The organism is Brevibacterium sp. CSND-B09 (genome assembly GCF_052906525.1).
Window position 1 is genome coordinate 963,009 of record NZ_JBREGI010000001.1, and the last position, 230,686, is coordinate 1,193,694.

Sequence of the window (230,686 nt, forward strand, 5' to 3'; positions counted from 1 at the left end):
GGGAGGCGATGAACTCGTCGACCTCCGCCGAGGATGGGCTCGGGTTCCCGTCGAAGGGCCACCAGAATTCGACGTCGTCGAAACCGGCGTCCTTCGCGGCCTGGGCGCGCTCGAGAACGGGCAGTTCGGTGAGCAGGGTCGAGCAGTTGAGGACGTAGCTGCCAGGTGAGGTGAAGTTCTGGGACATGGAGCTCTCCTTTGAGTTGCCGCTGTTTTTCGTATTGTGGAAGTGTATTTCCATTACGTGAAATCAGCATAAGTCGCCCGTGGAGCTCCCGTCAAGACCTGTCCCCCAGAACTACCTGACGGCGGCCCAGCAACCTCGCGCGAGGTTGCTGGGCCGCCGTCAGGTAGCAATTAGGGGTGGAGGGAGACGCCGTCGACCCAGACGTCCGCGATGTCGCCCGGGGTGCCCATGGCGAAGATCTTCGCCAAGGCGTCGCCGTCGTCGGCGGCGTGGCGGATGCCGACGTCCAAGGGCTGGCCCTCGGCCGGGCGGATGAGCACGGCGTCGAAGCGCTTGCCCTCGCCGAGCACCCCGACCTCATCGAGCTCGAGCGCCTCGGCGCCGGCAGAGGTCGCCAGGTGCAGCAGATGCGCGGAGGTCAAGGCCACTCCCCCGGCCGGGTCGAGCTGCTGCATGAAGTACGACTGCACGCCCTCCTTGAGCAGGTTGAAGCCCGTGCCTGCCCCGACGTCGGTGCCCAGGGCCACCTGGACGCCGGCCTCGATGTGCCGGCGCAGCGGGAAGAAGCCGCTGGCCAGAGCCGAGTTCGAGGTCGGGCAGTGCGCGACCACCGACCCGGCTTCGGCCATCCGCGCCAGTTCCCGATCCTGCGGGTGGACGTTGTGCGCGAGCACGGTGCGCCGGCCGACGAGTCCTGCCCGGTCGTACGTATCGAGATAATCACGAGCCTCCGGGTGGATCTGCGCGACCCCGGAGATCTCATCGACGTTCTCGTTCAGGTGCGAGGTCACCCAGATGCCCGGGTTCTCCTCCACGAGGCGGCCGCCGGCAGCCAGCAGCTCCGGTCCCGCAGAGAACGAGAATCGAGGGGTCACCGCGTAGCGCAGTCGTCCCTTTCCGTGCCACCGGTCGATGAGCGCTTGGCTCGCCTCGGTCGAACGCTCCACGTCGGTGAGCAGCGCATCGGGCAGGTTCCGGTCGCTCGTCACCAGCCCGGAGGTGATCCGCAGCCCCGACGCTGAAGCTGCGGAGAAGAAGGTGTCCATGGCGCCCGCGAAGTGCGAACCGAAGACCATCGCCGAGGTGGTCCCCGCCGAGATCAGTCCCGTGAGGAATTCGCCGGCCACCGCCTTCGCGTAGGCGGGCTCGCCGAGCTTCGCCTCCTCGGGCAGGGCGCACTGATCGAGCCAGTCGAGCAGCGGCCGCCCGAGATGGCCGATGGCCCTGACCTGCGGCAGATGGACGTGGGTGTCGATGAGTCCGGGGATGAGCACACCGTCGCGGAGGTCGACGACCTCGGCGTCAGGGTGGGCTGCCCGGGCGGAGTCGAAGTCGGTGCGGGAGGTGATGAGTCCGTCGTCGACGACGAGGGCGACATCGGCCGCCGAACGCAGCCGGCCGCCGGTGAATGGGTTGTCCGGCGTATCGAAGACGCGGGCACGGTAGATGACCACAGTGGTTCTCCTTGAGTCAGTGGTGGTGAAAGTCAGTGGTGGTGAAGAGTCAGGCCATGCGGCCGAGCAGGTCCGCGGCGACGCTCACGGCGATCGTCGCGGGTGCTTTGCCGGGCAGGTCGGGCAGTCCGATGGGGCACCGGATGGTGTCGATGGCCTCGGGCGCGAAGCCTTCGGAGGCGAGGTTCTTGCGGAAGCGCTGCCATTTCGCGTTCGAGCCGATGAGCCCGACCGATCCGAGGTCGCCGCGGGTCAGCGCCGCAGAGCACAAGTGCAGGTCCTCGGCATGGTCATGGGTCATGATGACCACGTGTGCTCCGGCCGGCAGCTCCGTGATCACCTCTTCCCCGACGACAGCGAATTCGCGGCGGATCCGCGCCACCGGCTCCTCCAACTCATCGAGAGCCTCGAGCTGTTCCGGCCGTGAATCGGACACAGTCAGGTCGAGATCGTGGCGGGCGAGGATCCGGGTGAGCTCGAGTCCGATGTTGCCGATCCCGAAGATCGCCACCGATGCGGGCACGGGCAGGGGTTCGAAGAGCATGGTGACCTCTCCGCCGCAGCATTGGCGACCGTATTTGGCCGGAGCCTTGTCGTTGAGCCGCAGGGTGAGCATCTCCGGAGCCGTCTGCCCCTCGGAGAGCAGCTCCCGGGCACGGGTGAGGGCCGTCATCTCGAGATTGCCCCCGCCGATGGTCCCGAACAGGTCATCGGCGGTGGCGATCATCTTCGCTCCCGCCTCGCGCGGGGCATGCCCGCGCACCGCGGCGAGAGTGACGAGGACAGCCGGCACCCGAGCTGCGCGAAGCTCGGCTGCGGTGTCCATCCAGGTCATGACGGAACTCGTTGTCCTTCCCTCGCCGAGGCGGCCGCCCCAGAGTCCTGCCCGCGGGCTTCTTCGATCGCCCAGAACACCGCTTCCGGTGTGGCCGGGGACGCGAGGTCGACGCTGTGGCCGGGTCGCGCGAAGGCACCGACGGCCTCGCGCAGGGCTTCGCGGACGGAGAAGGCGAGCATGAGCGGGGGTTCGCCCACGGCCTTCGACCCGTACACGGCTCCTTCTTCATGTGCTTTGTCGAGGAAGGCGACGTTGAAGATCTCGGGGACTTCGGAGAAGCTCGGAATCTTGTATGTGCTCGCTGCCTGAGTGGCCAGGCGGCCGCGGCTCGGCTTGTCCGATTCGTCCCAGCGCAGGTCCTCCAGGGTCAGCCAGCCGGCGCCCTGGATGAAGCCGCCCTCGATCTGTCCGAGGTCGAGCAGCGGTGACAGGGAGTCTCCCACGTCGTGGACGATGTCGACGCGGCGCAGGGTGTAGGAGCCGTCGAAACGGTTGACTTCGACTTCGGACGCCGCGGCCCCGTAGGCGAAGTACTTGAACGGTTCGCCGCGCATCTGCGAGAGGTTCCAGTGCAGTCCCTCGGTGCGGTAGAAACCTGAGGCCGAGAGCTGGATGCGCTGGAAGTACGCGGTGTTGATGAGCTCTTCCCAGGTCACCGTCTTCGGTGAGGACAGCGCGGAGACGATTCCCCGCGAGATCTCCACCTCATGGGCGGGCGCCCCGAGGATGCCCGCGGCCACCTGCCGCAGCCGATCAAGGATCTGGTCGCAGGCGTTCTTCACCGCTCCGCCGTTGAGGTCGGATCCGGAGCTCGCCGCCGTCGCCGAGGTGTTGGGCACCTTGTCCGTGCGCGTCGGCGCCAGACGCACCGTCGACAGGGGCACGCCGAGGGTGGTGGCCGCGACCTGCAGCATCTTCTGATGCAGCCCCTGCCCCATTTCGGTGCCGCCGTGGGTGACGAGGACGGAGCCGTCCTTGTACACGAGGACGAGCGCCCCGCCCTGGTTGAATGCGGTGAGGTTGAACGAGATGCCGAACTTCACCGGGGTGATCGCCAGACCGCGTTTGATGTGCTCACTGCCCGCGTTGAATGCCTCGATCTCAGCCTCGCGGGCTTCCAGATCGGATTGGGAGATGAGCTGGTCCCAGCACGCCCCGATCCGCTCGGGATGACGCACCGGCTGATAGTAGGGAGTGTCCTGACCTTGCGCGTAGAAGTTCCGGCGGCGCAGCTCGCGGGCGCTGAGCCCCAGCTGCGGGGCGACGCGTCCGATGATGTCTTCCATGACGAGCATGCCCTGTGGGCCGCCGAATCCGCGGAACGCCGTCTGCGAGGTCTTGTTGCATTTGGCGATGCGGCCGGTGACCTGGATGTTGGGCACCCAGTAGGCGTTGTCGATATGGCACATGGCGCGGGTGAGCACCGGCTCGGAGAGGTCGAGGCTCCACCCGCCGTCCGCGGTCAGCGTCGCATCGAGGGCGAGGATCTTCCCCTCCTCGGTGAATCCGATCTTCCAGGACGAGTGGAAGCCGTGCCGTTTGCCGGTCATGGTGATATCGCGGGTGCGGTCGAGACGCAGCCGCACCGGCCTGCCGGTGAGCTTCGCACCGAGCGCGGCCAGGGCCGCGTAGCCGTGGGGCTGCATCTCCTTGCCGCCGAAGCCGCCGCCCATGCGCAGGCACTGCACGGTCACCTCGTGGGCGGGAACTCCGAGGACGTGGGAGACGATGTCCTGAGTCTCGGTGGGATGCTGGGTCGAGGACTGGATGAAGACCTGTTCGTTCTCGTCCACATGCGCCAGGCAGGCCTGCGTCTCGAGGTAGAAGTGCTCCTGACCGGCGAACTCGAATTCGCCTTCGAAGACATGAGCGGCATCGGCGAACGCGGAGTCGACTTCGCCCTTGTCGATCGACAAGGGCTTGCCGTGGTAGCTGTCGGCGGCGATGGCATCGCGCACGGTCACCAGCGACGGCAGTTCCTCTACCTCGGCGGTGACGGCCGCAGCGCCTTCCTTCGCGGCTTCGAGATCCTCGGCGAGGACCCAGGCCAGGGGCTGGCCGAAGAACATGATCTCGTCGACCGGCAGCATCGGCTCATCGTGCTTGACGCCCTGATCGTTGACGCCGGGGATATCGGCGGCGGTGATGACCTTGACGACTCCGGGCACCGCATAGGCGGGTTCGATATCGATGGCGCCGAGGCGGCCGTGCGCGGTCGTCGACTGCACGGGGAAGGCGTGGAGGACCCCGGTGAGGCGTCCGACGAGGTCATCGGTGTAGAGCGCGGTACCGGTAACGTGACCGAAGGCGCTTTCATGGTGGTGGCGTTCGCCGACGACCGGGTCGGCGGGGCGCTGGGAGAGCTGGCTCATCACTTGACCTCCTTGCTGGTCACGGCCGGGTGGCCGAGCTGCTCGGCGTAGAAGCGTTCGAGGGAGGACCGCAGCATCGCGGTCCGGTATTTCGCACTCGCCCGGTGGTCGTCCATCGGGGTGCCTTCGGCGGCGAGGGTCTCGGCCGCCTGGTGCACGGTCTCCAATGTCCATGGCCGGCCTTCGAGGAGGGCTTCGGTGGCGGTGGCGCGCAGCGGGGTGGCGGCGACTCCACCGAGGCCGATCCGGGCCTTGGCGATCAATCCATCCTGGATGTCGACGGCGTAGCCGATCGCCACCGAGGAGATATCGTCGAAACGGCGCTTGGCGATCTTCTGGAACGACGTCAGCGGGGACAGCGGCAGCGGAATGCGGATGGCGGTGATGAGTTCATCGGACTCCCGCACCGTCTGCCGGTATCCGGTGAAGTAGTCGGCCAGCGCCACGGTCCGGGATCCGCGCACCGAGGTGAGCACGAGCTCGGCCTCCAGCGCCAACAGAGCCGGCGGTGTGTCGCCGATGGGCGAACCGGTGCCGAGGTTGCCGCCGATGGTCGCCCCGTTGCGGATGAGGCGGGAGGCGAACTGTGGGAACAGCTTGCCCAGCAGCGGAATGTCTCCGGCGAGCTCACGTTCGAGTTCGGACAGGGTGCGGGAGGCACCGAGTTCGACGAACGACTCGGTCCGGCGGATTCCGCGCATCTCCTCGAGCCGGTCGACGGCGAGGATGTTCTTACCGCGTGCTCCCTTGATGTTGACCTCGACGCCCCAGTCGGTGGCCCCGGCCACGACGGTGGCCTCGGGATCCTGGCTGAGGATGGAGGTCGCCTCGGCGAGGGTGGCGGGACGACGGTAGCGCCCGATCTTTCCCGTGGCGGTGTCGGCTCGCTGGTAGTCGGTGGCTCGAGCCGACGGGGCCGGGCGGTCACGGCGGGCGGCCAGCGCATCGTCGGCGGCGGGCTGTCCCAGCGCATTCGCGGCATCGCGGATGGGGCGGTAGCCGGTGCAGCGGCACAGGTTGCCCGACAGGGAGTGGAGGTCGAAGCCGTCCTCGCAGCGGTCGGGCCGGTAGTATTCGGCGGCCATCGAGGAGATGAAGCCGGGGGTGCAGTATCCGCATTGGGATCCGCCGCGCACGGCCATCTCTTCCTGGACGGGGTGGACGGTGTCTCCGTCGGCCAGACCTTCGGAGGTCACGACTTCTCCCCCGTCGAGGGCTGCTGCCGGCAGCAGGCAGGAGTTCACCGAGGTCCAGCGGGTTCCGCCGGATTCATCGGGGCGGGCGACCATGATCGCGCAGGCCCCGCATTCGCCTTCGGCGCAGCCTTCCTTCGCTCCGGTCAGACCCTGACCGCGCAGGAAGTCCAGCGCATTCGTATGGGGTGGGCCGTCGAACTCGCGGACGGTCCCGTTGATTGTCACTTCGGCAGTTGACTGGTCCGTTGTCGCTGCGGACATCGCACTTCACACCTCCCGCGCCTCTCCACTGAGGCGCACAGTGCATGGTTGGAACAATTTGCTTCGTTCTTCGAGCCTCTGGTTATCCATGCGAACAGCGCAGAAGAACGCGGAAGAGGGGACTGGACGTCCCCGCAGGTCAAGCCCCGTGGGCGATCTGACCCTTTCCCCAAGCTGAGTGTCCAACCATTGTTCTCATGCCCCCAAGATAGCCGAAATCGGGCCGCGAACGAAGTACAGGACGAATCCGGCCGAGACGACCCACAGCAGCCAGTGGACCTGACGGGCACGGTTGCTCATGGCGTGGATGAGCGCCCAGGAGATGAATCCGACGCCGATTCCGTTGGCGATCGAATAGGTCAACGGCATCGTCACCATGGTGAGGAAGACCGGCAGCGAGGTGCGGAAGTCGGTCATGTCGATCTCACGGATCTGCGTGACCATCATGGCGCCGACGACGACGAGCGCAGCGGCTCCGGCTTCCATCGGGATGACGGCGATGAGCGGTGAGAAGAACATCGACAGCAGGAACAGCACACCCGTGATGCAGGCGGCCAGACCCGTGCGAGCGCCTTCGGCGATTCCGGCTGCGGAGTCGACGAAGACCGTGTTCGACGAGGCAGAGGCACCGCCGCCGAAGACCGCGCCGAGACCTTCGACGATGAAGGCTCCGCGGATGCGCGGGAACATTCCGTCCTCGGTCTGCAGTCCGGCGCTGCGGGCCAGTCCGGTCATCGAGCCCATGGCGTCGAAGAAGTTCGTGAACACGAGGGTGAACACGAGCATCGTGGCCGCGAGGACTCCGATGTGCTGGAAGCCGCCGACGAGGTCGAAGGCGCCGATGAGACCGAAGTCGGGAAGGGCGATGACCTGTTTCGGGAATTCCGGAGCTGAGAGGTTCCAGCCCAGCGGGTCCGGATTGACCGGGTCGCCGACGGTGCCGAGCTTCGCGAACGCCTGGATGATGATCGCGGCGATCGTGGCCACGATGATGCCGATGAGGATGCCGCCGGGAATCCTCCGCGCCACGAGGATGCCGATGAGGACGAGCGCGAAGACGAAGACCAGCGTCGGCAGGGAGCCGATCGATCCGTCCTGACCCAACTGGACGGGTGGGCCGGCCGGGGTGCGGGTGACGAACCCGGCGTTGACGAAGCCGATGAAGGCAATGAAGAGTCCAATACCCACAGTGATCGCGATCTTCAGTGCATGTGGGACGGCGTTGAAGATCGCGGTGCGGATGCCCGTGGCACCGAGGACGACGATGATGACGCCGTTGATGACCACCAGTCCCATCGCATCGGCCCAGGTGACCTCCTGGACGACGGACACGGCGAGGAAGCTGTTCATGCCCAGGCCTGCGGCCAGACCGAAGGGCAGTCGGGCGACGACGCCGAAGAGAATCGTGATGACGCCGGCGACGAGCCCGGTGACCGCGGTCAGCTGGGCGAAGTCGAGGCTGTCTCCGGCGATGTCCTGGGAACCGCCGAGGATGAGCGGATTGAGGACGACGATATAGGCCATCGCGACGAAGGCGACGATGCCTCCGCGGATCTCCTGTCTGATCGTCGAGCCTCGATGGGTGATTTCGAAGAATTTGTCGAGAAGCCCCGGTCTCGAAGATGCGGTCTGCACCGCTTGGTCGTTGTCAGCCATTTTCATGGACCACCTCAGGTTGTTCGATTTGGTCAGCCGGCGACATCATCGTCGTCGGCCCTGCGCCTTGAACATGCGCAATGAGACAGTCGAGTCTTCAACCCCGGATACCGGACCGGGATACCGAAAAGTAATTCCATATCCCGGAAAACTCTTTCTGTTTCACCGAGCAAGTCTCGCCGCTCGACCCTGGTGTGTCAATCATCACACCTCTGCCCGCGCCGATGCCATCCTTCGACGAGACAGACGAAACCCCTGACCAGAAGCGTCTGATCAGGGGTTTCCCTTGGCGGTGGCGGTGGGATTTGAACCCACGGTAGGGGGTTGCCCTACACAACATTTCGAGTGTTGCACCTTCGGCCGCTCGGACACGCCACCGCCGACAACTGTACAGCGGCGGACTTTGTGCGTCCAAATCGGTTCGCCGTGAGCTGGGACACGTCAGCGCCTGGCCGCGAAGAACTCCCTCAGCAGGGCCCGACTCTCCTCCGCCCGTACGCCCGAGGTGACCTCCGGATGGTGGAGTGCGGCGCGGTCGCGCAGCAGATCCCAGACCGAGCCGACCGCCCCGGCCTTGTCGTCATAGGCGCCGAAGACGACCCTGTCGATGCGTGAGCCGACGAGGGCTCCGGCGCACATCGCGCACGGTTCCAGCGTGACGACGAGGATGCAGCCGTCCAAGCGCCATTCGCCTCTCGCCGAGGCGGCGGCTGAGATCGCCATGAGTTCGGCGTGGCCGAGCGGGTCGGCATCGATCTCGCGTCGATTGTGACCGCGCCCGATGATCTCACCGGCACCGTCGATGACCACGGCCCCGACGGGAACGTCGTCATGAGCGGGCGCCAGGGCCGCCTCGGCGAGGGCATGACCCATCCATTCATCGAGCCGGGTCACGGACGCAGCGGTCAGCGTGCGGCCTCGAGCTGATCGGCGAAGCCGACGGTCTCACCGACATGGGCGACGACGCGGGCCGGGTCGGACCGATAGCTTTCGACCTGGTCGATGAGGGTGGCGGCGGGGACTCCGCGGTCGGAGTAGATATCGGCGTCTCCGCCCCATTCGGCATCGGCGTCGAACTCGAGCATTTCGACCTCGTCTTCGTCGTCCTCCTCGTCGACGGCGGCCTCATCCTCCTCGGCCCCGAAGTCCTCTTCGGGTTCGGCGTCATAGGCGTCGGGGCGGGAGTCGAGGAAGTCGGCGAAGATCTCCGCGAACGGGCTCGCCTCTGCCGCGGCGAGATCGGACAGGAAGACCTTGACCTCATTGTTCCGGCACAGGCGCACGAGCCCGAACCATTCGTCTTCGTGTTCGATGACGGCCACGGCCTCTCCGTCATCGCCGGCTGCCGAACGCATCATATCGACGAGGTCGTCGAGGTCGTTCGCGTCACGGACGTCGACATCGAGGGCGCGGAAGCCATCGCCGGAATCGGCCAGGATCTCAGTGAAGTACGACATGCCTCCATTGTGAACGCTTCGCCCCGCGTTGACCACTGCCTTGAGCCCGAAGTTCTCCCGTACCATTTGGGGTATGCATCTTCACGTAGCCGACCACCCGCTCATCGCCCACAAACTCACCGCTCTGCGCGATGTGAATACGGATTCCGCTCGTTTCCGACAGCTCACCGAAGAGCTCGTCATGCTGCTCGCCTATGAGGCGACCCGCTCGGTGGCCGTCGAAGACAAGGAGATCTCGACTCCGGTGACGACGACCGTCGGCACCCGCATCGCCGAGCCCCGCCCCGTCGTGGTCCCGATCCTGCGCGCCGGGCTCGGCATGCTCGACGGAATGCTGCGCATCCTCCCCACCGCCGAGGTGGGCTTCCTCGGAATGGTCCGCGACGAGACCACTTTCGAACCCAGCGCCTATGCCGATCGCCTGCCCGATGACCTCACCGGCAGGCAGATCTTCGTCGTCGATCCGATGCTCGCCACCGGCGGCACCCTGGCCATGGCCATCGACTTCCTGCTCGCTCGCGGAGCCCGCGACGTCACCGCCGTGTGCCTGGTCTCCGCCCCTGAAGGCGTCCAGCGCATCGAGCGCGACTACAGCGATTCCGCCGAGGTGAAGGTGTACACCGCGGCACTCGATGAGAAGCTCAATGAGAAGGGCTACATCGTGCCCGGACTCGGCGATGCCGGGGACAGGATGTACGGAATCGTCGACTGAGACGACGCGCGGATGACGATTTCGGTCGTCGACCTCGACGACTGTGACGTCATATTTCGTCACAGTCGTCTCATTTTCGGGTTTTCCTTTGCGCGGCCGAAGTTTTGTGACAAATAATGAAGTCATGATTTCGACGATCCATCAGATGCGAATGCCGGGCGCACATATGTGTATGCCCTGCGTTCGTGGTCGGTGATCGTACTCCCGCTGTCCGGCCTCGAACGAGTTCACTCAAGCAGCGGACTCTTCCAGTCATATCGACCTCATGGTCGGAGCAAAGGACAGCTATGCCGAATCCAGAACCCGCCTACGTCCACCCCCGCAGTGCAGTGGCCACTCGACGTGCAGGAGCCAGGTTGAGCGCAGTCGACCCGCAGAATCCACCGCACACCTACGGGCCGGCCGGAGTCGTCCCCTCACCCAAGGCCGCTCGCGGAATCATCGTCTACCTCGGACTCGACGAGACCAAGGCCGCAGCCGACGGCACGAACCTCTCCGCGATCGCCGCTGAGCTGCAGGCCTACGCCAAGGAACTCGCCAGCCAGGCCGAGACCCAGGCCGTCATCGCCTTGGCACCGGAGGGCCGCGGCAGCGATATCGACGCCGTGCGAGCCGTGGCCAACGGCTCCCCCGCCGCGACCGGTGCACCGGCGGCGACACACGGCCCCGTGCGTTCGCGCATTCCCAACCGCATCCACCCGCCGGCCCTGCGTGAGGAGGCCGCTCCGGCAGCTCCCTCACCCCGCGGTTTCGGCGGACGGGCCGGCGACGCCTACACCCAGGCCACCGGCGAACGTCTGCGCATCGACATCCCTCGCCGAGAGGTCCGCATCGACGGCGACCTCGTCGATGTCACGACGAAGGAATTCGACCTGCTCGCCACCCTCGTCTCCCATGCCGATGAGACCCTGCCCCGTGAGGACCTCATCACCGCGGTATGGTCCGGCGGTGAAGTTCCCGACGAACGCACCGTGGACGTCCACATCCGCCGACTGCGGCGCCGCCTCGGCGAATATGCCTCCGTGGTGCGCACGATGAGGGGTTCGGGGTATCGCTACGACACCCACCCCGATGTGACGGTGTGGAGCGCGACTGCGCGTCGCTGATGTCGTGCGGCTGTGAGCCGCGTCGCAAGTCGCTTCCAGCGTGGGGCCAGACTTCCCGGTTAAGATCGTTGATCGATGAACCAGGCATATTCCTCACCGCGCAGAAGGCACAGCCCCGCGAAGGGCATCACCGCATTGATCTTCGGGATCCTCTATGCGGCATTCCTGCTTCTCCACGATCTGCTGCCGACGCGGATGGGCATCGCGCTCATCCTCGAATCGGCGCTGCCGTGGACGGGAATCTTCCTCGCGCTCGTGCTGCTCATGTTCCTCATCCGCTTCTCGTGGCTCTCAGCCATCGGATTCCTCGTGCCCGCTCTGGTGTGGACGGGGATGTTCGGCCCCGCCTTGCTGCCGAACGAGGGTTCCGGTGATCCGGACCTGACGGTGGCCACTCACAATGTGGGGGCGAGGATGCCGCAGCCCACGGCTGCCGCGCAGAACATCGTCGACCGTGATCCGGACATCGTCACGATCCAGGAACTCGAATCCCTGTCCGGCAAGATCATCCACAAGGAGCTCGACTCCTCGTTCGAGCATTCGCAGGTCGTCGACACCATCGGCGTATGGTCGAAGTGGCCGATGTCGCAGCCCGAGGAGGTCGACCTCGGCCTGCAGTGGCCGCGCGCGTTCGCGACCACGATCTCGACCGATCACGGTGACATCCGCTTCTACGCCGTGCATATGCCTTCGGTGCGCCCCGGCCACGAATCGATGCGCAATGCCGCTCTGCGCCGCCTTGCCACGACGGTGGAGACCGATGGTGCCGAACATGTCGTCGTCGCCGGCGACTTCAACACGGCGACGACGGACAACAATATGGAGACCTTGGTGCCGCCGCTGCAGGATACCCGGGAAGAGGCCCGAGGCGGTTTCGGCTTCACCTGGCCCTCCCAGTTCCCCGTCACCCGGCTCGACCATGTCCTCTACCGTGGTTTCGACGCCACCTCCGACGAGGTGCTCGAACGCGGGTCGAGCGACCACCGCGCCGTCCTCGCCGGGCTCGACCTCAAGTAGTCGGGGTCAGTTCGTGCACTGCCCCGTCGGCTGCGGTGCGCGTTCGGCGGCACCGGCGTCGAGTTCGTCGGCGATCTCGGCTCGGGTGAGGGCGTAGCCGGTTTCGTCATCGGTGGCGGAGCGGGCGAAGACCATGCCGACGACGTTTCCGTCGGCGTCGATGAGCGGTCCGCCCGAATTGCCTTCCCTCACGATTCCACGCAGTGCATAGACTTCGCGGACGACCGACTGCGAATCGTAGATGTCGAGTCCGCGGGCGTTGATCTTCTCCCGCACTCGGGTCGGTGAGATCGTATAGGGACCGTTCGCGGGGAATCCGACGACGACGGAGTCGTCTCCCGGTCCGAGCCCGTTGCCGAAGTCGAGAGCGGGAGCATCGAGACCCTGGACCCGGAGCACGGCCACATCGGCTTCGGCGTCGAATTCGACCACCTCGGCGCGGTAGGGCCTGCCCTTGCCCCCGACCTGTACGGCCAACTCAGTGGATCCGGCCACGACGTGGGCGTTGGTGGCGACGAGTCCGTCTTCATAGACGAAGCCGGAGCCTTCCGAACCAGTGGCGCAGCTGGTGGCCGTCGTCGTGATCTTGACGACCGAGTCCTCGACGCTGCGTCCGACGTCGACCATGCCTTCGTCGGGTTCTCCGACTCCGCGGATCTGTTCGGGCTGCCCGGAGAACACCTGAGGGAACCCGGAGGCGCTCAGTCCTTTCGCCAGTCCGCCCAGGGCGTTCTGGGAGGAGTAGGGAATGGTGCGGTCGATCGCGGCGATGACGGAGGAGTCGGCGACCCAGCGGTTGGGTTCGACGAGCGGGGTGGTGCGGATGAATCCGGCGGCGAGCCAGATGACGAGGACATAGACGATTCCGGCGGTGACGGTGCCGCCGACGGCGTCGATGCCCTGGCCGAGGTCGGAGTCCATATTGTTCTTGATCCACGCCCCGATGCCGCTGCCGGCGAAGGCGAAGAGGACGCTGAGGACCAACGGCATCGAGGCCAGCAGCATGAGCACGCCCTGGTTGTCCATGACGTCGGTGCCGGCGCTCAGCGATTCGACGAGCGGGGAGAGCAATCGGCCGAGGATCCAGCCGACGATGAAGCCCGCCGCCGTTCCGAGGGCGGTGATGATGCCCTGGCGGAACCCGGCGAAGAGCGCCCCGATGCCGAGGACGATGAGGAGAATGTCGAAGATCGTCACCTCTGGAACTTACCGCACAGTCTGTTGGGAGGCGGTCTGTTTGGAGGCCGCGAGCAGACGTTCACGGGCGTCGGCGAACTGCTGGAGTTCGGCCCGTTCGATCTTGCGTTCCTGTTCTCCGCCGATTCCGGCGAGCACGCGCATCCGCGTCGTCGACAGCTTGCCGGAGGTGCGGATCATGGTCTTCATCTCCTCCTTGCCGCCCGGGAACGACTTCGCCCAGTCGCGTCCGTTCTTCCGGCCCTTCCAGGTGCCGAGCATGTCGACCTCGGCATGGGTGAGCCAACCGGAGTTCGCATAGTCACCGAGCATGTTCTGAGTGTGCATGCGTTCGCTGCGGCGCAGGATGAGACCGAGCGTCACCCAGGCGGCGGAGAGGATGACGCTGAGGACGACGAGGCCGATGATCTGCGGAAGCATTCCGCCCATCACGTCACTGGTCGCTTGGCCGAGGACACCGAGGAACGTCATCGAGGCGTTCCAGAAACCGTGCAGGATCATGCCGAGTGCAAGTCCGGGCAGCCACATGAGGATGAGTGACCACCACGGCCATTTGCGGGCGGCGAGTCCGATCGACACACCAGCGCAGGTTGAGAACGCCGTGTGGAGCAGCGGCGATCCGAGGCAGCGCATGGCGAACGTCATGGCGAGGCCCAGAAACTCGCCGTCGTTCCACGACTGGCCGAGGTAGAGGATGTTCTCTGTGAAGGCGAAGCCCGCACCGATGAGCGAACCGTAGACGAGCCCGTCGAGGGGCCCTTCGAAATAGCGGCGAGCGGCAAGGACGATGACGAGGAGGAGGACGGTCTTCGTCGATTCCTCGAGGATCGGAGCTTGAATCACCGCACCGATGACGTCGGGCACACCATTGATGCCGATCATATAGAGCGCGACCTCACCGACGAGTGAGAAGCCGAGGGTGAGGATAACCGAGGCGACAGCACCCCAGAGGAGACAGATGCCCAGGAGGAGCTTCGGCTGCGGTCTCCAGCGGTCGAGCCAGAGGACGTAGGCGATTATGCCGAGAAGAGGGATCGCCGCGAGTCCGATGAGACCGAAGAGGCGGACGCCGAAGCTCAGTCCGCCGAGCAGGGCAAGTAATGCCAATCCGATGACAAGCCCGACGAGTACGAGGATTGCAGCGACGAGCCGGACGATGTTTCCGGTCGAGTCGGGTTCGGTCTCCGGTTGTGTTTTCCGCACGGCGCCGGTCCAGGGAGTGTCGGTGACGACCTGCTGGGGTGCCTGCATGCCTGCACGGATACGCATCTCCTGCGTCACCGTCGGAGCAAACCGCGGCTGAGCATAGACGCGGGCCTGCGCAGGCGGGGGCGCGTACATCACCGGTTGACCAGCCATGGATTGGCCCGGCATCGGCTGCATCTGAGGCTGCATGGGTCGGCCGGGTGCCTGCATCGGCTGTCCCTGCATAGGCGGTTGGTTCTGCGGCGGCATGGGTCGGCCCGGCGCTGGGGGCCGATTCTGTCCCTGCATGGGCGGCTGCTGCGGCCGCGACCCGCCGGGTTGCTGCTGGTTCGGCTGCTGCGACCCCTGTGGTCGCGGCCGGAACCGATCATGATTCTGCGGTTGCCCCTGCTGCGGATTGTGTGGCTGCGGCGGAGGGACCTGGCCCTGAGGCGGCATCTGTCCCTGTGCCGGGGGCACGTTCGGGTTCGGTGGGCCCTGCACCTGGGGCGGCTGCGGTCTCTGCGAACCGGGACCGTTCTGTGCCGACATAGTCTGTCCTTCTGCGATGGGGGAATTTCCGCTCACCTCAGTCTAGAGTCCCAGCCCGCCGTGAACGGCCCCGCCGTGTATCCGTCCAGCAACACTTCAGCCGACTGCCACGTTCTTCAAACGACGTCCCCCGCCCCACTCAAGCATTTTCGACTGTGGATGGACGCAGTTTCGTCGACTCTGTGTCGGCCGGGGAACCAGACGGCCGTCAGACCGCCCCTGCACCCACGACCGTCGCCCGACGGTCGGCATCGCCCACCACACGCACCCGACGCGGCCGTTCCTCCCCGGGGCCACTCCCCTCCCTGCAGCGACCAGCACCTCCCCCACTCACACGTCAGAACCTGTGGACGCTCAAAGCAGTATCCACAGCCCCTCAATCAGCCCTAGATGACCAGCCAGCGCCCAATGTCGAATCGGTCCATGACTACTCTCAGAATCGCATCGCTGCGCACCGCGCTGCTCCTCACCGTCCTCACAATCGCTTCGCTCATCGGGCTGGGACCGGCCATGGCCGCGGGACCGCCGGTCGGCCTCGGCGAGGTTCCGGTGCACACCGCACCCAACGCCTACGGTCCGGGCATCTGGCACCATGCGAAACAGGGCAAGACCTGGTACGGCTCCTACCGGACCTTCCCTGACACCTCCGCCTACTGCATCGATGCGGGCAAGAAGTCTCCGCTGCCGAAGTACTTCAAGAATGCGAAGGCCGACACGGTCACCTCGGCTCGCACAGCGTGGGCACTGCACGAATATGCCGGCTCGACGTCGAAAGATGTGCAGGCCGCGTTGAGCGCGATGGCCCGACTCGACAAGGCGCTCCCCCACGATCACAAGGTGCCGCCGCAGAAGCCGGCCGATCTGGGCAAAAAGTTCGCGGCGGCCGCGAAGAAGCACTCGACGATCCTCGCCGAGGCCAAGAAGTTGGCCGGTCCCTACACCCTCGACATCAGACTCGAGCCGGTCATGCGCATGCCCGTGCTCGAACCCTATGCCGCCCCGGAATCCACCACTTCTCCTGACTCCTGGGCCTCCGACAAAACTGACAAGCCGAAGGTCCTCGGTACTCCCACCGATGAGGCGACGCTGACGGTGTCCCTGCTCAGCGCCTCAGGTGCACAGGTCCCCGACGTTCCTGTCACACTCAAGACCACCGGCACTGCGAAAGCCCCGACGACTGTGACCACGGGGAAAGAACCCGTGACCACGACACTGCAGGCGAGCGCCCCCGGCACTCTGTCCGTGACCGCCTCGGCGAAGGTCGCCCCGCAGACCGTGCGCGTCTTCGAACCGACGTCCGGCACTCGGGTACAGCGAGTCATCACCCCGGACACCCCCGATTCCGTCACGGACAAGGCGTCACTGGAGCTGAGTTCCCAGCCGAAGGTGACCACCGAGATCTCCGACCAGACACCGACACCGGGTGAGACGGTCACCGACGAATTCACCGTCTCCGGCCTCATCGGCGACCACACCGTCACCGTCGAACACACCCTGTGGCAGACCGCGACGGCACCGAGGCAGGGCATCAAGAACGATGACGCTCGCGAAATCGGATCCGTGACCTCGAAGAATGTCGGCAACGGCACCCACACATCCGACGAGATCACCGTGCCCGAGGACTTCCGCGGCTGGCTGTACTTCACCGAGACGATCGCCGGGGACAAGGCAACGAAGGAATGGAAGGGAATCCACGGCCAACCCCGTGAGACGGGGTTCGCCCCGTGGACTCCGACCGCCGACACCGAGGCAGTGCTCGAGGGGACATCTACCCACGACGAGGTGGCCGTGACCGGACTGCGGCCGGGTTCCGAAGCCGTCCTCACCATCACCGCCTACCACGTGGAGACCGAGCCCGCGCAGTCGAAAAAGCCCGACGGCACCGAGCTGTCCGTGCAGGACTTCACCGTCAACGCCGACGAGAACGGCCGCGTCGAGATCGACACGGAGCCGATCGACATGCCCGTCGGCTGGGTCACCTATGTGACGGCGATCGAGGGCAGCGACGTCAACAAGGCGTGGACGAGCGACTGGGGCGTTCCCGCCGAGACCGTGCACCGCCCACCCGAGGAGAAGCCGTCGACTCCCCCGGAAGAACCCAGCACGCCGCCGGAGGAGCCAAGCACCCCTCCGGCTCCCCCGGAACAGCCGGAGAATCCTGAGGCCCCGGAGAAACCCGAATCTCCTCCGGTCGAACCGGTCGCGGAAACTCCCGAGACCCCCGCATCTCCGGCGGCCCCGGCACCATCCGGTGAGCTGCCCCGCACCGGCACGACAGGCAACGGGATGCTCATCGGCCTGGGCATCGTCCTCGTCGGACTCGGCTCGACGATCCTGTTGATCTCCGGCAGCCGCCGCGAGACGGACTGAGAAGTGAGCTCAGGGGTGTTCTCCGCCGATCGTGCCGGCGAGAACACCCCCGGCTCGCAAGACCGCCGCCCCACGCAACGCCAGATCGTCCAGTCTGTCGTCGAGTGCGGCGAGCATCGAGCTCGTATCACCGAGCCCTCGCACCACTGCCAAAGCTTCGCGGATCTCGTGAATGCCGTACCCTCCGGACCGCAGCGCGGCAGTGATCCTTGCATCTCTGATCGCTCCGAACCGATAGAGACGCGCGGTTCGAGCTCCGGAGCCCACCCGGTGCGGGGTAGTCAGTCCCTCCGATTCCCAGTATCGCAACGTGGATGCACGCACGCCCACCGCCTCAGCAAGTTCGGTGATCGTCATCGATTCGTCGGTCGTCTCGCGCCCATGCTCGCCGGCAGTTTCAGCTTCTGACTGGATCGAGAGCAGCATCGAGCGTGCTGCAACGACCTGACGTCGATGCTCGTCCACTTCAGTCACTTTGCCGGTGAGAAGGGCGAGCGCCTCACGGGGATCGAGCCGCGGAAGTTCGGTCATCACCGATCGGGCCGCAACAGGACCGACGGCGAAAGCAAGATCACGGTATGCGGACAATGCACTGACATGCACGTCTGAATACCGCCGGTAGCCATTGTCCTCCCGAGCGGCTGCGGGAATGACACCGCGGGATTCGAGCTGACGGATCTGCTGCACCGAATACCCGCTGAGCGAAGCCACGTCCGCAGTGCGCAGAGTGATCACCTCCCGACAAAAACCCGACATAAGCACTTCAAGTGCACACTTGAACCATGAGTATGCACGAGATCATCGACCGTTTCCACACTCTCGACGGACTGCTCCACATCGCTCCCGAGGCCGGCGGCCCGTACCCCGAGCTGACCTGGGGAGACCACTTCTTCTATTTCGCTCCCGACGGAGAAGTGCTTGCGAACACTCAGCCGTTCGCCACCATCATCACCAAGGACTACCCCGACGACACGGCCTCCGAGCTCTCGGCTCCCGATCGCTGGAGGCTCAATCTCCACATCGGGCGTGCCCGGTTCTCCGCACTCTTCGGCGAGCCCGGCCCCGACGTCGACGCGAACGCGGACACCCCGGGTCAGCAGTCCGTCACAGACGCAATCCACCCCCACCCGCTGTATCGCAGGCAGGGGTGGGTAGCGGTCGTGAATCCAGGCTCACGCACTGAGAAGCAGGTCGACGAACTCCTCATCGCCGCCCACGATGATGCCCGGCACCGCTGGGAGCGAGCTCAGTCCTGAACCCAAGTGTCGGCCCAGGCGCGGGCGCCGTTCATCATCAGACCGACGTCGGCGCCGACAAGGACGAAGGACGCTCCGGCTTCCAGGTACTTCCGTGCCTGCTCGGGGTCGAAGGCGTTGACACCGACGGGTTTGCCGGCGGCCTTCACTGCTTCGAAGGTCCGAGCCACCGCATCGGTGACGTCCGGATGGGTCTGCTGACCGAGCAGCCCCATCGACGCAGCCAGGTCGGAGGGCCCGACGAAGATCTGGTCGATTCCGTCGACCGCGGCGATCTCAGCGGCGTTGTCCACCGCGGTCGCCGATTCGATCTGCACCGTCAGGGACACGAACTCATCGGCGCGCCACAGGTACCCGTCCACGGCGTTCCACCGGGAGGCCCTGGCCAGGGCCGAACCGACCCCGCGCACACCCTTCGGCGGATAATGGACGGCCGCCACAGCCGCCTCGGCGTCGGATTTCGTATCGACCATCGGCACGAGCAGATTCTGCGCGCCGAGGTCGAGGTGCTGCTTGATGAGCACCGTGTCGTTGACCGGCACCCGCACGACGGGGGTCGCCGGGTAGCCGTTCATCGCGCGCAGCAGACTCGTCGTCGTCTCGAGTCCGATCGGGGAATGCTCGGCGTCGATGAGCACCCACTGCATTCCCGAGGCGGCGGCGATCTCGGCGGCCACGGGCGAACCCGAGCACACCCACATCCCGGCCAGGTACTCCCCGTCGCCGAGGCCGGCCACCCGGTCGGCGAAGGTCTGCGGAAGCTCTACTCGAAACGGCATGTGATGACTCCCAGCTCTCCGTAGTCGGCGTGCACGGTGTCGCCGGGATGCACCCACATGGGGCGGGTGAACGACCCGGCGAGCACGGTCTCTCCGGCTTGCAACACATCTCCGTGCTCGGCGAGCTTGTTTGCCAACCACACGATTCCGCGGGCCGGATGGTCGAGGACGGCGGCGGCGACTCCGGAGTCCTCGATCGTCTCATTGCGGTAGAGCAGGGCGTTCACGCGACGCAGGTCGACGGCATCGACGGCAACGGGACGGCCGCCGAGGACCATCGCCCCCAGTGCCGCATTGTCCGAGATCGTGTCGACGATCGTGCGGCCCTCCATCTCGATGCGCGAGGACAGCACCTCGAGTGCGGGGACGACGTATTCGGTGGCCCGGAGGACGTCGAAGAGACTGACGTCGGGTCCGCGCAGTTCGTCGCGCAGCACGAAGGCGAGTTCGACCTCGATGCGTACGCCCGAATACTGCGAATGGTCGATCACGGACCCGGTGTCATAGACCTGATCGGCGAAGATCGCTCCGTAGTCGGGTTCGGTGATGCCGGTGGCCTGCTGCATCGGCTTCGAGGTCAGTCCGATCTTGTGACCATAGAGTCGACGACCGGCGGCTTCACCGCGACGGCGCCATTCGTTCTGCACCGCATAGGAGTCCTCGACCGTCATGTCCGGATACTTCGCGGTGAGCAGACCGATCTTCGACCGCGTCCGCTCCGCCTGAGCGAGATCGTCGGCGATGGCCGCGATCGTTGCCTCATCGAGCATGTGGATTCCTTTCAGAGCTGGTTGCCCAGCTTGCCCTCATTCTCATCCGCGCGGGTGTAGGAGAACCCGTCGGCACCGATCGTCACAGCCATCTCCGAATCGTCCGTGCGGGCATGCACGGGCTGCGGGTTGCCGTCGAGATCGAGGACGAGGGAGGCATCTGTGTACCAGGACGGCACGACGGGGTTGCCCCACCAGTCGCGGCGCTGATTGTCGTGGACGTCCCACGTGATGACCGGGTTGTCCGGGTCGCCGGTGTAGTAGTCCTGCGTGTACACCTCGACGCGGTGGCCATCGGGGTCGCGCAGGTAGAGGTAGAACGCGTTCGAGACGCCGTGGCGGCCGGGTCCGCGTTCGATCGAGTCGGATCGGCGCAGGGCCCCGAGCTTGTCGCAGATGGAGAGGATGTTGTGCTTCTCATGCGTGGCGAAGCAGACATGGTGCATGCGCGGTCCGTCGCCGCCGGTCATCGCTGTGTCGTGGACGGTGGCCTTGCGGCGCATCCACGCGGCATAGACCGTGCCTTCCTCGTCCTGGATGTCCTCCGTGACACGGAAGCCGAGGTCCTGCATGTACTTCACCGCGCGCGGCACATCCGGGGTGACCTGGTTGAAGTGGTCGAGGCGGACGAGTTCGCCGGGGATGTGCAGGTCGTAGCGCCACGACATGCGTTCGACGTGATCGGACTGGTAGAAGAACTCGTACGGGAAGCCGAGCGGGTCGACCACGCGCACGGAGTCGCCCACGCCCTTGACGAACCCGTCGGGGTTGCGACGGACATCGCAGTCGAGTTCGGTGTAGAACGCCACAGCTTTGTCGAGCTCTTCCGGGCTGCGCACCCGGTAGGAGAACGCAGCCACGGCGGCGACCTCGCCCTTGCGCAGGACGAGGTTGTGGTGGATGAACTCCTCCGTCGAGCGCAGGTAGAGCGTGTTCTCGTCCTCTTCGGTGACATAGAGTCCCAGCACGTCGACGTAGAACTCCCGCGACGCGGCGAGGTCTGTGACGACGAGTTCCATGTAGGCGCAGCGGAGGATGTCGGGCGGGCCCGCCTGCGGAGTGGCGATGGGGTTGTCGGTGGCGATGCCCGTCTCCTGGCTGACGAAATAGCCGGCAGAGGTCCGGGTCATATCGGTGCGTTTGGTCATGGCTGCTTCACTGCTTTCCGAAGACGGGGTTGTGGACCTCGCCGAGGTTGATGTGCACGGACTGCTGTTCCGTGTAGAAGTCGATCGACCGGTAGCCGCCCTCGTGGCCGAGTCCCGAGGCCTTGACGCCGCCGAAGGGGGTGCGCAGGTCGCGGACGTTGTTCGAGTTCAGCCACACCATTCCCGACTCCACGGCCTGGGAGAAGTTGTGGGCGCGCTTGAGGTCCGAGGTCCAGATATAGGCGGCCAGACCGTACTTCGTATTGTTCGCCAACTCCAGGGCCTCCTCGTCGGAGGAGAACGGGGTGATCGCAACGACGGGGCCGAAGATCTCCTCCTGGAAGATCCGCGCGTCGGGCTTCACATCGGCGAACACGGTCGGCTGGACGAAGTTTCCGGTCTCGAATCCTTCGGGGCGTCCGCCGCCGGCGACGAGGCGGGCCTCGGACTTGCCGATCTCGACGTAGGACATGACCTTCTCATAGTGCTCGGGGTGGACGAGCGCAGCCACCTCGGTGGCGGGATCCGACGGCAGACCGACCTTCACGCGCTTGGCCTGGGCGGCGTAGCGCTCGACGAATTCGTCGTAGATCGACTGCTCGACGAGGATGCGCGAACCGGCGGTGCAGCGCTCCCCGTTGAGGGAGAAGACACCGAAGATCGTGGCGTTGACGGCAGCCTCGATGTCCGCATCGGCGAAGATCACAGCCGGGGACTTTCCGCCGAGCTCCATCGACAGGCCCTTGAGCCAGGGGGCGGCATTGGCGAAGATCGTCTGGCCGGTCTTCGACTCACCGGTGAAGGAGATGAGCGGCACGTCGGGGTGCTTGACGAGCGAGTCGCCGGCGAAGCCCTCCTCGCCGAAGCCGTTGACCATGTTGAACACACCGGTGGGCAGGCCGGCCTCTTCGAAGATGCCCGGCCACAGGGAGGCCGAGAGCGGGGTGAACTCTGCGGGCTTGAGCACGACGGTGTTGCCGGTCGCGATCGCCGGTCCCAGCTTCCAGGACTCGAGCATGAACGGGGTGTTCCACGGGGTGATGAGTCCGGCCACGCCGATGGGCTTGCGGTTGACGTAGTTCGCCTGGCGGCCGGGGACCTTGAAGGCGTCGTCGACCTGGGCGACGATGAGGTCGGCGAAGAAACGGAAGTTCTCCGCCGCGCGCGCCGCCTGGCCCTTGGCCTGGGTGATCGGCAGTCCGGAATCGAAGGACTCCATGGCGGCGAGTTCGTCCTTGCGGGATTCGACGATATCGGCGATCTTGTTGAGGATGCGGGCACGCTCACGCGGGAGCATCCGCGGCCATGGGCCCTCATCGAAGGCCGTCTTCGCCGCTGCGACGGCGGCTTCGATATCGGCCTTCTTGCCCGAGGCGGCCTTGATGTAGGGCTCGTTCGTCACCGGGTTGAGGACATCGAATTCGTCTCCGTCGATGGAGTCGACGAATTCTCCGCCGATGTAGTGGCGGATCTTCTCCGGCATATCTGCCGGCGGGGTGGTGGACTGTGTCATGACTTGTCCTTTCGTGAATCTGTCTGCAAATCCGTGGTTGGGGCTGTGGTCGTCTGGGAGTTCTGGAAGCTGTGCAGAGTGGCCGAGCGGTGCTCGCGCACGGCCCGTTCGACCTCCTGCGCCGAGGCGCGAGCCCGGATGAGGGCGACGATGCGGGAGTGTTCCTCCACCGACTCGAGCGCCCGTTCGGGGACGAAGGAGAACGTCGAATCCCGCAGGTGGTTGAGCCGGTCCCACTCGAGTTCGACGAGGGTGCACAGCCGCTCGTTCGGGCAGCGCCGGTAGAGCATTTCGTGGAACTCGTGGTTGAGCCGGGTGAACTCGGCCGGCTCGAAATCATCGAGCAGAGCCCGCATCCGATCGTTGATCTGCTCCGCGGCATCGAGATCATCGGCACCGAGGTGGCCCTGTGCTTGGGCGACGGCCGCGGCCTCGAGGATCGCAACCGTTTCCATCGACTGGGTGTAGGACCCTTGGTCGACCATGGCCACACGAGCCCCGACATTGCGCTCGAAGGTCACGAGCCCGTCGGCTTCCAGGCGGCGGATGGCCTCGCGCACCGGCACCACTGAGGTGTCGAGTTCGAGTGCGATCTGCGCAAGCACGAGCTTGTGCCCGGGCTGATAGGTCTGGTCGGCGACGCGTTCGCGGATCCACCGATAGGCGGTCTCGGCCTTGCTCAGGGACGCAGTCGCAGTCACCGTGAGGCCTTCCACTCGTCGAATTTCGCCTTCCATTCGCCCTTGGGCGGGAAGAGCTCTTCGATCGGATTGCCGGCGGCGACCTGTTTGGCCACCCAGCCGTCCTCGATCTCCTTCGCCAGTGCCGCGTCGACGACTTCCTCGACGAGGTCACGAGGGATGACGATAGCTCCGTCGTCATCGGCGACGATGACATCGCCGGGCAGGACGGTGGCATTTCCGCAGGCCACAGCCACGTCCGATTCCCACGGCACGTGCTTGCGGCCGAGCACGGCGGGATGCTTCGCGGTGGAGAACACGGGCAGGATCTCGGCCACCTCGGCGGAGTCACGGACTCCCCCGTCGGTGACGACGCCGGCGGCGCCGAGCGACTTCGCACGCAGGGCGAGGATGTCACCGAGGGTGCCCGAACCGGATTCGCCGCGGGCCTCGATGACGACGACCTCGCCGGAGCGGATCGAGTCGAAGGCCTGCTTCTGGGCATTGAAACCGCCGCCGTGGGATTTGAACAGATCTTCGCGGTTGGGCACGAAGCGCAGCGTCTTCGCGGTGCCGACGATCTTCGCGCCCGGCTTCAGCGGGGCCACGCCTTCGATGACGACATTGTTGAGTCCGCGCGACCGCAGCTGAGCCGACAGGCCCGCGGTCGGAGCCTCGGTGAGTTTGGCGACGAGGTCATCGCCGAGTGCCGTCGCGGCAGTTTCATCGGCATCACCCTCCGGGGCGAGTCCGGCGGCTTCGCGTGAGCCCCAGGCGTCGACGGTGAGTGCTTCGTTCACTGCGGGCAGACTGCCGAGTTGCTCGTCGAAGTCCCCGGGGCCGTCGACGACTGTGGTGGTCAGTCGTCCGGAGCTCAGTTCTTCGCCGTTCGCCGAGGCGGCCGTGACCTCGACCTCGACCGTGTCGCCTGGGGCGACGACGGAGGATCCGGCAGGGGTGCCGGTGAGGATGACGTCGCCGGGCTCAAGGGTGAGGTGCTGGCTGAGGTCCGCGACGATGCGCGGGAGGGTGAAGATGAGCTGATCGGCTCGCGTGCCGTCGTCCTGGACGACCTCGCCGTTGACCCAGGTGCGCAGGCGCAGGGAGTCGGGGGCCGCCTCGGCGGCGGGGATGAGTTCGGGGCCCAGCGGGGTGTATCCGTCGCGGCTCTTCGAGCGCACGTTCGATCCCTTGTCCGGGGTCTTCATGTCGTAGAGGCCGAAGTCGTTCGACGCGGTCACGCCGGCGACATACGACCAGGCCTCGGCCTCGGTGACGTTGCGGGCGGCGGTGCCGATGACGATGGCGACCTCACCTTCGAAGGCGAGCAGCGAGGTGCCGGCGGGGCGTTCGATGGTCTGGCCGGTGGCGGCGACGGAGCTGGCCGCCTTGAGGAAGTATGACGGCTGGGCGGGGCGCTTTCCTCGTTGTGCCGCACGGGACTCGTAGGCCACATGAACGGCAATGATCTTGCCCGGACGGGTCGGAACACCTGCTGGAGTCGACATCGATCTCACACCTCATTTCGATTGGCTTCACCACAGATCGTATATGATACGGTTCCCGGGAACAAGTAATCCAGGCCACAGAGAACGTGGTCGGGACGCACGACAGGACACAGGAGTCATGGCAGCACAGAAGCACACTCAGACCCGGGTGGCATTCGCGACGATCGTCGGCACGAGCATCGAGTGGTACGACTATTTCCTCTACGCGGCGGCCTCGGGGCTGATCTTCAACGAGCTCTTCTTCGGCCCGCTCGGATCGACGCTCTCGACCATGGTCGCCTTCGCGACGGTCGGGATCAGCTTCCTCTTCCGCCCTTTGGGCGCATTCCTCGCCGGACATTTCGGTGACAAGCTCGGCCGCCGGGTGGTCCTCATCATCACCCTCATCGCCATGGGTGCCGCGACCGCGCTCATCGGCTTCCTGCCGACCTTCGAAACCGCGGGCGTCCTGGCTCCGATCCTGCTCATCGCACTGCGCATCGTCCAGGGAATCTCGGCCGGCGGAGAATGGGGCGGAGCCGTTCTGCTCGCCGTCGAACACGCTGATGAGAAGTCACGCGGACTGCGCGGTTCCTTCCCGCAGATCGGGGTGTCCATCGGCCTTCTGCTGTCCTCGGGCGTGCTCGCCCTGATGACCTCGATCGCCCCGGGCGATGCCTTCCTCGAATGGGGCTGGCGGGTGCCGTTCTTCCTCTCCATCGTGCTCGTCTTCGTCGGCTACTGGATCCGCCGCGGAGTCGAGGAATCCCCGGTCTTCCACGAGATCGCCGAGCGCAAGGAACAGGTCACGAACCCGCTGGGCAAGCTCATCAAGAGCCATTGGCTGCTCGTCATCCTCGCCTCCCTCGTGTTCATGGGCAACAACGCCGCCGGGTACATGACCACCGGCGGATACATCCAGAACTACGCCACAGATCCGACCGGACCCATCGGCCTCGAACGCGGTCCCGTGCTCTGGGCCGTCGCCGCCTCGGCGGTGTCCTGGCTGGTCTTCACGATCATCGCGGGAGCCGTCTCGGACAGGATCGGACGCCGGAACACCTACATCCTCGGCTGGATCCTCCTGTTCGCGGGTATCTTCTCTCTGTTCCCGCTGGTCAACACCGGCTCGGTGGGCATGCTCCTGCTCGGTCTCGTCGTCCTCACCGTCGGTCTGGGCTTCACCTACGGTCAGCAGCCGGCGATGTACGCCGAGCTGTTCCCCTCCAGCGTCCGCTTCTCCGGAGTCTCGGTCTCCTATGCGATCGGGTCGATCCTCGGCGGCGCCTTTGCTCCGACGATCGCAAAGGGTCTCGTGTCATCGACGGGAACGACCGCTTCGGTGGCAGTGTACCTGGGCGTCGTCGCCGTGCTCGCCCTCGCGGCAACCCTGCTGCTGCGTGATCGCACCGGCATTCCGCTGGGTCCAGACCACGAGGACGAGCAGTCAGTGAGCCCGATCATCGGGGTCGGGTCGCCGCAGCTGACCAGCGATGACGGTGACCGGCACCACCCCGCCGACACCAGATCGTATATGAACTGATAGCATTCAAACATCACGACGACGTGTCACGAACCGGAGGTTGACATGCATTTCCATCAGAACGGCTACGTGTCCGCGGACCCGCGGATCGAGGAAGCCGCAGGCTACGGGATCGAGCGCGCAGAGGATCTGCCCGATGAGGTCGATGTCCTCATCGTCGGCAGCGGCCCTGCGGGGATGATCGCGGCGGCACAGCTGTCGCAGTACCCGCACGTGAACACTCGGATGATCGAGAAGCGCGATTCGCGGCTGGTCATCGGTCAGGCTGACGGCATCCAGGCCCGTTCTGTCGAGACCTTCCAGGCGTTCGGCTTCGCCGAGGAGATCATGCGCGAGGGCTATCACATCACCGAGATGGCGTTCTGGAATCCGGATCCGGAGAACCCCGAGAACATCATCCGCACCGGTCGGCCCAAGGATGACGAGCACGGCATCAGCGAATTCCCGCACCTCATCGTCAACCAGGCACGCGTGCTCGACTACTTCGCCCAGTTCGCCGCCCAGTCCCCCGGCAAGATCACACCCGACTATGGGATCGAATTCGTCGACCTCGCGGTCGACCAGGACGCCGCGGCCGCCTCGGCGAAGGACCATCCGGTATCGGTCACCGTCCGCTACACGGCCGGCGAGCGCGCCGGGGAGGTACGCACCATCCGCGCCGGCTACGTCGTCGGCTGCGACGGTGCCCGGTCGAAGGTCCGATCGTCGATCGGACGGACGATGTCCGGTGACCAGGCCAATCACGCCTGGGGCGTGATGGATGTGCTCGCGAATTCCGATTTCCCCGATATCCGCACCAAGTGCGCGATCTCGTCGAAGCACGGAAACATCCTCCACATCCCCCGCGAGGGCGGACATCTGTTCCGGATGTACGTCGATCTGGGCGAGGTGCCCGAGAATGATGCGCGCAAGGTGCGGTCGACGAGCATCGACGAGATCATCCGCCGGGCGAATGCGATCATCTCGCCCTACAGCATCGATGTGAAGAACGTGGCCTGGCATTCGGTCTATGAGGTCGGGCACCGGCTCACCGATGCCTTCGACGACACCGACGAGACCGCGCCCGATTCTCAGTGTCCGCGCGTGTTCATCACCGGCGATGCCTGCCACACTCACTCGGCGAAAGCCGGTCAGGGAATGAACGTATCGATGCAGGACGGGTTCAACATCGCGTGGAAGCTCGGCCAGGTCATCTCCGGACGGTCGTCGACGGAACTGCTGCGCACCTATTCGGCCGAACGTCAGGTGGCGGCGAAGAACCTCATCGAATTCGACAAGGAATGGTCGACGCTCATGGCGACTCCGCAGGAGGAGTTGCCGGACAAGACCTACCTCGAGGACTTCTACGTCAAGACCGCGGAGTTCCCGGCAGGGTTCATGACCGAGTACACGGAGTCGATGATCACGACGCCGACGACTCATCAGGAGCTCGCGGCCGGATTCCCGATCGGCAAGCGGTTCAAGTCGGCTCGGGTCAAGCGCAGCTGCGATGCGAACTTCATCCACCTCGGACATGAGGCCCGCGCCGACGGTCGTTGGAGGGTCTATGTCTTCGCCGATCGGGCCGCTCCTGTCGTCGACGGCAGTGCTGGCAACTCGGGCGGTGAGTCGAAGGTGGCAGCTCTGGCTGCGTGGCTCGAATCGGATCAGGCCTCTCCCCTGGTCGCTTACCGCAGGGAGGGTGAGGACCTCGATGCGCTCGTCGAGCTCAGCGTCATCTACCAGCAGGAGCACAAGGAGTTCGCGTTCCCCGATGTGCCGAAGGTCTTCCGTCCGAATATCGGTGCCTTTGACCTCGAATACGTGGAGAGGATCTACGCGACCCTGCCCGACGAGGACATCTTCGAAGCCCGTGAGATCAGCCGCGATGGTGCCGTCGTCGTGGTCCGACCCGACCAGTATGTCTCTGGCGTCTTCCCCTTGGACGCACATACCGAGATCGGCGACTATTTCGCGGGAGTCTTCGAACCCGTGAAGTGATTTCGGAACGATTCTGTTCTCAAACGCCTCCGGCTGGTGGTCCCTGCACTGCCGGCCGGGCGCGTTTGGTCTGCGTGAGGAGTCCGCAGATCCCAGCTGCGACGAGGGCTGCGGCGCCGATGAGCCACAGCCCGAAGCCGAACGACGGGCGACCGACTTCCATCCCTCCGGTCGGTGTTCCGTCAGGCAGCTGCCCGTCCCACATCAGCACCGGAGGACTGGCGAGGTAGCTGAAGAGGACCAGGACGATGAGTGCTGCGATGATCACAGCTGTCACGTCCCACCAGCGGGCAGGGGCGAAGGCGGCCCCGAGCGCGGCGATGGCGACCACGAGTGCCCAGATGATCAGGAAGAACAGATCGACGTCACCGCCGTCATCAATCGTCCATTCTCCCAGTGAAGTCACTCGAATGCGCGGACCGTCGTCGTTGAAGCTGTCGACGACGGGGACGAAGACAGTCACGGTCCACACTCCGACCGCGGTGAACGGAAGCAGCCGGGCCCACCGTTGCAGCTTGCGTTGGCGTCTGCGGTTGATCTTTTTCGTCGGACGCTGTGCCTGCCTCTGCATCTGCCGGTCGATCCGCCGTCGATCGCTGAGGAGTCCGCAGATGCCTGCGGCGATGAGTGCCCAGCAGCCGATCGTCCAGAGATAATGACCTGCTGACGGATACCCGACGATAATGGCACTGAGCGTTTCACCGGCGGCGTCGGTGCTTTCGACGCGCTCTCGCGGAAGATCGATGACCATAGTCGCCTGCTGGATGAACAGACCGACTCCGACTGCCACCGACAAAAGAGGCCAGTGGGCAAAGGTGTCGAACCGTTTCGCGGTCGCTGCGCAGGCGAGAACGACCACCCAGGGCAGGATGACACCCGGGGTGAGGTCGGCGAGATCGAAGGGTACCCGTCCGAACGATGTCACCGTCAATCGATCATCACCATGGTCGCCGCTGTCGAAGAGCGGCACCCAGATCATCAGCACCCAGCAGGCGAGCGCGACCCACGGCAGCCGCTGTGCGAGGCGATGTGTTCGGTTCCCGTGGGGCCACGGGGTGATTCTGGCGTTTGCGAAGTGAGCGGGTGCTGTCTTCCTCCGCCTGGCGTCGCCGAGGAGGCCGCAGACTCCCGCGGCCAGCAGACTGAGGCCCCCGATGGCCCAAAGGACTGCGCCCAGCGCCGGTTCGGCGACGACCATCCCGAAGACCGAGCGTCCGCGATCATCGACGGCGTCCCACATGATCGTCGGCATATTGGCCAACATGTCGGCCAACACGAGGAAGACGCAGACGCTCAGAAAGAGAGTTCCCACCGACCATAGGCGCCGGACGACGTCCGGCCACGGGTGCGAATCGGGCCGAGACCTGACGGTGAGCAGGAGCGAAGCAGCCGCACATACAAGAACGCCGACGGCGACCAAGACCATCGAGCCCCGAGCCTCCTCGAGGTCGAACGGCGGTCCGCCGAGAGCGGTGACGATGATGCGCGGCGGCTGCGGCGCTTCCGACGTGTCCTCAGGGCTGGCAACCACCGGAACCCACAGCATGACGATCCACAGGCAGAGAGCTGACAGAGACAGCGCTTGCGCGAAATGCAGAAGCAGTCGGCCGAGTCGAGCCTCACGCGGCGGGACCATGGCGCTTCGACATACAGCGTTTGATCCGTTCACGACGATGGTGGTCCTGTTGGGCGGCAGCGACCAGACCACAGATGCCGGCGGCGAAGAACAGCAGGCTGCCGAGCACCCAGAGGCCGAACCCTGCCGCCGGGTAGGCGACCTCCATGCCTCCCGTGGGCATGCCGTCGGCCGTCTGCCCGTCCCACATCATGATCGGCGGATCGGCGACCATCTGCAGGAGTCGCAGTCCCAGCACCGTGCCCAGAACGATGGCCGCGATCGACCACCACTTCGACGCGGAGAGCAGCCAGGCGGTGAACGCACCGGTGAAGATGACGATCCAGAGCACGAGGTAGACCTCGTCGAGGTCGTTCATGTCGATCGGCGAGAAACCGAGAGACGTCACGCGGATCTGCATCGATCCGGGCCCGCCGCTGTCGAGGACCGGCACGAAGATCGTGATCACCCAACAGGCCACCGCCCCTAAAGGGAGCACACGCGCCACGAGGTTGAGACTTCGCCCCCGCGCAGTCGTCAGTCGTGTGCTGCCGCTCTTACCCGCCCTGTCCATAACTACGATTCTCTGCAGTGTCCGTGTGACAGGTGTTCCCGCGATGTTCCAGATCCGACACGCGGCTCAGTCGGGCCCGAACACCATCCGAACCAATTGCCTTTCGACCGGGCTGCCGTTGCAGTCCTGTGCACTCGGTCGTCGGTGCGAATTGCGGCTGCGCCAACCGGCGATCTTCTCGGCACGGGTGCAATAGCGCGGTGGCAGCTGCTCGGGCAGCACGCACTTCGGTTCGATCGTCTGGTATTCGACCGGCGGGTCCGGCTGAGCCGCATCGTGCGTTTCGTCTGTGCCGGCCTGTTCGGCGACTCTCCCGCCCTCATCCCTATCCGGTTCGAGGAAACGGGAGAAGGTCTGCCGCCAATCCGGCCCCGGCGGCGAACCACCCGGTTCGGACACCGCTTCGGGACGCGGGAACCGCATGCGGCGGACCACCGCGGGCGTAGTCACCTCGTAGGATCGTCCGCTCGGCGTGGTGACGCGCAGCCCGTCCGCTGTGGCCTCATGCTTCCACCCGGGATGTTCCTTCGCGTAATTGCAGGATGCACACAGTCCTGAACCGTTCTCCCAGGTGGTGGCTCCGCCAGCGGCAACGGGAAGGGCATGATCGGCATGCCGGATCGGGGCGTCGCACCACGGTGTCCGGCACACATCGTCGCGGAAGGTGATCATCTGCCGCAGTCGTCCGGTGAACTCCCGACTCTTCGCATCCATCCCCACCAACTGCCCGTCGTCGGGACGGGTGAAGATCCGGCTGATGAACATCTTTGCTTCGTTCGCGGCGATGAACTTCCGTGCCGTCTGCGCCGGCAGCGGTCCGAACCCGGGCAGCCAGGCGGGCACGAGGCCGTCCGAGAGCAGGGATTCGGCCTCGACGAGCACATGGATCTCCGCAGGCACCGCCGTCGCGCTCGTTTGGCCGCTCAATCGTTCGACGAAGGTGTCGGCGAGCACCTGCTGGCGATTCCGTCCGCCTGCGTCACCGGCGGCATTGATCGACTCGGCTCCGGCCCGGAGACTCTCATAGGCGGCGACGGCCTGAGCCAGCGGCAGGATCGCAGAGATCCTGGCCATCCCGTCATCGATCACGGTCAGATTCACACGACGATTGGACTCAGCTTTCGCTGCCCGCTTCGCAGCCGCCTCGGCGTCCATCTCCGCACTGAGCGCACGCACTTCGGCGCGCAGGCTGCGCAACCCGGACGGTTCCAGACTGCGCTTCATCCGCGTGTCCACCTTGCGCCGATCGGCGGCGGCAAGGACCGCGGTCTCATCGACCATGATGCGCGCCTTGTCCTCGGAGATCTCCCCCTTGGACAGGGCTTTGAAGGTATTGGGCATCCCGATGACGATCGAGCGGGCGGTGCTGAGGAACTTCCGCCCCGATCCGGGCGAGACCTTCTTCGCCAGCCCGACCTCGTCTCCGGCACGTTTTCCGCAGTCGATCGCGGGCACCCTGTTGTGCCGGTCCCGCTCGATGCGCAGCGCTTCGAACGCCACTGCCTCCCGCGACTGTGCGGCGACGACGGCAGACTTGAGCTCCTCGAGCGCAGTGATCCGCTCGAGTTTCTCAGCCTCGGTGCCACCCGGGTCAAGACCGCGCAGGAGCTCACCGAACCGAGTGATCTCGGTCAGCGGATCCGGAACCGGCGCTGGTTCCCGTGCGGGGTCGACGTCCATATAGAAACGGTACCCGTCGGCACTGACACGACTTCGCGAACGGCCCCGAATGACCCAATACGGCCAGGTCAGACCCTAGCTCAGCCTCAGCCGACTCCGCGCTGGATGCGGTTGAGAATCATGTCCATAGCGACGATGTTGTGGCCGCCGTCGGGGATAATGAGGTCGGCATTGCGCTTCGACGGCTCGACGTAGAGTTCGTGCATCGGCTTGACCGTGCCCAAGTACTGGTCCTCCACCGACTGCAGCGTCCGCCCACGATCGACGACATCGCGTTTGATCCGGCGCAGCAGACGCACATCGGCGTCGGTGTCGACGAAGAGCTTGATGTCGAGCAGCCGGCAGATGCGCGGTTCGGCGAAGATGAGGATGCCTTCGACGATGATAACCGGCGCGGGTTCGACGCGCGTCGTCTCGTCGCTGCGGTTGTGGATCGAGAAGTCGTAGACGGGGCTGTCGACCGCCTCGGAGTTCCGCAATGCGGTGAGATGGTCGACGAAGAGGTCATTGTCGAAGGCATCGAGATCGTCGTAGTTGACCTTCTCGCGCTCCTCGTAGGTGAGCTCGTCGCGCCGCTTGTAGTAGTTGTCGTGGAAGAGCACGGACGGCGGTCCTTCGCACTTGTCCAACAGCGACTGAGTCAGCGTCGTCTTTCCGCTGCCGGTTCCGCCGGCCACGCCCACAACCAAAGTCTCCACGGCACAAATATAGACCACGACCCCCGCCGAGGCGGGTCCCGGCTTCCGTACTCACCCGAGGCTGCGGGTCAGCTGGGTCCACAGCTCCTGGTCGAAGCGCCGCCTGCCCAGCAGACCGGCCATATGTCTCACCGCATTGTCGACCTTGCCGCGCCAGACCTCGATCGCCGTCTTCGCATCCGCTCGGCTGAGCGCACGGAACATGGCCCGATCATCGCTGACGATACGGTCGCTGGCCGGAGAATAGTCGAGCTGCAAGATGGAGATGAACAGACGCAGCCGCAGAGTCAGGGCTTCGAAGGCACGCGCCGATTCCCGCAGACCCGAAGCACGGGCCAGTTCCTGCTGGAAATGGAGGTCGGCGTCCTCGACATCGATTCCGCTGCGCGTCGGCGCCGAGGCTTCGACCTGTCGCAGGGCCAGCTGCACGGGCACGAGGTAGCGCTGCGGACGCAGGGCCAGGGACCTGAGCACAACCTCCCCGATGGCCATGCGCGCGGCGTAGAGGTCGAGCACGTCGACGGTCGTGATCAAAGGAATCCGCGCGCCGCCGCGGGATCCGTCGAGCAGTTTGTCGTCGACCATCCTTCGCAGCGCCGCATCGACCGAGGCCCTGGGCACCTGCATTCGGCGGGAGAGCAGGCGCGGATTGATCCGGTCCCCCGGCTCATATCCGGAGTCGATGATCTCCTCGCGCAGCGCGATCGCCAGATGCTCGGTGATCGATCGGGTCTCCTTCGGCAGCCACGACGATATCTCCATTGAGTCAGAAGTAATAGAACTTCTCTGAGGCTCGTACGGAGCCGATTCCCACCACAGCACACCTTCGAGTCCGTTCCGGACGCGGTCGGCGAGCAGATCGAGCAGAGACCCGGGAATGTCCTGACACTCGCCGAGGCGGCTCTTGAGTACGGTGACGAAATCGTCGAATTCCGCGCACGCCCTCACCCGGGCTCCCGCCCCGTCGGAGAGGTCGTCAGGAACCTCGCCGAGGGGGTCGAACACGAGGAAGTCACCATCACCGTCGAGCAGGGCGAGCAGTTCGGCGGTGGGCACCTGCCGATGCTCGCTGTCGAAGCGCTGCGCCCACCGCCCGACGCCCGCGGTGCGCAGGGCCGCGGTGATTCCCGCGATGCGCCGCTGAATTCGCCGAGGCGGCACGATCGTCGCGGACTCTCCACGATCTCCGCCCCCACCTGCATCGTTCCTGCGAACGCCGACGATGACGAGGGGAAACCCGCTGGCCGCGAGGATGAGCTCCGAGGCACCGGCCACCTCGGCGACGGGGACCGTCAGCGCCCGCACCGACCGGGAGACGATGCTCTGACTCAACCCCGTCGCCTCGGCCAGGGCACGAGTCGAATAGTCCCGTCCGGAGATCCTGGCCCCCGCGGTGGCGACGAGTGCTTCGACGACCCGGTCAGCGGTCTCCTGGATCGGCGGGCGGCCGCTGCGGGGACGATCCGCGAGGTCGGATCGGCTCGCCCAACGACGCAGGGTCGACGGCGATGCTCCCGTGCGCGCGGCCGCCTCGGCGAGGGTCGACGTCGTCAGCAGCGCCACGGCGTCACGACGGAACTCAGCGGAATACATCACTCTATCTTAGGACTTCTGACTCAAACATTCACGGCGGTCGACTCCATCTCTTCACCCCCGGATTTCGGCGGCGCATACTGATCTCACACCCAGGTTCCACGGTCAGCGCCGACGCGTGAGAGCACCGAATCCGAGCACCGAAGGAGCACAGTTGCTGCACACCGAAACCGACCTCGCCACGCTCACTGCCCAGTCGATCGATACCGTCCGCCGGTGGCTGCGAGTGTCGACGTCGATGACCACGGCGAAGAACCCCGCGGCCGAACGCCTCTCCGCCGTCCTCTCCGACGACAACGGCCTCGACTTCACCGTCGGGTTCGTCGATCGGGTCGTGCGCACAGACGATGTCCACGCCGCCGCCGACGCCTTGACCGAGGTCGGCAAGCTAGCCCCTGAGACGATGTCGTACCTCGACCGTGCACAGATCAAGGCCGGTGCCGCACTGGCCAAGATCGCCCCGCAGGTCGTCGTGCCCGCCGCCCGCACTCGCCTGCGTCAGATGGTCGGCCACATGGTCGTCGACGCCCGGGACAAGCAGTTCGGCAAGACCGTCGCCGCCCTCACCGCCGACGGTCACAGGCTCAACATCAACCTCCTCGGCGAGGCCGTGCTCGGTGACGGCGAAGCCGACAATCACCTGGAGCAGACCCACCGGCTGCTCGCCCGCGACGATGTCGACTACGTGTCGGTGAAGGTCTCCTCCGTGGCCTCGCAGATCTCGATGTGGGCCTTCGACGAGACCGTCGACTATGTCGTCGACCGCCTCCGTCCGCTCTACCAGCAGGCCGCGAAAGCCCCGACCGGCGCGAAGTTCGTCAACCTCGACATGGAGGAGTACCAGGACCTCGAGTTGACGATCGCGGTGTTCACGCGACTGCTCTCCGAACCGGAATTCAAGGATCTCGAGGCCGGAATCGTCATCCAGGCCTACCAGCCCGATGCGCTCGGAGCGGTGCAGCGGCTGAGCGAATTCGCTTCCCGCCGTGTCGAGAACGGCGGAGTCGGGATCAAGGTCCGCCTCGTCAAGGGCGCGAACCTGGCGATGGAGACCGTGCACGCCGAAATCGCGGGCTGGCCTGCAACGACGTGCGATTCGAAGCAGTCCACGGACGCGAACTACAAGCGAGTCCTGCACTGGCTGTTCACCCCGGAGCGGATGAAGGGGCTGCGCATCGGCGTGGCCGGGCACAACCTCTTCGACATCGCCTTCGCCCACCACCTCTCCGTCGAACGCTCCGTGACCGACCGCGTCGAGTTCGAGATGCTCCAGGGTATGGCCAGCGAGCAGGCCGCCGCCGTGACCGAGGACGTCGGAGACCTCCTCCTCTACGTTCCGGCCGTTCATCCGAAGGAGTTCGACGTCGCGATCTCCTACCTCGTGCGCAGGCTTGAAGAGAACTCTGCGTCCGAGAACTTCATGTCCGGCATCTTCGACCTCGCCAACGGCAACGACGTATTCAAGCGCGAAGCCGACCGGTTCACCGCGTCGGTCGACCAGCTCGAATCGATCCTCGACACCGAGGGCGAGACCGCACCGGCCCCGAACCGCCACCAGAACCGGTCGACCGAAACACTCGGCGAGACCGTGGTGCCGACCCAGTTCTTCAATGAGCCCGACACCGACCCGTCCCTTCCTGCCAACCAGGAGTGGGTGCGCAGCATCATCGCCGAGGCGACCGCCCCCGGCTACCTCGACGATCGTCCGAACGCGCCCAAGGTCGAGTCCACGGACGAGCTCGATGAGATGATCGCCCGCGGTCGCGCCGCGGCTGCCGACTGGCGGGCCCTCGGCGCCGCCGGTCGCGCCGAGATCCTCCACCGCGCCGCGGACATCTTCGCTGCCCGTCGCGGCGAGTTCATCGCCGTCGAGGCCGCGGAGGTCGGCAAGATGCCGTCGCAGTCCGATCCCGAGGTGTCCGAGGCCATCGACTTCATCCGCTACTACGCGCTGAATTCGCTCGAGCTCGAGAACATTGAGGGCGCGACCTTCACTCCCGATGAGATGGTCGTCATCACTCCCCCATGGAACTTCCCGGTGGCCATTCCCACCGGCGGAACCGTGGCGGCGCTGGCGGCGGGATCTGCTGTCATCCACAAGCCGTCGAAGCCGACCCCGCACTGTTCGGCGCTCATCATCGACTGCCTGTGGCAGGCCGGCGTGCCCAAGGACGTGCTGCAGCTGTGCGCTCCGGTCGAGCGGGACCTCGGCCAGCACCTCGTCTCGCATCCCGACGTCGACCGGGTCATCCTCACGGGTGCCTCGGAGACCGCAGCGATGTTCAAGTCCTTCCGACCCGAACTCCACGTCAATGCAGAGACCTCGGGCAAGAACGCCCTGGTCATCACCCCGGCGGCGGACCGAGACCTCGCCATGGCCGACCTCGTGTATTCGGCCTTCGGACATGCCGGACAGAAGTGCTCGGCCGCCTCGTTGGGCATCATGGTCGGTTCGACCTACGATTCCGAGCGCTACCGTCGCCAGCTCATCGATGCCGCCTCGTCGATGGTCGTCGACTGGCCGTCGAATCTCGCATCGACCATGGGTCCGCTGACCGAGGATCCCTCGGACAAGCTGCGTCGGGCGCTGACGTCGCTCGAACCTGGAGAATCCTGGCTGCTCGAGCCCAAGCAGCTCGACGATTCGGGGCGTCTGTGGAGCCCGGGTATCAAGGACGGGGTCAAGCCCGGTTCCTTCTTCCACCTCACCGAGGTCTTCGGTCCGGTGCTCGGTCTCATGCATGCCAAGGACCTCGATGAGGCCATCGAGTTCCAGAACGCCGTGGACTTCGGCCTCACCGGCGGCATCCATTCCCTCGACCCCGAGGAGGTCACCACCTGGCTCGACCGCGTCGAGGTCGGCAATGCCTACGTCAACCGCGGAATCACCGGTGCGATCGTGCGTCGGCAGTCGTTCGGCGGCTGGAAGCAGTCCTCGGTCGGCCTGGGTTCGAAGGCCGGCGGGCCGAACTATCTCATGCTCTTCGGCCACTTCGCCGATGCCGGCAGCCAGAATCTCGAGGCGGCCAAGGCCGATGACAAGCGCTGGTTCGAGGCCGAATTCGGTGCGGCGAAGGACCATACGGGACTGCGCGCGGAGGCGAACATCTTCCGCTACCGTCCTCGGCCGGTCACCTTGCGCGTCACTGCCCAGGCGAGCCTGTTCGATCTCGAACGCTCGCTCCACGCCGCCACCACGGTGGGGTCGGCGGTGCAGCTGTCCGTCGCCGAGGATGTGCCCGCCGAGGTGAAGATCGCCGTGACGAACGCCGGTGTCCCCGCCCGCACGGAGTCGGCGGATCTGTTCGCCGAGATGGTCGGACAAGGTCGCTACGACGACACGGTGGGTGCCCGCATCCGCGTCCTCGGTCGGTTCGAGGACGAACTGCTGGCTGCGGCCGCGCCTCGCCCGGAGGTCGCGATCATCGATGAGCCGGTGACCACCTCGGGGCGGGTGGAGCTGCGGTACTACGTGCAGGAGCAGGCGGTGTCGATGACCCTGCACCGCTTCGGCAACCCGAGCCGCGACTTCCACGAGCTCGCCGCCACCCTCACCTCCTAATTGCTACCTGACGGCGGCCCAGCAACCTCGCGCGAGGTTGCTGGGCCGCCGTCAGGTAGTTCTGGGGCAGGGCGGGTTGTGTAGGATGAGTGCCACCCGTGGCACTCAGTGGACTGTTCGACTGTTCACAAGCTGTTCACATCTTCGCCGCTGTCGTCGATGAGTGAGCCGCTAGGGTGCAAGGGACTGCGCACGTGATCGTCACGGTGCGCACAGCCGCTCATCCGCCCGAAAGGCTCCCATGAAAGTCACGACTACTCTCTCTTCCGCCGCGGCGCTCAGTCTCGTTGCGGGCCTGGCTCTCCCCCTCGCACCGGCAGTCGCAGCAGACGCCGCCGCAGACAGCGACATCCGCATCTCCGAAATCGCCTACACCCTCGAGACCGACTTCATCGAAGTCGCCGCCGACCCCGGCACCGACATCTCCGGGTGGACCTTCGGTTCGGTGACACGCGGCGGCAGCGTTCAGGCGCAGGAGAACACCGTCACCGTGCCCGAGGACACGACGGTCGGCGATTCCGGTGCCGTCGCGATCGACGTGCCGATCACGAACTCCGTCAAGGCCGGTTCGGCCGCCGACGGCGAGTACGGCTCGAGCGCCTTCGTCATCGACGATGACGGCGAGCTGGTCGACTTCCAGCAGATCGGCGGCGTCGTCGACGGCAAGGGCGTCACCGGCACGAAGAACACCTTCACCCCCGCGCCCGTCATCGGCCAGGAAGCCCAACCGACCGGTGCGACTGCCGCCGGCGGCCAGTCGATCCAGCTCACAGGCGACGCATGGAAGTCGGCAGCCCCCACCCCGAACGCCCTGCCCGACAGCAGCGACGACGGCGACGACGATGGCGACGACGGCGAAACTCCCGAAGGCGTCACGCCGATCGCCGACATCCAGGGCACGGGCGACGCCAGCCCCATCCAAGGCAAGACCGTGACCACCTGCGGTGTCGTCACCGCCGCCTACCCCGAGGGCGGGCTGAACGGCTACTACATCCAGACCCCGGGCACCGGCGGAGCCGACCGTGCCGACGGTGCAGCATCCGACGGCATCTTCGTCTACTCCCCCGACACCGTCGCCGATATCAGCATCGACGACCACGTCGAGGTCACCGGCACCGTATCCGAAAACTACGGTCAGACCCAGATCTCCGTATCCGCGTCCGGTCTCAAAACGGTCGACGAACCCGCCGAGGCGGTCAAACCCGTCGAAGACGCCTTTCCAGCAGGAGATGAGAAGCGCGAATCCCTCGAAGGCATGCTCCTGCAGCCGAGCGAATCGCTGACCGTGGCCGACAACTACAACACGAATACGTACGGCGAGGTCGTCCTCGCCACCGGTGAGGGCACGCTCGACCAGCCCACCGACGTCCACCGCCCCGGCACCCCCGAGGCGAAGGCTCTGGAAGCCGAGAACCTCGACCGTGAGGTCGTCCTCGATGACGGCGCCACCGTGAACTTCCTCAAGGCCGATAAGGACATCCCCCTGCCCTACCTCAGCAAGGAGGACCCGGTCCGCGTCGGTGCGCAGGCGAACTTCACCTCCCCCGTCGTGCTCGGCTTCGATCACGAGAAGTGGCGATTCCAGCCGACGACCCGTCTGACCGGGGACAACGCCGAGGCGGTCCAGCCGACCACTTTCACCGACACTCGCACCGAGGCCCCCGAGGCCGTCGGCGGGCAGGTCAGCCTCGCCAGCTTCAACGTCCTCAACTACTTCACCACCACCGGTGACCAGCTCTCTGGCTGCCAGTACTACGACGACCGCGAGGGCAACCACATCACCGTCCGCGGCGGCTGCGATGCCCGCGGTGCCGCGAATGCGGAGAGTCTCAAGCGTCAGGAGACGAAGATCGTCACCGCGATCAACAAGCTCGACGCTTCGGTGGTCTCGCTCATGGAGATCGAGAATTCCGCCGCGTTCGGCAAGGACCGCGACGACGCGCTGGCGACCCTGGTCAAGCGCCTCAACGAGGCCGCCGGAACCGAGAAATGGGACTTCGTCGACTCCCCTGCCGCCGTTCCGTCCGATGAGGATGTCATCCGCACGGCGTTGATCTACCAACCCGCCGAGGTGGCCCCGCAGAACGAATCCACGATCCTTGACGATCAGGATGCGTTCTCCAATGCCCGCGAACCCCTGTCCCAGGCGTTCGCCCCGAAGGACGACTCCGGTGAGGTCGAAAAGGACAAGACCTTCGTGACGATCTCCAACCACTTCAAGTCCAAGGGATCCGGTTCAGGTCCGGGCAACGAGGACTCCGGTGACGGTCAGGGCGCGTCGAACGCCGATCGCGTGAAGCAGGCCGAATCACTCGTCGGGTTCGCCGGCGACCAGCAGGAGGCAGCGAACAGCGATCTGGTCTACCTCCTCGGCGATTTCAATTCCTACACTCAGGAGGACCCGATGCAGGTCTTCTACGAGGCCGGATACAAGGACATCGCGGCGGAGAAGACGGACGAATCCACGTATGTCTTCGGTTCGCGCACAGGCAGCCTCGACCATGTCCTCGCCCTCGACGCCTCGGACGAAGCGCACGGGGCAGGCACGGATGCGACGGCCTTCGACTCCGTCACGGGGGCCGATGTCTGGAACATCAACTCGGTCGAGTCCCTGGCGCTCGAATACAGCCGCTTCAACTACAACGTCAGCGACCTCTTCGCTCCGGACCAGTTCCGGGCTTCCGACCATGATCCGGTCGTCGTCGGTCTCTTCGACTCGGCAGATGAGGGTGGAGATGACGACGCAGCAGACGCTGCGGAAAACGCCGACGCCGACGGTTCGAGCGACCACCCCGGCGGAAAGAACGCGGGGAAGAACGGTGGCGAGAACGGCAACCATTGGGGCAGCCGCGACGGTGATCACCCTGGAGGCAAGAACGCCGGGAAGAACGGTCGCCACAACGGTTGGTGACGTTTAATCGGTGACGGCCACCTGCCCCCGCATGAGCACTCGTGCCGTGCGGAAGAGGGAGGTGGCCGTCACCGTGTCCGCGTCGAAGACGGCACCGGCCGTGACGACGCCCGAAGGGGTGGCCAGCCGCACTTCCGGCCCGACATTTTTGTCTTCGTCCCCGGTGTCCGACCCTGGCCGGGAGCGTCGGATGATGCGGTTGATGATCGTGTCCGGGATCTGCGCGGCCGCGGCCAGGCACATGGCTCCGGTTCCGGGCACGGCTTTGTGCGTCTGCCCCATAGAGATCATTCGCACGGGCAGGTCGGCCTCCTCGGCGGCCAGGGTCGTTCCGTCGAGCAGTCGGGTGGGCTCTGGGGCGGTGACCACGGCGACCTTCGGCACGACGTCCGGTGCTTCCTCCGGTGACTCACACAGACCCATCCGCACGGCGGCGTTGCGGCGCAGCTCCGCGATCATGCCCATCGCGTGCTCGTTCGCGTCGATCTCCTCCGGAGATTCGGTGCCCTTGAGTCCGATCGCAGCACCCGGCACGATGACGACGGGCAGGCTGGCATCGACGAGACTGACCTCGAACATCGCCCCACCGGCAGTGATGGACTCGGCTGCCTTCCCCGTCGGCAGGAGCCCGGCGGTGCGGCTGCCAGCCGGGTCGGGATAGATGAGTTCGAGCGGTGCGCCCGTTCCGCTGACTCCGGGCAGCACCAGATCGCCCGTAACGTCGGCCTGCCCATCGACGACGCCGAGGCCGACATCGACGAGTTTCTGCGTGTTCGTGTTGAACAGCCGGAAGACATTCCATCCGTCGGCTGCGGTGATCAGACCCACTGACAGCGCGAAGGGCACGACCCCGGACGACAGATTTCCGCAGTTGCCGGAATAGTCGACGGCCGCCTCGGTGACGGAGACCTGACCGAACGTGTAGTCGAGGTCGACCCCATCCCTCGCCGAGGCGGCCACGACGACGATCTTCGACAGCGAGGAGATTCCCCCGCCCATTCCGTCGAGTTGACGGCCGAACGGATCGGGCGAGCCCATCGCCTGGCAGAAGATCGTGTCCCACTCCGCCGTGTCCCCGCCGGTGCCCAAAGGTGGCAGCGCGGATTCGCTGAAGAAGAGTCCCTTGCTTGTGCCGCCGCGAACGAACGTGGCATCGATCCACCGAGTCATGCTTTCAGCGTAGCGACTTCGGCACGATCGCCATGGCTGCGAACCCGAGGACTGCCACGACGGCGAAGAGATAGAAGCCCCACGGATAGGCGATGCCCGCGGTGACGAGGGCGCCGGTGATGAACGGACCGACGATGGCACCGATCCGCCCGATGCCCGAAGCCATGCCCAGCGCGGTGCCGCGGGCCTGAGCCGGGTAGATGGCCGAGACGAAGGCGTAGACGAGCACCTGGGCGGAGAAGACGAAGACTCCGGTGATGAACACGGCGATGTTGAGCAGCACCTGGCTGGTCATCGGAATCGACAGTGCGGCGAGGAAGATGGCAGCCAGGACGAACCACATGAGCACGATCTTCTTCGTCCCGTGCTTGTCGGCCAACCAGCCGGCCAGGACGAGCCCGACGACGGCGCCGATATTCATGACGAAGAGCATGACCAGCGAATCCGAGACCTCATAGCCGGCGTCGGCCATGATCTTCGGCAGCCAGGTGTTGAGTCCGTAGACCAACAGGAGTCCCATGAAGCTCGCTGCCCACACGCCGATGGTCACCAGCGCCAGCTTGCCCTCGAAAAGTCCCGCCATTCCCGTCTTCGCCTGCGCGTCGACGGTGCCGGACGGATCAGCAGCGTCGACATCCACCCCCTGCGCGGCTGCGGGGTTGCGTTTGAGCTCCTGAGCGATGAGGAAGACTTCGGATTCGGGCAGCTTCCAGATCAGGAGGGGCACCATGACGAGGCCGGCGATTCCGCCGGCGAGGAAGAGCAGGTGCCAATTGTGAGAGTAGGCGACGGCGAGCAGGGAGATCGCGACGGCGCCGGCATGGTAGCCGGTCATCGTCAGCGTCGTGGCCTTTCCGGTCTTCCCCGACTTGTTGTACTCGCTGATGTAGGCGAGCGCACTGGGCATGACGGCACCGAGGAACAGTCCGGCGATGAACCGGAAGGTGGTGAACAGTGCGACGTTCGGAGCGAACGCGACGAGCAGAGTGAAGACGCTGAAGCCGATGACGCAGCCGATGATCGCCCACCGCCGTCCGATCCGGTCGACGACGGGGCCGACGGATACGGCGCCGAGGCCGACTCCCACGAGGCTGAGCGTGGCCACCATCGTGGCCGCCTCGGGGGTGAATCCGAGAGCCTCGGTGGCCAGCAGCTCGGGGATGACCGCGCCGAGGACGACGAGGTCGAAGCCCTCCAGGGCGACGGCCAGCCAGCACAGGACGGCCGGCCAGCGGCCCGCCGAGGCGGAACCGGTCGTGGATGCGGATGGGGTGGTTGCGGACATCGGTGTCTCCGGGGTGTTGTCGTGCAGGTCAGAACGGGTAGGGCGCGATGGACGAGCGCATCGTCACCCATTGGGTTTCGGTGAAGGCTTCGATGTTGGCTTCGGCTCCACCGAAACGGGATCCGTTGCCGGAGTCCTTCATGCCACCGAAGGGGACGTTGGCCTCATCGGAGACGGTCTGTTCGTTGATGTGGATCTTGCCGGTGTCGACGAGGTCGGCGAGGTCCATGGCCAGACCCACATCGCCGAGGATGCCCAAGGAGAGTCCGTATTCGCTGGCATTGACCATCTCGGCGGCTTCTTCGAGGGTGGAGAAGCGGGCCACCGGGGCGACGGGTCCGAAGATCTCCTGCGCCCAGGCGGGGTTCGAGGGGCTGAGATCGGTGAGCACCGTGGGCGGGACAAAGGCCCCTTCGCCCGGCCCGCCGGCGACGAGCGTGGCGCCGTCGGCGGTGGCTTTGTCGAGGATGTCGCGAACGTGGGTGCGCTGTTTCTCGTCGATGATCGGTCCGATCGCAACCTCCTCGGTGGCGGGGTTGCCCACCGGCAGATTGCGGGCGCGTTCGGCCAGCTGTTCGACGTATTCGTCGTAGATGGATTCGTGGACGAGGTGGCGGCCGGTGGTCATGCAGATCTGGCCTTGGTGCATCCACGATCCGAAGGCCCCCGCCGAGGTGGCGGGACCGACCTCGGCTCCGGGAAGGACGACGAGCGCATTGTTGCCCCCGAGCTCGAGGTGGCAGCGCTTGAGGAGGCGACCGGCGGCTTCGCCGACCTTGCGTCCGGCCGCGGTGGAGCCGGTGAACGAGATGACGGAGACCTCGGGTGCGGCGACGACGGCTTCACCGGCGTCGAGGCCGCCGGGCAGGACCTGAAGCAGTCCTTCGGGCAGTCCCGCCTCGGCGAAGACCTTCGCGATCGCCACTCCGGCGCACACGGCGGTGCGGGGGTCCGGCTTGAGCAGGACCGCGTTGCCCAATGCCAGGGCCGGGGCGACGGAGCGCATGGCGAGGATGAGGGGGAAGTTGAACGGGGCGATGACGGAGACGACTCCGGCGGGCACTCGGCGGGCGAAGGACCACCGGGGTTCGTTCGAGGTGAGCACCTGCCCCTTGGGGTGGCTGGGCAGGGCGGAGGATTCGAAGCAGATGGCTTCGGCCGAGGAGAGTTCGAGTGCGGCCTTCGGCGGGATGGAGCCGGCTTCGCGGATGATCCATCCGGCGAGCTCTTCGGCGTGTTCGGCCCACAGAGCACCGGCGCGGCGCAGCACTGCGGCCCGTTCGGCCGGGGTTGTCTTCGCCCATTCCTTCTGTGCAGCGGCGGCTCGCGTGGCGGCGGCGGTGACGTCGTCGGCGTTGGCGGCACCGAGGCGGCCGAGGGTCTCACCAGTGGCCGGTTCGATGACATCGTAGGTCTCTCCTGAGCCGGCGGCCCAGGTGCCGGTGAAGATCTTCTCGTGCCAGTCGGTTCCCAGGAATTCAGTCATTGTCTGTCCTCACTTCTTTGTCGGGGCGGGACTGTGGTGCACCTCTCGTCAGAGTAGTGACCGGGACCACCCGAAGCCACAGTGCTCCCATTCATTGAGAATTTTTCTTGAGAACCGCTAGAATCCGAGGCATGGCGAACTCTCCTTCCGGCGACTCGATGATCGATCGGCTCGTGCGCGTGCTCGCATCCTTCGACCCGGACCATCAGAGCCTGAGCACCGACGAGATCGCCGAGCGTGCCGAACTGCCGAAGTCGACGGCCTACCGACTCATCGGTGAGATGATGCGTCACGATCTGCTCCAGCGCGACCCCAACGGCCGCATCCGGATCGGCGTCGGGATGTGGGAGCTGTCGAACCGCGCCTCCGATGCCGTCGATCTGGCTTCGGTGGCCAGACCGCACATGATGGGTGTACACGAGTTCGTCGGCGAGAACACCCAGTTGGGCATTCTGCGGGAGCGGGAGGTGCTCATCATCGAGCGCATGTCGGCGCCGAATGCGGTCATCCACCGGTCGAAGACCGCCGGTCGGCTGCCGGCTCATGCGTCATCGTGTGGACTCGTGCTCTTGGCTTATGCCCCGAAGCATCAGCGTGAGGCGTATCTGCGGGGGCCGCTGTCTGCCATCACGGAGAAGACAACAACGGATCCTGCCGCTCTGCGCAAGATGTTCACTTCCATCCGCTCTCACCATTTCGCCGAGCTCTCCGGCCATATCGATGAGGGCACGACAGGAATCACGGTTCCTGTCTTCGACGCCGGCGGGGCGGCGATCGCCGGGCTCGGCGTCGTCATCGATTCGGAGCACCGTAAAGGCGTGCCCGCGATCATGCGGGTCCTGCGGACCGCCTCGGCGAGGATCACGCAGGACCTTACCGCCGATCATCGATTCGCCGGCTGAGTCAGATCGCTGCGACTCAGACCAGCACACCGACGAGCAGGCAGACCACACCGAACAACGGCAGCGTGCCCTGTTTGAGCGCGGAGGCGAGCAGCTCACGGCTTGAGAGTGCGAGCACCAGCGCTGCGGCGAGCATCGATCCTGCCCCGACGAAGACGAGGGTGAGACCGACCGCGGCAGAGCCTGCGCCGAAGACGATGAGGCCAATGAACACAGCGAGGGCCAAGAAGAGGTTGTAGAAGCCCTGGTTGAAGGCCAGGGACTTCGTCGCCGCAGCCTCGGCTTCGGTCGTGCCGAACGTGGCGCGGGCACGTGGACTCGTCCAGGCGATGGACTCCAAGTAGAAGATGAAGACGTGCAGGGCGGCGGCGAGGCCGGCGAGGACAAGTCCGGCGATCGTCATGCGCGAGCCGCGAATCTGGCTCGCCGCTTCTCCGCTTCCTCCTCTCGATTCTTCGGCGGCGCGTTCGTCACCAGCGCATCGAGGAGGTGCTGGGTGGTGTGGGCGATCTCCTCGACAGCAGCGTCGAAGGCCTCAGCATTGGCCTGCGAGGGCTTCGTCGTGCCAGCGATCTTGCGCACATACTGCAGTGCGGCGGCGTGGACTTCGTCGGAGGTGGCGGCAGGTTCGAAATTATGGAGGGTCCTGATGTTTCTGCACATGCCAAAACGGTACTCCTCGGCACTGACACAGAACAGATGTTCCGCCGATACACTGAGGCCACAATGGAGATCCGGAAAGAGATGACGCCAACAGAGACCGCCCTGACATCACAGCAGATCGAAAGCATCCGTCAGCTGCGCCTGGATTTCTCGCAGCTGATCATGCACCACCGCTTCGTCATCGACGAGGTGCTCACGAAGATCTCGATCCTGCGCGAGGAGTCCGTCCACACGCGCAGCTACAACCCGATCGAGCACATCTCCTCTCGCGTGAAGTCGCCACGGAGCCTGCTGGAGAAGGTCCACCGTCGGGGCCTGCCGCTCGACACCGCGATCATCCGCCGCGAGATCACCGACATCGCAGGCATCCGCATCACCTGCAGCTTCATCGCCGACACCTACCACGTCCTCGAGCTGCTCACCGCGCAGAACGACGTCCGCCTCGTCGAGGTCAAGGACTACATCGCAGAGCCGAAGCCCAACGGCTACCGCAGCCTGCACGCGATCCTCGAGGTCCCGGTGTTCCTCCGCAGCGGGCCGACCCCGGTCATCTGCGAGGTGCAGATCCGCACGATCGCGATGGACTTCTGGGCGAGCCTCGAACACAAGATCCACTACAAATTCGACGGCGACGTTCCCGAACGTCTCGTCGGCGAACTCACCGAGGCGGCCGACGCGGCCAGCGAACTCGACCGGAAGATGGAACGCCTCCACGCCGAGGTCAGGAGCGGTTCACCGGATGTCGATTCCGGTGAGGAGTTCGACGAGGAGGCTCTGCGGATCCTTTGGGACCTCAGTCGGCGGGAGGGCTAGGCCTCTTGGGTCGGTACGTCCGACCGAAGCTGCGGGCATTCGCCGTATCGATCGCCTCGAGCTCCCAATCGACCCGCCGTCCGCCGGGAACATCGAAGATCCGGGTGCCGTCGCCGAGGAAGACCGGGGCGACGTAGACCTGGAGTTCGTCGATGAGGTCGACCTCGAGTGCCTGCCGGGCGATATCGGCGCTGATGATCTGGATGTCGCGGTCACCGGCGATCTGCTGGGCACGCTCGACCGCCTCGGTGATGGTGCAGTTCAGCGCGGTCACCGAGGCGTCCCCGGCCAAATCCTCGGGACGATGAGTGAGGATGAACTCCGTCCCCGACCACGCACCTCCGTATGGCTCGGACGTCAGCTCATCGCGTTCGGCAGCCTGCGCCTTGGCCGCGTCGTAGCCGCTGCGGCCGGAGATGATGACGGCGACTTTCGACGCCATGCCCTCGGTGGTGCCTTCGGCGTTCGGCTCGGAGGCCGAGAGCCACGACATGTCATGGCCTGGCCCGGCGATGAATCCGTCGATCGAACAGGTGAAACCCCATGCCACTTTTCCCATCGCTCCCCCTCGAGCCGCAACGATCATCAATCTAGTTGCAGATTGCAACCAGTTAACCATTGTTGCCGGCCTCGATCAATGCCCCGTGTGACCGAACAGGCCGACTTACAGCGGAATGTTCTCCGACTCTTCCTCGTTACGCCTGGTGAGAGCCACATCAGCTGGGCCCGAGGATTTTCGAGAAAGAGAGTCACCACCATGGCAGATTTCACGAACAAGGTCGCACTCGTCACCGGAGGCGGATCGGGCCTCGGAGAGGCGATTTCCAAGGACCTCGCCTCCAAGGGCGCGAAGGTCGTCATCACCGACATCAACCTCGAGGCAGCCGAGCGTGTCGCCGGTGAGGTCACCGAGGCCGGAGGCACCGCCTCGGCAATCCAGCAGGACACGTCCTCGAAGGAGGACTCGGAGAAGGTCGTCAAGTTCGCCGTCGACACCTACGGCGGACTCAACTTCGCCGTGAACAACGCGGGCATCGGCGGCAAGCAGGTGCCCGCCGGCGAGACCGACCTCGATTCGTGGGACAAGGTCATCGACGTCAACCTCAACGGCGTCCTCTACGGCATGCGCTTCCAGATCCCGGCCATGCTCGAGAACGGCGCAGCGGAGTCGGCGATCGTCAATATGGCTTCGATTCACGGAACCGTCGCCGCGGTCAACAACGGCGCTTACACCGCAGCCAAGCACGGCGTCGTCGGCATCACGAAGAACGCCGCCGCCGAATACGGCGCCGAAGGCCTTCGCATCAACGCAGTCGGCCCCGGCTACATCACGACTCCCCTGCTCGAATCGAGCCTCGATGCCGAGGTCATCGAAGGACTCAAGGCCAAGCACCCCCTCGGCCGCCTGGGCACCGCCGATGAAGTAGCGAAGGTCGTGTCCTTCCTGCTCTCCGATGATGCCTCGTTCGTCACCGGCGCCTACTACCTCATCGACGGCGGCTACACCGCGGTCTGACCGCTCTGTCGATGACGCACGAGCACTGTCGCCACCTCAGTGCTCGTGCCCGGCCCCGTCATGCCCGGTCGGCACCCCGACCTCTGCCTCCTGACCTCGCTCGATGACGACGAATTGACCCATCATGCCCTCGTCTTCGTGCAGCAGCATGTGGCAGTGATACATGTACGGCATCGTCGGGTCGGCGAAGTCCTCGAATCGCATGAGCAGCCGGTAGTCGCGATTCGGTTCGAGGTAGATCGTGTCCTTCCTTCCGCTCATCTCCACCGGCGGCGCCTCCCCATCGACCGAGAGCACCTCGAACTGCACATCGTGGATGTGGAAGCTGTGCGGGATCGGCTGCTTGCTGCGCACCTCCCACACCTCGGTGTCACCGACGTAGGCCACCTCGTCGATGCGGTTCATGTCCATCCGCTCACCGTTGATCTCACGTTCCTCGAGTTCGAACTTCCGAGTCGTGGCTGCCTCAGTCTCAACTAGGGCATCGTCCCCAGCATGCGACGACGGCGACCATGCGGGTTCCGGAGCAGGTGTCAGGGTCTCGGCCGCACGGAATTCGAGAACGTCGAAGGAATCGTGTCCGCCCATCGTCGCCGGCACCGCCACCCCGCCGAGGTCGACCTCGGCCGAGCGCATCCGCACCGTCTCACCTGCGGTGAAGTCGACGACCACCTCGGCGCGCTCACCCGGTGCCAACCTCAGCCGATCGACCTCTGCGGGCTCGTCGAGGAGTCCGCCGTCACCGGCGATGAGGTCCATCGACCGATCGGGGAATTCGAAGGCGTACGTCCTCGCCGTCGATCCGTTGAGCAGGCGCAGCCGCACCTTCTCCGATGTCACCTCCTGCACCCCGCCGATGGTGCCGTTGACCATGACGGTGTCGCCGAGCATCCCCGGTTCGGCCCCGTCGTCGCTGAGCTCGAGCTCGCCGTCGTCGAAGGACTTGTCCTGGACGATGAGCGGGAGATCGTCGACGCCGTACTCGTCCGGCAGATCCGCCTCGGCGCTGGCATCGTCGTCGAGGATGACCATCCCGGCCAGCCCCTTGTACACGTGATCTTCGGTCTTCCCGTGGGGATGCGGGTGGTACCACAGGGTCGACGCCTGCTGGTCGATCGTCCAGTGCGGCTTCCACGTCTGACCAGGCTCGATCATCTGGTGCGGACCGCCGTCCATCGTCGCCGGCAGATGCATCCCGTGCCAGTGCACGCTCGTCGGTTCGTCGAGATCGTTCGCAACGTCGACGGCGACTTTCTCCCCGCGTTCGGCCCGCAGGGTGGGTCCGAGAAATGACCCGTTGAATCCCCATGTCTCTGTCGGCCCGTCCTGACCGGGGAACTCCGTCGACCCTTTCTCAGCGGTGAGGTCGAAGGTGCGAACTCCGCCGTTGACCGTCGATTCCGCCAACGGCGGGATGGCCAGTTCGTTGTCGAACTCGGCCTCCGTCACCGAGGTGGTCGACACTCCGCAGGCAGCCAGCCCGACCGCGACGACCACCGCGACAGCGGCCCCGACAGCGACCGAGGCGTGCGGGCGCCGTCTCATCGCTGCTCCCGCTTCCCGAGCATCGCCTGGATTCCGTAGGCTGCCAGTCCGGTGAGGGCGCCGATCCCTGCGCCCGTTCCGAGGCTCGGGATGAGTGCCATGAACACCGCCGGCCCGCTGCTGATCAGCCCGGTCCCGGCGAGCAGTCCGCCGAATGCGAGGGTGAGGAAGCCGTGCGCCGCGCCGCAGATCGTCAGGGTGAGTACGGGCCGAGCGACGCGGGCGAAGCCGACGGTCCCGATCCACACCGCTCCGGTGAGACCGAGCAGAGTGAGGGCTCGGACGGCACCGTCACCGAGGATGGGCCACAGTCCGGTCAGCGGCCACAGCAGTGCCAGAGAGGACAGACCGACGATGAGCGGCCAGGACAGGGGACGTTTCGAATGTGTTGTCGTATTCATGTCCTCTACTCTTCCGGTCGGCCGGATCTGCCACATCGACGCTGAGGCGTCAGTTCCTCCTGCCCCGAGGCGAGGCTCGAGTCGCCTGGAGGCGATTGCCCGATCGACGCCGAACGACTGCGGCGGACGCGTTTGCTCCGTAGTCTTGGACTATGGGTTCGGCAGATGTGCGTGAGACGGGTGAGGAGCGCGAGCGCCTCGAACCGTGGCTGACCGATGCCTCCTTGGCTGTTGCGGTGACCCTGGTGATCTCGCTGGTCATCGCCGCCGATGCCGAGTCCGCCCCGCTGCCCGGCGTCGCCTGGGCGATCGGTTTCGGTGCCCTGATGCTCCTGCGTCGCCGTCTGCCGCTGACCGTTCTGGCCGTGACCGTGTTCGGGATCTTCGCCTACTACGCTCTGAATCTGCCGCCGATCGGCATGGTCCTGCCCGCGGTCGGTGCCCTCTACTCGACTGCCGAGGTGCGGCGCACCTCATGGGCGGTGCTCGGTGCTGCGGTCTTGATTGCCGTGTCGACGTTCTACCGGTTCGATGACCTCGATCCGCGCGCCCAACTGACCGGGTACGGCTTCGTCACTGAACTTGCCCTGGCAGCCGCCGCGATCGCCCTGGGGTCCGTGGTCCGTTTGATCCGGGAGACCCGTACGCAGTCGGCGCGCATCGCCGCCCTCACCACTGCCGAGGAGTCCCGAGCCGCCGAGGCGCGGATGCACTCCGAACGAGTGCGCATCGCCCGCGACCTCCACGACACGATCGGCCATACCCTGTCCGTGGCTTCCCTGCACACCTCAGTGGCGGCCGAGGCCGTGGACCCGGACGACCGCGCGGCCGCACTCGAACGGGTGCGCGGTGCCACCTCGGAGGCACTGCGGGAACTGCGTCGCACGGTCAAGGTCCTCCGCGAGGAGTCCGCGGGTGCGACCGCCCTGGGACCTGCCTCGGCGCTGGGGTTGGCTTCGATCTCCTCCGTCATCGAGTCGGCCCGAGCCGCCGGCCTCGACGTCACGGTCGACCTCGATGTCGATCCGGCACGGCTGCCGCGGGCCGTCGACGCCGCGGCATTCCGGATCGTCCAGGAATCGGTGACGAACGTGCTCCGCCATTCCGGGGCGAGCGCGGCCCGCGTCTCCGGGCAGGTACACGGCGACGAGCTCATCGTGCGCGTCCGCGATGACGGTCACGGCGGGGCCGCGGACACGGCCGCCGGTGCCGGCATCCGCGGGATGTCGGAACGGGCGGGGCTGCTCGGGGGTCGCCTCGGTGCCGGGGCGAACGGTGAAGGATTTGAAGTGATCGCGCATCTGCCGATCAACGTGGAGGAGAACGAATGACCGAGGCGATCCGCGTCGTCATCGTCGACGATCAGGAGCTGGTCCGGGCCGGTCTGCGGCCATTGGCCGAACGCGACGGAGACATTTCGGTCATCGCCGAGGGGGCGGACGGGACGTCAGGGCTGTCGCATGTGCGGGAGCTGCGCCCCGATGTCGTGCTCATGGACATCCGCATGCCCGTCATGGACGGGATCGAGGCGACGCGGGCCATCGTCGCCGATGGTGCGTTGAACGGGGTCAGGGTGCTCATGCTCACCACCTTCGACGAGGACGAGAACGTGTTCGCCGCCATCCGTGCCGGTGCTGCAGGCTACCTGCTCAAGGACGTCTCTCCCGACGATCTGCGCGCTGCGATCCGCACGGTCGCCGCCGGTGATGCCCTGTTGTCTCCATCTGTCACCGCCGCGGTCATGCGGGTCGTCGCGGAGGGGCATTCACCCGATCCGGACGGGCATGGGCTCGATCAGCTGACTGAACGGGAGGTCGAGGTCCTCAGCGGAATCGGGCGCGGGCTGACCAATGACGAGATCGCTGCCGAACTCTTCCTCAGCCCCGCCACTGCTCGCACCTATGTCAGTCGACTGCTCACTCGTCTCGATGCCCGGGACCGCGCTGCCCTGATCGTGCTCGCCTATGAGACGGGGCTGGTTCGGCCGGGCGGTGCTTCACGCGGGTGATCGTCGGCTGCTCCCATCGAACATCCTCAGATCCCCCAGTGCACACTCTGCTTGCAGGCGTAGCGTGGCAGGCACAGCCCAAATGGTTTGGACCGTGGACGAAAACATCAGGTGATCGACCATGAGCACGACACAGACCTATCAGTATCCGAAGCCCCTGGCGGTGGTTCTCGGCAAGAGGGCGGCGCTGTTCCTCTTCATCGGCGTCCTCGGTTTCCTCCTCGTCAAGATCGTCGGTCCGGTTCTGCAGACCGGCCCCGAATATGTCGTCGAGGCCGCCGTCTCCGGAATTCCGCTGCTCATCGCCGCCGGGTGTGCCGTCAGCGCACTGGCACTGGCGGTCGTGCACAGAGCACGGCACAAGGCAGTGTGAGCACTGCATCGCGTGGGTTCACTCCGGGTGCGCGACGATATTGAATACGTTGCCGTCGGGTGCGCGGACGAAGAACCGCCGTACTCCCCATTCCTCGTGGGTGAGCGGGTGGACGATCTCGATGCCCTGCTCCTGGGCTTCGGCAAAAGCAGCGTCGACGTCTTCGACGAGCACCGAAGCCACGGAATTCGTCTGCCCGGTCTCATCGTCGGTGAGCACCTGCACGCTGGCGCCGGTGCCCGGTGAGGTGAAGCGTGCGACCCAGCCGAGATTGAATTCCTCGCTGCTCAGCCCGAGGAAGCCCGCATAGAACTCCCGCGCGGCGTCGAGGTCGTCGACCGCGATGTCCGGAATGACCCTGTTGACCTTCATGGCATCACCACTGATCGTGGTCGAAGACCTGGCAGAACACGCTGGTCATCTGATCGCTGAAGAGAACGAATTGCACCTCGTCGATCGAGTCCCAGCGTCCGCGGGACCGTCCGTCGACGATGACGGAATGAGCCGCCTCGGCGACGTCCCTGGGCGCCCAGCCGTAGACTCCGCCGCCGATGGCCGGGAACGCGATCGAGGAGGCGCCGAGCTCCTCGGCGAGGTTGAGGCTCGATTCGAAACAGGACTCGAGGATCTCAGGATCAGCCTCGCCCGCGTTCCGATTCGGTCCGACCGTGTGGATGACCCAGCGGACAGGCAACTCCCCCGCTGAGGTGGCCACGGCCTGGCCCGGCGGCAGACCGCGCACATGGGTGGTCCGCCTGACCTCGCGGCAGGCTTCGAGGAGCGCGGGACCGGCCGCGCGGTGGATGGCTCCGTCGACTCCGCCGCCACCGAGCAGCGACGAATTCGCGGCGTTGACGATCGCGTCGACGGCAACCTCGGTGATATCGCCTTCGAGAACCGTGATCTTCATGTCTTGAGTCTAGACATCGGCACTGACATTGCACATCGGCCGGCGCAGCTTTGCAGCTGCGCCGGCCGATGGGGTTGGCATCTCCTGCGATTCAGGCCTTCTGGACGGTGATGGTCCAGCTCGCGTCGGTGACTCGGTCGAAGTGGGTGACGGGGTAGCCGTTCTCGGCGGCCCACTGCGGGATCGCCTCGGTGGCCTGGGTGCAGTCGAAGTTGATGACGAGTTCGTCACCGGCTTCCAGACCGGTCATCGCGTCCTTGGCTTCCACGAGGGGGAAGGGGCAGACCTGGCCGTCGGTTTCGAGTACTTGCTTCATACTGTCCTGCTTTCCGCCGCGGGCGCTGCGGCCTGCGACTTCTTCGGTTTGATGGAGACCTTCGCTGCGATTCCGGAGCCGACGATCATGAAGACCATCGACACCCAGCCCTGGTATTCGAACTGTGCGGTCGAGACCATCGCGTTGCCGACGGTGCAGCCGCCTGCAATGGCGGCGCCGACGCCCATGCCGATACCGCCGATGATCGACTTGATGATCACGCCCTTGTCCGGCACGCGGACCCGGAACTCGCCGGAGGCCTTTGCTGCGATGAAGGAGCCGACAAGGATGCCGATGACGAGCATGACGCCCCAGTCGATGAGCTGCGTGTCACCCGTGGTGAGGTATCCGACGAGGTTCGCCGAAGGGGTGGTGATGCCCAGACCCGAGTTGCGGCCCGTGGCGGCGGAGAGCGGCCAGGCGATCGTGGCGATGATGCCGATGACCACGGCTGTGGCGAAGGGGTTCCAGCGCTTCTCGGTGAGCAGGTGCGCCAGGCCTGTCTTGCGCGGAGGCAGGGTGGCCATCGGAGTCTTGAGTTTGCGGGCATGGTGGACGGTCAGCCAGATCGCCACTGCAGAGATGATGGCGACGAAGACCCAGGGGCTCATGCCGGTGCTCGCCTGCAGGCTGCCGTTGTCCAGGGTGATCCCGCGGATGCCCTCGGTGAAGCCGGCGAGCGGGCCGAGCTTCATCACCGCGGAGAAGAGGGCGTAGAAGATGAGGGCGAACCAGCTGCCGACGAGTCCTTCACCGGCCCGGTAGTAGGTGCCAGTCGCGCAGCCTCCGGCGTAGACCATGGCCCAACCGAAGATCAGTCCGCCGACGATCGAGGCCAGCCATGGGAACGGCGTCGCCTCGAGGGTGATGACTCCGAAGCTGTTGAGCAGGAACAGGCCGATGGAATGCACGGCGATGAGCACGATGAGGGCGGAGAACCAGCGCGTGTTCCCCGTCAGCGTGAGGTCACGGAAGGCGCCGGTCACGCAGAAACGTCCTCGCTGGAAGACGAATCCGAGGACGAGGCCGACGATGAGTCCGGTGATGATCATTGAGCTGCTTTCTGTTCACGGCAGGTTCGCGGACGAACACAACAACCGTCAATTTTGCTCAACAATCAATGATCAGTCAACCACGGCCGGGCACAGCGCCTCCCACTCAGCCCGATGTGACTCAGGTCTCACCCCAAGTATCTTGACGTCAAGATACTTACGGAGTCATTATTTAGGTACGCCTTACCTAATAAGGAGGGGTCACAATGAAGGTCACAATGGACCAGCACCACGCACCGACAGAGGTGCAATCACTCGCTCAGTTCGTCGCCGATGCCTCGCTGGACATGCTCAGCGATACCGCCCTCGAACAGCTCAAGATCCGCGTCCTCGACACCATCGGCGTCGCCATCGGCGCCCTGGACGCTCCCCCGCTGCAGGAGATCAGAACCCTCATCGAGGACCTCGGGGACGGACGCGGAGCTACGCTCATCGGCGGGGGCCAGGCCAGCCCCGATCACGCCGCGTTCTTCAATTCCGCCCTGAGCCGATATCTCGACTTCATGGATGCCTACCTGGCCAAGGGCGAAACCAACCACCCGTCGGACAATATGGGCGCGGTCCTCGCGGCCGCGGAGCTGGCCGACGCCTCGGGCGCGGACTTTCTCACGGCCTTCGCCGTGGCTTATCAGATCCACACCCGGCTCTCGGATGTCGCACCGGTGAGAGACCTCGGCTTCGACCACACGACACAGGGCGCTTTCGCTGCGGCGGCCGCCTCGGCGAAGGCACTGGGCCTGGGCGTCGAACAGATCGCGAATGCTGCCGCCATGGCCGGCACCGCGAATGTAGCCCTCAGGGTGACGCGCACGGGCGACCTCAGTCATTGGAAGGGACTGGCGTATCCGCACGTGTCGAAGGAAGGCGTCTTCAATGCGCTCCTGGCCTCACGCGGAATCACCGGACCGGCCGAGGTCTTCGAAGGCAACAAGGGCTTCAAGGCCCTGGCCGGGGACTTCGACCTCGACTGGTCGGCGGAGGATCTCGAGAAGGTCACGGACACGATCATCAAGAAGCACAATGCGGAGATCCATTCGCAGTCGGCCCTCAACGCCGCACAGGACGTCCGCTCCCAGGAGGGATTCCGCGCCGATGCCATCGCCAGCGTCGAGCTGACGACCTTCGATGTCGCATACTCGATCATCGGCGGCGGCGAAGAAGGCGACAAGCGCTCCATCCGCACGAAGGAGGAGGCCGATCATTCGCTGCCGTGGATGCTCGCGGTCGTCCTCCTCGACGGTGAGCTCAATCCGGCGCAGTACGAGTCTGAACGGATTGTCGCCGACGATGTCCAGGACCTCATGCACAAGGTCACGATCACTCCCTCCACGGAGTTCAGCGATCGGTTCCCCGAGCAGATGTGCGCCGACCTCGTCGTCACCCTCGGCGATGGGACCCAGTTCCGTGCGAACACCGACGACTATGAAGGTTTCACCACGCATCCTCTCGACTGGACGGGAGCCCGGAAGAAGTTCGATGCCCTGACGTCCCCCTTCGCCGAGGCGGACCTGCGTGACGAAATCGCCGACCTTGTCCACGACCTCGAGAACCATCAGATCCGAGAGCTGACCGCGGTCCTCGCGCACGTCCCCCAAGCTCGCAGCTGAGGCTGCGTCACCTGCCGGAGAACCCGGCACCCCGTCGGCGACCGCCGACACCCGAAGAAAGGAAAGACCATGTCGAACGCCATCGATTTCGATGTGTCCATGAACTTCGTTCCCCGCGCCCACCGCTCGGCCAAACCCCGCACCATCGGGATGACCGAGATTCGCGCCCCGTACTACTCCACTTTCGGCACCCGACATCTGCAGGACGTCTTCGATGTCGCCGGTCAGTGGGTCGACGGCATCAAGTGGGCGGGCGGATCGTTCTCGCTCGTCCCGGCTGATCAGGTGAAGGCCTTCAGCGACATCGCTCATGAGAACGGGGCGTACGTGTCCTCGGGCGGATGGATCGAGACGGTCCTGCGCTACGGAGATGACGCGGTCGATCAGTATCTCAAGGAGGCCAAGGAGGTCGGCTTCGACGTCATCGAGATCTCGACCGGATTCATCATGCTCCCGACCTCGGGCCTTGAGCGTCTCGTCGAGAAGGTCGTCAAGGCCGGGCTGAAGGCGAAGCCGGAGCTGGGCATCCAGATCGGCTCCGGCGGAGACTCCGGTGAGGCCGAACTGGCTGCGGAGTCCGCAAAGGACATCGGCGATCTCGTCGACCGCGGCAAGCGGGCGCTCGATGCCGGAGCCTCGATCATCATGATCGAATCCGAGGGCATCACGGAGAACGTCGACGAATGGAACACCGCCGCGGCCGCCTCGATCATCAACGGTCTGGGCCTCGAGAACGTCATGTTCGAAGCCGCCGACGGACCGGTCTTCGAGTGGTACATCAAGAACTACGGCAACGAATGCAACCTGTTCGTCGACCACTCGCAGATCCTCCAGCTCGAGGGCCTGCGCCAGAACATCTGGGGCAACAAGTCCACCTGGGGCAGGGTGATCAACCCTCGCCCGTGAGGCGGTACTGCTGCATATGTGTGCGGGTGTGCCCGAGAACGGACACCCGCACATCTGCCAGTACGAAAGATCGTCAGACCTCGGAATCACGTCAGATTGCGACAGTTTCCGCCGATTCCGCCCAGCAACCCGGCGTTACTAGCGACAGAGGCAGATGTCGAAACCCAACCGCTGGCATGTTTGGCCTGAAAGGCTATCTCCAATTCGGATCCGAGTCCGAGCAATCCGCCAAGCAAGTTGGTGGGCACGTCTGTCGTGTACGATCCATCGCTGTTCGAGGTCGTGTTCGACGTCAGATTGAAGCCGGTGATCGGTGCCAAGACGGACCCAAGACCGCTCGTAGATGCAGTGACAACGATGTTGCTGAGTGAGTAACCCGCCGGAGGCTTCCAAAAGACTCGCACACTAGCACCGATACCAAGAATACCCGGACGGAACTGGCAGTTGCCGGTCAACACCGGTGCCGGGACCTTGCCCGCAGTGAACGTCCCCTGGCTTATCTTCTCATCATTCCAACCGGCGAGGGTGCCGTTGACTGCGGCTGGACCGGCGACGAGGGCGAGCAATGCGACTACTGCCAACAGCAGACGAGCTCGTCTCCAAGATTGTCGCGGCGAGTTCCTGCCCGTCATGACATCCTCGCCTTCCTGGTTCGCGACACGATCGCTGAGCCGGTGACAACGAGCAAGAATGCTGCGAGCAGAATCCACTGCCAACCATCGATTCCGGTCCACGGCAGCTCGCCGGAACTGCCGCCATCGGCCGCGCCCTCGACAGTGCCATCAGAGTCAGTGCCAGAATCGCCCGGCGCGCCAGGATCACCGGGATCTCCTGGACCTGTCGAAACCTTGTCGCCGAGGCCTTCCGCCAGCACGCGCACACCCGCCCTGGCGCCAGCTACCGCGCGGACATCGGCGTCGGCTGCGAGAGTCGCCGTTACCTCGACTCGGCGAGAGTCATCGCTGTCCATTTCCAGCAGGGTGAGACCGTCGTCAGCAGCTGGCTCCAATTCGCTGAGCACCATTCCGCGAATCAACATCTGCGAACCACTTGGACACGGTGCCTCCGCTTCAGTCATCGCGCATTCCCGCACATCGATAGACAGCGAATCCGTCAGCGCCTCCGCTCCTGCCCCCGACCCGATATAGATCGTTATGTCTCCCGGTTCGGAGGCATCTGCCCATACATCGACCGCCCATGTGGCCGAGCTTCCGGGACTGAGGTTGCGCATCTTCTCGGCATCACCGAAGTCGCGCATACGCAGGATGTCATCTGCCGCATCTGATGACGCGGACAGGGAACGATCCGCGTTTACGGACAGAGCATCCTCGGCAAACGACACCCCTGGCACTACCTGCCCAACCACAGCCACGGCCACCACCACCGGCAGCGCGATTGCGTGCCGCGGTGATCGCGCACGGGGGCGGGTCGCCTCGGCGAGGGTGTCGTCGTCATCCTCATCTCGCCGTGGCCAGAATGCCCACACGACGAGGAGGCTGGCCGCGATCGTGATGCCGCCGAGCAGGAACGGATTGCGCCACTGTTGAAGGATCGGAGCGACCCCGGGGATTGAGAACATCACCGTTCGGACCGTCTCGGCGGTGTAGGGGTCAGGGTCTTTCTCGGCGTTCGCATCGCCCTTCATCTCAAACGTCACTGCACCGGTGGAGTCGTCAATGCTCTGGATCTCGGTGACGCGGTGAGTCACCGGTAGGACGTTCTCCCCGCGATCGACGGTGACGATGTCACCGATCTTCATGTCCTTTGCGGGGATCTCACGAACGAGGGAGGCCGATCCGGCCGGGATCGTCGGACTCATCGAGCCGGTTTTGAACATGATGATCGATACGTTGAACACGAAGCTGAGGATGACGAGCACGATGCAGACCACGCCGAGGACGGCGAGGACATTGAGCACGGCTCCGCCCAGCCATGAACCCACGTTCCGCTTGCGTGTCATAGAGCCCGCCATGGTCAATTCTCGGGCGCGGTGGACTCGGCCGTGAACGTCCAGGTGTGGCTCGCCTGCAGACCTTGGGCAGAGCTCGGAGCGTTGCTTGCCAGTGTCACCTCGAAGCAATAGTCCTGGACCGACGCGGAGGCGGCTTTGAGGGTTTGGGTGGTGTCGGCTGTGGGCGTGGAGCTCAGCGGGATTGCAGCAGCAGCGCTGCCGAAGACGAAGGCGCCTGGACCAGGAAAATTGGCCGCGTTACAGGTGACACCCGACGTCGATCGGGCCACGGCTCGGTATGTGAGTGCAGAGGCAAAGGTATTCGGATTGGAGATTCCGCGTGCTGAGACCGTGAGCTTGCCGTCGATCGACGTATTCGACGTGGTGCGCACTGACACTGGCGCGTAGACCTTCTGCCCCGGGTACATGTTGCCCGCATTGAAGGTCATCTCATTCGTGCCGTTCCATTCGCCGCCGACCCGGAGCTCGATGTTGAACCGTCCGGCTTCGAAAGAGCCGGAGGCCTCTTCCGAGTCCGTCCACGCGGCGACCGTGGCCGTTGCGCCCACGCCGAGTACGAGGCCGCCAGCGAGAATCGCCTTGATGCGGCGGCCTCGCAGCTGCTGTCGCTGACGCAGCTGCCGTCGACTGACTGGGCGGGCGTCATCAGGCGCCCGCCGGGACGAGAAGAATCTATGCAGCGTCGGCAGAAGCGACCTCATCGATCAGCTCAGAGTCGTCATTCGGCCGAGGTGGCGGTGAACTGCCACTGAGCGGTTGTGTTCTGCCCCTGCTCCAGCGAGTCACCGGCAGTGACCTGGAAGCACAGCGTGACCGGGTCGCCGGTCGCAGTGTCTGCGCCCGCGGTGAGATTGAATTCCGCAGCGCCCGTAGTCGAGTCCAGCGCCGTCCCCTCGGGCACAATCGAAGTGCCCTCTGCGGTGGCCGCGCAGTCACCCGCCGAGGCGACCTGAACGATCGCGTAGGTCAGCGCCGCAGCGTTGTCCCCGCCTCCTGCCGCCGACTCGAGAGAGACAGTCGCGTCGTAGCTCGTCGGTCCGTCGAGGCGCAGCACGAAAGGCGCCGCCACGGTATCGCCGGGCGACATATTGTCCCCACCGTCGAGGTCGAAAGTCAGCGCCGCGGCACCGTCACTGCTCTCATGGTCAGCGAATGTCGTTCCGTCGGTGCTGCCCTGGACGTTGAATGAACCTGCGCCGAAGACGCCTTCGGCCCATTCGTCGTCGGTCCAGGCCGCCAGCGTCACGGCAGCGCCGACGCCGAGGACGATGCCGCCGGCGAGGATGGCTTTGAATTTGCGCGAACGCGTGGTCTTTGTGGTCACTGGGGACTCCTCATTGTCGGGCGCTCCAGCGCCTTGTCACGATGAAATATTGTGGGGAATGACTTCATGATGACTCATGAATTACTTTCAAGATGCCTTTTTTCTAACACTTCTGTAATCTGTTACGGAAAAGTGACCTTGAGGAAAGCCCCTCACAATTTGCGCATCACTCACCCCACGCCTCCCCGACCAGTTTCCCATTCATTGAGAACGTCGTCGCCTCACGTCCGTGACTGGGCGCACACTGTTGAGAAGAGACAGGCAAGGAGGCCAAGGTGGCACAACTTCAGACAGACGTCGCGATCGTCGGAGCCGGACCCGCGGGGCTCATGCTCGCGCACCTGCTGCACAATGCAGGCATCGAATCCGTCGTCATCGACAACCGCAGCCGCGACGACATCGCCCACACCCACCGCGCCGGCATCCTCGAAGCAGGATCCGTGCGCATGCTCGAGGCCGCAGGCGTCGAATCGCGCGTCCACACGGACGGGCACCGACACGACGGAATCGACATTCGAGTCAACGGCTCTTCGAACCACTTCGACTTCCCCGAACTCGTCGGCGAATCCGTCTGGCTCTACCCCCAGAACGAGATCTTCGTCGACCTCTCGGCCGCCCGCGAACGGACCGGCCGCCCCACCTATTACTCGGTCACGGACACCCGCCTCGGCGATGTCGAAACCGAACGTCCCTGGGTCACCGCCACCACTGAGGACGGCGACGAACTGCGCATCAACGCCCGCTACGTCGTCGGCGCCGACGGCTCTCGCGGACCATGCCGCTCGATGATCCCCGACGGCACCCGGCAGCGCTTCTTCCACGAGTACCCATTCGCCTGGTTCGGCATCCTCTGCGAGGCCCCGCCCAGCCACGAAGTCCTCATCTACTCCCGCTCCGAACGCGGCTTCGCACTCATCTCCCAGCGCTCCGACAATGTCCAGCGCATGTACTTCCAGGCCTCCCCCGACACCGACGTCGCCGACTGGTCCGACGATCGGATCTGGACCGAACTCCAGGCCCGCGTCGACGGCCCCGACGGGTTCGAACTCAAGACCGGGCCGATCTTCGACAAGACCGTGCTCCCCTTCCGCTCGGCGGTGACCGAGCCGATGCAGCACGGCTCGATGTTCCTCGCCGGCGACAGCGCCCACACCGTCCCACCGACCGGTGCGAAAGGCCTCAACCTCGCCTTCGCCGACGTCGCCGTGCTCGCCCCCGCCCTCATCTCGGCACTCAAGGACTCCGACGCCGAGGCGCTGGCCGGCTACTCGCAGACCGCGACCAAACGCGTGTGGAAGGCCCAGAACTTCTCCTACCAGATGACACGAATGCTCCACGCCGACCCGACTCAGGATGCCTTCGAAACGAAGCGCAGCCTCGGCGAACTCCGGTCCATCCTCGAATCCGACCACGGTCGCCGCTACCTGGCCGAGTGCTACACCGGCTGGCCCCACGGCTGAGCCGCTCCCCCACCGACCCCACCACGATGTCAACCGACGAAGAGACGAAGAAAGGTTCGACGATGAGTCAGCACCAGTCCTCGGAGAACGATGTTCAGACTGTGAAAGGCCCCGACGACGCAGCCGAGTCCCAGGCGACGCTGTCCGCCGAAATCGACGGAATCGAAGCGCAGTACAAGCAGGACGTCACCGGCGGCAAGAAGCCCGAGACCCAGCCGCGCCTGGACTACCGGCCCTACCGGTCATCGATCCTGCGTCACCCGACGAAGGATCCCCGCCACACCGACCCCGAGACGATCGAGCTCTTCTCCCCCGCCTTCGGACACCGGGACATCGGCACCCTCGAATCCGACCTGACGATCCAGGCCGACGGCGAACCCATCGGCGAGCGCATCCGCGTCACCGGTCGGGTCATCGACGGGGAAGGCCGCCCCGTGCGCAACCAGCTGGTCGAGATCTGGCAGGCGAACTCGGCCGGACGCTATATCCACAAGCGCGACCAGCACCCGGCCCCGATCGACCCGAACTTCACCGGCGTCGGCCGCACCCTGACCGGCGACGACGGCTCCTACTCGTTCACAACGATCAAACCGGGTCCGTACCCGTGGAAGAACCACCACAACGCCTGGCGACCGGCCCACATCCACTTCTCGCTCTTCGGGTCCGAGTTCACTCAGCGGATGATCACCCAGATGTACTTCCCCGGGGATCCGCTCTTCGCCCTCGACCCGATCTACCAGTCGATCACCGATCAAAAGGCGCGCGACCGCCTCGTGGCGACCTATGACCACAACATCACCGAGCACGAATTCCTCATGGGCTACAACTGGGACATCGTGCTCACCGGCGCCAACCGGACCTGGATGGAAGAAGAGGACGATGACTGACACCCCCACGACCCCTGATCTCACGCCGACCCCGGGCCAGACCGTCGGCCCGTTCTACGGCTACGCGCTGCCCTTCGAGCACGATAATGAGCTCGTCCCGCCAGGCTCGGCTCGCGCCGTGCAGCTGACGGGAACCGTCTTCGACGGGGCCGGTGCCCCGGTCCCCGATGCCATTCTCGAGATCTGGCAGCCCGATGAGCACGGCGCTGTCCCCCGCGAGACGGGATCGCTGCGCCGCAACGGCTTCACCTTCACCGGCTTCGGCCGCGCCGCCGTCGACCCGGAAGGCGAGTTCAGCTTCTCCACGGTCGATCCCGGCCCCACCGAGGCGGGCAAGGCACCCTTCATCAGCGTCGTCATCTTCGCCCGAGGGCTGCTCAACCGGCTGTTCACCCGCATCTATCTGCCTGAGGACACCGCGGCACTGGCCGCCGACCCGCTCCTGTCCTCGCTCGACGAAGACGAGCGCACCCGCCTCATCGCCACTCGAGGGGCTGACGGATCGCTGCACTTCGACATACGGTTGCAGGGTGAGGAGGAAACTCCCTTCCTCCGATTCCCCAGCCACGAGGACTGAAGCGACATGACCGACACCGCCCACACCCGGTTTCTCTTCGCCCCCGGCGATCTGCGCGGATCCGAAGCCATCGACGACGCCGCGTTCATCACCGCGATCGGCCAAGTCGAGACCGCATGGATCGTCGCACAGGGACGGGTGGGGCTGGTGTCGTCGGAGATCCGCGCCGAGGTGGCCGCCGCCATCGATGCCACGATCCGCACGCTCACGGACGATCACACCGAACTCGAATCCCTGGGTGAGGCCGCCGAATCCGGCGGCAACCCGCTCATCCCGTTTCTCGCCCGCGTCCGCTCCCGGCTCTCCCCCGAAGCCTCACGATGCCTGCACCGGGGGCTGACCAGCCAAGACGTCATTGACACGGCGATCGGCCTGCTTGTCTCCCGCGTCGTGCGGCAGATGCAGGCCAGGCTCGAAGTCATCGGTGCCTCCCTCGTCGAACTCTCCGACGCCCACGCGAAGACCCTGTGCCTGGCCCGCACCCTCACCCAACCGGCCCTGCCGACGACCTTCGGCCTCAAGGCCGCCGCCTGGGCCGCCGAGGTCAATGAAGTCCAAGGCCAGGCACCCTACGTCGACTATGTGCAGGTCGGCGGGGCAGCCGGCACCCGTGCCGCGATCCGTTGGTTCGCCGGCGACTCCACCGAATCCCTGCTCCGCGAATTCCACGTGCAGATGGTCGGTCCCGACGCGGCACTCACCCAGATCCCCGTCCCTTGGCACACCGATCGCGTTCGCATCCTGTCTTGGGGCTCCCACCTCGCCCAATGCGTCACCGTCGGGGCCTCCATCGCCCGCGACGTCCTCATCGGCGTGCGCCCCGAGATCGGTGAGCTGTCCCTGGCCTCCACCGGCGGATCCTCGACGATGCCGCACAAGTCGAATCCCACCTCGGCGGTGCTGCTCCACCGCAACGGAATGCGCGTCCCCGGATCACTGTCCACCCTGACCACGGCCGCCGCCGAAGCCATCGAAGAACGCTCCGACGGTGCCTGGCATGCCGAGTGGCCGGCCTTGTCCGAGCTCATGACCCTGGCGATCTCCTCGCTCATCATCCTCGACGAGATGATCGCGGGCCTGCAGGTCAACGCCGAGGCCATGCGCGCGAACCTCGACGCCGCCTCCCCCGGGATCTATGGGGAGAAGCTCGGCATCGTCTTCGGCGACCGGATCGACAAAGACACCCGCGCAGCCATCATCGCCCCCGGCTCCGACCCTGTCGCAGCACTGCGCGCCGAGATCGGCGACGAGGATGGAATCAAGGAATTCTTCACCCCCGAGTCCTACCTCGGTGAAGCCGAGGAGATTCGCCGCACCATCCTGGCGACCATCGACAGCTCCGGACCGCAGGAGATCGACCTGCCACCCTTCGACTGAGACCCGTATTCCGACTTGAGAGCCGACCGAAGAAAGTGACACCCATGGACCTCACCGCATCCGTCCTTGCCGCACCCGCCTCCCCCGTTGCCGATGCCCGAGTGCTCGTCGTCCTGCCTTCGCTGGGCACCTCCGTAGCAGCACTGTGGCAGCAGGCCGCCACCGAACTGACCGCACTCAGTCCGGAGACGACGGTCATCGGCATCGACCTGCCCGGTCACGGCCGTTCGGCACCGATCGACGTCCCCGCGGGGACGTCCATGACTCCGCGGGTGACGATGTCCGACCTCGCCGAGGCGGTCCTGGGCACCCTCGATCGGGTCCTTCCCGATGTGGCCGCCCCCGGCGCTCCCGTCGACCTCGCCGGCGATTCGATCGGCGGAGCAACGGCCCTGCAGCTGGCGCTCGATCACGGCGACCGCTTCGGCCGCATCGCGGTGTTCTGCACGGGCGCGAAGATCGGTGAGGCCTCGGCCTGGGAGGAACGCGCCCAGACGGTGGCGACCTCGGGCACCCCGACGCAGGTCATCGGTTCGGCACAGCGCTGGTTCGGGGAAGGGTTCATGGACCGGGAACCGGAGGCCTCGGCTGCGCTTCTTCATTCGCTGCAGGACGCCGACCGCTTCTCCTATGCCGCTCTCTGCTATGCGCTGGCCGACTTCGATGTCCGCGCGCGACTGCCCGAGATCACGCGTCCCCTGCTCGCAGTCGCGGGTTCACAGGATCAGCCGACTCCGGCGACGAAGCTCGCCGAGATCGCCAACGGAGTTCCCGGGGCACTCCTCGAGGTCATCGACGGCGCCGCTCATCTCGTGCCAGCCGAGGCTCCGGTCGTGACCGCGGGTCTGCTCGCTGACTTTCTGCAGGGCAAGGGACTCGGCGCAGGTGCCGGCGGAGCCGCTTCCCCGGAAGCCGGTCCCGAGCTGCCGACCGCCTCGGGTCCGCGGGAGGCCAGCCGCGACGACGTGCGCGAGGCGGGAATGACCGTGCGGCGGCAGGTGCTCTCCGATGCCCATGTCGACCGCGCGAATGCGAAGGTCGACGATTTCACGAGCGACTTCCAGGACCTCATCACCCGCTACGCCTGGGGTGAGATCTGGACCCGTCCAGGGCTCGAGCGGCGGATGCGCTCGGCGATCACGCTCACGGCGATGATCGCAGGTGGCCACGAGGCGGAGCTGGCGATGCACGTCAAGGCTGCGCTGCGCAACGGGCTCACCCGCGATGAGATCAAGGAGGTCCTCCTCCAGTCGGCCATCTACTGCTCCGTGCCGAGCGCCAACACCGCCTTCTCCGTCGCCTCGCAGGCTCTGGCCGAATACGACGCCGAGGAAGCGAACGCCGACTGAGGCTGTTCGAATCGTCACATTGGTCGTCTGAGGGGTTCCGAGGAACCGCTGCGGGCAATAGGCTGGTGCGGTTGCCTCCCCGATCCCGCGTTTCCTTGAAGGAGCCCCATGAGTGATGCCCCGGTCTCCCGCGGAGTCTACAAGTTCGCTGTCTTCGCCTTGGCGATCGGCGCCTTCGCCATCGGGGTGACCGAATTCGCGACTATGGGCCTGTTGCCGATGATCGCCGAGGAGCTGGGCATCACGGTCCCCCAGGCCGGGCATGCGGTGTCGTTCTATGCGATCGGCGTCGTCGTCGGCGCACCCCTGATCACGACCATCGCCGCGCATATGGATCGCAAGCTGCTGCTCCTGTGCATGATGGGTCTCTTCGCTCTGGGCAACCTCGCCTCGATGCTCGCCCCGACAGCCGGGCTGTTCAACATCGCACGCTTCGTCTCCGGACTGCCGCACGGAGCCTACCTGGGCATCGGAGCCGTCGTCGCCGCCTCCCTCGTCCCGGCCAACCGCCGCGGCCGAGCCATGTCACGAGTGATGCTCGGCCTGACGATCGCGAACATCTTCGGCGTGCCCTTCGCCGCGGCACTCGGCAATATGTTCGGATGGCGCAGCGCCTACGCCCTCGTCGCCGCGCTCGGAGTGCTCACCGTCATCATGGTCGCAGTCGGCGTTCCGCGCGTGAAGCTCGGCGCGGTGCCCTCGGCCCGCGGTGAGATCAAGGCGCTCGGACGCGTGCAGATCATCCTCACCCTCGTTGCCGGCTCCGTGGGTTTCGGCGGAATGTTCGCCGTCTACACCTACATCACCCCGACGATGACCGACGTTGCCGGCGTCCCCAGCGTCGCGATCCCCTGGGTGCTCGCCGTCTACGGCCTGGGCATGACCGCCGGATCGCTGATTGCCGGACCCCTGGTCGACAAGTCCATCGAGCGCTCGGCGACCGGCGGCATGATCCTCTCGGCGCTCGTGCTCGCCGCCTTCGGCGCCTTCACCCACATTGCGGCCATCGCCATCATCGCCCTCTTCCTCATCGGCATCTCCGGGTCGATGATCACCACGGCCCTGCAGATGCGTCTGTTCCGCGAATCCCATGACGCCCCGAGCCTGTCAGCGGCCATGAACCATGCCGCCTTCAACCTCGCCAATGCGCTCGGCGCGTGGCTCGGCGGAATCGTCATCACCGCCGGCCTCGGCTACCGTGCACCGGCGTGGGTGGGCGTGGGCCTGTGCGTGTCCGGGCTCATGGTCATCTCCATCGCGATCTTCCTTCGCCGAGGCGGCTCCCCCGACCCGAGCACCCGCACCTCCGTCGAGACCTGAGTTCCGCCGAGAAACGGGCTGCGTGTCGAGAAACGGGTGTGCACGCCCGTGTCTCGACGCTCAGCCCGTTTCTCGGTGAAAGTGCCGATACGATGAACGCATGGATCACCCTGCGCCCAGTCGCTCTCATGCCCTGACCCGCCACTCTGATGAATCGAACCGTCGCCCGAAATCGGCCCTTCTGCTGACCCTCGCTGCTTTCGCCGTCCTCGCCCTTCTGCTGCTGAGCGGATGCGGATCGTCTGATTCCGAAGGGGACTCCGGCGAGTCCTCCGGAAGCTCGGACTCCTCGGCCGCTGCGGGAACCTGCTCTTACCCTGCTGACTCGCAGCCGGGCGCGAAGGAAGTCGACGCTCCTGAAGAGAAGCCGCAGGCAAAAGGCAACGTCGACGCCACCGTCGCGACGAGCGCCGGGGACCTCGCGGTGACTCTTGATGCCGACCGCGCCCCGTGCACCGTCAACAGCTTCCTGTCACTGGCCGCGCAGAAGTACTTCGACGACACCGAATGCCACCGCCTGACCACCGAGGGCATCTTCGTCCTCCAGTGCGGCGATCCCACGGGCACCGGGTCGGGCGGCCCAGGCTACTCGTTCGCCGATGAGCTCGACGGCTCCGAGACCTACCCGGCCGGCACTCTGGCCATGGCGAACTCCGGTCCGGATACGAACGGCTCCCAGTTCTTCGTCGTCTACGACGACAGCTCGCTGCCGCCCGACTACACCGTGTTCGGACAGTTGGATGAGAAGAGCACGAAGACCGTCGCGGATCTCGCTGCCAAGGGCACGGACTCCGGCGCCGGCGACGGCGCACCCAAGGAGAAGGTGACGATCACCGAGGTCACCACCGCGGACTGACCGCCCGTCCGAGTTGTCCAGAACACTTCGACCACCTAGCAATCTCATTCGGTGAGACTCGGAAATCACGTTCTGTGAGACGAGCGTAACCTCGATTCGTCGCCGTCGACGCTGTGCCAGACACAGCGCCGACGGCCTTTTCCATTGGCACGGACCACCCGCCCGTGCCTGCACTCACGAAACAGCGGAGCACCACCACCATGTCCACCGAAACACAGCCGGAGAATCCCTCCTCGGCACCCGGAGTCGACGACGACGCAATCGCAGCGACTCGGAAGAACAACACCCGCGGCAAGGTCCTGACCGCCTCGATGGTCGGCACCACGATCGAATTCTTCGATTTCTACGCCTACGCCACGGCCTCCTCGCTGGTCTTCCCGGCCCTCTTCTTCCCCAACCAGACGTCGACGACTCAGCTGCTGAGCTCGTTCGCGATCTTCGGCGTCGCCTTCGTCGCCCGCCCCCTCGGCTCGATCATCTTCGGCCACTTCGGTGACCGCATCGGCCGGAAGAAGACGCTCATCGCCTCCCTGCTCATCATGGGCATCGGCACCTTCCTCATCGGCCTGCTGCCGACAGCCAGCACGCCGGGCTGGGTCGTCCTCGCCCCGCTGTTCCTCGTTCTTCTGCGCTTCTGCCAGGGCGTCGGCCTCGGCGGCGAATGGTCGGGCGCGGCACTGCTGGCCACCGAGAATGCCCCGAAGGGCAAACGCGCCATCTGGGGCACTTTCCCACAGCTCGGCGCGCCCGTCGGCTTCATCATCGCGAACCTGCTCTTCGTCGCCCTCGGCACCTGGACCTCCCCCGAGGCGTTCCTCGCCTGGGGCTGGCGCATTCCGTTCCTGCTCTCGGCCCTGCTCGTCGCCGTCGGCCTCTATGTCCGCATGTCGCTCATGGAGACCCCGGCGTTCCAGCTCGTCGCTCAGAAGCAGCAGATCTCGAAAGCCCCGCTCGGGCGGGTCTTCGCCACGAGCTGGAAGCCGCTCATCCTGGGCACGTTCATCATGCTCGCGACCTACGTGATCTTCTACTTCATGACCGCGTTCACCCTCACCTACGGCACGTCCCCGGCCACCCCGGAGCAGGCCCAAACCGCCGCCGAGGCGGCAGGGAAGTCCTTCGATCCCGCAGGCTTCGTCGCGGGGCTGGGTTACACGAAGAACGAATTCCTCACCTACCTCATCATCGGAGTCGTCTTCTTCGGCATCTTCACCGTCGTCTCCGGGCCGCTGGCCGAGAAGCTGGGACGCCGGAAGATGCTGCTGGGCGTGACCGTGCTCATCGCCGCCTACGGACTCGTCGTCAACGCCCTGTTCAACGCCGGCACCCCGGGAGTCATCATCGGCCTCATCGTCGGCTTCATCCTCATGGGGCTGACCTTCGGTCCGATGGCCGCGTACTTGCCGGAGCTCTTCCCCGCCAACGTCCGCTACACCGGATCGGCGATCTCGTACAACATGTCCAGCGTCATCGGGGCCGGACCCGCACCGTTCGCGATGGTCGCCCTGTGGCAGGCCGAAGGAGGGGCGATCTTCTACTGCGGCCTCTACATCATCGCCGCCGCGATCCTCACGCTCATTGCATTGTGGCTGGCCAAGGACACCTCTGACCTCGACATGGAGGATCAGCTGAGCTGAGCCTCCGTCCGAACCTGGTCACTCATCCGAGGCCCGATCGCCGTTTTCGGCGGTCGGGCCTCCGCTCTGTGACCACAACTCACCGGCATCGCAGGTCAGCCAACCGCGAAGGCGGCAAGACTACGATTTCGTCACAACCGCCTCGGCGATCATCAAAGCGTCATAGGTGTGACCCAGTTCACGGTAGGATTCCTCTCAGACATTGCCCAGACACGGATGTCCGGGCAATCCGTTTGCGTGACGAGACCGTCACCGATCCCCTGGAGGAACCATGAAACGACGCTCGAGCCTGGCCATTGTGGCAGCCGGCGCCATGCTCGCCCTGTCCGCCTGCGGCGGCGGAGGCGATTCCGAACCTGCAGCGACCGCCGAAGGCGGAGTCCCCCTGGTCAAGGAAGGCAAACTGACCACCTGCACCCATCTGTCCTACCAGCCGTTCCAGTTCGAGAAGGACGGCGAGGTCGTCGGCTTCGACGTCGACATCGTCGATGCCGTGGCGAAGAAGCTCGGCGTCGAGCAGGAGATCATCAACACCTCGTTCGAGACGATCACTTCGGGCGCTGAGTTCAACCAGAACAAGTGCGATGTCGCGGCAGCGGCGACGACAATCCAGCCGAAGCGCGAAGAGGCAGCAGACTTCTCCGAACCGTACTTCGATGCGAACCAGGCGATCCTGACGAAGGCCGACAAGTCCGCAAAGGACGAGAAAGCGCTCAAGGGCTTCAAGATCGCGGCTCAGGCCGGCACCACGGGTCTCGACTACGCCACGGAGAACTTCAAAGACTCCGAAGTCATCACCTATGAGGATCTGCCGCTCTCACTTGAAGCGCTCAAGACCGGTCAGGTCGACGCCGTGATCAATGACAACGGCGTGCTCTACAACTACAACACCGAGAACAAGGGCTTCGCGGTCGGCTTCGACATCAAGACCGACGAGCACTACGGCATCTCGATGAAAAAGGGCAACTCGAAGATGAAGAAGGCCGTGGACGACACCCTCGCCGAGATCAAGGAGAACGGCGAGTACGACAAGATCTACAAGAAGTGGTTCGGCGACGCACCGAAGTGACCACTTGCGAATGGGCGGCCGGCTGCGATCTGTCGTTGCAGCGGGTCGCCCGTTCGGCTGAGTTCGACCGACCTGCCTGAGTCCCAACCGACACTCACGGCACGTACCCCGGCGGACACCCTCCGCCACAGTTTCTCGAAGGACAACCATGTCAGTTCCCACAGCGAGCGAGGACGGCCGCCAGACCGGCCCCGCCGTCCCGGCCGCCACCGCCACTCCGAAAGCGAAGATGAGCAAACGCCAGAAGGCGAAGCTCTCCCGCGGCATCCAGTACGCCGTCCTCGTCATCATCGCGATCCTCGTCGCCATCTTCGCCGACTGGCCGACCTTCATCAAAACATTCGTTCGCGTCGATGTCGCCGCAGGAATGTTCCCCGACGTCATCACGATGGCGCTGAAGAACACCGTGATCTACACGTTCCTCGGCTTCGCCCTCGGTCTGGCGATCGCCCTAGTCGTCGCCCTCATGCGACTGTCCTCGGTCGGCGTCTACCGCTGGCTGGCGACGATCTACATCGAGTTCTTCCGCGGACTGCCCGCTCTCGTCGTGTTCCTCGTCATGGGGTTCGGGCTGCCAGTCGCCTTCCCCGGGTTCAGGTTGCCACAGCTGATCGTCATCATGATCGCCCTCGGGCTCGTGTCATCGGCCTATATGGCCGAGACGATCCGCGCCGGCATCCAGGCGGTGCCGAAAGGTCAGATCGAAGCCGCCCGGTCACTCGGCATGTCCTCGTCACGTGCGATGTTCACGATCGTCCTGCCGCAGGCGATGCGCATCATCCTCCCGCCGCTGACGAACGAGCTCATCCTGCTCGCGAAGGACTCGTCCCTGGCCTACATCCTCGGCTCCTCGGTCGACGGCCGTGAGCTCGCGGCACTCGGCCGCGCCGAGATCGTCAACACCGCGAACCTCACCCCGTTCATCGTCATCGCGCTGTGCTACCTCATCATCACGATCCCGCTGTCGTATCTGTCGCGGGTGCTCGAGCGCAAATACGGTTCCGCCGATTCAGGAGTGAAATGATGACCACCACCTCGCACGCGTCGACAAAGACGCCGATCATCGCGATCCGCAACCTCCAGAAGAGCTTCGGCACGAACCAGGTCCTCACCGACATCAACCTCGACGTCGTCAAAGGTGAGGTCGTCTGCGTCATCGGCCCCTCGGGCTCAGGCAAGTCGACGATGCTCCGATGCATCAACACGCTCGAGACTCCCACCGGCGGCTCGATCGTCGTCGACGGCATGGACATGACCGACCTCGATCTCGACATCGATGCCGCCCGCACCCGCATCGGCATGGTCTTCCAGTCCTTCAACCTCTTCGCCCACCTCACCGTGCGTGAGAACCTCACGATCGCGCAGACGAAGGTCCTCAGGCGATCGAAGGCCGAGGCCAACAAGGTCGCCGAGGCGAACCTCGCGAAGGTCGGGCTGTCCGAGAAGATGGAGGCCAAGCCCGGTTCGCTCTCCGGCGGTCAGCAGCAGCGTGTGGCGATCGCCCGTGCACTGAGCATGGACCCCGACGTCATGCTCTTCGACGAGCCGACTTCGGCGCTGGACCCGGAGACCGTCGGTGACGTCCTCCAGGTCATGCGCAACCTCGCCGAGGCGGGAATGACGATGGTCGTCGTCACCCACGAGATGGAGTTCGCCCGGCAGGTCGCTGACCGCGTGGTCTTCATGGACGGCGGAGTCGTCGTGGAGGCTGGACCGGCCAAGGACGTCATCGGCAATCCGCAGGAGCAGCGGACGAAGGACTTCCTCTCCCGAGTGCTCCACCCCGGCCAGCTGGGGTAGCCGCCGGTCCTACTTCAGAGCGAGAAGCCGGCGGGGAACGGGTCGCTGGGGTCGAGCATGAACTGCGAGGTCGCGGTCAGCCAGGCGCTGCCGGTGATCGTCGGCACCACAGCCACATGTTCGCCGACTCTCGTCTCCTCGATCAGCCGTCCGGTGAACGAGGTGCCGATGAAGCACTGATTGACGAAATCCGTGTTCAGGCCCAACTGCCCACGGGCATGCCGGACGGCCATGAGCGCGCTTGTCCCGGTGCCACCGGGCGACCGGTCGAGCCAGCCGGGATAATTGATGAGCACATGGCGGGCATCCGGGATTTCGCCGTCGGGCCCGGGCTCCGTCGGCGGCGTCAGGAACACGACGTGCTCGCAGCCGCGGAATCCGGTCACCGGATGCACGGGGTCGAGCTGTTCGTTGACCGCAGCCATGATCTCGCGACCAGCGGAGATGAAGTCCTCAGCCCGGTCGCGCTCGAACGGGATGTCGACGTCGGCGGCGGAGACGAAGGCGTAGAAGTTCCCGCCGAAGCCGATGTCGCAGGCGATCGTCCCTCGCCCGGGCACCTCGACGGTCTGGTCGAGTGCGTGCGCATACGAGGGAACGTTGACGATGGTCACCGACTCGGCGCGACCGTCCCGGACGACCACCTCGGCGGTGATGAGCCCGATCGGAGCGTCGAGACGCACGGTCGTCACGGGTTCGACGACGGGCACCATGCCTGTCTCGACGAGCACGGTCGCCACAGCGATCGTGCCGGCCCCGCACATCGGCAGCACGCCGGTGACCTCAATGAAGAGCACTCCCCAGTCCGCGTCGGCACGGGTCGGCGGCTGCAGGATCGCTCCCGAGAGCCACCCGTGGCCGCGGGGTTCGCACATGAGGAAGGTCCGCAGACCGTCGGAGTTCTCGATGAACCACTCCCGGCGTTCGGCCATGGTCTCACCGGGGAGTGGCCCCACTCCCCCGGTGACGACGCGGACGGGCAGCCCCTCGGTGTGGGCTTCGACGGTCTGGATGAGACGGTTGGTCTGCACGGTCGATCTCGCTCAGCTCTCCAGGACCTCTTTGAGGATGACGCGGTAGCCCTGGCGGGAGTCGTAGCCGTGGATCTCTCGGGTGTCGAGCGCGGACATGAAGTCGAGCACCTCGGCGGTGATGACCTGTCCGGGCACGAGCACCGGGAACCCGGGCGGGTACGGGGTGACGAATCCGGCTGAGACCGGCTGTTCCCCGTTCTCGACGCGGCGTCGCAGCTCATGCGGCAGCACGTGCTCGATGTTCTGGCGACGCAGACCCGCATAGTAGGCGGTGCGCAGGTCGCCGTCGGGCAGCTGCTTCGACGGGTCGTCGGCGGGCACCTCGGCCGCGTAGTCGGGGGCGAAGGCCGAGAAGTCCGGCAGCGGGGGCATCACCGCGGCGGGTTCGGTCAGCGCATCCTGTTCCTGGAGTTCGTGCGGGTCGGTGAACTTCCCCGCCAGTTTGACCAGCACCTCGATGAGGTAGGCGACGGCCGAGCGTGAGGTGCCGATGTTCGTCATGAACAGCACCGTGTTCCGGCTCGTCTTATTCACCTGGATGCCGTAGCGGTCCATGAGGTGCTCGTGCTTGAACGTGTCCCCGTCGACTCCCGTGCCCGAGATCTCGACGGTGATGCGGCTGGGATCGACGACGAATTCGTCGCGGACCCAGGCGTCCCACATCGTCGACAGTCCATCGCGCAGCGGCATCGTCCGTTCGGTGACCCGGTACTCCTCGGGGATGAGGTCGGCGGCGGTGAGCACCTTGAATGTCTTCTTCAGCAGCGGGTGACGCGCGATCGCCGAGGACAGGCTCATCGCCAGGTCGAGCTGCTTCTGCACGAGTGCGAACCCCTCCATCTCCACCTGCCTGCGACCGAGGTCGAGGGACGCGAGGATCTGGTAGTTGGGCGACGTCGAGGTGTGGGTCATGTACGCCTCGTGGAAGGCCTCCTCGGCGCCGGTGGAGAATTCCTGATCGTAGACGTGGATCATCGATCCCTGGCGCAGCGCGGTCAGCGTCTTGTGCGTCGATTGGGTCGCGTACACGCGGATCGTCGCATCCGGCGGGGGCAACAGGTCCTCCTCCAGCCACACCGAATCGGGGGCGGGGGCACCGGTCTCGGGATCGAACAGGCGCTTCTGCTGCTCCCGGTACGCCGCGGCGTGGGCGTTGGTGGCGAGGTTCTCCTCGAGGGTCTCCGCGGCGACCATGGCGGTGCGCTTGCGGGTGACCGGGTGGAACCGGGCGAAGGCGAACCACGCTTCGTCCCAGAGGAAGACGAGGTCGGGTTTGATCGCCAGGCATTCTGACATGACCTTGTAGGGGTCGTAGACGATTCCGTCGAAGGTGCAGTTGGTCAGGGTGATCATCCGCACCTCGTCGAGGCGGCCGGCGGCCCGGTAGTCGAGCAGCAGCTGCTTGATCCTGTTCAGCGGCACCGCCCCGTAGAAGGCGACGTCGTTGAGCGGGTATGCCTCGAGGTAGGCGGTGCGGGCTCCGGTGAGCATGAGCGCATGGTGGTGGGACTTGTGGCAGTTGCGGTCGACCATGACGACCTCGTCGGGTGAGACGACGGCCTGATGGACGATCTTGTTCGCCGTCGACGTGCCGTTCGTGACGAAGTACGTGCGCTTGGCACCGTACGCGCGGGCGGCCAGCGACTGCGCCTTCTTCAGCGTGTGGACCGGTGCCAGCAGGGAATCGAGCTCACCGGAGGTGGCGCTGGATTCGGCCAGCAGCAGGTTGAGCCCGTAGAAGTCGACGAAGTCGCCGATCCACTTCGACCCGACGACGGAGCCGCCGCGGGAGACGGGCAGCGCATGGAAGACACCGGCCGGACGGCGGGCATGCTCACGGATCGCGTCGAAGAACGGTGTGTCGTAGAGGTGCTGGATGCGGCGCAGCAGGGACAGGTGGAGTTCGAACTGGTCCTCGCGGCGGAAGACGCGACGGAACCGGTGGGTCAGGGCACCGGCGAGGCTTTCGATATGGGCGCCTGCCATGAGGTAGAGGTCAAGTTCGGGGCGCAGATTCGCCAGGGTGTCGGCCAGCCGCAGCACCCGGCGCACCGAATTGAGCGGACTCATCGGCGCCGTCGGCGACTCCTTCGTCGAGGTGTGCGCGAACTCGATGGAATCGCGCAGGTCACGGCTGAGCACCTCGCGGGTGCTGTCGGTGAAACCGGGGCGGATGACGCAGGCGAGCAGGTTCGGGTTCGTCAGGGCCGCCGCCACCGCATCGTCGGCGGTGGGCACGATGACGTAGTCGTAGATAAATTGGTCGGAGGCGTTGCGGAGTTTGAGCAGGTCGGTGTGCAGCTCATCGCGGCCGCCCTCGGTGGTCTCGTCGACGATGAGGACCTCGAAGCGAGGACGGGTGTCCTGGCGGTCCTTGAGTTCGGCGCGCTCATCCTCGGTGAGGTCGTCTTCACCGGTGTCGGGCACGGTGGTTCCCCGGAGCCGATTGACCGCACGTGTGATCATGTCGTGCGCGCGGTCGAATTCGCCGTTCGAGAGCAGGTCGGTGATCTCCTCGACATAGCGCTGACCGAAACCTGCCCAGTAGAGCTCGATCGTCTTCAGCGAACGCAGCGAGCGCCACACCTCGCCGTCTTCGGCGATCATCGAGAAGTCCCCGCCGCTGACGGCCAGGCGTTTGATCGCGAACTTCAGGTACTCCCACGCGTCCGAACGCAGCCGCCACGTGCTCGCCGGCATTCCCGGATCCCGTTCGAGCTGCGCCCGGCGCGGCGTCGAGGGGGCTCCGACGCGACCGTGCCTGCGGCCGCCGCCGAGGTCGGTGGGCTCAAACTCCTGCGCCGTTGCCTGGTCGGAGTCGATTCCGGTCATGCGAGAGCCTCCTGGCTGTCAGTCTCAGTCCCCACCCCGGTCCGGTGTGGAATTCCTGCTCACGGGCTCAGTCGGCGGACCGTACTGATTCCGTTGTTGCACGATCATACGACCTCACAGTTTCGAATGGGCAGGGTGGTGGGCAGTTGAGACAACCACAGGAGGAGAAATGATGATAAGCATGGGGTATGGACACCTCCGCGTCTCTTTCTGCAGGTCATCTCATCGTCGAGGAACTCGAAGCACACGGAGTCACTCGCACTTATCTGGTTCCCGGCGAGTCGTATCTCGACGTCATCGACGGACTCCGCGATTCGGCTATCACCCCGATCGTCTGCCGCCAGGAGGGCGGGGCCGCATACATGGCCGTCGCCGAGGGGCGGATGACCGGGGTTCCCGGCATCGCCATGGTCACGCGTGGTCCCGGTGCGGCGAACGTCAAGGTCGGAGTCCACACCGCCTACCAGGATGCGACCCCGCTCGTCGTCTTCGTCGGCCTCATCCCCACCGATCATCGCGGCCGCGAATCCTTCCAGGAGTTCGATCTGGACGGCTGGTTCTCCTCGACCGCGAAGAAGGTGCTCACCCTCGATGATCCCGATAAGGCCGCCGAGGTGGTCGTCGACGCCATGCACACCGCCGTGACCGGGCGGCCCGGTCCCGTCATCGTCGGTCTGCCCGAAGAGGTCCTCGTCCGCTCGAGTTCGGGAACGGTGCTGCCCCCTCGCGTGCACGGATCGGCCTCACCGTATGCCGGGGACGTCACGGAGCTGCGTGCCCGCATCACCGCTGCCGACCGTCCCGTGCTCATCATCGGCGGCGAGGACTGGTCGCCGTCGACCTCGCGGCGCATCGCCCAATGGTCACGCGACCGCGGGCTCGGGGTGCTCGGCACCTTCCGCGCCTATGACGGCATCGACCACGACAGTCCGAACTTCCTCGGCATCTTGGGCTACGGTGCGTCCCCCGTGGCGAAGAGGGTCCTCGCCGAGGCGGACCTGCACATCTTCTTGGGCTGTGTCCGCACCGATGTGGCCACCGATGGGTTCAGCAACGGCGTCGACCAGCGAACTGTCGTCATCGGCCCCGACGCCGATGCGCACGGCCACTTCGGTCGCCTCGACCAGCACATCGTCACCTCGGTCGGCCGGTTCGCCCAGTCCCTGTTCACCGAGGAGGGCACCCGCACGTATTCGGTGTCCTCCGATGGGTCGATCGACGAACCGCCGCTCGGCGATGTCCTGTCCGAGGCGGCCGGGGACGCCGTGCCGCTGCCGGGTTGGGTCGCCGAGGCCAGGACCGAGCTCGAGGCGTGGCGGAAACCGCAGGTGGCAGGTTCGGGGTCGGCAGCCTCGGCGGGATTCGTCGACATGGACGAAGCATTCGTCCATGTGCAGGACCTGCTGCCGGACGACGCAATCATCACCTACGGGGCGGGGAACTTCTCCGGGTGGGCGACCAGGTTCCTGCCCACGCACGGGTTCCCCTCGGCGCTGGGCCCGCGCAACGGATCGATGGGATTCGGTCTGCCTGCCGCGGTCGCCGCCGCCCTCGTCCATCCGAAACGGGCGGTGTTCTGCATCGCTGGCGACGGGGATTTCCTCATGAACGGGCAGGAGATGGCCACGGCCGTACAGTACGGCGCGGACATCACCGTCGTGCTCAACGACAATTCGGTCTACGGCACGATCCGCGGTCATCAGGACCGCGAATATCCGGGCCGGGCCACGGCCACTGCACTGCAGAACCCGGACTTCGCAGCCATGGCCACGGCCTTCGGCGGGCTCGGCATCCGCGTCGAGCGGACCGAAGACTTCCGCGACGCGTTCGAACGGGCGCTGGCACACAAGGGGCTCTCGCTCGTCCACTGCATCACGGATCCGACCGTTCGCGGGGCGCGCCTGCCGTGAACGGGCCGTTGTGAACGATCTGTTGTGAACGGTGGGGCGGATGGCGAACGAATCTGACTAAGGTGGCGGTATGAGAATCGACGCGATCTTCACCGACCTCGACGCATTCACCTTTGATCCGAAGCGCCCGCGGGCGCAGAAGATCGGTGTGTGGGGCAACCGGATCATCGGCTTCGACGAGGAGCTCGACGGCATCGATGCCGATCGTGTCGAGTCCCTGGGCGGGGCGACGGTGCTGCCGGGCTTCAACGACGTCCACTGCCACACGACCTGGTTCGGTCTCACCCTGGCCTCGGTCGATGTCACGGCGCTGCCCGGCGGTCTGCCCGATGTGTATGCCGCACTCGAGAAAGCCGCGGCGACGACTCCGTCCGGGGAATGGATCGAAGCCACGGGGTATGCCCACCGTGACTACGACGGGCAGTATCCGGACCTGAACCGTCTTGACGAGATCACCGGGGACCGCCCCCTGTTCATGCGGCAGACGTCCGGTCATGCCGCGATCGCCAACACCGAGGCGATGCGTCGGGCGGGGATTCTGGACCCCGGCTTCGAGGAGCCGGTCGGCGGCAAGGTCGTGCGTGACGCGGCCGGACATCCGACGGGGCTGATCGAAGAGACCGCGCAGACTCTGGTGCAGGATCTCATCCGCCCGTATTCGCTCGACACCGTCGTCGACGCCCTCGATCTGGCGACGGCGTACTACGCGAAGGAAGGCATCACGTCCTTCGGCGAATGCGGTATCGCCTACGGCTGGATCGGCCACTCCCCCATTGAGATCAGCGGCTATCTGCGGGCTCGGGAGGAGGGGAAGCTGCGGGCGCGAGCGCAGCTCATGCCGCAGGCCGACGGGCTGCACCCGATCGCGGCGAACTCCGCCGACGGGTTCGGTATCGGTCTGGATGCGGGACTGCGCACCGGCCTCGGCGATGATCTCATCTCGATCGGGCCTGTGAAGTTCTTCATGGACGGTGCCCTGTCCGGCGAGACCGCGGCACTGCGGGAGAACTACGCGGGCAAGGACCACCCCGGCTATCTGCAGGACGACGCCGAGGTGCTTCGTCAGCAGATCCTCGACACCTATGCCTCCGGCTGGTCGTTGGCCGTGCACGCCATCGGTGATGCCGCCGTGGATGCTGCGATCGCCAACATCGTCGAGGCGCAGACGCGCTATGGCCGCAGGGCGGTGCCGAACCGGATCGAGCATGCCGCATTGGTCCATGACGAGCACCTGGTGACGCTGGCCGAGCACGGTATCGTCGTCACCCCGCAGGCGGCGTTCGCCGACGGCATCGGGGACGGCATGAACGCTTCGCTCGGGCCGGACCGCCGGCACCTGATCTACCGGGCGAAGTCATTCGTCGATGCGGGTGTGCCGATGGCCGGCAGCTCGGACCGGCCGTGCGCCGACGGGAATGTGCTGCGCGGGATCGAAGCCTATGTCACCCGGAAGACCCGCGACGGGGACGTCATGGGTTCGGCGGCCGAATGTTTGAGCGTCGATGAGGCGATCGCGGCCTACACGGTCGAGGCGGCGAAGGCCTCGGGCCAGGGCGCGGACAAGGGAACGCTGAGCCGAGGCAAGCTCGCCGACTTCGTCGCCCTGGAAACCCACCCGCGGGACGTGCCCCCCGACGAGATCGCAGCAATCCCGGTCCGCGCGACAATCCTCGGCGGCAACTACACCCACCAAACCCACTAGTTACTACCTGACGGCGGCCCAGCAACCTCGCGCGAGGTTGCTGGGCCGCCGTCAGGTAGTAACTAGTGGGGGGAAGTCTAAGTCGGTGAGGACCTTCTCGAAGACTCCGAGGCCGCGTTCGAGGTCCTCTTCGCTGATGTTGATCGGCGGGACCACGTGCAGCCGGTGGTAGTTGTTGAACGGGATGACGCCGTGCTCCTTCAGCGCCGCCACCACCGAGGCGACCTCAGGTGATCCTCCGCCGTAAGGGGCCAGCGGTTCCTTGGACTCCTTGTCCCGGACGAGTTCGATCGCCCAGAACGCTCCGGTGCCGCGGACCTCGCCGACATGCTTCGAATTCTCAGCGATCTGCCGCAGACGGGGCCCGATGATCGTCTCCCCGATATGAGCGGCGTGTTCAATCATGCCCTCCTCGGCCATCGCGTTGATCGTCGCGACCGCCGCCGCGCACGCCAGCGGATGCCCGGAGTAGGTCAGCCCGCCGGGGTAGACGCGTTCGGCGAAGGTCTCGAAGATCGCCTCGCTGATGACGACTCCGCCCAGAGGCACGTACCCGGAGTTCACGCCCTTGGCGAAGGTGATGAGATCGGGGACGATGTCGAAGTGCTCGAAGGCGAACCACTTGCCCGACCGTCCGAACCCGGCCATCACCTCGTCGGCAATGAGCACGATCCCGTGCTCATCGCACAGCGCCCGCACACCCTGCATGTACTCCGGACTGGGCACCATGATGCCGGCAGTGCCGGGAATGGATTCGAGGATGATCGCGGCGATCGTCGCCGGTCCCTCCAGCTCGATGGTCCGACGCAGGTGCTGCAGCGCCCGTTCGGTCTCTTCGGCCTCAGTGGTGGCGTGGAATTCCGAACGGTAGAGGAAGGGGCCGAAGAAGTGGACGACGCCCGATTCTCCGGTCTCGTTCTCCCACCGGCGCGGGTCACCGGTGACGTTGACGGCAGTCTGGGTTCCACCATGGTAGGACCGGTAGCGGGAGAGCACCTTCGTCCGGCCGGTGTGCAGACGTGCCATGCGGATGGCGTGTTCGTTCGCATCCGCGCCGCCGTTGGTGAAGAACACGTGGTCGAGCCCGGCCGGGGTGCGGTCGGTGATGAGGCGAGCCGCCTCGGAGCGGGCGGCGTTGACGGTGGCCGGGCTGATCGTGCACAGCACATCGGCTTGGTCCTTGATCGCCTGTACGACGGCAGGATGCTGGTGACCGATGTTCGTGTTCACCAGCTGCGAGGAGAAGTCGAGGAACTCCCGACCCTCACCGTCGATGACTGTCGACCCGTGGGCGCGGGCGACGGTCGGCGGGTCGATGAGTCGCTGTGCCGACCACGAGTGGAAGACGTGCGCGCGGTCGAGTTCACGGGCTCGGGCGGATTCGTCCTTGAGCGCTGCGAGGTCGGCGTCGTCGAGATGGTGCACCATTGTCACCCTTTCACTGAAGTACTGGGGATGAGCGCGGAATCCGCGCCCGTGGGCTCATCGTAGAACACATTCGACTACAGTGACGAGCATGTCTTACCGGACCATCGTCAGCCCCGTCGAGGCCGAGATCGAGATCAAGAGATCCCGTTTCCTCGCCCGGCTCTCCCCCGCCGCGGATGAGGCCGAGGCCAGGTCCGTCATCGCCGAGGCGCGCGCCGAGCATCCGAAGGCCCGCCACCATTGTTCGGCGTTCGTCCTCGACACCGATTCGCGCACTCAGCGCTTCAGCGATGACGGGGAACCGGCTGGCACTGCGGGCGCTCCGATCCTCGATGTGGTCACCGGTCATGATCTGACCTTCGTCGTCGCCGTCGTCACCCGGTATTTCGGGGGCACCCTGTTGGGCGCGGGCGGGCTCGTCCGCGCTTACGGTCAGGCCACCTCGGCGGCCGTGGATGAGGCTCGGATTGTCACCCGTCGTGAGCGCGTCCCGGTGTCAGCAGCCGTCGACTATGCCCAGGCCAACGCCCTGGAGCGGGCGGCCGGGAACCGGGGGTGGACGACGCGGGCCGACTACGGCGGTGAGGTCGGACTCGATGTCCTGGTTCCCCTCGCCGAGGTGGCCGATGCCGTGGCGATGTACGCCGACCTCACCGCCGGTCGGGCAGAGCCCGAGGTCGGTGAGGTCGAATGGGTGTGAGGCCGGGGATCGACGTTCTGATCAGCGAGAGCTGATCAGTCGAGCGCGGCGATCTTCGCGACCTGGGCGTTCGTGAGCATGACGAGATCCTCGGGGCGGATCTCGATCTCGAGACCGCGACGGCCGGCCGAGACGAACACCGTCGAATGGTCGAGAGCTGTGCGGTCGACGACGACCGGCACGGCATGGCGCTGTCCGAACGGAGAGACTCCGCCGACGGGGTAGCCGGTACGACGCTCGGTTTCGGCTACGCCGGACAGCTGGGCCTTCTTCGCTCCGCGCGCGGAGGCCAGAGCTTTGAGGTCGAGCTGACCGGAGACGGGGACGAGCGCGGTCACGGGCTGCCCGTCGACCTGGATCATCAGAGTCTTGAACACCTGGTCGGAGCTGACGCCGAGTTTGTCGGCGGCCTCCGAACCGTAACGGCGGGTGGCGGGGTCGTGGTCGAAGCTGCGCAGGCTGTAGTCGATGCCTGCCAGATTGAGCACTCGCACGGCCGGGGTCGCCGCGCTGGAAGTCTTGGATGCAACTGTCATAAGGGGGTAGTGCCTCCTGCCCGCAGGTCAGCGGGGCCAGGAGGCGCAGCTTTCACGGCTCCGTGTCCCCGCATCGATACGGACGGAATGTTGTATCGGTGCTGATAGGTACCCGCCCACAATAGGCGAAGTAGGCTTGCGGACGCCAATTCCCGTGACGTCAAGTGACTCGTCGGTAAGCCCGTCACCCCCTTCGGCCGGAGACGCTCACCCCCACCCGAGTTCGTGGAGCCGATCGTCATCGAGCCCATAGAAATGGGCGATCTCATGAACGATGGTGACGACGATCTCCTCGCGCAGGTGATCCCGATCCTCGGCGAAGTCGATGAGGTTGTCACGGTAGATGAAGATATTGTCGGGCATCTCGAACCCGGCGACTCCCCGCTCCCCGATCGGTGTGCCCTCATAGAGGCCGAGCAGGTGTCGATCACCGTTCTCCGGCCGATCCTCGACGAACAGGGCGACATTGTCCAGCTGTTCGGTCACCCCTGCGGGCAGCAGATCCAGGGCTTCGCCGAGGATCGCGTCGAACTCCTCATCACTCAGGGCCTCCATGCCTCCCACTCTAGCGACTCCGATCCCCTCGCCGAGGCGGCCCTGCGGAACGTCGAAAAGCACCGCTTCCGTCGTGTGACCGAGGACACTCCTTTTCGTTTTGCATTCCTCGAATCGGGTGGGATAAGCTTAACGTCGTTGCCCACGGGGAATCCGAGGACAACCTGGGCCCCCATCGTCTAGAGGCCTAGGACACCGCCCTTTCACGGCGGCGACACGGGTTCGAATCCCGTTGGGGGTACGGTGTAAGATCGTAAGGTCTTCCATCACAACAGCAAGGCCCTGTGGCGCAGTTGGTTAGCGCGCCGCCCTGTCACGGCGGAGGTCGCGGGTTCGAGTCCCGTCAGGGTCGCGGAGCATAAGGCTCTTCTTCGGAAGAGCCTTTGTTTCTCTCGACATACTTATTGAGTATGTCGGCGGCTAGGCTCTGTAGCTCAGTTGGTAGAGCGTTCGACTGAAAATCGAAAGGTCACCGGATCGACGCCGGTCGGAGCCACAACACGGAAGCCCCGCTTCCCAGTGAAAACTGGGAAGCGGGGCTTCTTCGCGTCTGCGCCCCATCTCGACCGCCACTTTGCCCGACGTGATCTGCGCCCCGCATTCGGGACTCCTGACTACCTTTGCGGTGACTCTGCGGATTATTCGCGTAGTCCTGCGGAATTTCGGCATACCCCCGCCATTACGCTGATTCAGGCCCTCGGGAGTGGTTGCTCCTCCCCGGGCAGACCGCCTCCCGCAGAATCCCCTGGGAGCTCAGGTCTTCTCATCCCCAAAGTGAGCAGGAGGAACTCAACGTGCGCACTTCAGTCGAAATCGGTCAGACGAGCACTGGAGACCACCCCTCACTTGCCATCTTCGACCGCGGACCGGTCCCGGCCCCGCGCACACTCGTCGAAATCTTCGCCGAAACCGTTCGCGCCCATCCCGATGCCACGGCCCTCGATTCCGCCGATGCCACCCTGAGCTATCGGCAGCTCGCCGAGGCGGCCCGGGAGTTAGCCGCGCGACTGCACCGCTGCGGGATCACCCATGGTGATCGGGTCGGCATCCGCGTCCCGTCCGGAACTGCGGACCTCTACATCGCCGTCCTCGGCATCCTCACCGCCGGCTGCGCCTATGTCCCCGTCGACTGGGACGACTCCGAGGAGCGCGCAGCCACCGTCTTCGACGAAGCCCACGTGGCCGCCGTGATCGGAGAGAAGCTGAAGATCGTCCCCACCGCCGAGACGGATCCCGCCTCAGCAGCGCCCGTCGGACCACCCGGCCTCGAGGACGACGCCTGGATCATCTTCACCTCGGGTTCGACGGGCAAGCCCAAGGGAGTGGCGATCACGCACCGTTCGGCCGCCGCCCTCGTCGACACCGAGCATTCCCTCTACCTCGCCTCCGACCCGCTCGGCCCCGCCGACCGCGTCATGGCCGGACTGTCCGTGGCCTTCGACGCCTCCTGCGAGGAGATGTGGCTGGCGTGGCGCAACGGCGCCGTGCTCGTGCCCGCACCCCGCGACATCGTGCGCTCCGGCCCCGACCTCGGCGACTGGCTGACTGCGCAGCGGATCACCGCGGTCTCAACCGTGCCGACGCTGGCCTCGCTCTGGCCTGCCGAGGCCCTGGAACACGTGCGACTGCTCATCTTCGGCGGGGAAGCCTGCCCGGCTGAACTCATCGCCCGCCTCCACGAACCATGGCGGGAGGTGTGGAACTCCTACGGCCCCACCGAGGCGACCGTGATCGTCAGCGCCGCCCTCCTCGTCCCCGGCGACATCGTGCGCATCGGCCGCCCCATCGACGGGTGGGAGCTCACTGTCGTCGATCCCGACACCGAACATCCGGTGGGCTGGGGCGAATCCGGAGAGCTCGTCGTCGGCGGAGTCGGCCTCGGCCGCTACCTCGATACCGACAAGGACGCAGAGAAATACGCACCCCTGCCTGCACTCGGCTGGGACCGGGCCTACCGCACCGGCGACCTCGTCCGTGCCGAGGCAGACGGCCTCCTCTTCGAGGGCCGGATCGACGACCAGGTCAAGCTCGGCGGCAAACGCATCGAACTCGGCGAGGTCGACAGCTACCTCGCAGCGATCCCCGGAGCCAACGCCGGCGCCGCCGCCGTGCAGAAGACGAGCGGCGGCTCCGATGTCCTCGTCGGCTACTTCACCGAGACCGAACCCGGCAGCATCGACATCGATGCCGCACGGGTGGAACTGACACAGAAGCTCTCGGCCGGAGTCGTTCCCGTCCTCACCGTCCTCGACGAGATGCCGATGAAGAGCTCCGGAAAGGTCGATCGCAAGGCGCTGCCGTGGCCGCTGTCGGCCCCCGGCACCGAGGTGAGTGGGCTGAGCCCCGATCAGCAGTGGCTGCGGGACCTGTGGGTCGAACAGCTGGGACCGATCGCCATCGACGCCGACACGAACTTCTTCGAAGTGGGCGGCGGATCCGTCCAGGTCGCCCGTCTCGTCGCGCGCATCCGCCGCAGCCACCCGAGCGCCTCGATCGCCCAACTCTATGCCCACCCCACTTTGGCGGCGATGGCGGACTACATCGGCACCCTGTCATCATCACAGGCTCGGAACCCGATGCCCGGCCGACTGCCGGTGGGGCCGAGGATCTTCCAATTCGGCTTCCTCGGCGGAATCTACGCCCTCAACGCCGTCCGCTATATCGTTGCCACGGTGACTGTGGTCTGGGCTCTCGACTTCTTCCTCGCCGCTTCGTGGGTTCCGCGCGTGCCGTTCCTGCCCGTCGCCGCAGCCTGGATCCTCATCTTCTCCCCCATCGGACGCATCGCGCAGGCCGTCGTCGTCGCCCGAATTCTGACTCTCGGCCTGCGACCGGGACGATATCGCCGAGGCGGCTGGACGCACGTGCGTCTGTGGGCCGCCGATCGTTTCTACGTCTTCCTCCGCCTCGAGCATCTCGCCGGCACACACCTGAATGTCCTCATCCACCGTCTCCTCGGCAATTCGGTGGGCGCCGGCGCCCACCTGGCCAACCAGCCGCCGACATCCGGGCTCGCCCGGATCGGCGACCATTCCGTCGTCGAGCGCGACGTCGATCTCCGCGGATTCCGCATCGTCGGCGACACGGTCCACATCGGTCCGATCACCATCGGCGATTCCGCCCGGATCGGCGCCCGTTCGGCCGTCGAACCCGGCGTCTCCGTCGGATGTCGCAGCGAGATCCGGGCCGGATCCCTCGTCGACATCGACATCGACGCCGATGAGTCCTGGGGCGGTTCACCGCTGGAATTCCTCGCCGAGGCGGGACTGAGCTGGCCCGAACAGAACCAGCTGGACACGCAGGAAACCGGTACCTGGTCGTCAGCAATTCGGTCCGTCGCCGAATCCGCCGGCATCGTCCTCATCGGCCTGCTGCCGCTGCTGGCGTTCATCCCCGGCATCGCCATCGTCCTGCCCCAAGTCATCGGGATCGGCGACTTCCCGACCGTCGCGAAGACTCTGGCCGTCTGGGTTCCGCTGACGGCGGTGCTCACGGCGCTGACTTGGCTGACACTCGTCGTCATCACCGTGCGGGCGCTGGCCCACTACGTTCAGCCCGGCTACTACCCACAGGATTCGGTCACCGGCTGGGCGGTGTGGCTGACGCAGACCCTGCTCGATCGGACCCTGATCTCGGCGTATCCGATCTACGCATCGATCGCCACTCCCCTGTTCCTGCGCTGCCTCGGTGCTCGCGTCGGCAAGGACACGGAGATCTCCACTCTCGAGACCATTCCTCACCTGACCTGGATCCAGGACCGGTCCTTCATTGCCGATCATGCCCTCCTCAACGCTCCTCGCCACTATCGGGGCTGGATCCACATCGGCACGACCGTCGTCGGACGCGGAACCTTCGTCGGCAACTCGGCGATCGTCGGGGCCGATATCGATCTGCCTCCGGACTCCCTCGTCGCCGTCCTCGGCTCGAGCCCGGTCCGAGCCGCTGTCGGCACCTCCTGGATCGGCGGAACCGCGCAGGCGATCCCACGCTCCCGCAACGATTCCCAGTCGGAACGCACCTATCGGCCCTCGACTGCTGTGAAATGGGCACGTGCCGCGGTGGAGAGCGGACGGTTCATCCCCTTCATCCTCACGAACTGGATCGAGTTGGGTCTCGTCGCCGGCCTCAACGCCATCTATATGAGCACGCTCTTCTCCACTGATTCCCCTGTGCACAGCCTCCTCACTGCCACCCTGTGGGCGTTCCCGCTGACCCTGAGCGCCGGAATCCTCTCCGTGCTCATCGCCGTCGCCGCCAAATGGATCCTCGTCGGGAGGTTCACGGCGCGGGAGCGCCCGCTGTTCAGCAGCTTCGTCTGGCGCAATGAGCTCGCCGATGTCTTCGCCGAATCCCTGGCCGTGGCATCGCTAATCAAGATCGCCATCGGCTCCCCGCTGGCGGTCTGGTACGCCCGGATCATGGGGGCTCGAGTCGGCAGGGACGTCTGGTTGGAGACGTGGTGGCTGCCGGAGTTCGACCTCATCGACATCGAGGAACGCACGAGCGTCAACCGGGGCACCGTGGTCCAGACTCACCTCTTCCACGACCGTGTGATGTCCCTCGTCCCCACCCGCCTCGAAACCGGGTCCACCCTCGGCGTCAACAGCTTCATCCTCCCCGGAGCCGTCGTCGGCGAGCGCACCGTCGTCGGCGACGGGTCGCTTGTCCTCCGCGACGAAGAGCTGCCCGCCGACTCCCATTGGCAGGGCAATCCCGTCGAACCGATCACGAAGGGAGTTCCGGTATGACCGGCACCACCGTTGAGCGACCGATGCCCGGGCCGAGGCGGCCCCGTGAGATCTGGACCGGCCGGTCCGAAGTCTGGCTGTCCGAAGTCTCCTCAGATCCGGCCGAACCGATGCGCAATGTCGCCGGCGGAGGCCTGCGGGTCTCGAACCGGATGCTCACGAACGTCGTCGATCGAGAGCGACGGCGCAAACGCGCCCGGTCCTCCGGAGTCGATGCCGCACGAGGCTTCGCACTCATCGGCATGTTCGCCATCCATATGCTGCCCGCCGCACGCGAGGACGGTGAGCCGACCGTGGTCTGGCAGCTGCTGGCCGGCAACTCTGCGGCCCTCTTCGCCGTGCTCGCCGGGGTCTCTCTGGCGTTCAACAGCGGTGCCGAACGCCCCTTCACCGGGACGCAGATGAACCGCTCACGGGCCAACGTCGCCATCCGCGGTCTCCTCCTCATCGCTCTCGGCGTCGGACTCAATCAGATCGGCCTGGCAGCATTCGACATCCTCCCCTACTTCGGGGTGATGTTCCTCCTCTCCATTCCCCTGCTGCCGCTGCGGGCGCGCACGCTGCTCATCTCCGGAGCTGTCCTGATCGTCGCCCTCCCGATCCTCCGCTTCCTCATCCACCGCCAGGTCGACGGACTCGCCTGGCATCCGAACCCGACGCTCGGAGAGATCGTCAGCGCCCCTGTCGATGTGGTCACCTCGCTGCTCATCACCGGTGCCTATCCGGCACTGACATGGTTCGCTCTCGTGTGCATCGGCATGGGCATCGGACGGCTCCAGCTGCACTTCACGACTCCGCGGATGCTCATCATCGTCGCCGGAGGAGCTGCCTTGCTGTTCGCGATCGCCGTCACGCGTCTCCTGGTCTACCTCAACCGCTTCGGCGGCTACACGACCGTGCGGACCTCCTTCCCCGGCAGATCGACCGACGACGTCGATGACTTCCTCGTCTACGGACCTACCGGTCCGCTGCCGACCGCGTCCCCGGGCTGGCTGATCTCGGGCGGCCCGCACACGAACACTCCGTTCGCGTTCATCATCGGAGCCGGCTTCGCCATGGTTGCCATCGGCGCGTTCATCCTCATCGCCCGCCGCAGCAACCTGCTGCGACCGCTCGTCCAGATCGGTCGGATCCCGATGTCCCTCTACGTCAGCCACCTCATCCTCCTCACCATGGCGCCCACTGACTTCGGGGCGATCCGCCTCTTCATCGTCCAGTGCCTCTTCGCCTTCGCGTTCACGGCCGTGTGGCTGCGCTTCTTCAAGCGCGGCCCCGTCGAGGCGGTCATCACCTCAATCACTCGTATCCTGACGAAGCTGCTGGGATTCGGAACACCATCGGACAGATCAGTGACACGGAGCTGAGATGGCGACCGTCCGGGCACCGGCGGCCGACGGCTTCCGGTGGACCGATCGCTGGTTGCCACCGCATACCCATGTGCTCATCTGCCCGACCGAGGAGACCGCCTCGGGGGCTGTCGATCTGCTGCTGAGCCTGCTGTCCCGGGAACTCGCCGCCCCGATCAAGGACATCGTCTGGCACCGTCCCAGCATCGCCACCACTCGGACCGGCACTGCCCGGGTCTTCACCTCCATCTCCCGAACCGAGGGCGCTGTGGCCGCAGCCGTCAGCTGCCGCCCCATCGGAGTCGACATCGAAGCGACTCAGACCGAGGAGCAGAGCCACGACCTGATCACTCTCTTCCACCCGCGCGATCGAGCCGCCGCGGGCCGGGTCGCTGGGATCGCTCGACAGCGACGAGTGACGACGATCTGGACGCGGATCGAAGCCGTCCTCAAGCTGTGGGGAACAGGCTTGAGAATCGATCCCGCGCAGGTGAGGGTCGGCCCCGGACCTCAACCTCTGAGGGGCCGCCGCATCAGAACGGTCTCTGCCGTCGAGGCACTTTCCGCGACGGCCGAGTATTCGGTTTCCCTGGCGTGGGATCGGGGCTGCGGGGCATCCTGCACCTCTTGAAATCCCAACCGACTGGAGTAGGTTGAAGGTGAGTTCGATGACCCGCCCACGTCGTGGTGGTGCGGGGTGAAAGGAGAGCACGATGACGAACAATCCGACGATTCAGGAACTCAGCCACGAGGACAGGGCTTTCCCACCCCCAGCGGACTTCGCCGCCGCAGCCAATGCCCAGGCTGTCGAATACGAGAAGGCGGCCGCCGACCGCATCGGCTATTGGGAGGAGCAGGCACAGCGGATCAGCTGGGAGACTCCCTTCAACACGGTCCTCGACTGGTCGGAGAAGCCCTTCGCGAAGTGGTTCACCGGCGGCAGGCTCAACGCCTCCTACAACTGCGTCGACCGCCATGTCGAGAACGGCCACGGCGATCGTGTGGCCTACTACTTCGAAGGCGAATCCGGCGACACCCGCACCATCACGTACTCCGATCTTCTGCGCGAGGTCTCGAAGACCGCGAATGCCCTCACCGAACTCGGAGTGAAGACCGGCGACCGCGTCGCCATCTACATGCCGATGATCCCGGAGACGGTGTTCGCCATGCTGGCCTGCGCCCGCCTCGGCGCCCCGCACACCGTCATCTTCGGCGGATTCTCCGCTTCGGCGATCGCCGACCGCGTCAAGGACTGCGGAGTCGAATTCGTCATCACCGCAGACGGCGGCTATCGCAAGGGCAAGCCCTCGGGTCTCAAATCCGTCGTCGATGAGGCAATGGAGGACTGCCCCGAGGTGCGCAATGTCCTCGTCGTCCGCCGCACCGGCCAGGACGTGGACTGGAACGGCGACCGTGATCTGTGGTGGCACGAGGTCGTCGATCGGCAGCCGGAGACGCACACTCCAGACGCCTTCGATTCCGAACATCCGCTCTACATCATGTACTCCTCGGGAACGACCGGAAAGCCCAAGGGCATCATGCACACCACCGGCGGCTACCTCGTCGGCGCCTCCTTCACCCATTGGGCGGTCTTCGACATCAAACCCGAGACGGACGTCTACTGGACGGCCGCAGACATCGGCTGGGTGACCGGCCATTCGTACATCGTCTACGGTCCGCTGGCCAATGGGGCCACCTCGGTGCTCTATGAGGGCACCCCGGACACACCGCACCGGGGCCGGTGGTGGGAGATCGTGCAGAAGTACAAGGTCTCCATCCTCTACTGCGCGCCCACGGCGATCCGCTCGTTCATGAAATGGGGCCGCGACATCCCCGCGCAGTACGACCTGTCCAGCCTGCGTCTGCTCGGCAGCGTCGGTGAGCCGATCAATCCCGAAGCGTGGATGTGGTACCGCGAGCACATCGGCGGGAACCGCTGCCCCGTCGTCGACACCTGGTGGCAGACGGAGAACGGCAGCATCCTCATCAGCCCTCTGCCGGGCGTGACCGAGACGAAGCCGGGTTCGGCGATGCGTCCGCTGCCCGGCATCGTCGCCGACGTCTACGACGACGAGGGCAATTCGGTCGAACCCGGAAACGGCGGCTACCTCGTCATCAAGGAGCCGTGGCCGTCGATGCTGCGCACCCTGTGGGGCGATGAGGAACGGTTCAAGAAGACCTACTGGTCACAGTACCCGGACGTGTACTTCGCCGGGGACGGTGCGAAGATCGACCGCGACGGTGATTTCTGGGTCCTCGGCCGCGTCGACGACGTCCTCAACGTCTCCGGTCACCGGATGTCGACCGCGGAGATCGAGTCCGCCCTCGTCGCTCATCCGAAGGTCGCCGAGGCGGCCGTGGTCGGGGCTGCTGATGAGATGACAGGGCAGGCGATCGAGGCCTTCGTCATCCTCCGGGAGAGCGCGCACGACGGCGGGGACGATGTCGTGGGTGAGCTGCGAAGTCATGTGCGGTCCTCGATCGGACCGATCGCAACTCCCCGTTCGATCATGATCGTGCCCGATCTGCCGAAGACCCGGTCGGGCAAGATCATGCGTCGACTGCTCAAGGACGTGGCCGAGAATCGCGAGGTCGGCGATGTCACGACCCTCGCGGACTCCTCGGTGATGGACCTCATCCAGAAGGGCATGAAGGAGAGCTGACCTTCCCGGGCGACGGGCGATTGGCTAACTCACCCTTGCGTGACCCACGGCACACTGATGTACTGTTGAGTAACATCTCGTGGAGCCCGCTTGGGCGGGTTCTGCTCGCGAGGGACAGCACTGACGCCTAACTGCAAGGACGCACAGACATGACGCGTGGAACGAAGATCGCCGGCAACCGCATCCTCATCACAGGGGCCGGAAGCGGAATCGGCAGACTCATGGCTCTGGACGCGGCGGCCCGCGGCGCGGCCGAGGTCATCATCTGGGACCTCTCGGACGAACGCGGGGACGCGGTGCGCGCCGAGGTGGAGGCCGCTGGAACCAGGGCCCGATCCTTCACCCTCAATGTCGGTGATGCCGACCAGGTTGCCGCCATGGCCGAGCAGACCGGTCAGATCGACATCCTCGTCAACTGCGCCGGCATCGTCTCCGGCAAGAAGCTTCTCGACATGGAGGAAGCGGCGATCCGTCGCCTCTACGACGTCAACACCTTCGCCCTGTACTGGACGACCCAAGCATTCCTGCCCGGAATGATCGAACGTGACCGCGGTTCGGTGGTCACCATCGCCAGCGCTGCCGGCCTGACCGGAGTCGCTCGACAGACCGACTACTCGGCGAGCAAATGGGCGGCGGTGGGCTTCACCGAGTCACTGCGCGGAGAGCTGCGCGCCGACGGCAGCCGGGTCAATACGCTTGCCGTGTGCCCCTTCTATATCAACACCGGCATGTTCAAGGGAGTGCAGACGAAATTCCCCCGCCTGCTCCCGATCCTCGAAGAGAACGATGTGGCCACGCGGGTCCTCGATTCCGTCGAATCCGGTCGTGAGCAGCTGGTCATGCCCTCACTCGTCCGCCTGGTTCCGGGTGCCCGCCTTCTGCCGACCCGCGCTTTCGACAAGGTCATGGACTTCCTCGGCGTCAACCAGACCATGGACCACTTCACCGGCCGGACCGGTCCGGGCCAGAAACACAGGTCACCGGAAGGAGACGTGCCCGTCACCGTCGCACGTCACTAGGCGGCACATCCTCGGCGCTGGTCCACAATGGAATCAGGGTGCGAAGGAGAGGAGCCGCCATGGCGATGACCGATCTCGTTCTCGAGGGCGGCGGAGCGAAGCTGCCGGGCCTGGTGGGCGCGGTCGACGCTCTCGCCGACGACGGCTACGACTTCCACCGGATCGCCGGCACCTCGGCCGGAGCCATCGTCGGTGCGCTGACCGCGGCGGGCATCGACTCGCAGACTCTGCGGCAGAAGGTCCTCGAACAGGATTTCACCGAGTTCGAGGACCTTTCTCCTGCCTTCCGTCTCGTCCCCTGGTTGGGGCGAGTGCAGGGACTGCTGCTGCACAAGGGAATGTATGTGGGGCAGGCGCTCCACGATTTCCTCGCCACGGCATTGGCCGATCAGGGGGTGCGCACATGGGGTGACCTCAAGCTCGACGATCCCGGAAGCGCAATTCCGCCGGAGCGATCGTATCGACTCGTCGTCATCGTCTCCGACGTCTCCCGGGGCCGCATGCTCCGTCTCCCCTGGGACTACGAAGAGGCCCTCGGCGTCGATGCGGACAGTCAGTCCGTCGCCGAGGCGGTGTGCGCCTCGGCGGCCAGCCCGTTCTTCTTCCGACCGCGCGCTCTGCCCGCCCGGCCGAATGTGGCCGGTGGAGACTCCGTGCTCGGTGCCGACGGCGGACTGCTCTCGAACTTTCCCGTCGACGTCTTCGACCGAAAGGACGCGCTGCCGGCACGGTGGCCGACCTTCGGCGTCATGCTCTCGGCCCGGCGGACGGCGGCCGCGGAATGGCGGCCCAACGCGACGACCTTCCAATACGCGAAGTCCCTGCTGTCAACGATGATCAACGCGCACGACCGGCGGCACATCGACGACCCTTCGGTGACCGAAAGGACGGTGTTCGTCGACACGACCGGCCACAGCAGCACGGACTTCGCTTTGACGACGGCCGACAAACTCGATCTCATCTCGTCGGGCCGAATGGCCGGAGAGAAGTTTCTGGCGCACTGGGATTGGCGGGAGTGGAAAGCGCGCTTCGACCGGAAGTGAGTGCGCGCCCATGGCCCGCGACCGATCGACGTGCAAGAATGAGGGCCCGAACCTGATTGCGAGCGAAGGAGAGATCATGAGCGAGTTCGATTCGGACGCGGCCGACCGGCTGGAAGACGACCCCATCCTCGACGATCCTGAACTCGACGATCCGACGGCCGAAGAGTTGGATGATCCCGAACTCAGCGCCGCCGAAGCCGAGGCCGACCAGGTCGACGTCGACTCCGGCATCGACGATGAGCCCGCCGAGGCGACCGTCGAGCCCGGTGCCGAAGGGCCGGAAGGCACTGGCATCGAAGGTGCCGACGATGCTCTCATCGACGACGCCGGCTGGGACGACGAGAACGAGGCTCCCAGCCTCTCCGACGAGTTCAACACCGATCAGTCACCTGCCGCGGAACAGGGCAATCGCGTCGGCGACGAGATGGTCTCCGACGATGATGACGAATTCGAAGTCGCCGAGCTCGATGGCGACGACCTCAATGTCGATGCCCTGGCCGACGACGGAACCGAAGAGGTCTCGGTCATCGACGGCATGCCCGAAGTCATCGACGACTCGTATCAGGAGGACTGAGCTCCACCCCCTCCGCTTGCGGCAGGCTCCCATGTGTTAGGACTGAAGGGGAAAGGAGTCGCCCATGCCACCCGGATCCCCGCGTCGCCGATCGACGTCCACCGCCAGCACGAACTTCGAACTCCCCCACGTCGGCACGGGTCGCCCCGTCCACCGCCTCGGCATCATCGCCACGGTCGCCACCTTCGGCGGTCTGCTCTTCGGCTATGACACCGGAGTCGTCAACGGAGCCCTCGAACCGCTGAGCGAGGACTTCGGCCTGACCGCGCTGAGCGAAGGCCTCGTCGTCGCCTCTCTCATGGTCGGCGCCGCCTTCGGTGCGGTCTTCGGCGGTCGAGTCGCCGATGCCTGGGGCCGTCGCAAGACGATCCTGCTCCTGGCCGGAGTCTTCATCATCGGCACCCTCGGTTGCGTGCTCGCGCCCGGGGCGGAGTTCCTCATCGGTGCCCGCTTCGTCCTCGGACTCGCAGTCGGCGGTGCCTCGGCGACGGTGCCCGTCTATCTCGGCGAGATCGCCCCGTCGGAGAAGCGTGGCAGCTACGTCACCCGCAATGAGCTCATGATCGTCGGCGGTCAGCTTGCGGCGTTCGTCATCAACGCCGTGATCTTCAACTTCTTCGGGCATGTCGACTCGATCTGGCGGTGGATGCTGCTCGTTGCCCTGGTGCCAGCGATCGCCCTCCTCGTGGGCATGATCTTCCAGCCCGAGAGCCCGCGCTGGCTGATCTCGCAGGGACGCACCGAGGAAGCTCTGGCCGTGCTCAAGCAGGTCCGCTCCCCCGAACGCGCCGAAGCCGAGATCGACGAGGTCACCCACCTCGCAGCCGAGGATGCGAAGGAGGCCACGGGCGGACTCTCCGACCTCGGCACCCGGTGGGTGCTGCGACTGGTGATCATCGGTGCCGGACTCGGCTTCTTCCAGCAGCTGACCGGAATCAACTCGGTCATGTACTACGGAACCCAGCTGCTCACGAGCGCGGGCCTGGATTCCGGTGTCGCCATCATCGGCAACATCGCCAACGGCGTGTTCTCCCTGGCCGGCATCTCCTTGGGCATGTATCTGCTGAATAAGCTGCCGCGCCGGGTCATGTTCCTCACCGGCTACGCCCTCATCGCGGTCTTCCACACGCTCATCGCCCTGACCGCGATCATCGTTCCGCCCGGACCGGCACAGGCGTGGACGGTGCTCGCGTTCCTCGTCCTCTTCGTCTTCTCCATGCAGGGAACGGTCGGCCCGCTGACCTGGCTGATGCTCTCGGAGATCTTCCCGATGAAGATCCGCAGCTTCGCAATGGGCATCTGCGTGTTCGTGCTGTGGATCATGAACGCCATCGTCGCCCAGTTCTTCCCGCCGCTCATCGAGGCCTTGGGCATGACGGCGACCTTCGGCATGTTCGCCGGCCTCGCCGTGATCGCCTTCGTCTTCCTGGCACTGATGCTGCCGGAGACGAAGGACAAGGACCTCGCGGAGTTCGAACGCGAATTCAAAGCCGAGTACAGACGCAGATAAGGAGCCTCCATGTCAGTCGCCGTCGCCGTCACCGACAGCCCCGAGGGCCGGCTTGCCCTCGAATCGGCCGTCGCCGAGGCGCAGAACCTCGGCACCGGGCTGCTGCTCATCAACCTCACCCTCCATGACTTCACCGAGGATGAGATCCCCTCCGGGCTCGAGATCACCGTCATCAATCGGTCCGGCCGCGGTGACCGTGACCCGGTCACCGCCGTCATCGACGAACTTGGCGTTCATACGGAGGTCGATCGCCTCGTCCTCGGTGTCCGTGCCCGATCGCGCGTGGGCAAGATGATCCTCGGGTCGGTCGCGCAGCGGCTCATCCTGCGCTCCCCCGTGCCCGTGCTCACCGTCCGGCAGGACGGGCGCTGACGGTGACTCAGCCCAGTTCGGTGAAAGCCCGGTACGAGAGCACATTCTCAGTCTCCGCCGGGGATTCGTCGGCAAGGACGGCGAGGGAGCGCAGCGCTTCCGACATCGCCGCACGGTAGAGCAGGGACCCGGTGCTGATCCGGGCCACCCCCGCCTCGGCGAGCGTCGTCCGCGAGTATCGCGGACTGGCCAGCACGTTCACCGGAACCCGGCTGCGGGCGGCGATCGCCTCGACCGTCGACAGGTCGAGGTCGCCGGGGACGAAGATGCCATCGGCTCCCGCGTCCGCATAGGCGTCGATGCGTTCGAGAACCTCGCCGAGGCTGTCCTGGCCGAGCCAGAATGTGTCGATCCGGGCGTTGACGAACAGATCCGGACACGCTTCCTTGACGGCCGCCACCTTCGCGGCGAGCGCTCCGGGTTCGCTCATCCGATTCTGCCGCGAGTCCTGGATGTTGATGCCGTCGATGATGAGTCGGCCTGTGGGGTCGGCGGCGAATGCCTCGGACACGGAGTCGACGACGGGTTCGGGACCGTCACCGTACCCGTCTTCGAAGTCACAGGTCAGCGGCTGTTCCGGCAGCGCCCGACGCAGAGCGGCGACGAGATCCGCGGTGGCGGTCAGCGTCTCACGGTCCTCATCGGCGGCGCCGATGGCAGCCGCGACGCCCAGACTCGTGGTGCCGACGGCCCGGTGCCCCGCCTCGGCGAAGAGCTGCGCACTGGCCACGTCCCAGGCGCACGGCAGGATGAACGGGTCGCCGGGAACGTGCAGTTCGCGGAAGGCGCTCGTGGTGTCGGTGGGTGCGGTCATCGTCGGTCTCCGTTGTTCGCTGTCGGATTGTTCGCTGTCGGATTGTGCGATGGGGGTCAGAGATGATCTCTCTGTGCGCTGAACACCCAGTCGAGGCGGTCGCGCCCGTCCGCGGTGATCGTCAGAGCTCGCGAGTGCGGGCTGCGCAGGATCCACCCGCGGTCGAAGAACGCGCTGCAGATGTCGTCGCCGAGGCGACCGCCGAGGTGGGAACGACGTTCCGTCCAATCGAGGCACCGGCGCACAAGGGGGCGCGACGAGGCGGTCGGTTGACCGACTTCGAGTCCGAATGCCTCTGCGAGCCCGGCCCTCCCGGATTCGGTGATGGTGAGAGACGGATCGATCCATTCTCGCTGCATCAGAGCGGAGAAGAGCTGAGTGCCGAACCGGCCTGCGATGTGCCGGTAGCAGGTGCGGGCTTCGATGAGCTGACGGTCACGGGTCTTCGCAGCCAGCGTCGGTGCTGAGGTCATCGCTTCGCCGGCCAGAGCTCCGGTGTGCTCCAGCCAGTCGGCCACGTCGGTCGAGGCGATCTGAACATAGCGGTGTCGGCCTTCTCGTCGCTCGACGAGGACGCCGTAGTCGATCAGGACGTTGGCGTGTTCGGACATCGACGACATCGGAATCGACAGGGCGCGGGAGAGTTCGGTGAGCGTCCAGGCACGGCCGTCGAGGAGGCTGGCACAGATCATCACGCGCCTCGGGTCGGCGATAGCCGACGCCAGGGCGGCGATGTTCGGTGCGGACTCCGGGAATCTCCTCGTCATGCCACCATCGTAGGGCTGTGTTGTTTCGGTGGTGCCCGAAACGTCGCGGCTGCGCGCTGTCGAGGCGAGCCCGGCGCCGCCTCGTGGATGGCCTAAGGTTGAGGGCGGAAGTTTCCGTCCGAGGTGAGGGGGCATGCGTGGCCGATACGACAGAGGGCACCGAGGCGGCCGACCGACTCGAATCCGCACTCACCGGCAGAATCGATCCCGGTACGCTCGATGAGATCGCTGGTCTGGCCCAACAGGTCCCGCGTGCCGAGATCGGACGCCTCGTCCACACCTCGACCCCGCTGCAGTCTGCGATGCTCTTCCGCGTGCTGACGAAGGAGGAGGCTCTCGACGTCTTCGAGGACCTCCCTCCGGCGTACCAGGCCGAGCTCATCGGCAATCTCCGCGAACCCGAGGTCGCCGATATCGTCGAGGGCCTCGACCCCGATGACCGTGCCGAGCTGTTCGGCGAGCTGCCCGCCAGCGTGGCCAGCCGCCTGATGAAGGGGCTGACCCCGGACGAGCGGGAGATGACGTCCGCGGTGCTCGGATACCCGAAGTCCGCGATCGGACGGTACATGTCTCCGGAGGTCCTCGGCATCCACGAGGATTGGACGGCGGCCCAGGCCATGGAGGTCGTGCGCGCCCGCATCGACGGACCCGAGACCGTCTACCTGCTGCCCGTCGTCGGTCCCGGCCGGGTGCTGCGGGGAGTGGTGTCGCTGCGCAACCTGCTTGCCGCCGATGAGGACACGATCATCGAGGACATCGTTCGTGATTCGCTGAGCACTCATGCGCTGACGGACCGTGAGGAAGCCTCGCGTGAGTTCCTCTCCCACCGACTCATCGCGATGCCGGTGACCGATCAGGAGGAGCGGCTTGTCGGCATCCTCACCATGGACGACGTCCTCGATATCGTCGACGAGGAGGACGCGGAGGACCTCGCCCGCGGGTCCGGTACGGAACCGCTGGATCGCTCCTACCTGTCCTCGACGATCATGCGTCTGGTCAAGAGCCGCATCGTATGGCTGCTCGTCCTCGCCGTATCGGCGATCCTCACCGTCCAGGTCCTCGAAGTCTATGAGGACCGGCTCGATCAGGTCGTCGTCCTCGCGCTTTTCATTCCGCTGCTCACCGGCACCGGTGGAAACACCGGCAACCAGGCGGCCACCACCGTCACCCGAGCCCTGGCCGTCGGTGAGGTGCGCGTCCGCGACCTCGGCCGAGTCATCTGGAGAGAGCTGCGCGTGGGCGCGGTACTCGGTTCCGTGCTCGGCACACTGGGCTTCGTCGTCGCCGGACTCGTCTACGGTTGGGCGATCGGCCTGGTCATCGGACTCACGCTGCTGTCGGTGTGCATCATGGCCGCGACGGTGGGAGGGCTGATGCCGATCATCGCGAAGAAGGTCGGGGCGGATCCGGCAGTGTTCTCCAACCCGTTCATCTCCACGTTCTGCGATGCCACGGGCCTCATCCTCTACTTCACGATCGCCACGACGGTGCTCGGCCTGAGCTGATGCCCCCTGTCCGACGGCCTCAGCCCGACCACGCCTCCCACAGCTCGGCGTAGCGGCCGCCTGCAGCGACGAGGTCGGCGTGGGTGCCTTCCTCGACGACCTGTCCGTGCTTCATGACGAGGATCCGGTCGGCTTTCTCCGCTTGGCTGAGCCGGTGGGCGACGATGAGCGCACCACGGCCGGAAATGGCCGCCGCGGCGGAGGATTCGAGGACATGGGCTCCGGCCGATCCCGCCTCGGCGGTGGCTTCGTCGAGGATCGCGAAGTCCGGGTCGGCGAGGAAGAGGCGGGCGAGCGCGATCGTCTGCTCTTGAACCGCGGACAGGCGGACCCCGCCCTCCCCGATCTGCGTGTCGAGGCCGTTCGGCAGGGACGTCGCCCACCCGGCGCCGACCAGGTCCACGGCATTGCGAACCTCGTCGTCGCTTGCGTCCGGACGCGGCAGGGTGATGTTGTCGCGCAGGCTGCCGGAGAAGGTGTGCACCTCCTGCGCGACCATGGCGATATGCCGGCGCAGCGCGGATTCGTCCATCGATCCCACGTCCACCCCGTTCGCCGAGGCGGCCCCGCCATCTGTGAGACGTGCCCGTCCATGGCCGGGTGCGGACAGTCCCGCGGCGATCTTCGCCAGCGTCGTCTTCCCGGCACCGGTGGTGCCGACGACGGCGATGTGCTCACCCGGCGCGATGCTCAGGTTCACCCCACGCAGCACGTGATTGTCCGTATCCGGGTCGGTGTCGTAGGAGAACCACAGGTCCTCAAGCACGAGCCACGGGGCAGCGGGTGCAGCCTGGGCCGAGCGCTTCGGCACGGTTCTGGCTTCGTCGATGACTCCGACCATCCGGGTCAGGGAGGCGCCGGCCGATTGGACCTGGTCGAAGAGTCCGACGAGGGCGCCGATGGGGTTGAAGAGGCGGTGGAAGACCAAAGCCGCCGTGGTCACGGCGCCGGCGGTGGACTCCCCGAACCAGACGAGGACGAAGCCGGCGACCAGGAGCAGAGAGAGCACGACCGCCTCGGCGCGGTTGTTGCGACCGAAGGCGCGGGTGACGAACCGGAAGACGTCGATCGACAGGTCGCGGGCATGCGCAGAGGCGGAGTCGATGCGTCGCATCTCCCCGGCCTCGGCACGATAGGCGCGCAGGGTCGCGCTGCCTGTGAGGCCGCCGAGCAGGCGGCCGGCACGCCTGCCGAAAGCGGCGCGTTCTTCTTTGTAGATGGGTTCTGATCTGGGCAGATACCAGCGCAGAGTGAGCCAGTACATCGGCACGGCGACGAGCCCGGTGAGGCCAAGACGCCAATCGATGGCGGCCAGACCGAAGGCAGAGACCACGACGACGAGGAGGGATTCGACGACGAGCGGCAGCACTTGGCCGGCGGCCTCGCCGATCTTGCGGGAGTCGTCGGCGACGCGGGAGACGAGGTCGCCGGTGCCGGTGCGTTCGATCCGCTGGGACTCGAGTGTCAGGGCTGAGTCGACGACTTCGGTACGCAGTTCGGCGACGACGGGCATCGCGATGCGGGCTAGCGCCCAGGCACCGATCCATGTGCCGGCGGCCATGACGATGCCGGCGATCGCGACGGCGATGGCGCAGACCCACACGAGTTCGGGGTCTGCTCCGGCGGGGAGTTCGTCGACGAGACGGCCGATCGCCCACGGCCCGACGAGGCCTGCCCCGGCATTGGCCAGTCCCGCGACGACGAGGAGGACGATCCAGCCGGCGCGGCGCCGCAGCAGCGGGGCCAGGTGGGCGAAGGAGCGACGCCGCGAGGCGATCGTCAGGGTGGTCTGCGGCGTCATCGGGTCACCGTGTCTCTGTAGGCCTCGGCGCTGTCGGTGTCTGTCTCGAGGAGATCGGCATGGCGGCCGATGAGCAGCGGGCCCGACGTGGGGCGATAGACGACGGTGTCGGCGGCGGCGAGGAAGGCCGGGGATGAGGTGAGAATGATCGTGGCCTGGTCTCCTCTCCTGCGGCGCAGTCGGCTGAGCCCGTGGGCGATCTTCGCTTCGGTGACCGCGTCGACGGCGGTGGTGGGTTCGGCGAGGACGAGGATCTGCGGGTCGGCGTTCAGGGCTCGAGCCAGGGCGACGCGCTGCCGCTGGCCGCCGGAGAGGTTCCCGCCGAGTTCCTGGATCCGGTAGCCGAGTCCCCCATCGACGAGGTCGAGCAGCTCGTCGACTCCCGAGGCGGCGAGCACCTCGGCCGAGATCGGTGGGTGATCGGCAGCGTCCGGATCGTCGTCGGTGTCTGTAATGTCGTCGGCGACGACCATCGTGATGTTCGATCCGATGGTGCCTTCGAACAGGTCGACGTCGTGGGGCGCGACGAGCATCCGGGCGGGGCCGAGGCTCCTGGCGTGGGAGGTCAGCTCAGCCAGCAGCATGGCTGCGTCCTCGGCGTCGTCGGAGACGATGCAGGTCAGCTCTCCCCCGACGGTGGTGAGTGCGCGGGATTCCGTGGTCGTCGGCCATCCGGTGATGGTGATTCCGGTTTCGGTGGTTGTCACGCTCGGGCGGATATCGGCGGCATCACGGGTGGTGGGGGCCGCCTCGGCGCTGGTGTCCGTCGCATCGCCGGTGCCAGCTTCAGCATCGATGCTGGTCAGCAGGCGGGCGATCCGTTCGGCGGCGCCGTGGGATTGGGCGAAGAGGCCGACGATATCGGCGAGTGCGCGCATGGGCTCGGTGAGGAAGGCGGTCATGCCGAGGATGCCGATCAGCGCGCCGACGCTCATCTGACCGTCGATGAGGCGCAGGCCCGCGACGATGAGGACGATCGCCAGCACCGCGGACATGACGAGTGCCCCGAGCCCGGCCAGGCGTCCGGTTTTCTCACCTGTGGCGACGCCGGCTTCGGCGGCCGCATCGGAGGTGGCGCGGTAGCGACGGACCGCCCACGGCTCGCCTCCCATCGCTTTGATCACGCGCAGTCCGTGCATGAGGTCAGACGCCGAGCGTCCGGCGGAGGCGACGGCTTCGAGCTGCGCGGTCGCGCGCGCGGAGACGGACCGGCCGGGCAGGGCGACGATGATCAGGCCGACGGGTACGGCGATGAGGACGACGAGTCCGGTCACGGGGTCGGCGATGAGGAGGAAGACCGCGGCGGTGATCATGCCCAGCACCGAGGCGATGCCGCGTCCGGCCTGTTGAAATGCGGTGGCCGCGGTGTCGGCATCCGCAGACGCGATCGACAGAACCTCGCCCGAGGTGCGGTCGGCTGGAAGGCTCGGGGCGGTCAGCGCCGCGTGTGTGATCTCGACACGCAGGGCGTGGGCTTCGTGCTCGCGGGCGGAGTTGCACAGACGTGCACCGAAACGGTAGCCGAGGCTGAGCACTGTGAAGAGGAGGCCGAGGCCCATGATGGAGATGACGAGAGCCGGGATCGACAGCGGGATGATCGCCCGGTCGACGATGATGCCGATCGCCACCGGCACGAGCGCTTCGCAGACCTGCCAGATCGACAGGGCACCAGCTCCGCCGAGCAGGGGACGGATGCGCCGACGGGCGGCTCGGCGCAGCATCTGCGCACCGGTTTCAGGGGTCTTCGGCACGAAGGCTACCCTAACAAATTCAGTGGTGCGGTGGCGGCTCGGGTGGACAGCTGACTGCCAGGGCGGAAATCTAGGATGGCTTCATGACTTCTCCGATGGACTTCGGCATTCCCGATCTCACAGGGCGCACGGCCCTCATCACCGGCGCGAACAGCGGACTCGGCCGGGTGACTGCCCGGGTTCTCGCGGGCCGCGGTGCCCATGTCATCTTGGCCGTCCGAAACCGCGCGAAGGGTGAAGCCGCCGCGAAGACGATGTCCGGGAGCACGGAGGTGCGCGACCTCGACCTCGCCGATCTGTCCTCGGTGCGCGACTTCGCTGCGGACTTCACCGATCCGGTCGATCTCCTCATCAACAATGCGGGGATCATGATCCCGCCCCTGTACCGGACCGTCGACGGATTCGAATCGCAGTTCGGGACGAACCACCTCGGCCATTTCGCCCTGACGAACCTGCTGCTCCCGCAGGTGCGCGAGCGCATCGTCACCGTCGCCTCCATCGCCCACCGGTTCGGCACGATCGAATTCGACGACCTCCAGTGGACCGGCCGATCGTATCGGCCGATGGCCGCCTATGGTCAGTCGAAGCTGGCTAACCTGCTCTTCACCTCTGAACTCCAACGTCGGCTGTCCGAACAGTCATCCTCGGTGATCGCGACGGCCGCCCATCCGGGGATGGCGGCGACGAACCTCTTCGGCTCCAGCGACGACAACTCTTTGGACGCGCGAGTCAGCCGTGCGTTCACCCGAGTGGTCGCTCAGAGCGAGCAGAACGGGGCACGGCCGATCCTCTGCGCCGCCGTCGCCGATCTGCCAGGTGGCAGCTATATCGGCCCGACCGGGGCGTTCGAGATCCGCGGCAAGCCGGGGTTCGCATCCCGTTCGGCGAAGTCCACCGACACCGAGGTGGCCCGCCGACTGTGGGCGGTGTCCGAAGAGCTGACCGGGGTCGGCTTCCCGGAACTGTGAAGATTGCAGATGCCTGCGGTGACTAAGGTGGATTCATGACGACTCTGCGCAATGTGCACATCATCGATGTCGACACCGCGGCCATCGGCGATGCCGTCGACATCGACTTCGCCGATACGATCACGACGATCAGTCCTGCCGAGGACCCGTCTGCGGAGTCGAACGGTTTCGTCCTGCCGGGACTCATCGACACCCATGTGCACCTGAAATCGCGGGAACCGCTCGTCGGTGCTCTTCGCTCGGGACTGACGACGCTCGTCGATCTCGGGACGCATCCGGACTCGCTTGTCGAAGATTTCCGGTCCGACCACGGAATTCCGGGGATCGTCAGCGCCGGATCGGCCGCCTCGGCGCCGGGGAGCTCACAGATCGAGGTGATGGGATTCCCCGTCGGATCCGGTGTCACCGGACCCGACGATGCTGACCGTTTCCTTGACTGGCGGGAGGCCGGCGGAGCCGATCTCATCAAGATCATCATCGAGGATCCGGACGCCACCGAGGTGCCCGCGCTCGATATTCCGACGCTGCGGACGCTCGTCGACGGAGCCCGCGGCCGGGGCCTGCTCACCGTCGCCCATGCGGTCACTCCGGGGGCGTTCGATCGCGGCCTCGAGGCCGGTGTCGATGTGCTCACCCATGTCCCTTTCGGGGCACGGCTGAGCGAGGCGACGATCTCTCGGATCGTCGAGACGGGCACCATCGTCTCCCCCACCTTGGTGATGATGCGTGCGATTGCCGACGCCCGCCTCGGCGAGCATGCCGATTCCGCGTTCGCTCTCGCCCTGTCGAATGTGCACGCCCTGCATGCGGCGGGGGTGCGGATCATTGCGGGCACCGATGCGAACGAGACGCCGTTCGCGCCCGTGCCCCACGGGGCGTCGCTGCACGGTGAGCTCGGCTACCTGATCGACGCCGGGATGACTGCCGCCGAGGCGGTCCGGTCGGCCACCTCGGGCGCAGCCGATGCGCTCGGGCTGAGTGACCGGGGGCGGATCGTCGAAGGCGGTCGTGCGGATCTGCTGGTCCTCGGGACCGATCCGCTGGCTGACCTGGAAGGTCTGCGCACCCCCGCCGAGGTGTGGGTCGGCGGGGTGCAGGTCAGCGACTGACCTGGGGCGGGCTGCCGTCGGGGCGGATCAGCTCAGCGGAAGGCCTGCCGGCCGGTGATGTGGCGGCCGAGGATGAGGGTGTGGACCTCGTCGGTGCCTTCGTAGGTGCGCACGGATTCGAGGTTGTTCGCGTGCCGCAGCGGTGAGTATTCGAGGGTGATGCCGTTGCCGCCGAGCATCGTCCGGGCCTCCCGGCAGATGGCGATGGCTTCGCGGCAGTTGTTCAGCTTGCCGACGGAGATCTGCACGGGGTCGAGGGTCCCGGTGTCTTTGAGTCGTCCTGTCTGGATGGCCAGGAGCGTGCCCTTCTGGATCTCGAGTGCCATGTTCACCAGCTTCTCCTGAGTGATCTGGTAGGCGGTGAGCGGCTTGTCGAACTGGAGGCGGTTCTGTGCGTAGTCGAGGGCGACTTCGAAGGAGTCGCGGGCGGCCCCCATGGCGCCCCACATGATTCCGTACCGGGCCTCATTGAGGCAGGAGAACGGCCCTTTCAGTCCCGTGACCTCGGGCAGGACCGCCTCGGCGGGCAATTTCACGTCCTCAAGGTCGATATCGCACTGGATGGAGGCCCGCATCGACAGCTTCTGCGTGATCGGGGTGGCGGTGAATCCGGGGGTGTCGGTGGGCACGAGGAAGCCGCGGATGCCGTCGTCGGTGGCGGCCCAGATGACGGCGATATCGGCGATCGAGGCCAGACCGATCCAACGTTTGGCACCGTTGAGCGTCCAGGATCCGTCGGCGCCCTGGGTGGCGGTGGTGGCCATCGAGGCGGGGTCGGATCCGGCGGTGGGTTCGGTCAGTCCGAAGCAGCCGATGATCTCACCTTTGGCCATTCCGGGAAGGTAGCGGTTCTTCTGCGCCTCGGAGCCGAATTTGTGAATGGCCGACATCGCCAGCGATCCCTGGACGGAGACGAAGGTGCGCAGTCCGGAGTCGCCGGCTTCGAGTTCGAGGGCGGCGAGACCGTATTCGACGGCGGAACGCCCCGGGCAGCCGTACCCCTGCAGATGCATGCCGAGGAGGCCGAGCTCGCCCATCTCACGCACGATCTCGGTCGGAAAGATCGCGCCTTCGTACCATTCGGCGATGTTCGGGCGGATCCGCTCGTCGACGAAGCTGCGGACCTTTTCGCGCAGCGCCAGCTCGTCGTCGGTGAGGAGTCCGGCGAGGTCGAGCAGGTCGGAGGGGTCGGCGGTGGTGGCAGTCATGGAGGTCTCCTTGGGGTTCGAGTTCGCTTTCAACAGTGCCATCGGAATTACTCAGAGTCCAAGAGGTAATATCAAGGTGATTAAGCGTATATTCTTATCAATCCGGTCAGTGGGGGCATGACATGGAGTTCAGGCAGGTCACTGCGTTTCTCGCCGTCGCCGAGGAGCTGCATTTCGGGCGGGCCGCGGAGCGCCTGCACATCGCGCAGCCCGCGCTCAGCCAGATGATCCGCGCGCTCGAACGCGACCTCGACGTCGATCTGTTCGAGCGGACGACCCGGCGGGTCCGACTGACGCCGGCGGGTGAGGCGCTGCTCGAACCAGCTGCGGCGATCGGGACTCAGGTGGACGGTGCCCGGCGCATCGCCCGGGCCGCTCAACAGGGCCTGGCGGGCCGGGTGCGCATCGGATTCGGCGGCACGAGCGGCTACTCCATCCTCTCCAGACTGGCCCGCGAGGTCGGCGAACGGCACCCTGGCATCAGCCTCGACCTGCAGCCGCAGATGTACTGCGGCGAAGCCGCGATCGCCCTGCGCGACGGGGAGACGGATCTCGCGATCATCAGCCCGCCGGTACCGGCCGGTGTCGAGGTCCACGTCATCCGACAGGAGAGCGTCATGATCGCCATGCCCTCGGGGCATGAGCTGGCCGAGCGTGAGTCGGTGAGCATGGGTGAGCTCGCCGGTCAGCCGTTCATCTCCTATGCCCCGTCGCACGGATCGCAGGTCAGAGAGGTGATGATGCGGCTGGCCGACGACGCCGGTTTCCTTCCGCAGGTCGTCCAGGAGGCACCGGATCCTTACAGTCTTCTGGCGCTCGTCGGCGCGCAGGTCGGCATGGCCGTCGTCGTCGAGTCCTCGGATCACATCCGCATCGACGGAGTGCGCTATGTCCGCCTCGACGAGGGCGGAGATTCGTTCACGCTCGCCCTCGGCTGGCGCCGGAACAACCCATCGGAGGCGCTGGCGAGGGTGCTCGACATCGTACGCGAGCTCTTCCCCTCCCCTATTACTACCTGACGGCGGCCCAGCAACCTGGCGCGAGGTTGCTGGGCCCCCGTCAGGTAGTTCTGAGAGCGCGAAGTTGGTGCGGAATGAGTGAGAGACTATGGGGATGGTGCATTCGACCGATCTTTCGGACTACGCCGCAAAGATGCGGCGGTTGGCTCATTCAAGTACCGATCTCGAGGTCGACGCCCGGTTCATCGACATGATTGTGCCTCGCAAATCAACGGTCCTTGACATCGGCTGCGGCATCGGCAGTGCGGTCGCGGCACTGCGCAGAGCCGAACACCGGGCATTCGGCATCGACCCGAATCCCGAGGTGCTGCAGGTGGCGAGGGAGCTCTTCGACTCTGTTTGGTTCCGGCAGTTGTCAGCGACAGACCTGTCACCCGGAACGATGCCAGATCATCAGTTGCCGAAGCGCTTCGATCTCATTCTCATGTCAGGCAATGTGCCGGCTTTTCTGACTCGAGTGGAGCTCGCAAGGGCATTCGCCACTGCCGACGAGCTGCTGGCACCTGGCGGTCGCCTCGTTGTCGGAACAACGACCCACCGACGAGGCGGTCCTGTCGATCTCGATCACTGCGCGGCCGGAACATCACTGAGACTTGAGCATCGTTATGGAGACTGGCACCTCGGCGCATTCGACTCCGACTCACCGTGGTCGGTCAGCGTCTATTCGGCCCTAGGTACCCGCCGCACAGCTGACGGCCCCGACGGCATTCACGCATTACCACCCGAATAGCCCTCCCAGAACTACCTGACGGCGGCCCAGCAACCTCGCGCGAGGTTGCTGGGCCGCCGTCAGGTAGTAATTACCAGGAGATGACTTGGGGGATGCTCACGTGCTTGAGGCCCTCGAGACCGAATTCGAGACCGAAGCCGGACTTCTTGACCCCACCGAACGGCACGCGGGGGTCGACCGCGCCGTGCTTGTTGATCCACGTGGTTCCCGCCTCGAGACGGGCCGCGACCTGTCGGCAGGCGTCGAGGTCTGTGCCCCACACCGAGGATCCGAGGCCGACTTCGAGCTCGTTGGCCCATTCGACGGCCTGGTCGAGGTCGGTGTACTTGATGATCGGCAGGACCGGCCCGAACTGCTCCTCGGCCACCAGCGGGTTGTCGTTGTCGATGTCGGCGACGAGGGTCGTCGGGTAGAAGTAGCCGGGCTGATCGGCGACGGGATCGCCGCCCATGAGCACGCGCGCTCCCCCGTCCTTGGCTGCGTCGACAAGGCGAGCGACGATGTCGTACTGCTGCTTGTTCTGCAACGGCCCCAGCACATTCTCCTCTTCCAGCCCCACACCCATCGGAGACTGTCCGGCCACCTCGACGAGGGCCTGGCAGACCTGATCGTAGAGCGATTCGGGGACATAGAGCCGCTTCATCGCAGCACACGTCTGTCCGGTATTGATGAACGCGCCCCAAAACAGGTCTCCCGCGATCTGGGCCGGATCGGCGTCTTCGAGGATGATGCCTGCGTCGTTGCCGCCGAGCTCGAGGGTGATGCGGGCGAGGTTGTCCGCGGCGGTGCGCATGATCGCCTGTCCGGTCTTCGTCGACCCGGTGAACATGATCTTGTCGACATCCTCGTGGCTGGTCAATGCAGCGCCCACAGAACCATCACCGGGAACGACGGAGAGCACATCGGCCGGCAGCACCTGGTTGACCACGGCCACGAGCGCCTGCACGGACAGCGGCGTGTACTCCGAGGGTTTGAGGACGACGGTGTTTCCCATCTTCAGAGACGGCGCGAACTGCCAGACGGAGATCATCATCGGCCAGTTCCAGGGACCGACCGCACCGACGACGCCGACGGGTTTGTAATGGAGTTCAGCATGGGTTTCGCCGTCGTCGACGAGGACCTCGGGTTCGAGTTCGAAGGACGCGTTCGCACGCAGCCAGGCCGCGCAGGCACCGACTTCGAAGCGGGCGTTGGGTCCGTTGAGGGGTTTGCCCTGTTCGCGTGAGAGCAGCTCGGCCAGCGCCTCGGCGGAGGCTTCGATGGCGTCGGCTGCTCGGTTGAGCAGGTCGCTGCGCTCCTGGGAACTGCGCGCTGCCCAAGCAGGCTGAGCCCGGCGCGCTGCTGTCATCGCAGCGTCGATCTCTGCCGGTGTGCCTTCGTGGGTGCGGCCGACGACCTCACCGGTGGCGGGGTCGTGGATCTCGCGTCCGGAGGGGTCGACGATGGCGGCGAGAATTCCAGCGGTGGTGGTCATTTCGGTGGCGGTTGCCTCGGCGGTCATGGTGCTCCTTTGATCGGCGACCGGGTGGTCGGCGGCGGTTGGTGTGGTCATTTTCTGGCGGTGTGTACGGCTGTTTCAGGCGGTCGGGACGCCTACGTCATCCCAGGGAACCACCCGAACCGATTCCTGCATAGAGATTCAGTGACGACGAGCGGAGGACGATGGCCCAGATCGTGCCGATGAGCCCGGGGACGAGAACGATGGCCGGCAGCAGCCAGGACAGGACCGTGGTGCCCTCTGCGCCGATGAGAACGTTGAAGTTGATGACGATGGCGACGAAGAGGACGAGGAGTCCGATGGCTGACAGGCCCGGGGCGATCGCGCGGGTCCACAGCGAATACTCCCCCGACTTCGTGCGCAGGAATCCGACGACGGCGAGCGCAGTCAGCGCCATGAGCAGGACGAGTCCGAAGGCCCCCATGTTCGTCAGCCAGGTGAAGAGCGTGACGACAGGGAACAGCGGGTCATCGCTGCCGGAGCCGACCACGGCGAAGACGAGGATGATGACGAGTGCCAGTCCCGACTGGGTGAGGGAGCCGGCCACGGGCGCACCGGTGCGCCGCGAGGTCCTGGCCAGCGACGATGGCAGAACCCGGTCTCGACCAAGGGCGAAGACGTAGCGGGCGACGATGTTGTGGAAGGCCACGAGCGCGGCCAGCAGCGAGGTGAGGAACAGCAGGTTGCCGAGGTCGACGAACCACACCGGGGCGTGTTCGCCGAGGAAGACGAACATGAGGTCGGGCCCGAATTCCTGGGACCGGCCGATGACCTTCGAGGCCCCTTCGCCGACGACCATCGCCCAGGCTGAGAACGCGTAGAACACCGCGATGATGCTCACGGCGATGACGGTGGCCCGACCTGCCGTGCGACGAGGATCTTTGACCTCCTCGTTATAGATGGCCCCGGATTCGAAGCCCATGAAAGCCGCGATCGAGAATGCCAGGGCCGCGCCGACTCCAGGGGCGAAGAGCTGATCGAAAGCGAGCCCGTCGCCGGTGATGCCCTCGGGGCTGTGCGCGAGTCCGATGATGTCGAAGACGATGACGACGAGGAACTCCGCGCCGACGATGATGCCGAGCACCTTCGCGGAGAAGTCGACGCGCAGCACTCCCATGATGCCGACGATGACCCAGGCGATGAGGGCGCAGACCCACCAGGACCAGGAGATGCCGAAGAGAGTGTCGAGGAACGAGGAGAAGACGAAGCCGAACATTCCGGCGATGCCGATCTGCATGGCGTTGTACGCGACGAGCGCGGTCATCGCCGCTCCCATTCCGGCGGGCTTGCCCAGCCCTTTCGAGATGTAGGCGAAGAAGGCCCCGGCGTTGTGGACGTGGCGGCTCATCGCCGCATAGCCGATGGCGAAGAGGATGAGAATGATCCCGAGGACGACGAATGACAGCGGAATCCCCACCAGGCCGGTGACAGCGAAATTGCTGGGGACTCCGCCCGCAACGACGGTCAACGGCGCCGAGGCGGCGATGATCATGAAGACGAGCGCGGGGATTCCGATGCGGCGGGCATCGAGTGAGGCCGTGGCCGAGGGTGCCTGCCCGACGTCCGTGGAGGCCCGATCGGCGGCATTGCCGATCGGGGAACCCAGGCCGCCTTTGGCCGGGTCCGAGCTGAGAGTGCTCATGTGATCCACCTAACAGTCAAAGTGATTACTGCCAGTGTGGGTGCCGCCTGCCGATCGCGTCTTGGCTTTGCAGGCAGAGTTCTTGACGATTCGCGCATCCGCGTCGGGGCGCCTCGGTCCAGCCGGTGCGAAGACCGGTTCAGTCGGCGTGGATGCTGCGGCGGTACCCGGCGGGCGGCTGTCCGACTGCACTGCGGAACAGCCGGGAGAAGTGTGCGGGATCGCTCAGTCCCCAGCGGGCGCCGATGGCGGCCACTGGGGTCTGGCGCTGCCCGGGGTCGGCGAGGTCGAGTCGGCACTTCCCGATGCGGCGTCGCCGGATCTCTCCGGCAACGGTCTCCCCGGTGCCTTCGAAGATCTGGTGCAGGGTGCGCACCGAGATGAAATGGGCGGCGGCGATGGTCGATGGGCTGAGCTGCGGGTCGGAGAGGTGGACATCGATGTAGTCGGTGATCTCGGCCCACAGTCGCTGCCGTTCGTCGATCTCGCCGCCCGCTGCAGAGAGCTCGTCGGCCATCACAGTGGTGAGCAGATCGACGACGTTGCCGGCCAGCCGCACACCGGTCGCCCGGTTGAGGGTCGGCAGCATGGCACCGGCCTGGGAGATGACCTGAGCGACGACCGCGCCGAGCTGGTGGTCGGCTCCGATCGGGGTGGCGGTGAGTTGGCCGACGGTTCCGGCAGGCAGGTTGACCCGTGACTGCGGGAACATCATGACGTAGGACGAGAAGTCCGAATCGAAGCTGAGCGTATACGGTCGTGACGTGTCATAGATGGCCAGCGATCCGGGCGCCAGAGCCATCTCACGTCCGTCCTGGATGAGCAGTCCGTGCCCGTCGAGCTGCAGAGAGACCTTGAAGTAGTTCGTTCCGGCCGCGCAGCCGTGCGCCTCCGACCGGGCTCGGGCAATCAGCTCGGGGGTGCGCAGGACGGCATGGGGATTGGCGTTGATCTGCGACATCACCACGGAGTCGTAGTCGCGCGCGCTGATGCGACCTTGGAATCCGCCTCGGCGCTGGGGTTCCGTATCGAGCGGGACGAACGAGTCCGAGACCAGGCTCTGCCAGCCGTCGAAGTCGTTCGCGGTGTCTTCTAGCAACATCGTCGTCCTTAGATCACTCGGCCCCGACCGCTTCGCCGAAGGCCCGTTGTCCGGTCACTCTATCCCCAACCGTCGCGCCAGTCACGACCCCGAGCACGATTACCGACCATTTGGTCACCCAGCTTCGGCAAGGCCCCCTCCGCCCAAGGTTCGCCCCGGCCTCACCGGTTCAGTTCGACCGGTCGAGTCGGGCGATGACGTAGTCGAGCTGGGCCCGAAAGCCGGCGAAGTCGAATCCGCGCCCGCCGATGATCGCACTGGTCTGCGCCCCGAGCAGATACGTCAGGAGCACTTCGGTCTCGGATTCGATATCGACCTCGGCACGCAGACGACCGTCGGCGTCAGCTTCGCCGAGCCAGGAGACGATCCACGCCCTCCACAGCTCCATGGTCGCAGCGGTCGCGCGGGCGTGTTCGAGGTTCTGTGCCACTTCGGCGAGATAGGACAGGACGACGCGGGCTTCGTCATGCAGCGCGGGGGTCACCGGGAGCACCTCGTGCGCGAAAGCGCGCAGAGCGTCGAGCCCGCGCAGGCCCATCGTCGAGGTCGCGACCCGAGCGTTCGTGGCCTCGAAGACATAGAGGTAGGTGGCCGCGAGCAGGTCCGCCTTCGAACCGAAATACGTTTTGACCACCCCATTGGCGAACCCGGCCTCGGTCGCGATATCGCGCATCGTCGCCCCGTTGAGGCCCTGCCTGACGATCAGGCGCAACGTCGCCTGCACGAGGTCCAGTCGCCGCTGGTCGTGGTCGACGATCTTGGGCATGGTTCCTCCACAGCGATGCAGATCGGGTCTTGACTTTATTTCCTACAAGTGTAGATTTTAGCGTGACTCAGCCCACAGGCCCAGATTGCAAAGGTGCACAATGTCCTGCCATTCCTCCCCCTCCGTCGCCGAGGCGACCACCGCCACCCCCTTCACCCTGCCGACCGAGGCCGAGATCTCGACCGTCACCGCGGTGCTGCGCGCGGCCGGGCACTTCCCGGATACCGCACGCATGGCCTACGTCGGCCCGCTCGATCCCGTGCGCGGTACGAAGCGGGCCATCGCCGAGGTGGATCGCCGTTTCCGTGCCTTCATCCTCGACAAGTCCGCCGGCACTGCCCGCGATATCGTCGTCTCGGCCACCCGTGAGACGGTCGAATCCGTCGCCGAGGTGGACTCCACCGAAGAGGGCGAGTTCCCCGTCATGGAAGAGGAGTTCGAGGTCGTCGAAGAGGTCCTCGCCGCCGATCCGACGTGGCGGGCGAGCCTCGAGAGGCGCGGGCTGTCCGTCGCAGAGGTCCGGGTGGCGCCGCTGTCGGCCGGGGTCTTCGAATACCCGGAGGAGAAGGGACGGAGGATCCTGCGCGGGCTGGCATTCCATCAGCAGCATGAGTCGGACTCGGCGTGGGCGCACCCGATCGACGGACTCGTCGCCTATGTCGATGTCACGAACAAAACCGTCGACCAGGTCCTCGACCTCGAGAACGTTCCGGTGCCGGCCGAGCACGGGAACTACACGGATCCGGAGCTCACCGGACCTGTGCGGACCACGCAGAAGCCGATCTCCATCACGCAGCCGGAGGGGCCGAGCTTCACCGTCACCGAAGGCAACCACATCGAGTGGGAGAAGTGGTCGTTCGATGTCGGATTCGACATGCGCGAAGGCCTCGTCCTGCACAACATCGCCTTCGACGACGGTGAGCGCCGTCGCACGATCCTCGATCGGGCGGCGATCGCCGAGATGGTCGTTCCCTATGGTGACCCCTCACCGGTGCGGTCGTGGCAGAACTATTTCGACACCGGCGAATACCTCGTCGGGCAATGGGCGAACTCGCTTGAGCTCGGGTGTGACTGCCTCGGCGATATCACCTATCTGTCACCGTGGGTGGCGAACAACCTCGGCGAACCTCGGCAGATCAAGAACGGCATCTGCATGCATGAGGAGGATGCGTCGATTCTGGCCAAGCATTCGGACCTGTGGTCGGGTGTCGCCTATACCCGGCGCAACCGTCGCTTCGTCGTCTCGTTCTTCACCACGGTCGGCAACTACGACTATGGGTTCTACTGGTATCTCTACCTCGACGGCACGATCGAGTTCGAGGCCAAGGCCACCGGTGTCGTCTTCACCTCGGCGCTGCCGAACGGGTCGACGGATTTCGCCTCGGAGATCGCGCCCGGACTCGGTGCCCCGTTCCACCAGCATCTCTTCGGGGCTCGACTCGACTTCGCCCTCGACGGCGGCAAATGCCGGGTCGAGGAGGAGGACGTGGTGCGTCTGCCGGTCTCGCAGGACAACCCGCGCGGCAATGCCTTCAGCCGGTCCCGGACCGTTCTGGCCACCGAACTGACTGCGCAGCGGGATGCGGATCAGTCGAAGGCGCGGACGTGGGTGGTGACGAACCCGGAGTCGACCAACCGCCTCGGCGAACCGGTCGGATACAAACTGCACCCGACGGGCCTGCCGACGTTGCTCGCGGCCGAGGACTCGTCGATTCATCGCCGTGCCACGTTCGCGTCGAAGTCCCTGTGGGTCTCGCAGTATCAGGAGGACGAGCGGTACCCGACCGGGGATTTCCCGAACCAGCATCCCGGCCATGCAGGGCTGCCGGCGTGGACGGCGGCAGATCGCAGCGTCGACGGGGAGGACATCGTGGTCTGGCACAGCTTCGGCCTCACCCACTTCCCACGGGTCGAGGACTGGCCGATCATGCCCGTCGACACCGTCGGCTTCAAGCTGCGACCCGAGGGATTCTTCGACCGCTCCCCCGTCCTCGACGTCCCCGCCCCGGAGTCCGGTTCCCCCTGCTGCGACTCCTAACCTCCCCAATTGCTACCCGACGGCGGCCCAGCAACCTGGCGCCAGGTTGCTGGGCCGCCGTCGGGTAGCACGGAGAGGTCGGGTGGGACCGGAATTGACGATGCGCGCACGACCGTCGCCGACGACTTGCCGAATCGTGCACACCTCGTCCGCAGGCATTCCTCACCGGTGTCCGACGTCACTAGCCTGTGGCCATGACAACCGAGCATGAATCAGGCACCGTGGCCTCGAACACCTCAGACCATCCGGACACGTTCCCCATTGAGATCCCGAACGAACGATTCGACTACGTCATCGTCGGAGCGGGATCGGCCGGGTGCGTCCTCACCCGTCGACTGCTCGATGCCGGAAAGAAGGTCTGCCTCGTCGAAGCCGGCGGAGACGAGACCAATCCGAATATCGACCATCTCAACAACCTCGGACTGATCTGGCATTCGCAGCAGGACTGGGACTACTACACTCCCCCGCAGCCGGCGGCGATGAACCGCCGCATCCACCTCCCCCGCGGCAAGGTCCTCGGCGGGTCGAATGCCCTCAACGCCGTCATCTGGGTCCGCGGCGATGCCTGGGACTACGAACAGTGGGTCGAATCCGGGTGTCCGGGATGGTCCTGGAACGAGGTCTGGCCGGTCTTCGCCGCAATCGAGAACTTCGACGGCGACATCGCTGAGAATCGAGGCACCGACGGTCCGATGGATGTGCGCGTCGACTATGCGCGCAATCCGCTGCAGGAGGACATGTTCACGGCCGCCGCACAGACCGGCATACCCGTCAATGACGACTACAACTCCGGATCCGTCGAAGGCATCGGAAAGATCCAGCTCAACGTCCGCGACGGCAAACGACTCAACACATGGCGCGCCTACCTCAAGCCCCGCCTCGGCGATGAGAACCTCACGATTCTCACCTCCGCGCACGCCCGTCGGCTTCTCCTCGACGGGACCGCGATCACCGGTCTCGAGATCGATTTCCGCGGCCGCGTCGGCACCGTGTCCGCCGACGAGGTCGTCCTCTCCGCGGGTGCTCTGGCCTCCCCCGAGCTGCTACTGCGGTCGGGCATCGGTCCCGCCGAGGAGCTTGCCGAGGTCGGCATCGACTCGGTGGTCGATCTGCCGGGCGTCGGCAAGAATCTCCAGGATCATTGGCTCTCACCGGTCATCTTCTCCACCGGAGATCGGGAGGTGCCGATGGGAGAGGTGGCGCCCGCCGAGGTGCACTTCTTTGCGAAGTCCCGACCGGATCTGCCAGTCCCCGACACTCAGCCGTTGTTCTTCTCCGTGCCGATGTATGCCCAGGATGCGGCGCCGGCCGGGCAGACCGGACCAGGACCCGGCGGAGCATTCACTCTGCAGGGCGGCCTGGTTCGCCCCGAGAGCCGCGGAGAGGTGCGGCTCAGCGGGCCGAATCCACAGGATCCGCTCGTCGTCGACCCGCAGGTGCTCTCGGCACAGGCCGATGTCGACGCTCTCGTCGCCTCGGTGAGGCAGTGCCGTGAGATCGGGCGCGCCGAGGCGCTGTCATCGTGGCAGCCCACCGAGATCCACCCGGGCCCCGAGGTGGCCGACGAGGACCTCGAGGACTATGTCCGCGGGTCGGTTGTGACTTATCATCACCAAGCCGGGACCTGCCGGATGGGGACGGACGCCGAGGCTGTCGTCGACCCGGCCACGTTCGAGGTCCGGGGCGTGAGCCGGCTGCGGTTGGCCGATGCGTCGATCATGCCGCTCGTGCCGACCGGGAACACGAACGCTCCGACGATCATGATCGCCGAACGCGCCGCGGCCGCTCTCGTCGGCTCCCCCGCCGAAGGAATCACCGCTCCCGCCTCCCACTGATTCCCCTTATTGCTACCCGACGGGGGCCCAGCAACCTGGCGCCAGGTTGCTGGGCCCCCGTCGGGTAGTAAGAGGCTGGTATCTTCTACTTCGTCGGCCGATCTGCAGACGAGAGGGATTGGGAGTGCACGAGGCAAGCGAAAAGACCGTCCCCGCACAGGAGCTGCTGGTGACGATCGGGACGGGCCTGCTCGCCGGTGGGATCTCCTCGGTCGATGTCGAAGACGCTCTCACCGGGCTGGCACCTGCGGTCGGCCTGAAGTCCATCAACGTCGCAGCTCTTCCCAAGGGCCTGTTCCTCACCATCGGCCCCGGCAGTCCCACCCGGTTCGAACGCATCGGTCCTGACCTGCGGTTCGACCAGACAGCGAAGCTGCTCGACATCGTCGACGCCGTGCGGTCGCGTCGGCTCGGCATCGACGCCGCTCGCCGCATGATCGAGGCCGAGGTCTACGGCACTCCCCCGCGCTGGCCCGGATGGGTGACCTGCCTCGGCGCGGTGCCCGTCGGCGTCGGGCTGTGCCTGCTGCTCGAACCGGGACTGGTCAACCTCGCCTTCGCCGCTCTCGGTTCGCTCATCGTCGCGGGTGTCCTCGCCGTCAACGCCCGCCACCCCAGCCTCGGACCGCTGCTGCCGGTCGCCTCGTCGTTCATCGTCGCGGTGCTCATCCTCATCGGCTTCCGCCTCGACTGGCTGGACAGTCCCCTGCGCACGATCGTCGCCACCCTGGCGCTGCTGCTGCCCGGCAGCGCCGTGGTCACCGGACTGACCGAGATCTCCGCCGGTGCCCTCTCGGCAGGCAGTTCCCGGCTCGTCTCGGCCACCGTCCAGTTGGCGATGTTCATCGCCGGAGTCGCCGGTGCCGCCGTCGTCACTGGCACCGGCGCCGAGGCGCTTGCGAACTCCCAGCTCACCTCCTCGACATGGGGGCTCTCCGCCCTGGGCGTGGCCGCCGCGACACTGGGCCTCATCATCTATCTGCACACTCCGCTCGAGCACACCGTGCCGATCGTCCTTACCATCGCTGCGGCCGCGCTGGCGCAGCTGGGCATCGGTGCCGAATTCGGTGCGGCCATCGGCGGTCTGGCCGGCGCTTTGACCGCATCGGTGGTGGCCGTCGTGCTCTCGCGCCTGCCGAAAGGCCCGATCTGGCGGATCAGCTTCGTGCCCGCGTTCCTCGTCGTCGCCCCCGGGTCGTTCGGGCTCCTCAATGCCTCACAGATCGAATTCGGTGACGGCGCTGGGGTTGCCGGCAGCATGCTGGCGGCTGCGACCACGTTCTTCACGATCGCCATCGGCACGGTCATCGGCGCCGCCATCGCCCACACGGTCGAGCCCAAGGACGAAATCGTCGCCTGAGACACCCCTAGAACTACCTGACGGCGGCTCAGCTACCTCGCGCGAGGTTGCTGAGCCGCCGTCAGGTAGTAATTGGGAGGGAAGTCAGGACGGTTCTTCTACAGCGAACGGTGTCGAGGCCCGGTCGAGACGGTCGACCTCGTCGGCGCTGAGCTCGAGCCCGGGCGCGGCCATGACCGCCTCGAGCTGCTCAGGTGTGCGGGCCGAGGCGATCGGCGCCGTCACGCCCTTAGCCAGCAGCCAGGACAGCGCCACAGTCGTCGGAGCGACATCGTGCGAATCAGCGATCGCGACGAGATCGTCGACGACCTTGAGCCCCTCGGCATTGAAATATCCCTGCACCATGCCACCCCGATCGGCCCCCTCGAGGTCGGCTTCGGTGCGGTATTTGCCGGTGAGGAAGCCGGCGGCAAGGCTGAAGTACGAGAACACCGCGAGATCCCGCCGCTCGGCGATTGGGCGCAGATCGGTCTCGAACTCCCGCCGATAGACGAGGCTGTACTGCGGTTGGATCGCGACCGGCTTGACCAGCCCTTCGTCCTCAGCCGCTGCGAACCACCCGGCCAGACGCGCCGGCGAATAGTTCGACACCGCGGTGTGCTTGGCCTTACCGGAACGGACGAGCTCATCGAAGACGCGGGCCACCTCGGCGATGGGGGTCACCTCATCGTCACGGTGGGCGTAGTAGAGGTCGACGTGATCGGTCTGCAGACGCTCCAGTGAGGCGTCGATGGCGGTGCGGATGTATTCGGGATCCTGCGTCTTGTGCTCGGGATGGTCGCCGACCTTCGTGGCGATGACGACGTCATCGCGGTTGCCCCGCGAGGCCAACCAGGTGCCGATGATGGTCTCGGATTCGCGGCCGGTGTTGCCGGGCACCCATGCGGGGTAGGACTCGGCGGTGTCGAGGAAATTGCCGCCGCCGGCGACGAAGGCGTCGAGGACGGCATGGGACTGCGCCTCATCGGCCGTCCACCCGAAGGTGTTCGTGCCGAGATTGATCGGGAAGATGGACAGGTCGGTGCCGGGAATCTGCTTCCGCATGGTCAAGCTTTCCTCCATTCGTCGAATAATCGGCCGCAAACGGGCCGCACTTCCGCACAACGGATAGATCTGGAGGACTATTCCGCCGAGGCGGCCCACCCCTGACCGCGCCCCGCGCGGGAGGTCGTGAACGCCGCGACCTCGTAACCGGCGCGGGCGTCGGCCCTCACCTGCGCGACCTGGTCGGGCACCATGGCCCCGAAGATGCGGTCCCTGACCGGCTGCGGCAGGAGATCGGCCAGGCGGGTCACGGGACCGATGAAGCCGGGTACGGTGATCTCGAAACGGGGCCGGGCGACCGCACGGACGACGGCGGCCGCGACATCGTCGGGACGCAGCAGCGGACCCGCACCGGTGCCGGTCCCCGCGGCCAGGACGGTGTCGACGACGGCAGGCATGACGGCGGTGATGTGCACCCCGGTACCGCGCATCTCCGTGCGCACAGCCTTGAGATAGCCGAGCACTCCGTGCTTGGTCGCCGCGTACGTCGCCTCGCCCGGGGTGGGCAGGATCGATGCCGCCGAGGCGACCGTGATGAGGTGACCGTGCCCGGCCTCGCGCATGGCAGGTGCTGCGGTCTTGATTCCGTTGATGACGCCGAGGAGGTTGACCTCGAGCTGAGCGCGAGCCGCTCCGTTCGGTTCCTCGTCGAAGGAACCGACCCACATGATGCCGGCATTGTTGACGAGCACATCGACGGGGCCGAGATTGCGGCGGACGAATTCGAGGAAATCGGCGAAGGAGTCCGGGTCGGTGACGTCGAGGCCGAAGGCGCGCACTCCCAGTTCCGCGGCGGTGTCCTCGGCCGCTTCGAGGTCGCGATCGCCGATGGCGACTCGAGCGCCGGCCGCGGTGAGCTGTGCGGCGATCGCCTTGCCGATTCCGCGTGCCCCTCCGGTGACGGCGACGATCTTCCCGCGGGTCGTGCCGAAGCGTTTCATGCCGCGATCGCTCCCTTCTTCATCTCCCGGTCGATCTCCCACAGATAGTGGTCGAAGTCGACCTCCATCGTGTGCCGGGGCGAATCGTAGAACTGCTTCTTGTTCCGGCGGTCATCGCGAGCCATCTGTCTGACCATGTCCCGACGGCTCGGCAGTTCGCAGGATCCCGTGAGGATCTTCGCCACCAGCTTCGACTGGGCTTCGGACAGCGGCATGACCGCACCCACCGGCTGGAGCAGGCCGATGAAGAACAGACCCGGCCGGTCGGGGTGGACACACCGCTTCCACAGCGGCAGGTCGTTGTTCTCGACGTCGACGACGTCGGAGGACAGGAACGGAAACGACACTCGGTACCCGGTGGCCCACACGATGAGGTCGGCCGGGGCTGAGGTTCCGTCGGTGAAGACGACGCGGTCGCGCTCGAGGCGTTCGATCCCGGGACGCACCGTCACGGTACCGGCCTTGAGGCGATCCCGGATGGCATCCGACTGCACGGGGTGGGACTGGCCCGGCGTGTGGCCGGGCACCGGCAGTCCGTATTTCTTCAACCCGCCGGAGAGGATCGCGCCGAGGCGCAACCGGGCCGAGGTCATCCACCACGGGGCCCACCCGGGCAGGACGATCTGGTCGGCCGCCATGCCCATGATCGTCTTCTTCATCACCCATTGGCCGCGTCTGATCGAGAGGGTGACGTTGTTCGCCCGGAGCGAGCCTTCGACGGCGATGTCCATGGCCGAGTTGCCGGCACCGACGACGACCACATCACGTCCCTCGAGCTGGTCACCGCTGCGGTAGTCGTGGGCGTGGATCTGTTCGCCGGCGAAGTCCCCCGGGTAGGCAGGGTCGGGCCAGCGGGCATCCCAGTGGTGGCCGTTGGCGACCATCACGGCATCGTAGTGCCGGGTCTCCGACACGGCATCTTGACCTATTCCGGATCTGATGTCGACATCCCAACCGCCACGGCCGCCTCGGCGAACATCGGTGACTTCGGTGTTGAAGGTGATCGTGTGACCGAATCCGAAGTGGTCGACGTAGTCGCGGAAATAGTCGAAGACCTGATCGTGGCTGGCGTAGTGCGGGTAGTGCTCGGGCATCGGGAAGTCGGAGAAGGCCATGCGCGGGCACGAGGTGTTGATCTGCAGGGTCTCGTAGCAGGCGCTCTGACCATTGGGGTTGTCGAAGAGCCATGTGCCGCCGATTTCGCTGCCCTTTTCGAAGCAGTCGAAGGGGATGGCCGAGGTGTAGAGCGTCTTCGCGGCGGCGATGCCGGAGGATCCCGCTCCGATGATGCAGACCTTCGGCAGAGAAGGGTCCGGGGCGACCGGGGCGGTGGGGGCCGGTGCGCGACGACCTTGTCGAATCATGTAAGCCATGTCACAGAGTATGCCAGTGAAAATATGAATTTTCACTATAATGGGAGGATGGATTCTTCTCCGGCCCAGCCTTCTTCCCCACGTCGCTGGCACGGCACCCTGCGGTCGGAACGGGATTCGGCGCGTCGTACGCGCCTGCTCGACGCGGCGCTCGAGCTCTATGGAACGATCGGGTTCCGCAAGACCTCGGTGCAAGCCCTGTGTCAGGAGTCGGGGGTCTCCAGCCGGTCCTTCTACGAGCTCTTCCCGACTCAGGAGAGTCTTCTCGAGGACCTCTACATCGAGCTCAACGAGGAGATCACCACGGTCCTCGACGAGGCGCAGATCCCCTCTGACGCCACTTTGGCCGAAGCTGCCAGGCTGATCGTCGGCGCGGCCCTGTCGCCGATGCTCGATGACGAGCGCAAGGCTCGCGTCCTCGAGGTCGAAGCCGTCGGCATCTGCGACTCACTCGAGGAACGGCGTCATCAGACGATGCGACTGCTGGCCGCCTCGGTGCAGGGAGCCTTCGACGAACTCGATCACGCCTACGGCCTGACCGCGCCGGCGGCGTCGAATGACCTCACAAGCATCGTCCTCGTCGGCGGAATCACCGAGACTCTCGTGCAGCGCATCCAAACTCCCGCCGATGAGCGATCATCCCGGGATGAGTTCCTCACCGCCATCACCGAGGTGGCCCTGCGTGCCCATGGCATCGCCGACCGCAATTTTCGCCTCCGCCCAGCGTGAGAGTGCGGTGAGCGGGGTACAGATCCTGTCGATGGTGCCGTCCATGCCGGTAGTCGGATCTCACTTGAGGAGGCGCATCACTTGAGGAGGCGGTCCATTCGACGGTCGGAGAGCTTCCTTCCGCCGGTCTGACAGCCGGGGCAGTACTGGAGGGATTTGTCGGCAAAGGACACCGCGGCGATGGTCTCCCCGCAGACGCGGCAGGTCTCACCTGTGCGGCCGTGAACGGAGAATCCGCGCTTCTTCGCGGTTTTGATCTTGCCCGGCGGCAGGCCGATGAGGGCGGTGCGCGCGGCATCGAGCACCTCATGGATGGCGGTGTGCAGCGCCTGCGGGTCGACGGTCTTCGCGGTTGCGAACGGTGAGAGCTTCGCGGCGTGGAGGATCTCATCGGTATAGGCGTTGCCGAGGCCTGAGATGATTCTCTGATCTTCGAGGACCGTTTTGATCCGGGAGGTCGACTCGGACAGTGCCGCGGCGAGTTCGTCGACGGTGAGACTCAGGGCGTCGGGGCCCAGCGATGCGAGGGCGGGCACCTCGGAGAGGTCGCGGACGAGGGACACGGCGGCGTTCTTCTTCGATCCGGGTTCGATGAGGTCGAAAGCGGCTCCCGAGGCCAGGGTTACGCGCATTCCCAACGGCCCCTTGCCCATCCGGATCGGACCACTCGGTGCGGTGTCATGCCAATTCAGCCAGCCCATTCGGGCGAACCGGCAGACCAGGTTAAGTCCGTCGAAACCGATGACGAGGGCTCGCCCACGGCGGGCCACCTCGGTGATTTCAAGTCCGGCGAGCGCATCGATGCTCGGGTCGACGGTCTTGAGCAGGCTGAGCTCGGCGATGTCCGCGCGGGTGACGAAGTCCCCGACCAGCCGCGGACGCAGGAAGTCGACCAGCGCATCGACTTCGGGCAGCTCCGGCATAGTCCCAGTATCCTCCTCGCCTCCCAATCCCAACACCCCCCAATTGCTACCTGACGGCGGCTCAGCAACCTCGCGCGAGGTTGCTGAGCCGCCGTCAGGTAGTTCTGAGACGCGCAAACCCGGTCGCAGCAGGTGACCGACCTTGAGAACCCGTCGGTCGAGGACTAGCGTGGATTGACCACCGCAAACCGAGTGGCTTCGGTGGATCGCTGACTGCCGAAGGAGGCGGACAATGGCTGAGAACGTTGCTCAGAAGCTCATCCGGTCACATCTGGAGTCCGGGGAGCTCGCTCCCGGAAACGAACTCGGGATCCGGATCGACCAGACTCTCACCCAGGATGCGACGGGCACCCTGGTCATGCTCGAGCTCGAGGCGCTCGGCCTCGACCGCATCCGCACGGAACTGTCCGTGCAGTACGTCGATCACAACCTGCTGCAGACCGATGAGAAGAACCCAGAGGACCACGAGTTCCTCCGCTCTGCCGCGGCACGGTTCGGTCTGTGGTTCTCCCCTGCCGGCAACGGCGTCTCCCACCCCGTTCACCAGTCCCGGTTCGGAAAGCCTGGAGCCACTCTCATCGGTTCCGACTCGCACACCTGCGCTGCCGGCGCCCTGGGAATGCTCGCCATCGGCGTCGGCGGGCTCGAGATCGCCATGGCTATGGCCGGTGAACCCCTCTTCATCAGCGCGCCGCAGATCATGGGCATCGAGCTCACGGGCACCCTGCCCGACTGGGTCTCGGCCAAGGACGTCATCCTCGAGATGCTGCGTCGCCACGGCGTCAAGGGCGGAGTCGGAAAGATCATCGAATATCACGGGGACGGACTGAAGAACCTCACGGCCATGGACCGTCACGTGATTGCGAATATGGGTGCCGAGCTCGGCGCCACCGCCACGGTCTTCCCTGCCGACGATGCCGTCCGCGACTACCTCGAAGCCGTCGACCGCGGTGAGGACTTCACCCGCATCGAGGCCGACGAGGGTGCCGAGTACGACCTCACCGACGCCATCGACCTCTCCCAGCTCGAGCCGCTCATCGCCGCACCTTCGTCTCCGGGCAATGTCACTCCGGTGCGCGAGGTCGCCGGTGACGACGTCTTCCAGGTCGTCGTCGGCTCCTCGGCGAACCCGGGACTGAGGGATTTCGCCGTCGTCGCCGAAACACTTGCCGACCGCCAGATCCACCAGCAGATCTCACTCGACATCAATCCCACCTCACGGGAGGTCCTTGCCGACCTCATCGCCGGCGGATGGCTGACCTCTCTGGTGGGATCCGGGGCCAGAATCCACCAGTCCGGCTGCATGGGCTGCATCGGCATGGGCCAGGCTCCGGCGGTCGGGCGCAACAGTCTGCGAACCATGCCGAGGAACTTCCCCGGCCGGTCCGGCACCGACGAGGACGCCGTGTGGCTGTGCTCGCCGGAGACCGCGGCCGCTGCCGCGCTGACCGGGAAGATCACCGATCCTCGCGATCTCGACATGGACTATCCCGAGGTGCGGTTGCCCGAGAAGTACTCCGCGAACCGCAAGATGCTGGTACCACCGCTGGAACCGGAGGAAGCCCGGTCGGTCGAGCTCGTGAAGGGAACGAACATTTCGACCCTGCCGGACTTCGAACCGCTGCCCGATGACATCGATCTGGAGATCCTGCTCAAGGTCGGCGACAACGTCTCCACCGACGAGATCATGCCCGCCGGATCCCGCGTTCTGCCGTATCGGTCGAACATCCCGAAGATCTCCGAGTTCGTCTATATCCAGGTCGATGACACCTATGCCACCCGCGCCGCCGACCACGACGGAGGGCACGCGATCGTCGGTGGGGACAACTATGGTCAGGGGTCCTCTCGCGAGCATGCGGTCATCGCTCCCCGCTATCTCGGTCTGCGGGTCGTTGTGGCGAAATCGTTGGCGCGGATCCATTGGCAGAACCTCGCGAACTTCGGCGTCCTCGCTCTCGAGTTCACGAACGAGGCCGACTATGAATCCCTGTCCCAGGGTGATGTGCTTGAGTTCCGTGGTCTGCGCGATGAGCTCGGCGAAGGGACGACGATCACCGCCGAGGCGGCCGGCCGGAAGTTCGAATTCCGCCATGGCCTGTCGCCGCGTCAGGTCGAGATGGTCCTCGCCGGCGGTCGCATCGCCCAACGCGCCGCCCACCTCAATTGACTCCACGAACTACCTGACGGCGGCCCAGCAACCTCGCGCCAGGTTGCTGCGCCGCCGTCAGGTAGTAGGAGACGCGGCATGGTCGGATTGACACAAGTAGGCTGTGCTTCTATGGATGATTACACGGTTCGTCGTGCCGAGGCTGCCGACGCTCGACGTCTTGCCGAGATCCACATCGCCGCCTGGCGTTCGGCGTACGCCGGCATCATGTCGGAGGAAGTACTTGCCGGACTGGATCTGCAACGGATCACCGCGAACATGGCTAATAGCCTCAGCGTCGCGGAAAGCCCGATATCGACGTTCGTCGCAGTCTCGGCCTCCACGAACGTCGTGCTCGGGTTCGGAGGCGTGTGCCCTCCCCGCAACGGCGCCGACGTTCTGGACCAGCTTCCCGACACTACTGGTCTCGGTGAGCTCGCTTTTCTTAATTTCCATCCGGATGCATTCGGCACGGGAGCTGCCTCGGTGCTTATTCGATCTCTCGAAGATGAACTGCGCACACGCGGCTTCACCAGGGCTTACCTTATGGTCGCGGAGGGCAATGAGCGGGCGATGCGTTTCTATGCCAAGCACGGTTGGAGACGCACCGACATCACACACGTCTTCGAGCGGGTAGATCCAGTGATTCCCGAACGCCTATTCCATACCAGCCTCTAACGCCTACTCCACGTCTCGTTCCTGCGCACTGACTGTGCGATTCGCCCTTTGCTCATCGCACAACTACCTGACGGCGGCGCAGCAACCTCGCGCTGGAGTGGTCCCCAATAGTTGGACTGCTGTGGGGTCAGCATGAAGCAGTTGCCGGCTGTTCGGCTGTGGCGGTCTTGGTCCGATATTCCATCGGGGCAAGGCCGCCTAGTCGCATCGAGATCCTCTCAAAGTTATACCAATGAATGTACTCATCGATCGCTTTCTTCAGGTCCTCGATCGAGTCGAATTTCTGCAGATAGAACATCTCGGACTTCAACTGCCCGAAGAAATTCTCCGCCATCGCGTTATCCCAACAGTTTCCCTTCCGCGACATCGACGGGGTAGCACCGTGTTTGGCCAGGATCGCCGCCCACGACACGTGCTGGTACTGAAACCCCTGGTCCGTGTGCACCAACGGTTTCTGACCCGGCCGCAGCCCCTGACACGCATTCGTCAGTGACTCGTTCGTCAACGCCAGGTTCGGTGACATCGACATCGAGTACGACACCACACTGGTATCGAAGAGATCAATGATCGGCGACAGGTACAGTTTCTGATCCGCCACAGGAAATTCCGTGACGTCAGAAACCCATTTCTCATTCGGTTCATCTGCGGTGAATTCCCGGTTGAGGACGTTGCCGGCAACGCGGCCGATCGTGCCGCGGTGGGAGTTGTACCGCTTCCTGCGCACCTTGGTCTTGATGCCCATGTCCTGCATCAACCGCAGCACAGTCTTCTTCGCGATCGTGATGCCTTCTTTGACCAGGACTGCCCAAATCTTGCGGTGCCCGTAGCATTCGCGGCTGCCGGTGAAGATCTCCCGGATCCGGCCTCTCACCTGCACATACGGGTCAGGCTTCTGACCGAAGCGTTTCTGGTGATAGAAGAACGTCGACCGGGCCAAACCCGCAATTTGCAGCAACACGGGCAGAGGGTAGTTCGCCTTGAGACTGGCAACAATGCGTGCTTTTACAGCTGCCCGTTCTGCCTCAAGGCCTTCAGTTTTTTTAAGTACGCGTTCTCCGCTTCGGCCCGCAGCAGTCGGTCTTGTAACTGCCGGTACTCGGCCAGGCTGATGTCCTCGACACGAGCCTTCTTCGCCAACACGTCCGGCTTCGCCGGGACCTGTTCAGCATCCGGGTCCTGCCCGTTGTCGATCGCCCGCATCCGAGCTGTCTTCCCCTTACCCGATGCTTTGCGGGGGGTGAAGGCGTCCTCGCCTTTGTTCCGGTACTCCTTGGCCCAGTCCAGGATGGGACGCGATGATGCCAGGCCGAGTTCCTTGGCGAGTTCGACTTTGTGTTCGCCGTTTAAGTACCGTTTCGCGGTCGCGATCTTCGTCTCTTTAGGGATGCGGCGGCGTTGATACGGTTCCATGGCCCATATTGTTCCACGCACTAACCACCGGTCGTGGAGGAGTTTGAGTGTGGGTTTATGGACGTCGAGTTTCGTAGCGGTCGCGGCGTAACCCAGGCCCTGGCTAAAGAGTTCGATCGCGGCTTGAGCTTGGTCGTTGGTGATCAGACAGTCCTGACGCATGGAGTGGTCCCTTCAAGTTGGTTTGTGTTGATCACAGTCCAACTTTCGGGGACCACTCCACGCCAGGTTGCTGGGCCGCCGTCAGGTAGTAATTGGAAGAGAGGAAAAGAGAAGGCGGCCCGGACGCTCCCGCGGTGGGGAGGTTCCGGGCCGCCGTCTCGTGCCGAACTCCGAGCGGTCAGGCGCTCAAGATCTCAGGCTGCTTCAGCCCTTGACCTTGGCCTCGATGGCTGCGCCGACCTCGGCGTCGATGTTCTTCCAATACTGGATCGCGTTCGACAGCACCGGCTCCTCGACTCCGTCGGAGAGTGCGCCGGCCACGGTCTCGATGAGCCCCTGGCGCTCCTCCTCGGAGTAGACCTCGCGGACCAGGGTGTGCGCCTGGCCGAAGTCGTCGTCCTCGGCGTGCAGGCTGTAGGCGCTGCGGACCAGCTCGCCATCGGCCTCCCAGCCGTTGTCGACCGTGCCCTGCTCGTCCTGGAAGGAACGTCCGTACGAGTTCGGGGCGTAGACCGGTGCATTACCCGAGTGGTGGTACTGCATCTGGCCTTCCTTGTCGTACGAATTCGTCTTCGTGACAGGGGCGTTGACCGGCAGCTGGTTGAAGTTCGTGCCGATGCGGTTGCGCTGTGCATCCGGGTAGGAGAACACGCGGCCCAGCAGCATCTTGTCCGGCGAGAGCCCGGTCCCCGGCACGGTGTTCGAGGGGCTGAAGGCAGCCTGCTCGATCTGCGCGAAGTGGTTCGAGGGGTTCTCGTTGAGGGTGAACTTGCCGACCTTGATGAGCGGGTAGTCCTTCTTCGACCAGGTCTTGGTCAGGTCGAAGGGGTTGAAGCGGTAGTCCTTGGCTTCTTCGTACGGCATGATCTGCACGCTGAAGGTCCAGGACGGGTAGTCCCCGCGCTCGATGGCATCGAACAGGTCGCGGCGATGCATGTCCGCGTCCTCGCCGGCCATCCGACCGGCTTCCTCGTTGCTCATGTTCTCCACGCCCTGGTCGGTGTGGAAGTGGTACTGGACCCAGAACTTCTCTCCCTCGGCGTTGACCCACATGTAGGTGTGCGAGGAGTAGCCGTTCATGTGGCGCCAGCTCTTGGGCAGGCCGCGGGGTCCCATAAGGTAGGAGACCTGGTGAGCCGACTCTGGCGAGAGCGACCAGAAGTCCCACTGCATGTTGTTGCTGCGCAGACCCGAATCGGGGGTGCGCTTCTGCGAGTGGATGAAGTCGGGGAACTTCATGGGATCGCGGACGAAGAACACGGGGGTGTTGTTGCCCACCATGTCGAAGTTGCCCTCTTCGGTGTAGAACTTCAGTGCGAATCCGCGCACGTCGCGCCAGGAGTCGGGCGAGCCGAGTTCACCGGCGACGGTGGAGAAGCGGGCCAGCATCGGGGTCTTCTTGCCCGGCTGCAGGAAGTCGGCCTTCGTGTACTTGGAGACGTCTTCTGTGACTTCGAGCTCACCGAATGCGCCGGATCCCTTGGCGTGGGGGCTGCGCTCGGGAACACGCTCACGGTCGAAGCGAGCAAGCTTCTCAACCAGAGCCACATCGTGGAGCAGCAGCGGCCCGTTCGCGCCCACACTCAGCGAGTGAGCATCGGATTCCCGCGGCGCACCGGACTCGGTCGTCGATGCCTTCGTATTGTCGTGACCGGCATATTCATGATCTGTATGTTGCGTCATAACATCTCCTTCAACCGTTTGATTTCAGGCGTCGTCGCCCAGCCCGCGATCACGGCCACCGGTGAGATGCGGTTCCCGCCGGTGCAGCTGATCGATCGGCTGAGCGCCGTTCGCCCAGTCTCGTTATCCCGACTTCGGCAGAACACTGTCGGAGTTGGTTTCAACCTAGCGATGTTCTCTACTTCATACAACCAAGGGTGGGCTGTCTAAATTCCCGTCCTCGACGTTGTCCGGCTCACCCCTCCGCCGAGGCGGCCGACCCACCACCGGAACCGCCGGTCGAACCGCCGGTTCCGGATCCGCCCGAACCCGACGAGCCGCTGCCGGAACCGCTGCCCGAACCGTCCGAGCCGGATCCGGAGCCCGTGCTGCTGTTTGTGCCGCCGCTGGTGTCCCCGGTGCTGCCGGTGCCATCGGTCGAGGTGGAACCGCTGCTCGTTTCGGTGCCGTCGGTGCTCGTCGAACCGCCGGTGGAATCGCTCGTGCCCGTCGTCGTGTCCGTACCCTGAGAGTCCTGGCCCTCGCCCGCACCTTCGGTGCCGGTCTCCCCCGCCGAGGTGGACTGACCGTTCTGCGTGTTCGAGCCGCTGTTCGATGAGCTCTGACCGCCGTCGGCGCCCGACCCGGATCCGTTCGACGATTCGTCTCCTGCGGTCCCGGAGTTCGAGGTTCCGTCGTCGGTGACGGATTCGTCGTTCGTCGACTGCCCGGTCACCGATCGTGAGATCTGCGAGGTGCCCGGTGAGATATCGGCTTCGGTGAAGTTCTCGGCCACGACAACCGCGCCGAGTCCGATTCCGAAGGCGGCGACGCCGATCGTCAACGGGTAGAGGACCCGTTTGCGTCGCAGCTTCTGCCACCAGGAGCGGGGCTCGCTCTCGGTTTCACTGCTATCGCCGTCTTCGGCTGTTCTGTCGTGCGGCACCGAGGCGGCTGACGCAGTCGCATGGCCACCGGTGGGCTCCGGCGGGGCGAAGGCCGAATCCTCGGCAAGTGTCTGATCGACAGCTGCGGTCTTCGCGGTGGGGTTCTTTGCGATCTTCGCCTTGACGGCCGGGGCCAGCTTTGAGCCGACCTCTTGGATCTTCTCTTTGCCTTTGTCGAGGCTGCGGCCGTAGAGGGTGACGGCGAGACCGGTGACGATGCTCGCGATGCCCGCGCCGACGACGGTGCCGGCGACGCCGAGCTGACCGCCGATGACCGAGGAAGTCGCCGCGGCACCGGCACCCGCGATCAGCTGGGTGGCCGAAATGCGCCCTTCGGACTTCTTCTCGTCGGCACCGCCAGTCGCTTCTCCCGCCGGGCTTCCGTCCCCCGACGGCACCGAGGCGGTCCGCTGCCCGTCCTCGGTGCCCACGGTCTCCGCCGACACGCTCCTCGCCGGACTTGCTCCGGTCCGATCGTCACTGCGGATCGGATTGGGCGGCATCACCGGAGTAGTGACATGCTCGGTCGGTGCCGCCTCGGCACGAGGCCTCTCCGCGATCTCCTCGGTGATGAGCGGCAGAGTCTGAGAGTGCCGCGGCGCGCTCGTCGGAGCCTCACTGCCGGGAGTCGTCCGCTGCTTGTCCGTCTGGTCGGTTTCGCCGTGATTCGATGCCAATGGTCCTCCATAAACACGTACTTCTCACCAGTATCGGACTCGAGTGTGCGGGCATCCTGACCCACCCCCTCGCAGTCTGGGAGATCGCTGACCCACCCGACCGCGGATAGGCGTGTTGACCTGCGAAAACGACGACCGGTGTGATGCGGCAGACACGCGCTTCACACCATTTCCCCAGCGGTGTGGGCCCCGTCTTCCCTCAACGCAGGAGGACTCCGCCGAGGCGGTCCGCCGGACCGTCGGAACCGGTGAGTTCGAACAGCTGGAAACGCGGGCGGTCCGGGCTCGACGCGAGGGTGAGGAGGAAGGCGGCGCCGTCGTCCGCCCTCACTGCGTGTTCCTCGTCGGGGCCGATCATCGCCAGCTCTCGCCGAGGCGGGTCGACCGAATCCGACTGAGCGACCATGAGATTGACTGCGAAGCACGGCTCACCCAGTTCAGTAAGCACGACGGCTCGGTCCCCGCGGAAGCGCAGCGGAGTCAGCCGGGGAATGCGGTGTGTTCGACCGTCGACGGACAGCACCACCTCGGCGGTGGGCAGGAAGGTGCGCTCCATCCCTGGCAGGACGGAGAACTCGGCGGTGCGATCGAGCCGTGCGATGCTCAGTCGCCACGGCCGCGCAAGCGGGGTCAGATTCTCGGAGTCGGCGAGGGAGACGAGCTCGGTCGTCTCCCCGGCACCGTTAGCCCAGGGAACGGGATCACGATCATCAAAGCTGGTGAGAAGGCGCATGGAACCACTTTAGACGGACCTGCGACGAGCTGTTCACAACCTCGGAATCGGGGGGTTCCCGCGCAATCGGGGTTGCCATGAGAGCTGAGAGGACTAGCCTTGAGTGGTGTTTTTCGTCGGGGCCACCCGGCTGAGAACAACGACATCAACCAGAACGATGAGGGGCTCGCGGAGACGACTGCGCGTGATTCTCACACTCTGTGGATTCGCGCCCGGGTCGCGTTCCCGCAAGCCTCTCACCGGCAATCGGAGGGAGGGACATGTTCGGACCGGATAATGTCCGCCGGCGGTGGCGGCCGGAAGAGATCACAGTGACCAAGCCCGACGTCACGAAGCGGGCCATCGGCGCCGCGGCCATCGGCAACATCACCGAATGGTACGACTTCGGTGTCTACGGCTACCTCGCCGTCGTGATTGAGGGAATCTTCCTGCCGGAGGACTCAGGACCGATCGGGACCGTCATCGTCGCCGGACTCTTCGCCGTCGCCTTCCTTGTCCGTCCGCTCGGCGGTCTGGTGTTCGGCCCTTTGGCCGACAAGATCGGGCGCAACAAGGTGCTGGCGATGACGATGATCATGATGGCCGCCGGCACCTTCCTCATCGGTGTCATCCCCGACTATGCGACCGTCGGCCTCTGGGCACCGTTCCTGTTGCTGGCCTGCCGTCTGCTCCAGGGCTTCTCCACCGGCGGCGAGTACTCGAATGCGATGACCTTCATCGCCGAATACGCACCCGACCGGCGCCGCGGCTTCCTCGGCAGCCTGCTCGAGGTCGGAACGTTCACCGGCTACGTCCTCGGTGCACTCGTCGCCACGATCATGCAGGCTGTTTCGACTCCCGAGTTCCTCGAGTCGTGGGGCTGGAGGATCCCGTTCTTCGTCGCTCTGCCTCTCGGCTTCATCGGCGTCTACCTGCGCACGAAGCTCGCGGATACTCCTGCATACAAGGAGATGGAGAAGCTCTCCGAACAGGAGGAGCAGAAGAACCACGCTAAGGGCGAGTTCAAGAAGATCTTCAAGCTGTGGCCGAACCTGCTGGCCTGCTGTGGTCTGGTGCTGGCCTGGAACGTGACGAACTACATGCTCACCTCCTTCATTCCCGTGTACTTCCCGATGGTCGAAGACCTCCAGGGCAGCGGCGGAGTCTCAGAACTGACCTCGCAGGTCCTGCAGATCATCGTCATGGCCTGCTGTCTGGCGCTGATCCCGGTCATCGGCAAGCTCTCGGACAGGCTGGGCCGCAAGGCCGTTGTGCGCGCGGGAGCGCTCTCGCTCATCGTGCTCTCGTTCCCGTCACTGTGGCTCATCCGCGGGCACAACGACTTCGTGGTCTTCCTCGGCCTGCTCATCATGGGGCTCAGCCTCATCTGCTTCAGCGCTACGATGCCCTCGACTCTGCCGTCGCTGTTCCCGACGATGGTCCGCGCCGGTGCACTGGCGATCGCGTTCAACGTCTCGATCTCGCTGTTCGGCGGCACGACGTCGTTCGTCATGACCTCGCTCATCAACGCCACCGGATTCCTCATGTGGCCGGCGATCTACCTCATGGCCGCTGGAGTCATCGGGCTCGTCACGATCCACTTCGTGCCTGAGAGCAATCGTCGTCCGCTGTGGGGTTCGACTCCGTCGGCGGCGTCGAAGGAAGAGGCGAAGGACCTCGCCCAGGAGCTCAACGAGGAGGCCGACCTGGTCTGAGCCGGCGCGTTTCAGAGCCGATGGTCTCTCCGGATCAGCTCTGGGCGGGGCCGGTCATCCCTTGCACAGGCAGAACGGGTGACCGGCCGGGTCGAGGAACACTCGGAACGTCTCTCCCGGCTGCTCGGGGGCTTTGCCTGCGCCGATCTCGAGCACGGCTTTCTCGGCGACGTCGAGGTCGTCGACCATGACGTCGAGGTGCATCTGCTGCGGGTGGGCCTGACCGGGCCAACTGGGTGCGTGGTAGTCCTCGACCTGTTGGATGCAGATCGGCGGCCAGGAGTTGGAGACGACTTCCGCCCAGGTTCCGTCTTCTTCGACGGTGACCGACCAGTCCAGGAGTTTGCCGTAGAACTCTGCGAGTTCACGGGCGTCGGGGGCGTCGAGCACGACAACGGGCTGCTTTGCGATAGCCATGTCCTGAGTCTACGCCGCCGCACTGACACAGCGAAGGGCTGGACACCAGGGCGTAGGATTGTTGAGCAGATCCGCCGATGTTTCCGCGTACTCTCGGCCGCACCGGCTCCACACGATGAAGGTTCGCGATGAGTTCTCATGCCCTGCCCGTCTGCGGCACTCCGACGGTGTACATCATCCACGACAATCCGGAATGGATCGCACCATTCACGGATGCGTTCGACCGCCTCGGCGTCGCCCATGTCGAATGGCTCCTTCCCGACGCATCGATCGATCTCGACGCCGAGCCTCCACAGGGGATCTTCTGGTCGCGGCTGTCGGCGTCGGCGCACACCCGGACCGATCCGCATGTGAAGGAGTACGGGCGTGCGGTCCTCGACTGGCTCGCGGCCGCTGGGCGCCGGGTCGTCAACGGTCGCGATGTCTACGAGCTCGAGGTGAGCAAGGTCCGTCAGCATCGCGAGCTGGCCGGCCGAGGGTTCGATGTGCCGCGCACCGCGGCCGCGTTCGGACCGCGGGCGCTCGTCGGGGCCGCGGCCGGCTTCACTCCCCCATTCATCACGAAACACAATCAGGGCGGCAAGGGCCTCGGTGTGCGTCGCTTCGACTCCCACGCCGAGCTCGAGGCGGTCGCCGATGAGTTCGCGCCCGGTGGAGCGAATGCGCCGATCGACGGCATCACCCTCATCCAGGAGTATGTGCAGCCTGCCCAGCCGTTCATCACCCGTGCCGAATTCATCGGCGGACGCTTCCACTATGCGGTGCGCGTCGACGTCTCAGGTGGGTCGTTCGAGCTGTGCCCGGCCGATGCCTGCACGATTCCGGGTGCCGGGGCTGATCCCGACGTTGAGGCGATCCCCCAATTCGCCCGCCGTGAGGAGATCACGGCCGGAACACCGCTCATCGCTCGGCTCGAGACGCTCTTGGCCGACCTCGGCATCGAGATCGCCGGCGTCGAGTTCATCGAGACCGCCGAAGGCCGTCAGGTCGTCTACGACATCAACACGAACACGAACTACAACCCGTCCGTCGAGTCCGCCGAACAGTCGGCAGGTCGTCAGCCTGCCGCGGACCGTATCGCCGATTTCATCGCCGGCACCCTCGCCGAGGCGGCCCCACCGTCCGTGCCGCTCGCCGGGTCCGCAGCCCGGTGAGGTCCCGGGACACGGTCCTACGACACCTGCTGGCTGAGCTCCGCGCAGTCCGGCCGGGACAACGTGCGCTCATTGCCCTCGATGGGGTCGATGGGGCCGGGAAGACGATGCTCGCCCGCGAACTCGTGAATTTGGCCAAGACCGCTGCGGACGTTCCTGGTCATGATTCCGACCGCCGGGTCACCGCCATCAGCATCGACGGGTTCCACCACCCTCGGTCGATCCGCTACGCCCAAGGCAAGGGGCCAGACACGTTCTATCGCCGTTCCTATGACTACGGAGCATTCGTCGAGTCCGTCGTCGAACCATTTCGACGAGGCGGCTCGATCGTTCCAGCTGTGTGGGACGTCGACGAAGATCGGCCGCTTGCGCCGGAACCTCGGAGCCTGCCGAGCGACTGCGTCCTCCTGGTCGAGGGAATCTTCCTCCACCGTCCCGAGCTGGTGGATCTCTGGGATGCGAGTGTGTGGGTCGATGTTCCGTTTGAAGTCTCGGTCCCACGGGGAAACGACCGGTTTGCCGGAGCCTTCGATGCCGATCCCGAGGCCACATCGAATCGTCGCTACGTCGGTGGTCAACGTCTCTACTTCGCCGAGGCCGCTCCTTGGGAACACGCCACATGGGTGCTCGACAATCGCAATCTGGAACGGCCGACCCTGATCCGCCGGTCCGGGCCCGACCGGCCCTGATCTGCCAGCCCTGGCCCGTTCGCTCTGACAGCACACCTTATCCCGATGATAGTGTCGAAGTGCTGCAGGGGAGCGCCGAAAGGACCGGCGCTGAGAGTGCGCATGCAGACCCTTTGAACCTGATCCGGTGAGCACCGGCGGAGGGAGTGGACAAGCAATGACCACCACAGATTTCGACACATCGATCACCGTGGACGCCGACGGAGCGGTATCAGCACTGGTGAGTTCGACCAGCTGGCAGTGGACGGAAGCCGTCGAACACCGGTTCGTCCGGGAGCTCTTCGCCGGCAGCATCGACGACGCAGTGATGCGCGACTATCTGGTGCAGGACTATCAGTTCTTCGAGTCGTTTCTGTCGATGCTCGGCGCGTGCGTGGCCCACGCCGATGAACTCGAGGCGAAGCTGCGGTTCGCCCGACAGCTGGGAATGCTCGTCGCCGATGAGGACACCTATTTCGTCGACTCCTTCGCCGAATTGGGAGTCGATACAGCCGATTATCTCCACCCGGAGCTGACCGCCCCGACGGTTGGGTTCCGCGATCTCATGGACTCGTCAGTCGCTTCGGCGTCGTATCCGCAGCTGCTCGTCGTCCTCGTTGTCGCCGAATGGCTCTATCTCGACTGGGCCGAGTCCCGGAAGGACATGCCGCCGCGACATATTCACCGAGGCTGGATCGATCTCCACCGAGGCGAGGCCTTTCACGGGTGGGTGCAGTTCCTCGTCGACGAACTCGAACGCGTCTTCCCCTCCGGCGACGCCGAAGCCGCCGAGTCCCTGACCCGCGTGTGGCGGCACGCCGTCGATCTCGAATGCGCTTTCTTCGACAACGTGTACGACAACTGAGCCGCCAGGGAACGCACACCGCAGCCGTCCATCTCACTGACCTAGACTGGCCACATGAGCACAGGTGTTGATGCAGTCGTCATCGGATCCGGCCCGAACGGCATGGCCGCCGCCGTCACCATGGCCCGTGCCGGGCTGAGCGTCGAAGTTTACGAGGCTCAGCCGACGATCGGCGGCGGCGCCCGCACTCTCGACCTCGGTCTGGCCCCCGGCGTCACTCATGACATCTGCTCGGCCGTCCACCCACTGGCCATCGCCAGCCCCTTCTTCGTCGACTTCGACCTGCGTGCCCGCGGCCTCGAGTTCACCACCCCCGAGATCTCCTACGCCCAGCCCCTCGACGGCAAACCCGCTGCGCTGGCCTTCCACGATCTCGAAAGGACGGTCGACCACCTCGGCGCGGCAGGACCGGAATGGCGGCGTTTCTTCGCTCCGCTGCTCGACCGGGTCGATGACGCGATCTGGCTCTCCCTCGGTGACAAACGTTCTGTGCCGGAGACCCTGCGCGATCTTCCCGGCATCGCGAACGTCGTGAAGTTCGGCCTGCGGCTCCTGTCCCAGGCCAGTCCCGCGTGGAACATTCCGCTCTCCCACGAATCCTCCCAGGCCCTGTTCACCGGCGTCGCCGCGCACGCAATCGGTGGGCTGCCGGCGATGGGCACCGCGGCCACGGCCACGATGCTCTCTACCGTCGCCCACGCGGGCGGCTGGCCCTCCCCCATCGGCGGATCGCAGTCGATCATCGACTACCTCGTCGCCGACCTCGAAGCCCACGGCGGAACCGTGCACACGGATGCGCGCATCGACCATGTATCGGACATGCCCGCTGCCCGCGCCTACCTGCTCGACACCTCGGCGCTGAACGCCGCGCAGATCTTCTCCGGCCTCATCCCGAGCCACGTCGACAAAGCCCTGCGCAGCTTCAAACACGGCAACGCTGCTGCCAAGGTCGACTTCGTCCTCGACGGCCCGGTCCCCTGGTCCGATCCCGCGGTCGGACGCGCCGGCACTATCCACATCGGCGGATCCCGGGCGCAGATGGCCGCCGCCGAGGCACAGGTGATGTCCGGTCGCATGCCCGCCGATCCCGTGTGTCTCGTCTCGGATCCGACCGTCTTCGACCCATCCCGCGAGGTGAACGGCCTGCGACCGCTGTGGACGTATGCGCACGTGCCCTTCGACTGCCCGCTCGACCCGACCGAGTACATCACCCGCCAGCTCGAACGCTTCGCTCCCGGCTTCCGCGATCGGATCGTCGCGCACAACGCGATCCCCGCCTCCGAGATGGCCGGCCACAACCAGAACTACATCGGCGGGGACATCGCCACCGGCATCGTCTCCTTCTACCGGATGATGGCCCGCCCGCGCACCAGCTGGGACAACTACAGCCTCGGCGTCCCCGGTGCCTACCTGTGCTCGGCAGCGACCCCGCCGGCACCGGGCGTGCACGGGATGAACGGCTGGTTCGCCGCGCGCCGGGCTCTCAAAACCCGATTCGGCATCGACGAGGCACCCAGCCTGTCACCGGGCGACTGACCTAGGACCCTTCCGGTCGAGCACCGGGCCTGCGCACGAGCCCGCTCGAGACCGCGACTCCACCGACGACGACGGCTGCCCCGATGATCTGTCCGAGACCGAACCTTTCCCCGAGCACCATTGTCGAGAGAGCGAGCGCGAGTACCGGCTGAACAAGCAGCAGGCTCGCCGTGACTTCGGCAGGCAGCCGACCGCTTCCGTGATGGATGAGCAGCCACGCCGCGACTTGTCCGACGAGCGCGAGTGCGATGAGCAGGATCCACGAACGCCCGCTGATATCCAAGACCGAAAGTCCCCGTGAGAAGAGGGTGATGAGCGTCGACGTGGCCGCGGCCGCCGCCGTCGCCCACGTCAGCGGCTGGAGCGCGAGATCCGACTGCGTCCGTGTGGCTCTGCGGCTGAGGAAGAGGTACGTTCCGTATCCGATTCCGGCGAGTAGCCCGAGAAGAACCCCGCCGAGGCGGCCCTGCCCTGCCGCCGATGCGCTCGGCCCGATGCCGAGTTCGCTGAGGCCCACACCGCTGACGAGGACGATCCCGATGATCATGATCGGCAGCGCAATCAGGAATCTCCGTTCCATGCGCTCGCGATCGATGATGAGAGCGAGCAGCGGCAGGACAATGACCTGGACGTTGATGAGCACCGTCGCGACGCCCGCTCCGACGAGGAAGATCGATGCGGTCCACGCGCTGTAGTCGATGCCGAGCGCAATGCCCGCCGCAAGCGACCACAGCCAACCACTCGGGCTCAGGCTCTCCTGTCGCTGTCTTTCGGCGAGCGCAAGTGGAATGAGGGGCACAACGGCGATGGCGCAGCGAAGCACCGCGGTGGTCGCCGCGTCGACATCGGCAAGCTTGACGATGATAGCGGACGCAGACAGGCACAGCGCTCCGGCGAGCACCGAGGAGATGGCTGCGGGGGTTGGTGTCTGACTCATACTTCGACGCTATGGCCACTTGACCATTCAGCACTAGTTCTTATTCCAACCTAGTATTGATAAGTACTGCTTACCGAAAGTGGGGACGAAACGATGAGACTCGAATGGTCGCGGCTGCGGATCCTCGACGCCGTGGCGAGAACCGGATCGGTCAATCAGGCCGCCGCGCTGCTCCACCTCACCGGGCCCGCCGTCTCCCAGCAGCTGCGCCGAATTGAACGAGAAGCCGGAACGCACGTGGTCGTGGCCGATGGGCGCGGCCTTCGCCTCACTGATGCCGGCCGCACTCTTGCTGACTACGCCCGGCAGGTCACCGAGCTCATGCAGCGCGCCGAGAACGATCTCCAACACGACGAGGTCACGGGGACTGTCAAGATCGGTGCGATCGCCTCGAGCATCCGCGACCTGCTCGCCCCGCGCCTCGCTCAGTTAGGCAGCCTTCATCCGGACATGACCGTGTCGATCGAAGACGGCGAGACCGATGACCACCTGAAGCGCCTGGCCGCGGGGCACCTCGACATCGTCATCGCCGAATCGTGGACGAACGCCCCGCTGAGCTTGCCGGCAGGGATCGTCTCGACCGACCTGACGAGGCAGACCGCCTATGTGGCCGCGCCGAGCGGTCACTGGACGGCCTCGGTGACGGACGTTGACATCACGGATCTTGCCGCCGAAGTCTGGTCGACCTGCGCACGCGATTCCCGCGACCACGAAGCCCTCGTCCAGGCGGGTCGCACCCGCGGAATCGAACTCGACGTCCGGCATTTCGTCGCCGATCCCCTCACTCAGCTCAGCCTCGTCGTCGGCGGCCTCGCTCTCGCGTGTCTGGCGTATTCGACTCCACCGGCCGATACCGACGAGGTCGTCTTCCGCAGGCTCATCCCAGGAACAGAGCGCACAATTCTGCTGCTCACCGACGACCGCGTCGCACCTCGTGCCGTCGAGACTGTCCGAGGCGCGCTACTCGCCGACTGACCGAACTCTCGGGTCGCGCCGAGGTCAGTCCCGCACCCACCGATCAGCGTCGCTGTCATAGTGCCATTCGGCCACCTCGGTAACGGCCTCGATGACGTTGTTCAGCCAGTGCGTAGTATCCGGATGCCAGCCCGCCACGAGACTCGCGGTCCGATCGTCCGTGTTACCTGCCGTGGGGATGGTCTCCGATTCCTCGCAGAGGCGGCCCTCCGCCACGTCGATGACCGCACCGGCCGTGCGCAGGTAGCCGGCCAGACCGACGTGGACACCGTCGAATTCCTCGGCCACCCGTGACCAGTCGGGGATGACCCAGCGGCCCTTGCGCCCGGTGGTCTCGGACCAGACATAGCGGCGCTGGGCGGTGACGTCGAGCGGGTAGCGGCGGCACAGATCGGCCCAATCCTCGGGTGTCCGGATCTCGGCGATGCGAGCGTCCGGGCGCAGTCGCAGACGGCAGGCTCGGGCACGCTCGAGACCGAAATCGTCCTCGACGAGTTCGACGCCGATCAGGGTTCCGTCCGGCCAGGTCCCCGTCGACGACCAGAGCCCGTCTGGCGGAGTCGACCACCATTCGCCGCTGAGCTCCATATACGGGTTCTTGGCGAAATCGTGACGGTAACGGGTTTCCGTGGTGAGGACATCTGCAAGCCACTCGTCCAATCCCCAGGGGAGCCTCGTTCCGTCTTCGTCAAGAGGCGGGTATAGATCGGTCAGAGTGATTTCTATGCGCTCATCCGTCGGGCCTGTCTCGAGGTCGAAGACCGCGGGCAGTCCTGTGTGGCGTCCATTGACTTCATTGAGTTCTTTGTCGTCCCAGCCCAGCGCCCACTGATCATCGGGATCGAGTGGCTTCGACCAGGCATCTAGTAAGCCCGTGGAAACGAGCATCTCGGCGAAGGGACGCAGAGCCTCGCGCACCTCGCCGATTTCCGCGGTCCCCCAATCGTCATCATCAGGAGGCTGCCAATACACTGCAGCGTCGACTACGTCGGACATGGCTTCCTTAACTGCACTCCAAGTCGGCGCAATCGGGCACAGGCACCTCAGATTGCGCACCACCGCCTCCGCGCCTGGGGCTTCTTCATCGCCAGTCCACGGAAAACTCTCGACCTGCTCGAGGGCCAGCCCGAACACGAGCGAGCGTCCCCGCGGGGACGCGAGCAGATCCTCGGCGGACAGGCGGTCGTCATGAAGGGTCGGAGGCGCATCATCGGCGGTCATGACCTCAGGCTACGCGAACACCTGTCAACTGGCCCTGATGGAATCGCCCGCGTCGAATCCTCCGTTGGCGCGCTGACCGGCACGACTGCCTCAGCGGCGGCGAGAATCCGCGCCCCTTTCGCGGCCTTCAAACCCGCGCCGAGGACCCCGATGATGACGAGGACGGCCCCGCACAGCTCGCCGACGGTGACCCGCTCGCCGAGGAAGACGAACGCCGCGCTCATTCCGACGACGGGCACGAGCATCGAGAAGGGGGCGACGACTCCGGCGGGGTTGCGCGACATCAGCCACGACCACACGCCCGAACCGAGGATCGTCGCGATGACCACTGTATAGATCAGCCCAGCGATGGCAAGAAGTCCGGTTGGGGTGGTCAGTCCCGAAAACGACGCCCCGACCCGGTCGGGTCCTTCGACCGCAAGGGAGAGGGCGAGCATCGGCACGGGCGGGACGAGCGACATCCACATCGTCAGCTTGATCGGCTCAGTGGTGTGAGCCTGCCGGTTGCAGATGTTGCCGATCGCCCAGCCGAAGGCGCCGGCGAGGGTGAGGAGGAAGGGCAGGAAGCTCGCATGCGAGTCGAAGCGCTGCCAGCCGACGACCGCGAGGCCGGCCATCGCGATGAGGAGGAAGAGCATCTGCGAGCCGCGGACCCTCTCGCGCAGGAATGTCATGCCCAGCAGCACCGTGAAGGGGCCCGAGGCTTGGAGGACGAGGGACGCGAGTCCCGCGGGCATGCCGGCGGCCATCGCCCAGTAGAGGAAGAGGAATTGCAGCAGTCCGAAGCCGAGTCCGTAGCCGATGATCCACCGCGCTTTGACGTCGGGCTTCGGTACGAAGATCAGCGCGGGAACCGCGAGCAGGGCGAAGCGCAGAGCCACGAGGAAGAAGGGCGGGAACTGGGCCAGGGAGAGATCGATGGCGAGGAAATTCAGTCCCCACATCACCGCCACCGAGGCGGCGAGCAGACAGTGCTTGAATGACATGGCCCCATTCTCAACTTCGACAACAGTGAAGCACAATCGCAGAGTGCTTCACTGACTCTGTAGCATGGCTTCATGGTCATCGATCCGAAGCATCTCGAGCTGCTGCGCCTGTTCGACGAATACGGCAGCGTCACCGCCGTCGCCGATGTCACCTATCGCTCCCCGTCGGCCGTTTCTCAGCAGCTGAGGCAGGCCGGGAGCGAGATCGGCCATGCTCTCGTCGAACCCGCCGGTCGCGGACTCACGCTCACAGCCGCGGGACGACTGCTCGCCGACGGCGGTCGGGACGTGGCCCGCACGCTTGCCCGGGTGCAGGCCCAATGGGAGGGCCACCTCGGCGAAGCTGTCGGAGAGATCGCCCTGGCCGGGCTGCCGAGCGCGCTCACACACCTCCTCCCCGATGCGCTGCGCAGGCTGCGGGAGGACCACCCTCACATCGATCTGCGCATGGACGATGTCGACCTCGCCGAGCACGAATTCGCGGGGCTGACCCGAGATGTCGATATCGTCGTCGCACACAGCCTCGTCGCCGAACGCCCCCTGGGTACCGACGGACTCACCGTCGTCCCGCTCGCCCGCGAACCGATCGACGTGGCCCTCGCCATCGGCCATCGGCTTGCCGATCGCGCCGAGCTGACCCCGGACGATGTCGTCGATTGTCGCTGGGTGGGAGTGCCCCGCGGATACCCCTTCGACACGATTCTCACCTCGATCGAGCATCTCACCGGTCGCGACCTCGACGTTGTCCAACGCATCCGGGACAACCGGCTCATCGAAGCGATCGTCGCCTCCTCGGACCAGGTCGCGCTCCTTCCCCGGTTCACGACGCCGCGAGATGCGGGACTGTCACTGGTGCCGCTGACGGGGGTGACGACGACACGCTGGATCGTAGCCGTGATGCGTCCGGACACGGCCGAACGTGTCGCGGTGCGTGCTGTGATCAGCGCGCTCAGCCGGGTCGACGACGCCGCGGATTAGGCGGTGCCCGTGCTGGTGAAGCGCTTCGGCACGAGCTTCTCCAGGGGCAGGAACGCCGCCCAGCAGATGACGGTCGGCAGGAAGTGGATGCCCAGCGCCAGGTAGGTCATGAGGTGGAAGAGGAAGAAGAAGGCCACGGCCCCGTACAGCCACTTGCGCTTGAGGAACAGGACGACGGGTGAGAGGAACTCGAAGACGAGTGTCGCCCATTGCGCGGCGATGAGGAGGCCGGGCATCTCGAGGAACGGTTTCGACCATTCGGCGCCGCGGCGCATGAGCGCCCAGATGATGACCGCACCGTTGGCCCAGTGGGTGATGTTGCCCGAGGCGATCCACTTCATCACCACCGAGTAGAAGTAGGTGAGGACGACGGAGATCTGCACCATCCGCAGCGCCCAGCCGGCCCGCGCCGAGGCGGTGCCGACGTCCCGGAAGCGCGCCGTTCCGATCGTCGGCAGGACGAAGGCGGCGATGACGAGCGCCATATGATCGTGGGCGACGTAACCGTAGCCCTGGGTGTAGAACATCCACGCGCCGAAGCTGAGCGCCACCGCCCAGCCGCTGAGGCGCTGAAGGATTCCGGCGGCGGCGAGCAGCGAGAAGACGATGATGAGGGTGAGCAGGATCTGCGCACCGAGGACGCTGACAGCAGGGATGTGGAGGAACCGGGCCAGCCACAGTGGCTGGTAGAACTCGGGCGTCCAGCCGTGGGCGATGACATCACCGGAGATCGTGAGCACATCGATGATGATGAACAGGTAGATGAAGACACGGAACACGGCCACCCGAGCGAGGGGGACCTCGGGCATGAACCAGCGGAGGAACGGATTTGTGGGGGCCGCCTCGGTGGGGGTCGACCTCAGGGTCGGGATGCTGCTCATCGGACCTCCCACTTCGCCAGCGTCGTCTGTTCGGGTTCGCCGACGGCCAGGCCGTTCTTCAGCTGTGTGGTGGTGCGGCAGAGGATCATCGCTTCGGGCTTCGGTTCGTCCGGGTGCAGCCGGATGTACGAATCGGCCATCGACTGCAGGAGCTCGGGGTGGGCGATGACCCGGTCGAGCTGGGATTCGACGTCACCGCGTTCGATGCCGACGGTCGCGGCATTGAACCCGAGGCGGCGCGGTTCGTCCTCGCCGGGGAACTGAGCTTCGATGCACGTGGAGTTCACGGTTCCGTTGAGGTCTTTGGCGGTGGCGTACTGGGTGAGCGATCCGAGCGGGAAGAAGTCGTTCGTGTTGAGGAACTGTCCGCAGGTGAGGATGACGAAGGCGATGGCGGGAACGACGATGCGCCAGCCGATGGAGACCTTCGACAGCGGTTTCACCCGGGTCGCGGGTTTCGGCGTACCAGCGGACCTGGCGATGTCGGTCGCGGACTCACCGGCGCCGGGGCCATCGGACGCACCGGCGGGGTCAGGCCCCTGAGCAGCGGGGTCCTGGCTCGTCAGGAGACGGCGCTTCTTCTCTTCCATACGCTTGCGGGACTCGTCCTCTCGGGTGCGGCTCGTTCGCAGACAATCCTATCCGCCCTTCTTACTACCTGACGGGGGCTGAGCAACCTGGCGCCAGGTTGCTCAGCCCCCGTCAGGTAGTAATTGGGGTCAGGAGCTGCGGGCGTAGAGGTTGAGCTGCTCCCAGCCGGCCGCATACTTCTGGAAGGCGGCGACCGCTGACTCGGAATCGTTGTTGCTCAGCGCCGTGACCCACGAGTCGACGAGTTCCGCGGCTTCGCTCGGCCACAGCACATCGGACATCCCGCCGAGGTCGAGTTCGAGGACCGAGTTCATGTCGAAGGTGTCGATCCACTCGGCCAGAACCGAGGTCTGCTCGACCATATCGACGACCTTCGAGGTGTCCGCGATCGTCTCCGAGGCCCATTCCATGCGCGCCGAGGCGGCCAGGATATCCGTACGGATGAGCACCCGGAGGCCCTCGTCGGTCTCCTCGGTGATGATCTGATCCTCGGTCAGAGAGAAGAACAGCCACCACGACGGGGGCACGTCCCAGGCAGAGACGCGGGTGAAGATCCGCGTGTCCTTGGCGTCCTGCAGCCACTCCGCACGACGGCTGGCGGCACGTCGGCGAGCGGACTTCGGAGCGACGATGTCCAAGGTCGCCTTCGAGGTGTGCTCGGCCAGCGAATCGAGCGCCTCCCATCCACGAATGTCTTCCTGAGCAGGACAGAAACGGTCCACCCCGTCCGCGGTCTGAGACGCTGGAAGGTAGATCGGAGTGCGCCGAAAGGAATCAGCCACGGGCGAAGGCGGCAGGGAGATCAAGCGCTTGTCAGCGTCGTGGGAGATCTGCTCCTCGATGCGTGACCGGTTGTCCTCCACCTGCCTGTCTTGCAATTCGGAATGCACCACAAGGGGTTCGAAGATCCGCAGGGTGACGACATAATCGCGACGGTAGGCCATGGGTTCAGCCTATCCAAGGTCCACTCACAAAATGGAACTTCCCAGTATGAACAGGTAGGATTTAAGCGCATAGCAGAGATCTAGTCCGGGGCCATTCGCCCCATTGACGACGGAGGGGGTCACGCCAGTGGGTCGCGGCCGCGCAAAGGCAAAGCAGATCAAGGTAGCTCGGAAGCTGAAGTACTACAGCCCGGATACCGACCTTAATAGACTCCAGCAGGAGCTGGGCGCCGACGCGAGCAAGTCCGGTCCGTCCGATCCGTACGACGATGAACCCGACTACTCGGATTACGCCGACAAGTACAATGTCGACGATGACGACGAGTACGAGAACTGATCTCGGATGAGTCCAGCCGCACACGGCTGATCTGACACGCACTGAGGGCGGGGACTTCGGTCCCCGCCCTCAGTCGTGCGCGCAGACGGTCGTGGGCCCGCCGGTCCATCCGCTCGTGGGCATTCACCCGCCGAGGCGGCGCCCGCCATGCGCAACCGCGCCGAATGACCGAGAACTCGAGTTCCATCCCCTCGCCGAGGCGGCTGTGACCGAGGAGCATCACGCACCGTTGAGTGCAGTTCCTCCACTCCCGCGGCCATCACGCACCGCAAGCAGCACACCCCCGTGCAGGAACACGAGGGTGTGAGACTAACGGTGTGCGAAGCCTCTGCGCCGAGAGGGCGAGACTAACGGTGAGGGATGCCCCGCGACCAGGCCAGCCGGCTGCGCGAGGCACGCGACCCACTACTGCAGGATCGCGGCGCCGCCGTCGACGCCCTTGGCGCCCTGCACATAGTAGGGATCGGTCGCCAGAGAACCGTCATCGGCGGCGACTTCGCCGAGCACCCAGGCTCCGGGGCTCGCCTTGAGCACACCATCGACCGACCCTGCGTCGACGACGAGGACCATGCCGACGCCGAGGTTCCAGGTGCGTTCCCGGTCGTCCTGCGGCACTCCGCCGAGGTCGCCGAGCACGGAGAACACGGCCGGGATCTCCCATGAGGCGCGCGACATCTTCGCGACCAGGCCCTGCGGAAGCACCCTAGCCACATTGGCCGACAGTCCCCCGCCGGTGACGTGCGAGACCGAATGCACCGCGTCGGGCAGTGCGTCGAAGAGAGCGGCGAGCTCGCCGGTGTAGACATGAGTGGGAACGAGCAGCTCCTCACCGAGGGTGCGCCCGAATTCCGACACATGCGTATCCAGGCCCCATCCCGCCTCGGCGATGATGTGGCGGACCAGCGAGTATCCGTTGGAGTGGATGCCCGAGGACGGCAGACCGATGAGCACGTCCCCGCCACGGACCTTTTCCGGGCCGAGCAGTTTCGAGGCCTCGACGACTCCGGTGGCTGCACCGGCGACATCGTACTCATCGACCCCGAGCAGACCCGGGTGTTCGGCGGTCTCCCCGCCGACCAGCGCGACTCCGGCCGAGGCGCAGGCGTCGGCGATTCCGCGCACGATATCAGCGATGCGTTCGGCCACGACCTTGCCGCAGGCGATGTAGTCGGTCATGAAAAGAGGCCGGGCACCGCAGACGATGATGTCGTCGACGACCATACCGACGAGGTCGTAGCCGATGGTGTCGTGCTTGTCCATGGCCTGAGCGATGGCGACCTTCGTACCCACACCGTCGGTCGACGAGGCGAGCAGCGGACGCTCGAAGTCCTTGAGCACGGAGACGTCGAAGAGTCCGGCGAATCCGCCCATCCCACCGACGACCGAGGAGTTGTGGGTGGCCGAGACCGCGGCCTTCATGAGTTCGACGGCGCGGTCTCCGGCCTCGACGTCGACGCCTGCGGCGGCATAGGTGGTGGACTTCGGGTTCGCGTCGGAACTCAACTCAGCATCCTTTGTCGGCGGGGGTGTTGTTGACGGGAATCGGGTATTCGCCCGAGAAGCAGGCGGTGCACAGCTGGCTGCGCTCCTGCTGGGTGGCGGCGATCATGCCGTCCAGAGAGATATAGCCCAGAGAATCGGCACCGAGGTTCTCGCAGATCTCGTTCGTCGTCAGTCCGTTGGCGATGAGCTCGGCCCGGGTGGCGAAGTCGATGCCGTAGAAGCACGGCCATTTCACCGGCGGGGAGGAGATGCGCACGTGGACCTCTGCCGCTCCGGCCTCCCGCAGCATGCGCACCAGCGCCCGCTGGGTGTTTCCGCGCACGATCGAATCGTCGACGACGACGAGACGTCGTCCTTCGATGTTCTCCCGGATCGGATTGAGCTTGAGGCGGATGCCCAGCTGCCGCAGGGTCTGTGAGGGCTGGATGAACGTGCGTCCGACATAGGCGTTCTTCATCAGCCCCTGGCCGAACGGGATGCCCGAGGCCTCGGCATAGCCGACGGCCGCCGGCGTTCCGGATTCGGGAGTGGCGATGACGAGGTCGGCGTCGACCGGGTACTCCTCGGCGAGCTGCCGGCCCATCTGGGTGCGCGCGGCGTGGACGTTCTTGCCGGCGAGCATGCTGTCGGGACGCGCGAGGTAGACGTATTCGAAGACGCAGCGGGCCTGGTCCGGTTCGGCGAAGCGGTGCGAACGCAGACCGTCCTCGTCGATGGCGATGAGCTCCCCGGGTTCGACGTCGCGGACGAACTTCGCACCGACGATGTCGAGCGCCGCGGTCTCCGAGGCCACGACCCAGCCGTTCTCCAGCCGTCCCAGCGACAGTGGCCTCACCCCGTGCCTGTCCCGGGCGGCGTAGAGGGTGTGCTCGTCCATGTAGACCAGCGAGAACGCCCCTTCGACATGGGGCAGCAGGGTCAGGGCCGCCTCGGTGAGGTTCTCACCCTCTTCGGTCGCGAACAGCTCGGTGACCAGGGAGGTGTCGTTCGACGAATCACGGAAGGGCCGGGTGCGGGACGTCTTCTTCGTGGCCTCCTCGACGACCTTCGTCGCGTGGTCGCGACGGGAATCGGCCATGGCCTCGAGGGCGTCGAAGTTCGTCAGATTGCCGTTGTGTGCCAGCGCCACAGTGCCGAACGGAGTCGGCCCCAGGGTGGGCTGAGCGTTCTCGAACGACGGTGATCCGGTCGTCGAATACCGCGTATGCCCGACGGCGATATGGCCCTGCAGAAGCTCGAGATCGCGCTCATGGAAGACCTGAGAGACCAGGCCCATGTCACGGTAGATGAGGATCTGCTTGCCGTTGCTGGCAGCGATTCCCGCGGACTCCTGTCCGCGGTGCTGCAGGGCGTAGAGCCCGAAGTATGTGAGTTTGGCGGTTTCCTCGCCGGGGGCCCAGACTCCGAACACACCGCATTCGTCCTGCGGTCCGCGGTCCTGGGGGTCGATTTCGTGCGTCAGCTGCCCGTCTCCTCTTGCCACGAGTGAAATTGTCTCATACCCGCAACGGCGCTCTGACCCGGTGATCAGACTGTGGAACCGGGGGCCGTATCCCGGCCCGTTCCCGCCTCGTCCGCATCGTCGGCAGTGGGCTCAACATCGTCTGCCGCTGGTGCGGAGTCATCCGCCTCGGGTGCGGCATCCTGGCTCGCCGAGGCGGTCCCACCCTCGACATCACCGGCATCCGGGTCCTCCCCGCGGGCTTCGGCGATGCAACGGCGCGCGATCTCCTTCGGGTCGTCAACCATGTCGATCTGCGCACCGACCCGGAACTCCTTCGACTTCTTCCGTCCCCGCCAGTCGAGGATGAGTGCGACGAATCCGCCGAGGAACAGTCCGCCGATCCCGAGGACGAGCAGCAGCAGGCCCAGTCCCTTGGCCACCGTGTAGCCCATCGGCATATCGGCCGGGTCGACGAAGACCGCGAGGATTCCAGCAAGCACGATGCCGAGCACCGCGCCGATGCCCATGAACACCGAGTACTTGGGGCTGCGACGGACGGAGACGTCGATCTGGTCCTTCATGATCTCCTTGGACACGTGGCCTTGAGGCCGATGAAACGCCGGGATCGCCCCGGAACAACAGGTCGCGAACAGTCTAGTCGAGTCAGCCTGAGGTTCCTCCCAGGCAGTCTCATGCCAGTTCCCATAAACTGGACACAACTAAGCTGGACTCAACCAGATTGACGGTCACTGAAGACAGAGGTTCCGATATGTCCCACACGATCATCGTCGGCATCGACGGTTCCGACAACGCCGAATGCGCCCTGCAGTGGGCGATCACGCATGCACAGAAGACCTCCTCCGAGATCCGCATCGTCTCCGCCTACACCGTCCCCGGCGTCAATATGAGCCAGGCCGACATCGTCTACCCCGCCGACTTCGACAGCGCCGTGAAGAAGACCGTCGAAGACATCGCCGAGGCGGCCGCCGCCACCGTCACCAAGGCCGGCGTTCCCGTATCGACGACGATCGCGCCCGGTGACGCCTCCGGGGTCATGGTCGAGCATTCGAAGAACGCCGCCCTCGCCGTCGTCGGCGCCCGCGGTCGCGGCGGGTTCGCCGGTCGTCTACTCGGCTCCGTGGCCCTGGCGATGCCCGCGCACTCGCAGTGCCCCACCGTCGTCGTCCCGAGCACGTGGCCGACCCGGGTCATGCCGACGACTCCCCTGCCCGTCGACGATCCCGTCCGCACGACGCATGACCCCACCGCCGAGGCGGACCGACGAACCCGACCCGATTTCTCAGGGGAGGTCGTCGCCGCCGTCGATCCCTTCGAGACCGACACCCCGGTGCTGCGTGCCGCAGCCTCTCAGGCCGCGATCTACGGTGTTCCGCTGCGCCTCGTCGGAGTCACCGCCACGCACATCCTCTCGCCCGAGTGGATGCCCAGCGAGGAGCACCTCATCCGGATGTACGACGAAGCGGCGAAGTCCTTCACTGCCGCTGCCGACTCGCTGAAGGGCGACTTCCCCGATCTCGAGGTGCGGTACTCGGTCTTCGATGCTCCCGCCACCGAGGTGCTCGTGTCCGCCACATACACCGCCGATCTCATGGTCATCGGCTCCCGCGGCCGTGGCGGGTTCGTCGCCACCGTCCTCGGGTCGACGTCGCAGGGTGTGCTCTCGCATGCCGTGTGCCCGGTGCGGGTGGTGCGGGTCAACCGCCGACAGCCCGGGCGCCGCCGCTGAATCGCGCCTCACTCACCCGAGGGCGATGAACCCGATACCCAAGACCACGATGAGGGCACCGACGAGTTTGAGCACCACGTTCCTCTCCCCGAAGAACCACCAGGCCAGCAGGGTGCCGACAATGATCGAGGTCTCCCGCACGGGGGCCACGAGCGCCACCGGTGCCTGCTGCATCGCATAGAGGACGAGCACATACGCCAGGGGTGAGAGGATCGCCACGGTCACCAGCGCGCGCTTGTGGCTCGTCAGGATCTCTCTGAGATCGGCGCGCTTCTCCCGCCCGCCGGGAAGCGCGAAGGCTCCCGCGGTCATGATCAGCCCGACGCAGGCTTCGGAGACGGCGAAGTAGAGCAGCGGAGAGTCGCTGACATGGTTGACGGCGAAGTCGTCCCACAGCGTGTATGAGGCGATGAACGCCCCGATCAGCCCGCCCCACGCGAGCCCGCGGCGCAATCCGTGGCTGCTGGTGGGGCCGACCCCGCCGCGGGGACGGATCGTGACGACAGCTATCCCGGCGATGACGGTGAAGGCTCCGGCCGCCTCGGCGAGGGTGGGACGCTCACCGAGGAAGGCCACGGCGATGATGATCGTGACCACGGGCCCGGTGCCGCGCGCCGTCGGGTAGACGACGCCGAGCGGGGCGTGGTCATAGCCGGACTGCAAGGCCACGGAGTAGGCGATGTGGAAGACCGCGCTCAGCGCCGCCGCACCGACCAGACCCCAGTTCAGCGACTGGCCTCCGGTGGCGATGATGACGATTGCCAGCGGAGCGAGCAGGATCGCCGAGAGCCCGTGGTAGGCGAGCACGAAGGCAAAGCCCTTGCCGGTGACGGACTTCGCGGCGAGGTTCCATACGGCGTGGGCGACGGAGGCGATGAGGACGAGCCCGAGGACTGGGAAGGTCACCTCAGCACCGCCCTCTTCGGCACAGTCACAGTTTGATGGCGACGGTCTTCGTCTGCGTGTATTCGTCGAGAGCTTCGATGGACTTCTCGCGTCCGTAGCCGGACTTCTTGAACCCGCCGAAGGGCAGTTCGACTCCCCCGCCGGCACCGTAGGTGTTGACGAAGATCTGACCGGCGTCGACCTCGGCGGCCAGTCGGTGGGCACGGGAGATGTTCTGCGTCCACAGGGCCGAGACCAGACCGTAGTCGGTGCCGTTGGCCAGCGCCACGGCCTCATCGTCGTCGGCGAACGGCAGGGTCACGACGACGGGACCGAAGACCTCCTCCTGGGCGATCCGGGACGCCGGGTCGACGGAGTCGACGATGGTCGGGGTGATGAACGCCCCGGCCGCAAGGTCGTCGGCCAGCCCGTCGGGCCGTATTCCGCCGGTGACGATCTGCCCGGAACCGACCTCGGAGAGGAACCCGTCCACCCGCTCATGCTGCTTGGCCGAGATCAGGGGCCCGAGCAACGGGTCGTCGAGACCGTAGCCGATGGTCACCTGCGCCATGGCGGCGGCCATCTTCTCGACGACCTCGGCGTGGATGTCACGGTGGACGATGAGCCGGGACCCGGCCGAGCAGGTCTGCCCGGCGTTCTGGATGATGGAGCGCACCAGCGACGGGATCGCCGCATCGATATCGGCGTCGGAGAAGACGATGTTCGCGGACTTCCCACCGAGTTCGAGGACCGTGGGCACGACCCGATCGGCAGCGGCGTGGGCGATGGCCGAACCGGTCTGCGTCGATCCGACGAAGCCAAGATGTGCGACTCCGGGGTGGGCGCTCAGTGCCGCTCCCGCCTCGGCGCCGAGGCCGGTGACGACGTTGAAGGCTCCGGCCGGGAAGCCGACGGAGTGGATGAGTTCGGCCAGCCGTACGGTCGACCGCGGGGTCTCGTCCGCGGGTTTGGCGACGGCGCAGTTGCCGGTGGCCAGCGAGGTGGCGGCGGCACGGCCGATGAGCTGGAGCGGATAGTTCCAGGCCACGATGTGCCCCGTGACGCCGAAGGGTTCTCGGCGCGTGTAGACGTGCATGTCCTCGGCCAGCGGGATCGCGTGACCGTAATAGGACTCGATGGTGTGCCCGTAGAACTCGAAGTAACGGGCGCATACATCGACGTCGGCATAGGCCTGGGTGAGAGGTTTGCCCGTGTCCTCGGATTCGATGCGGGCCAGATCGTCGCGGTTGGCGGTGATGACGGCCGCGGTGGCGATGAGCAGACGGGAGCGCTGCTCGGGGCTCGAGCGCTTCCATTCCTGCTGCGCTTTCGCCGCAGCCTGCACCGCCCGGTCGACTTCATCGGCCCCGGCGCGGGCGATATCGCCGAGCTGGCCGCCGGTGGCCGGGTCGATATTGGCGTAGGTGAGCAGTGACGGCACATGCCGCCCGCCGATGAACGACGTCGTCTGCGTGATCTGTGCGCTCATGCTCAGGCCTCGAGTTCTGCAGGGGTGAAGAGGGGCAGGAAATCGCCGAGGTCGGCTCGGGTTCCCGAGGCGTCGATGTCCCCGGCGGCGAGCGCGGCCTGGAAGTCGGTGCGTCCGGTGACCAGGCCCAGCCACACCTCGGCGGAGGTCTCGACGACGTTCGGCGGGGTGCCGCGGGTGTGCCGAGGACCGGCGATGCACTGGGTGACGCCGAACGGCGGGACCCGGACTTCGACGCTGTTGCCTTCGGCGCGGGAAGCGAGCTCTTCGAGAGTGAAGCGCACTGCGGTGGCGGTGGTCGATCGGTCGGCCGGGGCCGCATCGAGCCTCGCCTGCGTCAGCCACAGCTCGAGTGCGCTGCGTCCCTGATCGGGGTCGATCCTTCTGCGAATCGCCATCAGTCCAGCTCCCTCCGTCGAATCTTCGCTATATCTTCCCCGAGTGACAGATCGCCGACAACGCTCGTCCGCCCCTCGGAATCCGTGCCCCCGGTGACCGGGTCCACGATGGCCTCGTAGAGGTCCTCGAGTTGCTCGTCGTACATCGCCGAACGCCGGTAGGCCTCCTCGAAGGCGCCCGCCTTCTCCAATAGGTTGAGTGCCACCCAACTAGTCGGCCGTGCCGACCCGTCGAGGCATTTCAGCGCCACCGAATATCCTGACTTCGTGGCCATGACTATGACACCCTCGGCCCCGCCTTTGGCGAAGATCCTAAGCCGTTCGATGACCGTCGAGTTCGGTCGCCCGTGGCCTTCGATGGCCCACGGGTCGGCGAAGACGGCGTCCATGAGGGTCCGCGCCTCGGCCTCGTATGTCGTCCACTCCCCCATCGCCGGGGCGGGGTCTTCCTCGCCTGCCGCGTCCCCTGCCGCACGGACGTCGGTCTCGGCGCTGCCCATCCGGATGACACGGCCGACCGCGCGGGCCAGACCGGTGAGGCTGAGCGCGAACACTGGGGCTCCGCAGCCGTCGATGCCGACCGCGGAGGGTTCCTCGGAGGCGAAGGCGGCGACCACCTCGGCGACCTTCTGCTGCACGGGGTGGTCCGGGGACAGATAGGTGGAGGTGTCGGCGCCGATGGCGCGGGCGGCGGCGAGGAACGCAGCGTGCTTGCCGGAGCAGTTGAAATACAGGGGCGAGCGCGGGTCGGTGTTTTCGTCCCCCTGCGCCCGTGCGCGTTCCTGCAGTTCGCGGCGGAAGGCCCCGTCGGCGGGATGGGCGGACGGGCACTGCAGGTCGGATACGCTCAGCCCTGCTGTCTCCAGCATCGATTCGACCACCTCGACGTGCCCGGCTTCGGACTTGTGCGAGGCGGCGGCCAGGGCCGCGGCGGGTCCGGTCAGCTGCGCCCCGAGGCTCATCGCCGCGATCGCCTGCAGCGGTTTGAGACTCGAGCGTGTGAACACTGCAGCATCGGGGGCGCCCAGACTGATCAGCGGTGATCCGTCCGGGTCGAGGACGACGGCGGACCCGATGTGTCGGGATTCGATGAAGCCGGAGCGCTCGACGACTGCGAGCTCGCCAGCCTGCGCGGGGGTGAAAGTCGAGAAGGTCACGCACTCAAGCCTACGACCCTTTAGGCTGGTGGCGTGAAGGTTCTTGTCATCGGTTCGGGCGCCCGTGAACACGCCCTTGTCCTCGCTCTCTCGCGCGACCCGCAGGTCGACGCCGTCATCGCTGCTCCCGGCAATCCCGGTATCGCGCAGATCGCCCACACCGAGGCGGTCGATGCCTCGGATGCCGCCGCCGTGACCGCGCTGGCTGAGACCCTCGACGTCGATCTCGTCGTCGTCGGGCCCGAAGCCCCGCTGGTCGCCGGAGTTGCGGATGCTCTGCGCGAAGCTTCCTTCCCCGTCTTCGGCCCCAGCGCGGAAGCCGCGCACCTCGAAGGTTCGAAGGCGTTCGCGAAGGAGGTCATGGAGTCCGCGAACGTGCCGACTGCACGTACGGTGGTCGCCTATTCGACCGACGAGGCGGCGGCCGCACTGCGCGAATTCGGCGCCCCGTACGTGGTCAAGGCCGACGGCCTGGCCGCCGGCAAGGGAGTCGTCGTCACCGATGACCTCGATGCCGCGCTGACGCATGCGAGCTCCTGCCTCGAGGTCTCCGACCGGGTCGTCATCGAAGACTATCTCGACGGCCCCGAGGTCTCCCTGTTCGTCCTCTGCGACGGCACGACCACCGTTCCCCTGGCCCCGGCTCAGGACTTCAAACGCATCGGAGACGGTGACACCGGCCCGAACACGGGCGGGATGGGCGCGTATTCGCCGCTGCCGTGGCTGCCTGCCGGCACCGTTGACGAGATCATCGACACCGTCGCCCAGCCCGTCGTCGATGAGATGGCCCGCCGCGGCACCCCGTTCACCGGGCTCCTCTACTGCGGCCTCGCGCTGACGTCGAAGGGTCTGCGCGTCATCGAGTTCAACGTCCGCTTCGGCGATCCGGAGACCCAGTCGGTGCTCGCCCGCCTGTCCAGCCCCCTGGGCCAGACGCTGCTCGCCGCTGCCGAGGGCCGCCTGAACGAGACCGCGCCCCTCGAATGGGATCCGCGCTCATCGGTGACAGTGGTCATGGCCGCCGAGAACTACCCGGGGACTCCGGGCACCGGAGACATCATCCGCGGACTCGACACCGTCGCGACACTGCCCGACGTCAGCGCCCTTCACGCGGGTACGAAACTCGCGACCGGTCCCAGCGGCGGATTCGCCCCCGAAGATGCCGTGATCACGAAGGACATCGCCGAGACCGGTGACATCGTCACCTCCGGCGGCCGCGTGCTCTCCGTCGTCTCCCTCGGCGACGACCTCGACGATGCGCGGGCGAAGGCCTATGCCGCGGTCGGCCAGATCAAGTGGGACGGTGAGCAGCACCGCACCGATATCGCCGAGGCGGCCGCCGCCGGACGTATCGAGCTCGCCTCCGGATACGCCGCCCCCGCACCGGTCGCCCCGGTGCTGCCGGGCTGGAAGCACGTGTATTCGGGGAAGGTCCGCGACCTCTACATTCCCGCCGACGCCGCCGATGCCGCGAGTGCCGAACAGCTGCTCATGGTCGCCTCGGACCGCATCTCCGCCTATGACTGGGTGCTCGACTCGGAGATCCCGGACAAGGGCAAGGTGCTCACCGGACTCAGCCTGTGGTGGTTCGATCAGCTCGCCGATGTCATCGGCAACCATGTCATCAGCTCAGACGTGCCCGAGGCCGTGGCCGGCCGCGGCCTCATCGTGCAGAACCTCTCCATGTTCCCCGTCGAGTGCGTGGCCCGCGGCTACCTCACCGGATCGGGAATGTCGGACTACCGGGCCACCGGGTCCGTGTGCGGCATCCAGCTGCCGGCCGGACTCGTCGAGGCCGATCGCCTCGAGCCTCCGATCTTCACTCCGGCGACGAAGGCCGAGCTCGGCGAACACGATGAGAACGTCAGCTTCGAGGCCGTCGCCGAGACCGTCGGGACCGAGACCGCAGAGAGGCTGCGCGACCTGACCGTGGAGATCTACCAGCGTGCCGAGCAGATCGCCCGGGAACGCGGGATCATCCTCGCCGACACGAAGTTCGAGTTCGGGACCCTGCCCGACGGCACGATTGTCCTCGGCGACGAAGTGCTCACCCCGGACTCCTCCCGCTTCTGGGACGCCGAGGGCTATGAGGCAGGCAAGGCTCAGTCGAGCTTCGACAAGCAGTTCGTCCGCGATTGGCTGACCGAAGAATCCGGCTGGGACAAGGCATCGGACACGCCTCCCCCGGCGCTGCCCGCCGAGGTGGTCGAGAAGACCCGTGCCCGCTATATCGAGGCTTTCGAGAAGCTCACCGGAGAGACCTTCCCCGGCTGAAGCGCTCAGTTCTCAACCCCACAGAAGCCGCGGGGCATCGACGACAAGTCGGTGCCCCGCGGCTTCACCATTGCCGCCAACGACTCCTGTGCGAATATCGCAGTGTGAGACGCTGAATCAGCGCTGCTGACAATCCGTGTTGCAGTTTCCCTCACTTGACGCATATTTCTGCAACGGAATCAGTGGAATCACGGGAGATGTTCCGCTAAGGTGACTTCACAGTGATCCACAACACACTCAGAGAGCGGGCTCGGCAATCCGCCTCTGCCACGACACTGCAGTCGGGAGGCAGCATTGGACCTCGATATCCTCGATGTCACGATCTTCGACGGTGAGGCTCTGCGCGCCGAGGATCGCGTGAGCATCCGCGACGGGATCATCACCGAGATCGGCACCGGACCCGCAGCTGTGCCCGCGTCGCGCACGATCAAAGCCGCCGGGAAGCTGCTCACTCCCGGCTTCGTCGATGCGCATGTGCACACGACCTTCGGCGGTCAGGAGGCCCTGGCCTGCGATATCAGCGGAGCGGACAGCATCGAGGCCGCGCTGCAGATGGTCCGCGACTATGTCGCCGACACGAACCGTGATGACGGCGCGACCGACCCTGCGAACGACTGGGTCATCGGCGGCGGCTGGTCCATGGCCCACTTCCCCGGAGGCGACCCCACCGCCGACATCCTCGACGAGGCCTGCCCCGATCGGCCGGCGATCCTCCTCAGCGCCGACCACCATTCGGCATGGGTGAACACGCAGGCGATGACCGCAGCCGGACTCGACGAGACGTCCACGGCACCTGCCGGCGGCGTCATCGTCGCCGATTCCGCGGGCCGCCCCACCGGGTGCCTGCACGAATCGGCCATCGACCTCGTCTCCGCCCACGTCCCCGCCGCCTCCGAGGAGGAGGTCCTGGCCGGTCTGCGCGAAGGTCAGCGCTACCTCAACTCCCTCGGCGTGACCGCATGGATGGACGCCATCGTCGGCGACTACGGCGGCCACCGCGACCCGTACGACACCTACGTCGGCGCATCGGAATCCGGCGAGCTCCGGTCAGAGGTCGTCGGCAGCCTGTGGTGGCCGCGCGGAGTCGAGGACATCGACGCCGAGGTGGCCCGACTGACCGATCTCGCACGCTCCGACGGACGCTTCCGCGCCACCTCGGTGAAGTTCATGCTCGACGGGATCGTCGAGTCCCGGACCGCGGCGATGACGACCGAATACACGTGCACCTGCGGTGGCTTCGGGACGAGCTATTTCACTCGCGACCACCTCGAGGCCTCGTTCGCGGCCCTCGATGCGGCCGGCTTCGACATCCACTGCCATGCGATCGGCGATGCTGCAGTCAAGGCCGCCCTCGACGCTTTCGAGACCGTCCGCAGCCAGGGCACGGCCGGCACCGGGACGACCGGCGCAGCTGACACCGGCGAACGCCGTCACCATATCGCCCACGTCCAGGTCGTCGATCCCGCCGATGTCCCCCGCTTCGCCGAACTCGGCGTCACCGCGAACCTGCAGGCGCTGTGGGCCTGCTATGACGAGCAGATGATCGACCTCAACCTGCCGTTCCTCGGTGCCGAGCGCAGCGGCTGGCTCTATCCCTTCGGGTCCCTCAACCGCTCCGGCACCCATCTGGCGATGGGTTCGGACTGGCCGGTATCAACGGCGAACCCGTGGGACGCGATCCATGTCGCGCTCAATCGCTCGCACCCGACCGCCGCGGATGAGTCGCCGCTGCTGCCCGACGAGGCGATCGACCTGACGACGGCGCTGCGTGCCTACACCGCAGGTTCGGCACACCTGCTGCGCTCGGCCGACAACGGCCACATCCGCACCGGTCAGCCGGCCAACCTCGCCTTGGCCAGCGCCAACCCGTTCACGCTGCCGCCGACCGATATCGCGGAGATCACGAACGAACTGACGATCTGCGACGGGCGCATCGTCCACGACGCCCTGCTGCCTCGAACACCGGCACCGACCACGCCGTCCGCCCCGACCGCCACCGGCTCAGCCAGCTGAAGACGAAAGGCCATCATGACCAGTACAGCCACCTCGACGCCGTCTGCGGAGACCGGACTCGACCACCTCGAGATCAAGGGTGTGAAGAAGGTCTTCGGCGACAACACCGCCATCGAACGCCTCGATCTGAACGTCCGCAAGGGCGAATTCCTCTCCCTGCTCGGCCCCTCCGGCTGCGGAAAGACCACCCTGCTGCGGATGATCGCCGGCTTCGAGACCCCCACCGACGGTGCGATCCTGCTCGCCGGCAAGGACATCGTGTCCCTGCCCCCGCACCGCCGACCGGTCAACACGGTGTTCCAGTCCTACCTGCTGTTCCCGCATATGAACATCGCCGACAACATCGCCTACGGACTCAAGCAGGCGAAGGTCCCGAAACCGGAGATCGCGCAGCGCGTCCGCGATGCCCTCGCCCTTGTGCAGATGGAGGACTTCGCCGGGCGCAAACCCGAACAGCTCTCCGGCGGTCAGCAGCAGCGCATCGCCCTGGCCCGGGCGCTGGTCAACCGGCCGCAGGTCCTCCTTCTCGACGAGCCGATGTCGGCGCTCGATCGGAAGCTGCGGGAGGAGATGCAGCTCGAGCTCAAACGCCTCCACACGAAGCTCGACACGACCTTCGTCTTCGTAACCCACGATCAGGATGAGGCGCTGGCGATGAGCGATCGCATCGTCGTCATGTACGACGGCGTCATCCAGCAGATCGGCTCCGGTGAGGACATCTACGCGAACCCGCACAACGGCTTCGTCGCCGGCTTCATCGGCAAGCAGAACTTCATCTCCGCCGAGGTGGCGTCCACCGATTCGACGACCGCGACCCTGCGCACGGCTAACGCTGTGCTCACAGCCCCGACGCTGACACTCAAACCGGCCACCGCCGCCGGTGAACCCCGGAATCTCGAGGTCGGCGACCGAGTGCGCGCAGCCATCCGTCCCGAACGGATGCACGTCGCCCCCGCAGGCGAGAGCTCCGGAGAGGCGAACACGGCCCGCGGCTCCGTGATCTCGTATTCGTTCCTCGGCGACGTCATCCAGTACATGATCGTCGTCGGTGACAACGACGAGATCCTCGCCCGCGTGCCTGCCGCCGGGCGGGAGCCGATCAGCGCTGGCACCGAGGTGGAGCTGAGCTGGAATGCCGACGCCGTCGCCGTGTATGACCGTGAGCCGAGCGCGGTCGCGTCCCTCCTCGAAGGCGGTGCCTGAAATGGCCCGGAAGAGACCCGATGTGACGTTCCTGGCCCCGCGGGCCGCCTCGGCGAGGTTGAGCCGGCGAGCGCTGCTGGCCGGATTCGGTGTCGTCGGGCTCGGGGCACTGAGCGCGTGCGGCAAGAACACGAAGATGGCGGCATCGCCGCCGACCGACGGAAAGCTCGAATCGAAGCTCAACCTCTACTCGTGGGGCGACTACGACAATCCCGAACTTCTCGACGCCTTCAAATCCCAGAACGACATCCTCGTCCAGGTCGACGCCTACGGATCGAACGAGGAGCTCGTGGCGAAGCTCTCGACCTCACGCGGGACGTCCGGCTACGACGTGGTCGTGCCGACGGGGTCGAACATTCCGCAGATGCTCGAACATGACCTGCTCCAGGAGCTCGACCTCACCCTGATCCCGAACTTCGAGCATATGGATCCGAACTTCACTCATCAGTACTTCGACCCGGACAACACGTACTCGATCTGCAAGGCGTGGGGCACCACCGGTTTCGTCTACAACACGAAGAAGATCACCCGGGAGCTGACCAGCTGGCAGGACTTCCTCGATGCCGCACAGAAGGAAGCGGCCGGCACGACCGCTCTGCTCGAGGACCCATGGGAGGTCTCGGCGATCGCTCTGGCTGCACAAGGTTTCAGCCTCAACACTCAGGACGAAGGAGAGCTCGACAAGGCTCGGAAGATCATCGTCGACGATCTGGCCCCGAACGTGAAGGCCTATGTCGGCAACGCCGCCACGAGCATGATTCAGGGTAGCTTCACCCTTCTGCACGCCTTCAACGGCGACGCCCGGCAGGGCCTGACCGAGGTCAAGGACCCGGAGAATTGGAAGTTCGTCTTCCCGACCCCCTCGGCGAATCTGTGGATGGACTGCTGGGCGATCGCCACCGGCGCCCCGCACCCGGATTCCGCTCACGCCTTCATCAACCACATGATCTCGCCGGACACTGCAGTCGACCAGCTCGACTACATCGGCTACCCGATCGGAACGAAGGGCCTGGCCGAGCAGGCGAAGAAGGCCGACCTCGACCAACAGGACCTCATCTTCCCGGCACAGAAGGTCCTCGACCGTCTCGAACCGAGCAAGCAGACTCCGGCCGATCAGATTCGGACGAAGATCCTCACCGACGCCCAGGCCAGGAGCGGAGCATGAGCACTCAGACCCGACCGCAGCAGCCACGACCGAAGAAACCGGCGACAAAGTTCTTCGGTCCGGCGGCCATGTCGTTTCCGACATGGGCCTATGCGCTGTTCTTCTTCATCATTCCCCTCGCCCTCATCGTCTTCTACAGCTTCGGGTACAAGCCCGACCAGTTCACGGCCATCGCCACCGATCGCCTGTCGTTCGGTCGGTACCCGGAAGCGATGAGCGCAAGCTTCGTCTCGACCTTCTTCGCGACGCTGCGCATCTCGCTGCTCGGCACCCTGCTGTGCCTGATCATCGCCCTGCCGTTCGCGTACTGGCTGGCGATCAAGGTTGCGCCCGCCCGCAGGTCGCTGGCTCTGGCCCTGGTGATGGTGCCGTTCTGGACGAACTTCCTCGTGCGCACCCTCGGCTGGCAGATCATGCTCTCCCCCGACGGGTTCCTGTCGAACTGGCTGCAGGGGCTCGGGCTGCTCGACGGACCTCTCGACATCCTCTACACGCGGACGGCGGTGCAGATCGGCGTCGTCTACAACTATCTGCCGCTGATGATCCTGCCGCTGTTCGTCGCCATCGACGCCTCGGGCAAGAAGCTGCGCGAAGCCAGCTACGACCTCGGCGCGGGGAAGGTGAAGACCTTCATGCGGGTCACGCTGCCGATGGCGATGCCCGGGGTCGTCTCCGGCTGCCTGCTCGTGTTCATCCCGCTCAACGGCGACTACGTCACCGCGACCGTCCTCGGAGGAGCGAGCGGCTCCATGGTCGGTCAGCTCATCGCCAATCAGTTCAACACCGCACAGAACTGGGCGGTCGGAGCGGCCATGGCGATGATCCTCATCATCTCCACCTTGGCCGTCGTCGGGGTCGGCTTCGCACTGCTCAAACTCGGGCAGGCGATCACGGCCAAATTGAACAGTGTTCCGCTGCATGACGGGAGGGCCTGAGATGCCGAAGAAGAACACTTTCGCACGTCGGACTCCGACCGATATCGCCCTGCACGTCTGGGGCATCCTCGTCTTCATCTACCTGTTCGTGCCGATCGCGGTGATCATCGCCTATTCGTTCAACAACGGCAAGGTGCTCGCGAACTTCCGCGGCTTCGGCCTGCACGCCTACATCAGCGGCATCAACAACGACATCATCGTCTCCTCCATCGTCACGAGCCTGCAGGCCGCTGTCGGCACCGCCATCGTCTCGACGATCTTCGGCACCCTCGGCGGAGTCGCTCTGGCCCGGGCCAAAAGGGGCGCTTGGTGGGCACTCGGATTGACCGCGATCCTCGGACTGACCCTGGTCACCCCCGAGATCGTCGACGGCATCTCCTTCCTGCCGTGGTTCGTCACCGTCGGCGTCGATTGGGGAATCACCCCGCTCAACAACGGCCTGGTCAGGCTCATCATCTCGCATGCGATGTTCTCCATGGCGATCGTGACGTTCATCGTCAGGGCCCGGCTCGCCGGAATGGACACCCAGCTCGAGGATGCCGCCGCCGACCTCGGTGCCACCCCGTGGAATCGGTTCAAGGACATCACGCTGCCCATTGCGGCCCCCGGCATCCTCGCCGGTGCTCTGATGTCGTTCACCGTCAGCCTCGACAACACGATCCTCTCGAGCTTCGTCCAACAGCCGGGCTACACCCCGTGGCCGGTCTACATCTTCTCCGCCGTCCGCGTGGCCCTGCGCCCCGAGGTCGCGGCGATGTCGACGGTGATGTTCGTGCTCACCCTCGCCGCGCTCGGTTTCGTCGGCTTCGTCCTGCGCAGGGCCGGCGGGAACGCCACGGAGATCATCAAGACGATGGCCGCATGAGGCGCCCCATCACCGAGGCGGCCCCGAAGTTCGCCGGCTCGTGCCGGCCCGCCGTTCCGCACCACCCCGCACCTGCTCACCTGGCAGAGTGCCAACCGACCGCACCGCGAAGAAAGTGAAGTGACATGGACGTCAATGCCGCATTGGCCGACGCCTCGACCATTCCGTTCTGGCTCGACACCGACCTCCGTCCGAAGCCGCTGCCGCCGCTGCAGGAGAATCGAGAAACCGACCTCCTCGTCGTCGGCGGCGGGTTCACGGGTCTGTGGACCGCTCTGCAGGCCAAGGAGCGGGACCCGAACCGTCGGGTCGTGCTCGTCGAGGCGAACTCGATCGGGTGGGCCGCCTCGGGGCGCAATGGCGGATTCTGCGCGGCCAGCCTCACTCACGGCTACGACAACGGGGAAGCTCACCTGCCGGAGGAGAACGATCGGCTCGCGCAGCTGGGCCGGGAGAACCTCGACGCCATCGAAGCAGCGGTGGCGAAGTACGGGATGGACGTCGAGTTCGAACGCACGGGCGAACTCGATGTCGCCACCGAGGACTACCAGGTCGCCGAGCTGCGGAAGGCCCATGATCCGGAATCCGGTTTCATCTTCCTCGACCAGCAGGAGCTCGCGGGGATCATCAAGTCGCCGACGTACAAAGGTGCGCTGTGGGATTCTCGCGAGGTCGCGCTCGTCCATCCGGCGAAGTTGTGCTGGGAGCTGCTGCGGGTCATCCGCGAACTCGGGGTCGAGGTCTATGAGGGTACGAAGGTCACCGATGTCAGCGACGCGAAGACGAGCGTGCGAGTCCAGACCCGCGTGACCGCGGAGACGCTCGAGGACTGCGCGGCCGCTCAGTGCAGCCAGGTCACGGCGAAGCGGGTGGCCCTGGCGACGAATGTGTTCCCCTCGCTCCTCAAGCGGGTGAGTCTGCATACGGTTCCCGTCTACGACTATGCGCTGATGACCGAGCCGTTGAACAACGAGCAGATGGCTGCGATCGGATGGGAGGGCCGTCAGGGCATCGGCGACTGTGCGAACAGATTCCACTACTACCGGCTGAGCGCTGACAACCGGATCCTCTTCGGCGGTTGGGACGCCGTCTACCACTTCGGGCGGCAGCTGTCGTGGAGATACGATCAGCGGCCCGAGACCTTCGAGACCCTCGCCGAGCACTTCTTCGAAACCTTTCCGCAGCTAGAAGGGCTGAAGTTCTCCCACAAATGGGGCGGACCGATCGACACCTGTTCACGGTTCTTCTCGTTCTTCACCAGCGCCTATGGGAAGAAGGTCGCCATGGCTGCGGGGTTCACCGGCCTCGGGGTGGGTGCGTCTCGGTTCGCTGGAACAGTCATGCTCGATCTGCTCTCCGGTGAGGACACCGAACTGACCGAGCTCGAGATGGTGCGCAAGCTGCCCCTGCCGTTCCCGCCCGAGCCGATGGCGTGGCTGGGCATCAAGATGACGACGAATGCGCTGATCAAGGCCGATGAGAACGAGGGTCGTCGCGGTCCTCTGCTCAAAGTCCTCGATGCAGTGGGCATGGGCTTCGATTCCTGAGGGCTCCGGCCTGTCCGACGACCGGACCGCGGGCGGGGAATTCGGCCGTGGTTGGTAGACTCTGGGTGAGCGCGGGAGGAACTCCCGAACACTTTCACAAAGGAGCAGTACACGCATGGCACGTGTCGTCGTTGAGGTGATGCCCAAACCCGAGATCCTTGACCCCCAGGGCAAGGCGATCTCCGGCGGACTGACCCGTCTGGGCTTCACCGGGTTCGGTGAGGTTCGTCAGGGCAAGAGGTTCGAACTCGAGGTTGACGGCGAAGCCACCGAGGAGGTCCTCGCCCAGGCACGCGAAGCCGCAGAGAAGCTTCTGTCGAATCCCGTGATCGAAAACGTTGTGGCAGTCCGCGTGGCCGAGGACGCATCGTGACCGCTGTCGCGGCTGATCCCACCGCCGAGGCGACCGCAGAGTCCGGTGTCTCCGTCGGAGTCGTCACGTTCCCCGGAACTCTCGATGACCGCGATGCCGCTCGCGCCGTGCGTCTGGCCGGTGCGAACCCGGTGAACCTGTGGCACGCGGATTCGACCCTGTCCGGAGTCGACGCCGTCATCCTGCCCGGCGGTTTCTCGTATGGTGACTACCTGCGCTGCGGTGCGATCGCCGGATTCGCTCCGATCATGGAGTCCGTCGTGGCCGCGGCGAATGCCGGTATGCCGGTGCTCGGCATCTGCAACGGCTTCCAGATCCTCTGCGAATCCCGTCTGCTGCCCGGTGCGCTCATCCGCAACGATCACCAGCATTTCATCTGCCGCGACCAGGACCTGGTCGTGGAGAACGCGAACACCGCGTGGACGAGCGACTATGAGCAGGGTCAGACGATCCGCATTCCGCTGAAGAACGGTGAGGGCGGGTTCGTCGCCACCGACGAGGTGCTCGACGAGCTCGAGTCCACCGGACGCGTGGTCTTCCGGTACCAGGGCTTCAACCCGAACGGGTCTCTGCGAGACATCGCCGGAATCACGAACGAAGCAGGCAACGTCGTCGGCCTCATGCCGCACCCCGAACACGCCGTCGAGACCGGCTTCGGCCCCGAGTCCGGCGGCGGAATCGACGGTCAGGGGTTCTTCTCCTCGGCCGTGCGCACGCTCGTCGCCAAGGGCTGAGCCGACCGGCTGCCGCGGAGAAACCGACAGACGAACGACGCCGGGTCCTTGACTCAGAACCAGTGTTCTGAGTCAAGGACCCGGCGTCGTTTGCATCCTGTTGGCGGGTGGAGTGATCACGGGCCTCTATTCGTCGATGTACACCCTCAGTGGCGCCGAGTCTTCGAGGTCGCCGCATTCTGCAGTGATGACGTATCTGCCCCACAGGTCCTTTCTTGAATCCGCTATGTATCGGACCGATGCGGACTCATCTTCACCGGCGAGTTGACGCTTTTCCCAGACCTTCGTCTGACCATCCGTGTTCTTCTTGAACACGCGGAACACGGCCTCGTCTTCGGCCGAGCAGTTGACCATTGTGAGATTGACTCCGTCGGTGCCGAGAGCCGTGTCGTTCGTGTCCTCCTCTGGGTTCACCAACAGAGTGCCATCGTCGTATTCACCTCGATCGCCCTCCGAGATGAGGTCGACTCTGGTGAACATCTCTCTCACTGTCTCACCGTCGCGTTCGACATAGACCGTGAATGGAAGGTCTGTCGGGACGTCCGGTTCCTCATCCACGACAACCGAGCCGTCGAATGGCCCGTCCTTCTTCACCACGGACTTCTTGTCGTTGAGGCTCGTGGTGACGACGTCCCCTGCTTTGAGTCCGTCGACGGTGTATTCGATACCCTTGCCGTGCGCGACCTCGTACACTGTCATCGTCGCGTACCTCAGCGCCAGATCTTCATCGTGAGACTTGGGGTCGTCCTCCGCGGCTTCCTCCCCTGCTGCCGCAGATTCACTCGAGTGATTTCCGTCGGTCGGCACAGAGCCCGAAAGTGCGGCATCGAGACTCGAAGCGGCCGTCGGGCCGGCTGTGAGGGCAGAGATCCCGAGGGCGACGGTTGCGGCGAGTGCGAGCTTCTTCATTGTGATCATCCTTCTTTCGTCGTTGTCAGTGTTGTGCTGAGAGCGTCGTCGGGTTGATCGGCCGTATTCGGTTGTAGTGTCGACGCTAGGCCGCAAGCACAGGTGTTGTGGAGTTCTGATCATTGTGGTCATGACAACTTCGAAACAGCGTTCCGAACGGTTTCGAGACGTCAATGTGACCTGCCGATTCGAACGCTGAGCCGACGTTCAGACTCACGCGCCGCCTGCAACGGCACCCTCGCCGAGGCGCCACTGTCGTTCCTGGTCATCCCGTCTGGCCCAGCGTGGCCGGGTCGGACCGGGTCCTGCCAGAAACGGCGAGGTGAAACGCGCACACAGGTCCTGATCAGCTTGCCGATCACATCGTCATCACTCCGTGGAATTCGGCAGGCTGAATTGTTATTGCCGATTTCGGAGATTTCAGTCCGCGGTCCCCTGCTCGCGACTCCGGAAGCCGGGGACCAGAACCGTCAGCAGCACCCTGGCCGGAATCAGTCCTCGGCCCAGTCGAGTCCGACAGCGGTCTCGAGAGTGCTGTTCGTGGCGTGCAGTGGGACGGCCCATGTCTTGTCCCCGACGATGCCATCGGAGTCGACGCCGCCCCACTTCTGAAAGCCCTCCACAGACTCCTTCGTGCCGGCCCCGAAGTCTCCGTCGGCTTCGCCTGGCGACGGCCAATCACCGCTGTCTGCACCGGAGATGAGTACCTTCTGCAGGTCGCGGACGACATCACCTTTCGACCCGGTCTTCAGCAGAGGCATCGGACCACCGTTCGGAAGTGATTCCCAGGTGTCTTGTCCGACGATGCCATCGACCGTCAGTCCGGCACTCTCCTGAAATCGTCTGACCCCAGCTTCGGTGTCCGGTCCGAAATCACCGTCGACTGCGACGCTGTGATCGGGAGTTCTCCGCAGTGCTCGCTGGGCACGCAGGACCGCGGCGCCCTTGTCACCGCGTTTAGTTTCGGGCTGACCTGGATTGGACATGGCTGTGCTCCTCTGCCATCGGTTTCGTGGAAGCTTCCTTGCCTCCACGACCACCAAGCTAGGCCCGTTGTTCCTGCACCGGCAAGGCGCCGACGAGACTCAACGGGCGTGCACGCGAACTGTTCGGCACTGCCTGTGAAGACAGCACAGATCGGCCCCGGTTCCTCGACTCGAAGTCGAGGAACCGGGGCCGATCGCTTCCGCCAGGACCGCCTCTCGCCGTCGGGCCGGGTGGAGTCACCAACCCGACGGATCACCGGTCACTGTCAGCTCTTGTTCTTCCTGCGAGCCAGTCCGATGGCTGCTCCACCGCCGAGGATGAGCAGGGCACCTGCGGTCAGTCCGGTGAGTTCAGCACCGGTGCGAGGCATCGACGAACCGCCGCCGGCTTCGCCGGAGTCTCCTCCGTTGCCGCCACCGGACTCACCGCCGGTGACTTCGAACTTTCCTGACCTGCTGACGTCCATGCAATCGGCGAAGACCTGGTAGGTCCCGACGTAGTACGCGGGATCATCCCCGAGTCCGTAGACGTGGATTCCGGCTGCTCCTTCCTCATTGGTCGTCGCGGTCTGTTCATAGAGTTTCTCGCTCTTGTCCCCGGAATAGACCTCGAAGTGGACTTCGGCGTCCGGGACGCATTCGTTGACCATCAGCTGCACACCTTGGTCCCGGTCGATGAAGTCCTCCCCCGAAATCGTTTCGGGATTGATCGAGAGCTTGGGATCGACGACGCTGCCGTCATCGGTGACCGTGAACGTGGTCTCTGCGCTCTTGTCACCGCAGGAGGCCAGGACGTTGAAGTCACCGATCCAGTCCTTGCCGCCGTCACCATCAGGCAGGAACTGGACGGATCCGGCTGCGTCCTCACCGGCTTCCTGGGTCTCGTCCCAGATCACGGTGTCGGGATCTTTCGCGGAGCTCACCTGGAACTTCACCTCGGAGTCGACGTGGCAGTCGACGAGGGTGATGTTGACACCGTTCTCGAGGAAGTCGGCGAGCTTCTGGCTCTGCGGGGTGACGCTGAGATCTGCATCGGAGCTGTCGTCGTCTTCAGTGACGGAATACGTCGTCTCTGCGCTCGTGTCACCGCATTCTGCGCTGACGACGAAGTCACCGATCCATCCGTCACCGCCGGTGCCGGGCATGAATGATGTGGAGACCGAACCGTCATCGCCGGCGGTCTTCGTCTCTTCCCAGATGTTCGTATCTTCGCCCTTGCGGACGATGGTGACGGTCACTTCTTCGCCCGCCTCGCAATTGCTCACGGTGATGTCGACACCGTTGTCGAGATACGAGTCGATCCCCTGGCTCTGCGGGTCGACGCTGACGGCCGCATCTGAGTCATTTTGGCTGTCGGTGATCTCCACACTGCCGCTGAACGTCTTCGACTCCTCGCCGTCGCGCGCGACGGTCACGGTGACATCGACGACGTCGCCGACCTTGAGCTCGGTGTTGCCACGGAGCTCTCCGTTGAACGTTCCGTCACTGTCGACGGTGATGGAGCCGTTCTCGCCGGGTCCGGCGGTGACGGTGTCTCCGGCTTTCAGTCCGGTGATGGTGTACGGGATGGCCTCGGCTGCCTCGTCGACGGGCATCGACGACTGGTCGAGGGAGAACGAGGCATCGATCGGGGTCGAGTCCTCGGTCGGTTCGTCCGAACCTTCGCCGGGGTCGGCCGCCTCTTCACCGTCGCCGGGATCTGCTGCGTTCTCGTCGCCTCCCGGATCAGTTGATTCCTCCCCGTCACCGGGTTCGGTGGGTGTGCCGGGATCCGCGGCGTCGTCACCGGGATCCGTGGGCGGGTCCTCTGTTCCCGGGGAATCTGCGTCGCTGTTTCCTGCTTCTCCTGCGGCTTGGACGTCGGCCGCCTGCGCAGTTGTGCGCTCATCTGCTTGTGCGGCTGCCTGGCCCCATCCTCCGATGGAGAGTGCCAGAGCGAACGTTGCCGCCATTGCCAACCGTTTCATGATGGTCCTTCCAGAGTTCTGGTCGGTTGCCGTCTTCAGTTATGGCTTGGACCATACGCAGGCAATGAAGAGCGCACGACTTTAGGTCATTTAGGTCATGACAGAAGTGATAGAGGTGTTTGGCCGAATGTTTATCACTTCGCAATACTGTTCGCGCGACCCAGTCATAGTGCCCCCACGTGTTCGTGCCTCAGGCTGTGCTCTCACCTGCACAACAACTTCTATTTGGGGCTGGTGAGCCGCATGGCAGAGCGGTCAGAGCAGTGTCACATTTGGATCGACTTCGGCATTCATACCCTGAAAAACGTTATGTCGGATTTTCGCACACCATCTGATTTCTGCGGTGAATGCGATGCAGGGTCCCCGAGCTCAAGCTCGGGGACCCTGCCACTGCTCGGAACGATCAGGCTTGCGGAGAGCGGCCTTCCTCTGCTGGCGCCTCGTGGCTTTCACCTTCGGTATCCGGTCCGTCCGTGCTGTCGCTGTCGGAGGCCGCAGCCTCGTCGAGCGGTGCACCTGCGTCGGCATCGGCCTCGGCGAGCACCTCGGCAGTGAACTGCTCCTCGGCGTCCTCCCCGCGGAACTGCGACATGTACAGCCGGTGGTAGGCGCCTTCTGCCGCGAGCAGCTGCTCGTGGTTGCCGTGTTCGACGATCGCTCCGTCCTCCATCACGAGAATGGTGTGAGCGTCACGGATCGTCGACAGCCGGTGGGCGATGACGAACGACGTCCGATCGGTTCGCAACGCTGCCATCGCCTGCTGCACCAGCACCTCGGTGCGGGTGTCGACCGATGAGGTCGCCTCGTCGAGGATGAGCAGTGAGGGGTCGGCGAGGAACGCTCGAGCGATGGTGATGAGCTGCCGTTCGCCGGCCGAGACGCTGCCGCCGTCGGAATCGATGACGGTGTCATAGCCGTCGGGCAGCTGGCGCACGAACCTGTCGACCATCGTCGCCTTGGCGGCTACGACGACTTCCTCATCGGTGGCGCCCAACCGGCCGTAGCGGATGTTGTCGGCGATGGTGCCTTCGAACAGCCACGCATCCTGGAGCACCATGCCCACATGTGAGCGGAGGTCGGCCCGGCTGAGGTCGCGGGTGTCGATGCCGTCGAGGTAGATGGTTCCGCCCGTGATCTCGTAGAAGCGCATCACGAGGTTGACCAAGGTGGTCTTTCCGGCGCCGGTCGGGCCGACGATCGCCACCGTATGTCCCGGTTCGGCGGTGAAGGACACCTTTTCGATGAGAGGCGTCTCCGGAGCGTAGCGGAAGCTCACTTCGGAGAATTCGACCTTGCCCGGAGTACGCGGGGGCAGCTCCCTTTGCACCTCGTCGGGGTCCTCTTCCTCGGCGTCGAGCAGTTCGAAGGTCCGCTCCGCCGAGGCGACACCGGACTGGAGCATATTTGCCACACCTGCCATTTCGGAGATCGGCTGCGAGAACTCGCGCGAGTATTGGATGAACGCGGTTGCATCACCGAGCGTCATCTGTCCCGTCGCGACCTTGAGGCCGCCGGCGACGGCGATGAGGACATAGCTGAGGTAGGACACGAACTGCATCGAGGGCATGATCATGCCGGAGACGAACTGTGCTCCTGCCGAAGCCTTGTACAGCGATTCGTTGCGACGGTCGAACTCCTCGAGCATGACCTCGTCACGGCCGAAGGCCCTGACGATGTCAAGACCGGAGAATGACTCTTCCACGTGCCCGTTGACCTCACCGGTGTGCTTCCACTGCGCCTTGAACAGCTTCTGCGAACGGGTGCCGATGACGCCGGCGATGATCGCCGACAGCGGCAGAGCGATGAGAGCCAGCAGTGCGAGCTGCCAGGACACGATGAACATCATCACGCCGATGCCGATGATCGTCAGCGCCGACTGCACGAGCTGAGAGAATGCCTGCTGCAGGGCCTGCTGGATGTTGTCGACGTCGTTGGTCACTCGCGACATCACGTCGCCGCGCTGACGGGTGTCGAAGTAGCGCAGCGGCAGTCGGTTGATCTTGCGTTCGATGTCCTCACGCAGACGGTAGACCACGCGCATGACCAGGGCGTTGAGGATATACCCCTGCGCCCACATGAGCATCGAGGCCACGAGGTACATGAGCAGGACGGCGATGATGATCTGACCGAGCGCCGTGAAGTCGATCCCCTGCCCGGGCACCACCTCGGCGGTGGCGAGCATATCGGCGAAGTCGTCTCGGCCCTCGGCGCGGGCCCCGGCGATGATGTCGTCGATGTTCGCACCAGCGGGCAGCTGAGCGCCGATGACTCCGGAGTAGACGACGTCCATCGCCTTGCCGAGGACCTTGGGCGCGATGACGGTGAGCACGACGGAGCCGACGACGAGGGCGACGACGTAGAACATGCCCTTCTTCTCCGTGGCCATGAGTCCGAACAGACGCTTGACCGATGGCCAGAAGTGCTTGGCCTTGCGCGGAGGTGTGCCTCCGCTCATCTCCAGTTCCTCGCCGCTGGGGATGTATTCGTCTTCCCCAGCCACCACAGTTTCGGTTGAGTTGTTGTCGGCCATGTCAGTTCACCTCTTCCGTGGTCAGCTGGGATTCGATGATCTCGCGGTAGGTCGGGTTCGTCTCGGCGAGTTCCTCATGGGTGCCGCGGCCGACGATCTTCCCGGCTTCGAGGACGATGATCTGATCGGCGTCCCGGATCGTCGATACACGCTGGGCAACGACGATGACGGTGGCGTCCCCCGTCGATTCGTCGAGGGCGGCCCGCAGGCGGGCGTCGGTGGCGACGTCGAGGGCGGAGAACGAATCGTCGAAGACGTAGATCTGCGGCTTCACCGTCAGGGCTCTGGCGATGCACAGACGCTGCCGCTGCCCACCGGAATAGTTCGTGCCTCCCTGGGCGACGCGTTCTGAGAGCTTGTCTTCTTTCTCAGCCACGAAGTCGTCGGCCTGAGCGATGCGCAGGGCCTCCCACAGCTCTTCATCGGTGGCGTCTTCATTCCCGAAGCGCAGGTTCGAGGCGATCGTGCCGGAGAACAGGTACGGCTTCTGCGGCACCAGACCGATGAGCTGGGCCAGTTGGTGGCGGTTGAACTCGGTGACGGGGGTGCCGTCGATGAGGATCTCACCGACCTGCGGGTCGATGAGTCTGGGGATGAGGTTGACGATCGTCGACTTGCCGGAACCGGTCGATCCGATGATCGCGGTCGTCGTTCCGGGCTGGGCGGTGAAGTTCAGTCCTTCGAGCACAGGCACCTCGGCGCCGGGATATCCGAAGGTGACATTGCGGAATTCGAGCTCACCGCGACCGGGCAGCTCCCTGACACCGGCAGGGATGGTCATCGTGCTGCGGGTGTCGAGGATCTCGGCGATGCGTTCGGCGCAGACGACGGCGCGCGGAATCATCATCATCATGAATACGCCCATCATCACGGCTACGAGGATCTGCAGCAGGTACTGCAGGAACGCGGTCAGCGATCCCACTTCCATCTGTCCGGCGTCGACGCGGTGGCCACCGAACCACAGGACGGCGGCGGTCGCGAGATGGAGGATCATCATGATGGCGGGGAACATGAGCACGAACAGGTTGCCGACCTTGACCGAAGTTTCGGTCAGGGCACGGTTGGCATCGGCGTAGCGGTCGGTCTCAAAGGGCTCACGGACGAAGGCACGGATGACGCGGATACCGGTGATCTGTTCGCGCAGAACGCCGTTGATGTCGTCGACCTGGTCCTGCATGCGGCGGAACAGCGGCATGAGGAGGTAGACGAGAATGGCGACGACGATGAACAGGACGGGCACGGACACCCACACCAGCCAGGACAGTCCGGCGTCTTCCCGCAGGGCCATGATGATGCCGCCGATGCACATGATCGGTGTCGAGACCATGAAGTTCAGGGTCATGAGCACGAGCATCTGAACCTGTTGGACGTCGTTGGTGTTGCGGGTGATGAGGGTGGCGGATCCGAATTTTCCGACTTCGAGCATCGACAGGTCGTCGACCTGACGGTAGATGGCTCTGCGGAGGTCGCGGCCGACGCCCATTCCCGTCCGGGCGCCGAAGTAGATCGCGGTGATCGCGGTGACGACCTGCACGAGGCAGACGAGCAGCATCGTCATGCCCGTCGACCAGATGAAGTCGGTATCGCCCTTGGCGACTCCTTCGTCGATGATCCGGGCATTGAGGCTGGGCAGGTACAGTGCTGCGATGGTCGAGGCCAGTTGCAGGATGACGACCAGAATGATGAACGGCCAGTAGTTTTTGGCGTATTTCAGGGACAGGCGGAGTAATGCCACGTTGAACGTCCTGAGTGAAGAGCGGCTGATGATGGAGTCGTGAGAGTTGCGAAGCGCAACAGACTACCTTACATTGATTCTCCTCTCAGAGATAGACGAGCCGGCGGCTGATCGGGGGCGTTCTGCCACGACCTCCACTTCACCATGAGGCACTGACACGGCCTTCGCACCGCGTGCCTCCTCGCTTCTCGGGCGCTCCCGCATACGCTTGAAAGCATGAGCTCAACTCTGCAGGACCTGGTCAATCGTGCCGTCTTCTATTCGACGGAGGTGCAGACGCATTTCGGTGCGCTCATCGCCGACGCCGAGTGGGAAGTCGACTTCAGCTCCGACCCGCACCTGACGTTCACGTCGACCGAGGGCGCCGTCCTGCGCACCCGGCCGCATCTGCTCGGTTCGGAGTCAGGCAGGGAGAAGACGTGGCTGTGGGGTTGGGAGAACGTCAATGACTTCCCCGACGCCGTCGTCGGGCTCTCCCACGAGGTGCGCAAGTTCGGGGCCGCTGAGGACGTCAGCGAGCTCACGACACCTGAGCTCTCCCTCGATGAGGAGCTCGCACTGCGGCTGACCCTGGCGTCGAAGGAGGCCACCGATAAGTGGGCCCACTATCCTGCCGCCGCCGGCGCCGGAACCACTGTTTGGCTCCTCGTCGATGCCGCCGAGATCGCCTTGCCCGCACCGCAGGTCAAGGTCTCTGTGCGGGCGCTCATGCAGGGACTGACGCAGACGACGGTGACCGACCACCGCGCGGCCATCGACGCGTACGTCGCCAAACGCGGCATTCCGACGGCAGAGCTTCCCGAAGGTGGCCTGCGGATGCTGTTCGCCGACGGCTCGGCCGACCTGTCCTTCGACGATCAGCGTCGCATCTCCAACTGCGACCTGAATGCGCCGCTGGAGGGCGAGGCCGCCGAGCAGTACGCCGCCGCGGAACCCACAGGCACCCCCGCCGACGCGGCCGCCGCCTCTCGCACGACCGAGTCGACTTCCGCTCCCGCTGCGAAGGATGTTGCCGCACCACCTGCGTCGACACCCACGACACCGACACCGGCCTCGGCAGGGGAAACGGCGGAAACTGCGCCCACGGAGTCCGTGCCAGACGAGAAGCCGGCAGCGGAGGCGACCCCGACGGCCGAAGCTCAGACCGACGAAGCTGCAGGGCCTGCGGCGGAGGCTTCGGATACCGCACGCGGAGAGCAGCGGCCGGAAGACGAGCGGCCACTCGGAGACGGGCCTGTCGAACCCGCCGAGACGGAGACTTCGGTCGAGGAAGAACCGAGCAAGGACGCCAAGCCGAAGAAGAAAGGCCTGTTCTCCAAGCTGTTCGGACGCTGATGCGCCGCTGAGCAGTTGCATCCCTGACGGATGCTTGGGGCCCCGCCGATCGGCGGGACCCCATTGATTTATCGGCTTTCAGCGATTGACGGGTGTTTCGGGTCCCCAGCGGAATCCTCGATCGAAGAGGAACCTTCGCTCCTCATCATTGCGCAGCGTCAGTTCCGATTCCCCTGCTCGCAGAGAGAACTCCCCTTCTCCTACCTCCGAGTACTGGAACTCGACCGTACCTGAGGAATCGCGGATAAGCGTCTGAGCGCCTTTCCGGACGGGGTAGAGCTTCGCTGTGATCGACTGGCCATCGACGCTGTAGACACCATCCTGGAAGTCTCCGTCGGAGTACCGCACACTCATTCTCTTGCCTTTGCCCGATCCGATCTGCCCGAAGGCGATCTGAGTGATGTCCTCGGTTGTATGGTCAGTGCCCTCGATCAGGGCGGGCTTGCCTGACGCGGTGACGGTATAGACGCCTGAGATCTCCTCAGGAGCGCCAGGGCGGCCCCAATTGAGGCTGATTCCGGTGGCCAGTCCGCTGCCGACGATGATGACAACAGCGAGTATCGGGGAGACCCAGCGGGTGATGCGAACGAAGATCCGGTTGTGCCAGATGAGGCCGTTGACTGCCGGCCCGACGCTGCGCCCGAATGCGAAACTCACGACTCGGGGCACGTTGGGGATGAGAAGGATGAGACCGACGAGGGCCATCGCTCCTGAGAGCTGCTTCACCGGCACGTCGAACGTCAGGTTGAGCAGGAAGACCACGCTCATGTCCAGAGCTGCGATGAGTGCGCCGAGCCAGGCAGAACGACGGAAGAGCAGCAGGTTGACCGCGAGAAGCTCGGCCAGGCCCGCCAGGAATTGAACGGTCGGGGAGAAGGCCATGAAACGCCACAGCAGCCCCATGGGGCTCATCTCGCCGTACTGGACTATTGCGTCGGCATAGTCGGCATAGCCCATCTGAACGTGGAAGACCTTCGTCCAGGCGTAGGGCAGGAGCGCCATCGCCAATCCGATGCGCAGCAGCCAATGCAGGGCCCAGAGGATACCGATCCAGCGCGACCGTGACCGAGCCTGTAGAGCGTCCGGCTCCGCTGATTGTGCATGCAGTGCAGTATCGTTCGTCGTCATAATGTTCACATTACTGACAAAACGACTTGTCCTGCAGTAAGGTTCTCCGGACTATTCCCCAAGACATTCCCCACCCCTATTACTACCTGACGGCGGCCCAGCAACCCCGCGCCAGGTAGCAGTACCCCCGTCAGGTAGTAATAAGCACGGGCGACCCGCCCACACACGAACACAAACACCACACCCATGCGTGAATACAGTAATGGCCCCGCCCAAAAACTGGACGAGGCCATCACCTTAAAAAATATTGCGGCAGTCACTTACTCTCCCACAACCACCAAGTTGCAGTACCATCAGCGCGAATGGGCTTAGCTACCGGGATCGGAACGGTTAACCGGGCGTTTCCCCACCACTATCACCACCGCAAAACCAACAAACCACCACCACAACCCACAAAGGATTGTCAGCGGTAGTGGTCCAAGAACCGCACAGCGAACGCGAACACCAAAAACTATGTCATGCACACCCCACAAAACGGGGCGCATTCTCTCATCACAACCAGAAAGGCGAATAAAGACTCTTCGCACACACCAACCCCACTAAAGGGAAAAAGTTGATGAGTGATCGGTGTATTAGTACCAGTCAACTCCACACCTTACAGTGCTTCCATACCCGGCCTATCAACCCCATCATCTATAGGACACCTCCCCCAACAAAAGTTGGTTGGAAATCTCATCTCGGAGCCGGCTTCCCGCTTAGATGCTTTCAGCGGTTATCCATCCCGAACGTAGCCAACCAGCCATGCTCCTGGCGGAACAACTGGCACACCAGAGGTTCGTCCGTCCCGGTCCTCTCGTACTAAGGACAGACCTCCACAAATTTCCTACGCACGCAGCGGATAGGGACCGAACTGTCTCACGACGTTCTAAACCCAGCTCGCGTACCGCTTTAATGGGCGAACAGCCCAACCCTTGGGACCGACTCCAGCCCCAGGATGCGACGAGCCGACATCGAGGTGCCAAACCATGCCGTCGATATGGACTCTTGGGCAAGATCAGCCTGTTATCCCCGAGGTACCTTTTATCCGTTGAGCGACCACGCTTCCACAAGCCATGGCCGGGTCACTAGTCCCAGCTTTCGCTCCTGCTCGACACGTCCGTCTCACAGTCAAGCTCCCTTGTGCACTTACACTCGACACCTGATTGCCAACCAGGCTGAGGGAACCTTTGGGCGCCTCCGTTACTCTTTAGGAGGCAACCGCCCCAGTTAAACTACCCATCAGGCACTGTCCCTGAACCCGATCAGGGTCCGAAGTTAAGGAATCCACTATGGTCAGAGTGGTATTTCACCGATCGACTCCACCCCAACTAGCGTCAGGGCCTCACAGTCTTCCACCTATCCTACACAAACCACACCGAATCCCAATACCAAACTATAGTGAAGGTCTCGGGGTCTTTCCGTCCTGCTGCGCGTAACGAGCATCTTTACTCGTAATGCAATTTCGCCGAGTTCGTGGTTGAGACAGCAGAGAAGTCGTTACGCCATTCGTGCAGGTCGGAACTTACCCGACAAGGAATTTCGCTACCTTAGGATGGTTATAGTTACCACCGCCGTTTACTGGGGCTTAAATTCTCCGCTTCACCCTTACGGGTTAACAGGTCCTCTTAACCTTCCAGCACCGGGCAGGCGTCAGTCCGTATACATCGACTTACATCTTCGCACGGACCTGTGTTTTTAATAAACAGTCGCTTCTCTCTGGCCTCTGCGACCACCACCAGCACATCCCCACGCATGGTGGGTTCACCGGGATGGTCCCCCTTCTCCCGAAGTTACGGGGGCATTTTGCCGAGTTCCTTAACCACGATTCTCTCGATCACCTTAGTATTCTCTACTCGACCACCTGTGTCGGTTATAGGGTACGGGCAACACACACCCTCACGTCGATGCTTTTCTCGGCAGCAGAGGATCACCAGATCACCCCACCAATGTGGGGCGCCCATCAGCTCTCACACTCTATGCGGGGACGGATTTACCTACCCCCACGTGCTACAACCTTAGACCGTGACTACCATCGCACGGCCTGGCTACCTTTCTGCGTCACACCTCACGCTTACCGACTCCACACTCAGGTCCCACCCGCAACCCCAACATCAAGTCCGAAGACTCAAAGGAGGAATTGGATGGTTAGTATCGTGTGTTTTGGTACTGTCGGTTGTGTGTCGGTACCAGAATATCAACTGGTTGTCCATCGACTACGCCTGTCGGCCTCGCCTTAGGTCCCGACTTACCCAGGGCGGATTAGCCTAGCCCTGGAACCCTTGGTCATCCGGTGGACGGGTTTCTCACCCGTCTTTCGCTACTCATGCCTGCATTCTCACTCGAATCGCCTCCACCACTCGTTCACACGGCAGCTTCTCCGGCAACTCGACGCTCCCCTACCCAACACCACACCATTACGGCGATTGTGGTGCTGCCACAACTTCGGCGGTGTACTTAGCCCCGCTACATTATCGGCGCTCAATCACTTGACCAGTGAGCTATTACGCACTCTTTCAAGGGTGGCTGCTTCTAAGCCAACCTCCTGGTTGTCTTCGCAACTGAACATCCTTTCCCACTGAGCACACGCTTAGGGGCCTTAGTTGATGGTCTGGGCTGTTTCCCTCTCGACAATGAAGCTTATCCCCCACTGTCTCACTGCCACGCTGAACCTTGACTGGCATTCGGAGTTTAGTTGACGTCAGTAACCCGGTAGGGCCCATCAGCCATCCAGTAGCTCTACCTCCAGCAAGAACCACGCAACGCTGCACCTAAATGCATTTCGGGGAGAACCAGCTATCACAGAGTTTGATTGGCCTTTCACCCCTAACCACAGGTCATCCCCTCCATTTTCAACTGAAGTGGGTGCGGGCCTCCACGCGCTCTTACACACGCTTCACCCTGCCCATGGCTAGATCACTCCGCTTCGGGTCTAGGACACGCGACTAGGATCGCCCTATTCGGACTCGCTTTCGCTACGGCTACCCCACACGGGTTAACCTCGCCACGCACCGCTAACTCGCAGGCTCATTCTTCAAAAGGCACGCCATCACAGTCATCTAGATACTGCTCTGACGGATTGTAAGCACATGGTTTCAGGTACTCTTTCACTCCCCTCCCGGGGTACTTTTCACCATTCCCTCACGGTACTTATCCGCTATCGGTCATCAGGAAGTATTTAGCCTTACCAGGTGGTCCTGGCAGATTCACACGAAATTCCACGAGTTCCGTGCTACTCGGGCATGCACACACTGCGAACAGTCAGCGTTTCGTCTACGGGACTCTCACCCACTCCGGTCCTGTTTCCCACCAGGTTCGACTACACCAACAACACTCACAGACCGGCCATGCTGGACCGGACCACGTACACCCCACAACACCCCTGCAGCAACACCAGCACGCTTGACACTGCACAGGTTTAGGCTCATCCAGTTTCGCTCGCCACTACTCCCGGAATCATTGTTATTTTCTCTTCCTGCGGGTACTGAGATGTTTCACTTCCCCGCGTTCCCTCCACATGCCCTATATATTCAGACACGGGTCACCACCCTCACGAGTGGCGGGGTTTCCCCATTCGGAGACCCTCGGATCAACGCCTGTTTATCGGCTCCCCGAGGCTTATCGCAGATTTCCACGTCCTTCATCGGCTCCTGATGCCAAGGCATCCACCATGCGCTCTTACACACTCACCCAACCCCCAAAAGGGCCGGCTTCATGTGCGCGAAAAATATTGCTTCATTCACCTTAACTAGATGATGACAAGAAAAATCACATTACATAAACACCACACAAATATGGTGTTTGATGCTCGCGTCCACTATACGATTCTCAAACCACTACCAAACACCCACCACCACACACCCACACTGTGGCTGCCTGTTGGTCGGGTTGGTCCTGTTGGTTGAAACCACACCCACACAATCGTGTGGGGTTTGTGATTCCAGGACCCAATAACGTGTTCGTTCTAGCCCACCCGATCACTCACCGCACCCGGGGCATTGACCCCAGCCGGGCTGTGTGGGCGAGCGGAAGAAGTGATGTTCCACCCTTGAGCTCTCATGATGACCACATACGGGTCATACCATGAGGATCTTAATGTGTGCTCCTTAGAAAGGAGGTGATCCAGCCGCACCTTCCGGTACGGCTACCTTGTTACGACTTAGTCCCAATCACCAGTCCCACCTTAGACGGCCCCCTCCCACAAGTGGGTTGGGACACCGGCTTCGGGTGTTACCGACTTTCGTGACTTGACGGGCGGTGTGTACAAGGCCCGGGAACGTATTCACCGCAGCGTTGCTGATCTGCGATTACTAGCGACTCCGACTTCACGTAGTCGAATTGCAGACTACGATCCGAACTGAGACTGGCTTTAAGGGATTCGCTTACCCTCACGGGTTCGCCTCTCTCTGTACCAGCCATTGTAGCATGCGTGAAGCCCAAGACATAAAGGGCATGATGATTTGACGTCATCCCCACCTTCCTCCGAGTTGACCCCGGCAGTCTCCTATGAGTTCCCACCATCACGTGCTGGCAACATAGAACGAGGGTTGCGCTCGTTGCGGGACTTAACCCAACATCTCACGACACGAGCTGACGACAACCATGCACCACCTGTACACCAGCTCCAAAGAGAAGAACTGTTTCCAGAACGGTCCAGTGTATGTCAAGCCTTGGTAAGGTTCTTCGCGTTGCATCGAATTAATCCGCATGCTCCGCCGCTTGTGCGGGCCCCCGTCAATTCCTTTGAGTTTTAGCCTTGCGACCGTACTCCCCAGGCGGGGCACTTAATGCGTTAGCTACGGCGCGGAGAACGTGGAATGTCCCCCACACCTAGTGCCCAACGTTTACGGCATGGACTACCAGGGTATCTAATCCTGTTCGCTCCCCATGCTTTCGCTCCTCAGTGTCAGTTACAGCCCAGAGTCCCGCCTTCGCCACCGGTGTTCCTCCTGATATCTGCGCATTTCACCGCTACACCAGGAATTCCAGACTCCCCTACTGCACTCTAGTCAGCCCGTACCCACTGCACGCGCAACGTTAAGCGTTGCGTTTCCACAGCAGACGTGACCAACCACCTACGAGCTCTTTACGCCCAATAATTCCGGACAACGCTCGTACCCTACGTATTACCGCGGCTGCTGGCACGTAGTTAGCCGGTACTTCTTCTGCAGGTACCGTCACTTTCGCTTCTTCCCTGCTGAAAGCGGTTTACAACCCGAAGGCCGTCATCCCGCACGCTGCGTCGCTGCATCAGGGTTTCCCCCATTGTGCAATATTCCCCACTGCTGCCTCCCGTAGGAGTCTGGGCCGTGTCTCAGTCCCAGTGTGGCCGGTCGCCCTCTCAGGCCGGCTACCCGTCGTCGCCTTGGTAGGCCATTACCCCACCAACAAGCTGATAGGCCGCGAGCCCATCCCCGATCGAAAAACTTTCCACCACCCAACATGCGTCAGGAGGTCGTATCCGGTATTAGACCCAGTTTCCCAGGCTTATCCCGAAATCAGGGGCAGGTTACTCACGTGTTACTCACCCGTTCGCCACTCATCCACCAACAGCAAGCTGTCGGCTTCAGCGTTCGACTTGCATGTGTTAAGCACGCAGCCAGCGTTCGTCCTGAGCCAGGATCAAACTCTCCATAAAAAACTTTATGTTACGAATGAATCCCAGCAAGACAGCCAACCCCTCACGGGGTGAGAAGGTTGACCACAAAATAACTGACCAAACACACCATCCACCCATATGCTGTGGGAGGTTCGGCGAAGAACAACCCACACGAGGGTGAACCACTGTTTGGCCAGGTGATTGTCTTACCAGAAAATAAAAATGTTCTGGCATCACAACTTGTTCAAACAAACACGCTATTGGATTCTCAAACCACAAACACACACCCATCACCACCACCCGAAAACCGAGCGTGTTCACTGGGGGTATCAGTTTCATTTTGTGTCACCCACCCGGTGTCCTGAACCCTTGGACCAAACCGTGTTTGTCCTGGTCAGACCCGGTGGAAACTCTGTCTCGAAGACGGTGTTTCCGGCGGGGCAACGAGATATAACTCTAGACCACCCCAGAGCCACCGTGCAAATCCAAAACCGACTTTCTCCACGTGACACCCACCACACACCCCCGGAACCACGCCGACCGCCCCTACGAAGAGGCAGGCTCGCCATCAGTCCTTGGCTCAACCGAGCCCGCACGCCCCGCGATTCAGCTGACCGGGCGGATAGCTTTGCGCAGACGTGCGAGCTGCGTGTCGATGACGGTTCCCATCTCGGTGGTCTCTGCCCGTCGGATCCCGCGTTCTACAGCCAGCGACCTCCACCCTTCGACCGCGCTCACGACCTCATTGAGCACAGACACAGCAGTTGGCTTCGTCAGATGGCAGAGAGAGGCGAATTCGAGCAGCGCCTCCGCCTCGATCTCCGCGGACACAACGCCGTTGATCGCGGTCTGCCGTTCGAGCGCGGACTCCGGTTCCGGGTTGATGTCGAAAGCCGGGCTCAGTTGCCATCCCGCGTCCGCCCGTATGAAGCCATGGTTACGCAAATGATCATCCGTATTGTGCAATGCAACTGAGAATGCCACTCGGCGATACAGTTCCGCACAGTCGCTGCGCCAGCGCCGGCTGTGGTCTTCGATAGCTTCGACGATATCGAGATAGTCACCGGGCTCCCCGTCTCGACGCCCGGCTGCTGTCATCGCACTCATATATCCGATCCGACGGCCGGTCGTGCGATCGAACCTCTGCAGAAGAAGCACGGATCTCTCGTCGACGCTCAGCAACCGAGATGCAGAGGTATCGATTCCGGCCCTACGGGCAAGTTCGAGTGCCAGGCTCTCCCACGCGATGACGTCTCGATCGTCACCGGGTCGGGAGAACTTCGCAATCAGCAGTCGTCCCTCATCGTCCGCCACAGAAGCTTTGGGCCGCGCCCCTCCCAGAGACCCTGTCCCAGCGTCAAGAAGGCGCTTCACAGCCGTGCCCGCCCCTTCTGCGGCACCATCAACAGCCCGCTGCAGCTCGGGCAGGGAGAGTAGCTTAGGTACACGGCTCGTCGGGCTGAGGAAGTCCTCGTCAGCAGCACGACGAAATCGCAGAGCCCCTTGACGAGTGCGATCGCTGACTCCGAGCAGGAAGTCGATGTCGGTCAGGCGGCGATCACGGACGACGCCCTCGGCGACCTGCCGCCGATGCTCCTTCGCAACGAGGTTACGACCCCACCGGTCAGGAGAGCAGTCGGCGAAGGCTCCCGGCAGACCGGTTACGTTGAATGGGGCTGTCGACAGTGGGAGCTCCGGGTCGATGGAATAGGCCCATCGAGTTCCCGCGTACTCATCGGAGTATTTGAACGTCGTCGAGATATGCCGCCGTGCGATGTGGAAGTACGCAGTGCCGACGAATACCGTCGTTCCGCCCTGGTCCATCTCAACCCGGATCTGCTCACTCATCGACGGACCCTGTCTGGAAGCGTTTCAGCAGAGCGCAGTCTGCCGACGTCGGTGCTCAGAGGATCGAATGAGGCGGAAACGTGGTCGAGCTGTCCGAGTGCCTGCATAACCGACATCACTGCGCCGATTGATACCCCCGCGTCACCACGTTCGACTTTCTGGAGCGTCGATCGAGAGATGCCGGCCCGCTCTGCGACTTCGACAGCCTTCAACGACTGCATGAGTCGCCACCGACGAATCGCGGATCCGATCTCGGTGAGGCGGCGATCCACCTGGCGAGTGACGCTCATTCTGGCTCCTTATGAGTGCAATAAACACCATATGATTCATTAAAGACTAGAATACGCGTCATTAGACTACCCGGCAATGTTGATTTCGGGAGGATCGGTGGCCGGCTGCTGTCCGGTTGGACTCCACAAGATCTCTGAACGTCCGTGACAACACCACTCTCAGTTGGCCGGCCACGAGCCGGAGAATACACGAATGACCTCGTCCGACTCCCATTGGGAGTTGAACGAGGCCATTTACTACCTCCCTATTACTACCTGACGGCGGCCCAGCAACCCCGCGCCAGGTAGCAGTACCCCCGTCAGGTAGTAATAAGCACGGGCGACCCGCCCACACACGAACACAAACACCACACCCATGCGTGAATACAGTAATGGCCCCGCCCAAAAACTGGACGAGGCCATCACCTTAAAAAATATTGCGGCAGTCACTTACTCTCCCACAACCACCAAGTTGCAGTACCATCAGCGCGAATGGGCTTAGCTACCGGGATCGGAACGGTTAACCGGGCGTTTCCCCACCACTATCACCACCGCAAAACCAACAAACCACCACCACAACCCACAAAGGATTGTCAGCGGTAGTGGTCCAAGAACCGCACAGCGAACGCGAACACCAAAAACTATGTCATGCACACCCCACAAAACGGGGCGCATTCTCTCATCACAACCAGAAAGGCGAATAAAGACTCTTCGCACACACCAACCCCACTAAAGGGAAAAAGTTGATGAGTGATCGGTGTATTAGTACCAGTCAACTCCACACCTTACAGTGCTTCCATACCCGGCCTATCAACCCCATCATCTATAGGACACCTCCCCCAACAAAAGTTGGTTGGAAATCTCATCTCGGAGCCGGCTTCCCGCTTAGATGCTTTCAGCGGTTATCCATCCCGAACGTAGCCAACCAGCCATGCTCCTGGCGGAACAACTGGCACACCAGAGGTTCGTCCGTCCCGGTCCTCTCGTACTAAGGACAGACCTCCACAAATTTCCTACGCACGCAGCGGATAGGGACCGAACTGTCTCACGACGTTCTAAACCCAGCTCGCGTACCGCTTTAATGGGCGAACAGCCCAACCCTTGGGACCGACTCCAGCCCCAGGATGCGACGAGCCGACATCGAGGTGCCAAACCATGCCGTCGATATGGACTCTTGGGCAAGATCAGCCTGTTATCCCCGAGGTACCTTTTATCCGTTGAGCGACCACGCTTCCACAAGCCATGGCCGGGTCACTAGTCCCAGCTTTCGCTCCTGCTCGACACGTCCGTCTCACAGTCAAGCTCCCTTGTGCACTTACACTCGACACCTGATTGCCAACCAGGCTGAGGGAACCTTTGGGCGCCTCCGTTACTCTTTAGGAGGCAACCGCCCCAGTTAAACTACCCATCAGGCACTGTCCCTGAACCCGATCAGGGTCCGAAGTTAAGGAATCCACTATGGTCAGAGTGGTATTTCACCGATCGACTCCACCCCAACTAGCGTCAGGGCCTCACAGTCTTCCACCTATCCTACACAAACCACACCGAATCCCAATACCAAACTATAGTGAAGGTCTCGGGGTCTTTCCGTCCTGCTGCGCGTAACGAGCATCTTTACTCGTAATGCAATTTCGCCGAGTTCGTGGTTGAGACAGCAGAGAAGTCGTTACGCCATTCGTGCAGGTCGGAACTTACCCGACAAGGAATTTCGCTACCTTAGGATGGTTATAGTTACCACCGCCGTTTACTGGGGCTTAAATTCTCCGCTTCACCCTTACGGGTTAACAGGTCCTCTTAACCTTCCAGCACCGGGCAGGCGTCAGTCCGTATACATCGACTTACATCTTCGCACGGACCTGTGTTTTTAATAAACAGTCGCTTCTCTCTGGCCTCTGCGACCACCACCAGCACATCCCCACGCATGGTGGGTTCACCGGGATGGTCCCCCTTCTCCCGAAGTTACGGGGGCATTTTGCCGAGTTCCTTAACCACGATTCTCTCGATCACCTTAGTATTCTCTACTCGACCACCTGTGTCGGTTATAGGGTACGGGCAACACACACCCTCACGTCGATGCTTTTCTCGGCAGCAGAGGATCACCAGATCACCCCACCAATGTGGGGCGCCCATCAGCTCTCACACTCTATGCGGGGACGGATTTACCTACCCCCACGTGCTACAACCTTAGACCGTGACTACCATCGCACGGCCTGGCTACCTTTCTGCGTCACACCTCACGCTTACCGACTCCACACTCAGGTCCCACCCGCAACCCCAACATCAAGTCCGAAGACTCAAAGGAGGAATTGGATGGTTAGTATCGTGTGTTTTGGTACTGTCGGTTGTGTGTCGGTACCAGAATATCAACTGGTTGTCCATCGACTACGCCTGTCGGCCTCGCCTTAGGTCCCGACTTACCCAGGGCGGATTAGCCTAGCCCTGGAACCCTTGGTCATCCGGTGGACGGGTTTCTCACCCGTCTTTCGCTACTCATGCCTGCATTCTCACTCGAATCGCCTCCACCACTCGTTCACACGGCAGCTTCTCCGGCAACTCGACGCTCCCCTACCCAACACCACACCATTACGGCGATTGTGGTGCTGCCACAACTTCGGCGGTGTACTTAGCCCCGCTACATTATCGGCGCTCAATCACTTGACCAGTGAGCTATTACGCACTCTTTCAAGGGTGGCTGCTTCTAAGCCAACCTCCTGGTTGTCTTCGCAACTGAACATCCTTTCCCACTGAGCACACGCTTAGGGGCCTTAGTTGATGGTCTGGGCTGTTTCCCTCTCGACAATGAAGCTTATCCCCCACTGTCTCACTGCCACGCTGAACCTTGACTGGCATTCGGAGTTTAGTTGACGTCAGTAACCCGGTAGGGCCCATCAGCCATCCAGTAGCTCTACCTCCAGCAAGAACCACGCAACGCTGCACCTAAATGCATTTCGGGGAGAACCAGCTATCACAGAGTTTGATTGGCCTTTCACCCCTAACCACAGGTCATCCCCTCCATTTTCAACTGAAGTGGGTGCGGGCCTCCACGCGCTCTTACACACGCTTCACCCTGCCCATGGCTAGATCACTCCGCTTCGGGTCTAGGACACGCGACTAGGATCGCCCTATTCGGACTCGCTTTCGCTACGGCTACCCCACACGGGTTAACCTCGCCACGCACCGCTAACTCGCAGGCTCATTCTTCAAAAGGCACGCCATCACAGTCATCTAGATACTGCTCTGACGGATTGTAAGCACATGGTTTCAGGTACTCTTTCACTCCCCTCCCGGGGTACTTTTCACCATTCCCTCACGGTACTTATCCGCTATCGGTCATCAGGAAGTATTTAGCCTTACCAGGTGGTCCTGGCAGATTCACACGAAATTCCACGAGTTCCGTGCTACTCGGGCATGCACACACTGCGAACAGTCAGCGTTTCGTCTACGGGACTCTCACCCACTCCGGTCCTGTTTCCCACCAGGTTCGACTACACCAACAACACTCACAGACCGGCCATGCTGGACCGGACCACGTACACCCCACAACACCCCTGCAGCAACACCAGCACGCTTGACACTGCACAGGTTTAGGCTCATCCAGTTTCGCTCGCCACTACTCCCGGAATCATTGTTATTTTCTCTTCCTGCGGGTACTGAGATGTTTCACTTCCCCGCGTTCCCTCCACATGCCCTATATATTCAGACACGGGTCACCACCCTCACGAGTGGCGGGGTTTCCCCATTCGGAGACCCTCGGATCAACGCCTGTTTATCGGCTCCCCGAGGCTTATCGCAGATTTCCACGTCCTTCATCGGCTCCTGATGCCAAGGCATCCACCATGCGCTCTTACACACTCACCCAACCCCCAAAAGGGCCGGCTTCATGTGCGCGAAAAATATTGCTTCATTCACCTTAACTAGATGATGACAAGAAAAATCACATTACATAAACACCACACAAATATGGTGTTTGATGCTCGCGTCCACTATACGATTCTCAAACCACTACCAAACACCCACCACCACACACCCACACTGTGGCTGCCTGTTGGTCGGGTTGGTCCTGTTGGTTGAAACCACACCCACACAATCGTGTGGGGTTTGTGATTCCAGGACCCAATAACGTGTTCGTTCTAGCCCACCCGATCACTCACCGCACCCGGGGCATTGACCCCAGCCGGGCTGTGTGGGCGAGCGGAAGAAGTGATGTTCCACCCTTGAGCTCTCATGATGACCACATACGGGTCATACCATGAGGATCTTAATGTGTGCTCCTTAGAAAGGAGGTGATCCAGCCGCACCTTCCGGTACGGCTACCTTGTTACGACTTAGTCCCAATCACCAGTCCCACCTTAGACGGCCCCCTCCCACAAGTGGGTTGGGACACCGGCTTCGGGTGTTACCGACTTTCGTGACTTGACGGGCGGTGTGTACAAGGCCCGGGAACGTATTCACCGCAGCGTTGCTGATCTGCGATTACTAGCGACTCCGACTTCACGTAGTCGAATTGCAGACTACGATCCGAACTGAGACTGGCTTTAAGGGATTCGCTTACCCTCACGGGTTCGCCTCTCTCTGTACCAGCCATTGTAGCATGCGTGAAGCCCAAGACATAAAGGGCATGATGATTTGACGTCATCCCCACCTTCCTCCGAGTTGACCCCGGCAGTCTCCTATGAGTTCCCACCATCACGTGCTGGCAACATAGAACGAGGGTTGCGCTCGTTGCGGGACTTAACCCAACATCTCACGACACGAGCTGACGACAACCATGCACCACCTGTACACCAGCTCCAAAGAGAAGAACTGTTTCCAGAACGGTCCAGTGTATGTCAAGCCTTGGTAAGGTTCTTCGCGTTGCATCGAATTAATCCGCATGCTCCGCCGCTTGTGCGGGCCCCCGTCAATTCCTTTGAGTTTTAGCCTTGCGACCGTACTCCCCAGGCGGGGCACTTAATGCGTTAGCTACGGCGCGGAGAACGTGGAATGTCCCCCACACCTAGTGCCCAACGTTTACGGCATGGACTACCAGGGTATCTAATCCTGTTCGCTCCCCATGCTTTCGCTCCTCAGTGTCAGTTACAGCCCAGAGTCCCGCCTTCGCCACCGGTGTTCCTCCTGATATCTGCGCATTTCACCGCTACACCAGGAATTCCAGACTCCCCTACTGCACTCTAGTCAGCCCGTACCCACTGCACGCGCAACGTTAAGCGTTGCGTTTCCACAGCAGACGTGACCAACCACCTACGAGCTCTTTACGCCCAATAATTCCGGACAACGCTCGTACCCTACGTATTACCGCGGCTGCTGGCACGTAGTTAGCCGGTACTTCTTCTGCAGGTACCGTCACTTTCGCTTCTTCCCTGCTGAAAGCGGTTTACAACCCGAAGGCCGTCATCCCGCACGCTGCGTCGCTGCATCAGGGTTTCCCCCATTGTGCAATATTCCCCACTGCTGCCTCCCGTAGGAGTCTGGGCCGTGTCTCAGTCCCAGTGTGGCCGGTCGCCCTCTCAGGCCGGCTACCCGTCGTCGCCTTGGTAGGCCATTACCCCACCAACAAGCTGATAGGCCGCGAGCCCATCCCCGATCGAAAAACTTTCCACCAACCCTCATGCGAAGATTGGTCATATCCGGTATTAGACCCAGTTTCCCAGGCTTATCCCGAAATCAGGGGCAGGTTACTCACGTGTTACTCACCCGTTCGCCACTCATCCACCAACAGCAAGCTGTCGGCTTCAGCGTTCGACTTGCATGTGTTAAGCACGCAGCCAGCGTTCGTCCTGAGCCAGGATCAAACTCTCCATAAAAAACTTTATGTTACGAATGAATCCCAGCAAGACAGCCAACCCCTCACGGGGTGAGAAGGTTGACCACAAAATAACTGACCAAACACACCATCCACCCATATGCTGTGGGAGGTTCGGCGAAGAACAACCCACACGAGGGTGAACCACTGTTTGGCCAGGTGATTGTCTTACCAGAAAATAAAAATGTTCTGGCATCACAACTTGTTCAAACAAACACGCTATTGGATTCTCAAACCACAAACACACACCCATCACCACCACCCGAAAACCGAGCGTGTTCACTGGGGGTATCAGTTTCATTGTGTGTCACCCACCCGGTGTCCTGAACCCTTGGACCAAACCGTGTTTGTCCTGGTCAGACCCGGTGGAAACTCTGTCTCGAAGACGGTGTTTCCGGCGGGGCAACGAGATATAACTCTAGACCACCCCAGAGCCACCGTGCAAATCCAAAACCGACTTTCTCCACGTGACACCCACCACACAGCCTCGTTGCCGCATCGACATCCCCGCCAATGCGGGGTGCTAGCGTCCTGAGTATGAGCACGTTACCCACAGACACATCGCTGACAAGCGCCCAGGCCCCGATCGCCGTCGTCGCCGGGGCATCGGGGTTCATCGGCGGAGAGCTGCTCGATGCGCTCAGCGCTTGGGGGTACGCGACGCGGACGATCGGCCGCTCCCCTGACTCCGCCGACGCCACCTGGGACCGTCCCGACCGAATCGCCGAACTCATCGACGGTGCCGACCTGCTTATCAACCTCGCCGGCCGGAGCGTCGGATGTCGGTACACGGATGCCAATCGACAGGTGATCTGGGATTCCCGCGTCGATACGACACGCGTTCTCAATACTGCGGTGGCAGCCGCCTCGGTGCCGCCGCGTCTGTGGATCAATTCGAGCACGGCCACCATCTACCGTCACTCGATGGATCGACCGCAGACCGAGGACGACGGCGACATCGGCGAAGGGTTCTCGGTCGACATCGCCAAGGCCTGGGAGAAGGAGATCTTTGCCGGAGATCTGCCCGCGACCAGACGAGTCGCGCTGCGGATGGCGATCGTGCTCGGTGACGGAGCGGCGTTGAACATGTTGGCCACCGCGGCCAGATTCGGCGCGGGAGGAGCCCAGCATGAAGGGCGCTGGTTCCCGCACCGGCGCTATCGCGGGATCGGCCCGGCGGCTTCCGGGCCGACGGTCTGGCGAGGACACCCGCCCACTCACGGACGACAGCGGTTCAGCTGGGTCCATATCGACGACGTGCTCCGGGCAATCCGGTTCATCGACGAACACGACGAACTCAGTGGCCCGATCAACGTCTCGAACCCACAGGTCTCGGACAATCGCTCACTGATGAAAGCGCTGCGCAAGGCAGTGCGTATGCCCGTGGGGATTCCTGCTCCCAGGTGGCTGCTCGAGATCGGGATGGTCGTCCTGCGTCAGGAGTCGGAACTCGTGCTCAAGAGTCGGTGGGTGCTGCCGAAACGACTCGAAACGGCCGGGTTCGACTTCAGGTGGACCGACATCGAGGCGGCGGCAAAGCACCTGCTGCGCTGAAGAGTCGGGTACGGCACTCCCCCACCTCGGGGGAACGCCGCCCCCACCTCCGGGGAACGCCGCCCCCACCTCCGGGGAACGGCAGGATCGCACGCTCAGCCGACTGCCGCCTCGGCGGGGATTCCCTGCTCGACGCAGTCGGCGCAATAGGGCTGCAGACCCTTCTCCGTGCAATCGGCGCACCGCAGGTACTGTCTGCGGCACTCGAGGTTCGCACAGTTGACGAACTCCGGCGTCTTCCTGTCGCAGGACACGCAATGCCCGATGGATTCGACATTGTCACCGAACTCGACGTGCATGCGCTTGTCGAAGACGTACAGCGAACCGTCCCAGTAGCCGGAGCTGCCGAAGGTCTCGCCGTAGCGGACGATGCCGCCGTCGAGCTGATAGACCTCTTCGAACCCGCGGTTCTTCATGAGCACGGACAGGACCTCGCAGCGGATTCCGCCGGTGCAGTAGGTGACGACGGGTTTGTCTTTGAGGTCGTCGTATTTGCCGGATTCGATCTCGGCGATGAAGTCACGCGTGGTGTCGGTGTCGGGAACGATCGCGTCCCGGAACTTCCCGATCTGCGCCTCCATCGCATTGCGGCCGTCGAAGAAGACGACCTCCTCGCCGCGTTCGTCGAGGAGTTTGTGCAGGGCTCCGGGCTTGAGGTGCTGGCCGCCGCCTTGGACTCCGTCTTCGGTCACCGTGATCTCATCAGGAGTGCCGAAGGTGACGAGTTCGTCGCGGACCTTCACGCTCAGCCGCGGGAAGTCATCGCCTTGACCGTTCGACCATTTGATGTCCGCACCTTTGAAAGGCGCGTACGACTTCGTTGCCCGCACGTACTGCTTCACCTCGAAGATGTCCCCGCCGACAGTGGCGTTGATCCCGTCCTTCGACACGATGATCCGCCCCTTGAGCCCGAGGCTCTCGGCCAAGGTGTGCTGCCACAGCTTGACCGCTTCGGGGTCGGGCAGCGGGGTGAAGACGTAGAACAGGACGATCTTGGGAGTTGCCATGGCTCCCATTCTAAGTGGGGTGCGACAGTCCTATTCCCAGCGGGGAACGGTCCCTACCCGCGCCGAGGTGGTCCGCCCGTGGACGCGCTTCGCCCCCGCGGTGAGGACACGGCTAAGATTGGCCGTGAGTGCCGTGTCGTATGAAAGGGCCCCGAAGAGGACATGACGTCTAACCTCAGCTCTGCGGATTCCACGCAGGTCGATTCCCCGCAGAATGCATCGAAGAAGGTCAAGGAGACGGTCGAGTTCGCAGCGGCGAACCCCGACGTCGAGCAGCCTTTCGCCGATCTCGGTCTCACGGCCGACGAATACGAGAAGATCAAGGCGATCCTCGGACGTCGCCCCACCTCGGCGGAATTGGCCATGTATTCGGTGATGTGGTCCGAGCACTGCTCGTACAAGTCCTCGAAGGTCCACCTGTCGAAGTTCGGCGACAAGGTCACCGAGGACATGAAGAAGCACCTGCTCGTGGGCATCGGCGAGAACGCCGGCGTCGTCGACATCGGGAACGGCTGGGCGGTGACCTTCAAGGTCGAATCGCACAACCACCCCAGCTACGTCGAACCCCACCAGGGTGCGGCCACCGGAGTCGGCGGCATCGTCCGCGACATCATCTCCATGGGTGCGCGCCCGGTCGCTGTGATGGATCAGCTGCGGTTCGGAGCCATCGACCATCCGGACACCGCCCGTGTCGTCCACGGTGTGGTCGCCGGCATCAGCAACTACGGCAATTCCCTGGGCCTGCCGAACATCGGCGGCGAGACCGTCTTCGATTCCGTCTATCAGGGAAATCCGCTGGTCAACGCCCTGGCTGTGGGTGTCATGCGACATGAGGACATCCGTCTGGCCAACGCGTCGGGACTGGGCAACAAGGTCGTGCTCTTCGGTGCGCGCACCGGTGGCGACGGCATCGGCGGTGCTTCGATCCTCGCTTCCGAGTCCTTCGACGATTCGAAGCCCTCGAAGCGCCCCGCCGTGCAGGTCGGCGACCCGTTCGCCGAGAAGGTGCTCATCGAATGCTGCCTCGAGCTCTTCCACGCCGGTGTCGTCGAGGGCATTCAGGACCTCGGCGCTGCAGGCATCTCCTGTGCGACCTCGGAGCTGGCGTCCAACGGTGACGGCGGAATGCACATCGCGCTCGACGATGTGCTGCTGCGCGATGAGACCCTCACCCCTGAGGAGATCCTCATGTCGGAGTCGCAGGAGCGGATGATGGCCGTCGTCCGTCCCGACCGCCTCGACGAATTCTTGCGAATCGTCGGCAAATGGGAGGTCGAGACCTCCGTGCTCGGCGAGGTCACTGATTCCGATCGTCTCGTCATCGAATGGCACGGCGACGTCATCGTCGATGTGCCCCCGCGCTCGGTCGCCCACGACGGCCCCGTGTACAACCGTCCGTTCACCGAACCGTCATGGACCGCCGAGGTGGCTGCGAACACCGTTGAGGCCGCTGGTTTGGCGAAGCCCCAGTCCGATGATGAGCTGCGGTCGACGATGCTCGAGCTCGCGGGGTCGCCGAACCTCGCCTCGAAGTCGTGGATCACCTCGCAGTACGACAAGTACGTCCAGGGCAATACCGCACTGGCCTACCCGGATGATGCCGGTGTCGTCCGCGTCGACGAGGGGTCCGGTCTCGGCGTGGCCATCGCCACCGACGCCAACGGTCGCTACAGCTTCCTCGACCCGGCGCGCGGTGCCCAGCTGGCTCTGGCCGAGGCCTACCGCAATGTCTCGACCGCCGGTGCCATTCCGCGTGCGGTCACCGACTGCCTGAACTTCGGATCCCCCGAGGATCCGGAGATCATGTGGCAGTTCGCGCAGGCTGTCGAAGGCCTCGCCGGCGCCTGCCAGGACATGGGAATCCCGGTCACCGGCGGCAATGTGTCCCTGTACAACCAGACCGGCGGAGTGGCCATCCACCCGACTCCGGTCGTCGGTGTGCTCGGTGTCTTCGATGATGTCACCCGCGCCACCCCGAGCGGCTGGCAGGAGCCGGGCCAGACCATCTATCTGCTCGGCACCACCGAAGCGGAGCTCGACGGTTCGGCGTGGGCCGACGTCACGGCCGACCACCTCGGCGGGGTTCCTCCGCAGTACAAGCCGGCAGCGGAGAAGGAACTCGGCGAGATCCTCATCAACTGCTCGCGCGACGGCATGATCGATGCCGCGCACGATCTGTCCGAGGGCGGGCTCTCGCAGGCCCTCGTCGAATCGTCGCTGCGCTATGGCACGGGCGCCCGGATCTGGCTCGATGAGGTCTGCGAGCGTGACGGCGTCGACGTGTTCACGGCACTGTTCTCCGAGTCGACTGCGCGCGCGATCGTTGCCGTGCCGCGCTCGGAAGAGGTCCGTTTCAAGGACATGTGCACGGCACGGCGGTTCCCGTTCGTGCGCATCGGCATGACCGATGCCGGTGACGGAGCTCCTGCGCTCGAGGTCGTCGACCACTTCTCGATCGGACTCGACGAACTCGGTCAGGCCCACGAGGGTACGCTGGCTGATCGCTTCGGCGGCAGCGTCGCGGCGGTGACCGAAACCGCGGTCTGAGCCACGACCGGCGAAGACTGACGCCGAGACGGCCTCTCGGCCTCGAGATGACCAGCTGCGGTTGGTCCTTTCGAGGCAGAGGGGCCGTTTCGCTGTCGCGCTGAGTCCGGACTGCCCGGCCAGGTGTGACGGTCACGAAGGTGGGTCGGTAGGTTCCTCATCTTCGCGATTGCTGCGGCGCAACCGATCGCGCAGCGGTCCGACTATGCCCCAGGCGAGAGCGGTGAAGACGGCGACGATCGTCCAATAGATCAGCCAGAAGGAATCAGCCAAGCCCGCGATCGCGATTCCGATGGACAGCAGTGCGGTGGTGATCGCCGCGGCGGTCAGGCAGCGCAACCAGTATCCGAGACTGGTTCGAGTCGGTACGGCAGGCAGTGCAGCTTCGCTGAGATCCGTATGGCGACGGGCGAATCGGCGGTCGACGCGGGCGATGGCCTCCGGACCGAAGACGACGGAGAAGCCGACGTAGAACGCTGCCATTCCGTGGCTGAAGTCCGATGCCGCTCCCCGATTGAGATCGATGTAAGTCAGGACGATGATGACGATGTCGATGAGCGGGGTGGATACGAGGAGAACCGTCGAAACCGTTCTCCAGTGCAGCAGATACCTCGCGCATACTCCGGCGAGCAGAAAGACCCAGAACAGTACTTCACCGGCGATGATGAACAACAGCATCGAGCGACACACCCACTTGGATCGATGACATGTTTTTCTCGCTCGACTGTACCAAAATAGAGTTCGAGGAGGAACAGGGTGCCGAAATTCGTGGACCATGATCAGCGCCGCGCCGACATCGGTTGGGCCGTGGCACGGCTCATCGCGGCCGAGGGGATCCAGGCCGTGTCGGTTCGCGCCGTCGCCGCCGAATCGGGGTATCAGCCCTCGACACTTCGGCACTATTTCCCTCTGGCAGACGAGATGACAGCGCATGCTCTGGTCCTCATCAGTCGACGGCAGCAGCAACGACTGTCGGCGAAGAGTTGGCCGGAGGACCCACGTCTGGCAATTCGCGAAGCTTGGTGCGAAGCTCTGCCACTCGATGATGATCGCCGTCTCGAGGCACACATCTGGCTCGCCTCAAGCATCACCGCGCGATCGGATTCGGCGCGACAGGCGCTGGGGTCGATCAACGAAGGACTCGACAGGCTATGCGCCAACACCATCGAGGTCTATACCGGACGGGTCGACGATGCCTCCGCCCGTACAGCCCTTCGTGCCTTCACCGACGGACTCGCTCTGAACGGAATCGTCGATCCCGAACGCTTCACCCCGTCCGTCGTCGAATCGAGCCTCGATCTCTATCTCGACCGGCTGCAGCGACCGGATCAGTAGTCGGGCTGTGCTGGCGCCGCGGCCGTCCCACCGTTGGCACGGGCGAGCAGGTGGAAGAGTCCGAGGCTCGCAAAGATGAGCACGAGCCACACGGCTTGAACGAGGACTCCGGCCATAATGCCGGTCGTGGCGCTTTCGGCCAGCGGTTTGGTAACCGCCATATTGAGCACCGCGAGGATCGCGCCGATGACGACAGCGATGACGAGGATCCACCACCGACGATTGCGGGCGATGTTCCACCCGCAGAATACCGCGGCCAGGAAGAACGCGTTGAGCACGCCTTGGATGATGTTCATGGTGAGCAGTGAGCTGCCGTCTTCAGTCCCGACCGAAGTGAGAAGGATTCCTGTCAGGGGCGTGAGAATCAGCAGGGCTGCGCATCCGAGGAGGAAGATTCCGGCACCGATGAATCTCCGCGCCCAGCTGGTGTTCTTCACGAGCAGGATCGCTGCAGTGCCGAGGACCAGCCGCAGACATGCACAGAGGACCGATCCGACGCTGAAGAGCACGACTGATGCGGTCGCCTCCCCCGACGTCGCCATCGGGGCGAACACCAACGACGGCAGCGCCTCGATGATGAGGGCCGCCCAGAACAGACTGCGGGCGAGCCAGCCCGGATTCTGCGGAACCGACACCAGCGTCGCCGCCTGGCTCCGACCGAGTCCCTGGCTCCACTGCTGACCGGTGCCTGACCGCCCGGCTGGATCCTGACCATAATGTCTGTAGCTCATGCCCCCAGCATATGAGCCAACTCCACTTGTGATTGAGCAGGGCGGACACTGTCTCAGTACTGGACTGAGCTGACAGCACTGCACCGCCGGCCCACCAACCCACTCCGTCCACGTGTCCCAAGATGACGACAACCACACATGCGCCACTGCGAATGTGATTGCCTAAGAGGGAATGCTGCGGCGCGACTGCCGCAGTCGCACTGCACGATCGAACCGAGACAGAGGAGCCACCCATGGCAACGATTCGCACATCCCACGCGGGATCCTTACCCCGCACTCCCGAGCTCATCGAAGCCAACAAGGTCAAGCAGGCGCAGAACACCGCTCGCCTGGCCGGTGAGTCCGTGTCTCAGGAGCAGGAGCAGGAATTCGACGAGCTCCTCGCCGCCAGCGTCACCGACCTCGTCAAGCGGCAGAAGAACCTGGGCATCTCACTGCCCAACGACGGCGAGTACGGTCATGCCATGGCCGCCGACTTCGACTACGGCGCATGGTGGCACTACTCGTTCGCGCGCACCGGCGGGCTCGAGCTCGACGATGTCGACAAGTGGGATGCACCGGCCGTGCGTTCCGAGCCCGGTAAGACGGTTCTCACCAGCTTCGGTGACCGCCGCGATCGCAATCTGTTCCCCAACGTCTACTCCGATGCCGACGCCGGCACCGACACCGGCCAGCAACCGCAGTTCCCGAAGGCCACCGGCCCGATCAGCTACATCGGTCAGGGCCAGGTCAACCGCGACGTCGCGAACCTCAAGGCCGGTCTGGCCGCCGCCGGCTATGACGAGCGTGCCGGGTACATCAATGCGCTTTCCCCCGGTTCGGCCTCTCGCATCGCCAACGAGTACTACTCAAGCGATGAGGAGTTCATCTGGGCGTGGGCCGATGTGCTGCGGGAGGAATACCTCGCCATCACCGAGGCGGGTCTGACCGTCCAGATCGACGATCCGTCCCTCGCGGAGAACTTCGACCAGATCAACCCGGAACCGTCCTTCGATGACTACCGCGCGTTCATCCAGGTCCGCATCGATGCACTCAACCATGCGCTGCGCGGAATCGACCCGGCGCAGGTGCGCGTGCACACCTGTTGGGGCTCGTGGCACGGACCGCACGTCACCGACCTGCCGTTCGTCGAGATCGTCGACCAGGTGCTTTCGATCAACGCCGCCGGCATCACTTTCGAAGCCGCGAACGTCCGCCACGAACACGAATGGCGGATCTGGGAAGAGAAGAAGCTGCCCGAGGGCAAGTACATCATTCCCGGAATCGTCTCTCACTCGACCAACGTCATCGAGCATCCCGAGCTCGTCGCCGAACGCATCGGCCGGTTCGCTGGTCTCGTCGGACCCGAGAACGTCGTCGCCTCCACCGACTGCGGGCTGGGCGGCCGCGTCCACCCGGACATCGCCGTCGCGAAGCTGCAGTCGCTGACCGAAGGTGCGGAGATCGCCTCGAAGCGCTTCTGACCCCGTACTGCGGAAACAGCAGTAACAGCAGAAACACCGGTCCCCTCCGTTCGGCATGTGAGCCGACCGGAGGGGACTTCTGTATTACGCCCCGCCGCCGAGCTCCTCGTCGAAGCAGTCGCTCAAGGTCGGGTGGGCGAACTGGTATCCGGTTTCCTGCAGCTTCTCCGGCACCACGCGCTGGTCCGCCAGAGCCAGCTCCTTCGCCCCATCACGGCCGAGCATGATCTCTGTGATGAAACCGGGCGTCGGGATCCACGCGGGCCTGCGCAGGTGAGCGGCGAGCGCCTCGGCGAATTCCGCCTGCGTGACAAGCTCCGGCGCAACAGCGTTGACCGGCCCGCGCACATAGTCATAGAGGACCGCGTGCACATATGACCGCGCCACGTCGTCAAGCGAGATCCATGCCAGGGCCTGCTCCCCGCTGCCCAATCGACCGCCGGCACCGGCGAGGAACAGCGGCGCCTGCAGTTTGAGCAGACCGCCCAAGGAGCTGAGCACGACTCCGGTTCGGATCGACACACGTCTGATCCCGGCGTCCTCGACACCGGCCGCTGTCTCTTCCCACTTCTGACATACCTCAGCGAGGAATCCGTCGCCGGCCGGTCCGGTTTCGTCGACTGGTTCGTCCGCCTTCGACCCGTAATAGCCGACCGCGGAAGCGCAGACGAAGACCGACGGACGCTTCGCCTCGGGCAGGTCGCGCATCGTTTCGACGAGCAGCCTCGTCGAATCGATGCGGGAGGACCATATCTCGTCCTTCGCATGCTTGGTGAACCGTGTGGCGATGGATCGCCCACCGAGGTGGACCACCGCATCCGCCCACGCGAGGTCGCGTGGATTGAGGATTCCCAGGTCCGGATTCCAGTGCACCTCGTAGGGGAACTTCGGGGTTTCGCGCACAAGCAGTCGCACGAAGTGTCCCGCGGTGGAGAACAGGGCGGCGACCTGGCGTCCGATCATTCCGCTGCCGCCGGCAATGAGGATGTGTTTGCCCTTCTTCCGCGTCAGCAGGGGCGCATTCGTGGATTCGAGGAAGTCGATATCCATGAGCATCCGCTTGCGGCGGGCGTCGAAGGTGGCCTCGAGGTAGTGAGTGAGGCCCCGGTCGATGACGTCGAGCCCTGCGGGGCCATGGAGAATTCGATGTGGTCGTCGATCTTCGTCCCGCCGGCGACCGAAGTGAACTCGTGCGTGTGCTTCCACTGGCTCAGCGGTCCCTTCTTCAGCTCATCGACGAAGGAGAACCGCGACGGACCCTCCGAATGCACCGAGCTGAACGGCCGCCGCACAAGTCCGTAAGTGCCGGGAACGCTCGTCTTCACCTGAGCCACCGAGCCCGGCGCGATCGGAGGATAACTCTCCTCGACGATCTCCTGCGCCCAGTGGGGTGAGAGGCGGGTCAGCGCTCCCGGCCGAGCATGCCAGTCGAATGTGGTCTCCGCACCGAGCGGAACTTCAGATGTCGACTCAAAGATGGTCATGGCATCCCTCCTACCTCGAATGATGCCACCGGTTTCTGAGAATGTGACCCGCAACTCACCTAAGTCCAAGTGAATTGTTCTCGCCGAGGCGGCTCACTCTCTCAGCCCACCTGCTGTGACCGCTTCGCGGGGGTCCGAAACCTGCTTCCGCGGGCTCGAAGTGTGAGCGCAGTGATCTCGATCAGTACGCCCACGCTTCGAACCCGCGGGGGCAGCGCGACCGGCCGCGAGGGCAACGCGATCCGTTGGCGCTGCAGCCGGCGACTCAGTCGGCCGCTGGGATCTTGCCGAAGCGGAACGCCGACCAGAAGTCACCGCGCACATATCCGTGCGACGGTTCCGGATCGAAGTCCCAGTGGCGGACTCGACCGACCTTGAGCGCGTCGGCGACGAGTTGGCGGCTGCGCTGAGAAGCAAGCACATGCTCTTCGAGGTGCTCGAGATCGTACCGGGATTCGAGTTCTGCACGCATCGACTCATGCGCCTGGGAGTAGGCCGGATCCTCGGCGCGGTTGACCAGCTCGTCGGGATCCGCCGCCAGGTCGAAGAGCAGCTCCGGGTCGCCGGGGCACACAGTGAGCTTGAGATCACCGCGCACCAGCGTGACCTGCGGCCGGTAGGTGCCCTCGGCGAAGTACTCGATGACGACGTCGCGGTCCCCGGTCCCGAGTTCGCCGGCAGCTTCCCGCCTGGCAGATTCGAGTATCGAGGTTCCGGTCAGTCCCTCATCGATCGCCGAGGCGGCTCCTGCACCTGCATCCCCCGTGCCCACGGACGGCCCGGACGAAGCCGTGCCCTGCGCGATCTCGAGCAGGGTCGGCGCGAGGTCGACGAGACTGACCGGGGTCGCATACCGGCCCGGGGCGATCACCTCGGCGGGTCCGTTGATGATGAGCGGAACCCGGGACGACTGCTCATAGGGCGACATCTTGAACCACAGCCCCTTCTCCCCCAACATGTCACCGTGGTCGCTCGTGACGATGATGATCGTGTTGTCCGCGAGGTCGAGTTCTTCGAGCTTGCGCCGGATCGCTCCGACGTGGTCGTCGATATAGTTCACCGCCGCATAGTAGGCACGGCGGGCCCGTCGCACGTCCTCGATTCCCGGCTCGCGTTCGTCGAAGCCGCACATCGTGCGCAGACGGTGGCTGTGCGGGTCGACGGCCGGATCGGGGACCTCGGGGTGCGCCGGGTCCGGGATGGCCACCTCGGCGAATCGGTCCCAGTTGGCCTTCGGCGGCTCGTACGGGTCGTGGGGGTGGATGAACGAGGTGACCATGAGGAACGGCTGATCGCACCCGGCGGCCTGGTTCGCGCGCTTGCGGTCGTTGAGGTGGCGCAGGGTTCTGAAGATCACCTCGTCGTCGAAGTCTTGTTGGACGTTCGCGGTCGCCGCACCGGCGGTGAACACGGGGTCCGCCTCGTGGTACCACTGCAGCTTCTGCTCCAGGGGACGGTTCCAGTCGGGCACCATATCGAGATCGGCCGGGTACACGTCCGTGGTCAGGCGCTCTTCGAAACCGTGGTGCTGATCAGGCCCGATGAAGTGCATCCGCCCGATCAGCGCCGTGTGGTAGCCGAGTTTGCGCAGACGGTGGGCGAACGTCGGCACGGAGGCCGCGAAGTCGTCGCCGTTGTCCAGGCAGTCGATCTCCGAGGGCATCCGCCCGGTCATCATCGATGCCCGCGACGGCGAGCACAGCGGAGTATTGCAGTACGCGCGGTCGAAGACGGCTCCGTCGGCAGCCAGGGCATCCATATTCGGTGTCAGCGCGGCCGCATCACCATAGGCACCCAGAGCCTGGGCAGCCATCTGGTCGGCTTGGACGACGACGATGTTCGGGGTGGTCATGAGTGGTCCTCTCTGCGGTCGGGGCCGGAGTCGGCTTCGGAATCGGTCGCTGAATCCGGATCGGATTCGCTCGCCGAGGCGGTCCCGGAGTCCGCATCGGTCGTGGAGCCGGCGTCCGCCTCGGCGGCGGTGGATTCCTCAGTCGCTGCGGAATCCTCGGTGTTCGCGGAATCGTCGTTCGGGGTCCACCCGTCGGCCCATTCGCCGGTTTCGTAGTCGAAACCGACGGGTTCGCCGTTCTCGTCCGTGCGCTGGTACCAGTCGGTGTAGTCCCCGTGCTCGGAGTCGATTCCGCCGTTCGCACCGTCACCGGGTTCGGTGGGCACGACCTGGAGGGCGAAGTCGTCACCGTAGGCATCGGCACCGGCGACCACGGCGTTGTCGACCGCGTTGAGCGCGTACTGACGGCGCAGGGCCAGCGGATCCGTGCGCAGCTCCTTGAACCAGGCGACGATGATGAAGAGCATGACGAGAGCGAACGGCACCGCGGTGACGATGACGAGCTGTTGGAGTCCCTCGAGTGCGCTGGCGTCGCCGAGGAGGAGCATCACCACGGCGATGCCGGACATCACGAGACCCCAGAACACGACGACCCACTTCTTCGGCTCCTGATCACCGCGGCTGGTGAGCATGCCCATGACCACCGAGGCGGAGTCCGCGGAGGTGATGAAGAAGATCGCCAGGACGATGATGACGACGAACGGCAGCCATTCGACATAGGGCAGGTTGTCGATGAGGGTGAAGAACACCTCGGGGGCTTCCATGCTGTCGGTGAATCCCGATGCTCCGGACCGGTACATCCAGATCGAGGTTCCGCCCATGATTCCGTAGGCGACGAAGAGCAGAGTCGAGGGGATGAAGATCGTGCCGAGGATGAACTGGCGGATCGAACGGCCGCGGGAGATGCGGGCGATGAAGGTGCCGACGAACGGCGACCAGGAGATCCACCACGCCCAGTAGTAGACGGTCCACAGGGACTGGAATTCCTGGGTCTCGGCGCCCCACGACAGGGACCGGCCCATCATGTCGAACATCGACCCGAGGTATTCCATGAACGCCGAGGGCAGCAGGTTGAGCAGGTAGAGCGTGGGTCCGAGGAACAGTACGAGCGCGACGATGCCGACGGTGAGGACGATGTTGATCGAGGACAGGTAGCGGATTCCGCGCGAGACGCCGGAAACCGCGGAGATGATGAAGCCGAGGGTGAGGACGAGGATGATGACGACGAGCATATTGTTCGTCATCGGTCCCGCACCGGAGACGATGCTGACACCGGTGCCGATCTGCATGGCCGCGATGCCCAGGGCTGCGGCCGTACCGAAGAGAGTGGCGACGATCGCGAAGATATCGACGAGCTTTCCGGCGAATCCCTCGGTCTGGCGTTTGCCGAACAGAGTCTGGAAGATCGAAGACAGCAGCAGCGAACGACCGCGACGATAGGCGGCATAGGCGATGGCACCGCCGACGAGGGCGTACATCGCCCACGCATGGAAGCCCCAGTGGAAGTAGGTCTGGGCCATCGCCCCGTGGAGCGCCTCGGTCGTCTCCGGATCGTTCGTCAGCGGCGGCGGTGAGATGAAGTAGGTCAGCGGCTCGGAGGGTCCGAAGAAGAGGACGCCGATGCCGATGCCCGCCGCAAAGAGCATGGCGACCCAGGAGAAGGTGGAGAACTCGGAGGTCTCTCCGTCCTTGCCCAAGGGAATCTTGCCGTAGGGAGAGAACGCGAGGATGAGCAGGGAGACGAGGATGATGATCGCGACGAGGTTGAACAGCCATCCGACATTGAGCGTCGCCCAGTCATACGCCGCCTGAGCGACGCTGGCGACGCTGGACGGACTGGAGATACCCCAGATGACGAAGGCGACGGTGAGGCCGCCGGCGATCGCGAAGATGATCGTGTCCAGCGAGTACTTGCGCCGCTGTTCGTCGATGGCGATTCCGGGCACGAGGATGGGATGGGTGTCGTGCGGGTAGTGGCCGTGCGTATCTTCGAGATCGGCCTTCACGGGACCGCGCGGTCGACGGTAGTCGAACTGGCCGAGGTTGCGTCCGGTCTCGCGACCCACGCGTTTGGCGTCGTCTCTCATCCGACGGGCGTCGGCCATGATCCTCTCGCGTGATGCTCGGCGGGCCGCCTCGGTGGAGGCATCGGACTGTCGATCCGGGCCCGGATCGTGTTCGTCGGTACGGGTGGAGTCATCGGTCATGTGTCGGTTCACACTCTTTCGATAGTTGCGGAAGACTGCCGAAATCGATCGGTGCCGTGTACGGAGACGAACGCATCATGGCCCGATGGCATGAACGCACATCGGGTACGAGTGGGAAATCAGTTGATGCGACCGGTAGGCGGCCGTCGATCGGGCAGGTGGTCTGCGGATCGGCGATCAGTGACTAGGGCTCCCCGCCCCACCAGCCGACGGCCACGGGCTCCCAGGAATCATTGGCGAAGCCGCAGCTCGGGCGCTCTCGATTCGGGGTCGACCATCCCCAGCGGTGGAGGTCGTCGAATCGAAGAGGGGTCATAACTTCGGACGATAACAGCTTCCTTGCGGCTTCACAATAAATTCCCAGCAAAGACCGGGTCAGCCGATTTCGACGAGAATGACGCCGACGGTGATGAAGCCGATCCCGAGGAGCGCCTTCCGCGTCAGCGGATCCTTCCAGATCACTCGAGAGAGCAGACAGACCAGTGCGACTCCGCACGCCGCCCAGAGGCCGTAGGCGACGCCGAGCGGCATGCCCTCGGCGAGGGTGCGGCTGAGGAAGAAGAAGGCCGCGGTGTAGCTGATCGCCACCGGGACGAACCAGATCTTGCGCTGCAGTCCGGCGCTGGCGCGCAGGCACAGGGTGCCGGCGACTTCGCTGAGGATCGACAGGGCCAACCACATCCAGCTCATTCGGTCACCTCCGCGTCGACGGTCTCGGATTCCTCGGGAGTGCCGGATTCGACGAGGATGACCCCGATGATGATGAGGGCGATGCCGATGATGGCGCCGATGCCCAGGAGCTCACCGAAGAACACGACGCCGAGCACGGCGACGAGGGCGACTCCGCTGGCCGACCAGGTGGCGTAGACGGCTCCGAGCGGCATGCCCAGCCGCTGGGTGAGCCCGAGGATGAAGAAGGCTGTGGCGTAGAGGACGACGACTCCGGGGATCCACCTCGGATCGGCAACCGAGGCGCGCAGCATCAGGGTGGCGGCCACCTCGGCGAGGATGGCCATGACGAGCAGCAGCAGACGTTTCGCATTCATTCGCTCACCTCCGGTTCGGTGTTGTCGGACGTGTTCTCAGCGTCGTCGCCGGTGGTCTGAGCGGCGTCGATGAGCGCGAGGGCGTGCTCCCGCACGGCGGCGAGATCCTCGGAGGGGAAGACTCCCGTCGCCTCTGACATCCACGCGCCGTCGGCGCAGAATCGAGCCGCGGTCAGCAGAGATACCGCACGATCATCGAGCCCGGTGGTGTCGAACCACGGACCGAGGTGCTCACTCCATGCCCGCGTCAGCTTCGGGTGGTAGAGCGCATCGGAGAAGATCCAATAGTCGGCGCGAGAGACCTCGGCAGTGGTGGCCACTGTGACATAGGCACGGTGCCGCTCGAAGCTCGACAGCTCCTGACTCGGGCGCCCGGTGTGCTCGCGCAGTCGCCGTGCCCAGTCTTCTGCGGCATGGTCGACGAGCCCGAGCATGAGCGCTTCCTTAGACGGGAAGTGATACATCAGGCCAGGCTTCGTCAGACCCGCCTGCTGCGCGACCGACTCCAGCGAGATCGTCACCCCCTGCACCGAATCATGCGATTCGGCCAGAGCCTTCGCCGCCTTGAGAATCCGCATCCGTCCATCATTCGCCATGCCTCGACTTTACCAACCGGTTGGTAAAGTACGCCAGTGCGGAAGAGAGGGCGGTCCGCACCCTGTCGGTGCGAACCGCCCTCTCATCCGGTCTGCAGACTGTCGGCCTGCCTGCGGGCGTTCGCCTGGCTTCCGGCGAAGTCTCGGTTCAGTTCAGCAGTGCCCGGTCGCCCAGGGTCGCTCCCTTGAGTTTCGAGAATTCGCCGAGCAGCGTCTCGACGGTCAGATCCTTCTTCTCCTCGGCCGAGGCCTGGTAGATGATCCGTCCCTCGTGCATCATGATCAGCCGGTTGCCCAGCGCGATGGCCTGCTCCATATTGTGGGTCACCATGAGCGTGGTCAGCCCGTCGGCTTCGACGATCTTCTTCGTCAGAGCTGACACCAGGGCCGCGCGCTGCGGGTCGAGGGCGGCGGTGTGCTCGTCGAGCAGCAGGATCCGCGGCTGAGTGAATCCGGCCATGAGCAGGCTGAGCGCCTGCCGCTGACCGCCGGAGAGCAGCCCGACCTTCGTCTTCAGCCGGTTCTCCAGTCCGAGTTCGAGAGTGGCGAGCTCCTCCTTGAAGTGCTCGCGTCGCTCCGAGGTGGTCCCCCGCCCCAGCCCACGCGGCTTTCCGCGTCTGAGCGCGAGCGAGAGGTTCTGCTCGATCGTGAGGTCCGGAGCGGTGCCGGCCATCGGATCCTGGAAGACGCGGCCCAGGTATCTCGCCCGTTTGTATTCGGGCATCCGCGACACCTCGGCGCCGTCGATGGTGATCGAACCGGAGTCGATGGGCAGACGGCCGGAGATGGTGTTGAGCAGTGTCGATTTTCCGGCTCCGTTGGAGCCGATGACGGTGACGAAGTCGGATTCGTCGAGTTCGAGCGAGAGTCCTTGCAGCGCCTTGCGTTCGTTGACGGTGCCCGGGAAGAAGGTCTTGGAGATGTTGACGATCTTGAGCATGGGTCTCAGATCTCCTTCCCGTTTCGGGCGCCGGTCGCGCCGGCGGGGATGTCGGCGATCTCTGCGGGGTCCTTCATATCGGTCGTTCCGGCCGGCACCGAGGCGGTCGCGCGGTTTCCGCGTCCGCGCAGTGAGGGGATCCGTTTGAGGAAGCCCCATCTGGGCAGCAGCAGTGCGATGACGACGAGGAGCGCGGTCGTCAGCTTCATATCGTTCGTATCCAGGCCCGCGCGCAGGGCGAGGAAGATGATCAGCCGGTAGACGACCGACCCGAGGAGCGCGCCGAGGCTGGCCATGAAGATGTTGCGGCTGCCGAAGACTGCCTGGCCGAGGATCACCGAGGCGAGTCCGACGAGGATGAGGCCGATGCCCATGCTGATGTCGGAGAATCCCTGGTACTGGGCGACGAGGGCACCGCAGAGTGCGACGAAGCCGTTCGACAGTGCCAGGGTGAGCATCGTCGAGTTGTCGGTGTTGACGCCGAGGCTGCGGATCATCTCTTTGTTGTTGCCGGTGGCCTGGATGGCCAGCCCGAGATCGGTGGTGAGGAACCAGTCGATGGCGAATTTGAGGATGAGGGCGAAGACGAGCAGGATCGCGATCGATGCCCAGGTGCCCATGAGCATGTTCTCCCGCAGCGGGGTGAACACGGTGTCTTCTCGCAGGAGTGGCAGGTTCGCCTTCCCCATGATCCGCAGGTTGATCGACCACAGGCCGATCATGGTGAGGATTCCGGCGAGCAGTCCGTCGATGCCGCCCTTCGTGTGGAGCAGACCGGTGATGTAGCCGGCGATGAGTCCGGCGCCGATCGCCGCGAGGGTGGCCATGAAGGGGTTGACCCCGGCGATGATGAGGGAGGCTGCGGTGGCGCCGCCCGTGGTGAAGCTTCCGTCGACGGTGAGGTCGGGGAAGTTGAGGACCTTGAAGGTCAGATAGACACCGAGCGCCATCGCGCCGTAGATGAGCCCGAGCTCCAATGCTCCGAACATGGGTTTCCGTTCATTTCTGGTGTGTGGTTCGTGGTGGCCCCGAGGCCGTCGGTTTCAGTGCCGACGGCCTCGGGGCCGGTGACGTCGGTGCCGCCGGAGAGTTCAGGACTCCGCGCACCGGGTCACGGGGTGAGGCGGGTTCCGATCACTCGATGACCTTGTCGGCCTCGTCGACGAGCTTCTTCGGAATCTCGACGCCTTGGGCTTTGGCGGCCTTCGGGTTGACGACGAGTTCGAGGTTCGAGCTGGTCTCGACGGGCATCTCGGCGGGCTTCTTTCCGTCCTGGAGGATCTTCAGCGCCATTTCGCCGGTCTGTTCGCCGAGCTTCGTGTAGTCGATGCCGCGGGTGATCGCCGCACCGGATTCGACCTGGCCGGCTTCCGACCCGACGAGCAGAGCCTTGTTCTTCTCTGCCGCCTGGACCATGGTCGACACTGCCGAGACCACGTTGTTGTCGGTGGGCACATAGTAGGCGTCGACCTTGCCGAGCGAATCCACGGCCTGAGCGAGTTCACCCGAGTTCGCGATCGTCGCTTCCTTGATCGTCACGTCGAGGTCCTTGGCGGCCTTCTTCGCGAGATCGACCTGGACCTGCGAGTTGACCTCACCGGAGCTGTAGACGATGCCGACGGTCTTCGCATCGGGCTTGACGTCCTTGACCAGCTTGAGCTGCTCTTCGACCGGGTTGAGGTCGGATGTGCCGGTGACGTTTCCGCCTGGCTTGTCGTTGCTGTCGACGAGGCCGGCCTCTTCGGCGTCGGTTACGGCGGTGAAGAGCACGGGCTTGTCGGTGATCGCCTGGGCTGCGGCCTGAGCGGCCGGGGTGGCAACGGCGAGCACGAGGTCGAGGTCGTCGTTGGCGAACTGCTGGGCGATCGAGGTCGCGTTGGCCTGTTCGCCCTGGGCGTTCTGCACGTCCCATTCGACGTCGACGCCGGCATCTTCGAACGACTTCTTGAAGCCTTCGGTCGCGGCGTCGAGCGCCGGGTGCTGTACGAGCTGAGAGACGCCGATGGAGTACGAATCGCCCTCACCGCCACCGCCTTCGCCGCCTCCGCAGGCCGAAACCGCAAGAATCGAACCGACTGCCACCATCGCTGTGGCCACTTTCCTGAGACGCATTCTTCTCCCTTTCGGAATTTCGGTCCGCCGGTGCGGATCCGTCACGAATTCTGCATTCGACACCGCCGCTCCTCGCACGCAAGGAATAGTGACGGCAATGCAGATGAATGATGCGCCGCCGTCACTCAGACCGTTCTGAGATCATGACGCGCATCACGTCGAATGTGATGATATCCACTGTATGGCCCGGCACTGACGCCGGGTGCCGAATCCGGGTTTTGGAGACAATCGTCCCAGTATCGTTATCTGCGGCGACAGTCGTCCCCTCAGGGCTCTATTTCGACATCCGATCGTCCCAGCACATCGAGGATCCACGCGTACTCGAACGCGATCTCCTTCCACGCGTCATAGCGCCCCGATGCTCCGCCGTGCCCGGCGACCATTTCGGTCTTGAGCAGGGCGTTCGCACCGACTTCACGGAGTCGGGCGACCCATTTCGCGGGTTCGACGTAGAGGACTCGGGTGTCGTTGAGCGAGGTCACGGCCAAGATCTGCGGGTAGGCCGCCTCGGTGATGTTTTCGTAGGGAGAGTACGAGCGCATGTACTCATACACTTGCGGATCATGGAGCGGGTCTCCCCACTCCTCCCATTCGATGACGGTCAGCGGCAGCTCGGGCATGAGGATCGAGGTCAGGGCGTCGACGAACGGCACTTCGGCGCTGATTCCGGCGAAGAGCTCGGGTGCCATGTTCGCGATCGCGCCCATGAGCAGACCGCCGGCCGATCCGCCGCTGGCGACGAGTCGGTCCGGGCTCGTCCACCCGGTGTCGATGAGGTGGCGGGCGACGTCGATGAAGTCGGTGAAGGTGTTCTTCTTCGCCGTGGTCTTGCCCTGGTCGTACCAGCGTCGGCCCATTTCGCCGCCGCCGCGCACATGGGCGATGGCGAAGACGACGCCGCGGTCGAGCAGGGACAGCCGGGAGACCGAGAAGTACGGGTCCATGCTCGCTTCGTAGGACCCGTATCCGTAGAGGAGCAGCGGTGCCGGCTCGACTTTCGCCGAGGCGGGAATTCCGTTCGTCGCATTCCCGCCGTCGCCTGCCCCCTCTTTCGCTGAGGCGGGACCGCCGTAACCGTCGGATCGGTGCAGGTCCTTGCGGAAGACGACCGAGATCGGGATATCGGTGCCATCTTCGGCTGTCGCCCACAGCAGGGTTTCGGTGTAGGCGTCCAGGTCGACGGAGCCGAGAACGGGCTGACGTTTGAGAACCGTGTCAGTGCCGTCTGCGACGCTGTGGGAATAGATCACGGCGGGCGTCGACATGGAGGTGAAATGCAGTCGGATGCTCGTCTGCACGAACTCGGGGTTGTTGCCCACGTAGAGTGACCCGGTCTCCCGGCCGAATGGCAGCTCCTGCAGCGGTCCGAACGGAGAGGAGGAGTCACCCAAGCGGATGATGCCGACGCGCGCGAAGCCGCCGCGACGGTAGCTGAGCACGATGAAGTCGGCGAAGGCGTCGACATCTTCGATGCGCAGATCGTTGATGCTCAGCTCCGCTTTCCCCGCAGACTCCGTCTCAGCCCCAGACTCCGCGTCGGCTTCAGGTTCCGCGTTCCCCTCGGAGTCTGCACCGATTTCGATGACGTCGCGACCGGGTCCGATCGGATCGGCGGCTGGAACGTCGACGAGTTCGAAGTCGGCGCGATTGCGGTTGTGGGTGATGAGGAACCGGTCCTCACCGCCGATGACGGCGTGCTCGACGTTGTATTCAACACCGTCGACGCGGGGCCAGATCTCCTGCGGTTCGGCTTCGAGGTCGTCGACGCTGATGCTCCAATATCCGGTGGTCGTCTTCGATCCGGTGACGACGAACATCATCTGGCCCGAACGTGAGAAGCCCGAGCCGACGAAGAAGCGCTCATCGGGTTCATGGAAGATGCACACGTCGTCGCTGCTGTCGGTGCCGACGACGTGGCGCCACACTTTCTCCGGTCGCCAGGCGTCGTCGACGGTGGTGTAGAAGACGAAGCGGCCGCTCGGATCGAGGGAGGCTCCTGCGAAGGTGCCGTCGACCGTGTCGGCGAGGTCGTCTCCCGTGGCCAGATCGCGAAGCCGGAGGGTATAGCGTTCGTCGCCGGTGGTGTCGACACCGTAGAGAAGCCAGCGACCCTCGTCGCTCAGCGAGAATGTACCGAGTGAGAAGAACTCCTCGCCTTCGGCGGCGACGTTTGAGTCGAAGATGACCTCTTCGCCGGGCAGAGGCTCTTCGCCGACCTCCGGCGGAGTCCAATCGTCGGGACCCGAGACGGGGATTCGGACGCTGATGCCGTAGTCGAGTCCTGCTTTCGTGCGAGCGAAGTACCAGTAGCTCCCGCGCCGGTTGGGCACGGACATATCGGTTTCTTTGATGCGTGTCTTGATCTCGGTGAAGATCGAGTTCTGCAGCCCTTCGAGGTGAGCGGTCTGTGCGCTCGTCCAGGCGTTCTCTGCTTCGAGGTGGGCGATGACCTCGGGCGACTCCTTCTCACGCAACCATTCGTAGTCGTCGACGAAAGTATGGCCGTGGTGCGTGCGCTCGAACGGGACCTTCTTCGCCACCGGTGCCGATGCCGGGGTCGCGGTCGTCGAGGCTGCGGAGTCTGTGCCGGAAGTTTCGCTCATGACGTCAGCCTAGCCGCCGGCCCGGAAACCCCGGGACCCGACCGATGTATCGTCGCCGACTCACTCTGAGCAGAATGCACTCAACGCGCTCAATGAGCAGAACGCGCAGAGTGAGCACAACCTCGCAGTCGACACTCAGGAACCTCTAAGGTGAGTCTCACATCACACCTGCCTTCAAAGGAGAAGTCCGTGCCAAAGGCGCCACCTCCCGGGGATTCCGTGTCGGAATCCTCCCATCCCTCGCGACGAACCTTCGGTCGCATCGCCTACGGGGCGATCGCCTTGGCGGCGATCGGAACGGCGACGACCTACTCGGTCAGGGCCGCCTCGGCGAAGGGTGACCTGTCATCGAATCTCACCCTCATCGCTCCGGCCGGCGCCGGCGGCGGCTGGGACGGATTCGCCCGCGAGACCCAACAGGCCATGCGCGTCGACCGGCTCGCCAACAATGCCCAGGTCGTCAACATCCCGGGCGCCGGCGGCACCATCGGCCTCGGCAAATTCTCGACCATGCACGGCCAGTCGGACACGATCCTCGCCACCGGTACCGCCATGGTCGGCGGAATCGCGCTGAATAAGTCGCCGGTCGGATTCGACAACACAACTCTGCTCGCCCGCGTGGCCGAGGACTATGACGTCCTCATCGCCGCCGCGGATTCCCCGCACAATACGATCGACGACGTCATCGGCGCGTGGAAGAAGGACCCGAAAGGGTTCGTGTGGACGGGCGGTTCGGCCGGCTCGGTCGACCACCTGACCATCGCTCAGTTGGCGCTGCTCGGCAAGATCCCCGCCTCTGACATCACCTACATCCCGAAGTCCGGCGGCGGTGAAGCCATCCAGACTCTGCTCTCGGGCACCACCGACTTCGCCTCGTGCGGCTTCAACGAGGTCTCCGATCAGATCGAGGCCGGACGCGTCAAAGCCATCGGCGTGGCCGCGCCCAAACGCATCGAGGGCTTCGACGACGTGCCGACCATGTCCGAACAGGGATACGAGGTGACGCTGACGAACTGGCGCGGCTGGCTCGGAGCACCGGACATCAACGGTGACGACTCTGCTCAGCTGCTCGAGATCCTGCAGAAGACTCGTGACAGTGCGGCCTGGAAGGACGCCCTCGATCGGAACAAGTGGACAGACGTATGGCAGACCGGCGAGGAGTTCGCCGAATTCGTCGAAGAAGACACCTCCCGAGTGGAGAAGCTGCTGAAGGAGTTGGGACTGTGAGCGCACAGACGACATCGCGCACGGACAGGACGGGCCACCTCGGCGCGGGCACCTGGTGGCAGGGACGGTCGGGCCTCATCGTCCCCCTCATCATGGGAGCATTCTCGACCTACCTGCTCATCGGCATCCTCACTATGGACGTCGCCCCGGACGCGGACAAACCGGGTCCGCAGTTCTTCCCGACGATCATCATGCTCGTCGGATACGCGCTGACGATCCTGCTGGTCATCGCCTATATCCGCAATCCGGAACCCGTCGATGTCGAGGACGAGCTGCCGGCCGCGGCCGAAGAGGACAAGGCGTTCTCGACTCCGGTCACCTCGGCTGTTGCGGCCTCTCGCCTCTCCCCTCATGAGGAAGACGAGCCAGAAGAAGACCGTCAGGCTCTCGCCGCTGCACGCAAGGCCGATTCGAAGCACCGCACGCACAGCGACTTCGTGTCTCTGGCTTGGGGTGCGGGCGGTTTCGCGGCCTTCGCGCTCATCCTCGAATTCGCCGGGTGGATCATCGCCGCCGCTCTGCTGTTCTGGTGCGTGGCCCGGTCGATGGGCTCGAAGAAGCCGCTGTTCGACCTGACTCTGGCACTGACGTTCTCGTCCCTGGTCTACATCGCCTTCTCGGTGATGCTGGGACTCAACCTTCCTTCGGGAATTCTGGGAGGTGGCTTCTGATATGGACGCTCTCATGTCCCTCTTCGAAGGGTTCACACACGCTCTGACACCGATGAACCTGCTGTGGGTCCTCGTCGGCTGCTTCCTCGGCACCGCCGTCGGCGTGCTGCCGGGCCTGGGCTCGTCCATGGCCGTGGCCCTGCTGCTGCCGATGACCTTTGCGCTGGACCCCACGGGTGCGTTCATCATGTTCGCCGGAGTCTACTTCGGCGGGCTCTTCGGCGACTCGACGATGGCCATCCTCATGAACACCCCTGGGCAGGCCTCGGCCATCGCATCGACGTTCGAAGGCCACAAAATGGCCAAGGCCGGGCGGGCCCCGCAGGCTCTGGCGACGGCCGCGATCGGTGCGTTCATCGGTGGGTTCATCTCCTGCTTCCTCGTCGTCTTCGTCGCTCCTGCGCTGGCGGAGCTGTCGACGAGCTTCGGCCCGGCCGAGTTCTTCGCTCTTGCCCTGTTCGCCTTCGTCGCCACCTCCTCGGTGGTGGCAGATTCGGTGCTCAAGGGGCTCACTGCTCTGGTGCTGGGCATCGGCTTCACCGTCATCGGCATCGATTCGGTCTCGGGCACGGAGCGGTTCACCCTCGGCGTGCCCGAGCTCTTCGACGGAGTCTCCCTCGTCACGGTGACCGTGGGTGTGCTGGCGCTGGGCGAAGTGTTCTTCATCGCCTCCCGCATCCGCCGTCAGACCAAGGACAATACGATCAACGCCTCTGGTCGGCCTTTCCTCTCCCGCAAGGAAGTCGGCGAAGCTCTGCCGGCGTGGCTGCGTGGAACCGCGATCGGCCTGCCTTTCGGCGTCATTCCTGTCGGCGGTGCCGATGTTCCGACCTTCATGGCCTACGGTCTGGAGCGCAAGCTCGATTCCCGTCGGAAGGATCCGCAGTTCGGCAAGGGCGCGATCCGTGGCCTTGCCGCCCCCGAGGCGGCCGGATCGGCGACGACGGGCATTGCCATGGGTGCCCTGTTGGCTCTGGGTCTGCCGATCTCGGCAACGGCGGCGATCATGCTCGCGGCGTTCCGCCAGTACGGCATCCAGCCCGGTCCGCTGCTCTTCGACCGCTCCCCCGAACTCGTGTGGGGTCTGCTGGCGAGCTTCTTCGTCGCGATGATCGTGCTGCTCATCATCAACCTGCCGTTCGCTCCTCTGTGGGCGAAGCTGCTGAAGATCCCGGACCCGTACCTCTACGGCGGCATCGCGGTCTTCTGCGGGCTGGGCATCTATGCGACGTCCGCCTCGACGTTCGAGCTGCTCATCCTGCTGGGCATCGGCGTGCTGAGCTTCGTGCTCAAGCGCTACGGTGTGCCGCTGGCTCCGCTGATGATCGGCATGGTGCTCGGTCCCCTGGCCGAGTCGAACCTGCGCGACTCTCTGCTGGCTTCCGGCGGTGATGCGTCGACTCTGGTGTCCTCGCCGATCACGATCGTCATCTACGCCGTGCTCATCGCCGCTCTTGTCTACACCGGCATCGGCCGAGTGCTGGCTCGCAAACGGCAGAAACAGGCTACGTCGAAGGCATCGAGCTCCGCGGAGGCGGTCAGCCTCTGAACTGGCGCAGCGCCCAGCCGTCGTTCAAGGCGAAGCGCGGTTCGCCAGCCAACTAACCGCCGTTCAAGGCCAAGCGCGGATCTCGAAACGTCTACGTCCCGATATCCGCGCTTCTGCTTGATCGAGGGCATTGACGACCTTCGCCGACTGCCCGAATCGCTCAGTTGACCCTCGTCGAACGCAGGTATTCGCTCACGATGCGGTAGGTGAAAGTGCCGGAGTACTCGTAGACACGTCCGATCAGCGGCAGGTCGACGTAGAGCTCGACTCTCTGCCGGTCGAGGGTGTCGTCGAATCGCTCACTCAATTCGATGACCGGTCGCAGCACTAACGGCATGGGCAGCCGCAACCCACCTGCCCGTAGCGCGATTCGGCGGCTGCGCAGTCGCAATCCCCCATTGACCACGTCAACAGCAAACTCCGCCTCGACGACGGGCGGCTTCCCCAGCAGGTCGACGACTCCGCCCTGAGAGTCGCACGGAACTTCTCCACCTACCTCGGATCGGGATCCGCGCGGGACGAACGACACCGCATCGACCATCGACCAATCACCGTCGTCGAATTTCATAGTCCGCGTCGCCGTCTGCTCACCGTCGTCCGTTCGGTTCTCTACGCGAAAAGGAACCTCGCGGTGCAGACCCGGCACAATCACACCGCACCGTTTCGCAATTGCGAGGACGGGCCACAGCCACCGCCGTTGGGTGCCGAACGATTCGAAGACACCTTCACCGACACCCACCGCGCCGGGAGGGATCACCGCGAAGTATCGCCTGAGGACCGGGTGGAGTTCTGCCACTCGAGCGCCGAGCGCCCGCTCATATGCGGATCGGGAGGGAGAGCTCATGGCTGCGAGTGTAGGGCAACTCCGCCGGATCAGTGGTCAGGAACCGTCCCGGCCTCAGCGGTCGGCGTTGGCGGCAGCTCCCGGCAGGAGTCGCCCGGCGCCCTTGAGACCGAAGCTCGTGAGCACGGCGGCGATGAGGACGAGGACGACGGCCGCACCGGCGGCCCACTGTACGCCGAAGTCGAAGGCTGACACGGCCGCCTCGGTGATCCGCTCACCGGCTGCACCACTCAGCCCGGAAGCGTATTCGAGTGCGGAGCCGAGCGTATCGAACTGTGCTCTGTCCGCTTTGTCCCCGATCGCCGACTGCAGCGCGGATCCGTACATGAAGGTCGAGAGTCCGCCGAGGACGGTCGTGCCCATGACGGACCCGAATTCGTACGCGGTTTCCGATATCGCCGAGGCAGCTCCGGCCCTGTGAGCGGGGACCGCGGCAAGGATGAGGTCGTTCGTGATGACCTCGGCGGTGCCGAGTCCGATGCCGAGGATGAGGAAGGCCAGCAGCATTCCCATCACGGAGTGTTCGGAGGTGAAGGCGATGATGCCCATGCCGACCGCGTTGAGCGCGAGCGCGCAGGGCACGACGACGCGCGGTTCGAAGCGGGCGATGAGCGGCACTGCCAGATAGCCGGCCGCAACCGAGGTGATGAGTCCCGGGATGAGCACAAGGGCCGCGTCGATCGGTGAGAGTCCGAGCACGAGCTGGAGCAGCTGGGTGCCGAAGTAGAGGAACCCTGCCAGTCCCATGATGCTCAACAGGTTCGACACCACCGCCGAGGTGAACACGGAGTTCGCGAACAGACGGACGTCGAGCATCGGGTTCGATGTGGCGAGCTGGCGGAGGACGAAGCTGGCACCGGCGACGATCGCCACGGACAGGCTGAGCCAGAAGAGGAAGTCGGCGCCGGACGCCATGCTGTGTTTGATGGCGAAGACGAGCGGGGCCAGGGCAAGCATCGACAGGATGATGGAGAACGGGTCGAAGCGGCCGGGGTTCGGGTCGCGCGATTCGGGCAGCAGAATTGCAGCTGCGGGAATGAAGAGCGCGATGAGCGGCAGGTTGATGAAGAAGACGGAGCTCCAGTGGAAGTGCTCGAGCAGGAAGCCGCCGACGATGGGCCCGAGTGCGGCACCACCGGAGAACATCGCGGCCCAGGTGGCGATCGCGATGCGACGGTCTTTGTCATGGTCGAAGATGTTGCGGATGAGCGACAGTGTCGATGGCATGAGGGTGGCGCCGAAGATGCCGAGCAGTGCGCGGGCAAGGATGAGCATCTCGGCGGAGGTGGAGAACGCCGCGAGCAGCGAGGCCGCACCGAAGCCGACGGACCCGATGATGAGCAGCTTGCGACGTCCGACCCGATCACCGAGGCTGCCCATGGCCACCAGCAGACCGGCGAGCATGAGCGCATAGATGTCGACGATCCACAGCAGCTGCGTGCCCGTCGGATGCAGGCCGGTGCTGATTGCCGGGATCGCGAAGCCGAGGACCGTGTTGTCGATCGAGATCAGCAGCACGGGGATCATGAGCACCGCGAGTCCGGCCCATTCGCGCCGGCCGGCGCGCAGCTGTGGAGTCAGTGTCGTCGTCATGCTATCAACTGTACCGTCTGGACGGTACAGTTGAAAAGCGGTTGGCGTGCTGCGACCGAGATGCTCAGGAACTGCGCAGATACAGGCCTGGCCGCGCGAGAAATCCGAGAGGTCTCCTGCATGCCCAGCGGGCAGAACACCAGGCACACGTCCGTCCCGTGAGTACAGCCATGAACTAGGCTCAGGGTCATGGCACGCAATCCGACCGCAACCAAGGAGAAGCTGCTCGACGCTTTCGATACGCTCCTCGACGAACACGGCACAGCCGGAGCGACTCTGGACGCAGTAGCAGCGAAGGCCGGAGTCTCCAAAGGCGGTCTGCTCTATCATTTCGGGTCGAAGGCCGAGCTCATCAAAGGCAGCCTGGAACGCCTCGACCAGCTGGTCGACCAAGATGTCGAGGAGATGAAGGCCGCCGGCGAGCGCCTCCATTACTACTACCTCGAGACCTCAGCCGAGGTCGGCACTCCCCTGGACCGCAGCCTCATCGCCGCCGGTTGTCTCGCTCTCGAGAACGAGGACGCCAAGGCGGCTCTGCGTCGCACACGCGAAGCGTGGTTCGACGCTCTCAACAACCACCTCGGCGATGCTGATCTGGCGATGACGATTCAGCTCATCGGCGACGGCATGTATTTCAATCAGAACTTCGGACTCTCGCAGGACGAGGCTCTCGACCATGTGAAGCGAGTGCTCACGCGTTTGGGGCTTTAAGACACCTACGCGCCTGGGGCGGCTGGGGCACCTGGGCCCCTAGAGCAACTTCTCCTACGATCTGCGCACCTCCCCGGCAGATGCACTTCCCTACTAGATGCCTTGGGTGGGCGAAATGGTCACGTCCCGAGTAACAGAACGTGACCATTTCGCCCACCTATGAGCATCCACCCGACCTCCAAGAGCCGGATTCAACCCGAGCTCAGCTCAGGTGATGAACCTCCTGCAGCCCATACACCGGAGTCTCGATGCCTTCGTGCCGGGCCTTGAGCTGCAGCGCCAGATACAGCGAGTAGTGCCTGGCCTGGTGCAGATTGCCTCCCATGAACCACAGGTTCTCCTGCTGGGTGGGCTTCCACATATTGCGCTGCTCGCCTTCCCACGGGCCCGGGTCCTTCGTCGTCTCCGATCCCAGTCCCCAGCATTTGCCGACCTTGTCCGCCGTCTCCTGGTCGACGAGGTCCGCGACCCAGCCGTTCATCGAGCCATAGCCGGTGGCGTAGACGACGAGGTCAGCCGGCAGCTCAGTCCCATCGGAAAGGACGACGGCATCCTCGGTGAGGTGGTCGACCTGCCCTTTGGCCAACTTCACTTTGCCGTCGGCGAGGAGCTCGGCGGATCCGACATCGATGTAGTAGCCCGAACCGCGGCGCAGATACTTGAGGAACAAGCCGGACTCGTCGTCGCCGAAGTCGAGGTCGAACCCGGCGGCCTCCATCCGCTGGTAGAAGTCCTTATCCGCTTCCTTGATCTGGTCGTAGAGCGGGATCTGGAACTCGTGCATGATCCGGTACGGCAGCGACGCGAAGATGAGATCCGCCTTCTCCGTCGTCACGCCGTTCTCCAACGCGCGTTCGGAGTACAGGTCCCCCATCGCGATCTCCACGAGCGAGTCGCTTTTGACGATGTGCGTGCTCGATCGCTGCACCATCGTGACGTCGGCGCCGTTCTCGTGCAGAGCACCGCAGATGTCGAAGGCGGAGTTGTTGCTGCCGATGACGACGACCTTCTTGCCCGCATAAGCGTCGGGGCCCGGGTGCTGCGAGGAGTGCTGCTGCTCGCCCTTGAAGATGTCCGAGCCCGGGAACGTGGGGATGCTCGGCTTGCCTGACATGCCCGTGGCCATCACCAGATGGGTCGGCCGCAGAGTGACCTTCTCCCCATTCCGGTCGACCTCGACCGTCCACCGGCCTTCCGCTTCGTCGTATTTCGCCGAGGCAGCTGTGGTCGACGACCAGTACGGAATCTCCATCACCTTCGTGTAGAACTCCAACCAGTCCGCGATCTTGTCCTTCGGTGCGAACACCGGCCAATTGTCCGGGAACTTCAGGTACGGAAGGTGGTCGTACCAGACCGGGTCGTGCAAGCACAGCGACTTGTACCTCGACCGCCACTGATCACCCGGCCGCTCCCACCTGTCGATGACCAGGGACGGAACCCCGAGTTGGCGGAGGCGAGCGCCGAGAGCGATCCCGCCCTGTCCGCCACCGACGACGAGGATGTAGGGGTCGGCGGTCGCGCCCCAGGCGGCGTCCTCCTCGGCGAGCTTCTCCGACCAGCTCTTCCGCTCGGGATCGACGCCGTGCTCGGCACCTTTGACCCGGCGGGTGCCGCGCGGCTCTTCGTGTCCGGTGATCTCCTGCAGCGAGGTGAGCACGGTCCAGGCCTTGATGCCGTCTTCATCGATGAGGCGGACGAGTCCCTTGCCACGCCCCACCGAGGTGGTGAAGGTGAACCATGCTTCCGTCACTCCGTCAGCGGTTGCCGCCGGTTCGCTGAGTTCGAATTCCTCCGGTGAGACCCGGTCGAGATTGTGTGTGAGCAGGTCGGTGACTCCGTCGGGGTTCTCCACCGTTTTGAGATTCCAGGTGAAGGACACGAGGTCCCTCCAATAGCTGTCGGTGGCGAACAGTCCGGCTGCGGCAGGGATGTCCCGGCGGCTGAGCGCCGATTCGAAGTCCTGCAGCCACCTCATCGCGATGTCGTCGGCGGTCAGCTGGGGACGGTCGAGCGTCGTTGTCATGTCACTCCTCCTCATTGAGTTCAGTGACTCCAAACTAGGCCGGGCACTCCCAGCTCGGAAGAGTTGCATCGGATTGCATGGCCCACGCCGTACCGGGATTCTCACCGACGCCTCGACCCCATGGTCAGGGGTGCGTTCCCGTCTTATACTCAAGGCATGCTTCAGCCGGATCTGGCGCATCTCGCCAGAGATCTGACACGCATTCACGATGCTGTGATCACCGGGGCTTCGCCGCCGGTGCAACCGCGCGCGCTGGTCAGGCGCTCGTGGGATCGGATGCTGCGCTTGGGGCTGGACCCGGATGGCGCGAATGCGCGGATCGTCGCCGATGAGGCTGAGCTGGAGACTCGACGCCGGAAGTCGCAGTTGCGACTGGTCGTCGATGAGATGCGCTCAGTGCTGTTGCGGGCTCCCGACGCCGCGCCGTTCATCCTCGTCGTCACGGATGCCGATGGAGTCATTCTGTGGCGAGATGGTGCGGCTTCCGCCAGACGGCAAGCCGATGAGCTCGGATTCGTCGAGGGAGCGCATTGGTCCGAAGCCAAGGTCGGCACCAACGCCATCGGCACGGCTCTGACCGAGGAGGCACCCGTCCAGCTCTTCTCCGCCGAACATTTTGAGGCCTCTCAGCACCCTTGGTACTGCAGCGCCGTGCCCGTCCACGACCCGCATGTCGGGACCCTCTTAGGAGTTGTCGACATCAGCGGCCCGGCGATGACTCTTCATCCTGCGGTGCAGTCGTTGGTGACGACGGCGGTGCGTCTGGCCGAGGCTCGGCTGATGATCGCTCAGCAGGAAGCGCTGAACACACTCCGCGATCGGATGTCGGCGATGCTCGCCGGCACGTCCGGTCCGGCCCTCGTCGTCGATGATGCGGGATGGGTGGCGTATCAGCAGGGAGTGCGCAGCCGCGACCGCATCGAGGTGCCGGCCGCCGACCGTTCGATCCTCATCCCCGGTGCCGGTCTGTGCCTGCCGGAGAAGATCACCGGTGGATGGCTGCTGCGGCCCACCGGCGATCGTCGAGCTTCGGTGACTCTGCGGACGAAGCAAGATCCGCCCGTTCTGGATATCCATTCCGGCACCGAACCTCTGGTCGTTCCGCTCACCCCACGGCGGGCACAGATTCTGGCGGCGGTCACCTCGGCGGGGGCAGCTGGGATCAGTGCCGCCGACCTCAGCCAGCGCCTCTACGGGGACGGCGACCACGTGGTCACCGTCCGCGCAGAGGTCTCGCGTCTGCGCCGATCAGTCGGAGCCCTGCTCGCCACCCGCCCCTATCGGTGGGCCGACGGCGTCGACGCGCGGGTGGAATGACTCTCTGAACGGCGTGAACCGGGCACAGCCGTCACCTGTCCGCCCCACGGTAGCTCCCGACCGACCACAGCACACCCTCGGGGTCTTGGATGGCGAAGTCGAGCGACCCGTAGTCCTGTTCGGTCAGTCCCATGACCTCGGTGGCACCGGCGGCGAGCGCACGCGCGTGGAGTTCGCGGACGTTGCCGGAGGCCAGATACACCGACCCCGAGGCGACTCCGGTCTTCGTCATGACCCCGCCGTCATCGCGGACGGACCCGAGCATCACTCCCCCGCCCTCTGGCCAGGCCAATTCGGCGTGATCGACGCGGTTCGGATCGTCGGCGTTCGTGTACTCGGCGATGATTTCGAAGCCGAGCGCCTCCTGCAGAAATGCGATCGCAGCTTTGGCATCGCGGTAGCGGAAGGTGGGCCAGACGTTGGCATGATTCTCGGACATGTTCACTCCTGAGTTCGTCGAAGATGGAACTCCATCGTCGCGGAGCACCTCCCTCCACGTCTTGGACAAATGGGAACAGTTCATCCCATCGCCGAGGCGACCCCCGCCGAATCTGTTCCCACCGTCCGTGACCGGGCCACGTCATCGGCGGCCAGCCACTGGCTCGGGCTGAGACCGACGAAATCCCGGAAGTCCCGGTTGAGGTGCGCTTGATCGGCATAACCGCAGCTCACAGCGATCTCCACCAAACTGCCCCGACCGGCGGGGATGAGTCGCCGCGCTCGATCGAAGCGGACGATTCGTGCGGCATCCTTCGGCCCGATCCCGTATTCGGACCGGAACTGACTGCCCAGATGGCGTCGGCTCCATCCGACGTCGTCGGCGATGAGGGAGACGGGCAGACCGCCGTGACTGTCAGTGATCCGATGCCAGGCGGCGGTCACCTCGGCGCGGGGACGATTCGCATCATCGATCGTGCGCATGAGCACGTCGTCGATGGCGGCGAAGCGGGCGGACCATTCGGTCTCGAGGTTGACCCGCTCGTGCAGTTCCGCGGCCAGCGGCCGGGAGATCCGAGCGACGTCGACGCTGTGGTGGGCGAACTCGGCGGCGGGGATTCCGAAGAACGCGCGCGGAGCCGACGGATTGAAGTTGATCTGGATTCCGGACATCGTGCCCGGGTGAGCGATGAGCGTCGAGCGCAGGTGGAGGCCGGCGAGCAGCACATCGAAATATTCGCGACTGCCGGAGACCGCATCGACCTGGCACAGTGGTTCGTCGATCGAGACGATGAAGGTCAGCGTTCCCGAAGGCAACCCGAGATGCGTCCCCGCGGGGACGCCGGAGATATCGTAGCCGGCGTAATCGCCCACGAATCGCCGCAGTCTCGGATGCGGAGCGCGGGTGAGCGGGCCGGCGGGTGCCGCAGACATGTCCACAGTGTAAACCCGCGCCTTCGGCCGACAGTCGGATACTTGAGGGGCCGTCTTGCAATGACGCCACGCCGTGCTGACTATTCAACCGCGCAGCAGCACCTCACGGCTGCCCACTCCACGGGCGCGCACATGTTTGTCCTGGGCTGCGATTCCGCCGATGAGAAGCTGAGCCACGAGCAGCACGAGGAGGGTGACGAGTGGCACCGTCCACGAACCGGTCACCGTGTGCAGCCAACCGAGGCCGAGGGGACCGAGTCCGGCGAAGAGATATCCCAAACCCTGCGCCATCGTCGAGACGTGACCGGTGTGATGTGCGTCCGGAGAACGCCACACGATATAGGACAGTGACAGACTGATTGCCGCGCCCTGTCCGAGACCCATTAACGTCATCCATACAGGCGCTCCAGCCGCGGGAGCGATGAGGAGCCCTGCGATTCCGGAACCAATGAGGATCGAGGCCGCGGCAGCACCGATCCAGCGCGGCCGGATTCTCTGCGCCAGAGTTGGCGTGAAGAGGCAGGTGAGGATCGCAGGGAATGCGGAGTACGACAGCATCCAGCCTGCTTTACCCGCAGCCATGCCGCCGTCCTGCAGAATCACCGGCACCCAGGTCAGCGCAGCGTAGTAGCTCAGCGACTGCAATCCCATGAATCCGGTGACCGCCCAGGCGATGGGATCAGTGAGGATCGAGCGGAAAGGCGGCTCCCCGATCTCGCTCAAAGCATCTGCGGAAGCATCGTCGGCGGAGTCCGCGACGGAGGCCCGCCGGGGCTTCGGGAGGTCCGCCGAGCGACGCAGCATGTTCGGCAGCCACAGCAGCACCGCCAGAACTGCCGGGACCGCCCAGATTCCGAGGGCCCACCGCCACGATCCGTCAAAGGCGGACATGATCGGCACTGTCAGACCTGACGCGAGCGCGGCGCCGAGGAACAGCGACGTCGAGTACAGGCCCATCATCAGGCCCGCTCGATGAGAGAAGTCGCTTTTGATTGCGGTCGGCAGCAGTACGTTGCCGACCGCGATGGCCGCACCGATGAGTACTGTTCCCCCGAAGAGAGCGAGCAGGCTCGGCTGCAACCGCAATGCGATCCCGGCGGCGAGGACGATCATGAGGATCCCGAGTACCCGATGCATGCCGAAGCGTCGTATGAGCGCGGGCGTGAGGAACGCGAACGCCCCGAAGGAGAAGACTGGGATCGTCGTCAGGAGGCTGCCCTCTGTGGCAGTGAGACGCAGATCGCCGAGGATATCCCCGAGCACCGGACCGACCGAGGCGACGCCGATGCGCAGGTTGAGACCGATGAGGATGAGACCTGCACCGGGGAGGAGCAGGCTCCTCCGACTCCGTTTTCCGTGCGCCGTCGATCGGCTCGGAAATTCGCCGGGAGCATGCCCCTGGTCGGTGGATGCGAGGACCTGGTCGAAGTTCTGTTCGAAGTTCTGGTCGAGTCTCTTCATTACGTCCTGTCGTTTCGCGCGGGTGCTGATACTTCTCATTCAAGCGTCATCCACTTCGGCGGGGAACCATTAAACTGACTCGATATGACCGTTTTCAGCCACACCTCGTTGAGCCCGGAACTCGTCCACCTGCTCGGGCACGATGAATGGACCCCGGCACACACTCACGACCTCGGTCACTTGGTCTATCCGGCGACTGGGGTGCTGTCCTTGGTCACTCGCGAGGGCTCGTGGATCGCGCCATCGAATCGTGTCGTCTGGGTGCCCGCAGAGTTCGAGCATCAGCACCGCGCGCATGGGGCCGCTGACATGCGCGTCGTCTTCCTCCCCGCACACATGGCAGCTTCGCTCGTAGACCGGCCCGCCGTTCTGGCGACGACCCCGCTGGCCAGAGAGGCGATGTTGGGGCTGACCGGTACACGACACCGGACGAAGGCAAGCGCCGACCGACTCCGACTCGTCATCATCGACGAGTTGACGGTCACCGGCGAACAGCCGCTGCACCTCCCCGAACCGGTCGACCCTCGACTGCTGGCCCTGACGAAGATCGTCGAGGAGGATCTGGCGAATCCGGTGTCTCTGGCTGAGCTCGGCCGTCGGGTGGGTGCCGGCGAGCGGACTCTGACTCGGTTGTTTCAGCAGGAGACCGGGATGACGTTCCGTCAATGGCGTGCCGAGCTGCGCATCCACCGGGCACTTCTGCTCCTGACCGACGGGTGGAGTGTCTACGACACCGCGGCCGAATGCGGGTGGGCGAATCCCAGCTCGTTCATCTCCGTGTTCACCGCGCTGGTCGGCACAAGCCCGGGCCTATACCGACAATCCCTGCATGGCTGATTAGGCGCCTCGTCTCGGGCACATCCAGCACAGTCGTGTCACCGTCAGTGCTCCAAGGCGACGCCCCAGATCGGGTCGGTGAAGGTTCGGTCGAGGTCGATACCGAACTCCTCGCGGAGAACGGCAGCGAAGTCGGCGGCATCGGCCACCGTCCGCTCGAGGCGTTCGGGGTCGTCACCGGGTCGCACGCTGCGCAGCTGGCGGCCCTCGAGCGATGCCTTGCCGCCGTTGCCGAACGTCCTGGCCACCACGGGTGCGCCGGTGAAGCGCGTGCCCGGCTTCGTCGCGGTGAACCAGTTCGACACCTCGAGGTCGGCTTGTTCTCGCGGGACGTCCGCGAAAGCATAGACGGTGCGGAACTCCTGGTCAGAGCGGGTGCGGGACTGCAATGCCCATTCGGCCTCCGCTCGCATTGCAGGCTCAAGCACAGTGTCGGCCGGAACCAGCCTGTGCTCTCCGTGCTCGGTCGTCCGCGGTTCCGACTCTACATCGAGGGCGAGTGCGACCTGCGGCGTCCCACCGCCGAACCCCGGATCGACGAGGAACCGCCGTCCGCTGAGATCGAGGATCGTCGCCTGGTGCGTCAGCCCTCCCGGCGCTGTTCTCCCCTCACCGAGGTGGACGCGGGCGAGGATCGGATGCGCGCTCAGCCCGAGCTCGCGGAGCACAGCGCGGATGAGTGTCGCGTGTTCGTGGCAGTAGCCGCCGCGACCGGCGTCCAAGAGCTTCGCCGTCAGAGAGCCGAGGTCGGTCGGGATGCCCCGCGACTCCCCTGCTGCGCATGCGGCGATGACGTCGAGGTTCTCGAAGGAGATCGACCGGACGTGGGCGGCCAGCAGTTCATCGATGAGATCGACGATTTCGTCGGCCGACCCACGCGCCCGAGCTCGCAGCACATCCTCCGAGCTGTCGAGTCCGAGTCGGTCGACGTACCGGGCGACGAGCGTTGACGATGCCATTACGAGTTCTTCCCTTCTGGGCACGAGTTCACGCCCACGGTTGAGGTCGGAGACCATGGGCTCCTCGATAGTTCGGCGAAGTCGGTTCGATCCAATCGCCGAGGAGACTCTGCGCGATCCGATAGACCGTGACCTTCAACGGGTGGCAGTTCTCCACCGGATCTGACGAGCCGACCCCGAACATCGGTGCGGAGAGATCCCCGCCGGGGCAGGTGGACAAGGCCGCGAGCAGGTCCTGCTCGGCGAAGAACTCGAAGTGGTCGCCTGGTCGTGCGGGGCAAGTCTTCATGAAGTATTCGTCGTTGTCATTCAGTCCGGTGCATTGGAAGACGTTGAGCACATCGTGGACATCGAATTCGGTGAGGCCGTAAGGCAGGATCGCGCGGACGAGGTTGGAATGGCAGTGGTAGTCGAAGTCGACGCCGCTCAGCATCTGCGAGACGTATGGGTCGCATCGGGTGCCCAGGGTGTCGTGCAGTCGGCCGCCTTCCGGGTCGGTGCCGTAATCGGACAGCGTGTCTCCGACGATGGTGGCCATTGGCCGCAGGAACGGCAGAGTCGACCACAGGCGGTCGAAGGTGGAAACGTGAGCAGCCTGCAGCTGACGGGTCCGTGCCGCCCAGAACCGCTCTCTGGGGTCGTGGCGATTCCACAGATTCAGGTCGCCGACCTGCGGACCGTCGACGGTGGATATGCGGCAGACATGGTCGGCGGGGACGTCCCAAGCCTGCCCGGAACGGATGGGAATGGTGAATTCGTCGATGATTTCCCGGCATTGGGTGTCTTCACCGATCCGTGAGTAGTAGTAGTTTCTGTCGACCTCGAGCGCGGCGCTCTGATAGGCGGCTTCCTGCAGACGGCTCTGAGTCATTGGACGCATCCTCCTCCGTAGCTGTGTTGCCTGCAACGATGCCAGCTTCTGCCCGTCTGCCCAAGGGGTTGTTAATCAGGTCTATGCTGAAAAGTAGGAATGGACGCAGTCGATTGGGCCGCGCCGTCGGATGCACCGAACCGCGTGGACCGAGCAGTGGGAGGGCGGAATGGCTGAAGAGAGGATCGACGTCGAGATGCAGGACACGGGGGAATTCCTGGCCAGCATCCACTCAGCGACGGGAACCGACGAGATCGTTCTGATGTTCGACGATGCCGAAGACGTCTCCGACGGACTCTTGGGCAACGACGAGCCCACTGTCCGCGCGACCGTGGAATTCCTCCTCAGCCATCAGCCTCCCGGAGATCTGCCGGACCGGATCGACCTCGTCGACATCGCCGCCGCCTACGACGGAGCTATCGAGTCCATCCGCGGACTGCGGGGATAGCATCCCGCGGCATTTTGCAGACAGTGAGGGCGGGTCCGACATGATCTGTCGGCCCCGCCCTCAGCTATTCAGTTCTGTTGAGACTTCAGTCCAGCAGGTCGTGACGCACGATCGACTGTTCGCGATCGGGGCCGACGCCGATGACCGACATCCGGCAGCCCGAGAGCTCCTCGAGCGCAAGCACGTACTTCCGCGCGTTCTCCGGCAGGTCGTCGAAAGTCCGGGCCTTCGTGATGTCCTCGGTCCAGCCGTCGAAGTATTCGAAGATCGGCTTCGCGTGGTGGAACTCGGTCTGCGACACAGGCATCTCGTCCTGGCGCACTCCGTCGACGTCGTAGGCCACACAGACCGGGATCCGGTCGATGCCGGTGAGCACGTCGAGCTTGGTCAGCACATAGTCGGTGAAGCCGTTGGTGCGGGCGGCGTAGCGGGCGATGACCGCGTCGTACCAGCCGCAGCGGCGCGGACGACCGGTGTTGACGCCGAATTCCCCGCCGGCCTTCTGCAGGTATTCGCCCATCTCGTCGAAGAGCTCGGTCGGGAATGGTCCGGCGCCCACACGGGTCGTGTAGGCCTTGACGATGCCGACGACGCGGTTGATCCGGGTCGGACCGATGCCTGTGCCGACGCAGGATCCGCCGGCGGTCGGGTTCGACGAGGTGACGAACGGGTACGTGCCGTGGTCGACGTCGAGCATGGTCGCCTGACCACCCTCCATGACGACGACCTCACCGCGGTCGAGTGCCTCATTGAGCATGAGCTCTGTCTCAGCGACGTAGGGGCGCAGGCGTTCGATGAAGGGCTCGAAGTACTCGACGATCTCTTCGACCGACACCGCCCGACGGTTGTAGACCTTGACGAGCAGTTCATTCTTCTGCCGCAGCGATCCTTCGATCTTCTGACGCAGGATGGACTCGTCGAAGACGTCCTGGACGCGGATGCCCAGGCGCCCGATCTTGTCCATATAGGCCGGTCCGATGCCGCGGCCAGTGGTGCCGATGGCCCGCTTGCCGAGGAATCGCTCGGTCACCTTGTCGAGAGTCTGGTGGTACGGAGCCACGAGGTGGGCGTTCGCGGAGATGCGCAGCTTAGACGTGTCCGCGCCGCGGGATTCGAGTGCGTCGATCTCCTCGAAGAGCGCCTCGAGGTTGACGACGACGCCGTTGCCGATGACCGGGGTGACGTTCGGTGAGAGGATGCCCGCCGGCAGAAGCTTGAGTTCGTACTTCTCTCCTCCGACGACAACCGTGTGGCCGGCGTTGTTCCCACCATTGGGCTTGACCACGTAGTCGACGCTGGTGCCGAGGATGTCGGTGGTCTTACCTTTACCTTCGTCGCCCCACTGAGCGCCGACGACAACGATTGCTGGCATGAGAGTGCTTCACCTCGAAGTGAAAAGGGATGTCATTACTCCCCAAGTCTACTGGGTCACACTGACGCAACCGTCAGCGGGCGAGCGCCGCCCGTCACCGCGGATGAGAAGCGCTCACACCACACAGGCCGCCCCGAGTCCCAAAGTGCGCAATCGCACGTCCATGACGCGCGATTTCCGCTGGATGCAACTACAGACGTCAGGGACAATGGACCCATGCGCACCAGATCGATCACCACCATTGCCATCGCCGGCATGCTCGCTCTCAGCGGATGTTCCGGCGCGAATGGAACCGACGAGCCCCAGACCGATGACTCGTCATCGCAGGACACCGCTTCGGCACCGAACGAGTCGACCTCCGCAACGACAGACGACGCCGATGAGTCGGCCGAGGACCCAGACGATTCGTCCGAAGAGGGCTCCCCAACAGCAGACGATTCGGCAGACTCGACCCTGACTCTCGACACCGGCGAGAAAACCGTCACGATCGAACCCACCGCTGTCTACTGCTCCGGCGAACCCGGCAGCCTCCAGCACATCATCGGCAAGACGGACAACGAGCTGCCGCTGGTCAAGGCCGAAGGCACCGACTTCGTCATGGTCAAGGTCGGACAAGGACGCCCCTACAAGGCGAACAATCCCAAAGGAATCGCCATCGGCGATGAGAGCGTGACCTTCGACGGGACCGAGCTCGGCTCGGCCACGCTCGACGGA

The 230,686-nt window shown here is 64.7% G+C and carries 189 protein-coding genes, 4 tRNA genes, 6 rRNA genes and 1 riboswitch (2 of these 200 only partly in view); of the genes, 85 read left to right on the forward strand and 114 right to left on the reverse strand.

The annotated features are described in order from the left end of the window. The 9 genes from ACU4IU_RS04645 to ACU4IU_RS04685 form a co-directional block, all read right to left on the reverse strand. Window positions 1–187, reverse strand: partial view of a TIM barrel protein gene (locus tag ACU4IU_RS04645; protein ID WP_446655980.1) — the 5' portion only. It extends 638 nt beyond the left edge of the window; the window shows 187 of its 825 coding nt (coding positions 1–187); its start codon is at window positions 185–187; its stop codon lies off the left edge, out of view. 170 nt (window positions 188–357) lie between these two features. Continuing rightward, a complete protein-coding gene (gene guaD, locus ACU4IU_RS04650) occupies window positions 358–1,641 on the reverse strand; it encodes a guanine deaminase (RefSeq protein WP_446655981.1) in 1,284 nt (427 codons plus the stop codon). Between the two features lie 49 nt (window positions 1,642–1,690). Then, window positions 1,691–2,476, reverse strand: a complete 786-nt coding sequence (xdhC, locus tag ACU4IU_RS04655) for a xanthine dehydrogenase accessory protein XdhC (RefSeq protein WP_172174173.1) — start codon at window positions 2,474–2,476, stop codon at window positions 1,691–1,693. Then, window positions 2,473–4,851, reverse strand: a complete 2,379-nt coding sequence (xdhB, locus tag ACU4IU_RS04660; protein WP_446655982.1) for a xanthine dehydrogenase molybdopterin binding subunit — start codon at window positions 4,849–4,851, stop codon at window positions 2,473–2,475. The genes xdhC and xdhB overlap by 4 nt, the downstream gene beginning before the upstream one ends. Continuing rightward, entirely contained in the window at window positions 4,851–6,308 is a 1,458-nt protein-coding gene (locus ACU4IU_RS04665; RefSeq protein WP_139469294.1) for a xanthine dehydrogenase small subunit, read from the reverse strand. The genes xdhB and ACU4IU_RS04665 overlap by 1 nt, the downstream gene beginning before the upstream one ends. A 195-nt stretch (window positions 6,309–6,503) precedes the next feature. After that, window positions 6,504–7,964: an NCS2 family permease gene (locus tag ACU4IU_RS04670; protein ID WP_139469292.1), complete on the reverse strand. Its 1,461-nt coding sequence runs from the start codon at window positions 7,962–7,964 to the stop codon at window positions 6,504–6,506. A 287-nt stretch (window positions 7,965–8,251) separates the two neighbouring features. Further along, window positions 8,252–8,342: transfer RNA gene (locus ACU4IU_RS04675), tRNA-Ser, on the reverse strand. A 63-nt stretch (window positions 8,343–8,405) separates the two neighbouring features. Further along, a complete protein-coding gene (locus ACU4IU_RS04680; RefSeq protein ID WP_376906412.1) occupies window positions 8,406–8,837 on the reverse strand; it encodes a nucleoside deaminase in 432 nt (143 codons plus the stop codon). A 32-nt stretch (window positions 8,838–8,869) separates the two neighbouring features. Next, window positions 8,870–9,421 (reverse strand): tRNA adenosine deaminase-associated protein, encoded by a 552-nt coding sequence (locus ACU4IU_RS04685; protein WP_139469289.1) that lies wholly within the window; start codon window positions 9,419–9,421, stop codon window positions 8,870–8,872. Window positions 9,422–9,494: 73 nt separating this feature from the next. On the opposite strand from ACU4IU_RS04685, the gene upp reads away from it, so the two are divergent. The 3 genes from upp to ACU4IU_RS04700 all read left to right on the forward strand — a co-directional run bounded on the left by upp (window position 9,495) and on the right by ACU4IU_RS04700 (window position 12,256). Continuing rightward, window positions 9,495–10,133 carry a uracil phosphoribosyltransferase gene (upp, locus tag ACU4IU_RS04690; RefSeq protein WP_139469287.1) on the forward strand — a complete coding sequence of 213 codons (639 nt, stop codon included), beginning with the start codon at window positions 9,495–9,497 and terminating at the stop codon, window positions 10,131–10,133. A gap of 287 nt (window positions 10,134–10,420) precedes the next feature. After that, a complete protein-coding gene (locus ACU4IU_RS04695; protein WP_446655983.1) occupies window positions 10,421–11,239 on the forward strand; it encodes a winged helix-turn-helix domain-containing protein in 819 nt (272 codons plus the stop codon). 75 nt (window positions 11,240–11,314) lie between these two features. Then, entirely contained in the window at window positions 11,315–12,256 is a 942-nt protein-coding gene (locus tag ACU4IU_RS04700) for an endonuclease/exonuclease/phosphatase family protein (protein WP_446655984.1), read from the forward strand. A 6-nt stretch (window positions 12,257–12,262) separates the two neighbouring features. Here ACU4IU_RS04700 and ACU4IU_RS04705 read toward each other — a convergent pair whose 3' ends face one another. Together ACU4IU_RS04705 and ACU4IU_RS04710 are read right to left on the reverse strand one after the other, a co-directional pair. Beyond that, window positions 12,263–13,453 carry a MarP family serine protease gene (locus ACU4IU_RS04705; protein ID WP_446655985.1) on the reverse strand — a complete coding sequence of 397 codons (1,191 nt, stop codon included), beginning with the start codon at window positions 13,451–13,453 and terminating at the stop codon, window positions 12,263–12,265. A gap of 9 nt (window positions 13,454–13,462) precedes the next feature. Then, a complete protein-coding gene (locus tag ACU4IU_RS04710; protein ID WP_229664013.1) occupies window positions 13,463–14,722 on the reverse strand; it encodes a PrsW family intramembrane metalloprotease in 1,260 nt (419 codons plus the stop codon). Between the two features lie 891 nt (window positions 14,723–15,613). Here ACU4IU_RS04710 and ACU4IU_RS04715 point away from each other — a divergent pair. Further along, on the forward strand, window positions 15,614–17,560 hold the full coding sequence (locus tag ACU4IU_RS04715) for an LPXTG cell wall anchor domain-containing protein (RefSeq protein WP_446655986.1): 1,947 nt from the start codon (window positions 15,614–15,616) through the stop codon (window positions 17,558–17,560). A 9-nt stretch (window positions 17,561–17,569) separates the two neighbouring features. On the opposite strand, the gene ACU4IU_RS04720 is transcribed toward ACU4IU_RS04715, so the two are convergent. Further along, the gene (locus ACU4IU_RS04720; RefSeq protein WP_376906402.1) at window positions 17,570–18,295 is read right to left on the reverse strand and encodes a MerR family transcriptional regulator; all 726 of its coding nucleotides are present in this window, start codon (window positions 18,293–18,295) and stop codon (window positions 17,570–17,572) included. A 47-nt stretch (window positions 18,296–18,342) separates the two neighbouring features. On the opposite strand from ACU4IU_RS04720, the gene ACU4IU_RS04725 reads away from it, so the two are divergent. Further along, window positions 18,343–18,816, forward strand: a complete 474-nt coding sequence (locus ACU4IU_RS04725; protein WP_216657199.1) for a DUF6194 family protein — start codon at window positions 18,343–18,345, stop codon at window positions 18,814–18,816. On the opposite strand, the gene ACU4IU_RS04730 is transcribed toward ACU4IU_RS04725, so the two are convergent. The 6 genes from ACU4IU_RS04730 to ACU4IU_RS04755 are packed head-to-tail and all read right to left on the reverse strand — an operon-like array spanning window position 18,807 to window position 25,214. Next, window positions 18,807–19,595 carry an HpcH/HpaI aldolase family protein gene (locus ACU4IU_RS04730; protein WP_446655987.1) on the reverse strand — a complete coding sequence of 263 codons (789 nt, stop codon included), beginning with the start codon at window positions 19,593–19,595 and terminating at the stop codon, window positions 18,807–18,809. The two genes, ACU4IU_RS04725 and ACU4IU_RS04730, sit on opposite strands and share 10 nt — an antisense overlap. Continuing rightward, entirely contained in the window at window positions 19,580–20,365 is a 786-nt protein-coding gene (locus tag ACU4IU_RS04735) for a fumarylacetoacetate hydrolase family protein (RefSeq protein WP_039207929.1), read from the reverse strand. Before ACU4IU_RS04735 ends, ACU4IU_RS04730 begins: the two co-directional genes overlap by 16 nt. A gap of 11 nt (window positions 20,366–20,376) precedes the next feature. Continuing rightward, a complete protein-coding gene (hpaD, locus tag ACU4IU_RS04740; protein WP_446655988.1) occupies window positions 20,377–21,513 on the reverse strand; it encodes a 3,4-dihydroxyphenylacetate 2,3-dioxygenase in 1,137 nt (378 codons plus the stop codon). A gap of 7 nt (window positions 21,514–21,520) precedes the next feature. Next, on the reverse strand, window positions 21,521–23,026 hold the full coding sequence (gene hpaE, locus ACU4IU_RS04745; protein ID WP_446655989.1) for a 5-carboxymethyl-2-hydroxymuconate semialdehyde dehydrogenase: 1,506 nt from the start codon (window positions 23,024–23,026) through the stop codon (window positions 21,521–21,523). Then, on the reverse strand, window positions 23,023–23,763 hold the full coding sequence (locus tag ACU4IU_RS04750; RefSeq protein WP_139469271.1) for a GntR family transcriptional regulator: 741 nt from the start codon (window positions 23,761–23,763) through the stop codon (window positions 23,023–23,025). The genes hpaE and ACU4IU_RS04750 overlap by 4 nt, the downstream gene beginning before the upstream one ends. Beyond that, a complete protein-coding gene (locus tag ACU4IU_RS04755; RefSeq protein ID WP_259356978.1) occupies window positions 23,724–25,214 on the reverse strand; it encodes a fumarylacetoacetate hydrolase family protein in 1,491 nt (496 codons plus the stop codon). The genes ACU4IU_RS04750 and ACU4IU_RS04755 overlap by 40 nt, the downstream gene beginning before the upstream one ends. Before the next feature lie 118 nt (window positions 25,215–25,332). On the opposite strand from ACU4IU_RS04755, the gene ACU4IU_RS04760 reads away from it, so the two are divergent. Both ACU4IU_RS04760 and ACU4IU_RS04765 read left to right on the forward strand, forming a co-directional pair. Further along, complete coding sequence (locus ACU4IU_RS04760; protein ID WP_446655990.1) at window positions 25,333–26,736, forward strand: MFS transporter; 1,404 nt, start codon at window positions 25,333–25,335, stop codon at window positions 26,734–26,736. Between the two features lie 45 nt (window positions 26,737–26,781). Then, window positions 26,782–28,716 carry an FAD-binding monooxygenase gene (locus tag ACU4IU_RS04765; protein WP_446655991.1) on the forward strand — a complete coding sequence of 645 codons (1,935 nt, stop codon included), beginning with the start codon at window positions 26,782–26,784 and terminating at the stop codon, window positions 28,714–28,716. 19 nt (window positions 28,717–28,735) lie between these two features. Here ACU4IU_RS04765 and ACU4IU_RS04770 read toward each other — a convergent pair whose 3' ends face one another. The 5 genes from ACU4IU_RS04770 to ACU4IU_RS04790 all read right to left on the reverse strand — a co-directional run bounded on the left by ACU4IU_RS04770 (window position 28,736) and on the right by ACU4IU_RS04790 (window position 34,876). Then, entirely contained in the window at window positions 28,736–30,352 is a 1,617-nt protein-coding gene (locus ACU4IU_RS04770) for a hypothetical protein (RefSeq protein WP_446655992.1), read from the reverse strand. Then, complete coding sequence (locus ACU4IU_RS04775; RefSeq protein WP_139469262.1) at window positions 30,336–30,839, reverse strand: hypothetical protein; 504 nt, start codon at window positions 30,837–30,839, stop codon at window positions 30,336–30,338. Before ACU4IU_RS04775 ends, ACU4IU_RS04770 begins: the two co-directional genes overlap by 17 nt. Window positions 30,840–30,971: 132 nt before the next feature. After that, window positions 30,972–32,585 carry a DUF222 domain-containing protein gene (locus ACU4IU_RS04780; RefSeq protein WP_446655993.1) on the reverse strand — a complete coding sequence of 538 codons (1,614 nt, stop codon included), beginning with the start codon at window positions 32,583–32,585 and terminating at the stop codon, window positions 30,972–30,974. 86 nt (window positions 32,586–32,671) lie between these two features. Continuing rightward, on the reverse strand, window positions 32,672–33,283 hold the full coding sequence (udk, locus tag ACU4IU_RS04785; RefSeq protein WP_446655994.1) for a uridine kinase: 612 nt from the start codon (window positions 33,281–33,283) through the stop codon (window positions 32,672–32,674). Between the two features lie 51 nt (window positions 33,284–33,334). Then, the gene (locus ACU4IU_RS04790; RefSeq protein ID WP_181271006.1) at window positions 33,335–34,876 is read right to left on the reverse strand and encodes an FCD domain-containing protein; all 1,542 of its coding nucleotides are present in this window, start codon (window positions 34,874–34,876) and stop codon (window positions 33,335–33,337) included. 154 nt (window positions 34,877–35,030) lie between these two features. Between ACU4IU_RS04790 and ACU4IU_RS04795 the strand changes: the two genes are divergently transcribed. Then, on the forward strand, window positions 35,031–38,438 hold the full coding sequence (locus tag ACU4IU_RS04795; protein ID WP_446655995.1) for a bifunctional proline dehydrogenase/L-glutamate gamma-semialdehyde dehydrogenase: 3,408 nt from the start codon (window positions 35,031–35,033) through the stop codon (window positions 38,436–38,438). A 241-nt stretch (window positions 38,439–38,679) separates the two neighbouring features. Beyond that, window positions 38,680–41,349, forward strand: coding sequence for an ExeM/NucH family extracellular endonuclease (locus ACU4IU_RS04800; protein WP_446655996.1), 2,670 nt, complete (start codon window positions 38,680–38,682; stop codon window positions 41,347–41,349). Between the two features lie 3 nt (window positions 41,350–41,352). On the opposite strand, the gene ACU4IU_RS04805 is transcribed toward ACU4IU_RS04800, so the two are convergent. Genes ACU4IU_RS04805 through ACU4IU_RS04815 form a run of 3 tightly spaced genes read right to left on the reverse strand, consistent with a single transcriptional unit; the run spans window position 41,353 to window position 45,290 of the window. Next, window positions 41,353–42,519 (reverse strand): PrpF domain-containing protein, encoded by a 1,167-nt coding sequence (locus ACU4IU_RS04805; protein ID WP_446655997.1) that lies wholly within the window; start codon window positions 42,517–42,519, stop codon window positions 41,353–41,355. 4 nt (window positions 42,520–42,523) lie between these two features. Then, window positions 42,524–43,804, reverse strand: a complete 1,281-nt coding sequence (locus tag ACU4IU_RS04810) for an MFS transporter (protein WP_446655998.1) — start codon at window positions 43,802–43,804, stop codon at window positions 42,524–42,526. Between the two features lie 28 nt (window positions 43,805–43,832). Further along, complete coding sequence (locus ACU4IU_RS04815; protein WP_446655999.1) at window positions 43,833–45,290, reverse strand: benzaldehyde dehydrogenase; 1,458 nt, start codon at window positions 45,288–45,290, stop codon at window positions 43,833–43,835. Between the two features lie 131 nt (window positions 45,291–45,421). On the opposite strand from ACU4IU_RS04815, the gene ACU4IU_RS04820 reads away from it, so the two are divergent. Next, the gene (locus ACU4IU_RS04820; protein WP_446656000.1) at window positions 45,422–46,192 is read left to right on the forward strand and encodes an IclR family transcriptional regulator; all 771 of its coding nucleotides are present in this window, start codon (window positions 45,422–45,424) and stop codon (window positions 46,190–46,192) included. Window positions 46,193–46,208: 16 nt separating this feature from the next. Here ACU4IU_RS04820 and ACU4IU_RS04825 read toward each other — a convergent pair whose 3' ends face one another. Both ACU4IU_RS04825 and ACU4IU_RS04830 read right to left on the reverse strand, forming a co-directional pair. After that, window positions 46,209–46,595, reverse strand: coding sequence for a DUF1304 domain-containing protein (locus ACU4IU_RS04825; RefSeq protein WP_139907082.1), 387 nt, complete (start codon window positions 46,593–46,595; stop codon window positions 46,209–46,211). Next, a complete protein-coding gene (locus ACU4IU_RS04830) occupies window positions 46,592–46,855 on the reverse strand; it encodes a DUF2277 domain-containing protein (RefSeq protein ID WP_039207958.1) in 264 nt (87 codons plus the stop codon). Before ACU4IU_RS04830 ends, ACU4IU_RS04825 begins: the two co-directional genes overlap by 4 nt. An 81-nt stretch (window positions 46,856–46,936) precedes the next feature. On the opposite strand from ACU4IU_RS04830, the gene ACU4IU_RS04835 reads away from it, so the two are divergent. Next, complete coding sequence (locus ACU4IU_RS04835; protein WP_446656001.1) at window positions 46,937–47,668, forward strand: GTP pyrophosphokinase; 732 nt, start codon at window positions 46,937–46,939, stop codon at window positions 47,666–47,668. Here the strand turns inward: ACU4IU_RS04835 and ACU4IU_RS04840 are convergent. Continuing rightward, on the reverse strand, window positions 47,649–48,227 hold the full coding sequence (locus tag ACU4IU_RS04840) for a dihydrofolate reductase family protein (RefSeq protein WP_259356966.1): 579 nt from the start codon (window positions 48,225–48,227) through the stop codon (window positions 47,649–47,651). The two genes, ACU4IU_RS04835 and ACU4IU_RS04840, sit on opposite strands and share 20 nt — an antisense overlap. Window positions 48,228–48,425: 198 nt before the next feature. Between ACU4IU_RS04840 and ACU4IU_RS04845 the strand changes: the two genes are divergently transcribed. Further along, on the forward strand, window positions 48,426–49,184 hold the full coding sequence (locus tag ACU4IU_RS04845) for an SDR family NAD(P)-dependent oxidoreductase (protein ID WP_446656002.1): 759 nt from the start codon (window positions 48,426–48,428) through the stop codon (window positions 49,182–49,184). Window positions 49,185–49,220: 36 nt separating this feature from the next. On the opposite strand, the gene ACU4IU_RS04850 is transcribed toward ACU4IU_RS04845, so the two are convergent. Both ACU4IU_RS04850 and ACU4IU_RS04855 read right to left on the reverse strand, forming a co-directional pair. Then, complete coding sequence (locus ACU4IU_RS04850) at window positions 49,221–50,729, reverse strand: multicopper oxidase family protein (RefSeq protein ID WP_446656003.1); 1,509 nt, start codon at window positions 50,727–50,729, stop codon at window positions 49,221–49,223. Then, a complete protein-coding gene (locus tag ACU4IU_RS04855; RefSeq protein WP_259356963.1) occupies window positions 50,726–51,130 on the reverse strand; it encodes a hypothetical protein in 405 nt (134 codons plus the stop codon). Before ACU4IU_RS04855 ends, ACU4IU_RS04850 begins: the two co-directional genes overlap by 4 nt. A gap of 152 nt (window positions 51,131–51,282) precedes the next feature. On the opposite strand from ACU4IU_RS04855, the gene ACU4IU_RS04860 reads away from it, so the two are divergent. From ACU4IU_RS04860 to ACU4IU_RS04870, 3 genes are all read left to right on the forward strand, one after another. Further along, complete coding sequence (locus tag ACU4IU_RS04860) at window positions 51,283–52,461, forward strand: histidine kinase (protein WP_376906377.1); 1,179 nt, start codon at window positions 51,283–51,285, stop codon at window positions 52,459–52,461. Then, complete coding sequence (locus ACU4IU_RS04865) at window positions 52,458–53,138, forward strand: response regulator (RefSeq protein ID WP_446656004.1); 681 nt, start codon at window positions 52,458–52,460, stop codon at window positions 53,136–53,138. The genes ACU4IU_RS04860 and ACU4IU_RS04865 overlap by 4 nt, the downstream gene beginning before the upstream one ends. A gap of 121 nt (window positions 53,139–53,259) precedes the next feature. Beyond that, window positions 53,260–53,511, forward strand: coding sequence for a hypothetical protein (locus tag ACU4IU_RS04870; protein ID WP_446656005.1), 252 nt, complete (start codon window positions 53,260–53,262; stop codon window positions 53,509–53,511). An 18-nt stretch (window positions 53,512–53,529) separates the two neighbouring features. Here ACU4IU_RS04870 and ACU4IU_RS04875 read toward each other — a convergent pair whose 3' ends face one another. The 4 genes from ACU4IU_RS04875 to ACU4IU_RS04890 form a co-directional block, all read right to left on the reverse strand. Further along, window positions 53,530–53,883 (reverse strand): VOC family protein, encoded by a 354-nt coding sequence (locus ACU4IU_RS04875; RefSeq protein WP_446656006.1) that lies wholly within the window; start codon window positions 53,881–53,883, stop codon window positions 53,530–53,532. Between the two features lie 4 nt (window positions 53,884–53,887). Further along, window positions 53,888–54,421, reverse strand: coding sequence for an O-acetyl-ADP-ribose deacetylase (locus ACU4IU_RS04880; protein WP_446656007.1), 534 nt, complete (start codon window positions 54,419–54,421; stop codon window positions 53,888–53,890). A gap of 91 nt (window positions 54,422–54,512) precedes the next feature. Beyond that, complete coding sequence (locus ACU4IU_RS04885) at window positions 54,513–54,737, reverse strand: sulfurtransferase TusA family protein (protein ID WP_039207979.1); 225 nt, start codon at window positions 54,735–54,737, stop codon at window positions 54,513–54,515. Continuing rightward, window positions 54,734–55,789 carry a YeeE/YedE family protein gene (locus ACU4IU_RS04890; RefSeq protein WP_446656008.1) on the reverse strand — a complete coding sequence of 352 codons (1,056 nt, stop codon included), beginning with the start codon at window positions 55,787–55,789 and terminating at the stop codon, window positions 54,734–54,736. The genes ACU4IU_RS04885 and ACU4IU_RS04890 overlap by 4 nt, the downstream gene beginning before the upstream one ends. Window positions 55,790–55,995: 206 nt before the next feature. Between ACU4IU_RS04890 and ACU4IU_RS04895 the strand changes: the two genes are divergently transcribed. Next, window positions 55,996–57,396: an MmgE/PrpD family protein gene (locus tag ACU4IU_RS04895; RefSeq protein ID WP_446656009.1), complete on the forward strand. Its 1,401-nt coding sequence runs from the start codon at window positions 55,996–55,998 to the stop codon at window positions 57,394–57,396. 69 nt (window positions 57,397–57,465) lie between these two features. Beyond that, entirely contained in the window at window positions 57,466–58,302 is an 837-nt protein-coding gene (locus ACU4IU_RS04900) for a phosphosulfolactate synthase (protein WP_139907072.1), read from the forward strand. Between the two features lie 86 nt (window positions 58,303–58,388). On the opposite strand, the gene ACU4IU_RS04905 is transcribed toward ACU4IU_RS04900, so the two are convergent. The 4 genes from ACU4IU_RS04905 to ACU4IU_RS04920 are packed head-to-tail and all read right to left on the reverse strand — an operon-like array spanning window position 58,389 to window position 61,598. Further along, window positions 58,389–58,934: a hypothetical protein gene (locus ACU4IU_RS04905; protein WP_420095781.1), complete on the reverse strand. Its 546-nt coding sequence runs from the start codon at window positions 58,932–58,934 to the stop codon at window positions 58,389–58,391. Then, a complete protein-coding gene (locus tag ACU4IU_RS04910) occupies window positions 58,931–60,262 on the reverse strand; it encodes a signal peptidase I (protein WP_446656010.1) in 1,332 nt (443 codons plus the stop codon). The genes ACU4IU_RS04905 and ACU4IU_RS04910 overlap by 4 nt, the downstream gene beginning before the upstream one ends. Before the next feature lie 14 nt (window positions 60,263–60,276). Then, entirely contained in the window at window positions 60,277–60,975 is a 699-nt protein-coding gene (locus ACU4IU_RS04915) for a SipW-dependent-type signal peptide-containing protein (protein WP_446656011.1), read from the reverse strand. A gap of 17 nt (window positions 60,976–60,992) precedes the next feature. Then, a complete protein-coding gene (locus ACU4IU_RS04920; RefSeq protein WP_446656012.1) occupies window positions 60,993–61,598 on the reverse strand; it encodes a SipW-dependent-type signal peptide-containing protein in 606 nt (201 codons plus the stop codon). A 275-nt stretch (window positions 61,599–61,873) separates the two neighbouring features. Here ACU4IU_RS04920 and ACU4IU_RS04925 point away from each other — a divergent pair, with 275 nt between their 5' ends. From ACU4IU_RS04925 to ACU4IU_RS04975, 11 genes are all read left to right on the forward strand, one after another. Further along, window positions 61,874–63,058 (forward strand): 4-hydroxybenzoate 3-monooxygenase, encoded by a 1,185-nt coding sequence (locus tag ACU4IU_RS04925; RefSeq protein WP_446656013.1) that lies wholly within the window; start codon window positions 61,874–61,876, stop codon window positions 63,056–63,058. 62 nt (window positions 63,059–63,120) lie between these two features. After that, a complete protein-coding gene (pcaH, locus tag ACU4IU_RS04930; RefSeq protein ID WP_446656014.1) occupies window positions 63,121–63,945 on the forward strand; it encodes a protocatechuate 3,4-dioxygenase subunit beta in 825 nt (274 codons plus the stop codon). Continuing rightward, complete coding sequence (gene pcaG / locus ACU4IU_RS04935; RefSeq protein WP_139907066.1) at window positions 63,938–64,522, forward strand: protocatechuate 3,4-dioxygenase subunit alpha; 585 nt, start codon at window positions 63,938–63,940, stop codon at window positions 64,520–64,522. Before pcaH ends, pcaG begins: the two co-directional genes overlap by 8 nt. Before the next feature lie 6 nt (window positions 64,523–64,528). After that, complete coding sequence (locus tag ACU4IU_RS04940; RefSeq protein WP_446656015.1) at window positions 64,529–65,899, forward strand: lyase family protein; 1,371 nt, start codon at window positions 64,529–64,531, stop codon at window positions 65,897–65,899. Between the two features lie 44 nt (window positions 65,900–65,943). Continuing rightward, the gene (gene pcaDC, locus ACU4IU_RS04945) at window positions 65,944–67,248 is read left to right on the forward strand and encodes a bifunctional 3-oxoadipate enol-lactonase/4-carboxymuconolactone decarboxylase PcaDC (RefSeq protein ID WP_446656016.1); all 1,305 of its coding nucleotides are present in this window, start codon (window positions 65,944–65,946) and stop codon (window positions 67,246–67,248) included. A 108-nt stretch (window positions 67,249–67,356) separates the two neighbouring features. After that, window positions 67,357–68,568 (forward strand): MFS transporter, encoded by a 1,212-nt coding sequence (locus ACU4IU_RS04950; protein ID WP_446656017.1) that lies wholly within the window; start codon window positions 67,357–67,359, stop codon window positions 68,566–68,568. Window positions 68,569–68,668: 100 nt separating this feature from the next. Further along, window positions 68,669–69,424, forward strand: coding sequence for a peptidylprolyl isomerase (locus ACU4IU_RS04955; protein ID WP_446656018.1), 756 nt, complete (start codon window positions 68,669–68,671; stop codon window positions 69,422–69,424). Between the two features lie 200 nt (window positions 69,425–69,624). Then, complete coding sequence (locus ACU4IU_RS04960; protein WP_446656019.1) at window positions 69,625–71,061, forward strand: MFS transporter; 1,437 nt, start codon at window positions 69,625–69,627, stop codon at window positions 71,059–71,061. Between the two features lie 271 nt (window positions 71,062–71,332). Further along, complete coding sequence (locus tag ACU4IU_RS04965) at window positions 71,333–72,130, forward strand: transporter substrate-binding domain-containing protein (RefSeq protein ID WP_446656020.1); 798 nt, start codon at window positions 71,333–71,335, stop codon at window positions 72,128–72,130. 229 nt (window positions 72,131–72,359) lie between these two features. Further along, entirely contained in the window at window positions 72,360–73,154 is a 795-nt protein-coding gene (locus ACU4IU_RS04970) for an amino acid ABC transporter permease (RefSeq protein WP_370037428.1), read from the forward strand. Further along, window positions 73,151–73,930, forward strand: a complete 780-nt coding sequence (locus ACU4IU_RS04975) for an amino acid ABC transporter ATP-binding protein (protein WP_301539230.1) — start codon at window positions 73,151–73,153, stop codon at window positions 73,928–73,930. The genes ACU4IU_RS04970 and ACU4IU_RS04975 overlap by 4 nt, the downstream gene beginning before the upstream one ends. Window positions 73,931–73,944: 14 nt before the next feature. Here the strand turns inward: ACU4IU_RS04975 and ACU4IU_RS04980 are convergent, their stop codons facing one another. Together ACU4IU_RS04980 and ACU4IU_RS04985 are read right to left on the reverse strand one after the other, a co-directional pair. Next, a complete protein-coding gene (locus ACU4IU_RS04980) occupies window positions 73,945–74,961 on the reverse strand; it encodes a proline racemase family protein (RefSeq protein ID WP_446656021.1) in 1,017 nt (338 codons plus the stop codon). 12 nt (window positions 74,962–74,973) lie between these two features. After that, entirely contained in the window at window positions 74,974–77,796 is a 2,823-nt protein-coding gene (locus ACU4IU_RS04985) for an aminotransferase class I/II-fold pyridoxal phosphate-dependent enzyme (RefSeq protein WP_446656022.1), read from the reverse strand. 188 nt (window positions 77,797–77,984) lie between these two features. On the opposite strand from ACU4IU_RS04985, the gene ACU4IU_RS04990 reads away from it, so the two are divergent. Together ACU4IU_RS04990 and ACU4IU_RS04995 are read left to right on the forward strand one after the other, a co-directional pair. Further along, window positions 77,985–79,706: a thiamine pyrophosphate-dependent enzyme gene (locus tag ACU4IU_RS04990; RefSeq protein WP_446656023.1), complete on the forward strand. Its 1,722-nt coding sequence runs from the start codon at window positions 77,985–77,987 to the stop codon at window positions 79,704–79,706. Window positions 79,707–79,776: 70 nt separating this feature from the next. Then, window positions 79,777–81,408, forward strand: a complete 1,632-nt coding sequence (locus ACU4IU_RS04995) for an amidohydrolase (protein ID WP_446656024.1) — start codon at window positions 79,777–79,779, stop codon at window positions 81,406–81,408. Window positions 81,409–81,459: 51 nt separating this feature from the next. Here ACU4IU_RS04995 and ACU4IU_RS05000 read toward each other — a convergent pair whose 3' ends face one another. After that, on the reverse strand, window positions 81,460–82,836 hold the full coding sequence (locus ACU4IU_RS05000; RefSeq protein WP_446656025.1) for an aminotransferase class III-fold pyridoxal phosphate-dependent enzyme: 1,377 nt from the start codon (window positions 82,834–82,836) through the stop codon (window positions 81,460–81,462). 88 nt (window positions 82,837–82,924) lie between these two features. Between ACU4IU_RS05000 and ACU4IU_RS05005 the strand changes: the two genes are divergently transcribed. Continuing rightward, the gene (locus tag ACU4IU_RS05005) at window positions 82,925–83,536 is read left to right on the forward strand and encodes an IMPACT family protein (RefSeq protein WP_259356942.1); all 612 of its coding nucleotides are present in this window, start codon (window positions 82,925–82,927) and stop codon (window positions 83,534–83,536) included. Between the two features lie 35 nt (window positions 83,537–83,571). Here ACU4IU_RS05005 and ybaK read toward each other — a convergent pair whose 3' ends face one another. Continuing rightward, window positions 83,572–84,072, reverse strand: a complete 501-nt coding sequence (gene ybaK, locus ACU4IU_RS05010; protein ID WP_101546357.1) for a Cys-tRNA(Pro) deacylase — start codon at window positions 84,070–84,072, stop codon at window positions 83,572–83,574. A 207-nt stretch (window positions 84,073–84,279) separates the two neighbouring features. After that, on the reverse strand, window positions 84,280–84,627 hold the full coding sequence (locus ACU4IU_RS05015; protein WP_172175184.1) for a metallopeptidase family protein: 348 nt from the start codon (window positions 84,625–84,627) through the stop codon (window positions 84,280–84,282). 168 nt (window positions 84,628–84,795) lie between these two features. Between ACU4IU_RS05015 and ACU4IU_RS05020 the strand changes: the two genes are divergently transcribed. From ACU4IU_RS05020 to ACU4IU_RS05075, 12 genes are all read left to right on the forward strand, one after another. After that, window positions 84,796–84,868, forward strand: a tRNA-Glu gene (locus ACU4IU_RS05020). 37 nt (window positions 84,869–84,905) lie between these two features. After that, window positions 84,906–84,979, forward strand: a tRNA-Asp gene (locus ACU4IU_RS05025). Window positions 84,980–85,050: 71 nt separating this feature from the next. Next, window positions 85,051–85,123: transfer RNA gene (locus ACU4IU_RS05030), tRNA-Phe, on the forward strand. A 298-nt stretch (window positions 85,124–85,421) separates the two neighbouring features. Continuing rightward, window positions 85,422–89,375 (forward strand): Pls/PosA family non-ribosomal peptide synthetase, encoded by a 3,954-nt coding sequence (locus ACU4IU_RS05035; protein WP_446656026.1) that lies wholly within the window; start codon window positions 85,422–85,424, stop codon window positions 89,373–89,375. Then, entirely contained in the window at window positions 89,372–90,739 is a 1,368-nt protein-coding gene (locus tag ACU4IU_RS05040; protein ID WP_446656027.1) for a heparan-alpha-glucosaminide N-acetyltransferase domain-containing protein, read from the forward strand. Before ACU4IU_RS05035 ends, ACU4IU_RS05040 begins: the two co-directional genes overlap by 4 nt. A 1-nt stretch (window position 90,740) precedes the next feature. Next, the gene (locus ACU4IU_RS05045; RefSeq protein ID WP_446656028.1) at window positions 90,741–91,352 is read left to right on the forward strand and encodes a 4'-phosphopantetheinyl transferase family protein; all 612 of its coding nucleotides are present in this window, start codon (window positions 90,741–90,743) and stop codon (window positions 91,350–91,352) included. An 82-nt stretch (window positions 91,353–91,434) separates the two neighbouring features. After that, the gene (acs, locus tag ACU4IU_RS05050) at window positions 91,435–93,384 is read left to right on the forward strand and encodes an acetate--CoA ligase (protein WP_446656029.1); all 1,950 of its coding nucleotides are present in this window, start codon (window positions 91,435–91,437) and stop codon (window positions 93,382–93,384) included. A 149-nt stretch (window positions 93,385–93,533) separates the two neighbouring features. After that, window positions 93,534–94,403 carry an SDR family oxidoreductase gene (locus ACU4IU_RS05055; protein WP_139469190.1) on the forward strand — a complete coding sequence of 290 codons (870 nt, stop codon included), beginning with the start codon at window positions 93,534–93,536 and terminating at the stop codon, window positions 94,401–94,403. 59 nt (window positions 94,404–94,462) lie between these two features. Further along, window positions 94,463–95,446, forward strand: a complete 984-nt coding sequence (locus ACU4IU_RS05060) for a patatin-like phospholipase family protein (protein ID WP_446656030.1) — start codon at window positions 94,463–94,465, stop codon at window positions 95,444–95,446. A 76-nt stretch (window positions 95,447–95,522) separates the two neighbouring features. After that, entirely contained in the window at window positions 95,523–96,020 is a 498-nt protein-coding gene (locus ACU4IU_RS05065; RefSeq protein WP_446656031.1) for a hypothetical protein, read from the forward strand. A 64-nt stretch (window positions 96,021–96,084) separates the two neighbouring features. After that, complete coding sequence (locus tag ACU4IU_RS05070; RefSeq protein WP_446656032.1) at window positions 96,085–97,530, forward strand: sugar porter family MFS transporter; 1,446 nt, start codon at window positions 96,085–96,087, stop codon at window positions 97,528–97,530. A gap of 9 nt (window positions 97,531–97,539) precedes the next feature. Next, window positions 97,540–97,902: a universal stress protein gene (locus ACU4IU_RS05075; protein WP_139907044.1), complete on the forward strand. Its 363-nt coding sequence runs from the start codon at window positions 97,540–97,542 to the stop codon at window positions 97,900–97,902. Between the two features lie 7 nt (window positions 97,903–97,909). Here the strand turns inward: ACU4IU_RS05075 and ACU4IU_RS05080 are convergent, their stop codons facing one another. Both ACU4IU_RS05080 and ACU4IU_RS05085 read right to left on the reverse strand, forming a co-directional pair. Continuing rightward, window positions 97,910–98,716 (reverse strand): isocitrate lyase/PEP mutase family protein, encoded by an 807-nt coding sequence (locus tag ACU4IU_RS05080; protein ID WP_446656033.1) that lies wholly within the window; start codon window positions 98,714–98,716, stop codon window positions 97,910–97,912. Window positions 98,717–98,772: 56 nt separating this feature from the next. Beyond that, window positions 98,773–99,483 carry an ArsR/SmtB family transcription factor gene (locus tag ACU4IU_RS05085; RefSeq protein WP_446656034.1) on the reverse strand — a complete coding sequence of 237 codons (711 nt, stop codon included), beginning with the start codon at window positions 99,481–99,483 and terminating at the stop codon, window positions 98,773–98,775. A 137-nt stretch (window positions 99,484–99,620) separates the two neighbouring features. Between ACU4IU_RS05085 and mgtE the strand changes: the two genes are divergently transcribed. Continuing rightward, entirely contained in the window at window positions 99,621–100,988 is a 1,368-nt protein-coding gene (gene mgtE, locus ACU4IU_RS05090) for a magnesium transporter (protein WP_172175214.1), read from the forward strand. A 19-nt stretch (window positions 100,989–101,007) separates the two neighbouring features. Here mgtE and ACU4IU_RS05095 read toward each other — a convergent pair whose 3' ends face one another. Beyond that, window positions 101,008–102,789 (reverse strand): ABC transporter ATP-binding protein, encoded by a 1,782-nt coding sequence (locus ACU4IU_RS05095; protein ID WP_446656035.1) that lies wholly within the window; start codon window positions 102,787–102,789, stop codon window positions 101,008–101,010. Continuing rightward, a complete protein-coding gene (locus ACU4IU_RS05100; protein ID WP_446656036.1) occupies window positions 102,786–104,540 on the reverse strand; it encodes an ABC transporter transmembrane domain-containing protein in 1,755 nt (584 codons plus the stop codon). The genes ACU4IU_RS05095 and ACU4IU_RS05100 overlap by 4 nt, the downstream gene beginning before the upstream one ends. Window positions 104,541–104,623: 83 nt before the next feature. Between ACU4IU_RS05100 and ACU4IU_RS05105 the strand changes: the two genes are divergently transcribed. Both ACU4IU_RS05105 and ACU4IU_RS05110 read left to right on the forward strand, forming a co-directional pair. Further along, window positions 104,624–105,508, forward strand: coding sequence for an oxidoreductase (locus tag ACU4IU_RS05105; RefSeq protein WP_446656037.1), 885 nt, complete (start codon window positions 104,624–104,626; stop codon window positions 105,506–105,508). A 35-nt stretch (window positions 105,509–105,543) separates the two neighbouring features. Beyond that, window positions 105,544–106,617: an amidohydrolase family protein gene (locus ACU4IU_RS05110; RefSeq protein WP_446656038.1), complete on the forward strand. Its 1,074-nt coding sequence runs from the start codon at window positions 105,544–105,546 to the stop codon at window positions 106,615–106,617. 32 nt (window positions 106,618–106,649) lie between these two features. Here the strand turns inward: ACU4IU_RS05110 and ACU4IU_RS05115 are convergent, their stop codons facing one another. Further along, on the reverse strand, window positions 106,650–107,825 hold the full coding sequence (locus ACU4IU_RS05115; protein ID WP_446656039.1) for an acyl-CoA dehydrogenase family protein: 1,176 nt from the start codon (window positions 107,823–107,825) through the stop codon (window positions 106,650–106,652). A gap of 122 nt (window positions 107,826–107,947) precedes the next feature. On the opposite strand from ACU4IU_RS05115, the gene ACU4IU_RS05120 reads away from it, so the two are divergent. Next, window positions 107,948–108,844, forward strand: a complete 897-nt coding sequence (locus ACU4IU_RS05120) for a LysR family transcriptional regulator (protein WP_259356925.1) — start codon at window positions 107,948–107,950, stop codon at window positions 108,842–108,844. A gap of 94 nt (window positions 108,845–108,938) precedes the next feature. Further along, window positions 108,939–109,574: a class I SAM-dependent methyltransferase gene (locus ACU4IU_RS05125; RefSeq protein ID WP_181272251.1), complete on the forward strand. Its 636-nt coding sequence runs from the start codon at window positions 108,939–108,941 to the stop codon at window positions 109,572–109,574. Window positions 109,575–109,644: 70 nt separating this feature from the next. Here ACU4IU_RS05125 and ACU4IU_RS05130 read toward each other — a convergent pair whose 3' ends face one another. The 4 genes from ACU4IU_RS05130 to ACU4IU_RS05145 all read right to left on the reverse strand — a co-directional run bounded on the left by ACU4IU_RS05130 (window position 109,645) and on the right by ACU4IU_RS05145 (window position 114,582). Further along, complete coding sequence (locus tag ACU4IU_RS05130; protein ID WP_446657576.1) at window positions 109,645–111,048, reverse strand: aldehyde dehydrogenase family protein; 1,404 nt, start codon at window positions 111,046–111,048, stop codon at window positions 109,645–109,647. 124 nt (window positions 111,049–111,172) lie between these two features. Next, window positions 111,173–112,564, reverse strand: coding sequence for an APC family permease (locus tag ACU4IU_RS05135; RefSeq protein ID WP_446657577.1), 1,392 nt, complete (start codon window positions 112,562–112,564; stop codon window positions 111,173–111,175). 289 nt (window positions 112,565–112,853) lie between these two features. Then, window positions 112,854–113,816 carry an AraC-like ligand-binding domain-containing protein gene (locus ACU4IU_RS05140; RefSeq protein WP_446656040.1) on the reverse strand — a complete coding sequence of 321 codons (963 nt, stop codon included), beginning with the start codon at window positions 113,814–113,816 and terminating at the stop codon, window positions 112,854–112,856. Between the two features lie 169 nt (window positions 113,817–113,985). After that, window positions 113,986–114,582: a TetR/AcrR family transcriptional regulator gene (locus tag ACU4IU_RS05145; protein WP_446656041.1), complete on the reverse strand. Its 597-nt coding sequence runs from the start codon at window positions 114,580–114,582 to the stop codon at window positions 113,986–113,988. 100 nt (window positions 114,583–114,682) lie between these two features. Between ACU4IU_RS05145 and ACU4IU_RS05150 the strand changes: the two genes are divergently transcribed. The 3 genes from ACU4IU_RS05150 (at window position 114,683) to ACU4IU_RS05160 (ending at window position 119,815) form a co-directional block, all read left to right on the forward strand. Continuing rightward, on the forward strand, window positions 114,683–116,620 hold the full coding sequence (locus tag ACU4IU_RS05150; protein WP_446656042.1) for a primary-amine oxidase: 1,938 nt from the start codon (window positions 114,683–114,685) through the stop codon (window positions 116,618–116,620). Between the two features lie 194 nt (window positions 116,621–116,814). After that, window positions 116,815–118,455 carry a GMC family oxidoreductase gene (locus tag ACU4IU_RS05155; protein ID WP_446656043.1) on the forward strand — a complete coding sequence of 547 codons (1,641 nt, stop codon included), beginning with the start codon at window positions 116,815–116,817 and terminating at the stop codon, window positions 118,453–118,455. Window positions 118,456–118,579: 124 nt separating this feature from the next. Continuing rightward, window positions 118,580–119,815 carry a threonine/serine ThrE exporter family protein gene (locus tag ACU4IU_RS05160; RefSeq protein WP_446656044.1) on the forward strand — a complete coding sequence of 412 codons (1,236 nt, stop codon included), beginning with the start codon at window positions 118,580–118,582 and terminating at the stop codon, window positions 119,813–119,815. Between the two features lie 84 nt (window positions 119,816–119,899). Here ACU4IU_RS05160 and ACU4IU_RS05165 read toward each other — a convergent pair whose 3' ends face one another. The 3 genes from ACU4IU_RS05165 to ACU4IU_RS05175 are packed head-to-tail and all read right to left on the reverse strand — an operon-like array spanning window position 119,900 to window position 123,173. Then, on the reverse strand, window positions 119,900–120,877 hold the full coding sequence (locus ACU4IU_RS05165) for an aldo/keto reductase (RefSeq protein ID WP_446656045.1): 978 nt from the start codon (window positions 120,875–120,877) through the stop codon (window positions 119,900–119,902). A gap of 59 nt (window positions 120,878–120,936) precedes the next feature. Continuing rightward, window positions 120,937–121,800, reverse strand: a complete 864-nt coding sequence (locus ACU4IU_RS05170; RefSeq protein WP_446656046.1) for an SDR family oxidoreductase — start codon at window positions 121,798–121,800, stop codon at window positions 120,937–120,939. Next, entirely contained in the window at window positions 121,797–123,173 is a 1,377-nt protein-coding gene (locus ACU4IU_RS05175) for a flavin-containing monooxygenase (RefSeq protein ID WP_446656047.1), read from the reverse strand. Before ACU4IU_RS05175 ends, ACU4IU_RS05170 begins: the two co-directional genes overlap by 4 nt. A gap of 48 nt (window positions 123,174–123,221) precedes the next feature. On the opposite strand from ACU4IU_RS05175, the gene ACU4IU_RS05180 reads away from it, so the two are divergent. Beyond that, complete coding sequence (locus ACU4IU_RS05180; RefSeq protein WP_446656048.1) at window positions 123,222–123,902, forward strand: TetR/AcrR family transcriptional regulator; 681 nt, start codon at window positions 123,222–123,224, stop codon at window positions 123,900–123,902. Between the two features lie 77 nt (window positions 123,903–123,979). Here the strand turns inward: ACU4IU_RS05180 and ACU4IU_RS05185 are convergent, their stop codons facing one another. After that, window positions 123,980–124,825 carry a DNA-formamidopyrimidine glycosylase family protein gene (locus ACU4IU_RS05185; protein ID WP_446656049.1) on the reverse strand — a complete coding sequence of 282 codons (846 nt, stop codon included), beginning with the start codon at window positions 124,823–124,825 and terminating at the stop codon, window positions 123,980–123,982. Between the two features lie 232 nt (window positions 124,826–125,057). On the opposite strand from ACU4IU_RS05185, the gene ACU4IU_RS05190 reads away from it, so the two are divergent. Beyond that, entirely contained in the window at window positions 125,058–126,992 is a 1,935-nt protein-coding gene (locus ACU4IU_RS05190; RefSeq protein WP_446656050.1) for an aconitate hydratase, read from the forward strand. A gap of 111 nt (window positions 126,993–127,103) precedes the next feature. Continuing rightward, window positions 127,104–127,649, forward strand: a complete 546-nt coding sequence (locus ACU4IU_RS05195; protein ID WP_446656051.1) for a GNAT family N-acetyltransferase — start codon at window positions 127,104–127,106, stop codon at window positions 127,647–127,649. A 127-nt stretch (window positions 127,650–127,776) separates the two neighbouring features. Here the strand turns inward: ACU4IU_RS05195 and ACU4IU_RS05200 are convergent, their stop codons facing one another. The 5 genes from ACU4IU_RS05200 to ACU4IU_RS05220 form a co-directional block, all read right to left on the reverse strand. Continuing rightward, window positions 127,777–128,643: an IS3 family transposase gene (locus tag ACU4IU_RS05200; RefSeq protein ID WP_446657578.1), complete on the reverse strand. Its 867-nt coding sequence runs from the start codon at window positions 128,641–128,643 to the stop codon at window positions 127,777–127,779. 8 nt (window positions 128,644–128,651) lie between these two features. Then, window positions 128,652–129,221 carry a helix-turn-helix domain-containing protein gene (locus ACU4IU_RS05205; protein ID WP_446656052.1) on the reverse strand — a complete coding sequence of 190 codons (570 nt, stop codon included), beginning with the start codon at window positions 129,219–129,221 and terminating at the stop codon, window positions 128,652–128,654. A gap of 204 nt (window positions 129,222–129,425) precedes the next feature. After that, entirely contained in the window at window positions 129,426–130,904 is a 1,479-nt protein-coding gene (locus ACU4IU_RS05210) for a catalase (protein ID WP_446656053.1), read from the reverse strand. 235 nt (window positions 130,905–131,139) lie between these two features. After that, window positions 131,140–132,507, reverse strand: coding sequence for a hypothetical protein (locus ACU4IU_RS05215; protein WP_446656054.1), 1,368 nt, complete (start codon window positions 132,505–132,507; stop codon window positions 131,140–131,142). 199 nt (window positions 132,508–132,706) lie between these two features. Continuing rightward, window positions 132,707–133,240, reverse strand: a complete 534-nt coding sequence (locus ACU4IU_RS05220; protein WP_446656055.1) for a HutD family protein — start codon at window positions 133,238–133,240, stop codon at window positions 132,707–132,709. A 311-nt stretch (window positions 133,241–133,551) separates the two neighbouring features. Here ACU4IU_RS05220 and ACU4IU_RS05225 point away from each other — a divergent pair, with 311 nt between their 5' ends. After that, complete coding sequence (locus tag ACU4IU_RS05225; protein ID WP_229664224.1) at window positions 133,552–134,934, forward strand: MFS transporter; 1,383 nt, start codon at window positions 133,552–133,554, stop codon at window positions 134,932–134,934. A gap of 54 nt (window positions 134,935–134,988) precedes the next feature. Here ACU4IU_RS05225 and ACU4IU_RS05230 read toward each other — a convergent pair whose 3' ends face one another. Beyond that, entirely contained in the window at window positions 134,989–135,351 is a 363-nt protein-coding gene (locus tag ACU4IU_RS05230; RefSeq protein ID WP_446656056.1) for a VOC family protein, read from the reverse strand. Between the two features lie 128 nt (window positions 135,352–135,479). Here ACU4IU_RS05230 and ACU4IU_RS05235 point away from each other — a divergent pair, with 128 nt between their 5' ends. From ACU4IU_RS05235 to ACU4IU_RS05250, 4 genes are all read left to right on the forward strand, one after another. After that, on the forward strand, window positions 135,480–136,505 hold the full coding sequence (locus ACU4IU_RS05235) for an ATP-grasp domain-containing protein (RefSeq protein ID WP_446656057.1): 1,026 nt from the start codon (window positions 135,480–135,482) through the stop codon (window positions 136,503–136,505). A 107-nt stretch (window positions 136,506–136,612) separates the two neighbouring features. Further along, window positions 136,613–137,194 (forward strand): uridine kinase, encoded by a 582-nt coding sequence (locus ACU4IU_RS05240; RefSeq protein WP_446656058.1) that lies wholly within the window; start codon window positions 136,613–136,615, stop codon window positions 137,192–137,194. Between the two features lie 56 nt (window positions 137,195–137,250). Beyond that, window positions 137,251–137,357: riboswitch (TPP riboswitch) on the forward strand. Further along, the gene (locus tag ACU4IU_RS05245) at window positions 137,352–138,038 is read left to right on the forward strand and encodes a TenA family protein (protein WP_446656059.1); all 687 of its coding nucleotides are present in this window, start codon (window positions 137,352–137,354) and stop codon (window positions 138,036–138,038) included. (Overlaps the previous riboswitch by 6 nt.) Before the next feature lie 54 nt (window positions 138,039–138,092). Further along, on the forward strand, window positions 138,093–139,574 hold the full coding sequence (locus ACU4IU_RS05250; protein WP_446656060.1) for a phytoene desaturase family protein: 1,482 nt from the start codon (window positions 138,093–138,095) through the stop codon (window positions 139,572–139,574). 1 nt (window position 139,575) lies between these two features. Here the strand turns inward: ACU4IU_RS05250 and ACU4IU_RS05255 are convergent, their stop codons facing one another. Then, window positions 139,576–140,511, reverse strand: coding sequence for a DMT family transporter (locus ACU4IU_RS05255; protein ID WP_172175305.1), 936 nt, complete (start codon window positions 140,509–140,511; stop codon window positions 139,576–139,578). Between the two features lie 93 nt (window positions 140,512–140,604). Here ACU4IU_RS05255 and ACU4IU_RS05260 point away from each other — a divergent pair, with 93 nt between their 5' ends. Then, the gene (locus ACU4IU_RS05260) at window positions 140,605–141,486 is read left to right on the forward strand and encodes a LysR family transcriptional regulator (protein ID WP_172175308.1); all 882 of its coding nucleotides are present in this window, start codon (window positions 140,605–140,607) and stop codon (window positions 141,484–141,486) included. 24 nt (window positions 141,487–141,510) lie between these two features. Here the strand turns inward: ACU4IU_RS05260 and ACU4IU_RS05265 are convergent, their stop codons facing one another. Then, complete coding sequence (locus ACU4IU_RS05265) at window positions 141,511–142,707, reverse strand: hypothetical protein (protein WP_446656061.1); 1,197 nt, start codon at window positions 142,705–142,707, stop codon at window positions 141,511–141,513. After that, window positions 142,704–143,693, reverse strand: a complete 990-nt coding sequence (locus ACU4IU_RS05270; protein ID WP_172175313.1) for an EamA family transporter — start codon at window positions 143,691–143,693, stop codon at window positions 142,704–142,706. The genes ACU4IU_RS05265 and ACU4IU_RS05270 overlap by 4 nt, the downstream gene beginning before the upstream one ends. 72 nt (window positions 143,694–143,765) lie before the next feature. Between ACU4IU_RS05270 and ACU4IU_RS05275 the strand changes: the two genes are divergently transcribed. Then, complete coding sequence (locus ACU4IU_RS05275) at window positions 143,766–144,671, forward strand: LysR family transcriptional regulator (RefSeq protein ID WP_216657269.1); 906 nt, start codon at window positions 143,766–143,768, stop codon at window positions 144,669–144,671. Here the strand turns inward: ACU4IU_RS05275 and ACU4IU_RS05280 are convergent. The 3 genes from ACU4IU_RS05280 to ACU4IU_RS05290 all read right to left on the reverse strand — a co-directional run bounded on the left by ACU4IU_RS05280 (window position 144,668) and on the right by ACU4IU_RS05290 (window position 147,087). Further along, a complete protein-coding gene (locus tag ACU4IU_RS05280) occupies window positions 144,668–145,552 on the reverse strand; it encodes a hypothetical protein (protein WP_253904071.1) in 885 nt (294 codons plus the stop codon). The two genes, ACU4IU_RS05275 and ACU4IU_RS05280, sit on opposite strands and share 4 nt — an antisense overlap. Beyond that, window positions 145,549–146,142, reverse strand: a complete 594-nt coding sequence (locus ACU4IU_RS05285) for a hypothetical protein (RefSeq protein WP_259356892.1) — start codon at window positions 146,140–146,142, stop codon at window positions 145,549–145,551. Before ACU4IU_RS05285 ends, ACU4IU_RS05280 begins: the two co-directional genes overlap by 4 nt. A gap of 129 nt (window positions 146,143–146,271) precedes the next feature. Beyond that, on the reverse strand, window positions 146,272–147,087 hold the full coding sequence (locus ACU4IU_RS05290; RefSeq protein WP_172175322.1) for a hypothetical protein: 816 nt from the start codon (window positions 147,085–147,087) through the stop codon (window positions 146,272–146,274). Between the two features lie 127 nt (window positions 147,088–147,214). Between ACU4IU_RS05290 and ACU4IU_RS05295 the strand changes: the two genes are divergently transcribed. Beyond that, window positions 147,215–147,424, forward strand: coding sequence for a DUF3073 domain-containing protein (locus ACU4IU_RS05295; protein WP_139470410.1), 210 nt, complete (start codon window positions 147,215–147,217; stop codon window positions 147,422–147,424). Window positions 147,425–147,829: 405 nt separating this feature from the next. Here ACU4IU_RS05295 and purM read toward each other — a convergent pair whose 3' ends face one another. The 3 genes from purM to ACU4IU_RS05310 are packed head-to-tail and all read right to left on the reverse strand — an operon-like array spanning window position 147,830 to window position 150,952. Further along, window positions 147,830–148,927, reverse strand: coding sequence for a phosphoribosylformylglycinamidine cyclo-ligase (gene purM, locus ACU4IU_RS05300; RefSeq protein WP_446656062.1), 1,098 nt, complete (start codon window positions 148,925–148,927; stop codon window positions 147,830–147,832). A gap of 1 nt (window position 148,928) precedes the next feature. Beyond that, the gene (gene purF, locus ACU4IU_RS05305) at window positions 148,929–150,410 is read right to left on the reverse strand and encodes an amidophosphoribosyltransferase (RefSeq protein WP_139470412.1); all 1,482 of its coding nucleotides are present in this window, start codon (window positions 150,408–150,410) and stop codon (window positions 148,929–148,931) included. A 44-nt stretch (window positions 150,411–150,454) separates the two neighbouring features. Then, on the reverse strand, window positions 150,455–150,952 hold the full coding sequence (locus ACU4IU_RS05310) for a hypothetical protein (protein ID WP_446656063.1): 498 nt from the start codon (window positions 150,950–150,952) through the stop codon (window positions 150,455–150,457). Between the two features lie 188 nt (window positions 150,953–151,140). On the opposite strand from ACU4IU_RS05310, the gene ACU4IU_RS05315 reads away from it, so the two are divergent. Next, complete coding sequence (locus tag ACU4IU_RS05315) at window positions 151,141–152,118, forward strand: universal stress protein (protein ID WP_139907004.1); 978 nt, start codon at window positions 151,141–151,143, stop codon at window positions 152,116–152,118. Window positions 152,119–152,130: 12 nt separating this feature from the next. Here ACU4IU_RS05315 and ACU4IU_RS05320 read toward each other — a convergent pair whose 3' ends face one another. From ACU4IU_RS05320 to ACU4IU_RS05335, 4 genes are read right to left on the reverse strand one after another with little or no spacing between them, the layout of a single operon-like run. Then, the gene (locus tag ACU4IU_RS05320) at window positions 152,131–153,024 is read right to left on the reverse strand and encodes an EamA family transporter (protein WP_446656064.1); all 894 of its coding nucleotides are present in this window, start codon (window positions 153,022–153,024) and stop codon (window positions 152,131–152,133) included. Between the two features lie 25 nt (window positions 153,025–153,049). Then, complete coding sequence (locus ACU4IU_RS05325; RefSeq protein WP_446656065.1) at window positions 153,050–154,492, reverse strand: aldehyde dehydrogenase family protein; 1,443 nt, start codon at window positions 154,490–154,492, stop codon at window positions 153,050–153,052. Between the two features lie 2 nt (window positions 154,493–154,494). Further along, window positions 154,495–154,890, reverse strand: coding sequence for a sterol carrier family protein (locus tag ACU4IU_RS05330; RefSeq protein ID WP_172175334.1), 396 nt, complete (start codon window positions 154,888–154,890; stop codon window positions 154,495–154,497). Continuing rightward, window positions 154,890–156,047, reverse strand: a complete 1,158-nt coding sequence (locus tag ACU4IU_RS05335; RefSeq protein ID WP_446656066.1) for an asparaginase — start codon at window positions 156,045–156,047, stop codon at window positions 154,890–154,892. The genes ACU4IU_RS05330 and ACU4IU_RS05335 overlap by 1 nt, the downstream gene beginning before the upstream one ends. Window positions 156,048–156,080: 33 nt before the next feature. On the opposite strand from ACU4IU_RS05335, the gene purD reads away from it, so the two are divergent. The 9 genes from purD to purQ all read left to right on the forward strand — a co-directional run bounded on the left by purD (window position 156,081) and on the right by purQ (window position 167,156). Beyond that, window positions 156,081–158,321 (forward strand): phosphoribosylamine--glycine ligase, encoded by a 2,241-nt coding sequence (gene purD / locus ACU4IU_RS05340; RefSeq protein WP_446656067.1) that lies wholly within the window; start codon window positions 156,081–156,083, stop codon window positions 158,319–158,321. A 294-nt stretch (window positions 158,322–158,615) separates the two neighbouring features. Next, window positions 158,616–160,334 (forward strand): amidohydrolase, encoded by a 1,719-nt coding sequence (locus ACU4IU_RS05345; RefSeq protein WP_446656068.1) that lies wholly within the window; start codon window positions 158,616–158,618, stop codon window positions 160,332–160,334. Window positions 160,335–160,349: 15 nt separating this feature from the next. Continuing rightward, window positions 160,350–161,537: an ABC transporter ATP-binding protein gene (locus tag ACU4IU_RS05350; protein WP_446656069.1), complete on the forward strand. Its 1,188-nt coding sequence runs from the start codon at window positions 160,350–160,352 to the stop codon at window positions 161,535–161,537. A gap of 1 nt (window position 161,538) precedes the next feature. Beyond that, window positions 161,539–162,702, forward strand: coding sequence for a polyamine ABC transporter substrate-binding protein (locus ACU4IU_RS05355; RefSeq protein ID WP_181272281.1), 1,164 nt, complete (start codon window positions 161,539–161,541; stop codon window positions 162,700–162,702). Beyond that, on the forward strand, window positions 162,699–163,637 hold the full coding sequence (locus tag ACU4IU_RS05360) for an ABC transporter permease (protein WP_139470422.1): 939 nt from the start codon (window positions 162,699–162,701) through the stop codon (window positions 163,635–163,637). Before ACU4IU_RS05355 ends, ACU4IU_RS05360 begins: the two co-directional genes overlap by 4 nt. Before the next feature lies 1 nt (window position 163,638). After that, window positions 163,639–164,502, forward strand: coding sequence for an ABC transporter permease (locus ACU4IU_RS05365; RefSeq protein WP_446656070.1), 864 nt, complete (start codon window positions 163,639–163,641; stop codon window positions 164,500–164,502). A 125-nt stretch (window positions 164,503–164,627) separates the two neighbouring features. Then, window positions 164,628–166,049 carry an NAD(P)/FAD-dependent oxidoreductase gene (locus tag ACU4IU_RS05370; protein ID WP_446656071.1) on the forward strand — a complete coding sequence of 474 codons (1,422 nt, stop codon included), beginning with the start codon at window positions 164,628–164,630 and terminating at the stop codon, window positions 166,047–166,049. Between the two features lie 115 nt (window positions 166,050–166,164). Beyond that, window positions 166,165–166,422 carry a phosphoribosylformylglycinamidine synthase subunit PurS gene (purS, locus tag ACU4IU_RS05375; protein WP_025780534.1) on the forward strand — a complete coding sequence of 86 codons (258 nt, stop codon included), beginning with the start codon at window positions 166,165–166,167 and terminating at the stop codon, window positions 166,420–166,422. Next, window positions 166,419–167,156: a phosphoribosylformylglycinamidine synthase subunit PurQ gene (gene purQ, locus ACU4IU_RS05380; protein WP_139470425.1), complete on the forward strand. Its 738-nt coding sequence runs from the start codon at window positions 166,419–166,421 to the stop codon at window positions 167,154–167,156. The genes purS and purQ overlap by 4 nt, the downstream gene beginning before the upstream one ends. Before the next feature lie 126 nt (window positions 167,157–167,282). Here the strand turns inward: purQ and ACU4IU_RS05385 are convergent, their stop codons facing one another. From ACU4IU_RS05385 to ACU4IU_RS05405, 5 genes are all read right to left on the reverse strand, one after another. Beyond that, window positions 167,283–168,065, reverse strand: a complete 783-nt coding sequence (locus ACU4IU_RS05385; protein ID WP_446656072.1) for a hypothetical protein — start codon at window positions 168,063–168,065, stop codon at window positions 167,283–167,285. 491 nt (window positions 168,066–168,556) lie between these two features. Beyond that, window positions 168,557–169,051, reverse strand: coding sequence for a peptidoglycan-binding domain-containing protein (locus ACU4IU_RS05390; protein ID WP_446656073.1), 495 nt, complete (start codon window positions 169,049–169,051; stop codon window positions 168,557–168,559). A gap of 266 nt (window positions 169,052–169,317) precedes the next feature. Continuing rightward, window positions 169,318–171,018: a hypothetical protein gene (locus ACU4IU_RS05395; protein WP_446656074.1), complete on the reverse strand. Its 1,701-nt coding sequence runs from the start codon at window positions 171,016–171,018 to the stop codon at window positions 169,318–169,320. 403 nt (window positions 171,019–171,421) lie between these two features. After that, on the reverse strand, window positions 171,422–173,548 hold the full coding sequence (locus tag ACU4IU_RS05400; protein ID WP_446656075.1) for an ABC transporter ATP-binding protein: 2,127 nt from the start codon (window positions 173,546–173,548) through the stop codon (window positions 171,422–171,424). A gap of 1 nt (window position 173,549) precedes the next feature. Beyond that, on the reverse strand, window positions 173,550–175,283 hold the full coding sequence (locus ACU4IU_RS05405; RefSeq protein WP_139470429.1) for an ABC transporter ATP-binding protein: 1,734 nt from the start codon (window positions 175,281–175,283) through the stop codon (window positions 173,550–173,552). Window positions 175,284–175,499: 216 nt separating this feature from the next. On the opposite strand from ACU4IU_RS05405, the gene ACU4IU_RS05410 reads away from it, so the two are divergent. After that, the gene (locus tag ACU4IU_RS05410) at window positions 175,500–176,618 is read left to right on the forward strand and encodes a DUF6882 domain-containing protein (protein ID WP_446656076.1); all 1,119 of its coding nucleotides are present in this window, start codon (window positions 175,500–175,502) and stop codon (window positions 176,616–176,618) included. A 78-nt stretch (window positions 176,619–176,696) separates the two neighbouring features. Here ACU4IU_RS05410 and ACU4IU_RS05415 read toward each other — a convergent pair whose 3' ends face one another. The 9 genes from ACU4IU_RS05415 to ACU4IU_RS05455 all read right to left on the reverse strand — a co-directional run bounded on the left by ACU4IU_RS05415 (window position 176,697) and on the right by ACU4IU_RS05455 (window position 191,242). After that, the gene (locus tag ACU4IU_RS05415) at window positions 176,697–177,746 is read right to left on the reverse strand and encodes a DoxX family protein (protein ID WP_446656077.1); all 1,050 of its coding nucleotides are present in this window, start codon (window positions 177,744–177,746) and stop codon (window positions 176,697–176,699) included. A gap of 247 nt (window positions 177,747–177,993) precedes the next feature. Then, window positions 177,994–178,112 (reverse strand): 5S ribosomal RNA (gene rrf / locus ACU4IU_RS05420). A 186-nt stretch (window positions 178,113–178,298) separates the two neighbouring features. After that, window positions 178,299–181,414 (reverse strand): 23S ribosomal RNA (locus ACU4IU_RS05425). A 418-nt stretch (window positions 181,415–181,832) separates the two neighbouring features. Beyond that, a 16S ribosomal RNA gene (locus ACU4IU_RS05430) occupies window positions 181,833–183,360 on the reverse strand. Together the 16S, 23S and 5S rRNA genes form the textbook arrangement of a ribosomal RNA operon. Before the next feature lie 567 nt (window positions 183,361–183,927). Then, window positions 183,928–185,169, reverse strand: a complete 1,242-nt coding sequence (locus ACU4IU_RS05435) for a type II toxin-antitoxin system HipA family toxin (RefSeq protein WP_446656078.1) — start codon at window positions 185,167–185,169, stop codon at window positions 183,928–183,930. Further along, the gene (locus tag ACU4IU_RS05440) at window positions 185,166–185,459 is read right to left on the reverse strand and encodes a helix-turn-helix domain-containing protein (RefSeq protein WP_139906987.1); all 294 of its coding nucleotides are present in this window, start codon (window positions 185,457–185,459) and stop codon (window positions 185,166–185,168) included. Before ACU4IU_RS05440 ends, ACU4IU_RS05435 begins: the two co-directional genes overlap by 4 nt. Before the next feature lie 416 nt (window positions 185,460–185,875). After that, window positions 185,876–185,994 (reverse strand): 5S ribosomal RNA (gene rrf / locus ACU4IU_RS05445). 186 nt (window positions 185,995–186,180) lie between these two features. Further along, window positions 186,181–189,296 (reverse strand): 23S ribosomal RNA (locus ACU4IU_RS05450). 418 nt (window positions 189,297–189,714) lie between these two features. Continuing rightward, window positions 189,715–191,242: ribosomal RNA gene (locus ACU4IU_RS05455) — 16S ribosomal RNA — on the reverse strand. A 536-nt stretch (window positions 191,243–191,778) separates the two neighbouring features. Between ACU4IU_RS05455 and ACU4IU_RS05460 the strand changes: the two genes are divergently transcribed. After that, window positions 191,779–192,795: an epimerase gene (locus tag ACU4IU_RS05460; protein WP_446656079.1), complete on the forward strand. Its 1,017-nt coding sequence runs from the start codon at window positions 191,779–191,781 to the stop codon at window positions 192,793–192,795. Window positions 192,796–192,890: 95 nt separating this feature from the next. Here ACU4IU_RS05460 and trhO read toward each other — a convergent pair whose 3' ends face one another. Continuing rightward, the gene (trhO, locus tag ACU4IU_RS05465; RefSeq protein ID WP_446656080.1) at window positions 192,891–193,802 is read right to left on the reverse strand and encodes an oxygen-dependent tRNA uridine(34) hydroxylase TrhO; all 912 of its coding nucleotides are present in this window, start codon (window positions 193,800–193,802) and stop codon (window positions 192,891–192,893) included. A gap of 162 nt (window positions 193,803–193,964) precedes the next feature. Between trhO and purL the strand changes: the two genes are divergently transcribed. Continuing rightward, complete coding sequence (gene purL, locus ACU4IU_RS05470) at window positions 193,965–196,349, forward strand: phosphoribosylformylglycinamidine synthase subunit PurL (protein ID WP_446656081.1); 2,385 nt, start codon at window positions 193,965–193,967, stop codon at window positions 196,347–196,349. 132 nt (window positions 196,350–196,481) lie between these two features. Here the strand turns inward: purL and ACU4IU_RS05475 are convergent, their stop codons facing one another. After that, window positions 196,482–197,027 carry a hypothetical protein gene (locus ACU4IU_RS05475; protein WP_446656082.1) on the reverse strand — a complete coding sequence of 182 codons (546 nt, stop codon included), beginning with the start codon at window positions 197,025–197,027 and terminating at the stop codon, window positions 196,482–196,484. 78 nt (window positions 197,028–197,105) lie between these two features. On the opposite strand from ACU4IU_RS05475, the gene ACU4IU_RS05480 reads away from it, so the two are divergent. Continuing rightward, window positions 197,106–197,684: a TetR/AcrR family transcriptional regulator gene (locus ACU4IU_RS05480; RefSeq protein ID WP_446656083.1), complete on the forward strand. Its 579-nt coding sequence runs from the start codon at window positions 197,106–197,108 to the stop codon at window positions 197,682–197,684. Here ACU4IU_RS05480 and ACU4IU_RS05485 read toward each other — a convergent pair. After that, a complete protein-coding gene (locus tag ACU4IU_RS05485) occupies window positions 197,678–198,415 on the reverse strand; it encodes a hypothetical protein (protein WP_446656084.1) in 738 nt (245 codons plus the stop codon). The two genes, ACU4IU_RS05480 and ACU4IU_RS05485, sit on opposite strands and share 7 nt — an antisense overlap. A gap of 233 nt (window positions 198,416–198,648) precedes the next feature. On the opposite strand from ACU4IU_RS05485, the gene ACU4IU_RS05490 reads away from it, so the two are divergent. Beyond that, a complete protein-coding gene (locus ACU4IU_RS05490) occupies window positions 198,649–199,878 on the forward strand; it encodes a cobalamin-independent methionine synthase II family protein (RefSeq protein WP_446656085.1) in 1,230 nt (409 codons plus the stop codon). 84 nt (window positions 199,879–199,962) lie between these two features. Here ACU4IU_RS05490 and ACU4IU_RS05495 read toward each other — a convergent pair whose 3' ends face one another. The 12 genes from ACU4IU_RS05495 to ACU4IU_RS05550 form a co-directional block, all read right to left on the reverse strand. After that, window positions 199,963–200,928 (reverse strand): TIGR01777 family oxidoreductase, encoded by a 966-nt coding sequence (locus tag ACU4IU_RS05495; protein ID WP_446656086.1) that lies wholly within the window; start codon window positions 200,926–200,928, stop codon window positions 199,963–199,965. Then, entirely contained in the window at window positions 200,886–201,362 is a 477-nt protein-coding gene (locus ACU4IU_RS05500; protein WP_446656087.1) for an SRPBCC family protein, read from the reverse strand. The genes ACU4IU_RS05495 and ACU4IU_RS05500 overlap by 43 nt, the downstream gene beginning before the upstream one ends. 265 nt (window positions 201,363–201,627) lie before the next feature. Next, window positions 201,628–203,214 carry a choline-sulfatase gene (gene betC, locus ACU4IU_RS05505; RefSeq protein WP_446656088.1) on the reverse strand — a complete coding sequence of 529 codons (1,587 nt, stop codon included), beginning with the start codon at window positions 203,212–203,214 and terminating at the stop codon, window positions 201,628–201,630. Continuing rightward, a complete protein-coding gene (locus tag ACU4IU_RS05510) occupies window positions 203,211–205,421 on the reverse strand; it encodes a BCCT family transporter (protein WP_446656089.1) in 2,211 nt (736 codons plus the stop codon). Before ACU4IU_RS05510 ends, betC begins: the two co-directional genes overlap by 4 nt. Before the next feature lie 184 nt (window positions 205,422–205,605). Then, window positions 205,606–205,737, reverse strand: a complete 132-nt coding sequence (locus tag ACU4IU_RS05515; RefSeq protein WP_258041872.1) for a hypothetical protein — start codon at window positions 205,735–205,737, stop codon at window positions 205,606–205,608. A gap of 59 nt (window positions 205,738–205,796) precedes the next feature. Continuing rightward, window positions 205,797–206,111 (reverse strand): DMT family transporter, encoded by a 315-nt coding sequence (locus ACU4IU_RS05520; protein WP_259358748.1) that lies wholly within the window; start codon window positions 206,109–206,111, stop codon window positions 205,797–205,799. Continuing rightward, window positions 206,108–206,467, reverse strand: coding sequence for an SMR family transporter (locus ACU4IU_RS05525; protein WP_446656090.1), 360 nt, complete (start codon window positions 206,465–206,467; stop codon window positions 206,108–206,110). Before ACU4IU_RS05525 ends, ACU4IU_RS05520 begins: the two co-directional genes overlap by 4 nt. Continuing rightward, entirely contained in the window at window positions 206,464–207,063 is a 600-nt protein-coding gene (locus ACU4IU_RS05530; protein WP_446656091.1) for a TetR/AcrR family transcriptional regulator, read from the reverse strand. Before ACU4IU_RS05530 ends, ACU4IU_RS05525 begins: the two co-directional genes overlap by 4 nt. A gap of 148 nt (window positions 207,064–207,211) precedes the next feature. After that, a complete protein-coding gene (locus ACU4IU_RS05535) occupies window positions 207,212–208,003 on the reverse strand; it encodes an ABC transporter ATP-binding protein (RefSeq protein ID WP_446656092.1) in 792 nt (263 codons plus the stop codon). Window positions 208,004–208,008: 5 nt separating this feature from the next. Then, entirely contained in the window at window positions 208,009–208,992 is a 984-nt protein-coding gene (locus tag ACU4IU_RS05540; protein ID WP_446656093.1) for an ABC transporter permease, read from the reverse strand. A gap of 145 nt (window positions 208,993–209,137) precedes the next feature. Continuing rightward, window positions 209,138–210,115, reverse strand: coding sequence for an ABC transporter substrate-binding protein (locus ACU4IU_RS05545; protein ID WP_446656094.1), 978 nt, complete (start codon window positions 210,113–210,115; stop codon window positions 209,138–209,140). A 266-nt stretch (window positions 210,116–210,381) separates the two neighbouring features. Further along, on the reverse strand, window positions 210,382–212,718 hold the full coding sequence (locus ACU4IU_RS05550) for a S9 family peptidase (RefSeq protein WP_446656095.1): 2,337 nt from the start codon (window positions 212,716–212,718) through the stop codon (window positions 210,382–210,384). A 189-nt stretch (window positions 212,719–212,907) separates the two neighbouring features. Between ACU4IU_RS05550 and ACU4IU_RS05555 the strand changes: the two genes are divergently transcribed. From ACU4IU_RS05555 to ACU4IU_RS05565, 3 genes are read left to right on the forward strand one after another with little or no spacing between them, the layout of a single operon-like run. Next, complete coding sequence (locus tag ACU4IU_RS05555; protein ID WP_446656096.1) at window positions 212,908–213,945, forward strand: Bug family tripartite tricarboxylate transporter substrate binding protein; 1,038 nt, start codon at window positions 212,908–212,910, stop codon at window positions 213,943–213,945. Further along, a complete protein-coding gene (locus ACU4IU_RS05560) occupies window positions 213,942–214,616 on the forward strand; it encodes a tripartite tricarboxylate transporter TctB family protein (RefSeq protein ID WP_446656097.1) in 675 nt (224 codons plus the stop codon). The genes ACU4IU_RS05555 and ACU4IU_RS05560 overlap by 4 nt, the downstream gene beginning before the upstream one ends. Window position 214,617: 1 nt before the next feature. Next, complete coding sequence (locus ACU4IU_RS05565) at window positions 214,618–216,165, forward strand: tripartite tricarboxylate transporter permease (protein ID WP_446656098.1); 1,548 nt, start codon at window positions 214,618–214,620, stop codon at window positions 216,163–216,165. Between the two features lie 160 nt (window positions 216,166–216,325). Here ACU4IU_RS05565 and ACU4IU_RS05570 read toward each other — a convergent pair whose 3' ends face one another. Continuing rightward, window positions 216,326–217,009 (reverse strand): DUF4166 domain-containing protein, encoded by a 684-nt coding sequence (locus tag ACU4IU_RS05570; protein WP_446656099.1) that lies wholly within the window; start codon window positions 217,007–217,009, stop codon window positions 216,326–216,328. Window positions 217,010–217,063: 54 nt separating this feature from the next. Then, window positions 217,064–218,602, reverse strand: a complete 1,539-nt coding sequence (locus ACU4IU_RS05575) for an MFS transporter (protein WP_446656100.1) — start codon at window positions 218,600–218,602, stop codon at window positions 217,064–217,066. Window positions 218,603–218,791: 189 nt separating this feature from the next. Here ACU4IU_RS05575 and ACU4IU_RS05580 point away from each other — a divergent pair, with 189 nt between their 5' ends. Then, entirely contained in the window at window positions 218,792–219,313 is a 522-nt protein-coding gene (locus tag ACU4IU_RS05580) for a TetR/AcrR family transcriptional regulator (protein WP_259358756.1), read from the forward strand. A gap of 202 nt (window positions 219,314–219,515) precedes the next feature. Here ACU4IU_RS05580 and ACU4IU_RS05585 read toward each other — a convergent pair whose 3' ends face one another. Then, entirely contained in the window at window positions 219,516–221,336 is a 1,821-nt protein-coding gene (locus ACU4IU_RS05585) for an NAD(P)/FAD-dependent oxidoreductase (RefSeq protein WP_376905423.1), read from the reverse strand. A gap of 156 nt (window positions 221,337–221,492) precedes the next feature. Between ACU4IU_RS05585 and ACU4IU_RS05590 the strand changes: the two genes are divergently transcribed. Beyond that, the gene (locus tag ACU4IU_RS05590; protein WP_376905424.1) at window positions 221,493–222,653 is read left to right on the forward strand and encodes a GAF domain-containing protein; all 1,161 of its coding nucleotides are present in this window, start codon (window positions 221,493–221,495) and stop codon (window positions 222,651–222,653) included. Window positions 222,654–222,684: 31 nt separating this feature from the next. On the opposite strand, the gene ACU4IU_RS05595 is transcribed toward ACU4IU_RS05590, so the two are convergent. From ACU4IU_RS05595 to ACU4IU_RS05605, 3 genes are all read right to left on the reverse strand, one after another. Continuing rightward, window positions 222,685–223,092 (reverse strand): VOC family protein, encoded by a 408-nt coding sequence (locus tag ACU4IU_RS05595; RefSeq protein ID WP_139906958.1) that lies wholly within the window; start codon window positions 223,090–223,092, stop codon window positions 222,685–222,687. Between the two features lie 80 nt (window positions 223,093–223,172). Further along, on the reverse strand, window positions 223,173–224,024 hold the full coding sequence (locus tag ACU4IU_RS05600) for a helix-turn-helix domain-containing protein (protein WP_376905425.1): 852 nt from the start codon (window positions 224,022–224,024) through the stop codon (window positions 223,173–223,175). Window positions 224,025–224,108: 84 nt separating this feature from the next. Continuing rightward, window positions 224,109–225,485, reverse strand: a complete 1,377-nt coding sequence (locus ACU4IU_RS05605; protein WP_139906956.1) for a CynX/NimT family MFS transporter — start codon at window positions 225,483–225,485, stop codon at window positions 224,109–224,111. A gap of 84 nt (window positions 225,486–225,569) precedes the next feature. Between ACU4IU_RS05605 and ACU4IU_RS05610 the strand changes: the two genes are divergently transcribed. Continuing rightward, a complete protein-coding gene (locus tag ACU4IU_RS05610) occupies window positions 225,570–226,322 on the forward strand; it encodes a helix-turn-helix transcriptional regulator (protein ID WP_172174971.1) in 753 nt (250 codons plus the stop codon). A 44-nt stretch (window positions 226,323–226,366) separates the two neighbouring features. On the opposite strand, the gene ACU4IU_RS05615 is transcribed toward ACU4IU_RS05610, so the two are convergent. Further along, window positions 226,367–227,281, reverse strand: coding sequence for an arylamine N-acetyltransferase family protein (locus ACU4IU_RS05615; protein ID WP_180987804.1), 915 nt, complete (start codon window positions 227,279–227,281; stop codon window positions 226,367–226,369). Between the two features lie 28 nt (window positions 227,282–227,309). Continuing rightward, window positions 227,310–228,152 (reverse strand): urea carboxylase-associated family protein, encoded by an 843-nt coding sequence (locus ACU4IU_RS05620; RefSeq protein ID WP_376905426.1) that lies wholly within the window; start codon window positions 228,150–228,152, stop codon window positions 227,310–227,312. Between the two features lie 169 nt (window positions 228,153–228,321). Here ACU4IU_RS05620 and ACU4IU_RS05625 point away from each other — a divergent pair, with 169 nt between their 5' ends. Next, window positions 228,322–228,600 carry a hypothetical protein gene (locus ACU4IU_RS05625; protein ID WP_139906952.1) on the forward strand — a complete coding sequence of 93 codons (279 nt, stop codon included), beginning with the start codon at window positions 228,322–228,324 and terminating at the stop codon, window positions 228,598–228,600. 85 nt (window positions 228,601–228,685) lie between these two features. Here the strand turns inward: ACU4IU_RS05625 and ACU4IU_RS05630 are convergent, their stop codons facing one another. After that, window positions 228,686–229,972 carry an adenylosuccinate synthase gene (locus tag ACU4IU_RS05630; protein ID WP_172174962.1) on the reverse strand — a complete coding sequence of 429 codons (1,287 nt, stop codon included), beginning with the start codon at window positions 229,970–229,972 and terminating at the stop codon, window positions 228,686–228,688. Window positions 229,973–230,188: 216 nt separating this feature from the next. Between ACU4IU_RS05630 and ACU4IU_RS05635 the strand changes: the two genes are divergently transcribed. Continuing rightward, window positions 230,189–230,686 carry the 5' portion of a hypothetical protein gene (locus tag ACU4IU_RS05635; RefSeq protein WP_139906950.1) on the forward strand. It continues 30 nt past the right edge of the window, so the window shows 498 of its 528 coding nt (coding positions 1–498); it begins with the start codon at window positions 230,189–230,191; the stop codon falls past the right edge of the window.

Coding starts and splice junctions, on each gene's coding strand:
- xdhC (WP_172174173.1), bottom strand. CDS start 2,476: ATGACCTGGATGGACACCGCAGCCGAGCTTCGCGCAGCTCGGGTGCCG.
- xdhB (WP_446655982.1), bottom strand. CDS start 4,851: ATGAGCCAGCTCTCCCAGCGCCCCGCCGACCCGGTCGTCGGCGAACGC.
- ACU4IU_RS04665 (WP_139469294.1), bottom strand. CDS start 6,308: ATGTCCGCAGCGACAACGGACCAGTCAACTGCCGAAGTGACAATCAAC.
- ACU4IU_RS04670 (WP_139469292.1), bottom strand. CDS start 7,964: ATGGCTGACAACGACCAAGCGGTGCAGACCGCATCTTCGAGACCGGGG.
- ACU4IU_RS04680 (WP_376906412.1), bottom strand. CDS start 8,837: ATGGGTCATGCCCTCGCCGAGGCGGCCCTGGCGCCCGCTCATGACGAC.
- ACU4IU_RS04685 (WP_139469289.1), bottom strand. CDS start 9,421: ATGTCGTACTTCACTGAGATCCTGGCCGATTCCGGCGATGGCTTCCGC.
- upp (WP_139469287.1), top strand. CDS start 9,495: ATGCATCTTCACGTAGCCGACCACCCGCTCATCGCCCACAAACTCACC.
- ACU4IU_RS04695 (WP_446655983.1), top strand. CDS start 10,421: ATGCCGAATCCAGAACCCGCCTACGTCCACCCCCGCAGTGCAGTGGCC.
- ACU4IU_RS04700 (WP_446655984.1), top strand. CDS start 11,315: ATGAACCAGGCATATTCCTCACCGCGCAGAAGGCACAGCCCCGCGAAG.
- ACU4IU_RS04710 (WP_229664013.1), bottom strand. CDS start 14,722: ATGCGTATCCGTGCAGGCATGCAGGCACCCCAGCAGGTCGTCACCGAC.
- ACU4IU_RS04715 (WP_446655986.1), top strand. CDS start 15,614: ATGACTACTCTCAGAATCGCATCGCTGCGCACCGCGCTGCTCCTCACC.
- ACU4IU_RS04725 (WP_216657199.1), top strand. CDS start 18,343: ATGAGTATGCACGAGATCATCGACCGTTTCCACACTCTCGACGGACTG.
- ACU4IU_RS04730 (WP_446655987.1), bottom strand. CDS start 19,595: ATGCCGTTTCGAGTAGAGCTTCCGCAGACCTTCGCCGACCGGGTGGCC.
- ACU4IU_RS04735 (WP_039207929.1), bottom strand. CDS start 20,365: ATGCTCGATGAGGCAACGATCGCGGCCATCGCCGACGATCTCGCTCAG.
- hpaD (WP_446655988.1), bottom strand. CDS start 21,513: ATGACCAAACGCACCGATATGACCCGGACCTCTGCCGGCTATTTCGTC.
- hpaE (WP_446655989.1), bottom strand. CDS start 23,026: ATGACACAGTCCACCACCCCGCCGGCAGATATGCCGGAGAAGATCCGC.
- ACU4IU_RS04750 (WP_139469271.1), bottom strand. CDS start 23,763: ATGGAAGGCGAAATTCGACGAGTGGAAGGCCTCACGGTGACTGCGACT.
- ACU4IU_RS04755 (WP_259356978.1), bottom strand. CDS start 25,214: ATGTCGACTCCAGCAGGTGTTCCGACCCGTCCGGGCAAGATCATTGCC.
- ACU4IU_RS04760 (WP_446655990.1), top strand. CDS start 25,333: ATGGCAGCACAGAAGCACACTCAGACCCGGGTGGCATTCGCGACGATC.
- ACU4IU_RS04765 (WP_446655991.1), top strand. CDS start 26,782: ATGCATTTCCATCAGAACGGCTACGTGTCCGCGGACCCGCGGATCGAG.
- ACU4IU_RS04770 (WP_446655992.1), bottom strand. CDS start 30,352: ATGGTCCCGCCGCGTGAGGCTCGACTCGGCCGACTGCTTCTGCATTTC.
- ACU4IU_RS04780 (WP_446655993.1), bottom strand. CDS start 32,585: ATGGACGTCGACCCCGCACGGGAACCAGCGCCGGTTCCGGATCCGCTG.
- ACU4IU_RS04790 (WP_181271006.1), bottom strand. CDS start 34,876: ATGTATTCCGCTGAGTTCCGTCGTGACGCCGTGGCGCTGCTGACGACG.
- ACU4IU_RS04800 (WP_446655996.1), top strand. CDS start 38,680: ATGAAAGTCACGACTACTCTCTCTTCCGCCGCGGCGCTCAGTCTCGTT.
- ACU4IU_RS04805 (WP_446655997.1), bottom strand. CDS start 42,519: ATGACTCGGTGGATCGATGCCACGTTCGTTCGCGGCGGCACAAGCAAG.
- ACU4IU_RS04810 (WP_446655998.1), bottom strand. CDS start 43,804: ATGTCCGCAACCACCCCATCCGCATCCACGACCGGTTCCGCCTCGGCG.
- ACU4IU_RS04815 (WP_446655999.1), bottom strand. CDS start 45,290: ATGACTGAATTCCTGGGAACCGACTGGCACGAGAAGATCTTCACCGGC.
- ACU4IU_RS04820 (WP_446656000.1), top strand. CDS start 45,422: ATGGCGAACTCTCCTTCCGGCGACTCGATGATCGATCGGCTCGTGCGC.
- ACU4IU_RS04825 (WP_139907082.1), bottom strand. CDS start 46,595: ATGACGATCGCCGGACTTGTCCTCGCCGGCCTCGCCGCCGCCCTGCAC.
- ACU4IU_RS04830 (WP_039207958.1), bottom strand. CDS start 46,855: ATGTGCAGAAACATCAGGACCCTCCATAATTTCGAACCTGCCGCCACC.
- ACU4IU_RS04835 (WP_446656001.1), top strand. CDS start 46,937: ATGACGCCAACAGAGACCGCCCTGACATCACAGCAGATCGAAAGCATC.
- ACU4IU_RS04840 (WP_259356966.1), bottom strand. CDS start 48,227: ATGGGAAAAGTGGCATGGGGTTTCACCTGTTCGATCGACGGATTCATC.
- ACU4IU_RS04845 (WP_446656002.1), top strand. CDS start 48,426: ATGGCAGATTTCACGAACAAGGTCGCACTCGTCACCGGAGGCGGATCG.
- ACU4IU_RS04850 (WP_446656003.1), bottom strand. CDS start 50,729: ATGAGACGGCGCCCGCACGCCTCGGTCGCTGTCGGGGCCGCTGTCGCG.
- ACU4IU_RS04855 (WP_259356963.1), bottom strand. CDS start 51,130: ATGAATACGACAACACATTCGAAACGTCCCCTGTCCTGGCCGCTCATC.
- ACU4IU_RS04860 (WP_376906377.1), top strand. CDS start 51,283: ATGGGTTCGGCAGATGTGCGTGAGACGGGTGAGGAGCGCGAGCGCCTC.
- ACU4IU_RS04865 (WP_446656004.1), top strand. CDS start 52,458: ATGACCGAGGCGATCCGCGTCGTCATCGTCGACGATCAGGAGCTGGTC.
- ACU4IU_RS04870 (WP_446656005.1), top strand. CDS start 53,260: ATGAGCACGACACAGACCTATCAGTATCCGAAGCCCCTGGCGGTGGTT.
- ACU4IU_RS04875 (WP_446656006.1), bottom strand. CDS start 53,883: ATGAAGGTCAACAGGGTCATTCCGGACATCGCGGTCGACGACCTCGAC.
- ACU4IU_RS04880 (WP_446656007.1), bottom strand. CDS start 54,421: ATGAAGATCACGGTTCTCGAAGGCGATATCACCGAGGTTGCCGTCGAC.
- ACU4IU_RS04885 (WP_039207979.1), bottom strand. CDS start 54,737: ATGAAGCAAGTACTCGAAACCGACGGCCAGGTCTGCCCCTTCCCCCTC.
- ACU4IU_RS04890 (WP_446656008.1), bottom strand. CDS start 55,789: ATGATCATCACCGGACTCATCGTCGGCCTCGTCCTCGGATTCGTCTTC.
- ACU4IU_RS04895 (WP_446656009.1), top strand. CDS start 55,996: ATGAAGGTCACAATGGACCAGCACCACGCACCGACAGAGGTGCAATCA.
- ACU4IU_RS04900 (WP_139907072.1), top strand. CDS start 57,466: ATGTCGAACGCCATCGATTTCGATGTGTCCATGAACTTCGTTCCCCGC.
- ACU4IU_RS04905 (WP_420095781.1), bottom strand. CDS start 58,934: ATGACGGGCAGGAACTCGCCGCGACAATCTTGGAGACGAGCTCGTCTG.
- ACU4IU_RS04910 (WP_446656010.1), bottom strand. CDS start 60,262: ATGACACGCAAGCGGAACGTGGGTTCATGGCTGGGCGGAGCCGTGCTC.
- ACU4IU_RS04915 (WP_446656011.1), bottom strand. CDS start 60,975: ATGAGGTCGCTTCTGCCGACGCTGCATAGATTCTTCTCGTCCCGGCGG.
- pcaH (WP_446656014.1), top strand. CDS start 63,121: ATGAGTCAGCACCAGTCCTCGGAGAACGATGTTCAGACTGTGAAAGGC.
- pcaG (WP_139907066.1), top strand. CDS start 63,938: ATGACTGACACCCCCACGACCCCTGATCTCACGCCGACCCCGGGCCAG.
- ACU4IU_RS04940 (WP_446656015.1), top strand. CDS start 64,529: ATGACCGACACCGCCCACACCCGGTTTCTCTTCGCCCCCGGCGATCTG.
- pcaDC (WP_446656016.1), top strand. CDS start 65,944: ATGGACCTCACCGCATCCGTCCTTGCCGCACCCGCCTCCCCCGTTGCC.
- ACU4IU_RS04950 (WP_446656017.1), top strand. CDS start 67,357: ATGAGTGATGCCCCGGTCTCCCGCGGAGTCTACAAGTTCGCTGTCTTC.
- ACU4IU_RS04955 (WP_446656018.1), top strand. CDS start 68,669: ATGGATCACCCTGCGCCCAGTCGCTCTCATGCCCTGACCCGCCACTCT.
- ACU4IU_RS04960 (WP_446656019.1), top strand. CDS start 69,625: ATGTCCACCGAAACACAGCCGGAGAATCCCTCCTCGGCACCCGGAGTC.
- ACU4IU_RS04965 (WP_446656020.1), top strand. CDS start 71,333: ATGAAACGACGCTCGAGCCTGGCCATTGTGGCAGCCGGCGCCATGCTC.
- ACU4IU_RS04970 (WP_370037428.1), top strand. CDS start 72,360: ATGAGCAAACGCCAGAAGGCGAAGCTCTCCCGCGGCATCCAGTACGCC.
- ACU4IU_RS04975 (WP_301539230.1), top strand. CDS start 73,151: ATGATGACCACCACCTCGCACGCGTCGACAAAGACGCCGATCATCGCG.
- ACU4IU_RS04985 (WP_446656022.1), bottom strand. CDS start 77,796: ATGACCGGAATCGACTCCGACCAGGCAACGGCGCAGGAGTTTGAGCCC.
- ACU4IU_RS04990 (WP_446656023.1), top strand. CDS start 77,985: ATGGACACCTCCGCGTCTCTTTCTGCAGGTCATCTCATCGTCGAGGAA.
- ACU4IU_RS04995 (WP_446656024.1), top strand. CDS start 79,777: ATGAGAATCGACGCGATCTTCACCGACCTCGACGCATTCACCTTTGAT.
- ACU4IU_RS05000 (WP_446656025.1), bottom strand. CDS start 82,836: ATGGTGCACCATCTCGACGACGCCGACCTCGCAGCGCTCAAGGACGAA.
- ACU4IU_RS05005 (WP_259356942.1), top strand. CDS start 82,925: ATGTCTTACCGGACCATCGTCAGCCCCGTCGAGGCCGAGATCGAGATC.
- ybaK (WP_101546357.1), bottom strand. CDS start 84,072: ATGACAGTTGCATCCAAGACTTCCAGCGCGGCGACCCCGGCCGTGCGA.
- ACU4IU_RS05015 (WP_172175184.1), bottom strand. CDS start 84,627: ATGGAGGCCCTGAGTGATGAGGAGTTCGACGCGATCCTCGGCGAAGCC.
- ACU4IU_RS05040 (WP_446656027.1), top strand. CDS start 89,372: ATGACCGGCACCACCGTTGAGCGACCGATGCCCGGGCCGAGGCGGCCC.
- ACU4IU_RS05045 (WP_446656028.1), top strand. CDS start 90,741: ATGGCGACCGTCCGGGCACCGGCGGCCGACGGCTTCCGGTGGACCGAT.
- acs (WP_446656029.1), top strand. CDS start 91,435: ATGACGAACAATCCGACGATTCAGGAACTCAGCCACGAGGACAGGGCT.
- ACU4IU_RS05055 (WP_139469190.1), top strand. CDS start 93,534: ATGACGCGTGGAACGAAGATCGCCGGCAACCGCATCCTCATCACAGGG.
- ACU4IU_RS05060 (WP_446656030.1), top strand. CDS start 94,463: ATGGCGATGACCGATCTCGTTCTCGAGGGCGGCGGAGCGAAGCTGCCG.
- ACU4IU_RS05065 (WP_446656031.1), top strand. CDS start 95,523: ATGAGCGAGTTCGATTCGGACGCGGCCGACCGGCTGGAAGACGACCCC.
- ACU4IU_RS05070 (WP_446656032.1), top strand. CDS start 96,085: ATGCCACCCGGATCCCCGCGTCGCCGATCGACGTCCACCGCCAGCACG.
- ACU4IU_RS05075 (WP_139907044.1), top strand. CDS start 97,540: ATGTCAGTCGCCGTCGCCGTCACCGACAGCCCCGAGGGCCGGCTTGCC.
- ACU4IU_RS05080 (WP_446656033.1), bottom strand. CDS start 98,716: ATGACCGCACCCACCGACACCACGAGCGCCTTCCGCGAACTGCACGTT.
- ACU4IU_RS05085 (WP_446656034.1), bottom strand. CDS start 99,483: ATGACGAGGAGATTCCCGGAGTCCGCACCGAACATCGCCGCCCTGGCG.
- ACU4IU_RS05095 (WP_446656035.1), bottom strand. CDS start 102,789: ATGACGCCGCAGACCACCCTGACGATCGCCTCGCGGCGTCGCTCCTTC.
- ACU4IU_RS05105 (WP_446656037.1), top strand. CDS start 104,624: ATGACTTCTCCGATGGACTTCGGCATTCCCGATCTCACAGGGCGCACG.
- ACU4IU_RS05110 (WP_446656038.1), top strand. CDS start 105,544: ATGACGACTCTGCGCAATGTGCACATCATCGATGTCGACACCGCGGCC.
- ACU4IU_RS05115 (WP_446656039.1), bottom strand. CDS start 107,825: ATGACTGCCACCACCGCCGACCCCTCCGACCTGCTCGACCTCGCCGGA.
- ACU4IU_RS05120 (WP_259356925.1), top strand. CDS start 107,948: ATGGAGTTCAGGCAGGTCACTGCGTTTCTCGCCGTCGCCGAGGAGCTG.
- ACU4IU_RS05125 (WP_181272251.1), top strand. CDS start 108,939: ATGGTGCATTCGACCGATCTTTCGGACTACGCCGCAAAGATGCGGCGG.
- ACU4IU_RS05130 (WP_446657576.1), bottom strand. CDS start 111,048: ATGACCACCACCGCTGGAATTCTCGCCGCCATCGTCGACCCCTCCGGA.
- ACU4IU_RS05135 (WP_446657577.1), bottom strand. CDS start 112,564: ATGATCATCGCCGCCTCGGCGCCGTTGACCGTCGTTGCGGGCGGAGTC.
- ACU4IU_RS05140 (WP_446656040.1), bottom strand. CDS start 113,816: ATGTTGCTAGAAGACACCGCGAACGACTTCGACGGCTGGCAGAGCCTG.
- ACU4IU_RS05145 (WP_446656041.1), bottom strand. CDS start 114,582: ATGCCCAAGATCGTCGACCACGACCAGCGGCGACTGGACCTCGTGCAG.
- ACU4IU_RS05150 (WP_446656042.1), top strand. CDS start 114,683: ATGTCCTGCCATTCCTCCCCCTCCGTCGCCGAGGCGACCACCGCCACC.
- ACU4IU_RS05155 (WP_446656043.1), top strand. CDS start 116,815: ATGACAACCGAGCATGAATCAGGCACCGTGGCCTCGAACACCTCAGAC.
- ACU4IU_RS05165 (WP_446656045.1), bottom strand. CDS start 120,877: ATGGAGGAAAGCTTGACCATGCGGAAGCAGATTCCCGGCACCGACCTG.
- ACU4IU_RS05170 (WP_446656046.1), bottom strand. CDS start 121,800: ATGAAACGCTTCGGCACGACCCGCGGGAAGATCGTCGCCGTCACCGGA.
- ACU4IU_RS05175 (WP_446656047.1), bottom strand. CDS start 123,173: ATGGCTTACATGATTCGACAAGGTCGTCGCGCACCGGCCCCCACCGCC.
- ACU4IU_RS05180 (WP_446656048.1), top strand. CDS start 123,222: ATGGATTCTTCTCCGGCCCAGCCTTCTTCCCCACGTCGCTGGCACGGC.
- ACU4IU_RS05185 (WP_446656049.1), bottom strand. CDS start 124,825: ATGCCGGAGCTGCCCGAAGTCGATGCGCTGGTCGACTTCCTGCGTCCG.
- ACU4IU_RS05190 (WP_446656050.1), top strand. CDS start 125,058: ATGGCTGAGAACGTTGCTCAGAAGCTCATCCGGTCACATCTGGAGTCC.
- ACU4IU_RS05195 (WP_446656051.1), top strand. CDS start 127,104: ATGGATGATTACACGGTTCGTCGTGCCGAGGCTGCCGACGCTCGACGT.
- ACU4IU_RS05205 (WP_446656052.1), bottom strand. CDS start 129,221: ATGCGTCAGGACTGTCTGATCACCAACGACCAAGCTCAAGCCGCGATC.
- ACU4IU_RS05210 (WP_446656053.1), bottom strand. CDS start 130,904: ATGACGCAACATACAGATCATGAATATGCCGGTCACGACAATACGAAG.
- ACU4IU_RS05220 (WP_446656055.1), bottom strand. CDS start 133,240: ATGCGCCTTCTCACCAGCTTTGATGATCGTGATCCCGTTCCCTGGGCT.
- ACU4IU_RS05230 (WP_446656056.1), bottom strand. CDS start 135,351: ATGGCTATCGCAAAGCAGCCCGTTGTCGTGCTCGACGCCCCCGACGCC.
- ACU4IU_RS05235 (WP_446656057.1), top strand. CDS start 135,480: ATGAGTTCTCATGCCCTGCCCGTCTGCGGCACTCCGACGGTGTACATC.
- ACU4IU_RS05240 (WP_446656058.1), top strand. CDS start 136,613: ATGCTCGCCCGCGAACTCGTGAATTTGGCCAAGACCGCTGCGGACGTT.
- ACU4IU_RS05245 (WP_446656059.1), top strand. CDS start 137,352: ATGACCACCACAGATTTCGACACATCGATCACCGTGGACGCCGACGGA.
- ACU4IU_RS05250 (WP_446656060.1), top strand. CDS start 138,093: ATGAGCACAGGTGTTGATGCAGTCGTCATCGGATCCGGCCCGAACGGC.
- ACU4IU_RS05255 (WP_172175305.1), bottom strand. CDS start 140,511: ATGAGTCAGACACCAACCCCCGCAGCCATCTCCTCGGTGCTCGCCGGA.
- ACU4IU_RS05260 (WP_172175308.1), top strand. CDS start 140,605: ATGAGACTCGAATGGTCGCGGCTGCGGATCCTCGACGCCGTGGCGAGA.
- ACU4IU_RS05265 (WP_446656061.1), bottom strand. CDS start 142,707: ATGACCGCCGATGATGCGCCTCCGACCCTTCATGACGACCGCCTGTCC.
- ACU4IU_RS05270 (WP_172175313.1), bottom strand. CDS start 143,693: ATGTCATTCAAGCACTGTCTGCTCGCCGCCTCGGTGGCGGTGATGTGG.
- ACU4IU_RS05275 (WP_216657269.1), top strand. CDS start 143,766: ATGGTCATCGATCCGAAGCATCTCGAGCTGCTGCGCCTGTTCGACGAA.
- ACU4IU_RS05280 (WP_253904071.1), bottom strand. CDS start 145,552: ATGAGCAGCATCCCGACCCTGAGGTCGACCCCCACCGAGGCGGCCCCC.
- ACU4IU_RS05285 (WP_259356892.1), bottom strand. CDS start 146,142: ATGGAAGAGAAGAAGCGCCGTCTCCTGACGAGCCAGGACCCCGCTGCT.
- ACU4IU_RS05290 (WP_172175322.1), bottom strand. CDS start 147,087: ATGGCCTACCGTCGCGATTATGTCGTCACCCTGCGGATCTTCGAACCC.
- ACU4IU_RS05310 (WP_446656063.1), bottom strand. CDS start 150,952: ATGAAGGACCAGATCGACGTCTCCGTCCGTCGCAGCCCCAAGTACTCG.
- ACU4IU_RS05315 (WP_139907004.1), top strand. CDS start 151,141: ATGTCCCACACGATCATCGTCGGCATCGACGGTTCCGACAACGCCGAA.
- ACU4IU_RS05325 (WP_446656065.1), bottom strand. CDS start 154,492: ATGAGCGCACAGATCACGCAGACGACGTCGTTCATCGGCGGGCGGCAT.
- ACU4IU_RS05330 (WP_172175334.1), bottom strand. CDS start 154,890: ATGGCGATTCGCAGAAGGATCGACCCCGATCAGGGACGCAGCGCACTC.
- ACU4IU_RS05350 (WP_446656069.1), top strand. CDS start 160,350: ATGACCAGTACAGCCACCTCGACGCCGTCTGCGGAGACCGGACTCGAC.
- ACU4IU_RS05355 (WP_181272281.1), top strand. CDS start 161,539: ATGGCCCGGAAGAGACCCGATGTGACGTTCCTGGCCCCGCGGGCCGCC.
- ACU4IU_RS05360 (WP_139470422.1), top strand. CDS start 162,699: ATGAGCACTCAGACCCGACCGCAGCAGCCACGACCGAAGAAACCGGCG.
- ACU4IU_RS05365 (WP_446656070.1), top strand. CDS start 163,639: ATGCCGAAGAAGAACACTTTCGCACGTCGGACTCCGACCGATATCGCC.
- ACU4IU_RS05370 (WP_446656071.1), top strand. CDS start 164,628: ATGGACGTCAATGCCGCATTGGCCGACGCCTCGACCATTCCGTTCTGG.
- purS (WP_025780534.1), top strand. CDS start 166,165: ATGGCACGTGTCGTCGTTGAGGTGATGCCCAAACCCGAGATCCTTGAC.
- ACU4IU_RS05385 (WP_446656072.1), bottom strand. CDS start 168,065: ATGAAGAAGCTCGCACTCGCCGCAACCGTCGCCCTCGGGATCTCTGCC.
- ACU4IU_RS05390 (WP_446656073.1), bottom strand. CDS start 169,051: ATGTCCAATCCAGGTCAGCCCGAAACTAAACGCGGTGACAAGGGCGCC.
- ACU4IU_RS05395 (WP_446656074.1), bottom strand. CDS start 171,018: ATGAAACGGTTGGCAATGGCGGCAACGTTCGCTCTGGCACTCTCCATC.
- ACU4IU_RS05400 (WP_446656075.1), bottom strand. CDS start 173,548: ATGGCCGACAACAACTCAACCGAAACTGTGGTGGCTGGGGAAGACGAA.
- ACU4IU_RS05410 (WP_446656076.1), top strand. CDS start 175,500: ATGAGCTCAACTCTGCAGGACCTGGTCAATCGTGCCGTCTTCTATTCG.
- ACU4IU_RS05415 (WP_446656077.1), bottom strand. CDS start 177,746: ATGACGACGAACGATACTGCACTGCATGCACAATCAGCGGAGCCGGAC.
- ACU4IU_RS05435 (WP_446656078.1), bottom strand. CDS start 185,169: ATGAGTGAGCAGATCCGGGTTGAGATGGACCAGGGCGGAACGACGGTA.
- ACU4IU_RS05440 (WP_139906987.1), bottom strand. CDS start 185,459: ATGAGCGTCACTCGCCAGGTGGATCGCCGCCTCACCGAGATCGGATCC.
- ACU4IU_RS05460 (WP_446656079.1), top strand. CDS start 191,779: ATGAGCACGTTACCCACAGACACATCGCTGACAAGCGCCCAGGCCCCG.
- trhO (WP_446656080.1), bottom strand. CDS start 193,802: ATGGCAACTCCCAAGATCGTCCTGTTCTACGTCTTCACCCCGCTGCCC.
- purL (WP_446656081.1), top strand. CDS start 193,965: ATGACGTCTAACCTCAGCTCTGCGGATTCCACGCAGGTCGATTCCCCG.
- ACU4IU_RS05475 (WP_446656082.1), bottom strand. CDS start 197,027: ATGCTGTTGTTCATCATCGCCGGTGAAGTACTGTTCTGGGTCTTTCTG.
- ACU4IU_RS05485 (WP_446656084.1), bottom strand. CDS start 198,415: ATGAGCTACAGACATTATGGTCAGGATCCAGCCGGGCGGTCAGGCACC.
- ACU4IU_RS05490 (WP_446656085.1), top strand. CDS start 198,649: ATGGCAACGATTCGCACATCCCACGCGGGATCCTTACCCCGCACTCCC.
- ACU4IU_RS05495 (WP_446656086.1), bottom strand. CDS start 200,928: ATGGATATCGACTTCCTCGAATCCACGAATGCGCCCCTGCTGACGCGG.
- ACU4IU_RS05500 (WP_446656087.1), bottom strand. CDS start 201,362: ATGACCATCTTTGAGTCGACATCTGAAGTTCCGCTCGGTGCGGAGACC.
- betC (WP_446656088.1), bottom strand. CDS start 203,214: ATGACCACCCCGAACATCGTCGTCGTCCAAGCCGACCAGATGGCTGCC.
- ACU4IU_RS05510 (WP_446656089.1), bottom strand. CDS start 205,421: ATGACCGATGACTCCACCCGTACCGACGAACACGATCCGGGCCCGGAT.
- ACU4IU_RS05515 (WP_258041872.1), bottom strand. CDS start 205,737: ATGACCCCTCTTCGATTCGACGACCTCCACCGCTGGGGATGGTCGACC.
- ACU4IU_RS05520 (WP_259358748.1), bottom strand. CDS start 206,111: ATGAGCTGGATGTGGTTGGCCCTGTCGATCCTCAGCGAAGTCGCCGGC.
- ACU4IU_RS05525 (WP_446656090.1), bottom strand. CDS start 206,467: ATGAATGCGAAACGTCTGCTGCTGCTCGTCATGGCCATCCTCGCCGAG.
- ACU4IU_RS05530 (WP_446656091.1), bottom strand. CDS start 207,063: ATGGCGAATGATGGACGGATGCGGATTCTCAAGGCGGCGAAGGCTCTG.
- ACU4IU_RS05535 (WP_446656092.1), bottom strand. CDS start 208,003: ATGCTCAAGATCGTCAACATCTCCAAGACCTTCTTCCCGGGCACCGTC.
- ACU4IU_RS05540 (WP_446656093.1), bottom strand. CDS start 208,992: ATGTTCGGAGCATTGGAGCTCGGGCTCATCTACGGCGCGATGGCGCTC.
- ACU4IU_RS05545 (WP_446656094.1), bottom strand. CDS start 210,115: ATGCGTCTCAGGAAAGTGGCCACAGCGATGGTGGCAGTCGGTTCGATT.
- ACU4IU_RS05550 (WP_446656095.1), bottom strand. CDS start 212,718: ATGAGCGAAACTTCCGGCACAGACTCCGCAGCCTCGACGACCGCGACC.
- ACU4IU_RS05565 (WP_446656098.1), top strand. CDS start 214,618: ATGGACGCTCTCATGTCCCTCTTCGAAGGGTTCACACACGCTCTGACA.
- ACU4IU_RS05570 (WP_446656099.1), bottom strand. CDS start 217,009: ATGAGCTCTCCCTCCCGATCCGCATATGAGCGGGCGCTCGGCGCTCGA.
- ACU4IU_RS05575 (WP_446656100.1), bottom strand. CDS start 218,602: ATGACGACGACACTGACTCCACAGCTGCGCGCCGGCCGGCGCGAATGG.
- ACU4IU_RS05580 (WP_259358756.1), top strand. CDS start 218,792: ATGGCACGCAATCCGACCGCAACCAAGGAGAAGCTGCTCGACGCTTTC.
- ACU4IU_RS05585 (WP_376905423.1), bottom strand. CDS start 221,336: ATGACAACGACGCTCGACCGTCCCCAGCTGACCGCCGACGACATCGCG.
- ACU4IU_RS05590 (WP_376905424.1), top strand. CDS start 221,493: ATGCTTCAGCCGGATCTGGCGCATCTCGCCAGAGATCTGACACGCATT.
- ACU4IU_RS05595 (WP_139906958.1), bottom strand. CDS start 223,092: ATGTCCGAGAATCATGCCAACGTCTGGCCCACCTTCCGCTACCGCGAT.
- ACU4IU_RS05600 (WP_376905425.1), bottom strand. CDS start 224,024: ATGTCTGCGGCACCCGCCGGCCCGCTCACCCGCGCTCCGCATCCGAGA.
- ACU4IU_RS05605 (WP_139906956.1), bottom strand. CDS start 225,485: ATGAAGAGACTCGACCAGAACTTCGAACAGAACTTCGACCAGGTCCTC.
- ACU4IU_RS05610 (WP_172174971.1), top strand. CDS start 225,570: ATGACCGTTTTCAGCCACACCTCGTTGAGCCCGGAACTCGTCCACCTG.
- ACU4IU_RS05615 (WP_180987804.1), bottom strand. CDS start 227,281: ATGGCATCGTCAACGCTCGTCGCCCGGTACGTCGACCGACTCGGACTC.
- ACU4IU_RS05620 (WP_376905426.1), bottom strand. CDS start 228,152: ATGACTCAGAGCCGTCTGCAGGAAGCCGCCTATCAGAGCGCCGCGCTC.
- ACU4IU_RS05625 (WP_139906952.1), top strand. CDS start 228,322: ATGGCTGAAGAGAGGATCGACGTCGAGATGCAGGACACGGGGGAATTC.
- ACU4IU_RS05630 (WP_172174962.1), bottom strand. CDS start 229,972: ATGCCAGCAATCGTTGTCGTCGGCGCTCAGTGGGGCGACGAAGGTAAA.